We start from the raw sequence: 226,753 nt of genomic DNA, 5'->3' as shown, positions 1-226,753 counted from the left end.
GGTGTGGCTGGAGAAGTCCACGCACAGGTCTTCGTCGCACAGCTGCGCCTGCGCGAAAGGGTGGCGGCGTTCGATGTAGTACAGGTGCGTGGAGGCGTGCGCCCACAGCGCCTGGCCGTTGGAGAGCAGGAAGTTGAACGTGCCGTGCGGCGCGATGCGCGCGGCCAGCTCGCGCAGCGTGAGCGTCAGCTCGTCGATGCTCGGCATGCCCGCGTGGGACTTCGAGAGCTCTTGCATGATCCAGCAGAACACGTGCTCGCTGTCGGTCGTGCCCACGGGGTGGAAGTGGGCGTGCAGGCGCGGGCGGAAGTCCTTCAGGTCGCCGTTGTGCGCGAACACCCAGTAGCGGCCCCACAGCTCGCGCACAAAGGGGTGGCAGTTCTCCAGCGTGACCACACCCTGCGTGGCCTTGCGGATGTGGGCGATGACGTTGCGGCTCTTGATGGGGTAGCGGCGGATCAGCTCGGCCACGGGCGAGTCCACGGCGCGTTCGTGGTCCACGAAGTGGCGCAGGCCGCGCCCCTCGAAGAAGGCGATGCCCCAGCCGTCGGTGTGGTCGGCCGTGTTGCCCGCGCGCTGCGCGAACCCGCGGAAGCTGAAGGTCACGTCCGTCGGGGTGTTGGCATTCATGCCGAGCAGCTGGCACATGGGGCGGCGCCTCGGTTCCTTACTGGCGGTCGAGCCAGAGCTTGCCGCCCGTGGCCCAGTTCTCGCGCTTCACGTCGGTGATGAGGATGTCCACCGATTCGGGCGAGCCGCCCAGGACTTCGACGCTGACGCGGGTGATCTCTTCGGCCAGCTTGCGCTTCTGTTCGACGGTGCGGCCTTCCATCATTTCGATGTGGTAGGTGGGCATGGGGGCTCCTGTGGATGGGGATCGGGAATCATATCGGCGGCACAGCGCGGACAGAGGCACGCGCGGCCGCGTTCTTCGGGCGGCACGCGCGCCAGCGCCGTGCGGGAGACCGGCTGCGCCATGCACCAGCATTCCCCGGCGGGCAGCCCCGCCGTGATGGCGCAGGCGTTGGACTGGCCGCACAGCGGGCAGCGCGTGGTGTCGATGGCGGTCATGTGCCCAGTGTAGGAAACACAACGGCGCCCGCAGGCACCGTTATGAGTCAAATCGGCCTCCGGCGCTTGTGTATCAAGCGCCGGAAGCTATCAAATTTGACCAGCCTTGACCTTCAGGCGCCAGGCGTGCAGCAGCGGCTCGGTGTAGCCGCTGGGCTGTTCCACGCCCTTGAACACCAGCTCGCACGCGGCCTGGTACGCGGCGGATTCGCTGAAGCGCCCGGCCATCTTCTGGTAGAGCGCGTCGCCCGCGTTCTGCTGGTCCACCTTGGCGGCCATGCGCTCGAAGGTCTCGCGCACCTGGGCTTCGGTCACCACGCCGTGCAGCAGCCAGTTGGCCACGTGCTGGGCGGAGATGCGCAGCGTGGCGCGGTCTTCCATCAGGCCCACGTCGTGGATGTCGGGCACCTTGGAGCAGCCCACGCCCTGGTCCACCCAGCGCACCACGTAGCCCAGGATGCCCTGGATGTTGTTGTCCAGCTCCTGCTGCTTCTCGGCGTCGCTCCAGCTCGGGTTGGCACTCACGGGCACGGTGAGCAGGCCGGTCAGCAGGTTGTCGCGCTCGGCGTCGGCGTCGGTCTTTTCCAGCTCGGCCTGGATGTCGCTCACCTTCACCTGGTGGTAGTGCAGCGCGTGCAGCGTGGCGCCCGTGGGGCTGGGCACCCAGGCGGTGTTGGCACCGGCCTTGGGGTGGGCGATCTTCTGCTCCAGCATGGCCTTCATCAGGTCGGGCATGGCCCACATGCCCTTGCCGATCTGGGCCTTGCCGCGCAGGCCCATCGACAGGCCCACGAGCACGTTGTTCTTCTCGTACGCCTGGATCCAGGCGCTGGTCTTCATGTCGCCCTTGCGGATCATCGGGCCGGCGCGCATGGCGGTGTGCATCTCGTCGCCCGTGCGGTCCAGGAAGCCGGTGTTGATGAACGCCACGCGCGCCGGGGCGGCGGCGATGCAGGCCTTGAGGTTCACCGAGGTGCGGCGCTCCTCGTCCATGATGCCCAGCTTGACGGTGTTGGCGGGCAGGCCCAGCACCTGCTCCACGCGGCTGAACAGCTCGTTGGCGAAAGTCACTTCGGCCGGGCCGTGCATCTTGGGCTTGACGATGTAGACGCTGCCGGTGCGGCTGTTCTTGATGCCGCCCGCGCCGTTGCCCTTGAGGTCGTGGATGGCGATGGCGGTGGTGACCACGGCGTCCAGGATGCCCTCGGGGATTTCCTTGCCTTCCGCGCCCCAGAGGATCGCGGGGTTGGTCATCAGGTGGCCCACGTTGCGCACGAACATCAGCGAGCGGCCGTGCAGCTTCACGGGCTTGCCGTCGGCGCCCGTGTATTCGCGGTCGGCGTTCAGGCCGCGCGTGACGGTCTTGCCGCCCTTGTCGAACGACTCGGTCAGCGTGCCCTTGAGGATGCCCAGCCAGTTGCCGTAGCCCAGCACCTTGTCCTCGGCATCGACGGCGGCCACGGAGTCCTCCAGGTCGAGGATGGTGGACAGGGCCGCTTCCACCACTACGTCGGCCACGCCCGCCGCGTCGGTCTTGCCGATGGGCGTGTTCTTGTCGATGCGGATGTCGATGTGCAGGCCGTTGTGCACCAGCAGCACCGAGGAGGGCGCGGAGGCATCGCCCTGGTAGCCCACGAACTGCGCGGCGTCTTTCAGGCTGGTCGTGGCGCCATCCTTGAGCGCGACGGCCAGCTTGCCGCCCTCCACCTTGTAGCCGGCGGCGTCCTTGTGCGAGCCGCTGGCGAGCGGCGCGGCCTGGTCGAGGAAGTCGCGCGCGAACGCGATCACCTTGTCGCCGCGCACCGGGTTGTAGCCCTTGCCCTTCTCCGCGCCGCCTTCCTCGCCGATCACGTCGGTGCCGTAGAGCGCGTCATACAGCGAGCCCCAGCGCGCGTTGGCGGCGTTCAGCGCATAGCGCGCGTTCAGGATCGGCACCACCAGCTGCGGGCCGGCCTGGATCGCCAGCTCGGCGTCCACGTTGGCCGTGGTGGCCTGTGCGCCCTTGGGCGGCTCCACCAGGTAGCCGATGCGCGTGAGGAAGTTGCGGTAGCCCGCCATGTCCTTGATCGGGCCGGGGTTGGCCTGGTGCCAGGTGTCCAGTTCCTTCTGCAGCCGGTCGCGCTCGGCCAGCAGAGCGGCGTTCTTGGGCGCGAGGTCGGCCACGATGGCGTCGAAGCCCTTCCAGAACGCGGCGCTGTCCACGCCGGTGCCGGGCAGCACCTGCTCGTTGATGAAAGTGTGCAGTTCGTTGGCCACCTGCAGGCCGTGGACTTGGGTACGTGCGGTCATGGGAAAACCCCCTAGCGGTGAATTGACAAAGCCGTGGCCCGGGCAGCGGGCCTTGAGAAGCACTGTATTAGAAATATTTCCATTAATAAATTGCGCGAATATCTCTAAACCAATGACTTTTTTGCAAAGATTGGCGACACTGCGGTTGCTGCGCCGGAAATTCGCAAAATTGATAGCTGCCAGCGCTTGATGGGCAAGCGCTGGAGGCCGGTTTGGCTTGAAACTCACCCATGGACAAACTCAAAGCCTTCGAGTCCTTCGTCTCCGTGGCCACCAAGGGCAGCCTGACCGCTGCCGCCAAGGCCGAAGGTGTGGCGCCCGCCATCATGGGCCGGCGGCTGGATGCGCTGGAGGAGCACCTGGGCGTGAAGCTGCTCGTGCGCACCACGCGGCGCATCAGCCTCACGCACGAGGGCAGTGCCTTCCTGGAGGATTGCCAGCGCCTGCTGGCCGACGTGGCGAACGCCGAGGCCAGCGTCTCCGCCGGCGGCGTGAAGGCCACGGGGCACCTGCGCATCACCGCGCCTGCGGGCTTCGGGCGGCGCCACGTCGCGCCGCTGGTGCCGCGCTTCCGCGACCTGCACCCGGACGTGACCATCTCGCTCAACCTGAGCGACCGCGTGGTGGACATGGCTGGCGAGGGCTACGACTGCGCCGTGCGTGTGGGTGACCTGCCCGACTCCTCGCTGGTCAGCGTGCGCATGGCCGACAACCGGCGCCTGTGCGTCGCCACCCCGCAGTACCTGGAACGCCGGGGCACGCCCCTGCACCCGGGCGAGCTGAGCCAGCACGACTGCCTGACGCTTTCCAGCGATGCCTCGCAGACGCGCGGCTGGGCCTTTCGCGTGCCCGTGGCGGGCGGCGGCGGCGCCTCCGAGGTCGTGCATTTCAAGCCCGGCGGGCCGCTGGACTGCTCGGACGGCCAAGTGCTGCACGACTGGTGCATGGGCGGCTGGGGCATCGCCTGGCGCAGCACCTGGGAGGTGGAGACCGAGGTCGCGGCCGGCCGGCTCGTGGCCGTGCTCGAAGACTTCGCCGCGCCGCCCAACGGCATCTACGTGGTCTTCCCGCAGCGCAAGCACCTGCCGCTGCGCGTGCGGCTGTGGATCGAATACCTGCGGCACCATTACGCGCAGCCGGAGTTCTGGTCGCGGCCGGCGGACCATTGAAGAAAGACAGAGAAGGGAACCCATGCACATCCCAACGCTTGCCCGATGGATGGCTTCTGCCGTTTTCGCGCTGGTGGCAGGCTGCGCGCAGCAGCCGGGCCAGCCGCAGCCCCCTGCCGAGACGGACGCGGGCATCGTCAGCGTGACCTATGCCGACCCCTCCCGCTTCACGGACGCGCTCGCACACGCGCGGCCGGAAACCAACGTGCAGCGGCGCGAGTGGATCACCCTGCTGTGCGAGCACCTCGCGGAGCGGGCCGCACCGTTGATGGCCCCGGGCGAGCGGCTCGAAGTCCAGATCCTGGATGTGCGGCGTGCGGGGTATTTCGATGCCAAGCCGCAAGCGGGGTCGACGCCCGTGCGCATCGTCAGCGAAGGCTCTCCGCCACGCATCGAGCTGGAATTCAAGCGCGTCGGGAGCGATGGCGAGATCGTCCAAATAGGCCGGCGGACATTGGACCAGGCCGGCTTCATGCAGCATGCGCAACGCTACCCTGGCGACTCGCTACGTTACGAAAGGGCCCTGCTCGATGGCTGGGTGGCCCAGGAATTCGGCACCCGCTGACATCTGGGCCAGCGTAACTGCCCGACCATCTCCCTTTTGGGAAAAAGAAAGGCTCCTTCATGCACCGCCCCGCAGCGCCATCGTTCATGGCCACCACCCCCTGGCGCACGGGCCGCTGCCTGCTGGCCGCCGCGGCCGTGGCGCTTGCCGCGGGCTGCGCCCAGCAGGCGCGCCAGCAGCCCGGGCCGCCGCCTGCGGGCATCGTCAGCGTCGTCCATGGCGATCCGGCCGGGTTCGGCGAGGCCCGCAACGCGCCGCCCGAAAGCGCCAAGGCCCGCCGTGCCTGGCTGGATGCGCTGTGCCTGCATCTGTCCGAACGGGCCGCCGCCGCGCTGCCCCGGGGGCAGCGCCTGGAGGTCAATATCACCGACGTGCAGCGCGCCGGCGGCTTCGAGCCCTGGCGCGGCCCGCAGGCGGCCAACGTGCGCATCGTGCGCGACATCTATCCGCCGCGCATCGACCTCTCGTTCAAGCTGCTGGACGAGGGCGGCGCCGTGCTGCGCCAGGGCAGCCGCCAGCTGCGCGACAGCGCCTTCCTGATGCGGCCCGACATGTATCCCAACGACCCGCTACGCCACGAGAAGGTGCTGCTGGACGACTGGGTGCGCAAGGAGTTCGGCGGCGCTGGCGCGCGGTAGGCACGCCCGCTACCAGCGGTAGCGCGCCGTCAGGGTGAAGTTGCGCTCGTCCCCGTAGTAGCAGACGCTGGAGCAGGCGGCGACATAGGTCTTGTCCGCCAGGTTCTTGAGGTTCAAGGCGAACTGCCACCGGTCCCACTGGTAGCGCACGGCGGCGTCGTAGACGGTGAAGGACGGCACGGCCATGCGGCTCACCTCCTGCTCGCCCACGCGCCGCACGCCCAGGCCCAGGCTGAGGCCGGGAGCGGCCGGCAACTGGTAGTCCACCCAGAGCGACGCGGTGGTGCGCGGCACCGAGGCGGGGCGGGCGCCCACGTCGCCCGCGTTGCTGGCGGTGATCTTGGCATCGGTCACGGCCAGCGCGGCGACGAGGCTCCAGTGCCGGCCGATTTCGGCGCGGCCTTCGACCTCCACGCCGCGCGAGCGCACCTCGCCCGTCTGCACCAGATACCCCGCGTGGTCGGGATCGCTGGTCAGCACGTTGCGCTGCTTGATCTCATAGGCGGCGACCGTGACCGATGCGTCCATGCCCTGCGGTTCGTACTTCACACCGATTTCATGCTGCGTTCCGGTCGTGGGCTGGAGGCGGTTGAGGTGGAAGTCCGTGCCCGCCGTCGGCTGGAAGGAGCGGCTGTAGCTGTAGTAGGGCGCGATGCCGTTGCCCGCCAGGTACATCAGGCCCAGCCGCGGCGTGAAGGCGTGGGCCTTGTCGGCCGGCGTGCCAGCGCCCTCGTCGTAGCGGGTGGCGTCGTAGCGGCCGCCGATCACGGCGATCCAGCGCCCGTCGAACTTGATCTGGTCCTGCGCGTACAAGCCCAACTGCCGGGAGCGGTCTTCGCCGCTGCGGGCGGTGCCGGAGATGGGTGCGCCATAGGCCGGCGAGAACAGGTCGAGCGGCGACACGGTGCCGAAACGCTGGGTGCGCTCGAAGTGGCTCTGCCTCCAGTCCAGCCCGAACAGGAGGGTGTGTTCGAAGCGGCCGTGCCGCACCTTGCCGTGCAGCTGGTTGTCGAGGCTGGCGCCCTTGTCGCCGTCGGTGCGCAAGACGGCGTAGCGCTGGGCCAGCCGGGGCGTCGCCGCGGCGACGCGGGGGTATACGGCGACGTAGTCCGAGTCGATGTCGTAGTCGTAGGCCAGCAGGTTCTGGCGGAATTTCCAGGCTCCGTTGAAGGCGTGCTCCAGCTGGTAGCCCAGGCGGGTGCCCTGGCTGTCGTGCCGGTTGGTGCCCGGCTCTCCGACGAACAGGTGGCGCGAAATCCTGCCGGCGGGGTTCGGCAGCAGGGTGCCGTCCAGGGGCTTGCCCGGATCGAACGCGGCATGGGCCGTGTCGTACGCGCCCAGCAGGGTCAGCAGCGTGGCGTCGGTCAGTTGCCAGTCCAGCGCAGCGGACAGCGACGTCCTGTCGTTGGGGTTCTGCCGGATCATGCTCTCGCTGTCGCGCTGCAGGCCCGTCAGGCGGTAGCGGATGCGGCCGTCCTCCGTCACGGGACCGCCGAGGTCCACGGCGACCTGCTTGCGGCTCCAGCTGCCGGCCTGTACTTCCACCTCCCGCAGGGGCGCGGCCGTCGGGCGCTTGCTCACCAGATTGATGATGCCGCCGGGCGTGCCCTGGCCGTACATGATCGAGGCCGGGCCCTTGAGCAGCTCGATGCGCTCGAAGTGGTACGGCTCCAGGGAGCCGCTGAGGGAGTTGGCGGGGAATTTGCTCCCGTCGAGGTACAGCGCCTCGGTGCCCGTCGTGTTGAAGCCGCGCACGGAGATCCGCGTGCCCGCGCTCCGCGTTCCGCCGCCCTCGAACTTGGAGACGCCGGCCGTGTATTCCAGCGCCTGGTCCAGGGAGTCCGCCGCCTGGGCCTGGATCTGCTCGCGCGGCACCACGCTGATCGACTGCGCGGTTTCGAACAGCCGCGTGTCGGTCTTGGTGGCCGTGGCGCTGCGCGTGGCGACGAAGCCGCCCACGGGGCCGTACGCCGTCTCATGGATCGCTGCGCCCGTAACCGTCACCGTGGGCAGCGCGGCCGCAGTGGATACCTGCGCGCTGGCGGTGCCTGCCGTGGCGGCCGCAGCACGCCGCAGCGCCCAGTTGCCGTTGTCCGTGCGCACCAGTTCCAGCCCGCTGCCCGCCAGCGCGGCGCGGGCGGCCTGCTCGGCCGTGTAGCGGCCCTGCACGGCCGGGGCGGTGCGGCCGCGCACCAAGGCGGCGTCGATGCTGATCTGCTGGCCGCTGTCGGCGGCGATGCGGGCGAGCGTGCTGCCCAGCGGCTGGGCGGGCAGGTCGTAGCTGCGGGGCGCTTGCGCATGCGCGGCGATGGCGCAGGCGAGCAGGGCGGCCGCGGCCAGGGCGCGCGGCGGGCAAAGGGGTGGCGTGGATGGCATGGCAGTCCTCGGAAGGCGGGTGCGTGACGAAGGGGTTCCGAGGCTTGTCGCGCGAGCGCGCAAAAGTGTTCATCTTTTTGCGCGCCTGCGGTGGCGGCGTTGCATGAAAGCTATGTTATGTATAGCTGCTCGCGCTTGCTGGTAAAGCGCTAGAGGCCATTTGGGCTATGAGTCTGCGGCGTGCTCACTCGATCGTGACCAGCCACCCTTGCCGGAAGACCCGCACCTCGATGGGCAGCGTTTCGGCCAGCGCGGCGAGGGCGCGGTCGGTGTCGTCGAGGTCGTAGCTGCCGTAGACGCGCAGCGCGGCGGCCCGGGGGCGATGCGGACGAAGCCGGTGCGGTAGGCGCGCAGGGCGTCGATCACCTCGCCCAGCGGCAGGTCGTGCGCTTCCAGCAGGCCGCGCCGCCAAGCGGAGGCGGTCTGGGGCGCCAGGGTACCGGGCACCACGCCCTGCGGGCCGAAGCGCGCGCCCTGGCCCTCGGCCAGTTCCAGGCGCTGGCCGCCGACGGCGGTGACTTCGCTGCGGTGTTCCAGCATGCCCACGTAGCTGTCGGCCTCGTGCAGGCGCACGATGAAGCGCGTGCCCAGTGCGCGCACCTGCCCGTGGGTCGTGCGCACGACGAAGGGCGCGCCGCCGTGCCGGCCGGCGGGTGCGGCTTCGGCGAGCAAGGCGCCCTGGCGCAGCGTGACGGTGCGGCGGCCGGGGCCGAAGTCGAGGTCGGCGGCCGAGCGCGCGTCGAGCGTGACGGTGCTGCCGTCGGGCAGCGCGAAGCCGCGCCGCTCGCCGGTGCCGGTGCGCAGGTCGGCGGCCCACTGGGCGAGCGGGGCGTGCCGCTCGGCCAGCAACAGCGCCGCCCCGGCGGCCACGCCGCCCAGGCCCAGCGTGCCGAGCAGCAGGCGGCGGCGCTGGCGCAGGCCGGCCTCGGCGCGGGCCAGCGCGTTGCCCAGGGCGCCGGGAGTGCCTGGCGTGCGTGCGGCGGCGGCGCGGGCGCCGTGCAGCGCATTGTCCAGCGGGCCGGCCAGCCGCTCCCAGGCGCTGCGGTGGCCGGGCTGGGCGGCCAGCCAGGCATCGAACCCGGCGCGGTCGGCGGCGGTCACGGCGCCGGAGTGGAGCACCACCAGCCAGCCGATGGCGGCTTCGGTGGCCTCGTCGAGCGGGGCGCCGCTCACGTGCGACGCGCCGGGGCGGCCACGCCGGCCTCCTGCTGCGCCAGCGCCATGGCGATGCGGCGGAAGCCCTCGGCCATGTGGCGGCGCACGGTGCTGTGCGAGATGCCGAGCTGCCCTGCGATCGCGTGGTAGCCCAGCCCGTGGATCTGGCTGAGCACGAAGGCCTGCCGCGCCTTGAGCGGCAGGCCGTCCAGCGCCTGGGCGATGTAGTCCAGCGTTTCCAGCAGCACGGCCCGGTCCTCGGGCGAGGGCGCGAACTCCTCGGGGTGCAGCGCCAGCGTCTCCAGGTAGGCCTGCTCCAGCGCGCGGCGGCGCCACAGCGTGAACAGCAGGCGCTTGGCGATGGTGGTGAGGAAGGCGCGCGGCTCCTGCACCGCGCCCAGGTGCCGCGAGGCCAGCACGCGCAGGAAGGTCTCGGAGGCCACGTCCTGCGCATCGGCCGTGCAGCGCAGCCGCGCCTGCAGCCGCGCGACCAGCCAGCCGTGGTGGCTGGCAAAGAGCTGCCGGGCGTGCAGCATGGGCGGCGCGGAGGGCGATGGAGCGGTCATGGGAGCGCCATTGTAGAGATTCAAATAGGAATTGTTCTCAACATCGGCATGCGCTGGCGCCGTAGCGGGCGCTGGCATAGGATGCGCGGCATCGCACGCTCCCTTCATGCCGAAGACCGCCCCATGACCACCGAAGCCCTGCTGGCCTACGCCCACATCCTGGCCATCCTCATGACCGCCACCTTCCTGGCCAGCGAGGCCGCGCTGTGCCGCCAGGAATGGATGAGCGCCGCCGTGGTCGAGCGGCTGGCGCGCGTGGACCTGCTCTACGGCATCTCCGCGCTGGCGCTGCTGGCCACGGGCCTGGCGCGCACGTGGTGGGGCATGAAAGGCGCGGGGTGGTACTGGTCGCAGCCGCTGCTGCACGCCAAGGTCACGCTGTTCGTGGTGATCGGGCTCATGTCCATCGGCCCCACGGTGCGCTTCCTGCGCTGGCGCCGCCAGCTGCGCGCCACGGGGGCGCTGCCGCCGGAGCACGAGGTGCGCGCCACGCGCCGGCTGGTGATGATCGAGGCGCACCTGCTCGCCGTGATCCCCCTGCTGGCCGTCTTCCTGGCCCGGGGCGTGGGGACGCGCTGACAAAAAGCCCCGCACTAGCGGGGCTGGTGTGCCGGACGGGCCGCGTGTCAGGCGGCGGGCTGGGCGCTCAGGCATTCCTTCATGAAGGCCTTGCGCTCATCGCCCTTGAGGGTCTTGGCCTTGGGGTCGGCGTTGCAGGCCTTCATCTTGTCCTGCTGCTTGGCTTGCTTGTTGGCCGAGAGGCACTCCTTCATGAAGGCCTTGCGCTCGTCGCCCTTGAGGTTCTTCTCCCCGGCCTCGGCATTGCAGGTCTTCATCTTGTTTTGCTGGGCCGTGGGCGCCTTCTTGGCGGCCGCGTCTCCCTCGGCGGCCTGTACGGCGAACGAGGAGGCGAAGGCGAGGCTGGCGGCGGCCAGCAGGGGAAGCAGTTTCTTCATGGAGTGCTCCTGCAAGAGTGGATGATGAGAGCCCCGAGGGGCTGTCCAGCATAACGCCGGGGCCGCGGTTTTGGATGACGGGCCGCCCCGTAGAATCCCGCCCCATGCTCTCCGTCAAACAGGAATTGCTCGCGGCGCTGGCCGGCGAGCTGGAAAAATTGTCGCCCGGCGCGGGCGCACGTGCCGCTTTCGAGAACCCCAAGGTGGCCGCGCACGGCGACTTCGCGTGCACCGCGGCCATGCAGCTGGCCAAGCCGCTGCAGCAGAACCCCCGTGCCCTCGGCGAGCAGCTCAAGGCCGCGCTGGAAGCCACGCCCGCCTTCGGCCAATGGGTGCAGGCCATCGAGATCGCCGGCCCGGGCTTCCTGAACATTCGGCTCAAGCCCGCCGCCAAGCAGCAGATCGTGCGCGAGGTGCTGGCGCAGGGCGCACGCTTCGGCTTCCAGGGCGACCGAGGCGAGAAGGTGCTGGTCGAATTCGTCTCGGCCAACCCCACAGGCCCGCTGCACGTGGGCCACGGCCGCCAGGCCGCGATCGGCGACGCCATCAGCAACCTCTACGCCACCCAGGGCTGGCGCGTGCACCGCGAGTTCTATTACAACGACGCGGGCGTGCAGATCGACACGCTCACCAAGAGCACGCAGCTGCGCGCCAAGGGCTTCAAGCCCGGCGACGCCTGCTGGCCCACCGATGCGGACAACCCGCTGGCCAAGAACTTCTACAACGGCGACTACATCGCCGACATCGCCCAGGCCTTCCTGAACAAGGAAACGGTGAAGGCCGACGACCGCGAGTTCTCGGCCAACGGCGACGTGGAGGACTACGACAACATCCGCCAGTTCGCCGTGGCCTACCTGCGCAACGAGCAGGACAAGGACCTGCAGGCGTTCAACCTGAAGTTCGACCAGTACTACCTGGAGTCCAGCCTCTACGCCAACGGCCACGTGGACGCCACCGTGCAGCGCCTGGTCGCCAACGGCAAGACCTACCAGCAGGACGGCGCGCTGTGGCTCAAGTCCACCGACTACGGCGACGACAAGGACCGCGTCATGCGCAAGCAGGACGGCACCTATACCTATTTCGTGCCCGACGTGGCCTACCACATCCAGAAGTTCCAGCGCGGCTTCGCCAAGGTGGTCAACATCCAGGAACGGACCACCACGGCACCATCGCGCGCGTGCGCGCCGGGCTGCAGGCGGCCCAAGTTGGCATTCCCCAGGGCTATCCCGACTACGTGCTGCACACCATGGTGCGCGTGGTGCGCAACGGCGAGGAGGTGAAGATCAGCAAGCGCGCGGGCAGCTACGTCACGCTGCGCGACCTGATCGAGTGGACCAGCAAGGACGCGGTGCGCTTCTTCCTGCTCTCGCGCAAGCCCGACACCGAATACACCTTCGACGTCGACCTGGCGGTGGCGCAGAACAACGACAACCCGGTCTACTACGTGCAGTACGCCCACGCGCGCATCTGCTCGGTGCTGCGCGGCTGGCGCGAGTCCTACGACGTGGCCGAACTGCGGGACGTGGACCTGGCCGCGCTCGACGGCCCCCAGGCCCAGGCTCTCATGCTGCTGCTGGCCAAGTACCCCGAGATGCTCACGGCGGCCGCGCAGGGCAACGCGCCGCACGACGTGACCTTCTACCTGCGCGACCTGGCGGCCGCGTACCACAGCTACTACGACGCCGAGCGCATCCTGGTGGATGACGAGCGCGTCAAGCGCGCGCGCCTGGCCCTGGTCGCCGCCACCGCGCAGGTATTGCACAATGGCCTGGCGGTGCTGGGCGTGTCGGCGCCAGCCAGAATGTAAGTGATCACTGATATGAAGAAGCAGCAACGCGGCGGCACCATCGTGGGGTTCATCCTGGGGATGATCGTCGGGCTCGGTGCCGCGCTGGCGGTGGCCGTCTACGTGACCAAGGTGCCCGTGCCGTTCCTCAACAAGAACGCCCCGCGCGCCCCCGAGCAGGACGCGGCCGAGGCCCAGCGCAACAAGAACTGGGACCCGAACGCGCCGCTGTACGGCAAGAACCCGGCGCGGCCCGCCGCCCCGGCCTCCGCGCCCCAGGCGCCCGCCAGTAGCATGGCCGCCGCTCCCGCGCCGGCGCCCGCAGTGACTGCGACGCCCGCGGCACCCACCGCCGCGGCCAGCCGGCCGGCGCAGTCGGCTGATCCGCTGGGTGACCTAGCCCGCGCGAAGGCCGCGGCCGCACCGCCGCCGCCCGCGCCCACCACGGGCGCCGATCCGTTCGACTACTTCATCCAGGCGGGGGCCTTCCGCACCCAGCAGGATGCCGACGCGCAGCGCGCCAAGCTGGCCATGCTCGGCTGGGAGGCGCGCGTGAGCGAGCGCGAACAGAACGGCCGCACGGTCTTTCGCGTGCGCGTGGGGCCTTTCGCCAAACGCGACGACGCCGAATCCCTGAAGGAAAAGCTCGACGGCGCGGGCGTGGATTCCGCCCTCGTGCGGGTGCAGCGCTGAAACTTTTCGTCATGGGCTGGTTCACACAGCCTTCCTTCCATCGGAGTGACCTATCAAATGAAACGCCGCGAGTTCTCCCTGTCCACCGCAACGACGGCCGCCGCCGCTGCCTTGAGCCTGCCGATGGCTGCGCCCGCTTTCGCGCAGGCCCGCCAGTTCAAGGAGGGCAAGGACTACGCCAAGCTCGGCAAGCCCGTGGCATCGGAAGCACCCGTCGGCAAGGTCGAGGTGATCGAGTTCTTCTGGTACAGCTGCGGGCACTGCAACGCCTTCGAGCCCACGCTGGAGGCCTGGATCAAGTCCGCGCCCAAGGAGCTGCACATCCGCCGCGTGCCCGTGGCGTTCAATTCCAGCTTCGTGCCCCAGCAGAAGCTCTACTACACGCTCGAAGGGATGGGCAAGCTGCCCGAACTGCACGCCAAGGTGTTCCGCGCCGTGCACGTGGAGCGGCTGCCTCTGAACAAGGACGACCTGATCTTCGACTGGATCGGCAAGCAAGGCGTGGACGTGGCGAAGTTCAAGGAGGTCTACAACTCCTTCACCGTCTCCAACCAGGTGCGCAAGGCCTCGCAGTTGCAGGACGCCTACCAGGTCGAGGGCGTGCCCTCCATGGGCGTGGCGGGCCGCTACTACACCGACGGCACCATGGCCGGCAACATGCAGAGCGTGCTGCAGGTGGTGGAATACTTGGCGTCGCAGGCGCGCAAGGGTTGACTGCCCGTTTCCGCTACACGAGCGCGCCCCCGGGGCGCGCTTTGTCTTTTTAGAAGCTGGGGCGCATGCGTCAGTACAATGGACCGCAAGATTCGTGCCCTATGAGAAAACGACTGCTCCCGCTCCTCCTGCTCTGCGCGCTGGCCTGTGCCTCGTGGGGCGCCCGTGCCGAGAAGGCCGACCGCAACAAGCCCATGAACATCGAGGCCGACGCGCTGCGCCACGATGAGCTCAAGCAGACCAGCGTGTTCTCCGGCCGCGTGGTCATGACCAAGGGCACCATCGTGCTGCGCGGCGCGCAGCTCGAAGTGCGCCAGGACGCCGACGGCTTCCAGTACGGCGTGGTGACGGCGGAGCAGGGCAAGCGCGCCTTCTTCCGCCAGAAGCGCGACACCGCGCCCGGCGCGCCCGACGAATTCGTCGAGGGCGAGGGCGAGCTCATCGAATACGACGGCCGCGCCGACAAGGTGCGGCTCATCCGCCGCGCCGAGCTGCGCCGCTACCGCGAGGCCACGCTGACCGACGAGCTGGCCGGCGCGCTCATCGTCTACAACAACCTCACGGACGTCTTCACCGTGGACGGCCAGAAGACCGCGCCGGCCGGCACCAGCGCGGGCACGCCCGGCGGGCGCATCCGCGCCGTGCTCTCGCCCAAGGAACCCGCCTCCGGCGCGCAGCCCGCGCCGGCACCCGCCGACGCGCCCGCGCTGCGTTCCAGCCCCGAACTGGGCGGCGGCGCGAAGTGATGGCCGCGCACGAGGCACAGGCGCCCGCGGCGCACGCCACGGATGCCGGAAACGGCAGCCGCCTGGAAGCCTGGCACCTGCAGAAGTCCTACGGCAGCCGCAAGGTGGTCAAGGACGTGTCGGTGGCGGTGCAAAAGGGCGAGGTGGTGGGCCTGCTCGGCCCCAACGGCGCGGGCAAGACCACGTCGTTCTACATGATCGTGGGCCTGGTGCGCAGCGACGGCGGCAGCATCCGCATCGACGGCCAGGACGTCACCCACATGCCCATCCACCGGCGCTCGCGCCTGGGGCTGTCCTACCTGCCGCAGGAGGCCTCGATCTTCCGCAAGCTCAACGTCGAAGAGAACGTGCGGGCCGTGCTGGAGCTGCAGAAGGACGAGGCCGGCCGCTCCCTGGCGCGCGCCGAGATCGAGCGCCGCCTCACCGCGCTGCTCGAAGAACTGCGCGTGCAGCACCTGCGCGAATCGCCCGCGCTGGCGCTGTCGGGCGGCGAGCGCAGGCGCGTGGAAATCGCCCGGGCGCTGGCCACGCAGCCGCGCTTCATCCTGCTGGACGAGCCCTTCGCGGGCATCGACCCCATCGCCGTGATCGAGATCCAGCGCATCATCGGCTTCCTCAAGGAGCGCGGCATCGGCGTGCTCATCACCGACCACAACGTGCGCGAGACCCTGGGCATCTGCGACCACGCCTTCATCATCAGCGACGGCCAGGTGCTCGCGCAGGGCACGCCGTCCGAAATTGTCGATAACGCTGAAGTGCGCCGCGTCTATCTCGGCGAACACTTCAGGATGTGATGAAACCCAGCCTGTCGCTGCGTGTCTCGCAGCATCTGGCGCTCACGCCGCAGTTGCAGCAGTCGATCCGGCTGCTGCAGCTCTCCACGCTGGAGCTGGCGCAGGAAGTCGAGCAGATGCTCGGCGACAACCCCTTCCTGGAGGTGGCGCAGGATGAGGCGCCGCGCGAGGAGTTCGGCATCGCCCAGGCCGATGCGCCCGCCAGTGCCGACGAAGATGCTTCTTATTCAGGAGCTGCCAGCGCTGAGCCAGCAAGCGCTGAAGCCCCAAATGAACCTGAACCCTCCCCGGACTGGGAGGGCGACGGCACCGTCGAGATGGCCCCCGACGACGGCGAGTGGGGCGGCGATGCCCCCGCGCGCACCGGATCTTCCAGCGGCGATGGCGACGAGGTGGACGCCACGGAGCTCGCCCGCAGCCACGAATCGCTCACCGACCATCTGCACCGCCAGGCGCTCTCGCTGCGTCTGTCGGAGGTGGACTGCGCCGCGCTGCGCTTCCTCATCGAATCGCTGAACGACGACGGTTACCTCGACGAGCCGCTCGAATCCCTCGCGCAGAGCCTGGCCGGCACCGAAGACCCCGAGCAGGTGGACGAGCTGGTGCACCGCTTCACCGTCGCCCTGGGCCTGCTGCAAAGCCTGGAGCCCGCCGGCGTAGGCGCGCGCAACCTGGCCGAATGCCTGGCGCTGCAGCTGCGTGCGATGGACCAGGACGAGGAGGGCGACCCGGCCGTGATCCAGGCCGCGCTCGCCATCTGCCGCCAGCCGCTGGAGTTGCTGGCCAAGCGCGACGTGCGCCGCCTGGCCCAGGCCGCCGGCAGCAGCGAAGACGTGACGCGCGCCGCCATGGCGCTCATCGCGCGGCTGGAGCCGCGCCCCGGCCGGCGCTTCGCCGACGTGGACCGCAACATCATCGTGCCCGACGTCATCGTGCGCAAAACCGGGCGCGGCGCGCAGCAGCGCTTCAGCGTGCAGCTCAACCCCGACGTGATGCCCCGCCTGCGCGTGCACGACATCTACGCCGGAGCGCTGCGTGGCGGGCGCGGCAGCGAAGGCCACCAGGCGCTGCAGCAGCGCCTGCAGGAGGCGCGCTGGTTCATCAAGAACATCCAGCAGCGCTTCGACACCATCCTGCGCGTCTCCACCGCCATCGTCGAGCGGCAGAAGAACTTCTTCGTCCACGGCGAGCTGGCCATGCGCCCGCTGGTGCTGCGCGACATCGCCGACGAGCTGGGCCTGCACGAGTCCACCATCAGCCGGGTGACCACCGCCAAGTACATGGCCACGCCGCAGGGCACGTTCGAGCTGAAGTATTTCTTCGGCTCCGGCCTGGGCACCGAGACCGGCGGCAACGCCTCCAGCACGGCCGTGCGCGCGCTCATCAAGCAGTTCGTGGCCGCCGAGAACCCGCACAAGCCCCTGTCGGACAGCCAGATCGCCGACATGCTCAAGGAACAGGGTATCGAGTGCGCACGCCGCACCGTGGCCAAGTACCGCGAGGCGCTCAAGATCGCGCCCGCCAACCTGCGCAAGGCGCTCTAGAAAACACCCCTCTCCATGGCCCGCGTCGTCTTCGACCTTCCCGCCCATTTCGGCTTCGCCACCGAGCTGCAGGTCTACATCAGCCACGTCAACCAGGGCGGGCACCTGGACAACGCGCAGCTGCTCAGCCTCGTTTCCGAGGCGCGCGTGCGCTTTTTCCGCTCCCTGGGCTACCCGGAGGCCGATGTGGCGGGCCTTGCCACCGTGGTGGGCGACATGGTCGCCCAATACAAGTCCGAGGCCTTCCACGGCGAGACGCTGCGCGTGGAGATGGCGCCGCAAGACTTCAACCGCTACGGCTTCGACCTCGTCTTCCGCATGACGGAGAAGACCCAGTGCCGCGAGATCGCGCGCGGCAAGACCGGCATCGTGTTCATCGACCGCGCGGCCCGCAAGCCCGCGCCCATCCCTGAATCGGTGCGGCAGTTGCTGCTTCAGCGCGTCGCGTCGGCATCCTGAACATGCGGGCGGCGGCAGACCGCAAATTACCCAATTTCAGGGATGTTGCGAAAAGTCACATTCCGTTAACATTGTTTGGCCGCGTGGGCTTGGTTTGAGTGTTTTTGGGCTTTAGCCCTTGCCTGGCAAGCGCAGGCAGCTATCAAACCCATAGTTCAAACGCCATGCACTCACCTATCTGGGGCTCCTGGGGCCGCGCACTGCTGTGCGCCGCTGTCCTGACACTGCCGCTTGCCCACGCCCGCGAGCTTGCGCCCATCGACGCCCTGGGAGAGGCCCCCCGCAGTGCAGCGCAAGGCCGCCCAGGCCTTGCCCGTCCAGGTGCAGAGCCTCTCGCGCGAGGAACGGCTGGGCGTGCCCACCTTCGTGCAATTGAGGCCTTCCCTGGCCAAGTCGCGCCCCGCGAACGCCGATCCCGCCAGCGCCGCGCGCGGCGAATTGAAAGCCCTGGCCGGCCTGTACGGCATCACCGAGCAAGAGGCCGACGCCGCCGTGCTGCACCACGTGCAAGCCCTGCCCGGTGGCGCGCGCCTGGTGCGCCTGACCAGCCGGCGCGATGGCATCGAGGTTTTCCGCGAGCAGGCCACCGTGCTGCTGGACGCCGAGGGGCAGGTCACGGCCATCGGTGGCTACCTGGGCAGCACCGCCCTGGCGCCCCAGCCCAAGGCGGCGCTCGCGCAGCCCCTCACCGCCCCCGGCGCCCTGGCCCGCGCCTTGCAGGACTGGGGCTTTGCCGCCGTGGAGCACCTGCTCCAGCCCAGCGGCGCACCCCAGGGGGCCTACCAGTGGTGGGTGCTGCCCGGCGGGACCAGTGGCGAGGACGGTGCCACGCTCCTGTCCGCCCGCACCAAACCCGTGTGGTTCCGCCTCCCCCAGGGGCTGGTGGCCGCCACCTACGTGGAAGTGCGCGTGCTGCAGGAGGGGCAGGAACATGCCTACGCCTACGTGGTGGCCAGCAGCGACGCCCGCCTGCTGCTGCGCCACGACCAGACGGCGCACGCCGACTTCAGCTACCGCGTGCCCGCCGACGCGACGCCGCCCTACACGCCCTGGCCCGGCCCCCAGGGCCGCAACGGAACGCCCCACCCCGCCGGCACGCCCAACGGCTACGCCGCCCCCATGGCGTCGCCCAACCTGTTGACGCTGCAAAACGCGCCGTTCTCCCGCAACGATCCCTGGCTACCTAGCGGTGCCACGCAAACCCAGGGCAACAACGTGCATGCCTATGCCGACCTGGCCGCGCCCGATGGCTTCAACGTAGGCGGCGACCGCATCGCCAGCATTTCCGCGCCCGGCGTTTTCGACTACGTCTACGACCCGGACCAGGGGCCGCAGGCGAACCCGGGCCAGATCGACGCCTCGGTGGTCAACCTGTTCTACGCCACCAACTGGCTGCACGACTGGTTCTACGACGCGGGCTTCGACGAAGCCGCGGGCAACGCCCAGGCCGACAACTTCGGCCGGGGCGGGCAGGACGGCGATGCCATGCGCGCCGAGGCGCTGGACTACAGCGGCACCAACAACGCCAACATGTCCACCCCGGCGGACGGCGCGCCGCCGCGCATGCAGATGTACCGCTTCCTCAACCGGGGGGGCGTGCAGGCCAGTGCCGCCGGCGTGACTTTCACCCAGCCTCCCGCCGGTGCGCAATTCGGGCCGCTCGCGTTCGACCTCACGGCCGATGTGGCCGTGGCAGCCCCGGCCGACGGCTGCACGCCCTTGACCAACGCCTCCAGCCTCACCAACAAGATCGCCCTCATAGACCGTGGCAACTGCGAGTTCTCCGTCAAGGTGCTGAACGCGCAGCAGGCGGGTGCGGCGGGCGTCGTCATCGTGAACAACCTGGCGAGCGCGCCGACGGCGATGGGCCCTGGCGCGTCCGGCGCCAGCGTGGCCATTGCGGCCATCATGGTCGCGCAGGCTGACCGCGCCGCGCTGGCCGTCGGCGGCGTCACGTTGCGCATGCAGGGCAGTGGCGCCGAGCGCAGCAGCGCGCTGGACAACACCGTCATCGCCCACGAGTGGGGCCACTTCATCAGCAACCGCCTGATCGGCGACGCCAGCGGCCTGACCACCAACCACGCCAGAGGCCTGGGCGAAGGCTGGGGCGACTTCCACGCGCTGCTGATGATGGCCGCACCGCAGGACATCAACATACCCAGTAACGCCAACTGGTCGGGCACCTACGCCATGGCAGGGCATGCCATGACCAACGGCGCCGGAACGGACGCCGCCGACGTAGCCTATTACGGCATGCGCCGCTACCCCTATTCGGCCGACATGACGAAGAACCCGCTCACGCTGCGCCACATCACCGATGGCCAGGCGCTGCCCGGCGGTGCGCCGCGCAACCCCAGCGCGGGCGGCCTCAACGCCGAGGTGCACAACATGGGCGAGGTCTGGGCCAGCATGCTGTGGGAGTGCTACGTGAGCCTGCTCCGTGCGCATCCCTTCCAGGAAGCGCAAGACCGCATGAAGCAGTACCTGGTGGCAGGCTACAAGCTCACCCCCGTCAACCCCACGCTGACCGAGGCGCGCGACGCACTGCTGGCCGCCGCACTGGCCATGGATCCGGCTGACCATGCCCGCTTCTCCGCCGCCTTTGCCAAGCGTGGCGCGGGGTCGCTGGCGCAGGTGCCTGACCGCTACTCCACCACCAACGCGGGCGTGTTGGAGAACTACGGAACCGTAGGCGTGCTCGAAATCACCGACCTGCAACTGTCGCTGGCCGCGTCGGGTGCGGTGATGTGCGATGCCGATACCGTGCTCGACAGCGGCGAAACCGGTGTGGTGCAAATCACGCTGCGCAACCGGGGCTTTGAATTCACCAACCCTGGCACGGTGACGCTATCGGCCGACGACCCTGCCTTGTCGTTCCCCGATGGCCCCGTGGCCGTACCCGGCGTGACTTCGGGCGCGTCCGTCACCGTGACCGCGCGCGTGCTGCTCTCCGGCATGACGGCACCCGGCGCGGCGCGCATCACCGCCCAACTGGCCTACGGCAGCCAACCCACCACGCCCGACGACCGCACGCTGGACGTGCCCCTGCACCGCGACGAATGGGCCCACCGCGCCGCCACCGATGACGCCGAGGCCGTGGCCAGCGCCATGGAGTTCGGCAGCACGGACCCGGCCTTCGCCAGCGCCTGGGGCGCCAAGGGCAGCATCGGCAGCCGCTTCTATGCGGGCGCCACACCCGCCGCCACTGGCTCGCACTGGATGCGCACGCCGCCGCTGCAGGCGGGGGCGGGCAACCTCGTGGTGTCGTTCAAGCACCGCTACCGCTTCGAGAAGGACGGCACCACGAACTACGACGGCGGCCAACTGATGATCTCGACCGATAACGGCGCCACCTGGACCAACGCGCCCAGCGCGGCCGCTGGCTATACCGGCGCCATCAACGGCGCCAGTGGCAACCCGGCCGAGGGCCAGCAGGCCTACGTGGGCCAAAGCCCAGGCTGGCCCGCCTTGGCCACCGCCACCGTCAACCTGGGCACCGCCTACGCCGGGCAAACCGTGCGCCTGGCCTGGGTGGTGCACACCGACCCGGCCGCCACCACCGAAGGCTGGGAGGTGGACGACATCGCCATCACCGGCATCACCAACTACCCCTTTGCGCGCGTGGTGCCCGATGCGCAAGCCTGTGCGCCGGGCCTGGCCGCGACCGACGGCACGCCGCAGTCGGCCACCGTGGGCACGGTCTTCCCCTGGCCGCTCAAGATGACCTTGCGCGGCGCCAATGGCGTGGTGCAGGCGGGGCAGACGGTGACCTTCGCCGTGCCGCCATCGGGCGCATCGGCGGCGCTGTCCGCCACGTCCGTGGTGACCGACGCCAGCGGCGAAGCCTTCGTCACCGCCACCGCCAATGGCACCGCAGGCTCCTACACCGTCACGGCCACGTCGGGCGCCTACACCGCCAGCTTCGCGCTGGCCAACACCGCCGCGCCGGGGGTGGGGAGCTTCATCGCCGTCAGCGGCACGCCGCAATCGGCCACCGTGGGCACGGTCTTCGCACAGGCGCTGCGCGTGCGCCTGCGGGACGAGCACAACGCACCCCTGGTGGGCGCCGCCATCGGCTTCGCGGCACCGCTCTCGGGCGCATCGGCCACGCTGTCCGCCGCCTCCGCGGTGACGGACGGCAACGGCGAAGCCGCCATCACCGCTACCGCCAACGCCACGGCGGGCAGCTACCAGGTCGTCGCCAGCCACGCGGGGGCACGGTGCCCTTTGTGCTGACCAATGACGCCCTGCCGCCGCTGCTCATCAGTGGCCCCGTGCCGGGCGGCACGGCGACGGTCAGCGTGCAGTCCGCCGCCGTGCCGCTCACGGCCTCGGCGCAGTTTGCGCAAACGATGTTCGCCAACGACCCGGCGAGCGCGAGCCTGCCGTCCATGCCGGGCTACACCTTCCCCTTCGGCATCGTGGGCTTCAGGCTGGAGAACGTGGGCCTGGGGAACGCCGTCACCCTGCGCATCCAGTACCCCGGCAACGTGCCCGCCAGCGCCGAGTACTGGAAGCACGGCCCGCAGGGCTGGCACCAGATCCCGATGGCGCGGATCAACGCCACCACCATCGAGATCACGCTGACCGACGGCGGCGTGGGCGACACCGACGCTGCGCAGGACGGCACCATCACCGACCCCGGCGGCTTGGCCGTGCTGGCCGCGCCGGGCGGAGCGGCGGCCATCCCGGCGCTGTCGCCCTTCGCGCTGGCGCTGCTGGCGGCGGGGCTAGGGCTGCTGGGCTGGCGCCGCCGCAGTTAGAGGAAAAATAGGCTCCAGCGCTTGCCCATCAAGCGCTGGGAGCTATCAATGAAGGAGTCTTTGCGCCGCGGCGCCCTGCGGCAGCTTGAAGCCCGCGACCACCTCGGCCAGGTCGTGGGCCTGCTGCTGCAGCGATTGCGCGGCGGCGGTGGCTTGCTCCACCAGCGCGGCGTTCTGCTGGGTGCCCTGGTCCATCTGGGCGACGGCGCCGCCGATCTCGGTGATGCCGTTGCTCTGCTCGCGGCTGGCGTTGCTGATCTCGGCCACGATGGCCGTGACGCGGCGGATGCTCTCCACCACCTCCTGCATGGTGGTGCCCGCGTCCTGCACCAGGCGGCTGCCCGCGCCGACCTGCTGCACCGAGTCGTCGATCAGCGCCTTGATCTCCTTGGCCGCCGTGGCGCTGCGCTGCGCCAGGGTGCGCACCTCGCCGGCCACCACGGCGAAGCCCCGGCCCTGTTCGCCCGCGCGCGCGGCTTCCACGGCCGCGTTCAGGGCCAGGATGTTGGTCTGGAACGCAATGCCGTCGATCACCTGGATGATGTCCACGATCTTGCGCGAGGCCGCGTCGATGCCGCCCATGGTCTGCACCACCTGCTGCACGACGCCCCCGCCGTGGCCGGCCACCTGCGAGGCGCTGGCGGCGAGCTGGTTGGCCTGCGCGGCGTTCTCGGCGTTCTGCTGCACGGTGGCGGTGAGCTGCTCCATGGCGGCGGCGGTCTGCTCCAGCGAGCTGGCCTGCTGCTCGGTGCGGGCCGACAGGTCCTGGTTGCCGCTGGCGATCTCGCTGGAGGCCAGGCGCACGGATTCGGACGATTCGCGGATGCGCAGCAGCACGGCGGCGATCTTGTCGGCGAAGCGGTTGAAGGCGCTGGCGATCTGCGTGAGCTCGTCGCGGCCCGTGGCGTCCATGCGGCGCGTCAGGTCGCCCTCGCCGGAGGCGATGTCCTCCAGCGCATCGCGCACCACCACCAGGCGGCGCAGCTGGCGGCTGACGAACACCGTCACCAGCGCCCCTGCGGCCAGCACGCACAGCGCGGCGATGGCGGCGGCCGTGCGCATCAGCACGCTCAGGGCGGCGGTGGCCTCGGCCTTGTCGGCCGCGACGGTCAGGACCCACGGCGTACCTTCGACCTTGGCGGCATAGACCATCTGCACGGCGCCGTCGATCTCCACCTCGGCATGGCCGCCTTGCGCGGCCAGGCGGGCGACCAGCGCGGCGTCGAAGCCGGGTGCCAGGTCGGTCACGGGCTTGAGCGCCAGCTCAGGCCGCGCGTGCGCGAGGATGGTGGCGTTCGTGCCGTCGAGCAGCACGGCGAAGCTCTTGTCCGTGGGGTGGATGCTGTTGACCTTCTGGATCACCGACTCCAGCAGCATGTCGGCCCCGACCACGGCGGCGACCTGCCCGCCCTGGAGCACCGGCTCGACGAAGCTCACCGTGAGCTTGCCCGTGGCCGAGTCGGGATAGACCGGCGTGATGGCCGGCCCGCCCGCCGCCACGGCCTGCTTGTACCAGGCGCGCGTCGTGCCGTCGTAGCCCGGCGGGCGCGGCGTGGTGAAGACGTTGCGTTTGTCGGCCAGCACGAAGAAGGCCTCGTCCAGACCGGCCTGCTGGGCTGCCTGCAGGAAGGGCAGGGGCTCGGCCTGCGGCACCGCCAGCTTGAGGGAGCTGGTCAGGCGCTGCTTGTCGCGGGCCCATTGCGCCAGCTCCTGCGCATACAGGCGCGTGAAGCGGCCCATGCGGTCGTCCAGCGTCGAGAGGGTGTCGCTGCGCACGGCCAGGAAAGTCACGGCCGACAGGGCGACGAGGGAGAGCGTGGCAATGGCGATGCAGGCGCCGATCAGCCGTGCGCGCAGGGTGTGGAACATGGGAGGAGCTTTGGGAAATGGAGCATGGATTGTGATCCAGAGGCCCGGCCCGCTTATCCTTGGCGCATCTTATGAATTCCCTGCAACTGTTTTTGCCCTGCGCCGCCGGCGTCGAGGGCTTCCTGGCCGACGAGGTGCACGCCCTCACGGGCCTGACCGGGCACGACCTGCTGGTCGGGCGCGGCGGCGTGCTGCTCCAGGCCTCGTGGCGCGATGCGCTGCGGCTCAACCTGCACAGCCGCCTCGCGCAGCGCGTGCTGGTGCAGCTCGCCCAGCGGCCCTACCGGGGCGAGAACGACCTCTACGCCCTCGCGGGCGACGTGGCCTGGGAGATCTGGTTCACCGCACGCCAGAGCTTCAAGGTGGAGGTGACGGCCCAGCACAGCCCGCTCAAGAGCCTGAACTTCGCCGCGCTGCGCGTGAAGGACGCCGTGGCCGACCGCTTCCGCGCCAAGGGCGGCAGCCGCCCCGACGTGGACACGCAGCGGCCCGACGTGCGCATCCACCTGCACCTGACCAGCGACCAGGCCACGCTCTACATCGACACCAGCGGCGAGCCCCTGTTCAAGCGCGGCTGGCGCGAGGACAAGGGCGACGCCCCGCTCAAGGAAACCCTGGCCGCCGCCATGATCGCCGCCACCGGCTGGCAGGCCGACGCGCCGCTCTACGACCCCTGCTGCGGCAGCGGCACCATCGCCATCGAGGCCGCGCAGATCGCCTGCCGTATCCCGCCGGGCGGCAAGCGCCGTTTCGCCTTCGAGCGGCTGTTGCCCTACCAGGCGCACATCTGGTCTGCTATCAAAGAAGAAGCTGCTGGCGCAATCCAGGCAAGCGCTACGCCCATTTTCGGCAGTGACGTGTCGCACCGCATGGTGGACTTCGCCCAGCGCAACGCCGAGCGCGCGGGGGTGGCCCACGCCGTGCAGCTGCGCGGCGGCGACGCGCTGCAGCGCATGCCGCCTTGCGAGCAGCCGGGCGTGATGCTGCTCAACCCGCCCTATGGCGAGCGCATCGCCGCCGCCGGCACGGCCGGGCGCAGCGCACGCGAGCGCATGGGCGTGGTGGAGCGTGCGGGCCGCGAAACCGCGCAGACCGAGGACGGCGTGGACTTCTTCGCCCAGCTCGCCACGCACTGGAAGAAGCACTATGCGGGCTGGCAGGCCTGGATGCTCACGCCCGACCTCAAGCTGCCCGGCAAGATGCGCCTGAAGGAATCGCGCCGCGTGCCGATGTGGAACGGTCCCATCGAGTGCCGCCTGTTCCGCTTCGACATGGTCAAGGGCGCGGTGCGCCAGCGCCCGGAAGGCGAAGCGTGACGCGCCCCGTGCTGCGCTGGAATGCGCAGGAGGCGGGCGACGCCCCGCGCACCGTGGTGCTCGACACCAACATCGTGCTCGACCTGTTCATCTTCGCCGACCCGCGGGTGGCCTCCATCCGCACGCTGCTCGCCGGGGGGCGGCTGCGCTGGATCGCCACGCAGGTCATGCGCGACGAGCTGGAGCGCGTGCTCGACTACACCCACCTGCAGCCGCGCATGCAGTTCTATGGCGTGACCGCGCAGGACGTGCTGGCCGCGTTCGACGCGGGCGCGCAGCGCGCGGACGTGGCCCCGCGCGCGCCCTGGGCCTGCAAGGACACCGATGACCAGAAGTTCATCGACCTGGCCGTGGCGCACCGCGCCATCCTCGTGTCCAAGGACAAGGCGGTGCTTTGCATGCGAAAACGGCTGCTCACGCAGGATACGCAAGCGGTGACAGCTATCGTTTTGGAAGCGGTTGCACTCACTCCGCAGGCGGTGTGACCACCGTGGTGGCGCCCGCCGCCGCGTACACCGCGCGCTGCGGCGCGGTGTTGACGGCGAGCTGGAACACGTCCGGCCGCGCGTAGTGGCCCACGGGGTCGAAGTCGAACTGGCCCTGCGCGATCTCGTCCAGGTCCAGCTCGGCGGTGAGCAGCGTGTCCTCGTCGTAGACCGGCCCGGCCAGCACCTTGCCCAGCGGACTCACGATGCAGCTGCCGCCGCGCATCAGCACCGTGTCGGGCGCCTCGGGCAGGCGGTTGTGCATCGCGTCCATGGGGAACTGCGCGCGGCGCAGGTGCTGGCAGGCCGACAGCACGAAGCAGCGCCCCCTCCATGGCGATGTGCTGCATGCTGCTGATCCAGGTGGCGCGGTCGTCGGCCGTGGGCGCGCAGTAGAGCGCCACGCGCTGCTGGTACATGGCCATGCGCATCGCGGGCATGTAGTTCTCCCAGCAGATCACCGCGCCCAGCTTGCCCCAGGGCGTGTCCACCGCCTGCAGCGTAGAGCCGTCGCCGTAGCCCCACATGATGCGCTCCAGCGCCGTGGGCATGAGCTTGCGGTGGTGGCCCAGCACCTGGCCTTGAGGCCCCAGGTAGACGGCGGTGCAGTACAGCGTGCCGCCGTCGCGCTCGATGATGCCCACGCACACATACAGCTGGTGCGCGGCCGCGGCCTGGGCGAGCTGCACGATCTCGGGGCCGTCCAGCGTGACGGCCGCGCTCCAGTATTTCTGGAACTCGCGCCGGCCCTCGGGCGTGCGCGCGCCCACGAAGATGTGGAAGTCCGCGCCCTTGGGGTAGCCGCCGATGAAGGCCTCGGGGAACACGATCACCTGCGCGCCGCGCCGGGCGGCCTCGGCCATCAGGCCCTCGGCGCGCGCCAGCGTGGCGGGGGTGTCGAACAGGACGGTGGCGGTCTGTGCCACGGCGGCGGTGAGCTTCATGCGCTTGTCTCCTTGTGTATCGGGAACGGCCATTGTGCCGGGGAGGGCAGCCGGTTGGCGCTACAGTGCCGGCCTGCCTTTTTCCGAATCCAGGCCATGTCCAACCTCATCGTCCACGGCGGCACGCCGCTGCGCGGCCGCATCACGCCGTCGGCCAACAAGAACGCGGTGCTGCCCATCCTCTGCGCCACGCTGCTCACGCGCGCGCCGCTGCGCCTCGTCGGCGTGCCCGACATCACCGATGTGCGCAAGATCCTCGACATCTTCCGCACCCTGGGCAGCCAGGTCCGCATGGACCACGCCAGCGGCGTGCTGGAGCTGCACCACCGGGACACGCACTTCGACGCCGCCACGCACCGCCTGCCCGAGGAGATGCGCTCGTCCATCATGCTGGTGCCGCCGCTGCTGGCGCGCTTCGGCGTGGCGCGGCTGGAGGACAACGTGAAGGGCTGCACGCTGGGCGTGCGCGAGATCGACCCGCACGTGGAGGTGCTGCGCCACTTCGGCGCGCAGGTGGAGCGCACGCAGGGCTCGCTGCTCGTGCGGCGCGGTGCGTCGCTCACGCCCGTGCACCACTGGCTGGACTACGCCTCGGTCACCACCACCGAGAACTTCGTGCTCTGCGCCGTGGCCGCGCCGGGCGCGTCCACGCTCACCAACGCGGCGTCGGAGCCGCACGTGCAGGAGTTCTGCCGCTTCATGCAGATGCTGGGCGCGCGCATCGAGGGCGTGGGCACCTCGCGGCTCACGGTGCACGGCGGGGCGGCGCTGGGCGGCGGCGAATTCCGCTTCGACGAGGACTTCCACGAGATCACCACCTTCCTCGCGCTGGGCGCCATCACCGGCGGCGACGTGCAGGTCAGGAACAGCGCGCCGGAGAACTTCCCGCTGATCGACCGCACCTTCGCCAAGTTCGGCGTGCGCGTGGAGCACGCGGACGGCTGGTCGCGCGCGCACGTGGACGGCCCGCTGGCCGTGCAGACGCCCTTCACCGCCAACGTGCTCACCAAGGTGGAGGCCGCCCCCTGGCCCTATTTCCCCGTGGACCTGCTGCCCATCTTCATCGCCCTGGGCGTGCGCGCGCAGGGCAACGCCATGTTCTGGAACAAGGTGTACGACGGCGCGCTGGGCTGGACGGGCGAGCTGTCGAAGTTCGGCGCGCACGTCTACCAGTCCGACCCGCACCGCATCGTCACCTTCGGCGGGGGGCAGCTCACGCCGGCCGTGGTGGAGAGCCCCTACATCATCCGCGTGGCCATCGCCCTGTTCATGGTGGCGGCCAGCATCGAGGGGCGCTCGGAGATCCGCAACGCCGTGCCCATCCGCCGCGCCCACCCGCACTTCGTGGAAAACCTGCGCAGCCTGGGCGCGCGCGTGGAGTGGACCAGCGACGAGTGAGGTTATTGCTGCGGTGCAGCAACGGTGCGCATTGTGGTTTATACTTATACCAAGGGTTAACCCTTAGATGTTAACCCTGTGTCATGCGGCGCTTGAGATGCGTGCCGCAGCACCGGATGAGCATCTCTGACAGGAGTCCACCATGCGCGAAGCCATCCTTTCCCTCATCGAGTTCATCCAGGAAGCCCGTGCGGCCCATCTGGAGATCGCAAGCCAGTAAACGGCTTTCTCCCAGTGGCAACGCCCCTTGGCCTTTCGTGCCACGGGGCGTTTTGCTTTTCAGGCCAAAAATGACTCTGAGGCCCACCAATAAAGCGCAAGCAGCTATCGATTCAGAAGTGATCGGCGCTTGCCAGCAGGTCGTAGGCCGCGCGCAGACGCTGCGCGTCGCGTCCCCAGCTGCGGTCCTGCGGCAGGCGGCGCAGCCAGCCCAGGCGGGCCACCGTCTGGCGCAGCGTGGCGTGGAACGCCTCGCCGTAGACCGGCCGGGCCAGCCAGGCGTCCCACACCGTGCGCGCCTCGGGCAGCGCCTGGGCGTGGGCCAGGTAGATCGCCGTGGAGTGCAGGTAGCACAGCACGTCGCGCACCTGGCACACGTCCAGCGGCAGGGCCGCGGCGGGATCGTCCTCGAAATCCACGCAGGCCAGCGCGCCGTCGGCGCAGATCACCATGTTGCGCGCGAAGGCCTGGCTCAGGCACAGGCCCTGGCCATGCACCTCCTGCAGCAGCTCCAGCCCCTGCGTCCACAGCGGCAGCACGGCGGGCGCGCCTTGCGCCACGGCGGCGCGGATCGCGTTGGCCAGCGACGGCGCCTCCTGCCCCGGCACGCCCAGGTGGCTCATCAGGAAGCCCCCGGGCTCGGCCGCCAGCACGGCGGGCACGCGCACGCCCTGGGCGGCCAGCGCGCGCAGGCGGCGCACCTCGGTGGCGATGGCCGCCTGCCCGCCGGGGTTGGGCACCGGGCGCAGCACGGGCAGGCGCAGCAGCGCGGCGGCCACGCTGAGCACGCGGTAGCGCCATGCGCTGTTGCCCGGGCCTGCGCGCTTGAGCCACACCTGGTCGCCGCCCAGCAGGTAGTGGTCGATGGGCTTGGGCTGCAGCGGCAACTGCCGCGCGAGGAACGCGGCCGGGCCGGCAGGGGTTTCGTGGGGCAGGGAGGCGGGCACTACACTCATTGATTGATCTTAGAACACGCATTGCCATGACCGAACCCACCCCCGCCCTGGGCCCCGATGAGCTCGACGAACTCGACACCCTGCTGGACGACCTGCGCTCGCGCGAGGAGGACGTGCCCCAGTGGGAGTTCTGCGACGGCTTCCTGACGGCCCTGGTCTGCACCCGCCGGCCGATTGCCGCGGCCGAATGGCTGCCCATGCTGCTGGGCGACGGCCTGGCACTCGAAGAAGGGGCCGAGGGCCACGCGCTGCCCCTGATCGCGCCGTTCAAGGACGCGGCCCAGCAGCAGCGCTTCCTCGCGCTGTGCGAGCTGCGCCTGGCCGAGGCGGCGGCGCAGCTGGACGAGCAGGCCGAATCGCTGGACGCCGACAACGCCTTCCAGCCCGAGGTGATGGACATGCGTGGCGCCATCGCCAGCCTGCCCGAGGAAGAGCGCCGCGAGATGGAGGGCCAGGACATCCCCTCGTTTGGCCAGGTGTGGGCGCTGGGCTTCATGTTCGCCGTGGAGAACTGGCCCGACGACTGGGCCGCCCCGCGCGACAAGGAGGCCGCCCAGTGGCTGGACGGCGCGCTGGAGTCCATCGTCGCCCTGACCGAGGACGACACCGGCAAGCCCGAGGTCTGCATGTACGACGAGAACGGCCCGCCCAGCACCAGCCAGGACCGGCTGGAGGTGTTCGGCGAGGCGATCTGGGGCGTCTACGACCTGCGCCAGCTCTGGAAGAGCCTGGGCCCGCGCCAGGAAACCATCGTCAAGGGCGCCCAGCCCGGCCGCAACGACCCGTGCCCGTGCGGCAGCGGCAAGAAATACAAGAAGTGCCACGGCGCCTGACGGGGTCGGTTCAGCACCGAATCGGCCTCCAGCGCTTACTGGATAAGCGCAGCCAGCTCTTTTTTCGGTAGCGGAGGCTGCCCTTCCCACTGCGCCAGCACCTCGGTGCCGTGCGTATAGCCCTGCTGCACGATCTGCTCGAAGCGGTTCCATTCGAGCATGCCCACGCGGTCCAGCGGCGGGTTGAAGTACAGGTCCGTGAGCTGGCGCGACTGGCGCTGGCGCGACATGCTGTAGAGGATGGTCACCTGCATCAGGTAGCTGGCCAGCGAGGGCAGCTTGTAGCGCCGCCGCCCGCGCGGGCGCAGGCGGTCGCGCAGCAGCGCCCAGTGCGTGGGCACCTCCTCCAGATCGATGCGCCGGGGCTTGCGGAAGTTCAGGTCCACGCCGATCACCGTGCCCACGCCGCGCATGCCGCGCATCACGTCCACGGGAAAGTTGTTGAACGTGCCGCCGTCGCACAGCAGGTCGCCCTCGTGCAGCACGGGCGGCAGGGCGCCGGGAATGGAGATGCTGGCCAGCAGCGACTTCACCAGGCTGCCGCGCCGCACCACGTGCTCGCTGGCCTTGGAGTAGTTGGTGGCCACGCAGTAGTAGTTCTTCCACAGGTCTTCCACCTGGGCGGGAAAGCCCACCAGCCGGTCCACCGCGCCGTGCAGGATGCGGCGCAGGCGCTCGCCCTTGATGAGCGAGAGCAGCGGCAGCAGGCTCCAGTCGCCCGTGGGGTTGGTGCGGAAGGCGTCGCGCGCGTTCGCCATCACGTCCTCCAGGGGCTGGTCCGAGGCCACGTAGGCCGCCATCACCGAGCCGATGCTGGTGCCGCCCACGCAGTCGATCTCCACCCCGCGCTCGCGCAGCGCCCGGTACACGCCCAGGTGGGCGAAGCCGCGCGCGCCGCCGCCGGCCAGCACCAGGCCCACGGCGGTGCGGCTCTGGATGCGCGCCAGCCGCGCCATGTCGCGCTCCAGCGCGGGGCGGATGTGCACGTGGTCGGCCACCGGCCGGCGCGCCAGCCAGGCGTGCGTGCCCTGCGGGCACTGCAGGCCGGCCGGGTGCAGCAGCACCAGGATCTCGGCCGCCTCGGTCAGCGGGCTGCGGCGCATCAGGCACTGCTCCTCGATGGGGTGTAGCGCCGGCTCGGCCTGGCCGTCGGCCAGCAGCAGCAGTTCGTCGCAGTGGCGGCTCACGCGGTGCGTCCACGGCGTGGGGTCGGGGTCGGCCAGCAGCAGCACGAAGTCATGGCGCGCCTCGATCTCGTCGAGCAGCATGGCGATGCGCCGGTTGGCCGTGGCGTCGCCGCCCTCGCGGTGCGAGATGCCGGGTGCGTGCAGCTCGGCGTCCACGGTGGCCGAATCCACCACGCGCACGCTGCCGATGGCCGCGAGCTGGCGCGCCAGCGCGTCGCCGAAGCCGCGCAGGTCCACGCCCGCGCTGATGGGCAGAAGGCCCAGCGCCACGGGGCGCTCCATCGGCGCGGGGCTGGCCTGCAGCCGCTCGATGATCTGGCGCGTGAGCGCGATGGACACCTGCGCGCTGCGCGCCAGCAGGTGCTTGAACATGTCCTTGGTCAGCCGCACCAGCACCGAGTCGCGCACGGCCACTACCGTGGCGGCGCGCGGCGCGCCGGTGAACAGGCTGATCTCGCCGATGATCTGCCCGCGCCCCATGTCGGCCACGCGGCGCTGCTGGCCGTCGGCATCGCGCACATAGGCGCGCAGCCGCCCGCTGACGGCGATGTACATGGACTCGCCGGGCTCGCCCTGGCTGATCAGCGTGCCGCCGCCGGGCACCTCCACCCACTCCAGGTGGCTGCACAGCAGCTCCAGCGCCTCGGGCTCGATGCCGGGCAGGAAGGTGCGCAGGTGTTCGGTGAGCAGTTCGCTCTGGTGGGCGTGGTGGGATGTGGCGGACATGGCGCGGGGGCTGGGGGCGAAGCCGCGCATTCTGGCGATGGCGGGCGGGGCTGGCAATGGCGGCGGCGCCGGGCTTCGTGAAGAAATGCACCCGCGGGGTGCTTTGGTGTGCCCGTCTTCCGGCTAGCCCAGCAACTCCCGCAGCCGTCCCAGCGCATGGCACACCGTCGCCGCACGCACGGCAGCACGGTCCCCATCGAAGCAGCGCCGCTCGCTGTGCGTGCGCCCTCCCACCTGCCAGCCGAACCACACCGTCCCCACCGGCTTGTCCACGCTGCCCCCTGTGGGCCCGGCAATGCCGGTGACCGCCACGGCCACCTGCGCGGCGCTGTGCGCCACGGCGCCTTCGGCCATGGCGCGGGCCACGGGCTCGCTCACCGCGCCGTGCGTGTCGATCAGCGCGGCGGGCACGCCCAGCAGCTCGGTCTTGGCGGCGTTGGAATAGGTGACGAAGCCGCGCTCGAACCATGCGCTGGAGCCGGCCAGGTCGGTGCAGGCCGCGGCGATCATGCCGCCGGTGCAGCTCTCGGCCGTGGCCAGCATCCAGCCGCGTGCGGGCAGCGTGGTGGAGATATAAGCCAGATCGGCCTCCAGCGCTTGTGCGGAAAGCGCAGGCAGCTCATTTTTATATAGCGAATCAGGGAGTGCCATCGGGAGCTCCGTGGGCAGTTGGGGGGACAAGGGGGCGCGCGTGTTTCATGGTGTTGTCACGTCCGGTTCATATCCTCTATGTTGCCTTTCTATCCGTTCCATCACCATGAAACTTTCTGCACCCTTTGTCTTGGCTCTCACCGTGGGACTGACCGCCTGCGGCGGCTCCGGCGACGACGGCTTCCAGTTCCCCGGCGCCACCGGGGCGGCCCTTCCCTATGCGCTGATGAGCCGGGTGGACAACACGGAGAAGACGGAGATCCGCAACGGCAGCTATGGCTCCGCCATGGCACCGCATCCCACCCGCGAGGGCTATTTCTACGGATTGAGCGACCGCGGCCCGAATGCGGCCACAGAGGCGGGACGCACGCCCTCGGGCATCATTTTCCTCACGCCCGACTACACGCCGCGCATCGGGCTGTTCAGGCTCACCGGCGAGGGCAAGCCCGAACTGGTGGAGACCATCCTTCTCAAGGACCCCAAGGGCCGCCCCATCACCGGCCTACCCAACAAGCGCTTCGGCGGCACGGGCGAAACGCCCTATAACCTGGACGGCAGCGTCGTCTCGCTGGACCCCGACGGCGACGGCATCAAGGGCTTCGACGAGAGCGGGCTCGACTCTGAGGGGCTGGTGGCGCTCAAGGACGGCACGTTCTGGATCAGCGACGAATACGGCCCGCACATCGTGCACTTCGACGCCACGGGCAAGGAGATCGAGCGCATCAACCCGTTCGCCGCCGATCCGCGCAACAAGGCCGGCCGCGTGCTGCCCGCCGAGCTGTCCACGCGCTGGCCCAACCGGGGCATGGAGGGGCTGACGATCACGCCTGACGGCACGACGCTGGTGGGCATCATGCAGTCCAACCTGCACAACCCCACCAGCGCCGTGGGCAGCATCAACCTGACGCGCATCGTCACGGTGAACATCGGCACCGGGGCCGTCGCGCAGTACCTGTACAAGCAGGACGCGGCGGGCCTGGCCAATTCCGAAATCGTGGCCCTGAGCGCCACGAGCTTCCTGGTGATCGAGCGCGACACCAAGTTCTACGGCATCGACACCAGCACCATCCGCAAGAACGTCTACAAGGTGGACCTGAGCCGCGCGACCAACATCGACGCGTCCAACACCGCGCTGCGCGCAGGCCAGGCGGCGTTCACGGCCAGCGCGGCCAACGGGCTGCTGGTGGACGGCAAGACGCTGGAACTGGTGGTCAAGGGGGCGGCACGGAGGGCGGCTTCGCCGCGGGCTGGGCCCGCCTGGCCGCGCTGGGCATCCAGCCCGCCGCGAAGACGCTGGCCTATGACGGCATTGCCTCGCAGAAGTACCCGCACGACAAGATGGAAGGCCTGTGGGTGATCGACGCCAACCGCCTGGGCATTCTCAACGACGCGGACTTCATGATCGCCCCAGACGGGAAGGGCGGCGTCAAGCAGAAATACCTGTACGACGGCAAGGTCGAGAGCAACATGCTCTACGTGGTCAAGCCCATCGCCCCGCTTTTCTGAGGAAAATTGGCATCCAGCGCTTGTCCATCCAGCGCTGGATGCTCTCTTTTTGATAGTTTTGCGGCCACTCATCCCAGGACGTGCCGCCACAGCGCGATGACCAGCAGCGTGCAGAACGCCGCCACCAGGTCGTCCAGCATGATGCCCAGCCCGCCGCGCCAGCCGAAGCCCTTGAACAGCCGGTCGGCCCAGGCCACGGGGCCGGGCTTGGCCGCGTCGAAATAGCGGAACAGGCCGAACGCGACGAGCTGGCCCCAGAAGCCCATGGGCATGGCCAGCCACAGCACGATCCAGATGGCGACGATCTCGTCCCACACGATGTGGCCGGGGTCGGCCACGCCCATGTGCCGCGCCGCCACCGTGCAGGCCCACCAGCCCAGCGGCAGCGAGAGCGCGATCACCAGGCCCATGCCCAGCGGCGTGAGCCACAGCTGCAGCACCAGGAACGCCAGCCAGCCCCACAGCGTGCCCACGGTGCCCGGCGCGATGCGCGACAGGCCGCTGCCGCAGCCCAGGGCGATGAAGTGCGCGGGGTGCGTGAGCAGGAAGCGGCGCAGCACGTGCGGCGCAGGCAGGGTGGCGGGCATCAGCGCCGCTCCCGGATGCGCAGCTCCTTGGCGTAGCGCAGCGTGTGGGCCGCGGTGAAGCGCGCCGTGGCGCCTGCGCCCAGTTCCTGGCTCCAGAGGATGCTGCCCGGCTGGCCGTTCCAGGCCGTGTCCTGCGGAGCGGGCTCGTAGCGCGATTCCACGGTGATCTGTTCGTTCTGCGACACCGGCGCCGCGTCCAGCACCTGCAGCGCCACGGGGCGGGCGTGGCGGTTCTCCACGCGGTAGATGCGGGAGAGCTGGCGCTCGGTGCGCGCACCCGTCAGCCCGCTGCTGCCCGTGTGCTCGCGCACGGGCTCGGCGGTGACGGTGATGCGCTCGTCGCGCCCGAACGACAAGCCCGTGCGCGCCATCGCGGCGCTGGCAGGGTCGAACTGCCCCTGGCCCACCGACGCGCCGTCGCGCTGCAGCGCCACCGGGCCGGCAGGCCACACGCCCTCCAGCGCGGGCAGCTGCGCCACCAGGTAGGCGGCCGGCTCCACGGCCGGCGCGGTGCGCGTGAACAGCTGCGCGTGCACCGTCTGCGCGCCCAGCGACAGCGTTACGCGCTGGCCGCCCGAGGGCACGGTGATGCGCTGGGGCACGGTGAATTCGGTGGCGTAGGCGCCGTCGGCGATGGCCACGTCGAACGTGGGCTCCGCCTCCTGCGCCACCTCCGCGGCGCGGCCCAGCGCCGCAGGCGCGGGGGCGGCGGCCATGCTGATGGCGACGGGCCTGGCGGGCGGCTCGGGCTGCACGTCCACCGTCCAGGGGCGCGGCAGGCTGCCTTGCGTCTGGCCCAGCGGCTGGCCCGTGGAGAGCACGAGCGGCACGCCGCTCCAGTCCTCGCCCGTGCTCTGCGCCACCAGCGCCAGGCGCTCCAGGCGCACGGTGGCGGCGCTGCTGTCCAGCGTGGCGCGGTAGCTGGGCGACCAGCTCGGGCCGCGCACCTGGTAGGCCAGGCGGACGTCGCCCTCGCGCTCGGCCGCCAGCGCGACGGTGACGGTCGCCACGCGCGCGCGCGGGCCGGCGATGCGGTCGCGTTCGGCCGTCAGGACGCGCACGTCCAGCTCCAGCGCCTCCTGGCGGCGCTTGGCCTGGTGCAGGCGCATGAGCGTGTCCTGGGCCGAGCGGCGCAGCGCATCGGTGGTCACGCTGATGTTGCCCGCGCCCGGCGTGCCCGGCCCGCTGGTCTGCGTGGTGGGCGCCGTGCCGGCCACGGTCTTGAGATAGGTGTGCGCCAGCTCCAGCGCATCCGTCTCGGCCTGCGCGGCGGCCAGCTGGTCCTGCGCGGCGCGCACGCGCTCGTCGAGCGGGCTGGCGCAGCCGCCGGCCAGCGCGCGCTCCTGCACCTGCACGCTGATGTCGCCCACGCGCACGGGCGCATCCGCCACCACCTGCAGGCTGCGCGCGTCCAGCCCCTGCGGCAGGCAGCGGAAGGTGACGCTGCGGCTGCCCGCGGGCACGCGCGCCGTGCGCTCCACGGTGGCGCTGCCGGGGTAGAGCTTGACGCTGGTGATGCGCGAAGGGGCGTCGGCCTGGGCATGCGCGAACGCCGGGAGGAACAGCAGGGCGGCAAGGCCGCCGACTTGGAGCGGGGAGGGGAATGCGGGCATGCGGGGGATGCTAGCAGGCACGCCCCGCCGCGAAGCGGCTACGGCAGTTCCCTCCACGACACCCGCCGCGCGCGCTTAATCGTCGTGCCGCCGCCCAGGCCCGTGCCGTCCTTCACCTGGGTCTCGTTGCCGCTGGTGCGCACCAGGATCTTGGGCTGGCCCTCGTCGTTGGTGACCACGCTGAAGCCGACGATCAGCGTGTCCTCGCTGAACTGCTCGGCGTCGGTCTTGCCGCCCGCCAGGCCGAACGAATACAGCCACGACGCGCCGCCCGACTTGCACTGGTCGCCGCTGGGCAGGGTGGTGGCCGCCAGCAGCCGCGCGCCGTCCCATTCCATGGGCATGGCCACGCGCTCGCCGCTGGTGGGGAAGTCCGCCCACCAGCCGCCGTCCGTGGCCCAGTCCACCGTCACCGCTGCGCCGCTGGCAGTGGTGCCGCTCTTGGTGATGGTCACCTTCTTGAACTTGGCGGTGTTGGTGCGCACCACTCCCCAGCCCGTGGCCGTCAGCGGGTCGCGGATGGCGGCAATGGACTGCACTTGCGTGTCGTTGATGTCGTCGCGCCCCAGGTAGCGCCCCGTGGCCACCACGACCACAGGCTGCTTGTCGTACTCGCGCAGCTTGGGTTCGGTGGTGATGGGCTGCGGGGTGCCGCTGGCGTCCTTCATTTGCGCCAGCAGCATCGCGCTGCCGCTGCCCTCCAGGTTGAAGCGCCACACGTTGCCCAGCAGGTCACCCGCGTAGAAGCGCTGCGCCGTGTTGTCGCTCAAGGCCTTCACCCACACGTTGATCTTGGCCATCCCGGCGGGTGTGGTGGTGTCGCCCGCAGTGGTCGGAATGTTGCGCAGGATGGCGCCATTGGCGGCGTTCACCACGAACAGGCGGCCCTTGCCGTCGCCTGACCCGGTGTTGCCCTCTGGCGCGTTGTTGTAGCCTGCCCCGAAGGCCACCGCCCAGGTGCCGCCTGCCAGCTTGGTGATGACCGGGTCGCTGTACGTCAGGCCCAGGTTGTCGTCGGTGAATTCCCACAGCGCCTTCGGTTCGTCGGGATCGGTGATGTCCAGCGCGTAATAGGCCCGGCCGCCCTTGTTCAGTCCGCCCACCAAGATGGTCTTCCACTGGCCGTCGATCTTCACGTCGCCCTGCACCGTCTTGCCGTCCACGTAGTACTGGTGCGCCACCGCCGAGCCGTACTTCACGTCGGCCAGCTTGTGCAGGTAGGGCATCACCGCGGTGGGAATGTAGGCCCACAGTTCCTCGCCCGTGGCCGCGTCCAGTGCGTGCAGCATGCCGTCGTTGGCGCCCACGTAGACCACCTTCTTGCGGCTGGCATGGCTGGCCTTGAACGCGGCGTAGCCCTCATCGGCGTAGTCGAACGGCGGCTTGCCCACATGGATGGGCTTGCTGTTGATGATGTCGCCCAGCTTGTTCAAACGCTTGCGGAACAGCGGCTCAGCGGTGTTGGTAGTGTCTTTGGACGAATCTCCGCGCAGATAAGTGACCAGCGCCTCGCCAGCATTGATGATGCCTTTGTGTGTATCGCCCAAGGAGGTGCATTGCGACAGGGCGCCGGTGGCGCATTTGCTCTTGAAGTAGCCATCCAGCCCTGCCGCCGTCAGATTGCCCAGGGTGAAAGCGCTCAGCGCATTGCCGTTCTTGAAGTAGATCGCGCGGCTGGCGGCCTCCTTGGCATTCAGCTTCTCGCGGGCCGACCATTGGGGGGCTCCTTCCGGTTGCGCCGTGGATGAGTTCAGCGTGCGCGCCAGCACGTCGCCGAACCAGGAGCCCGTGGTGTAACTGGCCTCGAAGGCGATGTTGCCGTCGCCCTGCACCAGGTCGAGCGTGCTGGTGGCGGTGGCCGAGCCGGCGCCCGATACGTCTTGCACCGCGCTGACCATGCCTTCGATGGCACGGGTCAGTTCAGTGGCGTTCTGGGCGGAATAGTATGCGCCCCGCCCATTGATGGCGGCGTGCCAGAGGTCGTCGACAGTGGTGCTTTTGTTGGCTGTGGGCGCAGGCCACGCAAACGAACCGGGCGTGTCGCTGGCCGGGTCTTTCGTCCCGTTCACGCCCATGCCAATGGTGTAGGTGGTCATGTGCTGGTGCGTGGCGGTGTCCTGGCCGGAGGGAGAAACGATGTTGGCGCAGACATCCTGCCCGGCATTGCCGCCGACTGGCGCACCGGTGCACGCCGCCGACCCTGCCGTGCCGGTGCGCAGGTCGGTGCTGTAGTAGTAATACGCCACGTCGGCCAGCGTATTGGAGTGGGCGTCTTCGTAGGGAGAGCCTGCGCCGCCATCGGCATTGCCAAGCGCGGTGTTGCTCAGATTGAATGCGTTCTCTCCGGTAGGCGTCGTCCAGTAGCCATCGGTAGTCAGCAAGGCGAAATTACGCTGGCAGGCGTATTGCATGGGGTCGGGTTTCCCGTTGGAAACCAGTTTCCCAGCAAAGTACCGGCCCGCCTCCGACAGCGCGCTGCGCAAAGGCGTGCCGCCTTCTTCCGTTCCGCCGTAAAGCAGGGCGTAGAAGCCTTGTTTGTTCGTGTCGTTGAAATCATCCACCGGCCAGAATTCGGAATTGGTTTTCTGGTGGATGTTCATGAACCCCAGCCGGTAGCCTTCGTCCAGGTTGTTCAGCGCCCGTCCCATGGCCGTGCGCATCATCAGCTTGCGGTTGCGGTAATAGGCATGCCAGTTGGCATAGTTGGTTTGTTCGTCTGCCGATGAATTGGCGGAGATGGTGTTCAACTCGAACACGCCGGTGTTGGATGCCCTGCTGGCGGCGGTTTCGCTGGCGGTGCATTCCTTGTAGAAATCCGTCGTGGTGATGGCGTTGCCTGCGCTGTCGTAAGTCCACTTTCTGCTGGCGACAGGCACGGAACCTTTGTATGTGTAATACGTCTGGCCGGGGAAAGACACATACCACTCGCTTTTGGAGGTGCTGCCGGTCTTGGCGCTGACGGTGATGGTGATCTGTCCAGTGTTCCAGGCCCACGCGGTGATCGTTCCCTTGAAGGAATTGTTTTCATTGGCCGCATTGCTTTGAAAGGTGATGCTGTCGCCCACGACGAAGGACTTCGGCCCCAGCGCCGCGCTCATCAGGGTGGAAACGGTGAGGACTTTCGACGTGTTGAGGGTCAGATCCGACGGCTTGATGGCTGTGTCCGTCCTGACCTTGAAGTAGGCCACCGAGCCGGTGCCTTCGTCGTTATCGCTCTTGCGCTTCATGCTGTCGGTAGTGCGAATGGTGAGCGTGCTGGGGTTGTTGTCGCCATCCATCACCATGTTGAGAACCGTCGTGCGGAGATCGAGGGACGTTTTCCGCGGATCGCTGGCGGCCAGCGATGCCGTGTTCAGGAATCCATCGAATGGCGCTGCGTTGAAAGCCGCGTTGGGGTAGTCGGTGCCATTCGCATACTTGGGTGGCGTATAGGTGTAGCCGGGGTTGTAGGCCACGCCGTTGCACTGGATGGCCTTGAAGCCCAGTCGGAAGATGCCGCCGGTGAAATTGTTGGAGCGCATGTCAGGCTGGCTGTCCAGAAGGCTCCGCATGTCGTCCGGCATCATCTGGAAATTCATGCTTTGCGAGTCGTCCAGGATCACCATCAGATTCGGCTTGGGCTTGAATTCCGACTGCGTGATCAGCGGCTCGTCGGCAATGCCGGTCAGCGCCGCCTGGGCGGCGGGAGACACTGCCACGGCCAGCGCGGACAGCAGGCGGGTGGATAGGCGGTGTGCGGTCATGGCGGCCCTCGGTCGGTTGATTTTCAAAAAAGATAGCTGCTCGCGCTTGACCAGAAAGCGCTGGAGCCGGTTTTGATGCTGAAACTAGAAGTGCACGATGGTTTCGGTGTAGCTCGCGGTGTTGCGCGGCCCCAGGGTGCGCACCAGCACGCGGTAGTACGGCGTGACACCCGCGCCCGAGGGGCATTTGCCTTCGTTCTCGTAGTTGATGGCGCCCTGGCAGGTGTTGGAAACGGATGCGGCCGTGGTGGCGCAGCGGGTGGTGGACACGTCCACCGAGCCCGCCGCTGCGCACATGCGGAACACGATGAACGCGGCGCTGTTGCCCGCCGTCAGCTCCGCCGCGCTGGCCTTGGGCGTGTGGTCGCAACTGGCATGGCCGCCGCTGGGGTAGGTGGCGCAGTAGCCGCCGTCCCACGCGATCAGGGCGCGGGTGTTGTCGCCCGCGCGAGCGTTGCCCGTGGGGTCGAGCTGAGCGGGCTGGCTGGCGTAGTAGCCGTCGCCGGCCTGGTCGTTGTTGAGACTGTCGGGGTCCACCGTCAGCTTGCCGTAGAGCATGGCGATGGCTTCCTGCGCCACGCGGTCGGCGTTGGCGGTGGCGTCCTGGCGGAAGCTCAGGTTGCCCGCGATCTGCGCGCCGGTGTTCACCGAGCGCACCAGCGCCACGGCGCCGAGCGACATGGCGACGAGCACCAGCAAGGCGATGATCATGGCCATGCCGCGCTGGCGGCCGGGGGCGTCAGCCGGCGTTCCATAGCAGGTTCCTCAGCGGGATCAGGGAGTCGTACATGCGGTAGCGGTAGTGCTTCCACTCGTCGGGCTTCGACTCGTCGCCGGTGGTGGTGGCGGTGTGGGTGAGGCCGAGGGTGATGCACTTGCTGCTGGCGTCGCCGGCGCAGGCGGCGCTGCCCGCCACGGTGGCGGCGCTGCCCAGGTTCCAGACTGGGGCGCTGGGGGTGACTTCTTCCTGGTTCCATTGCGGGCTGCGCACGACCAGGGCCAGGCGCACGCCGATGACCTGGTTCCAGGCGGCGCGGTCGGCGGGGGTAGTGGTGTCGTAGGTGTCCACGGCGCCGTCGGCGTCGGTGTCCTTGGCGTAGAAGGCGCGCAGCAGCACGACCTCGGGGTAGGCGTCATCGGCGGGCGTGGGCGTGCCGCTGGCGGCCAGGTTGGTGATGCGCAGGTGGAAGGTGTCCGACACGCTCCAGCGCCGCCGGATGGGCGCGGCGCCCAGGTTGGTCAGCAGGCTGCCTGCGGCGTAGGCGGGCACGCTGCCGGTGGGGGTGATGCTCCAGGGTGCGGCGGAGGTCAGCGAGAGCGCCTGGAACGCATGGCAGGTGGTGCCTGCGGGAGACGTGGCGATGATGAGCCAGTCGTTGGCTTCGATCCCTACGGTGGAGGGCACGATGAATGCGCCGTTGCCGTTGGCGCGGTCTTCCTCCAGCTTGATTTGCAGGGCGGCGTCCACCTTGCCGCTGGAGAGAATGTCGATGCTGTCCGAAGGTGCGGTGCCGCTGCCTGCTGCGATGGTGACGGGCGCGAGAGGCAGGCCGGACAGGCCGACGGCCTGCGCCTCGCTCGAAACGCCCGTGGTGCAGTTGCCCACCCAGGGGCCGCCGCCCAGTCCGTAGCCCGCCTGGCGCACGTCGCGCTGGATGGCGTCGAGCGCCAGGATGCCGTTGACCTGCGCGTCGGCCCCCGTGGCGGGGATGCGCCGCTGCCGCTCGGATTCGAGGAACACCTGCGTGATGGCCAGCACGGTGAACATGCTGACGACGATGCCCACCAGCAGCTCCAGCAGGGAGATGCCGCGCTGGGCGCGGGCTGTGGGGCAAGGGGGTGTCATGGCGTGTGGCTCAGGGCGATGGTGGAGCGGGTCATGTACCTGCGCGCCTCGCCGCCGGGCATGGTCCAGGTGACGGTGATGTCCACGTCGCTGCCGGTGGAACCGTCGGCGAGTGCCGCGATGGCGACGGTGGCGCTGCCACTGGGCAGGGCGGTCTTGGCCTTTTCCAGCCAGCGCTGGCAGGAGGTGGCGGTGCAACTGCCGCTGGCGATGGCGAATCCCGTGAGGTTGGGAATGTCGGCCCACATCAGGCCGATCAGTTCCTGGGCGAGGTAGGCCGCTTCGGAGCGCAGGCTGCTTTCGGTCTGCGAGCGGGTCATGCTGGCCTGCAGGCCCAGGATGCCCATGACGCCCAGGACGAACAGCAGGATGGCGACCAGGGCTTCGAGCAGCACGAAGCCGCCTGCGCGGCGAGGCGCGCGTCGGAGGGTGCGGCGGGGGCGGTCGGGCATGGGAAGGGCTCCGGAGGGGAACTTACGTGCAGCGGCGCGTGTCGTTTGCGTCGCTGATGCGCGGGTCGCACAGGCGGATGACGCCCGTGCCCAGGATCTGCACGCGCAGGCTGCGGTAGGCATGGGTGGCGGCGCTGTCCTTGTCGGCGTCGGCCGGGTCGCGGACTTCGATGCGGGCGATGGGGGTGGTCCCCGCCAGGCGGCCGTAGCCGTCGAAACGCGCTTCGCTGGCGGCGCTGCCGTCCTTGTCGAGCGCCTTCACGTCCAGGCTGCCCTGGACGGCATAGGAGGTGACCAGCAGCGGGGCGGCCGTGGCCGATGGTGCGCTGTCGCACTGGCCTGCGGGCGAGTTGAGGCTGACCACCCAGGATCCGCTGGTGTTGGAGAGCGCGCAGCCGCTGGTGAGATCGCTCACCAGCCAGAAGCTGGCGGGCCGGTTGCGGCGGATGGCTTCCTCGCGCGCCGTCTGCAGACCGTTCAACAGAGCCTCGGCCGTGCCGCGGATGCGCTGGTTCTTCATCCACTCGGCCATGCTGGGTGTGGCCAGCAGCGCCAGGATGCCGACGAGGGTGAGCACCACCATCAGCTCCAGCAGCGAGAAACCGTGTGCATGGCCGCGTTGCACCATGGCGCGCCCCGGTCTCAGCACGCGGCCGAGCGCTCGGCCCAGCAGGTGAGGGCAGGGCTTTGGACAGTGCCCTTGAACTTGGTGGTCTTGCGCGCGTTCGCCTGGTCGATGGTGTAGTCGTAGCCGGCGGTGTTGCCCTGGCCGGTGGCCGTGAGGGTGTAGCTCTGCCAGTCGGCTCCCTTGGCGCAGGAGAAGGTGAAGTATTTGCTGGTGAGGCTGGCCAGCAGCGCGGCGGGGCAGGTGTCAGCGCCGGTGTCTTGGTAGCTGCGGTTGTCCTGGTAATGCTGCTCGATCTTGAGCTGGAAGCTGGACATCTGCGAGAAGCCCTCCTGCAACTGCCCGCGCCGGATGTAGTCCTGGTAGGAGGGCAGCGCCACGGAGGCCAGGATCGCCACGATGGCCACGACGATCATCACCTCGATGAGCGTGAAGCCGCAACTGGCCATTCGGCCGGAGTAGCCCGGAGAGCGCCTTGCCCGGGCCGGGTGTGCGTAGGTCATGGGAAGCGGTTGGCGATGCGAAGTAAATGACTTTTACGCAATGTAAACGAAATTTAAGAAGCGCTGCAAGGCCTCCCCTACCGTCGCCGCCATGGCAAAAGGTGTTCATGCGGAGGAGGCAAAGGCCTTTTCTGTGCGGTTAAAGCAGGCGCTGGAAGATGCAGGTGTACGACCGTCGCCTACGGTGGTGGCGAACGAGTTCAACACGCGTTATTGGGGTAAGAGCATCACGCCGCATACTGCGCGGGCTTGGCTGGCAGGCGTGGCTATCCCTATGCAGGACAAGGTCCGCACCTTGAGCGAGTGGCTGCAGGTAGCACCCGACGAATTGCGCTTCGGTCCCAGTCCTGGGGCTGCGGTGATAGCACGGGAGCCGAGTCCGCTGGAGCGGCGGCTCAATCTGCAGGACCGGGAAATGCTGGCGCAGTACCTGACCCTGACGCCCGCGCGCCGCAAGACGGTGCAGGAAGTCGTGGCCGCGATAGCGGTCGCGGCACAGCGCGATCAGCCGCCGAAGTGATCGAAAGAGGCGTAGCGCCCGGCCAGCGGGCGGCCCTGCGCATCGGCGAGGCGCAGCCCCGGCTCGGCGCTGATGCGCCCGATGCGCGCCACCGGCGTACCCGCCGTGGCGGCGGCACCGGCCACGGCTTCACGCAGCGCGGGCGGGGCGGTGAAGGCGAGTTCGTAGTCGTCGCCGCCCGCCAGCGTGCACTGGCGTAGCAGTTCCATATCTAAACGGGCTGTAGCGCCCGTAAATAAAGCGCGAGCAGCTATCAATTTCGATGTTTCGTCCGCATCGATCTCGGCACCCACGCCCGAAGCGCGCAGGATGTGGCCCAGGTCGCCCAGCAGGCCGTCGCTCAGGTCCAGCGCACTGGTGGCGATGCCGCGCAGGGCCTGGCCCAGGGCCACGCGCGGCGTGGGCGTTTCGAGCCGCGTGCGCGCGCGGGCCAGCGTGCCGGCGGGCAGGCCGATGCGCCCTTGCAGCGCTTCCAGCGCCAGTCGCGCATCGCCCAGCGTGCCGCTGACCCAGATGTCGTCGCCTGCGCGCGCGCCGCTGCGCAGCAGGGCCTGGCCGGCGGGCACTTCGCCGAAGACGGTGATGCAGATGTTGAGCGGGCCTTGCGTGGTGTCGCCGCCGATCAGCTCGCAGCAGTGCGCGTCGGCCAGGCGCAGCAGGCCTTCGGAGAAGCGCTGGAGCCAGGGTTCGTGGACGCGCGGCAGGGCCAGCGCCAGCGTGAATGCCAGGGGCCGCGCGCCGCTGGCGGCGAGGTCGCTCAGGTTGACGGCCAGCGCCTTGTGGCCGAGGGTGAGCGGGTCCACGTCGGCGAAGAAATGCCGGCCTTCGACCAGCATGTCGCTGGAGATGGCCAGCTGCATGCCGGGGCGCGGGGCGAGCAGGGCGCAGTCGTCGCCCACGCCTAGCGCCACGGCGCCATCGGCGCGCGCGGGGCGCGTGAAGTAGCGCGCGATGAGGTCGAACTCACCCATCGGCACACACCGCTTCAGGCGGGCTGCCCGCGAAAGCGCAGCGCGGCCTGGCGGCTGATTTCGGCGAGCAGCTGCTCTTCGCGCTGGCGCTCGCGCAGCCAGCGCGCGTCGTTCTGGCCGGCGGCCGTTTCGCCGCGCAGCATGTGCAGCGCGCCCGATGCGCCGTGCGCGCCCGCGTGGCGCGCGACGTGGTCGATGGTCTGCAGGATGTGGTCGCGCAGTGGCATGTGGCCGCCGGTGGCCGGGTCCACGTAGACCGCGTCCATGCCGAAGCGGCAGGCCTGGAAGCGATTGTAGGTGTAGACGAGGTAGTCGTCTTCGCAGGGCATGAAGGGCTGCTCGGCCAGGAACCACGCGGCCAGCGACTGCACGTAGCCGGCCAGCGCGGCGGCACGCTCGACGGTGAGCGGCGTGTCGAACACGCGGATCTCGATGGTGCCGAACTCGGGCTTGGGGCGGATGTCCCAGTAGAAGTCCTTCATGCTCTTGACGACACCGGTGTGGGTCATCTTGTCGAAGTACTGCTCGAACTCGTCCCAGGTGAGCACGCAGGGCGCGCGGCCCGACAGGGGGAAGGCGAACACCGAGTTGAGCCGCGCGGAGTCGAACTGCGTGTCCTGCCCCTGCACGTATGGGCTGGAGGCCGAGAGCGCGATGAAGTGCGGGATGTAGCGGCTCATGCGGTGCAGCATGAGCAGGGCGGCGTCAGCGTCGGGGCAGCCGATGTGCACGTGCTGGCCGAAGATGGTGAACTGCTTGGAGAGGTAGCCGTAGAGCTGCGACAGTTCCTGGAAGCGCGGCTTGTCGTAGATGCGCCGCTCGTGCCACTGCTGGAACGGGTGCGTGCCGCCGCCGACCACGGCGATGTTGAGCTTGTCGGCGCTCTTGACCAGCGCGTCGCGGATCTGCGTGAGCTGGCCCAGCACCTCGCTGCTGCTGTGGCACACGCCGGTGGAGACCTCGATCATGCTGTTGGTCATCTCGGGCACCACGCTGCCGGGCAGCGGCGTCTTGTGCATGAGGCGCAGCATGTCCTCGGCGTAGGGCGCGAGGTCGTAGTCGTGCGTGCTGACGAGCTGCAGCTCCAGCTCCACGCCGAGGGTCAGCGGTTCGGAATGTTGGAAGGCTTCGAGGCTCACGGCTGCTCTTTCTCCGGATGGGTGGTGCGGCCGGCCAGGCCGGTGAGGGGCGCCCAGGGCTTGGAACTCTCTCCCGCGCGGTAGATGGCCACGGTGGCGATCACGGCGCCCAGCACTTCCATGAGCAGGATGGCCGGCAGAGCGATGCGTGCAATCAGGTGGCCGGTGGAGGCCGACGCCATGACGAACTGCGAGGCGACGAGCAGCGCGATGGCGGACATGGGCGTCATCGCGCAGCTCACCCACAGGGCCTGGCGCCAGCTCGCGCCGCTGCCCACGTTGCCCACGCCCACACCCACGGCCTTGGCCAGCAGGCGCACGACGATGAGCGCCAGCACGGCACCGGCCACGGGGGCGGTCCAGTCGGCCTGCGCGGCCACGGTGGAGACGAGCACGAACATCAGCATGGTCAGCAGCGACGAGGCCGTGCCGAACTGCCGCGGCCAGGCCCACGGGCGCGGGTGCAGTTGCTTGAGCAGCATGCCGCCCAGCAGCGCGGCCAGCGGCGCGGAGCCGCCCATGTGCGCGGTGATGGCGGTGCCCGCGGCGATGAGCACGAGCAGCAGAATGGAGGTGTTCTCGCTCGTGGGGCTCATCACGCGCAGCGCCAGGCGCATCGCCAGCGAAAGCAGTGCGCCCACGGCGATGGACACGCCCAGCACCACCAGTACGGGATAGACCTTGCCGGCCCAGTCGGCGGCGGGGCGGTTGATCAGCTCGGCGTGCGCGCTGCCCAGCGTGAGCGCGTACAGCGACGACAGCGTGGCCAGCACGATGGCGCGGTCCGTCACCGGGCCGGCGGCGCGGGTGTCGGCCACCACGCGGGTGAGCACGGCGGGCGAGGCGGCCATGGCCACCAGCGCCAGCGGGCCGGCGGCGCGCGGCGGCACGTCCAGCCAGAGCATGACCCAGTACACGGCGAAATAGGTGAACGCGGATTCGGCGATGCTCTGCACCAGCACCATGGGGTTGTGGCGGAACCAGCGCAGCGGGATGCGCCCGCCCGCCTCGAACAGCACCACGGCTACGCCCAGCTCCACCAGGTACAGGCCGATGCCCTGCAGGGGCCACACGGCGCCGGAAAAGCCCAGCAGGCCGACGATGGTGCCCACCAGGGTGTAGCCCACCACCTTGGGCAGGCCGCTGTAGCGCTGCACCAGGTAGCCGGCCACGGTGGCGGCGGCCAGCAGCAGGGCCCATTGCACGGTGGGCAGTCCGGCCGATGGGCGCAGCCACTGCGCCCAAAAGCTCATCAGTTCGTTCATGTACCGGGTGTCCTGTATCTCGCGCGGGCCAGGCCCGCTGGGTGCGCAGGCCGCGGCGGGCGCCAGGGCGCCGGAGCCGCGCCTGCGGGCGTGCGGTTTTTTACCGAATGTATCTGCAGGTGCCGCGCGCCCCGTGTAGGACGGCAGGCAGCGCACGGGCGCACCTTATCAGACGGCGCGGCGCGGGGGCACGAAAAAGCCCAGGGGCGCGTGGCGCAGGCGCGCGCGCAGAGCGCGGTAGATGCGCGCGCGGTCTACGCTGCCCACGTTGTGGGCGCGCAGGGCGAGGCGGAAGGCGAGGTAGAAGCTCACGATGACGTTGAGCGCGCCGTTGAAAGGGATCATGGCCGCGGCCCACCAGAACGCGCTCTGGTGCACCGCATCCCAGCCCAGCGTGGCGGAGGCCACGCCCATCTGGCCCGTGGACAGGGTGACGTGGCGCACGTCCAGCCCCAGGCCGAAGAAGCTAGCGATGGCCGGTGTGAGCCCGAGCATGAAGCCCAGCGAGATGTTGGCCGCCAGGCCCGAGATGTTCTTGCGCAGGAAGTGCGCCCAGCGCGCGGCGCGGCGCGTGCCCAGCAGGCGGGTGATGCGCGGGTTGTATTCGATGGCGGAGTCCAGCCGGCGCAGCACGAACCAGTTTTCCGTCCAGCCCGCGAAGATGCTCGACGCGAACAGCAGCACGCCCGTGAAGGCGGCGAACAGCAGCGAGGGGCCGAGCAGGTGCAGCGACTCGAACACGTGCTCGGCCTGCCCCGCGCTGATGGCCGGGCGGCCGAAGGCCTGGGCGAACAGCAGCGCCAGGCCCAGCGCGGCGGGAAACACCAGCAGCACGTTGCCCAGCACCGCCGCGACCTGCGAGCGCACGAGATGCGTGACCTCGTCCACGAAGGCCTCCACGCTGTGGTCGTCCCCCAGGTCCTTGAGCTTGGCGGCCATGGCGGGCGCGGTCATGGCCGGCTGCTTGGTGGCCACGGTGAAGTGCAGCAGCTGGATGAGCACGAAGCTCAGCGCATAGTTCACGCCCGCTGCCAGCCCGCCCCAGAAGGCCGACAGCGCCAGTGCGTAGAGGCCGAACTTGGCCAGGGTGGTGAAGGCCATCACCACGCCGCCGCCCGCGGCCTTGCGCACCATGGCGAGGTATTCGCCGCCCGTGCGGGTGATGTAGTGTTCGCCCGTCTCGGCGCTGCGCTCGGCCACCTTGGCCGCGAGCATGGAGGAGTTGGCGGCGACCAGCGCGCGCAGGCTGCGCCGGTCGCGCCCCACGTTCACCAGGCGCGCCATGAGCCGGGCGGCCGCCACGGCGGGGCGCGGCGACAGCAGGCATTCGAGCAGCTCGCGCACACGCAGGATGCGCTCGCGCAACTGGCGCAGGCGGAACACCAGGCCCACGGAGATGCCGTTGTCCTCGAAGTGCGTATAGACGGTGTTGACGGCCCCGCGGCAGGCGTCCAGTCGCTCGCGCAGGCGCTGCACGCTTTCCTGCAGCCGATCCTGCGTGCGCAGCGGGTGCAACACCTCCACGCGCAGGCTCTCCACGTCGCGGATCAGCGCGTGGAAGGGCTGCTCCTCGCGCGCGGCGTCGCTCATGCGCAGGCGCAGTTCGGGCGCGAAGCCGGTGGACAGGATCTGGCCCGCGCAATAGGTGATGGCGTCCACCAGCGCGTGCTGCCACAGCGTGGCGCCGCCGGGCTCCTGCGGCGGCGCCAGCACGGCGAGCAGCCGATCCAACAGGGGCTCGTCCAGCGCGGCCAGCCAGTGGGCGTCGAATTCATCGGGAAGGGCCAGCATGAACAGCTCGGAGGCATCGAGCGTGTCGGGGCTGGCGGGCAGCAGCTTGTAGCGCAGCCGCTCCATCAGCTCGCTGGTCATCGCGGTGCGCTGGGCGAAGCCGAAGTCGGCCAGCAGCGTGGTGATGTCCACCGTGCTGGCGAGCACGGCCCACCAGGCCTGCAGGCGGGCCCGTGTCTCGGCGGAGCGCTCCGCCGCCTCCACCAGCAGCGCCACGCGGCCGGCTGCGCCCTCGACGCTCCGGCCGTCGCCGCGCACCCAGTCCAGCAGGGCGATGAGCTGCAGATGCCGCTGCGCCAAGGGCGCCGCGGGATCGACGGCGGCGAGCAGCTGCGCCAGATCCGGGCCGCCGCGCTTCAATGCAGCACCCTGCCGCCGTGCGGCTGCTGGGGCGTGTGCGGCCCCATGGCCTCCAGCACGAACATGCCGATCGGGCTGGTGAACTGCTCGCCGTCCTCGGCCACGCAGAAATAGCTGCCGTGCATGCTGCCGCTGGCGGTGCGCAGGCGGCAGCCGCTGGTGTACTGGAAGGCTTCGCCCGGCCGCAGCAGCGGCTGCTGGCCCACGACGCCCAGGCCCTTGACCTCCTCCACATGCCCATGGGCGTCGCAGATGATCCAGTGGCGCGCGATGAGCTGGGCCGTGGCTTCGCCCACGTTCGTGATGGTGATGGTATAGGCGAAGCTGTACACCCCCGCTTCCGGGTCCGACTGGTCGGGCAGGAACTGGGGCCGCACCTCGGCCTGGAACTGGTATTTGGGCATCGCGCAATGGTAACGATGAAGCCGAGGGCGGGCAGGGCGCTGCTGCGACAATCGGGCGCATGAGCAGCCCCACCTACCGCATCGCCCCTTCCATCCTGTCAGCCGACTTCGCCCGCCTGGGCGAGGAGGTGCGCAACGTCATCGCCAGCGGCGCAGACTGGATCCATTTCGACGTGATGGACAACCACTACGTGCCCAACCTCACGTTCGGGCCCATGATCTGCCAGGCCCTCAAGCCCCACGCCGTCACGCCCGCCGGCCAGGCCGTGCCCATCGACGTGCACCTGATGGTGCAGCCCGTGGACGACCTGGCCACGGCATTCGCCAAGGCGGGCGCGGACTACATCAGCTTCCACCCCGACGCGTCGTCGCACGTGCACCGCAGCATCCAGAACATCAAGGCGCACGGCTGCAAGGCAGGCCTCACCTTCAACCCGGCGGCGCCGCTGGAAGTGCTGGACTGGGTGATCGAGGACATCGACCTCATCCTCATCATGAGCGTGAACCCCGGCTTCGGCGGCCAGGGCTTCATCGATTCGGCGCTGCGCAAGATCGAGGCGGCGCGCAAGCGCATTGACGCCTGCGGCAAGGACATCCGCCTGGAGGTGGACGGCGGCATCAAGACGGAGAACATCCGCCGCGTGGCGGATGCTGGCGCCGACACCTTCGTGGCGGGCAGCGCCATCTTCGGCAAGCCGGACTACCGTGCCGTCATCGACGGCATGCGGGCGCAGCTGGGCTGATCAGCGCGGGGTCACGAGGGTTTCGGCCTCGCGCAGCACGCCGCCGCCTTCCACCGAGCCGGACACGGTGGAGCCGCTGCGGATGCGGGCCTCGCAGTCCGAACGGTCGCCCGGCGTCTTGAACACTTCGCAGCGCGCCATGGCGTTGCGTTCGTAGGCGCCGCTGTCGCTCGTGAGCTGGCCGGCGCGTGCGGCCTGCTGGGCGGCTCCGGCTTCGCGCACGCAGGCGGCGCGGCTTTCGGCAGGCACGCTCGCGCAGGCGGCGCGCTCTTCGGAGTAGCGGCTGCGCGCATTGCTGTCGGGGGCGGCCTGGGCTGCGGCGCACAGCAGCAGCGCGGCGGGAACGAGGGCAGTGAAACGGGGCAGGGCCATGGTGTTACCTCCTGGGTCTGGTTGCGTTCCAGCTTAGGGCGCAGGGGTGGGGGCGTCTGTCCGCGCGCTGCTCCGCGCCCTGTCGGACGTGGCGCACACCCCGGCAGCGCCGCCGGTACACTGCGCGCCGCGTGCCCCGGGGCGGCACGAAAGGCGACTATTCGATGGGAACGGAACAACACACTGCGCCGGCCGCGCTGCTGGCGCGCGTGGACGCGGCGATCGTGGACCTGGACGGCACGATGGTGGATACGCTGGGGGACTTCGCGCAGGCGCTGGGCCGCATGCTGCAGGATCTGGAACTGCCGGGCATCGCCCCCGCGCTGATCGAGCGCATGGTGGGCAAGGGCTCGGAGCACCTGCTGCGTTCGGTGCTGAAACACGTGCTGGCGCAGGACAGCCAAGCGCTGCCAGCTATCGAAATTGAAGCAAAGGCGGAGGCGCTCTATCCCCGCGCCTGGGAGCGCTACCAGCACCACTACCTGGCCATCAACGGCCAATACGCCCAGGCCTACCCGGGCGTGGCCGAGGGCCTGCAGGCGCTGCGTGCGGCTGGCCTGCGCCTGGCCTGCCTGACCAACAAGCCGACCGACTTCGCGCGGCCCCTGCTGCGCGCCAAGGGGCTGGACGGCTTCTTCGACCATGTGTTCGGCGGCGACGCGTTCGAGCGCAAGAAGCCCGACCCGCTGCCCCTGCGCAAGACCTGCGAGGCGCTGGGGACGGCGCCCGCCCGCACGCTGATGGTGGGCGACTCCAGCAACGATGCCCAGGCCGCGCGCGCCGCCGGCTGTCCCGTGGTGCTGGTGACCTATGGCTACAACCATGGCCAGCCAGTGCGGGGAGTCGATGCCGATGGCTACGTGGACGCGCTGACCGAACTCGCGCCCGCGTCCTGACGGTTAGAAGGTTTCCCAGTCGTCATCGGTCCCCGGACCGGCCGCCGCGGGCTTGGCGGCCGCAGGCGGGGCGGACAGGGCAGCGGGCGCGGCAGGGGCGGCGGGAGCCTTGCTGCGGGCCACCACGGGCTTGGCGGCCGGGGCCGCAGCGCGCGGCGCCGGTGCGGCACGCGCCACGGCGGGCGCAGGTGCCGCTGCTGCTGCAGTGCTGGCTGCGCCCTGGGCCAGGCGGAACACGGCCACCGCGTCCACCAGGCGGGTGGCCTGGCTCCTGAGGCTGCCGGCGGCCGCGGCCATTTCCTCCACCAGCGCCGCGTTCTGCTGCGTGGCCTGGTCCATCTGCGTGATGGCCTCGCCCACCTGGGCCACGCCGCTGCTCTGCTCGCTGCTGGCCGCACTGATCTCGCCCATGATGTCCGTCACGCGGCGAATGGAGTTGACCACCTCGGTCATGGTCGTGCCCGCCTTGTCCACCAGCTGCGAGCCCTGTTCCACGCGCTCTACGCTGGCCGTGATGAGCTGCTTGATCTCCTTGGCGGCTTCCGCACTGCGCTGCGCCAGGCTGCGCACCTCGCCGGCCACCACCGCGAAGCCCCGGCCCTGCTCGCCCGCGCGCGCCGCTTCCACGGCGGCGTTGAGCGCCAGGATGTTGGTCTGGAACGCGATGCCGTCGATCACGCCGATGATGTCGGCGATCTTGCGGCTGGAATCGTTGATGCCGCGCATGGTGTCCACCACCTGGCTGACCACCTCGCCGCCCTGCACGGCGACGGTGCTGGCGCTCATGGCGAGCTGGTTGGCCTGGCGGGCGTTGTCGGCGTTCTGGCGCACGGTGGCGCCCAACTGCTCCATGGAGGCGGCGGTCTCTTCCAGGGCGCTGGCCTGGCTTTCGGTGCGGGCCGACAGGTCGTGGTTACCCTGGGCGATCTCGGCGCTGGCGGAGGCCACGCTCTCTGCATTGCCGCGCACGCCGCCCACCACGCGCACCAGGTTGGTTTGCATGTTGCGCAGGGCGTTGAGCAACTCCGCGGCTTCGTCGCGGCCCTGGCTCTCGATGGGCTGGGTCAGGTCGCCCTCGGCGATCTGGCCCGCGCGGTGCACCGCCAACTGCAGCGGCCCGGTGACCGAGCGGCTCAGCAGGATGGCCGCGCCGATGCCGATGAGCAGGGCCACCACCGTGCCCGCGATCAGGATGATGCGGCTTTGCGCGGCCGTGGCGGCCGCTTCGGTGCGGGCGTCTTCATACAGCTTGCGCTGGCGCTGTTCCAGCGCCAGGATGGTCTGGCTGTAGGCGTCGGCCAGCGGCTTGAGCTGGCTGTCCAGCAGGGCCGACACGTCTTCGCCCGCGGCCTTGCGCTTGAGAATGTTGGCGCGGGGCGTGCGGTAGGCCTCGCGCGCCTTGTCGATGTCGGCCAGCATCTTGCGGCCTTCGTCGGACTGCACCAGGCGCTCGACCACCTTGCGCGCGGCGACGGTGGTCTCGGAGGTCTTGTCCATCTCGGCCTGCCAGGCGGCGAGGCGGTTGGTGTCCGAGTCCAGCAGGGCGGCGCGCGTGCGGATCCAGTTCAGGTCGATGGTCTGGCGCCATTCCACGGCGGCTTGCAGGCGCTCGTTGTCGGTGCTGGTCAACTGCTCGGTGACACGCGAGAGGTCGTGCAGCCGCCATACGCCGATGGCGGCGATGACCACCGTGATGCAGAGCACCAGTCCGAAAGCCAGGCCAAGCCGGGTGCCGACCTTGAGATTGCTGAGATGCATGGGAGCCCCTTCGTTGTTTGCAAGAAAGTGTATGCGGAGAATTCCAGCCGCAACGAAGAGGGGGCGTGCGCCTCCGGTGAATCCCGGGGCCTCAGGAGGGCTTGCCGAGCAGGGCTTCCTTGAGCTTCCAGTCGGCCGGCTGCGGGCCGAGCCAGATGCCCAGCAGGGCGTTGAAGAATTCCGGCTCCTTGAAGGGCTCGCCCTGCGGGACGCCCTTCACGGTGACCACCGTGCCCGTGCCCGGCAGCCAGTCCACCGTGAAGACCTCGCCGGTCAGCAGCTTCTTGTGGTCCGAGAAGATCTGGCTCATGCGCAGCACGCCGGGGATCAGCTTGGAGAAGGCAGCCTTGTCCATGTTGTCCTCCATGCCGCGGGAGAACAGCCTGCCCAGCTCGGTGGAGTCGATGTCGCGCAGCATGGTCACGCTGATGCGCTTGGGGCCGCGCAGGGCCTGCACCTCGGCGGCCGTCGCGGCCTTGCTCTCCAGATAGAGGCCGGCAGCGTACACCTTGAAGACAGCCTTGTAGCGCACGCCCGCGCCGTTGAGCTGCAGGGTGCGGCCCTGCACCTGCGCCGTGGGGTCGAACGGCACGCCGCCCGCGGTGACGGGCTCGGCCCCGGCGGCCGGCAGCGCCAGGAAGAGGGGAAGGGCCAGGGCGGCCCCATGCAGCAGGGCATGGCGGCGGTGCAGGGACATGCGCGACTCCTTTTTAAAAAAGAACGATCGTTCGTTTCTAAATGTTGCAGGAGGAGGCGCCCGAGGGCAATAGGGTTTTCGCGCGGTCAGCGACGGCATGGCGTCGCCGGGGCGTCACCCAGGCTGGCTTTGCTACACTGCACAGCCATGTTCATTCACCGCACGTTCATCACAGGTCGCAGCGACCGGGGAGCCTGGCCCTGGCGCAAGCCAGCGCTGTCGAACTCCTGATGGCACCTGGGGCTCCGAGGCATCTCCCCAGCGTGCGCCCGTGGCCTCCCCGCGTGGGCAGGCCAACCCCCGAATGAACCCGCGGCACGCGCCCGTCCAGCGGCGCGCCGCACGAGCTGGGAACTCTCCTCGTGATCACTGAACTCGAATTCAAAAGCCTGGCCCTGGAAGGCTACAACCGCATCCCGCTGATCGCGGAAGCCTTCGCGGACCTGGAAACCCCCCTGTCCCTCTACCTCAAGCTGGCCCACGGCAGGGGCGACGGCAAGCACAGCTTCCTGCTGGAGTCGGTCGTCGGCGGCGAGCGCTTCGGACGCTACAGCTTCATCGGCTTGCCTGCGCGCACGCTGCTGCGCGCCAGCGGGTTCGGCGATGCGGCCAAGACCGAGGTGGTGACCGACGGCCAAGTGGTCGAGACGGCCGCCGGCAACCCGCTGGACTTCATCGCCGACTACCAGAAGCGCTTCAAGGTGGCGCTGCGCCCCGGCCTGCCGCGCTTTTGCGGGGGCTGGCGGGCTACTTCGGCTACGACGCGGTGCGCTACATCGAGAAGAAGCTGGAGAACACCTGCCCGCCCGACGCGCTGGGCTGCCCCGACATCCTGCTGCTGCAGTGCGAGGAACTGGCCGTCATCGACAACCTCTCGGGCAAGCTCTACCTGATCGTCTATGCCAACCCGGCCGAGCCCGAGGCCTACGCGCGCGGCAAGAAGCGCCTGCGCGAGCTGAAGGACCAACTCAAGTATTCGGTGAGCGCCCCGCAGGTGAAGGCGAGCGAAAGCCACCCCGCGCAGCGCAGCTTCGCCAAGGCCGACTATCTCGACGCCGTGGAACGCGCCAAGGGGCTGATCGCCGCCGGCGACTTCATGCAGGTGCAGGTGGGCCAGCGCATCCACAAGCGCTACACCGAGTCGCCGCTGTCGCTGTACCGCGCGCTGCGTTCGCTGAACCCGTCGCCGTACATGTACTACTACCACTTCGGCGACTTCCACGTGGTGGGCGCGAGCCCAGAGATCCTGGTGCGCCAGGAAGCCACGCCCGAGGGCCAGAAGATCACCATCCGCCCGCTGGCCGGTACCCGCCCGCGCGGCGCCACGCCCGAGGCCGACAAGGCCACCGAGCACGAACTGGTGGGCGACCCCAAGGAGCGCGCCGAGCACGTGATGCTCATCGACCTCGCGCGCAACGACATCGGCCGCATCGCCAAGACCGGCACGGTGAAGGTGACGGAGGCCTTCGCCATCGAGCGCTACAGCCACGTGATGCACATCGTGAGCAACGTGGAGGGCATCCTCAACGACGGCATGACCAGCATGGACGTGCTGCGCGCCACCTTCCCCGCCGGCACGCTCACCGGTGCGCCCAAGGTGCACGCGATGGAGCTGATCGACCAGCTCGAGCCCACCAAGCGCGGCCTCTACGGCGGCGCCTGCGGCTACCTGAGCTACGCGGGCGACATGGACGTGGCCATCGCCATCCGCACGGGCATCGTCAAGGACGGCACGCTCTACGTGCAGGCGGCGGCCGGCGTGGTGGCCGACTCGGTGCCCGAGCTGGAGTGGAGGGAGACCGAGCACAAGGCGCGCGCCCTGCTGCGCGCGGCCGAGCTGGTCGAGGAGGGGCTGGAATGACCCGCGCCATCGATACCGTGAAGCACTGCGCCACCATGCGCGACGTGCGCGACGGCGTGAACGCGCTGGACGACGTGCTGGTGCCCCTGCTGGTGGCGCGCGGCGGCTACATGACCCAGGCCGCGCGCGTGAAGAACGACGAGTCGCTGGTGCGCGACGAGGCGCGCATCCAGGCCATCATCGACCGCGTGCGCCCCATGGCCGAGGCCGAAGGGGGCAACGCCGACCTGATCGAGCGCCTCTACCGCGCGATGATGGAGTGCTACATCGCCTACGAACACGACGAGCTGGCCCGGCTGCGCGCCGAGGGACTCCAACCGAAGGGAGAGCACGCATGAAACTCCTCATGATCGACAACTACGACAGCTTCACCTACAACATCGTGCAGTACCTGGGCGAACTGGGCGCAGACGTGGAGGTGTTCCGCAACGACGAGATCACGCTGGAGGGCATCGCCGCGCGCGCGCCAGAGCGGCTGGTGATTTCGCCCGGCCCGTGCTCGCCGGCTGAAGCAGGCGTCTCCGTCGCGGCCATCCAGCACTTCGCGGGCAAGCTGCCGATCCTGGGCGTGTGCCTGGGGCACCAGAGCATCGGGGCGGCCTTCGGCGGCAAGATCATCCGCGCGCAGGAGCTGATGCACGGCAAGACCAGCGTCATCACCACGACGCAAAAGGGCGTGTTCGCGGGCCTGCCGGAGCAGTTCACGGTGAACCGCTACCACTCGCTGGCCATCGAGCGCGAGAGCTGCCCCGAGGTGCTGGAGGTCACGGCCTGGACGGATGACGGCGAGATCATGGGCGTGCGCCACCGCGAGCTGCCCATCGAGGGTGTGCAGTTCCACCCCGAAAGCATCCTGACCGAGCACGGCCACGCCATGCTGAAGAACTTCCTGGAGCAAGCGCGATGATCACCCCGCAAGAAGCGCTGCAGCGCACCATCGAGCACCGGGAAATCTTCCACGACGAGATGCTGCACCTGATGCGCCTCATCATGAGCGGCGAGCTGTCGCCCGTGATGACGGCGGCCATCGTCACCGGCCTGCGCGTGAAGAAGGAAACCATCGGCGAGATCACCGCCGCCGCGCAGGTGATGCGCGAGTTCTCCAACAAGGTGCACGTGGCCGACACCCGGCACCTCGTGGACATCGTGGGCACGGGCGGCGACGGGGCGAACACCTTCAACATCTCCACCTGCTCCACCTTCGTGATCGCCGCCGCGGGCGGCAAGGTCAGCAAGCACGGCGGGCGCGGCGTGTCGAGCAAGTCGGGCAGCGCGGACGCGATGGAGGCGCTGGGCATCCACATCAACCTGGCGCCTGAGCAGATCGCCCAGTGCATCCAGGAAGTCGGCATCGGCTTCATGTTCGCGCCCAACCACCATCCGGCCATGAAGAACGTGGCACCCGTGCGCAAGGAACTGGGCGTGCGCACGATCTTCAACATCCTGGGCCCGCTCACCAACCCGGCCGGCGCGCCCAACATCCTCATGGGCGTGTTCCACGAAGACCTCGTGGGCATCCAGGTGCGCGCGCTGCAGCGCCTGGGCGCCGAGCATGCGCTGGTCGTCTACGGCCGCGACGGGCTCGACGAGATCAGCCTGGGCGCAGGCACGCTGGTGGGCGAGCTGAAGGACGGCGTGGTGCGCGAATACGAAGTCCACCCCGAGGACTTCGGCCTGCGCATGGCCGGCACGCGCGCGCTGCGCGTGGACAGCCCCGAGGAATCCAAGGCCATGCTGCTCGAAGTGCTGAGCGGCGCCCAGGGCCCGGCGCGCGACATCGTCTGCCTGAACGCGGGTGCGGCGCTCTATGCGGCCAACGTGGTGCCCAGCATCGCCGAGGGCCTCGCGCGCGCGCAGGCCGCCATCGACAGCGGTGCGGCGCGTGCCAGGCTCGACGCGCTGGCGGCCTATACCCATCAGCTCGCTGGCGCATGAGCCTGCTGGATGCGCCCATCTGGCACGACGCGGGCACGTGGATCGTGCTGGGCGTGTCGCTGCTCTTCATCGTCGTGGGCATTGCCATGCACCACGTCATCCGCAAGGTGCTGCGCGCGCCGCCGCCCACCGACAAGCCTTCCGAAGACTGAAAACGCCATGTCCGACATCCTGCAAAAAATCTGCGACGTGAAGGCCGAGGAAGTGGCCGCCGCGAAGAAGCGCATGCCCTTCGCCGAGATGCGCCGCGACGCCGAAAGCCGCGTGCTCACGCGCGACTTCGTGGGCGCGCTGCGCGCAGAAATAGCCAAGGGCCAGGCCGGCGTGATCGCCGAGATCAAGAAGGCCAGCCCCAGCAAGGGCGTGATCCGCGAGGACTTCATCCCCGCCGACATCGCCCAGAGCTACGCCGAAGGCGATGGCAAAGTCAGCGCCGCCTGCCTCTCGGTGCTGACCGACCGCCAGTTCTTCCAGGGCCAGCCCGACTACCTGAAGCAGGCGCGCGCGAGCTGCCAACTGCCCGTGCTGCGCAAGGACTTCATGGTCGATCCGTACCAGATCTACGAGTCGCGCGCGATGGGGGCCGACTGCGTGCTGCTGATCGCCGCCTGCCTTCAGGATGGCCTGATGGCCGAGATGGAGCAGATCGCCCGCAGCCTGGACATGGCCGTGCTGGTCGAGGTGCACGACGGCGCGGAGCTGGATCGCGCGTTGAAGCTGAAGACCCCGCTCGTCGGCATCAACAACCGCAACCTGCGCACGTTCGAGGTGTCGATCCAGACCACGCTGGATCTGCAAAAGCACGTGCCGCAGGATCGCCTGCTGGTGGCCGAATCGGGCATCCTTGCGCCCGACGACGTGAAGACCCTGCGCGATGCGGGCATCGACGCCTTCCTCGTCGGCGAGGCGTTCATGCGCGCGCCGGAGCCGGGGCTCGCACTCGCAAAGCTATTTTCTTGATAGCTGCTCGCGCTTGATGGATAAGCGCTGGAGGCACTTTTGACCATGAATTCGGAAGACACCCAGCTCGTCACCGCCGACCCGGCGGATTGGCCTGTCGCCCCCGGCTGGCAGCCGCTGGTCGATGGCTTCTTCGCCAGCGAACGCGGCCAGGCGCTGCTCGCCTTCCTGCAATCGCGGCTGGAGGCCGGCGCCACCATCTTTCCCCCGAAGCCCCTGCGCGCGCTGGAACTGACGCCGCCCGAGCAGGTGCGCGTGGTCATCCTGGGGCAGGACCCGTACCACGGGCGCGGCCAGGCCGAAGGGCTGGCCTTCTCCGTCGCGCCCGGCGTGCGCCTGCCGCCCTCGCTGCAGAACATCTTCAAGGAAATGCAGCGCGACCTGGACGTGCCGTTCCCGCCATTCCCCAACCCGGGCGGCAGCCTCGTCAAGTGGGCCAAGAACGGCGTGCTGCTGCTCAACACCTGCCTCACGGTGGAGGAGGGCCAGGCCGCCAGCCATTCCGGCAAGGGCTGGGAGCTGCTGACCGACGCCGTGATCCGCCACGTGGCCGAAGCGGAGCGGCCGGTGGTCTTCATGCTCTGGGGCAGCCACGCGCAATCCAAGCGCGCTTTCATCCCGCAGGGCCGGGGGCATCTGGTGCTCACGGCCAACCACCCCTCGCCGCTGTCGGCGCTGCGCCCGCCCGTGCCGTTCATCGGCTGCGGGCACTTCGGCAAGGCGCGCGCCTTCCGCGAGCAGCACGGCTACTGAGCAGTCTTTATCCCGGCAGGCTCTCGCGCAGCAGCGCGAGGAAGGCCTGCGCCGCCACCGGCAGGCTGCGGCCCGCCAGCGTCTGCACCTCAATGTCGCGCAGGTCCATGCCCTGGTCGCCGATGGGCCGCGCCACCAGCTCGCCGGCCGCTACCAGGTGGCGCGCCGCCACTTCGCTGCCCACCGACAGGCCGCCGCCGCTGGCCACGAAGTGCAGCAGCGTGCGGGCATGGCCGCTCACCAGCACGGGGTCCAGCCGCAGGCCCTGGCGGCTGCAGGCCACGTCGACCATCTGGCGCACCGTGGTCTCGGGCGGCGGCAGGGCCAGCGGGTAGCGCGCCATGCGCGCGAGGGTGAGGCTGCGCGCCCGCGCCAGCGCGTGGCCGGGGGAAGCAGGGCCTGCACGGGAGCGCTCTGGCGGTAGGCCACCTCGATGTCCTTCTCGGGCGCGCGGCTGAAGCACAGGCCGATGTCGGCCGCCCCGCCGCGCACCGCGCCGGGCACCTCGGCCGTGGGCAGCACCTGCACGCTGAAGCGGATGCCCTGGTGCGCCTGCTGGAAGCGGGCGCACAGGCGCGGCACGAGTTCGTTGGCGAATGCGTCCGACGTGGCCAGCCGCACCTGGCCCGCGCGCAGGCCGCGCAGCGCGCCGATCTCGCCCAGCGCGCGCTCGGCGTCCAGGTGCGCGCGCCGCGCATGGCGCGCCAGGATCTCGCCGGCCTCGGTGAGCACCATGCCGCGCGGGTGCCGCTCGAACAGCGGCGCGCCGAGCTGCGCCTCCAGTCCGGCGATCTGCCGGCTCAGCGCCGACGCGGCCACATGCAGGCGCGCCGACGCCTCGGTGATCGAGCCGCACTGCGCCACCTCGAGGAAGTAGCGCAGCGCGGTGTCCTGCAACTGGTGGGCACGCATGCGCGCGAGTATGCACTTTGCCGATCCGGCAACGCAGGATTGCAGAATCGGTGTTGGTCAGAACGCGGGCGCTTTTCTAAGATGCCGGCTTCCAACGGAGACAAAAGGAGCGGGCGATGCGCAAATGGGCATGGGGCGTGGCATTGTGGATGGCCGGGGTGGCACTGGCGCAGGCCCAGGACTGGCCCGCGCGGCCGGTGCGGGTGATCGTGCCCTTCCCGTCCAGCGGCGCGACCGACCTGGTGGCGCGCGTGGTCACGCAGCGCGTGTCGCAGGACCTGGGCCAGCAGTTCGTGGTGGACAACAAGCCCGGCGCGGGCGGCACCATCGGCGCGGGCGAGGCCGCCAAGGCGCAGCCCGACGGCTACACGCTGCTGCTCACCACGAGCAGCACGCACGCCATTTCGCCGCACCTCATGCCCCGCCTGGCCTACGACGCACGCAAGGACTTCACGCCCGTGGCGCACCTGGCCGACGCGGCCAGCGTGCTGCTGGTCACGCCGTCGCTCCCCGCCAAGACGGTGCAGGAACTCGTGGCCTACGCCAAGGCCCACCCGCGCGCGCTCAACTATGCGTCCAGCGGCAACGGCACCATCGTGCATCTGAACGCTGCGGCGTTCAGCGCGCAGGCCGGCATCGAGATGACGCACGTGCCCTACAAGGGCACGGCCCAGTCCATCACCGACCTGGCCACGGGCCAGGTGCACGTGCTGTTCGACTCCATCCCCACCGGCATGCCGCACGTGAAAAGCGGCCGCCTGCGCGCGCTGGCCGTCACCAGCGAGAAGCGCAGCGCGCTCGCGCCCGAGCTGCCCACGCTGGCCGAATCGGGCCTGCCGGGCTATTCGTCCGTGACGTGGTTCGGCGTGTACCTGCCCGCCGGCGCGCCGCCCGCGCTGGTCGAGCGCATCCACAAGGCCTTCACCCAGGCCATGCAAACGCCCGAGGTGGCCGCCAGCCTCGCTAAGCTGGGCGTGGAGCCCGCCGCGCCCGGCTCGCCCGCACAGTTCGCCGCCATGGTGCAGGCCGACAGCGCACGCTGGGCGGGCGTGATCCGCCAGCACAAGATCACTCTGGAATGACCGCCATGCACGACGCACAGAACCTCGACTGGACCCTTCCCTACGCCTCGCACCGCAGCGCGGTGATGGGGCGCAACATCGTCTCCACCTCGCAGCCGCTGGCCGCCCAGGCCGGCCTGCGCATGCTGCTGGCCGGCGGCAACGCGGTGGACGCGGCGCTGGCCGCCGCCATGGCGCTCACCGTGGTCGAGCCCTCGGGCTGCGGCATCGGCAGCGACGGCTTCGCCATCGTCTGGGATGGCAAGGAACTGCACGGCCTCAACGCCTCGGGCCGCTCGCCCGCCGCGTGGACGCCTGACTACTTTGCCCGGCTTGGCGGCATCCCCGAGAAAGGCTGGAACGCGGTCACCGTGCCAGGCGCCGTCTCGGCATGGGTGGCGCTGTCGCAGCGCTTCGGCAAGCTGCCGTTCGCGCAGCTCGCGCAGCCTGCCATCGACTACGCGCGCCATGGCTTTCCCGTGTCGCCCACCATCGCGCGGCTGTGGGAGCTTGGGGACGCCAAGCTCGGCAGCCAGCCCGGCTTCGCCGAATGCTTCCTCCCCGGCGGCCGTGCCCCGCGCGCGGGCGAGGTGTTTCGCAGCGAGGCGCACGCGCGCACGCTGGAGCTGATCGCTGCAACGCAGGGCGAAGCGTTCTACCGCGGCGAGCTGGCCGAGAAGATGGCAGCGCATTCGCAGGCCAACGGCGGTGCGATGACCGTCGAAGACCTGGCCGCACACCAGGCCGACTGGGTGGGCACGGTGAGCCAGCGCTTCGGCGACTCGGTGATCCACGAAATCCCGCCCAACGGCCAGGGCATCGCGGCGCTGATGGCGCTGGGCATGCTCGACGCCCTGGGCGTCGGCAGCCAGCCGCTCGACGGCATCGACAGCGTGCACCTGCAGATCGAGGCCATGAAGCTCGCCTTCGCCGACCTGCACCAGTACAACGCCGACATCGACCACATGCGCGTCGCGCCAGCCGACCTGCTGCGCCCCGAATACCTGCGCGAGCGCGCGGCACTGATCAACCCCGCGCGCGCGGGCGATCTCGCGTACGGCGCGCCGCGTCCCGGCGGCACGGTGTACCTCGCGGCGGCTGATGCTGGCGGCATGATGGTCTCGTTCATCCAGTCCAACTACATGGGCTTCGGCTCTGGCGTGGTCGTGCCGGGCACCGGCATCAGCCTGCAGAACCGGGGCCACGGCTTCACGCTGGAGCCTGGCCATGCCAACGAGGTCGGCCCGCGCAAGCGCCCTCGCACACCATCATTCCCGCCTTCGCCATGCACGCCGATGGCACGCCGCAGATGGCCTTCGGCGTGATGGGCGGCCCCATGCAGAGCCAGGGCCACGCGCAGATGGCCTTGCGCGTGCTGCGCTACGGCCAGAACCCGCAGGCCGCTGCCGACGCGCCGCGCTGGCGCGTGACGGGTGGCAAGGGCGTGGCGGTGGAACCCGCGTTCGATCCCGCCGTGGTAGAGCAGCTGCGCGCGCGCGGCCATGAGGTCACGGTGGAGGCGGGCAACGGCGTTTTCGCCTTCGGCGGCGCGCAGCTGGTGCTGCGGCAGGGCGACGTGTACGTCGCGGGCTCTGATCCGCGCAAGGACGGGTGCGCGGTGGCGTTCTAAGCCCAATCGGCCGCTAGCGCTTTTTCAGCAAGCGCTGGCAGCTATTTTTTGTATAGCGTCACCGCGTCTCGCGCACTGTCAGCCACGCGCTCGCCACGCCGCTGGCCGCGATCAGCGCCATGCCCACGAGCGACCAGCCGTCGGGCATGTGCCCGTACACCGCCCAGCCCGCGAGCATGGCGAAGCCGATCTGCGTGTAGAGGAACGGCGCAATGGTCGCGGGCGTAGTGTGTGCGTACGCGCGCAGCAGCATCAGGTGGCCCAGCGCGCTCGACAGGCCCATGACGAAGGTGCCCAGCCAGATCCACGGGTTGTCGATCTGTGTCCAGACAAAGGGCGCGCCCAGCGACGTGAGCGCCGTGGCGATCCAGCCTGTGTAGAACTGTGTGGTGGCCGGGTCTTCCTGGCCCGCCATCAGGCTGCTGAGGATCTGGTAGCCCGTGGCCAGTGCCAGCATGGCCAGCGGCAGCAGCAGGGCCCAGCCGAGGGTGTCGCCGCCGGGGCGCAGGATGAGCATCACGCTGGCCAGGCCCGTGACGACCAGCAGCCAGCGCGGCAGGCTCACGTGCTGGCGCAGCCACAGCGCGGCCACGAGCGTCACGCACAGCGGCGTGGCCGCGACGATGGCGGTGAATTCGGGCAGCGGCATCACGCGGATGCTGAAGAAGCCGAACAGGCTGGTGCCCGCGAACAGCATTGCCCGCAGCATCTGGAAACGCGGGTGCGCGGTGCGCGGCAGCCGCCAGCCGGAGCGCGGCAGCACCCAGGCCGAGGTGAGCAGCGACTGGAACAGGTAGCGCAGCCACAGCGCCATGAAGAGCGGCACCGTGGCGCTGACGAGCTTGGTGGCGGTGTCGAGCAGCGCGAAGCAAGCGCACGCGCCCACGGTGAGCGCGATGCCCGCCAGGGCGGAATGGCGTGTGCTGGTGTGTGCCATCAACGGGTGCGTTCGAGGAGCATCGAATCGCCGTAGCTGAAGAAGCGGTAGCGCTGCGCGATGGCGTGCCGGTAGAGCTGCATGACGTGCTCGTACCCCGCGAAGGCGCTCACCAGCATCATCAGCGTGCTCTTGGGGAGGTGGAAGTTGGTGACGAGCAGATCGACCACCTGGAACGCGAAGCCAGGCGTGATGAAGATGTCCGTCTCACCCGTGGTCTGGCCGCTGCGCGCCCAGGATTCGAGCGTGCGTACCGTGGTCGTGCCCACGGCCACCACGCGCCCGCCGCGCGCGCGGCAGCGCTCCAGCGCGGCGAGGGTGGCCAGCGGCACCTCGTACCACTCGCTGTGCATGCGGTGCTCGGCCAGGCTTTCGGTCTTGACGGGCTGGAAGGTGCCCGCGCCCACGTGCAGGGTGACGCTGGCGCGCTCGACGCCGCGCGCGGCGAGCGCGGCGAGCACGGCGTCGTCGAAGTGCAGCGCCGCCGTGGGCGCGGCCACGGCGCCGGGGGTGCGGGCGAAGACGGTCTGGTAGCGCTCGCTGTCCTCGGATTCATGAGGGTCGTGATCAGCGTTCTGCTGGCGCTCGATGTAGGGCGGCAGCGGCAGGTGGCCGTGGCGCTCCATCAGTTCCCAGGGTGTCTCGCCGGCCGGGCCGTGCAGCGCGAAGCGGAACAGCGGCCCGTCGGCGTCGGGCCAGCGCGCGAGCAGGGTGGCGTCGAAGCCGCCCGCCGCCTTGCCGCCGGCCATGTGGACGGTGGCACCGGGCAGGGGCTTCTTGCTGACCTTCATGTGGGCCACGACCTCGTTGCCGGTGAGCACGCGCTCGATCAGCAGCTCCAGCTTGCCGCCGCTGGCCTTTTCGCCGAACACGCGCGCCTTGACCACGCGCGTGTCGTTGAAGACGAGCAGGTCGCCCGGTGCCAGCTGCTGCGGCAGCTCGCGGAAGATGCGGTCGGTGGGCGGCAGGGCGCGGCCGTCGAGCAGGCGCGAGCCGCTGCGCTCGGGCGCGGGGTGCTGGGCGATGAGCAGCTCGGGCAGCTCGAAGTCGAAGTCGCTGAGGGTGTGCGTGCGGGGGCTGGGGGACATGCGGGATCCGTTGGGGCGGCCTGCCCGTGCGGGCAGGCGGAAGGCGCGATTGTCGCAACTCCGGCGCGGGGCGGCGTGCACGTGTAATCTTGAGAGAAGTCAACCCTTTGCGTGCGCACAGGCCTAGACTGCGGTCCATGTCATGACACGCTGCGGGCTCACATGGATACCTCTTTCGTTTGGGATGATGGCTTCGTCACGGGCCTGGACGTGGTGGACGTGCAGCACCGCGCGCTGGTGGACCTGTTCAACGAGCTGAGCCACGCGCTGTTCTCGCCGTCCAGCGGCGGCGAGGCGCTGCTGGCCGACGTCTACGGGCGCCTGCTGGCCTACACCGCCTACCACTTCCGCGAAGAGGAGGAGCTGATGGGGCGCTGCGGCCTGGACGCGCGCCACATCGAGGGCCACCGCCTGCTGCACCAGCAGTTCGAGGAGCAGGTGCGCATGCTGTGGATGCAGCGCGCCTCCATGGCGGATGCGGGCACCACGCTGGTGGACTTTCTCACCTCGTGGCTGGGCCTGCACATTCTGGGCATCGACCAGTCGATGGCGCGGCAGATCGCCTCGGTGCAGGCGGGGCTGAGCGCGGCCGAGGCGTTCGATCGCGAACGCGAGGCGCACGACAACGGCATCCAGGCGCTGCTCAAGATGATCAGCAAGCTCTACTCCGCGCTGTCGGTGCAGAACGCGCAGCTCGCCGCCGCCAACCAGCACCTGGAGGAGCGCGTGGCCCAGCGCACGCACGAGCTGGAGGAGGCCAACGAGCGCCTGCGCACGCTCTCGCGCACCGACGCGCTGCTGGGCATCGCCAACCGCGCGCATTTCAACGAATGGCTGGAGCAGACCTGCGCCCTGGCGCGCCGCGCGCGGCGGCCCGTGGGGCTGGTGATGATCGACGTGGACTGCTTCAAACGCTACAACGACCACTACGGCCACCAGCAGGGCGACGCCTGCCTGCAGGCCGTGGCCCGCGCCGTGGCCGGCTGCGTGCGCCGCGGCACCGACCTGGTGGCGCGCTACGGCGGCGAGGAGCTGGCCGTGGTGCTGCCCGAGACCGACGCGGCCGGCGCGCAGGCCATGGCCGGGCGCATGGTGCAGGCGGTGCGCGCCCTGGATATGCCGCACGCCGATTCGCTGGCCGGGCCCAGCGTCAGCATCAGCGCGGGCGTGTGCAGCCAGGTGCCGCTGCCGGCCGCCGGCGGCGCCAGCGGCTCGGCGGCGCTGATCGCGCGGGCCGATGCGGCGCTCTACGAGGCCAAGCACCAGGGGCGCAACCGCTGCGTGGCGGCGGAGGCCGCCGGCGCGGCGCTCTGAAAAAGGAGCTGCTTGCGCTGGCTGCTCCTGGTTTTTCATATGGAATGCACTGCAATTCCAGTCAGGAAAAGCGCGACTAGCTCCTGATTACATAGCGGACGAATCGCACGCCGCCAGCCCCTGCGCGAAGCGCGCGGGGTTCAGCAGTGCCACCAGGCCGCAGCCCAGCGCGCCCTGCCAGTGGAGGTAGTCGTGGCCCGTGGGGTGCTCGCGCTGGGTCACGGCGTAGCCCTTGGCGCGCAGCACGTCGCCCAGGTGGCGGTTGGTCTCCAGGATGCCGTCCTGCCCGGCGCGGGCGCTCTCGTAGCGCCCGGCGTCCAGGTAGAAGCGCACGGCGCGCGGCGGCGCCTCGGCGTAGGCGCGCATCATGGCGCCGGGCATCTCGCCCCGCGGCGCCCACCAGTACGAGCCCGACAGGCTCAGCACGCGGCCGAACCAGTGCGGCAGCACCAGCCCGGCATAGGCCGAGGCCAGGCCGCCGTAGCTGGAGCCGGCGACCACGGTGGCCTCGGGCGGCTGCGCCAGGCCTCGCGCGCGCACCCAGGGCATCAGCTCCTCGTCGAGGAAGCGCGCGAACGCCGGGTTGGGTGGCAGTTCGGCGCCGCGCGCCTCGGGGCTGGGGTTGGCGACGAGCACCACGGCGGTGGGCGGGATCAGGCCGTCGGCCAGCAGGTTGTCCACGATGCGCGGCGTGGGCACGTCGTCGCGGTAGGCATGGGCGTCGAACAGCACCAGCAGTGCCTGCGGCGGCGCGCCGGCCGGGCGGTAGAGCCAGACGGCGCGCTGGTTGCCCAGGATGCGGCTGTCCACCACGTGGCGCGTGAGCGTGCCCCGGGCCACGCCCGGGCGCGGCGTCACCCAGGGCTGCGCGGGCGCGCCGGGCAGCTCCAGCACGGAGAAGCCCTGGAAGGCGTCCAGCGCGGTGTCGGTGCGCGCGGGGAAGGCGCGCGGGTTCAGCGGATCGCGCTGCGCGGTGGCCAGGATCATGCGGCGGTTGTCCGTCGCCGTGCCCCGGACCTGCGGCACGTCGGGCGCGAGGCGGTAGGACAGGCGCGCGCCCAGCGGCATGCGAAAGCTCGTCCACCACACGTCGCTGCCGCCCAGGCGCTGCAGCGGGTCGTGGTCGCCCGAGGGGCTGCCGAACAGGCGCACGCCGCGCGTGTCCGGCGTGCCGCGCCACAGGAAGGTGACCAGCGCCTCGCGGGCGGAGAGCGGCTCCACCAGCGGCGTGCCCTCGCGCGCGCGCTCGGCCCAGAAGGCGGCGGTGCCGCCGCCCTCGGCCAGGGTCTGCGCCAGCGCGCGCAGGCGCGGGCTCTGCGGCGCGGGTGCGGCGGCGGCCGTGTCCGCCGGGGCGAACGCGCGGCGCAGCACCAGGGAGTAGGGACCGGCCTGCGCGCCCCCGCGCACCTGCAACTGTTGCCCCGGCTGCACCTGCCAGGTGAAGCCCTGGGGGCTGTCGTCCTCGGCGACCAGGCGGCGCAGGTGGCGGCCCTCGGCGTCCAGCAGGTCGAGCACGGCGCCGGGACCGTCGAAGCTGCCCTGCACCACATGGCCCGGCGGCACGGCGGGCTGCCAGCGCAGGACCTGGCCCGCGCCCAGCGCGCCCGCCTGGGCGGCGCCCACGGCAAGCTGCTGACCGGCCACCGCGGTGGCCGGCAGGTGGCCCCCCAGCAGCGCGGCCGCCAGCAGCGCGACCAGGCACCAGCCCAGCGGGCGGGTGATGCGGCGAGCGGCGCGCTCCGAGGCGAAGACCAGGGCGAGGCTGGCGAGCACCAGCGCCAGCGGGACGAGGAGAAGGGCGAGCATGGAATGCAAGAGCGGGGGGACAGGCGAACGAATATTATCAAGAATCATTCGCATTATTGGCATTCCACCCGCTGCGTGCGGGATGCCGGCGCTACCGGCTCACCAGGGCTGCGGCGGCAGGTCCGACCACAGCTGGGCGAGGTCGGGGAACTGCCACGCGTCGGGGTCTTCGCGCGCGGTGATGCGTTCGGCGCAGCCCGGGGCGGACAGGTCCACCAGTTCGGGCACGATGCGCATGCCGGACTTGGTGGAGAAGAACACCTTCACGCGCGGCGCCACCAGGGTGCCGGGCGACTGCTCCACCACCACGCCCAGGCGCCCCGAGGCCAGGCGCACCAGCGAGCCCACGGGGTAGATGCCGATGGTCTTCACGAAGGCCTGGAACAGCCGGCCGTCGAGGTGGCCGCGCGTCCACTCGGCCATGCGGCGCAGGGCCTCGGACGGGTCCCAGCCGCGCTTGTACGGGCGGTCGGAGGTGATGGCGTCGTACACGTCGCAGATGGCCGCCATGCGCGCGAGCTGGCCGATGCGCTCGCCCGGCAGGCGGTGGGGGTAGCCCGTGCCGTCCATCTTCTCGTGGTGGTGCAGGCAGGCGTCGAGCACCCCCGCGGGCAGGCCGCTGCCCTGCAGCATGGCGTGGCCGGCCACGGGGTGGCTTTGCACCGTGGTGAATTCCTCGGCGGTGAGCTTGCCCGGCTTGTTGAGCACGGCCAGCGGCACGGCGGCCTTGCCCAGGTCGTGCAGCAGGCCCGCCTGGCCGGCCTGGTGCGTGGCCGCGTCGTCCATGCCCAGCTGGCGCGCCAGCGCCACCATGAGCGCGCACACGGCCACGGAGTGCATGTAGGTGTATTCGTCTGCCGTCTTGAGCCGGGCCAGGCTGATGAGTGCGCCGGGGTTGCGCGTGACCGAGTGCGAGATCGCGTGCACCAGCCCCTCGGTGCCGGCCACGTCCACCGCGCGGCCCATGCGCGCCTCGCTGAACATCGAGGCCATGGCCTGCTTGGCGTTGCCGCAGATGGTGGCGGCGCGGCGCAGCTCCTGGTCCATGGGGGCGGACTCGGGCGCGGGCGTGCGGGGCGGCTCCTGCGGGGCCGGGGGCGCGCCGGGCACGGGGTGCCGTGGCACCGCGGCCGCTGCGCCCGCGGGCACGTCCAGGCCCCGGGCGATGTCGATCCAGACCTCCTGGATGCGCGTGGCGCGGATGCGCGCCAGGTCCTCGGGGTCTTCGAGCAGGAAGCGCTTGCGCCAGAAGGGGTGCTCGATCCACGCCCCGCAGAAATCGTGCAGGTACATGCCCAGGGTGAGGTGCCGTACGGGGATGCGCTTGAGCATGGCGGGAAACGGAGTCTCCAGAGAGTTGGCGGTAACCGGACATGGTAGCCTTTTCGCGTGCCCCGTCCGAACCCTTCTTCCTCCGGCCCTGCCGCTTCGCCCGCCCGGCAAGCCCTCGTCAAGCTGGGCCTCACGCGCGACATCGACCTGGCCCTGCACCTGCCGCTGCGCTACGAGGACGAGACGCGCATCACCCCCATCAAGAGCGCCCGCGACGGCAGCACGGTGCAGATCGAGGGCGAGGTGACCGCCAGCGAAATCCAGATGCGCCCGCGCCGCCAGCTCGTGGTGACGCTGGACGACGGCTCGGGCACCTGCGAGCTGCGCTTCTTCAGCTTCTACCCCTCGCACCAGAAGACCCTGGCCGTGGGCACGCGCGTGCGCGCGCGCGGCGAGATCAAGGGCGGCTTCTGGGGCCGGCAGATGCTGCACCCGGCGTTCCGCAAGGCCGAGGGAGAGCTGCCCGCCGCGCTCACGCCCGTCTACCCCACGGTGGCGCAGCTGCCGCAGGCCTACCTGCGCCGCGCCGTCGCCAGCGCGCTCACGCGCGTGGACCTGCCCGAGACGCTGCCGCCGGGCCTGGAGCCGCCCCTGGCGCGCTTCGATCGCCAAAATGGCCTCCAGCGCCCATGGAGCCTGCGCGAGGCGCTCTTCTTTTGCATCACCCAGCGCCCGACGTGGCCCTGGCAACGCTGGAGGACCACAGCCACCCCGCCTGGCAGCGCCTGAAGGCCGAGGAGCTGCTGGCGCAGCAGCTCTCGCAGCTGACCGCCAAGCGCGCGCGCGACCGGCTGCGCGCGCCGCAACTGCGTGCTGCGGGCGAAACCGCACTGCATGAACAGCTGCTCGCCGCACTGCCCTTCCAGCTCACCGCCGCGCAGCGCCGCGTGGGCGAGGAGATCGCGCGCGACATCGCCGCCAGCCGCCCCATGCACCGTCTGCTGCAGGGCGACGTGGGCTCGGGCAAGACGGTGGTCGCCGCGCTGGCCGCCGCCGTCTGCATGGATGCGGGCTGGCAGTGCGCGCTGATGGCGCCCACGGAAATATTGGCCGAGCAGCACTTCGCCAAGCTCATCGGCTGGCTGGAGCCGCTGCTGGCCGCGCGCGGCAAGCGCGTCGCGTGGCTCGCGGGCGGGCAGAAGAAGAAGGAGCGCGCCGCGATGCTGGAGGCCGTGGCCAGCGGCGAGGCCGCGCTGGTCGTCGGCACGCACGCCGTCATCCAGGAGCAGGTGCGCTTCCACAACCTCGCGCTCGCGGTGGTAGACGAGCAGCACCGCTTCGGCGTCGCGCAGCGGCTGGAACTGCGCAAGAAGCTGGCCCACCTGGGCCTGGAGCCGCACATGCTGATGATGAGCGCCACGCCCATCCCGCGCACGCTGGCGATGACCTACTACGCCGACCTCGATGTTTCCACCATCGACGAGCTGCCGCCGGGCCGCACGCCCATCGTCACCAAGCTCATCGCCGACAGCCGCAAGGACGAGGTGGTCGAGCGCATCGGCGCCCAGGTGGCGGCGGGGCGGCAGGTCTACTGGGTGTGCCCGCTGATCGAGGAGAGCGAGGCGCTGGACCTGTCCAACGCCACGGCCACGCACGTGGAGTTGAGCGAGGCGTTGCCGGGCGTGTCCGTCGGCCTGCTGCATTCGCGCATGTCTGCGGCCGAGAAGAAGGCGGTGATGGAGGAATTCAAGAGCGGGCGCATGGGCGTGCTGGTCAGCACCACGGTGATCGAGGTGGGCGTGGACGTGCCCAACGCCTCGCTCATGGTCATCGAGCACGCCGAGCGCTTCGGCCTCTCGCAGCTGCACCAGCTGCGCGGGCGCGTGGGGCGCGGCGCGGCCGCGTCGGCCTGCGTGCTGCTCTATTCCACGGGCGACAGCGGCCGCCTGGGCGAGACCGCGCGCGACCGGCTCAAGGCCATGGCCGAGACGACGGACGGCTTCGAGATCGCCCGGCGCGACCTGGAGATCCGCGGGCCGGGCGAATTCCTGGGCGCGCGCCAGTCGGGCGACGCGCTGCTGCGCTTCGCCGACCTGGCCACCGACACGGCGCTGCTCGCCTGGGCGCGCGAGACGGCGCCGCGCATGCTCGACGGCCACCCGCAGCTCGCCGCGCGCCACGTGGAGCGCTGGCTGGGCGGCAAGGCCGACTATCTCAAGGCATGACCGGGCGCGGCACACGGAGCGCGCGGCGGTGGGACAATGGGCCGGCTGCACAAAAACGCACGAACTGCACGCCCTGCTTGAGCGCGGCGGCTTTTCAGAATGCCTGCAGTGCACTATGGTGTCGCCTTGCGCCATAGCCGGCCCCTCTTCCACACATGACACTTACCGAACTCAAATACATCGTCGCCGTCGCGCGTGAGAAGCACTTCGGCCGTGCCGCGGACGCGTGCTACGTCTCGCAGCCCACGCTGTCCGTGGCCGTGAAGAAGCTGGAGGACGAGCTGGAGGTCAAGCTCTTCGAGCGCAGCGCGAGCGACGTCTCCGTCACCCCGCTGGGCGAGGAGATCGTGCGCCAGGCGCAGAGCGTGCTGGAGCAGGCCGCCGCCATCAAGGAGATCGCCAAGCGCGGCAAGGACCCGCTGGCCGGTGCGCTCACGCTGGGCGTGATCTACACCGTGGGCCCCTACCTGCTGCCCGAGCTGGTGCGCCACGCCATCGCGCGCACGCCGCAGATGCCGCTGATGCTGCAGGAGAACTTCACCGCGCGCCTGCTGGAGATGCTGCGCACCGGCGAGATCGACTGCGCCATCATGGCCGAGCCCTTCCCCGACACCGGCCTGGCCGTGGCGCCGCTGTACGACGAGCCCTTCATGGCCGCCGTGCCCAGCAGCCACCCGCTGGCCGCGCGCGCCTCCGTCTCCGCCACCGAACTCAAGAACGAGACCATGCTGCTGCTCGGCGCGGGCCACTGCTTCCGCGACCACGTGCTCGAGGTCTGCCCCGAGTTCGCGCGCTACGCGAGCAACGCCGAGGGCATCCGCCGCACCTTCGAGGGCTCGTCGCTGGAGACCATCAAGCACATGGTTTCGGCCGGCATGGGCGTCACGCTGGTGCCGCGCCTGTCGGTGCCGCGCGACGCGCTGCACGCCGGCGCGCGCCGGCGCAAGAGCGACGACGCCCACATCCGCTACCTGCCCATCGTCGAGGACGACGGCAGCGCCCCCCGAAGCGCCGCGTGGTGCTGGCCTGGCGGCGCAGCTTCACGCGCTACGAAGCCATCGCAGCGCTGCGCAATGCGGTCTATGCTTGCGAGCTGCCGGGCGTCACGCGCCTGTCGTAAGCTTTCGCCGTTGTTCAACAGGAGGAAACACCATGGCCAAATCCCCGAGCAAATCCGCCACCGCCAAGACCGGCGTGCCGCGCATCAACATTGGCATCAGCGAAAAGGACCGCGCCGCCATCGCGCAGGGCCTGTCGCGCCTGCTGGCCGACACCTACACGCTGTACCTGACCACGCACAACTTCCACTGGAACGTGACGGGCCCGATGTTCAACTCGCTGCACGCCATGTTCATGGAGCAGTACACCGAGCTGTGGAACGCCGTGGACCCGGTGGCCGAGCGCATCCGCTCGCTGGGCCACCACGCGCCCGGCTCCTACGCCGAATTCGGCAAGCTCACCTCGCTGGCCGACGTGCCCACCACGCCGCCCGCGGCGCTGGAGATGGTGCGCATCCTCGTCGAAGGCCATGAGGCCGTGGCCCGCACCGCGCGCGAGCTCTTCCCCCTGGCCGACAAGGCCAGCGACGAGCCCACGGCCGACCTGCTCACCCAGCGCCTCACGGTGCACGAGCAGACGGCATGGATGCTGCGCTCGCTGCTCGAAGCGTGATGGGAGCGCCCGCTCCGCATGTCCTGGATTGACGCGCATGCGGCCCCGCGGGGCTGCTGCTCGTGATGGCCGCCCTGGGCGGCCTTTTTTCTACCTGCGCCGCGCGCCCGCGCAGGCCGCACCCTCCGATGCCGCCCTGCCGCCCGCCGCGTGGCACGCGCTGGCGCTGGCCGGACTGCTGGCCGCGCTGGGCCTGGCGGTGCTCGCGCGCGACATGCTCTGCCTCACCGCGCCCGGCTGCGCCGAGGGCGCGCACTGGCACGCGATGGACCTGGCCGTGCAGCAGTGGTTCGCGCACCACCGGCCGCCCGCGTGGCTCGGGCCCGTCGCGGCCTTCACGCACCGGGGCCACGTGGGCTGGACGGCGGCGCTCTCGGTGGCCGTGCTGCTGTGGCTCCTGTGGCGCCGCGAGGGCCTGCGCGCGGGCGCGTGGCTGCTGGGCACGGCGGGCGTGGGGCTGTGGATCCGCGCGATCAAGGGCTTCGTCGCCCGCCCGCGGCCCGAGGCCGGCTGGGTGTCCGAAGGTGGCTACAGCTTCCCGAGCGGCCACAGCGCGGGCACGCTGGTGCTCTACGGCATGCTGGCCTGGCTGCTCGCGGGCGGCCTGCCCCGGCACTGGCGCGCGGCGGTCTGGGGCGTGGCGCTGGCGCTGGGCCTGTCCATCGGCGCCAGCCGCGTGATGCTGCGCGTGCATTTCGCGAGCGACGTGCTCGCGGGCTGGCTGCTCGGGCTGGCGTGGCTGGCGCTCGTCGTCTGCACGGCGGAATGGGCCAGGGCGCGGCGGTAGGATCCAGCCATGTCTTCTTCGCGCAGCCGCCTGTCCCTGTACCTCGACCTGATCCGCTTCGACCGCCCCGCCGGCTGGCTGGTGCTGGTGTGGCCCACGCTGGTGGCGCTGTGGGTGGCGGCGGACGGCTTCCCGGGCTGGCACCTGCTGGCGGTGTTCGTGGCGGGCACGGTGCTCATGAGGAGCGCGGGCTGCTGCATCAACGACATCGCCGACCGCGACTTCGACCGCCACGTCAAGCGCACCGCGCACCGCCCCATCACGAGCGGCCAGATCGGCGTGAAGGAGGCGGCGCTGCTCGGCGCGGCGCTGGCGCTGTTCTCCTTCGGCCTGGTGCTCACCACGCGTTGGGAGGCCGTGGCCTGGTCGGTGCCCGCGGTGCTGTTCACCATCCTCTACCCGTTCACCAAGCGTTTCTTCGCCATGCCGCAGGCCTTCCTGGGGCTGGCGTTCAACTTCGGCATCGTCATCGCCTTCGCGGCCGTGCGCGGCGAGGTGACCGCCACCGCCTGGGTGCTGTGGCTGGCCAACCTGTTCCTGGTGCTGGCCTACGACACCGAATACGCCATGGTGGACCGCGACGACGACCTGAAGATCGGCATGAAGACCTCGGCCATCACGCTGGGGCGCTTCGACGTGGCGGGCGTCATGCTGTGCTTCGTGCTCTGCCTGGTGCTCACGGCCTGGGTGCTGTGGCCGCGCGTGGGCGGCTGGCCCTTCGCGCTGGGGCTGGCCGCTGCCGCCGCGCAGGTGGCGTGGCACTACACGCTGATCCGGGGGCGCACGCGCGAAGGCTGCTTCACCGCCTTCAGCAAGAGTCACTGGATAGGCGCGGCGCTGTTCGCGGGCGTGGCGCTCGGGTACTTGCTGCGCTATTGATAGCTGCCAGCGCTTGCCTGGCAAGCGCTGGAGCCTGATTTAATCAAGATCGCGGGTTCTTCAGGGCGCGGCCTTTGCGACTGACGCGCCCTGCGAGGGCAGCCGCGCAAGGGCCGCCCCGCCGCGCCGGCTGCGTCCCTCTTCCCGTAGCGCGAAGCGCGTAGAGAGAAGGGGAAGGCGCGAAGCGCCACAGGGGGATGTTCCCCTTCAAGCGCCGAACTCGGCCGCCAGTTCCTGCGCGCGCTTCTCGGCGGCGCGGATGGCGGCGATGAAGTGCTCGGGCACCTGCGCGGCCTGCAGGTGGGTGATGGCTGCGTGCGTGGTGCCGCCCTTGCTGGTCACGCGCTGGCGCAGCACTTCGGGCGCCTCATCGGAGCGAGCTGCCAGCTCCGAGGCGCCCTGGAAGGTGGCCACGGCCAACTGGTGCGCCTGTGCGGCAGACAGGCCCATGTCCACGCCGGCCTGGGTCATGGCCTCGAGGAACAGGAACACGTAGGCCGGGCCGGAGCCGGAGAGCGCCGTAACCGCGTCCAGCAGGTCTTCGCGCTCCACCCACACATGTTGACCCGTGGTGCTTACCACCTGTTCCACCAGCGCCTTGCCGGCGGCGTCCACGCCGGAGCGGGCGAACAGCCCGGTGATGCCCATGCCGACCAGCGCCGGCGTGTTGGGCATGGCGCGCACGACCTGCTGCGTACCCAGCCATTGGGCGATGCTCTGCGAGGGAATGCCCGCCGCCACGCTCAGGTGCAACGCCTGCGTGGTGTGCGCGGCTGTGGCCTGGGCGGCCTCCTTGAAGGTCTGCGGCTTGACGGCCCACACCACCAGGCCGGCGCGGGCCAGCGCCGCCGTGGGTGCCGGCTGCGCGGCGATGCCGAAGTTCTGGCGCAGCGCCTCGCGCGCGGGCTCGAACGGCTCGACCACGTCGATCTGGCCGGCCGGCAGGCCTTGGCGGATCAGCCCGCCGATGATGGCGCTGGCCATGTTGCCGCCGCCGATGAAGGCGATGGGAGGAGTGGATGTATTGTCGGTCATGGGCGCTGATGCTTTCAAAATGATAGCTGTTTGCGCTTGATTCATAAGCGCTGGAGGCCGATTTTATCTAAAGCGTGGCCTGTGCCACCGCATGCTCCCAGCGCGCCATGAGCGCCTCGGCCTGCCCGCGCGGCAGGGTGGGAACGAAGCGGCGTTCGGCGCGCCACAGCCGCGACAGCTCGGCCGTGCCGCCGTACACGCCGCACGACAGGCCTGCGAGGTAGGCCGCGCCGAGGGCGGTGGTCTCCACCACGGCGGGGCGCACCACGGGAATGCCCAGCAGGTCGGCCTGGAACTGCATCAGCAGATCGTTCACGCAGGCGCCGCCGTCCACGCGCAGTTCGCTCACCGGTGCGCCGCCGGCGGCCACGGCGTCGCGGCTCATGGCGGTGAGCAGGGCGGCGCTCTGGTAGGCGATGGATTCGAGCGCTGCGCGCGCGATGTGCGCCAGCGTGGTGCCGCGCGTCAGGCCGGTGATGGTGCCGCGCGCGTCGGGCTTCCAGTAGGGCGCGCCCAGACCGGTGAAGGCGGGCACCATCATCACGCCGCCCGAGTCGGGCACGCTCTCGGCGAGCGACTGCACCTCGCTGCTGGCGGAGATGGCGCGCAGCCCGTCGCGCAGCCACTGCACCACGGCGCCGCCGACGAAGACGCTGCCTTCCATGGCGTATTCGGGTGCGGCGCCCGTCTGCGCCGCGCTGGTGGCGAGCAGGCCGTTCTCGCTCTTCTGGAAGTTGCCGCCCGTGTGCATGAGCATGAAGCAGCCCGTGCCGTAGGTGTTCTTGGCCATGCCGGCGGAAAAGCACGCCTGGCCGAACAGCGCGCTCTGCTGGTCGCCCGCCACGCCGCCGATGGCGATGGATGTGCCCAGCACCTCGGCGTCCGTGCGGCCGAAGTCGCCGCTGGAGGGCAGCACCTCGGGCATCAGCGCGCGCGGGATGCGCAGCAGCGCGAGCAGTTCGTCGTCCCACTGGTTGGTGTGCACGTTGAACAGCATGGTGCGGCTGGCGTTGCTCACGTCGGTGACGTGGCGCTTGCCGTTCGTGAGCTGCCAGATGAGCCAGCTGTCGACGGTGCCGAAGGCCAGCTCGCCGCGTTCGGCCGCCGCGCGCGCGCCGGGCACGTGGTCGAGCAGCCATTGCAGCTTGGTGCCCGAGAAATAGGCGTCGATCAACAGGCCGGTCTTCTGCTGGATGAGCGCGGCATGGCCCTGGTCGCGCAGTTGCGCGCAGGCGGGCTCGGCGCGCCGGTCCTGCCAGACGATGGCGTGGTGCACGGGCTGGCCCGTGGCGCGGTTCCACAGCACCGTGGTCTCGCGCTGGTTGGTGATGCCCAGCGCGCGGATGTCTCCGGCGGCGAGGCCCGCCTTGCCCAGCGCCTCGCGCGCGGTGGCGAGCTGGGTGCGCCAGATGTCGCGTGGGTCGTGCTCCACCCAGCCGGGCTGGGGGTAGATCTGCGGCAGCTCCTGCTGGGCCTGGGCCACGATGTGGCCGTGGGCATCGAACACGATGCTGCGGGAGCTGGAGGTGCCTTGGTCGAGTGCGAGCAGGTAGGTGGTCATGGTGATTCAGCGGTTCACTGGTTTATTGTGTCGCACGCGACTTGTGCAACTGGCGCGCCCCAGGCCAGCAGACGCCGCGCAAGGGCCTCAGCCGGCCGCGCCGCCCCGCCGCGCTGGCGTCGTCCCCCTGCCCGCAGAGCGCAGCACTGCGAGAGCGGGGAAGCCGCGCAGCGGCTCAGGGGGCGTCGTTCATTCAAGCGACGGTGCAGAGCACTTCTGCTTCCTGCAGCAGCGCAGGGAAGGGCTCGGGCGGCGGCTCGTCGGTGAACAGCCGGTCGATCTGCGCGAGCGTGGCCAGCTGCACCATCGCCGGGCGGTGGAACTTGGTGTGGTCGGCGGCGAGCCAGACCTCGCGCGCGTGCTCGATGATGGTCTGCGCCACTTTCACCTCACGGTAATCGAAGTCGCGCAGCGTGCCGTCGATCTCGATGCCGGAGATGCCGATGAGCGCGATGTCCACGCGGAACTGGCGGATGAAGTCCACCGCCGCCTCGCCCACGATGCCCCGGTCGCGCGCGCGCACCACGCCGCCGGCCACGATCACCTCGCAGTCGGGGTTGCCGCTCAGGAGGGCGGCCACGTTCAGGTTGTTGGTCAGCACGCGCAGGCCGCGGTGGTGCTGCAGCGCGCGGGCGATGGCCTCGGTGGTGGTGCCGATGTTCAGGATCAGCGAGCAGTCGTTGGGCACCTGGGCCGCCACGGCGCGCGCGATGCGCGCCTTGCCCTCGGCGTTGAGCGTCTCGCGCTGGGTGTGGGCCAGGTTCTCGACGGTGGAGGTGGGCACGCGCACGCCGCCGTGGAAGCGCTTGACCAGCCCTTGCTCGGCCAGGCGCTGCACGTCGCGGCGCACGGTCTGCAGCGTCACGCCCAGGGTGTCGGCCAGTTGCTCCACGGTGGTGGACTTGCGCTGCCGCACTTCGTCGAGCAGCAGAAGTTGGCGGGGATTGGTGTTCACGTGGGTTCGTTCGCTCCTTGGGCAGGACTTTAAAACGAAGCAAAAGGAAAGCACCAAGGGTAAACCTGCATGCTTGTTCGATCAAAAAAGAACAAAAATGAACCAATTCGAAAATAAACGCGGCCCACAAGGGCGAGGGAAAGGCGGCAATGGAGTTGGTTCTGGATGGAATCAGCAAGCGGGTGGGGGCGCAGGCGTGGCTGCATGGCATGGACATGGCGCTGCACGGCGGGGCCGTCACCGTGCTGCTGGGCGCCACGCAGGCGGGCAAGACCAGCCTGATGCGCATCATGGCCGGGCTGGACGCGCCCACCGAAGGGCGCGTGCGCGTCGACGGCGTGGACGTGACCGGCATGCCCGTGCGCGAGCGCAACGTGGCCATGGTCTACCAGCAGTTCATCAACTACCCCTCGCTCACCGTGGCCGACAACATCGCCTCGCCCCTGAAGCTGCGCGGCGAGAAGCACGTGGCCCAGCGCGTGCGCGAGCTGGCCGAGCGCCTGCACATCGAGATGTTCCTGAACCGCTATCCGTCCGAGCTGTCGGGCGGGCAGCAGCAGCGCGTGGCGCTGGCGCGCGCCCTCGCCAAGGGCGCGCCGCTGATGCTGCTGGACGAGCCGCTGGTCAACCTCGACTACAAGCTGCGCGAGGAACTGCGCGATGAGCTCACGCAACTCTTCGCCACGGGCGACTCCACCGTGGTCTACGCCACCACCGAGCCGGGCGAGGCGCTGCTGCTGGGCGGCTACACCGCCGTGCTGCACGAAGGCGAGCTGCTGCAATACGGCCCCACGGCCGAGGTGTTCCACGCGCCCAGTTCGCTGCGCGTGGCGCGGGCCTTCAGCGACCCGCCGATGAACCTGGTGCCGGCGCAGGCCATGGCGCAGGGCCTGCGCCTGCCGGGCGGAGCGGCGCTGGACGTGGCGCTGCCACCGGGGTTGCAGGACGTCACGCTGGGCGTGCGCGCCAGCGCGCTGCGCCTGCAGGCGCGGCCGGGCGACATGGCGGTGCAGGGCGTGGTGGAGCTGGCGGAAATCTCGGGCTCCGACACCTTCGTGCACGCGGCCACGCCGTGGGGCGAGCTGGTGGCACAGGTTACCGGCGTGCACTACCTGGAACTGGGTTGCACGGTCACGCTGCACCTGGACCCGGCGCAGGTCTACGTGTTCGGCGCGGACGGCGCGCTGGTGCTCGCGCCTGGCCGTCCGCAGCGGGGAGGGCGCTGACATGGCACGCATCGAACTCGACCTGGCGCACTCGTACAAGCCGCATCCCCAACAGGACAGCGACTACGCGCTGCTGCCCCTGTCCATGACCTTCGACGACGGCGGCGCCTACGCGCTGCTGGGCCCGTCGGGCTGCGGCAAGACGACCATGCTCAACATCATGTCGGGCCTGCTCGTGCCGTCGCAGGGCCGCGTGCTGTTCGACGGCCGCGACGTGACGCGCGCCAGCCCGCAGGAGCGCAACATCGCCCAGGTGTTCCAGTTCCCGGTGATCTACGACACGATGACGGTGGCCGAGAACCTGGCGTTCCCCTTGAAGAACCGCAAGGTGCCTGAGGCGCGCATCCGCCAGCGCGTGGGCCAGATCGCCGAGATGCTGGAGATGAGCGGCCAGCTCGACCAGCGCGCGGCGGGTTTGAGTGCCGACGCCAAGCAGAAGATCTCGCTGGGCCGTGGCCTGGTGCGCGAGGATGTGGCGGCCGTGCTGTTCGACGAGCCGCTCACGGTGATCGACCCGCACCTGAAATGGCAGCTGCGGCGCAAGCTCAAGCAGATCCACCACGAACTCAAGCTGACGCTGATCTACGTGACGCACGACCAGGTGGAGGCGCTGACCTTCGCCGACCAGGTGGTGGTGATGACGCGCGGGCGCGTGGTGCAGGTGGGCACGCCGGGCGAGCTGTTCGAGCGGCCGCAGCATGCCTTCGTGGGGCACTTCATCGGCTCGCCGGGCATGAACTTCCTGCCCGTGCGGGTAGAAGGCGGCGGCGCCCTCGTCGCGGGGGAGCGGCTGGCGCTGCCGCGCGAGCTGCCAGAGGGGGAATTGCAATTGGGTGTGCGCCCCGAATACCTGGCGCTGGCCGACGCGCACGCCCCCGGCGCGCTGCGCTGCACGGTGGCGCGGGTGCAGGACGTGGGCACGCACCAGATGCTGACCGCCAGCGCCCAGGGCCACACGCTCAAGGCGCGCTTCACGCCCGAGCAGGTGCTGCCCGCGCCGGGTGAGGCGGTCTGGCTGCAGGTAATGGGCGAACACACCTGTTTCTACCGCAACGAGGAGCTGCTGGCATGAGCACGACGACCAAGCCGGTGAACCAGAAGGCCTGGTTCCTGATCCTGCCCGTGATCCTGTGCGTGGCCTTCTCGGCCATCCTGCCGCTGATGACGGTGGTGAACTACTCGGTGCAGGACATCATCAGCCCCGAGCGCCGCGTGTTCGTGGGCACCGAATGGTTCGCCGCCGTGATGCGCGACGAGGAGCTGCACAGCGCGCTGCTGCGCCAGATCACCTTCTCGCTGGCCGTCCTGCTGGTGGAGATTCCTCTGGGCATTCTGCTGGCGCTGTCCATGCCCGCGCAGGGCTGGAAGTCTTCCGCCGTGCTGGTGGTGGTGGCCCTGTCGCTCTTGATCCCGTGGAACGTGGTGGGCACCATCTGGCAGATCTTCGGCCGCTCGGACATCGGCCTGCTGGGGGCCGCCTTCAAGGCGGCGGGCATCGAGTACAGCTACACCGGCAACGCCACGCAGGCCTGGCTCACCGTGCTGGCCATGGACGTGTGGCACTGGACGCCGCTGGTGGCGCTGCTGGCCTTCGCCGGGCTGCGCTCCATCCCCGACGCCTATTACCAGGCCGCGCGCATCGACGGCGCGAGCAAGCTTGCGGTGTTCCGCTACATCCAGCTGCCCAAGATGCGCGGCGTGCTGATGATCGCGGTGCTGCTGCGCTTCATGGACAGCTTCATGATCTACACCGAGCCCTTCGTGCTCACGGGCGGCGGGCCGGGCAACGCGACCACGTTCCTGTCGCAATACCTCACGCAGAAGGCCGTGGGCCAGTTCGACCTGGGGCCGGCGGCCGCCTTCTCGCTGATCTATTTCTTCATCATCCTGCTGCTGTGCTTCATCCTCTACAACTGGATGCAGCGCGTGGGCACCGCCGAAAAGGAGGGCGCAGGCCATGAATGAGCCCCGCTTCCAGAAACGCACGCTGTTCCTGATCGCCTACCTGGTCTTCGCCGTGCTGCCCATCTACTGGATGGTCAACATGAGCTTCAAGACCAACGAGGAGATCCTGTCGAGCTTCTCGCTGTGGCCCCAGCACTTCACCTGGGACAACTACAAGACCATCTTCACCGACGAGAGCTGGTATTCGGGCTACATCAACAGCCTGATCTACGTGGCGATCAACACCGTCATCTCGCTCACCGTGGCGCTGCCCGCGGCCTATGCGTTCAGCCGCTACCAGTTCCTGGGCGACAAGCACGTGTTCTTCTGGCTGCTGACCAACCGCATGACGCCGCCCGCAGTTTTCCTGCTGCCGTTCTTCCAGCTCTACACCACCGTGGGGCTGATGGACACGCACATCGCCGTGGCGCTGGCGCACCTGCTGTTCAACGTGCCGCTGGCGGTATGGATCCTGGAAGGCTTCATGAGTGGCATTCCGCGCGAGATCGACGAGACGGCGTACATCGACGGCTACTCGTTCCCACGCTTCTTCCTCACCATCTTCCTGCCGCTCATCAAGGCGGGCGTGGGCGTGGCGGCGTTCTTCTGCTTCATGTTCAGCTGGGTCGAGCTGCTGCTGGCCCGCACGCTGACCAGCGTGAACGCCAAGCCCATCGTGGCGACGATGACGCGCACGGTGAGCGCCTCCGGCATGGACTGGGCCACGCTCGCCGCCGCCGGGGTGCTGACCATCGTGCCCGGCGCCATCGTGATCTGGTTCGTGCGGCACTACATCGCGAAGGGCTTCGCGATGGGACGCGTCTGAGGGAGAAGCGCCATGTTCGACTGGATGGCCTGGACCACGCCCGTGGCCGTGTTCTTCACCTGCATCGTGCTCATGCTCATCGGCATGACGGTGTGGGAAATCAAATGTCCCACGGTGGAGCGCAAGGGTTTCCTGCCCATCGCCACCACGCGCGGCGACCGCCTGTTCATCGGCCTGCTCACCGCGGCCTACATCAACCTCGCCTGGGTGGGGCTGGGCGAGAAGATGGTGCAGTGGTTCTCGCTGGAGGCGGAGCCCTCGGTGTGGATCAGCTTCGTGCTGTCCATGGTGGTGCTGGCGCTGGTGATGAAAAAGGGTGAAAAGCGGCTCTAGCGCTTATGTGGCAAGCGCAAGCAGCTATCAAATTTGAAAATTCCATGGCGCTGGACCGTTCCTCCCCCGAGGTCGGCGTCCCAATGAAGGTGGGGGAGTCCTATGAGGAGACAGCAATGAAGATGCAGTTCAGGCAAATAGCATTCGCCGCCGCGGCCCTGGCGTTGGGGCAGGCCGCTTGGGCCGGCGAGGCCGAAGCCAAGAAGTGGATCGACAGCGAGTTCCAGCCCTCCACGCTGTCCAAGGACCAGCAGATGGCCGAGATGAAGTGGTTCATCGACGCGGCCAAGAAACTGCAGGCCAAGGGCGTGAAGGAGATTTCCGTGGTGTCCGAAACCATCACCACGCACGAATACGAATCCAAGACGCTGGCCAAGGCGTTCAGCGAGATCACCGGCATCACCGTCAAGCACGACCTGATCCAGGAAGGCGACGTGGTCGAGAAGCTGCAAACATCGATGCAGTCGGGCAAGTCCATCTACGACGGCTGGATCAGCGACTCCGACCTGATCGGCACGCACTACCGCTACGGCAAGATGATGAACCTGACCGACTACATGGCAGGCGCCGGCAAGGAGTGGACCAACCCTGGCCTGGACATCAACGACTTCATCGGCATCAAGTTCACCACCGCGCCCGACGGCAAGCTCTACCAACTGCCCGACCAGCAGTTCGCCAACCTGTACTGGTTCCGCGCCGACCTGTTCGACCGCAAGGACATCAAGGACAAGTTCAAGGCCAAGTACGGCTACGACCTGGGCGTGCCGCTGAACTGGAGCGCGTATGAGGACATCGCCGAGTTCTTCACCAACGACGTGAAGAACATCGACGGCAAGCCCATCTACGGCCACATGGACTATGGCAAGAAGGACCCGTCGCTGGGCTGGCGCTTCACCGATGCGTGGCTCTCGATGGCCGGTTCCGCCGACATCGGCGCGCCCAACGGCCTGCCCATCGACGAATGGGGCATCCGCGTGGCCGACGACAAGTGCACCCCCGTGGGCGCCAGCGTGGCCCGTGGCGGCGCCACCAACTCGCCCGCCGCCGTCTACGCGCTCACCAAGTACGTGGACTGGATGAAGAAGTACGCGCCCAAGGAAGCCATGGGCATGACCTTCGGCGAAGCCGGCCCCGTGCCTGCCCAGGGCCAGATCGCGCAGCAGATCTTCTGGTACACCGCCTTCACCGCCGACATGACCAAGCCCGGCCTGCCCGTGGTGAACGCCGATGGCAGCCCCAAGTGGCGCATGGCCCCCGGCCCCAACGGCCCGTACTGGAAGCAGGGCATGCAGAACGGCTACCAGGACGTGGGCTCCTGGTCCTTCTTCAAGGGCCACGACGCCAACAAGACGGCCGCCGCATGGCTGTACGCCCAGTTCGTGACCGCCAAGACCACCTCGCTCAAGAAGACGCTGGTGGGCCTGACGCCGATCCGCGAGAGCGACATCCAGTCCAAGGCCATGACCGACGCCGCGCCCAAGCTCGGCGGCCTGGTCGAGTTCTACCGCAGCCCTGCGCGCGTCGCCTGGTCGCCCACCGGCACCAACGTGCCCGACTACCCCAAGCTGGCCCAGCTCTGGTGGAAGAACGTGGCCCAGGCCGTCACCGGCGAGAAGACGCCCCAGGCCGCCATGGACACGCTGGCCGACGAGATGGACCAGGTCATGGCCCGCCTGCAGCGCGCCGGCATGGAGCACTGCGCGCCCAAGCTCAACCCCAAGGGCGATCCCGCCAAGTGGCTGAGCGACAAGCACGCGCCCTGGAAGAAGCTGGCCAACGAAAAGCCGAAGGGTGAAACCATCGCCTACGACCGCCTGCTGCAAGCCTGGAAGGAAGGCAAGGTGCGCTGATCCCCGGGCGGCTCCCGGAGGGGAATCTAGGGTAAACCCTGAAATCCCCCTCCGGATTGTGGACAATGGACTCTTATGACTAGCGAAACGCCTTCTCCCCTGGCCACCGAGCGCGCCGAACTCCTGGCGCGGCTGGCGCAGCCCGTGACCTATGACGTGGCCGTCATCGGCGGCGGCGCCACGGGACTGGGCGTGGCGCTGGACGCAGCCGCGCGCGGGTTCTCGGTCGTCCTGCTGGAGTCGCACGACTTCGCCAAGGGCACCTCGTCGCGCGCCACCAAGCTGGTGCACGGCGGCGTGCGCTACTTGGCGCAGGGCAACATCGCCCTGGTGCGCGAGGCGCTGCACGAGCGCACCACGCTGCTGCGCAACGCGCCGCACCTGGCGCAGCCGCTGGCCTTCGTCATGCCGTCCTACAAGCTGTGGGAAACGCCGTTCTACGGCGCAGGCCTGAAGATGTACGACGCGCTGGCGGGCAAGGCCGGCCTGGGGCCGACCGAATTTCTCGGGCGCATGGAAACCCTACGCTGCCTGCCCACCGCCATGGCGGACGGGCTCAAGGGCGGAGTGAAGTATTGGGACGGGCAATTCGACGACGCCCGCCTGGCCCTGGCCCTGGCACGCACGGCGGCACGCCAAGGCGCGCTGGTGCTCAACTATTGCCCGGTGGCCGATCTGCTCTACGAGGGCGGCAAAGTGGCCGGGCTGGTCTGCGAGGACGCGGAAACCTCCCGCCGCTTCGATGTATGGGCCCGCTGTGTCATCAACGCCACGGGCGTCTGGGTGGACGGCCTGCGCCAGCGCGACGGCCAGGCCCAGGGCCTGAACGTCAAGCCCATGGTGGCGCCCAGCCAGGGCGTGCACATCGTGGTGGACCGCGAGTTCCTGCCCTCCGACCATGCCCTGATGGTGCCCAAGACGGCCGACGGCCGGGTGCTCTTCGCGGTGCCGTGGCTGGGCAAGCTCATCTTGGGCACGACCGACAGCCCGCGCCAGGACCTGGCGCGCGAGCCCCAGGCCATGCGGGAGGAAGTGGCCTTCATCCTCGGCGAGTCCGCGCGCTACCTGCGCCGCGCGCCGCGCGTGGAGGACGTGCGCAGCATCTGGGTGGGCCTGCGCCCTCTCGTCAAGCCGCAGGACGAGGACGGCGGCAACACCAAGAGCATCAGCCGGGAGCACACCGTGCTGGCCAGCCGCAGCGGGCTGGTGACGGTCACGGGCGGCAAGTGGACCACCTACCGTGCCATGGCCGAGGACGTGCTGCGCAAATGCATGGACGAGCACCTGCTGCCCTCGCGCCCGGGCGGCGTGACCGTGGCCTTGCCCATGGTAGGCGCCGACGGCCGCAAGGGCGGGCAGGGCCTGAGCGCACCCCAGGGGCTGCACTCCTACGGATCGGAGGCGCATGCCGTCGCCCGCCTGCCGGGGGCGGACGTGGCGCTGGCCCCGGGTCTGACCGAGGCCATGGTGCGGTTCGCCGCTCGGTACGAATACGCGCGCACGGTGGAAGATGTACTGGCCCGGCGTGCCCGCATTCTGTTCTTGGACGCACGCCTTGCCGCATCCCTGGCCCCCCGCGTGGCGGAAATCCTCGTCGAGGAATTACCGGGCCATGACCCGCAGTTGGCCGCGTTCCTGGCGCTGGCGCAACAGTACGCGAGCGTTCCGGCCTAAAAAGCGCTTGACGCGTTTATCGAGTTCGGCAACAATAGACGGCTTCGCGTTATTCAAGCGCGGAGTTTCTGCCCAGCGGGAAGCATCGCAAGTGGTTTGCGGCGCGGACGACGGGCCCAAGACTGACTGGCATGCGGGGGCTCTTCAAGGCTCCGGCCGCTGGTACAAGTTGGGAATATTGAAATGATCCAGACAGAATCTCGGTTAGACGTTGCCGACAATACCGGCGCGAAGTCCGTCCTGTGCATCAAGGTGCTGGGCGGTTCCAAGCGTCGCTATGCCAGCGTTGGCGACATCATCAAGGTGAGCGTGAAGGAAGCTGCTCCGCGTGGCCGCGTCAAGAAGGGCGAGGTCTACAGCGCCGTGGTCGTTCGTACGGCCAAGGGCATCCGCCGCGGCGACGGCTCGCTCGTCAAGTTCGACGGCAATGCCGCCGTGCTGCTCAACTCCAAGCTGGAGCCGATTGGCACCCGCATCTTCGGGCCCGTGACGCGTGAACTGCGTACCGAGCGCTTCATGAAGATCGTGTCCCTGGCTCCTGAAGTTCTCTAAAAGGACACGCCATGAACAAGATCCGCAAGGGCGACGAGGTCATCGTGATCGCCGGGCGTGACAAGGGCAAGCGCGGCACGGTCGCGCTGCGCAGGGATGACTCCCATCTGGTCATCGAAGGTATCAACCTGGTCAAGAAGCACGTCAAGCCGAACCCCATGAAGGGCACCACCGGCGGCATCGTGGAAAAGGCCATGCCCATCCACCAGTCCAACGTGGCCATCTTCAATGCCGCGACCGGCAAGGCCGACCGCGTGGGCATCAAGGTGCAGGCCGACGGTTCGCGCGTTCGCGTGTTCAAGTCCAGCGGCGCCGAAATCAAGGCCGCCTAAGGAGTTCCCATGGCACGACTGCAACAAATCTACCGCGACAAGATCGCTCCCGAACTGGTCAAGCAGTTCGGCTACACCTCGCCAATGCAGGTTCCCCGTCTGACCAAGATCACGCTCAACATGGGCGTGAGCGAGGCCGTGGCGGACAAGAAGGTCATGGACAACGCCGTTGCCGACCTGACCAAGATCGCTGGCCAGAAGCCCGTGGTGACCAAGGCCAAGAAAGCCATCGCCGGCTTCAAGATCCGCGAAGGCCAGGCCATCGGCTGCATGGTGACGCTGCGTGGCGTCCAGATGTACGAGTTCCTGGACCGTTTCGTTACCGTGGCTCTGCCCCGCGTGCGCGACTTCCGTGGTATCTCCGGCCGCGCTTTCGACGGCCGTGGCAACTACAACATCGGCGTCAAAGAACAGATCATCTTCCCTGAAATTGAGTACGACAAGGTCGATGCCCTGCGCGGTCTCAATATCAGCATCACCACGACGGCCAAGTCCGACGAGGAAGCCAAGGCGCTCCTCACGGCTTTCCGTTTCCCGTTCAAGAACTAAAGGCAGCGTATGGCTAAAGTAGCTTTGATCCAGCGCGAACTGAAGCGCGAAAAACTGGCCGCCAAGTACGCCGCCAAGTACGCGGAACTGAAGGCCATCGCTGGCGACGCCAAGCGCAGCGACGAAGAGCGCGAAGCAGCCCGTCTGGGCCTGCAGAAGCTCCCGCGCAACGCCAATCCCACGCGCCAGCGCAACCGCTGCGAGATCACGGGCCGTCCCCGTGGCACCTTCCGCCAATTCGGTCTGGGCCGCGCCAAGATCCGTGAACTGGCTTTTGCCGGTGACATCCCTGGTGTCACCAAGGCCAGCTGGTAAGCAGGCAGGAGAGATAACATGAGCATGAGTGATCCCATCGCTGACTTGCTGACCCGCATCCGCAACGCGCAAATGGTGTCCAAGGCCACCGTGTCGGTGCCTTCTTCCAAGGTGAAGGTTGCCATCGCGCAGGTGCTGAAGGACGAGGGTTACATCGACGGCTTCGAAGTGAAGAACGCCGACGGCAAGTCTGAACTCGAAATCGCCCTGAAGTACTACGCCGGCCGTCCGGTGATCGAGCGCATCGAGCGCGTGAGCCGTCCTGGCCTGCGCGTGTACAAGGGCCGCGATTCCATTCCGCAAGTCATGAACGGCCTGGGCGTGGCGATCGTCACGACCCCCAAGGGCGTGATGACCGACCGCAAGGCGCGCGCTACCGGTGTCGGCGGCGAAGTGCTGTGCTACGTGGCCTAACGCGGCATTGAGGAGAAAACTGAAATGTCCCGAGTAGGTAAATCCCCGGTGACCATCCCCGCAGGCGTGGATGTGTCCATCAAGGACGACCAGATCAGCGTCAAGGGCGCAGGCGGCACGCTGTCGCTGGCCCAGAATGCGCTGGTCAAGGTGTCCAGCAACGACGGCAAGCTGAGCTTCGAGCCCATCAACGACTCGCGTGAAGCCAATGCCATGAGCGGCACGGTGCGTCAGCTGGTGAACAACATGGTGGTCGGCGTCAGCAAGGGCTTCGAGAAGAAGCTCACGCTGATCGGCGTGGGTTTCAAGGCGGCAGCCTCCGGCGCCAAGCTGAACCTGAGCGTCGGTTTCTCGCACCCCGTGAACTTCGAGATGCCCTCCGGCATCACCGTCGCCACTCCGACCCCGACCGAGATCGTGATCAAGGGTGCGAACCGCCAGGTGGTGGGCCAGCTGGCCGCCGAGATCCGCGCCGTTCGTCCTCCCGAGCCCTACAAGGGCAAGGGCATCCGCTACGCGGATGAGAAGGTCGTGATCAAAGAGACCAAGAAGAAGTAAGGAGCTGCAGCATGTTGACCAAGAAAGAGCAGCGTCTTCGTCGTGCCCGTCAGACCCGCATCCGCATTGCCCAGCAAGAGGTAGCGCGCCTGACCGTCAACCGTACGAACCTCCATATCTACGCCAGTGTGATCTCCGGCGACGGCACCAAGGTGCTGGCCAGCGCTTCCACTGCCGAAGCCGATGTGCGCAAGTCGCTCGGTGGCTCCGGCAAGGGGGGCAATGCCGCCGCGGCCCAGGTCATCGGCAAGCGCATCGCTGAGAAGGCGAAGGCGGCCGGTGTCGAGAAGGTTGCATTCGATCGCGCAGGTTTTGCATACCACGGTCGCGTGAAGGCTCTGGCCGATGCGGCCCGTGAAGCCGGCCTGCAGTTCTAAGCGGAGCGGATAAAAATGGCTAAATTTCAACCCAAGGTGCAGAGCGAAGGCCAGGACGACGGTCTGCGCGAAAAAATGATCGCGGTCAACCGCGTGACCAAAGTCGTGAAGGGCGGCCGTATCCTCGGCTTCGCTGCACTGACGGTGGTCGGCGACGGTGACGGCCGCGTGGGCATGGGCAAGGGCAAGTCCAAGGAAGTGCCTGCAGCCGTGCAGAAAGCAATGGAAGAAGCGCGTCGCAACATGGTGAAGGTGTCCCTGAAGAACGGCACCATCCACCACGGTGTGACCGGCCACCACGGCGCAGCTGTGGTGATGGTGGCTCCGGCCCCCAAGGGTACCGGCATCATCGCCGGCGGTCCGATGCGCGCCGTGTTCGAGGTGATGGGCATTACCGACATCGTGGCCAAGAGCCATGGGTCGTCCAACCCCTACAACATGGTTCGTGCGACGTTCGACGCCCTGGCCAATTCCACTACGCCGGCCGAAGTGGCCGCCAAGCGTGGCAAGACGGTCGAAGACCTCTTCGCTGCCTGATAGGGAGGCGATATGACAACGCAACAAACCGTCAAGATTCAATTGGTGCGCAGCCCGATCGGCACCAAGGAGTCGCACCGCGCCACCGTGCGTGGCCTGGGCCTGCGCAAGCTCAACAGCGTGAGCGAGCTCCAGGACACGCCCGAAGTGCGCGGCATGATTAACAAGATCAGCTATCTGGTCAAGATCCTCTGAGAGGTTGATGATGGAACTCAATAGCATCAAGCCCGCAGAAGGTGCCAAGCACGCCAAGCGCCGTGTCGGTCGCGGCATTGGCTCGGGCCTGGGTAAGACCGCTGGCCGGGGCCACAAGGGCCAGAAGTCGCGTTCCGGCGGCTACCACAAGGTGGGCTTCGAAGGCGGCCAGATGCCTCTGCAGCGCCGTCTGCCCAAGCGCGGATTCAAGTCGCACCTGCTGAAGTTCAATGCCGAAGTGACGCTGACAGCCCTGAACCAGTTGGAACTGGCCGAAGTGGACGTGCTCGCCCTGAAGAAGGCCGGCCTCGTGAACGAATTGGCCAAGGTGGTCAAGGTGATCAAGAGCGGCGAGATCTCCAAGGCAGTCAAGCTGTCGGGCATCACCGCCACTGCTGGCGCCAAGGCAGCCATCGAGGCTGCTGGCGGCAGCTTGGCCTGATCCGGCTTTGAAGAAAGGCACCCGTGGCTACTAACGCAGCTCAACTGGCGAAGACGGGTCGTTTCGGCGACCTGCGTCGGCGGCTGGTTTTCCTGCTGCTCGCGCTGGTCGTCTATCGCGTGGGCGCGCACATTCCCGTGCCTGGTATCGATCCGGCGCAGTTGCAGCAGTTGTTCAGTGGCCAGCAAGGCGGCATCCTGAACCTCTTCAACATGTTCTCGGGTGGGGCGCTCTCGCGTTTCACGGTCTTCGCGCTGGGGATCATGCCGTACATCTCGGCATCGATCATCATGCAACTGATGACCTACGTCGTCCCGACGTTCGAGCAACTGAAGAAGGAAGGCGAGGCGGGCCGCCGCAAGATCACCCAGTACACGCGCTATGGCACTCTGGCGCTGGCGATCTTCCAGTCGCTGGGCATTGCAGTGGCCTTGGAAAGTTCCGCTGGCCTGGTGTTGAGCCCTGGCTTCGGGTTCCGCATGACGGCCGTGGTCAGCCTGACGGCGGGCACCATGTTCCTGATGTGGCTGGGTGAGCAAATCACCGAGCGCGGCCTGGGCAACGGCATCTCGATCTTGATCTTCGCGGGCATCGCCGCGGGTCTTCCGAGTTCCATCGGCGGCTTGCTGGAACTGGTACGCACGGGGGCCATGAGCATCCTGGCAGCGATCTTCATCGTGCTGGTCGTGGGGCTGGTGACCTATTTCGTGGTGTTCGTGGAGCGTGGCCAGCGCAAGATCCTGGTGAACTATGCGCGCCGGCAGGTGGGCAACAAGGTGTATGGTGGGCAGTCGTCCCACCTGCCGCTGAAGCTCAATATGGCCGGGGTGATTCCGCCGATCTTCGCGTCGTCCATCATCCTGCTGCCGGCCACGGTGGTGAACTGGTTCAGCGCAGGGGAGTCCATGCGCTGGCTGCGTGACATCTCGGGCGCGTTGACGCCTGGCCAGCCGGTCTATGTGATGTTCTACGCGGCAGCCATCGTCTTCTTCTGCTTCTTCTACACCGCGCTGGTCTTCAACAGCCGGGAGACGGCGGACAACCTGAAGAAGAGCGGGGCGTTCATTCCTGGCATCCGCCCGGGGGAGCACACCGCGCGCTATATCGACAAGATCCTGGTCCGGCTGACGCTGGCGGGGGCCATCTACATCACGTTCGTGTGCCTGCTGCCGGAGTTCCTGATCCTGAAGTACAACGTCCCGTTCTACTTCGGCGGCACTTCGCTGCTGATCATCGTGGTGGTGACGATGGACTTCATGGCCCAGGTGCAGAACTACATGATGTCGCAGCAGTACGAATCGCTGCTCAAGAAGGCGAACTTCAAGGCGGCACCAGGTACCTGATTCCGACGCCTCTTTGGCGAATGCGCTATAGTCGCGGGTTCGCCAGAGAAGTACGGTTTATTGATGCCCTTCGATCCATCGCGGGCACATGTTTTGTGTTCCGTGCAGTGGGCCGGAACGATTGGATAGTTTTAGGAGAATGCAATGAGGGTTTCGGCTTCGGTCAAGAAAATCTGCCGTAACTGCAAGATCATCCGCCGCAAGGGCGTGGTTCGCGTGATCTGCACGGATCAGCGCCACAAGCAGCGCCAAGGTTGATCGGGAAAGATTAGAGGACGCAAATGGCACGTATCGCTGGTATCAACATCCCGCCCCATCAACATGCCGAGATTGGCCTGACGGCCATCTATGGTATCGGGCGCACCCGTGCTCGCAAGATCTGCGAAGCATGCGGCATTGCCTATTCCAAGAAGGTGAAGGAGCTGACCGACGCAGATCTGGAAAAGATCCGCGATCAGATCGCCCAGTTCACTATCGAAGGTGACCTTCGTCGTGAGACGACGATGAACATCAAGCGCTTGATGGACATCGGCTGCTACCGCGGCTTCCGCCACCGTCGTGGCCTGCCCATGCGCGGTCAGCGTACGCGCACCAATGCCCGCACCCGCAAGGGTCCGCGCAAGGGCGCGGCGGCACTGAAGAAGTAAGGATTGAAAGATCAATATGGCCAAGTCTCCTGCCAATAACGCCGCGCAGCGCGTGCGCAAGAAGGTTCGCAAGAACGTGTCGGATGGCATCGCCCACGTGCATGCGTCCTTCAACAACACCATCATCACGATCACGGATCGTCAGGGCAATGCGCTGTCCTGGGCTTCTTCCGGTGGCCAGGGCTTCAAGGGTTCGCGCAAGTCGACGCCTTTCGCTGCCCAGGTAGCATCGGAAGTCGCGGGCCGCGCTGCCATCGAACAAGGCATCAAGAACCTGGATGTCGAGATCAAGGGCCCTGGCCCTGGCCGCGAATCCTCGGTGCGCGCTCTGGGTGCACTGGGCATCCGCATCACGTCCATTTCCGACGTGACGCCTGTCCCGCACAACGGCTGCCGTCCCCAGAAGCGCCGTCGCATCTGATTTTTTTCACTGAAGCCCACCGCCACCGATCGCCTGGCGCGATGGTGGCTCCCGCAGGTTCCTGCGGCAGCTGATTACACAAGGAAATACACGTGGCACGTTATCTCGGCCCCAAGGCCAAGCTCTCCCGCCGTGAAGGCACCGACCTGTTCCTCAAGAGCGCACGTCGCTCCATCGCGGACAAGGCGAAGTTCGATTCCAAGCCTGGCCAGCATGGCCGCACCTCCGGCGCCCGTACGTCCGACTACGGTCTGCAACTGCGCGAAAAGCAGAAGGTGAAGCGCATGTACGGCGTGCTGGAAAAGCAGTTCCGCCGTTACTTCGAAGCTGCCGAGCGCCGCAAGGGCAACACCGGTGCGAACCTGCTGTCGCTGCTGGAATCGCGCCTGGACAACGTCGTCTACCGCATGGGCTTCGGCTCCACGCGCGCCGAAGCGCGCCAGCTCGTGTCCCACAAGGCCATCACCGTGAATGGCCAGTCCGTCAATATCGCCTCCTACTTGGTGAAGGACGGCGATGTGGTGGCCGTGCGCGAAAAGTCCAAGAAGCAGGCGCGCATCGTCGAAGCCCTGCAACTGGCGCAGCAAGTGGGCATCCCGGCATGGGTGGAAGTGAACGCCGACAAGGTCGAGGGCGTCTTCAAGAAGGCGCCGGACCGCGATGAGTTCGGTGCAGACATCAACGAATCCCTGATCGTTGAGTTGTATTCGCGCTAAGCCTAGCTGATACACGTTAACCGAAATCGTCCCTGAACCGCGAGGCATCGCGGTTTAGGCGCTTCACCAGCCTTACCGGTGTAACGAGCTGGGGGTATTGAGAGGAAGTCTGCATGCAAACCAATTTGCTGAAACCCAAGGCAATCAATGTCGAGCAGCTTGGCCCCAACCGCGCCAAGGTCGCATTGGAGCCCTTTGAGCGCGGTTACGGCCACACGCTGGGCAATGCCATCCGCCGTGTACTGCTCTCGTCCATGGTGGGGTACGCAGCAACGGAAGTGACGATTGCGGGAGTCTTGCACGAATATTCGTCGATCGATGGCGTCCAGGAAGATGTCGTCAACATCCTGTTGAATCTCAAAGGGGTTGTGTTCAAGCTGCACAACCGTGACGAGGTTACGCTGAGCCTGCGCAAGGACGGCGAGGGTGTGGTGACGGCGCGCGATATCCAGACACCGCACGACGTTGAAATCGTGAACCCCGACCATGTCATTGCCACCCTGTCCGCAGGCGGCAAGCTCGACATGCAGATCAAGGTGGAGAAGGGCCGCGGCTACGTGCCGGGCAACCTGCGCCGCTATGGGGATGAATCCACCAAGTCGATCGGCCGTATCGTGCTGGATGCATCGTTCTCCCCGGTCAAGCGTGTGAGCTACACGGTCGAGAGCGCCCGTGTCGAGCAGCGGACCGACCTGGACAAGCTCGTGGTAGAGATCGAGACCAATGGCGCCATCACGGCCGAAGACGCAGTGCGTGCCTCCGCCAAGATCCTGGTGGAGCAGCTGGCGGTCTTCGCACAGCTCGAAGGGGGTGAACTGGCGGCGTTTGACGCTCCTGCCAGCTCCCGCGGGGCTGCGACGTTCGACCCGATCCTGCTGCGTCCTGTGGACGAGCTGGAGCTCACGGTTCGTTCGGCGAACTGCCTGAAGGCCGAGAACATCTACTACATCGGCGACTTGATCCAGCGTACCGAGAACGAACTGCTCAAGACCCCGAACCTGGGCCGCAAGTCGCTCAACGAGATCAAGGAAGTGCTGGCTTCGCGCGGTCTTACGCTGGGCATGAAGCTCGAGAACTGGCCGCCTGCCGGCCTGGATAAGCGCTGAGTTATAATTTTTGGCTTCCTCTCCAAGAGGAAGAGTGCTCCGGGCAGTACCTGATACGGCTGCCCGTTTTAATTGACTGATAAGGAAAAGCACCATGCGCCACGGACACGGACTCCGTAAACTGAACCGCACCAGCTCGCACCGCCTCGCGATGCTGCAGAACATGATGAACTCGCTCATCGAGCACGAGGCCATCAAGACCACACTGCCCAAGGCCAAGGAACTGCGTCGGGTGATCGAGCCCATGATCACGCTGGCCAAGGAAGACTCCGTGGCGAACCGCCGCCTGGCTTTCAATCGCCTGCGCGACCGTGACAGCGTGACCAAGCTCTTCAATGAATTGGGCCCCCGCTTCAAGGCGCGCCCGGGCGGCTACACCCGCATCCTGAAGATGGGTTTCCGTGTTGGCGACAATGCGCCCATGGCTTTTGTGGAATTGGTTGAACGTTCCGAAGTTTCTGCTGGCGAAGCGGAAGCTGCAGCCTAAAAATAGGCTATAATACTTTTCTACCGCGCGATGGAGCAGTCTGGTAGCTCGTTGGGCTCATAACCCAAAGGTCGGAGGTTCAAATCCTTCTCGCGCAACCAATAAGGAAAAAAGCCACGACATTGTCGTGGCTTTTTTTGTCTCGTTCGTTTGCATTTTGGCCGAAGGTGCCTGTCTATGGCCCGGCAGCAGGCTTCTTGGCAACTATGGCGAAGTTGTCTGCTTCAGGGCCAGTGCTTGCTGGTACAGCGCATTCCTGGGCTCTTGGGTGATGTCTGCTGCGAGGCGCACGGCAGTCTTCACGGGCAAGGCCTCCAGCAACAGCCGAAGCACTCGCAGTCCTTCGCCATCCATGGCGGGAGTGGCATGCGCGAGTGGATGCACGATCACCACGAATTCTCCGCGGGCGCGCTGCGCACCTGCCGCCAGCCATGCGGCTAGTGCGTCTGCACGGCACGTGGCGATTTCTTCGTATTGCTTGGTGAGTTCCCGTGCCAGGGTGACTTGGCGTGCACCCAGCGCGGCCAGGTCGGATGCCAGGCTGGCAATGCGATGCGGGGCCTCCAGCAGGACGGCACTCCGTGGTTCGCTGGCCAGCTGCTGCAGGGCGGTGGCGCGCTCGCTGCCTTTGGCGGGCAGGAATCCGGCAAATACGAAACCATTGTCGTGGGAGGCGCCGGCGATGGCTCCGGCAACACTCATGGCGCACGTCACACTGCTGGCGCCCGGAAGCGGAATGCAGCGCATGCCGGCGGCGTGTACTGCTGCCACCAGGCGGGCTCCGGGGTCGCTGATGCCCGGGGTGCCGGCATCGCTTGCATAGGCGATCCTCTCTCCGCGTCCCAGACGTTCAATCACCTTTTGTGCTGCCTGCGCTTCGTTGTGCTGGTGCACGGAGATCAACTGTTCCGGGCTCTTGTCTACGCCGTACGCGCGCAACAGGGCCTGTGTATGGCGGGTGTCCTCGCATGCGATGGCATCTACAAGCTGCAGGACATGCAGTGCCCGCAGAGTGATGTCGGCCAAGTTGCCGATTGGCGTGGCCACGACATACAGTGCTCCCTGCGGATAATGCTGGGATGCTGCCGCTTCACGTGCGGCACTCAGGGCGGAGGAAAAGGAGGCGGACAATGGGTTTCCTCGGCAAAAAAACCAATACGGGCGGTGTGAGACGCAAAGCGGACACCACGCTGCAGCGGGGCCAGCACGCAGAGGACGAAGCGCTCGCGTACCTGATCAGCGCCGGCATGCTGCTGGTCGAACGCAATTATCGGACGCCTGGCCGGGGGGAGGGGAAATTGACCTTGTCATGCGCGAACGGGACGGCACATTGGTCTTCGTCGAGGTGCGCAGCCGTGCGACGGCCGCCTTTGGCGGTGCGGCAGGTAGCGTGGGACGGGTCAAGCAGCAGAGGCTCGTGCGGGCGGCGCAGTACTTTCTGATGCGTTGGTCCTCCCCGCCGGCGTGCCGCTTCGACGTGATCTCCATCGAGGATGGTTCCTTGCAATGGCTGCGCGCCGCTTTCGACGCAGGGTAGTGCCTGTACGCCTACCGTTTGCTACAGAAGGCAGGGTGCCCGCAGGTATCATCCACGGCTCATGCTTGAGCAACGTGTCCAACAGCATTTCATCGACAGTGCCGACCTGAAATACCAGGCGGCGCAGGTTCTCAGCCAACCGATCGAGGCCGCGGTGCAGGCCATTCTGGCCTGCGTGACCAATGGAGCGAAGGTCCTGGCATGCGGCTGCGGCCTCTCGGCCCCGCAGGCGCAGCAATTCGCCGCCCTGTGCGTATCCGGCTTCGAGCGGGACCGGCCGGAACTGGCCGCCCTGGCACTCACGCACGAGGCGATATGGATGGCAGGCACCGATACCGCTGCCCTGGCACGGCAGGTCCGCGCCTTGGGCCAGGCGGGTGACCTGCTGCTGGCCATTACCGCCGATGGCAATGAGCCTGCCATCCTGGATGCCGTGCAGGCTGCCCACGAGCGCGACATGACGGTCGTCGCCCTGTGCGGCCGCGATAGCGGGGCTTGGCTTCCTTGCTGCACGAAACCGATGTGCAGATCTGCGTGCCGCATGACCGCGCCGCGCGGGTACGGGAGGTGCATAGCCTGGTATTGCATTGCCTGTGCGATGGGGTGGATGCCCAATTACTTGGAGAACAGGAGATTCCTCTATGACATTCCAGATCGTGCGCACTCCATGCGCGTTGCTGGCCGCGGTGACGTTGGCGGGCGGCTTGGCGGCATGCGCCCCGCTCGTCATCGGGGGCGGCGCCGTCATGGGCACTCTGGTCGCCACCGACCGGCGCACCGCAGGCTCGCAGGTGGAGGACGAGGGGATCGAGTTCCGCACGGCCAGCCGCATCCGCGAGACCCTGGGCGACAACGTGCATGTGAACGTCACGAGCTACAACCGCCAGGTGCTGCTGACGGGCGAAGTGCCGGCCGCCGCCGATGGGCAGAAGGTGGAACAGATCGCGCTGGGCGTGGAGAACGTGCGCTCGGTGGTCAATGACCTGGGCGTGATGCCCAACTCCACGCTGAGCCAGCGCTCCAACGACACCTTCATCACCGGCAAGGTGCGTGCCAGCCTCGTGGATGCCAAGGACCTGTCTGCCAACGCGTTCAAGGTGGTGACCGAGCGGAACGTGGTCTACCTGATGGGGCGTGTGACCGAGCGCGAGGCCAAGCGGGCGACAGAGATCGCACGGGGCGTGAACGGCGTGCGCAAGGTGGTCCGTGTCTTTGAAACGATTTCCGAGGAAGAGCTCAGCCGGGCAGCCGTGCGGCAGCCGGCACCCGTCTCCCAGGATCCCGCTGCCCAGCAGTAGCAGAGCGGGCAATAGGCAGGCTGCGCGTGAGCGCGCCTGCCACACCGTGCCCTTGCAATGGAGGTCAGGCCTTCTTGGTCGCGAGGCGGGTGATGAGGCTCGAGGTATCCCACCGGTTGCCGCCCGCACGCTGCACGTCGGCGTAGAACTGGTCCACCAGCGCCGTCACCGGCAGGCGGGCGCCATTGCGCTTGGCTTCGTCGAGCACCAGGCCCAGATCCTTGCGCATCCAGTCCACGGCAAACCCGAAGTCGAAGCGTCCTTCGACCATGGTCTTGCCCCGGTTCTCCATCTGCCAGCTTTGGGCGGCACCCTTGCTGATCACGTCAAGCACCAGGGGCATGTCCAGGCCGGCGTGCTGGCCGAACGCAATGGCTTCCGACAGGCCCTGCACCAGTCCGGCGATGCAGATCTGGTTCACCATCTTGGCCAACTGGCCGGCCCCACTGTCGCCGATGCGGGTGAAGGCGCGGGAGAAGGCCAGTGCAGTGGGGCGCACCGCGTCGAAGGCCGGCTGGCTGCCTCCGCACATCACCGTCAACTGTCCGTTCTGGGCGCCGGCCTGCCCGCCGGAGACCGGGGCATCGATGAACTGCAGGCCCAGGGCCTTCGCTGCCGTATCGAGTTCGCGTGCCACGGCGGCGGAGGCCGTGGTGTGGTCCACGAAGATGGCGCCGGGCTGCATGCCGGCAAAGGCGCCGTCGGCGCCCAGCACCACGGAGCGCAGATCGTCGTCGTTGCCCACGCAGCAGAAGACGATGTCCGCGCCCTGCGCCGCCTCGCGGGGCGTGTTCGCGTGCTGCACCTTGCCGGTTTCCGCGAACTCGGCGCACCATGCTTCCGACTTGGCGGCCGTGCGGTTGTAGACGGTCACGGCATGGCCGGCGCGCGCCAGATGGCCTGCCATGGGATAGCCCATGACGCCCAGGCCCAGGAAGGCCACGCGGCGCGCGGGAGCCGGCTCGTAGGTGCGGGGATTGATGCTGCTGGTCATGTCTAGTGGGTCTCCAATAAAAAACGACCCGCCGCTGTGGGCGGGCTGGGGGCTGCAACCGTGCGCCGGCGTACGGTCACACGATGGCGAAGTGTTCGGTGCCGGAGGCGAGGTCCGTGGTCTTGGCGCGTTGGCTGCTCAGCTTGATCTGCAGGCGCAGATCGTTCACCGAGTCCGCGTTGCGCAAGGCATCCTCGTAGGTGACCACATTCGCCTCGAACAGATCGAACAGTGCCTGGTCGAAAGTCTGCATGCCGAGGTTGCGGCTCTTCTTCATGATCTCCTTGATCTCGGCCACCTCGCCCTTGAAGATCAGGTCGGCGATCAGCGGCGTGTTGAGCATCACCTCGACCGCTGCGGCCCGGCCCTTGCCATCCTGCTTGGGAAGGAGGCGCTGCGAGACCATGGCGCGCAGGTTCAGCGACAGGTCCATGAGCAGTTGCGCGCGGCGTTCCTCGGGAAAGAAGTTGATGATCCGGTCCAGCGCCTGGTTGGCACTGTTGGCGTGCAGCGTGGCCAGGCACAGGTGGCCGGTTTCGGCGAAGGCCACGGCGTGCTCCATGGTTTCGCGGTCGCGGATCTCGCCCATCAGGATAACGTCGGGCGCCTGGCGCAGTGTGTTCTTCAACGCGGCTTCCCAGCTGTCGGTATCCAGGCCCACCTCGCGCTGCGTGACGACGCAGTTCTTGTGCGGATGCACGAACTCGATGGGGTCCTCCACCGTGATGATGTGGCCGAACGAGTGCTCGTTGCGCCAGTCCACCATGGCGGCCAGGGAGGTCGACTTGCCCGAGCCCGTGGCGCCGACCAGGATGCACAGGCCGCGCTTGGTCATGGTGATTTCCTTGAGCACCTGCGGCAAGCCCAGGCCATCGATGGTCGGCAGGGTGAGCGGAATGGTCCTCAGCACCATGCCCACGCGGCCTTGCTGGATGAAGGCGTTGACGCGGAAGCGCCCGACGCCTGCGGGCGCGATGGCGAAATTGCATTCCTTGGTGCGCTCGAAATCCGCCACCTGCTTGTCGCTCATGATCGAGCGTGCCAGCGTCAGGGTGTGCGTGGGGGTGAGCGGCTGTGGCGACACCTTGGTGACCTTGCCGTCCACCTTGATGGCCGGAGGGAAGTCCGCCGTGATGAACAGGTCGCTCCCTCCCCGGCTGACCATCAGCTTGAGCAGGTCGTTGATGAATTTACTGGCCTGATCGCGTTCCATCCCTGTACCTCCCGTGGACTCGCCTTGTGTATGGGGCCGCTGTTCAGCGTTGATTCTCACTCAGCCGCGCACTCACCACGCGCAGCCGCAGGGAGAGCTTGCGTGCCAGCAATGCGACCAGGCTGGCGGCCAGCTGGGGGTCCTGGGACATCATCTCGTCCATGGCCTCGGCGCTCAGCACGGCGACCTCGCAGTCGGTGAGCGTGGTACATGCGGAGAACCGGACGCCGCTGTCGAGCAGCGACATCTCCCCCAGGATGTCGCCGGGGCGGGTCTCGGCCAGCCGCAGCTGCTCGCCCCAGGGCTGCACACGGTCCACGGCGATGGTGCCGGTGAGCAGCACCACCATGAAGTTGCCGTATTCGTCCTGGCGGATGACGTCGCGGTTGGGCGGAATGGCGGCGAACTCGAAAAAGCGCTCCATGCGCTCCACGGCATCCTGGTCCAGGTGCGCCATGTACTTGTCCTTGCCCCACAGCGACTGCAGCAGCTTGCCGCCGCGGCTCTTGGGCAGGCGCTTGGCGCCGACCTCCACCGCGCGCGCTTCCCAGGGCACGAGCAGGGATTCGTCCACGCCCTGGCCGGCGAAGGCCGTGGTGAAGAACACCGAGTCGTGGCTCTCTTCGCTGGGCTTGCGGGCCTTGGTCTTGAGCAGGCTGAGGATGCCTTTCATGGGAATGCTCCGATCGCTGGGCCACTGCGAGGCCAGTGGCTTCTAGGATGACGTGGTGCCCGGCCGCACCCGCAGGCGGCTAGCCGGGGAAGTTCTCCGGAATCTTAGCCTTGCTGCGCGCTTCGGCGGGACTGATGATGTTGCGGCGCACCAATTCGGTGAGATTCTGGTCCAGCGTCTGCATGCCCGCGCTGTTGCCCGTCTGGATGGTGGAATACATCTGTGCCACCTTGGCCTCGCGGATCAGGTTGCGGATGGCGCTGGTGCCCAGCATGATCTCGTGCGCCGCCACGCGGCCGGAACCGTCCTTGAGCTTGCACAGCGTCTGCGAGATCACGGCCTGGAGCGACTCCGACAGCATCGCCCGCACCATTTCCTTTTCCTCGGCGGGGAACACATCGATGATCCGGTCGATGGTCTTGGCGGCGCTCGACGTGTGCAGCGTGCCGAACACCAGGTGGCCTGTCTCGGCCGCCGTCATGGCCAGGCGGATGGTCTCCAGGTCGCGCATTTCGCCGACGAGGATGGCATCCGGGTCTTCGCGCAGCGCGGACTTGAGCGCCGCGGCGAACGACAGCGTCATCGGCCCCACCTCGCGCTGGTTCACCAGGCACTTCTTGGACTCGTGCACGAACTCGATCGGGTCCTCGATGGTGAGAATGTGGCCGTACTCCGTCTCGTTGAGGTGGTTGATCATCGCTGCCAGCGTAGTGGACTTGCCCGAGCCCGTCGGGCCGGTCACCAGCACCAGGCCGCGCGGCTTGAGGGACAGGTCGGCGAAGATCTTGGGCGCGTTGAGCTGCTCCAGCGTGAGGATCTTGCTCGGGATGGTCCGGAACACGGCGGCCGCACCGCGGTTCTGGTTGAACGCGTTGACGCGAAAGCGCGCCAGGCCGTCGATCTCGAACGAGAAATCGACTTCCAGGAACTCCTCGTAGGCCTTGCGCTGCGCATCGCTCATGATGTCGTACACCATGGCGTGGACGGTCTTGTGGTCCAGCGCATCCACATTGATGCGGCGTACATCCCCGTGGACCCGGATCATCGGCGGCAGGCCTGCGGAAAGGTGCAGGTCCGACGCCTTGTTTTTCACGCTGAAGGCGAGCAGTTGGGTGATGTCCACGGAAGGTCCCTCGAATCGTTTGGTACGCTTGGGCGGACATTATGACGACGATCGGTAACAACCTCCAGCACGTGCAAAGCCGCATCGCGCGGGCCTGCGCGGCGGCCGGGCGCCCTGCGGATGCCGTGGCGCTGCTGGCCGTTTCCAAGACCTTCGGACCCGAGGCCGTGCGCGACGCGGCGCTCGCCGGCCAATGCGCCTTCGGCGAGAACTACATCCAGGAGGCCGTGGAGAAAATGGCCGTGGTGGCGGACATGCAGCTGCCCCGGCCGCTGCAGTGGCATTGCATCGGCCCCATCCAGAGCAACAAGACGCGGCTGGTGGCCGAGCACTTCGACTGGGCGCACACCGTGGACCGCCTCAAGATCGCGCAGCGCCTGTCGGAGCAGCGCCCCGCGCACCTGCCTCCGCTCATGGTGTGCCTGCAGGTCAACGTGGACGGCGGGCCCACCAAGTCCGGCGTGGCGCCCGGCGAGGCGCTGGCGTTGGCCGAGGCGGTGGCCCGGCTGCCGCGCCTGGTGCTGCGCGGCATCATGAGCATTCCCGATGATGCTCCTGATTTCGAAGCGCAGCGCGCTCTCCACCACAGGGCGGCAGCCGTTTTCGACCAGATCAAGGCCAGCGGCGTGGCCGGGCTGGAGCAGTTCGACACGCTGTCCCTCGGCATGACGGGCGACCTGGAGGCCGCAGTGGCTGCGGGCAGTACCCTGGTGCGCGTGGGCAGCGGCATCTTCGGCGCGCGCAGCTACGCGCGCGCGCCGGCTGAGCGGCGCGCCGCTCAGGCCGGCGCGAAGCGCCGGGTGCAGTCCAAGGCCTGCGCCACGTCCTGCGGCCCCACGTCGAGGTGCGTGACCCAGCGCAGGCGCGTGGCGCCGCCGTAGAGGCTGCCGGTCACGCGCACTCCGTGCTGCGCGAGCCAGGCCGTGAAGGCCGGGGCCACGTCGGCCTGCACGTCGCAGAACAGGATGTTGGTGTGGGCCGAGGCTACGGCCAGCTTGCCCGCCAGCGCCGGGTGGCTGCGCCCCGCCTCGGCCAGGCCCTGCGCGAGCGTGCGCAGCAGGGCGTGGTCGTCGGCCATGCGCCGCACGTGGTGCTGCAGCGCATGGTGGCCGGCGGCGGCCAGCAGGCCCGCCTGGCGCATGCCGCCGCCCAGGATCTTGCGCGTGCGCCGCGCCTGGCGGATGAAGGCCTGCGGGCCCAGCAGAAGCGAGCCTACGGGTGCGCCCAGCCCCTTGGAGAGGCAGACCGACGCGGTGTCGAAATGCGCGCAGATGGCGCGCGCCGCCTCGTACACGTCGCTGCCGTCCGCTTCGGCCTGGGCCGTGGCCGCGTTGAACAGGCGCGCGCCATCCAGGTGCAGTGCCAGGCCGCGCGAGCGCGCGAGCTGCGCAACCTCGGCGATGTAGGGCAGCGGCAGGGCTGGCCGCCCGTGGTGTTCTCCAGCACCACGAGGCGCGAGCGCGCGAAGTGCGGATCGTCGGGCTTGATGGCGGCCGCGATGTCGGCCGGGCGCAGCGTGCCGTCGGGCTGGGTCTCCACCGGCTGGGGCTGGATCGAGCCGAGCACGGCCATGCCGCCGCCTTCCCAGCGGTAGGTGTGCCAGCTCTGGCCCACGATGGCCTCGTCGCCGCGCTGGCAGTGGCCCATGAGCGCGATCAGGTTGGTCTGCGTGCCGGTGGGCGCGAACAGCGCGGCCTCGAAGCCGAGCAACTGCGCGGCATGGTCCTGCAGGGCGTTCACGGACGGGTCGTCGCCGAACACGTCGTCGCCCAACGGGGCCTGCAGCATGGCGTGCCGCATGGCGGGCGTGGGCTGGGTGACGGTGTCGCTGCGAAAGTCGGGCATGGTGGCTATCCTCGGGCGGGGTGTCGATGGCCGTGAGTGTGCGTGCAGCCGACGCCGCCGAGGTTGAGAAATGCTGCCGCCATCCATGAGAAACAGGAAACCCACCACTTCACCGCGCCTGCCGCTCGAAGACCTGCGCGTGTTCGACGCCGTGGTACGCCACGGCGGCATCGGGGCCGCGGCCGACGCGCTTGCGCTGACGCAGGGCGCCGTCAGCAAGCGCATCAGCGCGCTGGAGGCCAAGGCCGGCGTGCGGCTGCTGGAGCGCGGCAGCCGCAAGGCCGCGCCCACGCGCGCGGGCCTGGTGCTGGCGGCCTCCACGGCGCAGGCGCTCGAAGCGCTCGCCACGGCCTGGCAGGCGGTGGCCGTGCCGGCCGCCGATGCGGGAGCGCACCGGCTGGCGGTGTCGTGCGAACGCTCGCTGGCGCTGCGCTGGCTCATTCCCCGGCTGGGCGGCTTCCAGGCGCTGCACCCGGAAGTGGTGGTGCACGTCCAGGCGGGCGGCGGCCCGGTGGACTTCGGCGCCGAAGGCGCGGACGTGGCCATCCGCCGCGACGACTTCGCCCCGGGCCGTGCGGTGCAGACGGCGCCGCTGATGCCCGAACCCATGGCCCTGGTGCTGGCGCCCGCGCTGCTGCCGGCCTGGCGGCAGGCGCCGCGCACCGTGCGGCGCCTGCACAGTGCCACGCGGCCCGATGCCTGGGCCCAGTGGGTACTGGCCTGCCCGCAGGCGGACGGCGTGGCGGGCCGGGCGGCTGCGCCCTCGCAGATGTTCGAGCACTGGTTCCTGGCCATCCAGGCCGCCGAATCGGGCCTGGGCGCGCTTGTGGCCCCGGTGCCGCTGGTGGCCGATGCGCTGGCGCAGGGGCGGCTCGTCGCGCCGCACGGCAGCATGGCCGGGCAGGGTGCCTACGTGCTGCTGTGGCCGCGCGGCAGGCGCTCGGTGTGGCGCGACCGTTTCATGGCGTGGCTGCGCGGGCAGGTGCCACCCGCGCAATGATGCTCAGGCGCCGCCCAGGGCCTGGTACAGCGTGGCGTGGTTCACCAGGCGGTTCAGCCGGTTCTCGGCCAGTGCCGTCTCGGCGGAGCGGCGCTTTTCCTGGGCGTCGAGCCAGGGCTTGAGCGCCACGGCGCCCGCGCGGTAGCGCACCTCGTAGAGGCGCTCGGCCCTGCGCGCGTCGGCCAGCGACTGTTCGAGCTGCGCTGCCTGCTCGGCGTACTGCCGGCGGGCCGACAGCGCGTTGTCCACGTCGGTCAGGGCCTGGTAGAGCGTCTGGCGGAAGGTGACCACCGCGCGCTCGTAGTCGGCCTGCGCGATGGCGGTGCTGATGCGCATCTCCGTCTGGTTGAGGAACGGCAGCACCAGCCCCGCGCCCAGCGTGGCCACGGGGTTGGCCAGCACGCTGCCGAGCGCGCTGCTGGCGCCGCCGAGCGCTCCGGTGAGCGAGAGCTGGGGGTAGTACGACAGGCGCGTCGCGTCGCCGCTGGCCAGCGTGCCGCGCAGCCGCAGCTCGGCCGCGCGCAGGTCGGGGCGGCGCGCCAGCAGCTCGGCCGGCAGGCCGGCGGCCACGTCGGGCAGCGGCGCGGCGGGCAGGGTTTGCGGCGCGCTCCATCCCGGGGCGGCGGGTCCGGTGGCCGAGCCGTCGAACAACAGCATGAGCGCGTTCGAGGTTTCCACGTACTGCTGCTGCAAATTGGCCAGGGCGGCGCGCTGGCTCGCCAGGCTCTGGCGCGACTCGGCCAGCTCCAGCGACGAGACCGCGCCCGCGTCGTATTGCGTCTGCACCAGCGCGAGCGTGCGCTCGGCATAGCCGATGCTCTCGGTGGCCGCCGCCAGGCGCTGGTTGTAGTAGGCGAGCTGCCAGTACAGCGTGGCCGTGGTGCCCGCCAGGGCCTGGGCCGTGGCCTCGCGGTCCTCTGCCGTGGCCTGGGCTTCCCAGCGCGCGGCGTCGAGCGATGCGCCCAGGCGGTTCCACAGGTCCAGCTCGTAGCTCACGCCCAGCGAGGCGCTGTTCGAGCGCGTGGTGCCGCCGCCGTCCAGCGGCCGCCCCGCGCTCGTGCTGAGGTTCGCGTTGACGCTGGGGCGGTGCTCCGTGAGCCGGGCCTGCAGCTGCGCGCGCCGCACCTGGATGGTGGCCGCGGCCAGGTTGTTGTTGCGCGTCAGCGCGGCTTCGACCAGGCTGTCGAGCACCGGGTCGTTGAAGGCCTTCCACCAGTGGCCGGTGGCGGCCTGCGCATCGCGTGCGCCGGCCTGTGCCTGCGGGGCGTTCGGCCATTGGGCGGGCACCGCCACGGCGGGCGCCTCGTAGGGCGTGCGCAGCGTGGAGCAGCCGGCGAGCGCCAGGGCCAGCGCCAGCATGGCGGGGCGAAGGAGTGCGGTCTGTGTCATGGGAAGCCCTGGGTTTCCGTGCGAAAGATACAAGCCAAATCGGCCTCTAGCGCTTATCTGGAAAGCGCGAGAAGCTATTGAAAAGAGAGCTACTCACGCGCCAGTGCCTGGACCGGGTCGAGCCGTGCGGCGCTGCGCGCCGGCAGGAAGCCGAAGACCACGCCGATCAGCGAGGCGCACGCGAAGGCCGCGGCCATGGAGCTGGTCGAGTACGCCATCTGGAACTCGCTGCTGGCGCGCGCGAACACCGCGCCGAACGCGAGCGCGGCCAGGATGCCGAGCACGCCGCCGATCAGGCACACCAGCACGGCCTCGATCAGGAACTGCTGCTGGATGTCGCTCTGGCGCGCCCCCACGGCCATGCGCACGCCGATCTCGCGCGTGCGCTCGGTCACGCTGACCAGCATGATGTTCATCACGCCGATGCCGCCCACCACCAGCGAGATCACGGCGATGGAGGAGATCAGCAGCGTCATGGTGCGCGTGGTGGCCTCGATCGTCTGGCGGATGCTGTCGGTGTTGAGCACGTAGAAGTCCTTGCGCCCGTGGCGTCGCTCCAGCAGCTGGTTGATGCCCTGCTCGGCGGCCTCGGTGGGCGCGTCGTCGCGCACGCGCACCGTGATGCTGCGCAGGTAGTTCTGGTTGACGACGCGGCTCATGGCCGTGGTGTAGGGCACGAAGACGTTGAGCGCCTCGCTGTTGCCGAAGGCCGAGTCGCTCTTGGCCGCCACGCCGATCACGCGCACCGGCACGCTGCCCAGCAGCACGACCTCGCCCACGGGGTTGGGCGTGTTGGGGAACAGCGTCTTGCGCGTGTTGTCGTCGATCACGGCCACCTGGTCGCGGCGCGCGACGTTATCGGCGTCGAAGGCGTTGCCCTGGGCGATCTTCACGCCCTTGACGCGGAAGTACTGCTCGCCCGCGCCCATCACCGTGGCCGAGGCCTCGACGTTGCGGTAGCGGGCCGTCACGCTGCTGGACAGCGTGGGCGTGACGCTGTCCACGTAGCCCTGGCGCGCGAGCGCGTCGGCATCGGCGGGCACCAGGGTGCGCACGGCGGCCGCGCGCCGGTCGCCGAAGCCCGAGCCCGAGAAGATCTCGATGGTGTTGGTGCCGATGGCGCTGATGTTCTTGAGCACCTGCTGGCGCGAGCCCTCGCCCAGCGCCACCACGGCCACCACCGAGGCGATGCCGATGATGATGCCCAGCATGGTCAGGAAGGTGCGCAGGCGGTGCGCGTTCATGGCCAGCAGCGCCATCTGGAAGGCTTCGATGAAGCGGTCGCGCAGCGCCCCTAGCCCGTCGCGCGGCGCGGGCGCGGCGGGGCGGGCGCCGGCCGCGGGGCCGGTTGGGGTGCGCGCGGCGGCGCGCGCCGTGGGGTGGTCGCCGATGATGCAGCCGTCGCGGATCTCGATGATCCGCTCGGCATGCTCGGCCACGGCCATGTCGTGCGTCACGATGATGATGGTGTGGCCTTCGGCGTGCAGCTCCTGGAGGATCTTCATCACCTCCTCGCCGCTCGCGGTGTCGAGTGCGCCCGTGGGCTCGTCGGCCAGGATCACGCTGCCGCCGTTTATGAGCGCCCGCGCGATGGACACGCGCTGCTGCTGCCCGCCCGAGAGCTGGCCGGGACGGTGGCCCATGCGGTCCTGCAGGCCCAGCCGCGCCAGCAGGGCTGCGGCGCGCTCGTGGCGCTGCGGGCCGGGCACGCCGGCGTACACGGCCGGCACCTCCACGTTGCCGCGCGCCGTCAGGTCGCCCAGCAGGTGGTAGCGCTGGAAGATGAAGCCGAAGTGGCCCCGGCGCAGCGCGGCCAGCTCGTCGGCATCCAGCGAGTGCGTCTCGCGCCCGCCCACGCGGTAGCTGCCGGCGGTGGGCTGGTCCAGGCAGCCCAGGATGTTCATGAGCGTGGACTTGCCCGAGCCCGACTGCCCGACGATGGCCACCATCTCGCCCGCGCGGATGTCCAGGTCGATGTCCTTGAGCACGGCGATGGTGCCTTCGCCGGCCGGGAATTCGCGGCGCAGACCGCGCAGCTCGAGCAGCGCGGGGCCCGTGCCGCCTGCAGCGCCGCCCACGGTGGAGGAGGGGAATTCCTGCTTCATCGCGGCGGCCTCACAGGCGCATCGGCGGGCGACGCATGTTGCCCTGCTGCGGCGCTCCGCCGGCGGCGGCTTCGCCCAGCACGACCTTGTCGCCCTCGGCCAGGCCCTCGGTCACCTCGGCGCTCACGTTGTTGTTGATGCCCACGCGGATCTGGCGCTGCTGGGGCTGGCCGTCCTCGCCCAGCACGCGCACGGCGTAGCGGCCGTCCTTGCCGCGGCGGCCGAGCGCCGACGAGGGGATGACGATCGCGTCCTTGGCCTGCGCGCGCACGATGGTCACCTGCGCCGTCATCGAGATGCGCAGCTTGTTGTCCGGGTTGGGCACGTCGAACAGGCCGTTGTAGTAGATGGCCGTGGTGGTGCTGGTGCTCGTGCTGGAGGACGATGCGCCCGTGCTCTCGGTGAGGATGGCGTCGGTCGCGGGCTCGATGGTGCGCAGCTTGGCGTGGTAGCGCTCGTCGGGCTGGCCCAGGATCGTGAAGTACACGGGCAGGCCGGGCTGCACCTTCACCACGTCGGCCTCGGAGATCTGGGTCTTCACCGTCACCGTGTCGAGCTGCGCCACCTTGATGATGGTGGGGGTGGTCTGGTTCGCGTTCACCGTCTGGCCCTGCTGCACCACCAGTGCCACGACGATGCCGTCGATGGGCGAGACGATCTTCGTGTAGCCCAGGTTCACCTTGGCCGTGTCGGCCGTGATCTCGGCCTGCTTGATCTGGGCGCGCAGCGCGGCGATGTTGGCGCGCGTGGTGGCCAGCTTGGCCTCGGCGGCCTCGAAGTCGGCGCGCGAGCCCGCCTCGTTGTCGAACAGGTGCTTCTGGCGCTTGTAGGCCAGCTCGGCCTCGATCAGCGAGGCCTGCTGCGCGGCGAGCTGGGCGCGCACGTTCTCCAGCGCGGCCTCGGCGTTGCGCACGGTGTTCTGCTGCGTGGTCGAGTCGATCTCGGCCACGGGCTCGCCCTTCTTCACGCGCTGGCCCAGCTCCACGAACAGGGTCTTGACCTGGCCCGACACCTGCGCGCCCACGCTCACCTGCTTGAAGGCCTGCACGGTGCCCGTGGCCAGCACCGAATCCTCCAGGTCGCCGCGCGTGGCGGTGGCGGTCACGAAGCGCGGGGCGGGCGGGGCGCTGAAGAACAGCAGCTTGGCGCCCACGGCCAGGGCCGCGAGCACGATCAGGGCGAGGACGATGCGCCAGGGGGTGAAGAGCTTGCGGGAGATCGGCATGGCCGCGAGTGTGCCAAGGCCGCCCGGGGCCGCTTGTGGCGCTTGCGTAAAGTTGGGTAAACCGGCGTGCTAAGCTGGCCCGATTTCCGACGGAGAACCTGCCCCATGCCCGGACTCTTGCCCGATGTCGACCCCGATGGCCTGCTCGAATTCTCGGTGGTCTACACCGACCGTGCGCTCAACCACATGTCCAAGCGCTTCACGGGCGTGATGCAGGACATCCTGGCCACGCTCAAGGAGGTCTACCACGCGCACACGGCCGTGCTCGTGCCCGGCAGCGGCACCTTCGGCATGGAGGCCGTGGCGCGCCAGTTCGCCAACCGGCAGAAGGTGCTCATCGTGCGCAACGGCTGGTTCAGCTACCGCTGGAGCCAGATCTTCGACGCCGATGCGGGCCTGGGCGGCGGCGCCGTGGTGTGCAAGGCGCGCAGGCAGGGCGACGGCCCGCAGGCACCCTGGGCGCCGTGCCCGGCGGGCGAAGTGGCCGCAGCCATCCGCGCCGAGGCGCCGAAGGTGGTCTTCGCGCCGCACGTGGAGACGGCCAGCGGCATCCTGCTGACCGACGACTACATCCGCACCGTAAGCGCCGCCGCGCACGAGGTGGGCGCGCTCTTCGTGCTCGACTGCGTGGCCTCGGGCGCCATGTGGGTGGACATGGAGAAGACCGGCGTGGACGTGCTGATCTCCGCGCCGCAGAAGGGCTGGAGCAGCTCGCCCTGCTGCGCCATGGTGATGCTCAGCCAGCGCGCGCGCCAGGCCATCGACGGCACGCAGAGCTCCAGCTTCTCGTGCGACCTCAAGAAGTGGATGCAGATCGCTGAGGGCTACGAGAAGGGCCAGCACGCCTACCACACCACCATGCCCACCGACGCGCTGGTGCGCCTGCGCGACGTGATGCTGGAGACGCGCGCCTACGGCTTCGCCAAGGTGCGCGAGGAGCAGATCGCCCTGGGCGCCCAGGTGCGCGCGCTGCTCGAGTCGCGCGGCTTTCCCAGCGTGGCGGCCGAGGGCTGGAAGGCGCCGGGCGTGGTTGTGAGCTACACCACCGACCCCGGCATCCAGAGCGGCAAGAAGTTCCTGGAGGTGGGCCTGCAGACCGCCTCGGGCGTGCCGCTGCAGTGCGACGAAGGGCCGGACTTCCAGACCTTCCGCATCGGCCTCTTCGGCTTGGAGAAGTGGCACAACGTGGACCGTACCGTGGGCCAGCTCGCCGCCGCGCTCGACAAGGTGGCGCCGCGCGGCTGACGCTCATGGGGCCGCGCCCTCCTGCCGGATCAGGTCCAGCCCCTGCCGGTAGGTGGTCACCTCGAAGCCGGGAAACCGGCGCTTGAACTTCACGGAGTCGAAGAGGTTGTCCTGCCCGTAGCGGGGCAGCAGTTCCCGGATCTCGCGCACCTGCTTCGAGAACAGCCCGGCGGCGGCCAGGGTCCACTTGCCGATGACCGCATAGGACGCCTCCCGGCCGAACACCTCGCAGGCCATGGCGACGAACTCGCGGTACGTTGGCCGGTCGTCGCAGCAGGGCAGGTGCCAGGTCTGCCCGAACGCATCGGGCGCATTGCCCAGGGCCGCCAGCGCGCGGCTCGCGTCGGGCGTCCAGATGAGCGTGCGCCGCGTGTCGTCGCGCACGGGCACGCGGGGCTTCTCGCCGGCCTGGAGCTTCTCGATGACCAGCGCATTGGTGAAGCTCTGCGTCTTGCCGGGGCCGTAGAACTCGGGGGCCCGGCCGATGAGCACGGGAATCTCCCCGCGCGCCATCTCCTCGAGCACCATGGTGGCCATCGCCGCGCGCACCTTGCCCTTGCGTCCCACGGGCGCGAAGGGCGTCGCCTCCGTCTGCAGCCGGCTGTCCTGCGGGTACATGTAGGTGTTGTCGAAGTAGGCGAAGCGGGCGCCCGCCGCGCGGCAGGCGTCCAGGGCGTTCTTCAGCATCGTGGGGAACTGCGCCTCCCACAGCGCGGTGTCCGGCGGCAGGCCGGCCGTGAAGTAGACGATGCTGCTGCCTTGCACCGCCTCCAGGGTCTGCCGCGCATCCAGCAGGTTGGCGGATACCAGGTGGTCGTCGCCGTTCACCGGGCGGGGATTGCGGCTGACGAGCCGCAGGCGGTCCGTGTGACGGCGCCGCAGCGCGCGCGCCAGTTCCGTGGCGATCTGGCCGTTGGCCCCCAATACCGTCTGTAGTCCGTTCGCGTCCATGGTGTGGCGTTGTGTGGCTGACGGCGGGCAGATTAGCCTTGAAGCCCACTGCAATGCCAAACCCGGCGCCCGCCGTTCAGCGGGCTTCGCGTGCGGTGGCTTCGGCCTGCTCGGCCTCGTGCGCTCGGGCAATGGCCAGGATCACGTCGCGCGCCAGGCGGCGCTTGGGCACGGGCAGGCGCAGGTAGATGTCGAACAGCTCCCGGTCCTGGTAGCCCACGCCCGTGTGCCATTGGGGCTGGCGTTCGCGCACGGCATGCTTGTCCGTGCTGCCGTAGACCAGCGCCTGCACGGGCACGCCCAGCCAGTCGGCCAGCGTCGTGAGCTTGCGATGGTCGGGCAGGGTCTCTCCCAGGAGCCAGCGGCGTACGCCGTGCAGGGTCATGGGCTTGCCCCAGTGGCGGGTGTTGAACTCGCGCTCCAGCACGGCAGGCTTGGGCTCGTAGCCTGCTGCCACCATCGCCGCACGTAACCTCTGCGCAAACTGTGTCTTTGCATCCTGCATGCAGTCACACTAAGAAGGCCGCCACGTGCAGGCGTTATTCAATGGGATAGTTACGTAAAATGATTGCGCTTCGGTTACAACAAAGAGAGGCAGCATGGCCGGCCCTCGTTGCTGGCAGTTGCAGGAGTTCTCATGAGCCTTCCTTCCCAGCCCAAGAATCCACCCCTTCCTCCGCCGTGTGCGATCGCGGACACCCAGCGGCCCGCAGCCCTGCCGCAGGTGCCGCCGTTGACGCGCGCCCAACTCGACGCCATGCAGGCCAACGTGCGGCGCCTGCGCGAGCTGCGCGACGCGCCCCGGCCCGCCGGCGACGCGAAGCCGCCGGGCTGAACACGGGCTTTCTTCCGACGCGGCGCCGCCTTGGGGCGTGGTAGCGTGGGGCCTCCGAAGTACCCGCCTTGCCAATGATCCCTTCCCTTGGCTCGACCGAGAGCGCCACCCTCGCCCGCCAGGCGGACCTGGCCCGGGCCCGGCGGCTGGCCCTGGGCCTGCTGCTGCTGTTCGCCGCCCTCTTCATCGCCAGCACCATTGCGCCGCGCAGCCTGTGGTCCGACGCCATCAAGGCCGTGGCCGAGGCCGCGATGATCGGCGCGCTGGCCGACTGGTTCGCCGTGTCGGCGCTGTTCCGGCGCGTGCCGCTGCCGCTGGTGCAGCGGCACACGGACATCATCGCGCGCAACAAGGACCGCATCGGCGGCAACCTCGCGGCCTTCGTGCGCGACGAGTTCCTGGATGCGCCCGCGCTCGTCTCCATGATCCGCCGCCACAACCCGGCCGGCATGCTGGCGCAGTGGCTCAGCGCGCCGGCCAACGCCGGCCTGCTGGGACGTCAGGTGGCGCGCCTGGGACTGATGGCGCTGGAGACGGCGGAGGACGCCAAGATCCAGGCTTTCCTCGCGCAGTCGGCGCGCGCGCTGGTGGCGCGGCTGGACCTGTCGCGCTCCATGTCCGCAGCGCTCTCGGCGCTCACCCACGAAGGGCGCCACCAGGCGCTGCTGGACGACGTGCTGGCGCGCGTGGGCAGCATGGTGCGCACGCCGCAGGCGCGCGCCTTCGTCGCCGACACGCTGGTGCAGTGGATCCGGCGCGAGCATCCGCTCAAGCAGAAGGTGCTGCCCACCGACTGGCTCTCGGGCAAGGGCGCGGCGGCCATCACCCATGCGGTGGATACGCTGCTCAAGGCCGTGGCCGAGGACCCGCAGCACGAGCTGCGCGAGGCGCTGGATGGCGCGCTGCAGCGCCTGGCGGCCCGCCTGCAGGACGACCCCGAATGGACGCGGCGCGGCGAGGAGCTGCGCGACTACCTGCAGAACGACGAAGTGCTGGGCCGCTACGTGAGCGGCCTCTGGGCGGACCTGCGCGGCAAGCTGCGCGCCGACCTGGACAACCCCGACTCCGTGGTCGCGCGCCGCGTGGCGGAACTGGGCCAGTGGCTGGGCATGTCGCTCGCGGGCGATGCGGCGCTGCGCATCCGCCTGAACGTGCAGCTGGAGCTGTGGGTGGCCACGCTGGCGCCCGACGTGGCGCAGTCGGTGGCCACACACATCAGCGACACGGTGCGTCGCTGGGACGCGCGCGAGCTCTCGCGCCTGGTGGAGCTGCACATCGGCCGCGACCTGCAGTACATCCGCATCAACGGCACGCTGGTGGGCGGGCTGATCGGGCTGGTGCTGTTCTCGGTGTCGCACGCGGGCGCGCTGTGGAACGCGCTGCGCACTATGAATTGAATAGCTGCCAGCGCTTGCGGGATAAGCGCTGGAGGCCGATTGGGCTTTAGAAGCGTGGCAGGTCCGGGTGGCTGATCTGCCCGCCGCGCACCAGCATCTTTCCGTATTCGGCGCAGCGGTTGAGCGTGGGAATCACCTTGCCGGGGTTGAGCAGCCCGGCCGGGTCGAACGCGTGCTTCAGGGCGATCATCTGCGCGTTCTCTTCGGTGGTGAACTGGGTGCACATGCTGTTGAGCTTCTCCACGCCCACGCCGTGCTCGCCCGTCACCGTGCCGCCCATCCGCACGCTGGTCTCCAGGATGTCGGCGCCGAAGAGTTCGCAGCGGTGCAGTTCGTCGGGGTCGTTGGCATCGAACAGGATCAGCGGGTGCAGGTTGCCGTCGCCCGCGTGGAAGACGTTGCAGCAGCGCAGGCGGTATTTCTTCTCCATCTCCTGGATGGCCAGCAGGATGTCCGCCAGGCGCTTGCGCGGGATGGTGGAGTCCATGCACATGTAGTCGGGACTGATGCGGCCGCTGGCGGGGAAGGCGTTCTTGCGCCCGCTCCAGAAGCGCATGCGCTCCTCCTCGCTCTCGCTCACGCTGATGGCGGTGGCGCCCGCGCCGCGCAGCACCTCGCTCATGCGGGCGATTTCCTCCTCCACCTCCTCGGGCGTGCCGTCGGATTCGCACAGCAGGATGGCCTCGGCCGTCAGGTCGTAGCCGGCCTTGACGAAGTCCTCGACGGCGGCGGTCATGGGCTTGTCCATCATCTCCAGCCCGGCGGGGATGATGCCGGCGGCGATCACGGCGGCCACCGCGTCGCCGGCTTTGCGCACGTCGTCGAAGCTGGCCATGATGCAGCGCGCGAGCTGCGGCTTGGGCACCAGCTTGACCGTGACCTCCAGCGCCACGGCCAGCATGCCCTCGCTGCCGATCACGGCGGCCAGCAGGTCGTAGCCGGGCGCGTCCAGCGCCTCGCTGCCGAAGGTGACGGGCTCGCCCTCCATGGTGAAGCCGCGCACGCGCAGCACGTTGTGCACCGTCAGGCCGTATTTCAGGCAGTGCACGCCGCCGGAGTTCTCGGCCACGTTGCCGCCGATGGTGCAGGCGATCTGGCTGCTGGGGTCGGGCGCGTAGTAGAGGCCGTGGGGCGCGGCCGCCTCGCTGATGGCGAGGTTGCGCACGCCGCACTGCACGCGCGCGGTGCGGCTCACGGGGTCGACCGAGAGGATGCGATTGAATTTGGCCAGCGACAGCGTCACGCCCATCGCATGCGGCATGGCCCCGCCCGACAGGCCCGTGCCCGCGCCGCGCGCGACCACGGGCACCTGCAGGCGGTGGCAGGCCTTGAGCACGGCCTGTACCTGCTCCTCGGTCTCCGGCAGGCAGACGACCAGCGGGCGCTGGCGGTAGGCGGTGAGGCCGTCGCACTCGTAGGGCGTGGTGTCCTCGCTCTGCCAGAGCAGCGCGTGCTGCGGCACGCAGGCCGAGAGGGCCTGCACGACTTCGGACTGGCGCTGGGCGCGCTCGGTGGGTGTGGGGCTGGACATCACGCCACTTTAGGCGATGGCGGGCGCGGGGGCTTTGAGTTTTCTTGCAGGCGGCCGTGAAGCAGGTTATGCGAATGCTTCACTATTGATAGCTGCTTGCGCTTTCCAGATAAGCGCTGGATGCCGATTTGGCTTGTATCCTCAAGCCATGGAGCGGCGCAGCCACTCGGCGAACGCGGCGCACTCCCAGCGGTCCATGGTGCCGGTGCGCCAGCACAGGTAGTGCGCATGCGGGCTGGGCGCCTCCACGTCGAACAGGCGCACCAGCGTGCCCTGGTCCAGCCAGGGCGCGCCGAGCTTGAGGCGCACCAGCGCCACGCCCATGCCGGCGGCGGCCGCGTCGCACATCAGGCCGATGTCGTTGAACTGCGAGCCCTCGGCGGGCGCGGGCCAGTCCAGGCCGCAGGCGTCGAACCAGCTGCGCCAGGGCTCCAGCGGGCTGCGCAGCAGGGGCACGTCCTGCAGGTCCTCCGGGCGCTCGAAGGGGCCGTGCTCGCGCACGAAGCCGGGCGAAGCCAGGGGCGTGACCACGTCGCGCGCGATCTCCACGTGCTCCATGTCGGCGTAGTGGCCGGGGCCGAAGCGCACCACGAGGTCGGCGTCCTCGGCCACCACGTCCAGCAGCGGGATGGAGACCTGCAGGGCCAGGTCGATCTCGGGGTAGGCTTCGGTGAACTGGCGCAGCCGCGGGATGAGGATGGCGCGCGCGAACGTGGGGGTGACGGCGATCTTCAGCCGCCGCTTGCCCGGCGCGCCGGCCGCGCCGGGGAAGCGCTGCAGCGCGGTGAGGCCCTCGCGCACATGGGCCAGGTAGGCGCTGCCGTCGGTGGTGAGGGAGAAGTCCGCGCGCCCGAACAGGCGCGTGCCCAGGATCTGCTCGAGCTGCTTGACGCGGTGGCTCACGGCGCTGGGCGTGACGCACAGCTCGTCGGCCGTCTGCGTCACGCTGCGCAGGCGCGCCAGCGCCTCGAAGGTCAGCAGGCACTGGATGGGCGGGATGCGCCGCAGTCCAGCCATGTCCAGTGCGGGCGGGGCCATGGAGCGCTCAGCGGAAGACGACGGTCTTGTGGCCGTTGAGCAGCACGCGGTGCTCGCTGTGCCATTTCACGGCGCGGGCCAGCACCAGGCTTTCGGTGTCGCGGCCGCGGGCGGTGAGGTCTTCCACTGTGTCGGTATGGTCCGCCCTTGTAACATCTTGTTCGATAATCGGACCTTCGTCGAGGTCGGCCGTGACGTAGTGCGCGGTGGCGCCGATCAGCTTCACGCCGCGGTCGTGGGCCTGGTAGTAGGGCTTGGCGCCCTTGAAGCTGGGCAGGAAGCTGTGGTGGATGTTGATCGCGCGGCCGGCCAGCTTGGTGCACAGGTCGTTCGACAGCACCTGCATGTAGCGCGCCAGCACCACCAGTTCCGCCCCCTCGCTTTGGATGATCTCGTATTGCCGGGCCTCGGCCTGGGCCTTGGTGGCGGCCGTGACGGGGATGTGGTGGAACGGAATGTTGTAGCTGGCCGCGAGCTGGTAGAAGTCGCGGTGGTTGCTGACGATGGCGCGGATGTCGATGGGCAGCAGGCCGCTTTTCCAGCGGAACAGCAGGTCGTTGAGGCAGTGGCCCTCGCGGCTGACCATCAGCACGGTCTTCATGGCCTCGCTGGCCGCGTGCAGGCTGCAGCGCATGGCGTGCGTCTCGGCGAAGGCGGCCAGGGCGCCCTTGAGGGCCTCGCCGTCGGCACCGGAGGCGCCGGCCAGGGCGAACTGCACGCGCATGAAGAACAGGCCCGTGCCGTGGTCGTTGTACTGGGCGGCTTCCTCGATGTTGCCGCCATGCTCCAGCAGAAAGCCCGTGACGGCGTGCACCAGCCCGAGCCGGTCGGGGCAGGACAGAGTCAGGATGTAAGAATGGGTCATATGCCGCGATTGTCGCAGCCCGGGGTGAGGTATTGATGGAGGAAACAAGCACAGGCAAGGCATCGAGGATCACGCCCGGTTGGGGCATGGTCCTCTACCTGGCCCTGGGCGTGGCCTGGGTGTTCGTGGGCGACGCGCTGCTCGCCGCCTTCGCCGACGATCCGCGCAGCCTCACGCGCTACCAGACCTGGAAGGGCTGGGCCTACGTGCTGTTCACCGGCCTGCTGACCTGGTGGCTGCTGCGCCGCATGCACAGCGCCGACCGCCGGCGCGGGGCGCTGGAGAGCGACGTGGGGCGCATCGGGCGCTATGCCTCCGCGGGCGTCGCCCGCGTGGCGCTGGACGGGCGCGTGCTCTGGGCGGACGAGCGCCTGTGCGGCTGGCTGGGCATGTCGCGGCAGGAGGCGGGCCGGCATGTGTTCTCCGCGCTGGTGCCGCCCTCCGACATGGGCTGGGCCATGGCCCAGCTGGAGCGACTGCGCAGCGGCCAGATCGACCACTACCAGGACAAGCGCCTGTGCCGCCCGGCGGACGGACGGCCCGCCGTGCCCGTGCTGTGCACCGTGAGCCACGTGCCCGCCGCGGACGGCGAACCCGAGCAACTGGTGTGCGTGCTGCAGGACATCGCCGAGGCCGAGGCCGCCCGCGCGGCGCTGGAGCGCAGCGAGACGCGCCTGCGCCTGGCGCTGGACGGCAGCGGCAGCGGCATGTGGGACTGGGACATGGCGCAGTCCCAGGCCACGTATTCGCAAGGGGTGGTGCGCATGCTGCGCTACGACGGCGAGCGGCTGGGCGCCAGCGTCAACCTGCTGGAGCGCCTGCACCCCGAGGACGCGGTGCGCGTGCGCCAGTCGGTCCTGCGGGCGCTCTGCGCGGACCGCCCGTTCCAGGAAACGGCGCGCCTGCAGTGCTTCGACGGCACCTACCGCTGGTTCCATGCGCGGGGCATGCGCCACATGGGCGCCGACGGGCGGCCCGAGCGCTTCTCGGGCATCCTGACCGACCTCACGGCCGAGCGCCAGGCGCAGCAGCGCCAGCGGCTGGCGGCCACCGTGGTGGACAACACCATCGAGGGCGTGGTGGTCACCGATGCGCACAGTCGCATCCTCTCGGTCAACGCGGCGTTCACGCGCCTCATGGGCTACACCGAGGCCGAGCTGCTGGGCAAGACGCCGCGCGTCTTCAAGTCCGGGCGCCACGACCGCGCGTTCTACGAGGCCCTGTGGGAAAGCCTGCGCGGCACCGGCCACTGGCGCGGCGAGATCTGGAACCGGCGCAAGAATGGCGAGATCTTCCCCGAGCGCATGTCGCTGTCGGCCGTGCACGACGCGGTGGGCCAGGTCACGCACTATGTGTGCATGTTCAGCGACATCTCCGAGGAGAAGGCGCAGCGCGAGCGGCTGGAGTTCCTCGCCCACTGCGACCCGCTCACGGGCATCGCCAACCGCGCTCACTTCGGCGAGCTGCTGGCCGAGGCCGTGCGCGAGGCCGGCGACCGCGGCGAGCGCCTGGCCGTGCTGCAGCTCAACCTGGACCGCTTCAAGGACGTGAACGGCAGCTACGGCCATGCCGTGGGCGACGAGGTGCTCAAGCACATCGCGCGGCAGATGCAGGAGGCCCTGCGCCCCGGCGACCTGCTGGGGCGCATGGCGGGCGACGAACTGGCCGTGCTGGCGCGCGCGCTGCAGCGGCCCGAGGACGCGGGCGCCTACGCGCGCGAACTCATCGCCGCCGTGGCGCGGCCCTGGCGCTCGCCCGAGGGGCTGGCCGTGGTGGCCAGCGCCAGCGTGGGCATCTGCCTGTTCCCCGACCACATGCGCACCGCGCAGAACGCTGCAGCAAGGCGCGCACGCGGCCGTCTACGGTGCCAAGGCGCTGGGGCGCGGCGCGTGGTGCTTCTTCGATGAGGGCATGACCCAGGCCGCCCACGAGCGGCTGGCGATGGAGGCGCGGCTGCGCATGGCGCTGCGCGAGCCGGGGCAGCTGCAGGTGTACTACCAGCCGCAGGTGGACATCGCCAGCGGCCGCATCGTCGGTGCCGAGGCGCTGGTGCGCTGGTTCGAGCCCGGCAGCGGCCGGGCCGTCTCGCCGGCGCAGTTCATCCCCGTGGCGGAAAGCTCGGGCCTCATCGGCCCACTGGGCGAATGGGTGCTGGCCCAGGTCTGCCTGCAGGGCCGGCAGTGGCGCGCCGAGGGGCTGCCGCCGCTGACGCTGGCGGTGAACATCTCGCAGCACCAGTTCCACCTGACGGATCTGAGCGGCAGCGTGGCCGCCGCGCTGGAAGTCTCCGGCTACCCGCCGCAGGCGCTGGAGCTGGAGATCACCGAATCGGCGCTGGCCGCCCGCCCGGAGGAGGCGCGGCAGGTGCTGCAGCGCCTGCGCGCGCAGGGCCTGCGCATCGCGGTGGACGACTTCGGCACCGGCTACTCTTCGCTGGCGCACCTCAAGCGCTTTCCCATCGACGTGCTCAAGATCGACCAGGGCTTCATCCGCGACATCCCGCGCAGTGCCGACGACATGGCCATCAGCGCGGCCATCATCGCCATGGGCCGCAGCCTGGGGCTGTCGGTGCTGGCCGAAGGGGTGGAGACGGCCGAGCAGCTCGCCTTCCTGCGCGAGCGGGGGTGCGACGCGTTCCAGGGCTACCTGTGCAGCCGCCCGCTGCCGCCGCAGGAGTTCGCGGCGCTGCTGCGCGCGTCCTAGCGCGCGCCGGGCCAGCGCGCGCGCAGCTCGGCGCAGTGGTCGCGCGGCGGCAGCGCCGGCGTGAGATGGATGTAATCTGCTTCCATTTTGATAGCTTCTTGCGCTTGACCCGCCTGCGCTATCGCCACTTTTTGCTTCAGATCCGGCGGCAGCCAGGTCGGCACGCCCAGGCTGCGCTGCACGTGGCCGAGGCCCGCCACCAGCACCACCGTGCGCCCCGGCTGGCGCGCCTCGCGCAGGGCCTGGGCCATGCTGGCGTCGCGCGCCAGCTGGATGCGGGCCATGGGCGCCAGCCGGTCCTCGGGCAGCAGGCCGCAGTGGCCCTCGGCGATGGCCGTGCGCTGGCGCTGCCATGCGGGCGGGGGCAGGTGCGTGTCATAGCGCGTGTCCTGCATGGCCTCGCGCATGCGCGCGCGCGGCAGGTTGCCGCCGCGCACCGGCACGCCGGCGGCGACGGCAGCCATCACCACCGGGCCGTACTGCGCCCAGGGCCAGGCCGCATCGTTCCAGTGCAATGCGGCGCGCACCTTGGACTCGGCGGCGCCGGGCGGCAGGCCGTCGGTGCGGGTGTCCAGCTCCGCCATCTCCAGCACCAGCGCGGCCAGGCGGCCTTGTCCGGCCAGGCGGCGCACGGTGTCTTCCTGCCAGCGCTGGTGCTCGGACGCATCGTGCTGCTCGCCCAGCAGCAGCACGTCGGGCTGCGGCCAGCGGGCAAGCTGCGCCGGCCAATCCTGCGGCGCGGGCGGGGCGCTGGCGCAGCCCAGCAGGAGCAGCGCCGCGAGGCAGGCGGCAAGCCGCAGCGCCCGGGGAAGGGGAGGCAGAAGCATGTCCGCATGGTAGGGCACGGGCCGTGCACGGCGGCTTGCGCAGGGTCATGGCCAGGGTGCAACCGAATGTAAATGCGGGCTTCGCGGGCCGGGCCGCGCGCGGCCGGAAGGGGCTGCTACAACAAATGTAGGAGCGGGGGCGGACAGTCCACAAGGTCTTGATGGCGATCCAGCCGCAGGCCCTCCGGGCGGTGTACAAACCCAGGTTTGCGCCGCCGCTCGCGGCGCCCCGACACCCCTTTCCCCCGGAGCCTTCCGCCATGCAACGTGAAACCACCGACCTTGCGCCCAGCCTGCCCGCGCAGCCCATCAGCCTGGATGTGCTGCGGGAGAAATACTTCAAGAATGGCGAGAGCGACGTGGACGACCTGTTCGGGCGCGTGGCGCGTGCGCTTGCCTCGGTGGAGCGCGAGGAACTGCGCGAGGCCATGGAGGCGCGCTTCCTCGACAACCTGCGCTCGGGCGCGATCGGCGCCGGCCGCATCATGAGCGCGGCGGGCACTGACATCCAGGCCACGCTCATCAACTGCTTCGTGCAGCCCGTGGGCGACTGCATCCAGGGCGTGGACGATGCCGGCTATCCCGGCATCTACGAGGCCCTGCGCGAGGCCGCCGAAACCATGCGCCGCGGCGGCGGCGTGGGCTACGACTTCTCGCGCATCCGTCCGCGCGGCGCGCTGGTCAAGGGCACGGCGTCGATGGCTTCGGGGCCGTGCAGCTACATCAACGTGTTCGACCAGTCGTGCTCCACGGTGGAGAGCGCCGGCGCGCGCCGCGGCGCGCAGATGGGCGTGCTGCGCATCGACCACCCGGACGTGCTGGACTTCATCACCGCCAAGCGCACGCCCGGCCGCTGGAACAACTTCAACGTCTCCGTGGGGGTGCCCGACGCCTTCATGGAGGCCGTGGAGCAGGACCGCGACTGGGAGCTGGTGCACACGGCGGCCCCCGGCGCCGAGCTGCTCAAGGACGGGGCGCGCCAGCGCGCCGATGGCCAATGGGTGTACCGCACGGTGCGCGCGCGCGACCTGTGGGACACGATCATGAAGTCCGCCTACGACTTCGCCGAGCCCGGCATCCTGTTCCTGGACCAGATCAACACCGACAACAACCTGCACTACACCGAGAACATCCAGGCCACCAACCCCTGCGGCGAGCAGCCGCTGCCGCCCTACGGCTGCTGCGATCTGGGGCCCATCATCCTCACGCGCTTCGTGCGCAACCCGTTCGGCCTGCACGGGGCGGCGGCGTTCGACTTCGAGGCGTTCGAGCAGGCCGTCGCCACCCAGGTGCGCGCGCTGGACAACGTGCTGGACGTGACCTTCTGGCCGCTGACACAGCAGCAGGCCGAGTCCGCCGCCAAGCGCCGCATCGGCGTGGGCTTCACCGGCATGGGCAACACCCTGGCCATGCTGTGCAGGCGCTACGACCGCCAGGAAGGGCGCGACATGGCCGTGCAGATCGCCGAGCGCATGCGCAATGCGGCCTACCGCGCTTCCGTCGAACTGGCCAAGGAAAAGGGGCGCTTCCCCAAATTCGACGCCGACGGCTACCTCGCCAAGGGCACCTTCGCCAGCCGCCTGCCCGAGGACATCCAGAAGGCCATCCGCAAGCACGGCATCCGCAACAGCCACCTGCTGTCCATCGCACCCACGGGCACCGTGAGCCTGGCCTTTGCCGACAACGCCTCCAACGGCATCGAGCCGCCGTTCTCGTGGACCTACACGCGCCGCAAGCGCGAGGCCGACGGCAGCAAGAGCGAGTACGTGGTGGAAGACTACGCCTGGCGCCTGTACAAGACCCTCGGCGGCGACGTGAACCGGCTGCCCGAGTATTTCGTGAACGCCATGGACATGGCGGCCGCCGACCACGTGGCCATGATGGAGGCCGTACAGCCCTACGTGGACACGGCCATCTCCAAGACAGTGAACGTGCCCGAGGACTACCCCTACGGCGACTTCAAGAACCTGTACCTGCAGGCTTGGCACTCGGGCCTCAAGGGCCTGGCCACCTACCGCCCCAACAGCATTCTGGGCGCTGTGCTGGAAGTGCCTGCCGCCGCACCGGCTCCGGCCCCGGAGCCCGCTGCTGCAGCCCCTGCCTTCGATCCCATGCGCACCATGATCGAGAGCCGCCCCAAGGGCGGCCTGTCGGCCGTGGCCGAGAAGCTGGAATACTGGACGCAGGAAGGCCACAAGACCCTCTACCTCATCGTCTCCTTCCTGCCCGTGCCGGACGGCCGGGGCGGCACGGTGGACCGCGCCATCGAGTTCTTCATGCCCGTGGGCCAGAGCGGCGAGTCGCAGCAGTGGATCACCTCCAGCATGCGCCTGCTGTCGCTGGCCGCGCGCGGCGGCTTCCTGGAGCGGGCGCTGTCGGACATGCGCAAGGTGGCCTGGGATCGCGGCCCCGTGCGCTTGGGGCAGCACGAACGCGCCGACGGCGCGCGCGTACCGCTATGGCACGACTCCGAGGTGGCCGCCATCGCCTATGCCGTGCAGAACATCCTGGCCGGCCGCGCCCAGGCGCCCCAGCAGCAGGTGCTGCCGCTGGACGAGCCCGACATGCCTGCCGGCATGCCGCCCGCCATGGCCGGCAAGAAGTGCCACGAATGCGGCGCCCATGCCGTGATCCGCAAGGATGGCTGCGACTACTGCACCCAGTGCGGTGCATTGGGTAGCTGCGGTTGATGCTTCTGAAACGATAGCTGGTCGCGCCTGACCAGCAAGGGCTGCGGGCGAATTTCATTTAAATCGTCCTGGCCCTCGTACCGCTTGATGCAGGTCAAGGTGGACGGGCCGTGCCTGCCTACACTGCCTCCATGCGCAAGAAGCCCACGCTGTCCACCAAGCTGCTGGCCATGGGCACGGTCTTCCTGTTCGTGGCCCTGGCTTCCATCGGCTTCACGCTGTGGGTGACTTGGCAGCTCGAAGGCGGCGCGGCCGCCGTGAACGAGGCGGGCCGCCTGCGCATGAACATGCTGCGCATGGTGCTGGCGCAGCAGAACGAGTCGCCCGAGGAGGTGGCGCGGCTGGCGCAGCGCTTCGATGCCAGCCTGGAACTGCTGCGCATGGGCGACCCGGCGCGGCCGCTGTTCGTGCCCTGGAGCGATGCCACGCACGAGCGCTACGAGCACGTCACCCGGCAATGGCGCGCGCTGCAGGAGGTCTGGAAGACCTCCCACCCGCCGGGCGGCACCGAGGCCGTGGCCCTGGGCGATGCCTTCGTGCACCAGCTCGACGGTTTCGTCGAGGCCATCGAGATCCAGATCGTGCGCTGGACCGCCGCACTGCACCTGTTCCAGCTCTTCATGGTGGCGCTGGCCATCGGAGCCGCCGTGGCCTTCATGGCGCTGAGCTACCTGCTGGTTCTCAACCCCGTGACGCGGCTGCAGCAGGCGCTGGCCAGCGTGCGGCGCGGCGCGCTGGACACGCGCCTGGCCGTGGAGACGGACGACGAGTTCGGCCAGCTCGCGGCGGGCTTCAACCTCATGGCCCATGCGCTGCAGGCCTCGCACGAGGACCTGGAGCGCAAGGTGCGCGAGAAGACCGCCAGCATCGAGGTGCAGAACCAGCGCCTGTCCGCGCTCTATGCGGTGAGCGCCCTGGGCGCCGAGGCCGGCAGCCTGGACGTGCTGACCCAGGGCTTCGTGCAGCAGATCCGCCGCGTGGCCGGCTGCGACGCGGCCGCCGTGCGCTGGTCCGACGAGGCCAACGAGCGCTACGTGCTGCTGGCCTCCGACGGGCTGCCGCGCTCCCTGGCCGAGGAGGAGCATTGCCTGCTCACCGGCACCTGCGAGTGCGGGCAACTGCAGGCCGATGCGCGCATGCGCGTGATCCCCATCGCCCCTGCGTCGGACGTGCAACTGCCGCACTGCCGCGAGGCCGGCTTCGAGACCGTGGTGAGCATCCCCGTGCAACTGCAGCAGCGCCTGCTGGGCGAAGTGACGCTGTTCTACCGCACGCCGCTCGCGCTGTCGGACGGCATGCGCGAGCTGCTGTCCACCATGGCGCGCCACCTGGCCAGCTCCATGGAGAGCCTGCGCGCCACGGCGCTGGAGCGCGAGGCCGCCGTGGCCGAGGAGCGCGGACTGATCGCGCGCGAGCTGCACGACTCCATCGCCCAGTCGCTGGCCTTCCTCAAGATCCAGACGCAGCTGCTGCGCGATGCCGTCGCCAAGGACAACGCCGTAGCGCGCGACCGCAGCATCGACGAGCTGGACGTGGGCGTGCGCGAGTGCTACGCCGACGTGCGCGAGCTGCTGGTGCACTTCCGCACCCGTACCAAGGACGAGGACATCGAGGACGCGCTGCGCGCCACGCTCTCCAAGTTCGAGCACCAGACGGGCGTGGCCACGTCGCTCGCCATGGCGGGCCAGGGCCTGCCGCTGGCGCCGGACGTGCAGGTGCAGGTGCTGCACATCGTGCAGGAAGCGCTGTCCAATGTGCGCAAGCACGCCGGCGCGCGCCGCGTGGAGCTGCGTGTGCTGCGCCACCCGCGCTGGCGCTTCGAGGTGCACGACGACGGCCGGGGCTTCCGCCCGCAGGACGTGCCGCCCGATTCGCTGCACGTGGGCCTGGGCATCATGCGCGAGCGCGCGCAGCGAATCGGCGCCGCGCTGCGGCTGGACTCCGCCCCGGATGGCGCGGGCACCAGGGTGATCGTGGAGCTGCCTCCCATGCGCCGCGAGGAGGACCATGAAGGCACCCACGGCGAAGCGCTTCCCCTTTCCCTTGCTACCACGCCATGACCTCCTGCATCTCCGTCTTCCTGATCGACGACCATACCCTGCTGCGCCGCGGCCTGGTGGCCCTGCTGTCGCAGCAGCCGGACCTGCGCGTGGTGGGCGAGGCCGGCGACGCCGGCGAGGCGCTGCGCCAGCTGCCGGTGCTGCGGCCCGACGTGATCCTGCTGGACAACCACCTGCCCGGCGTGCTCGGCGTGGACGCCATCGCCGGCCTGCGCGAGGCCTCGCAGGGCAGCCGCGTGATCATGCTCACCGTGAGCGAGGACGGGCAGGACCTCGCCGCCGCGCTGCGCAACGGCGCACAGGGCTACCTGCTCAAGACCATCGACGGAGACCTGCTCGCCCAGGGCATCCGCCGCGCCGCGCGCGGCGAGCCGGTGGTCAGCCCCGAGATGATGGGCAAGCTGGTCGCCGCCTTCCAGTCGCAGGGCGTGCCCGAGCCCGAGGCGCAGCCGCTGCCGGACGGGCCCGCCTCGCCCCTGTCGCCGCGCGAGGAGGACGTGCTGCGCGAGATCGCGCGCGGCGCGAGCAACAAGGAGATCGCGCGCACGCTCGACATCGCCGAGACCACCGTGAAGATCCACGTGCAGCACATCTTGCGCAAGCTGGGCCTGAGCTCGCGCGTGCAGGCCGCGGTGTACGCATCGGACCGCCAGCGCGCCCTCTGAAGGTACCCGCGTGGAGCGCGGATTCATTGACACGCATCAAGTGCTTTTGCGGAGCGTCTGGATACATTTGACAACAGATGTAACCGTGGGCTGGAGCCTTTCCTCCATGCCCCTCCATGAAAGCAGAGCATGCACATCGGTCAACGTTTCTGGCGCCGCCAGGGTCTGGGCCCCAAGCTGGCGATCACCAACTTCGTGTGGGTCGCCGCCATCCTCGCCGTGCTGGTCGCGGCCATCTCCTGGGGCGTGACGCGCGCCATGCACCAGAAGCTGCAAAGCGAAATGGAGCAGGGCATCACCATGCTGGGCCGTTTCATCGAGGCCAGCGACAAGGAGCAGCGCCAGCGCATCCAGTTCCTGGCCGACAGCCTGCACGAGACGCTCGGCAGCGAGCCGCTCTCCGATGACAGCGCGCGCCTGGACCGCTTCACCCGCGCCACCGGCGCCGTGGCCACCGTGTTCGCGCGCCAGGACCCCGGCTTCCTGCGCGTGGCCTCGTCGCTCAAGGACGACCAGGGCCGGGCAGTGGTGGGCACGCTGCTGGACCAGGGCCATCCAGCCTTCGCCGCCGTCACCGCGGGGCAGAGCTACATGGGCCTGGCCACGCTGTTCGGCCGCCAGTACATGACGCACTACCGCCCGCTCAAGGATGCCGGCGGCGCCACCGTGGGCATCGCCTTCGTGGGCATGGACTTCTCCGAGGCGCTGGGCCAGCTCAAGGCCTCCATCCGCCAGCTCAAGGTGGGCGGCAGCGGCTACTACTTCGTGCTGCGCTCCGATCCGCAGGCCTACGGCCTGCTGGCCGTGCACCCCAGCGCGGAGGGCAAGAACATGGTCACGCCCGAGGGCGGCGGCCAGGGGCCGGCCTTCGTGCGCGAGATGCTCGAGCGCAAGCAGGGCGTGATCGCCTACCCCTGGCTCGACGCCGGCGCGCAGAGCGAGCGCGACAAGCTGGCCGTGTTCGGCTACTACGCGCCGTGGAACTGGGTCTATGCCTCCAGCGCCTACAAGGACGAGTTCGTCGCCGAGACGCGCCAGCTCATGGCCGTCTTCGCTGCGCTGGGGCTGTGCGCCGTGGCCGTGCTGGCGCTGGTGTGGTGGTGGCTGGTGCGCCGCATGATCGTGCGTCCGCTGGTGCAGGCCAGCCGCATGGCCGATGCCATCGCCGAGGGCGACCTGACCGTGCGCATCGCGAACGAGCGCAAGGACGAGATCGGCCACCTGCTCGACGACATGAACAACACCGCCGACGGCCTGGAGAAAGTGGTGCGCACCGTGCACGCCCGCGCCGACGGCGTGGCCATCGCCAGCGCCGAGATCGCCCAGGGCAACCAGGACCTGGCCAGCCGCACCGAGAGTGCCGCCAGCGCGCTGGAGGAAACGGCCGCCGCCATGGAGCAACTCGGCAGCACCGTGGCCCACAACGCCGACCATGCGCGCTCGGCCGACCAGCTCACGCGCGAGGCCCAGCGCGTGGTCACAGAAGGCGGGCAGGCCGTGCGCGAGGTGGTGCAGACCATGCAGGGCATCGATGCCAGCAGCCAGAAGATCGCCGACATCATCGGCGTGATCGACGGCATCGCGTTCCAGACCAACATCCTGGCGCTCAACGCCGCCGTGGAAGCGGCCCGCGCGGGCGAGCACGGCCGGGGCTTCGCCGTGGTGGCGGGCGAGGTGCGCAGCCTCGCGCAGCGCAGTGCCGAGGCGGCCAAGGAGATCAAGCAGCTCATCACCGCCAGCGTGTCGGAGATCCACCAGGGCAATGCGCGCGCCGCGCGGGCAGGCGAAACCATGGACCAGGCCATCACCGAGATCCAGAAGGTCACGCGCCTGATTTCCGACATCAGCCACGCCAGCGCCGAACAGAGCAACGGCGTGGCCCAGGTGGGCGAGGCCGTGAGCAACATGGACCAGACCACGCAGCAGAACGCCGCCATGGTCGAGGAGATGGCGGGCGCCGCCGAAAGCCTGCGCCAGCAGTCCGACGAGCTGGTGCGCGCCGTCTCCGTCTTCCGCCTGCAGGGCGGTAGCGCGCCAGCCGCCGCCCGGCCCGCGCCGCTGCCGCCCAAGGCGCCGGCCCCCGCGCCCGCGCGCCCGGCTGCCGCCCCACTGCATCCTGCGCCCCGCGCACCCGCGCTGACCAAGGAAGCGGCGCAGGACGACTGGGAAAGCTTCTGAGCGCACCCGGTGCGCTAGTTCTTTGGGAGTAGGACGGCCTTGGCCGCCCTCGTTCTTTTGCGTAGGCCCCAGCCTTCCAGCGAAGGATGGGCGCGCGGGCGGGTTCGCGGGACCATCGGTGCCATCTTGCACAAGAGGGAAAAACCCATGACAACCGCGTCGCACCCTGCGGCAGATGATTCCCGCCGCAACCGCCAGGCCTGGTCCGTGCTCATCGTGAGCACGCTGGCCTTCACCGTCTGCTTCATGGTCTGGATGATGTTCGGCGTGATCGGCATCCCGATCAAGAAGATGCTGAACCTCAACTCGACCCAGTTCGGCCTGCTCACGGCCATGCCCGTGCTCACGGGCTCGCTGGTGCGCGTGCCGCTGGGCATCTGGACCGACCGCTACGGCGGGCGCATCGTCATGGCGCTGCTCATGGCCGCCACCGTGCCGGCGATCTGGCTCATGGGCTCGGCCACCGAGTACTGGCACTTCCTCGTGATCGGCCTGTTCGTGGGGCTGGCCGGGGGCTCGTTCTCGGTGGGCACGCCCTACGTGGCGCGCTGGTTCCCCAAGCACCGCCAGGGCATGGCCATGGGCGTCTATGGCGCGGGCAACTCGGGCGCGGCCGTCAACAAGTTCGTGGCGCCGGTGATCCTGGTGGCATTCGGCTGGGCCGCCGTGCCGCACGTCTATGCGGCCATCATGCTCGGCACGCTGGTGCTGTTCTGGCTCTTCAGCCACAGCGACCCGGCGCACCTGGTGCCCAGCAACGTCTCGTTCACACAGCAGCTCAAGGCGCTCAAGGATCCCAAGGTGCTGAAGTACTGCCAGTACTACAGCATCGTGTTCGGCGGCTACGTGGCGCTCTCCCTGTGGATGGTGCAGTACTACGTGGGCGAATACGGACTGGACATCCGCGTGGCCGCGCTGCTGGCCGCCTGCTTCTCGCTGCCCGGCGGCGTGCTGCGGGCCATCGGCGGCGTGCTGTCGGACAAGTACGGCGCGCACAGCGTGACCTGGTGGGTGATGTGGGTGAGCTGGATCTGCCTGTTCCTGCTGTCGTACCCGCAGACGGACTTCACCATCCTCACCGTCGACGGCGCCAAGACCTTCCACATCGGCCTGAACGTCTACGTGTTCACCGCGCTCATGTTCGTGCTGGGCATCGCCTGGGCCTTCGGCAAGGCCAGCGTGTTCAAGTACATCAGCGACGACTACCCCGGCAACATCGGCGCCATCAGCGGCATCGTGGGGTTGGCAGGCGGCATGGGGGGCTTCATCCTGCCCATCCTGTTCGGCGTGCTCATGGACTGGACGGGCATCCGCTCCAGCGCCTTCATGCTGATGTACGGCGTGGTCTGGGTGTCGCTCATCTGGATGTATTTCACCGAGGTGCGGCGCACCGATGTGATGCAGGCCCAGGCCTAGCGGGCTTCCTTCAAGCTTTCTAAGCCAAATGGGCTGCCAGCGCTTGTGTAGCAAGCGCTGGCAGCTCTCTCTTTTGATTATCTGCGGGGTGCATGCCGCTGTGCCCGGTGCATTGCCGCCAGTCCTCCCCGCATAGTTCTTTGGGCTTACCTCCCCGCGCCATCGCCTCGTTCTTCTGCCTGCCGCCGCACCCCCCAGCGAAGGATAGGCGCGGCGCGCGCTTCGCGGGAGCATCGGTGCCATATCCCTTCCATGGAAAAAAGCGCCATGACATCCGCCACCGCAACGCATGCCCGCAAAGGCCGCCTGCTCACGCTCTGGACGCCCGAGGACAAGCAGTTCTGGGCACGCGAGGGCGAGGCCGTCGCCAAGCTCAACCTCTGGATCTCCGTGCCCGCCCTGTTCCTGGCCTTCGCCATCTGGCAGGTCTGGAGCGTGGTGGCCGTGAACCTGCCGGCGCTGGGCTTCAAGTATTCGACCAACCAGCTCTTCTGGCTAGCGGCGGCGCCCGCGCTCTCGGGCGCCACGCTGCGCATCTTCTACTCGTTCATGGTGCCGATCTTCGGCGGGCGGCGCTGGACGGCCCTGTCCACCGCGTCGCTGTTGATCCCGGCCATCGGCATCGGCTACGCGGTGCAGGACAACACCACCAGCTACCCCACCATGCTGATCCTGGCGCTGCTGTGCGGGCTGGGCGGGGGCAACTTCAGCTCCAGCATGGCCAACATCAGCTTCTTCTTCCCCAAGGAGCGCAAGGGCTCGGCGCTGGGCGTGAACGCGGGCCTGGGCAACCTGGGCGTGTCGGTGGTGCAGTTCCTGAGCCCGCTGGTCATCACGGCCGGCATCTTCGGCATCTTCGGCGGCGAAGCGCAGACCATCGTGAAGAACGGCGAGCACACGCAGGTGTGGGCGCAGAACGCGGCCTTCATCTGGGTGCCGTGGATCGCCATCGCATCGCTCGCCGCGTGGTTCGGCATGAACGACATCGCCGATGCCAAGGCCAGCTTCGCCGCGCAGGCCGCGATCTTCCGCGCCAAGCACAACTGGGTCATGTGCCTGCTGTACCTGGGCACGTTCGGCTCGTTCATCGGCTTCGCGGCGGGCTTTCCGCTGCTCATCAAGAGCCAGTTCCCCAGCGTCAACCCGCTGGCCTATGCCTGGCTCGGCCCGCTGGTGGGCGCGGTGATCCGCCCCTTCGGCGGCTGGCTCGCCGACAAGGTGGGCGGCGGCGCGGTGACGTTCTGGAACTTCATCGTCATGGCGCTGGCCGTGCTGGGCGTGCTGTATTTCCTGCCCAAGGGCACGGGCGGCTACGCCATGCCCTTCGGTCCGGCAGAGGGCAGCTTCGCGGGCTTCTTCGTGATGTTCCTGCTGCTGTTCCTCACCACCGGCATCGGCAACGGATCGACCTTCCGCATGATCCCCGTGATCTTCCTGAACCAGAAGCTGCGCGCATTGCGCGATGGCAACGACGAGAGCGCCCGCGCCCAAGCCATCAAGGAAGGCAACACCGAAGGCGCCGCCGCCGTGGGCTTCGCCGGCGCGCTGGGTGCCTATGGCGGCTTCTTCATCCCCAAGAGCTACGGCAGCTCCATCGCCGCCACGGGCGGGCCGGAGTTCGCGCTGTGGATGTTCGCCGCTTTCTATGCGCTGTGCGTGGTCGTCACCTGGTGGTACTACGCGCGCCGAAAAGCAGAGATGCCCTGCTGACACGACAACGATTCCAAGGAGCCTCACGATGAGCCATTTCCTCGACCGCCTTTCCTACTTCGCGCAGCCGCGCGAGACCTTCTCGCAGGGCCACGGCCAGACCAACGGCGAAGACCGCACCTGGGAAGGCGCCTACCGCGACCGCTGGGCGCACGACAAGATCGTGCGCTCCACCCACGGCGTGAACTGCACGGGCTCCTGCTCGTGGAAGATCTACGTCAAGGGCGGCATCGTCACCTGGGAAACCCAGCAGACCGACTATCCGCGCACGCGGCCCGACCTGCCCAACCACGAGCCGCGCGGCTGCGCGCGGGGCGCCAGCTACAGCTGGTACCTGTACAGCGCCAACCGCGTGAAATACCCGCTGGTGCGCGCGCGCCTGCTCAAGCACTGGCGCGCGGCCCTGGCCGTGGCGCGCAGCCCGGTGGACGCCTGGGCCAGCATCGTCGAGAACGAGAGCGCGCGCCGCGAGTGGCAGAAGCAGCGCGGCCTGGGCGGGTTCGTGCGCAGCACCTGGGACGAGGTCAACCAGATCGTCGCCGCGGCCAACGTCTACACCATCAAGAAGCACGGGCCGGACCGCATCATCGGCTTCTCGCCGATCCCGGCCATGTCGATGATCTCGTACGCCGCAGGCTCGCGCTACCTGAGCCTCATCGGCGGCGTGTGCATGAGCTTCTACGACTGGTACTGCGACCTGCCGCCGTCCAGCCCGCAGGTGTGGGGCGAGCAGACCGACGTGCCCGAGAGCGCCGACTGGTACAACTCCACCTTCATCATCGCCTGGGGCTCCAACGTGCCCCAGACGCGCACGCCCGACGCCCACTTCTTCACCGAGGTGCGCTACAAGGGCGCGAAGACCGTGGCCGTCACGCCCGACTATTCCGAGGTCGCCAAGCTGGCCGACCTGTGGATGCACCCGCAGCAGGGCACCGACGCCGCCGTGGCCATGGCCATGGGGCACGTGATCCTCAAGGAGTTCTACTTCGACAAGCGCTCGGCGTACTTCGACGACTACGCCCGCCGCTACACCGACCTGCCGCTGCTCGTTGCGCTCAAGGAAAAGCGGCTCGCGGACGGCCGCACGGTGATGGTGCCCGACCGCTACCTGCGCGCCAGCGACTTCGCGGGCAAGCTGGGCCAGGGCAACCACCCCGACTGGAAGACCGTGGCCTATGACGAGCAGGGCAACGTGGCCCTGCCCAACGGCTCCATCGGCTTCCGCTGGGGCGCCGAGGGCCGCGAGGACCAGGGCCTGTGGAACCTGGAGGCAAAGGAGGCGCGCACCGGCAACGACGTGCGGCTCAAGCTCTCGGTGCTGGAGGACGGCGCGCAGGCGCATGCCGTCTCCGACGTGGCCTTTCCATACTTCGGCGGTGTCGAGTCGCCGCACTTCAAGGCCAACGCGCAGGACGGCGACGTGCTGGTGCGCCGCGTGCCCGTCACGCACCTGGACCTGGAGGGCGACGGCCTGCAGGGCCGCGTGGCCGTGGCCACCGTGTTCGACCTGCTGGCCGCCAACTACGGCATCCACCGCGGCCTGGAGGGAGAAGGCGTGGACGGCGGCTACGACGCCAACGCGCCCTACACCCCCGCCTGGCAGGAGGCCATCACCGGCGTGCCGCGCGAGCAGGTGACCGCCGTGGCGCGCCAGTTCGCCGACAACGCCGACAAGACGCGCGGAAAGTCCATGGTGATCATCGGCGCGGCCATGAACCACTGGTACCACTGCGACATGAACTACCGCGGCATCATCAACATGCTGATGCTGTGCGGCTGCGTCGGCCAGAGCGGCGGCGGCTGGTCGCACTACGTGGGCCAGGAGAAGCTGCGCCCGCAGACCGGCTGGACGGCGCTGGCCTTCGCGCTCGACTGGATCCGCCCGCCGCGCCAGCAGAACTCCACCAGCTTCTTCTACGCCCACACCGACCAGTGGCGCTACGAGAAGCTCGGCGTGGAGGAGGTGCTCTCGCCGCTGGCCGACCCGCAGCACTATAGCGGCGCGATGATCGACCACAACGTGCGCGCCGAGCGCATGGGCTGGCTGCCCAGCGCGCCGCAGCTGCAGACCAACCCGCTGCAGGTGGTGAAGGACGCGCAGGCCCGCGGCCTGGACGCCAAGGACTACGTGGTGCAGTCGCTCAAGGACGGCTCGCTCACCATGAGCTGCGAGGACCCGGACCATCCCGCCAACTGGCCGCGCAACATGTTCGTGTGGCGCTCCAACATCCTGGGCAGCTCGGGCAAGGGGCACGAGTACTTCCTCAAGCACCTGCTGGGCACCACGCACGGCGTGCAGGGCAAGGACCTGGGCCATGACGAGGCCAAGCCCGAGGAGGTGCGCTGGCACGCCCAGGCGCCCGAGGGCAAGCTGGACCTGCTGGTGACGCTGGACTTCCGCATGAGCACCACGTGCCTGTATTCCGACATCGTGCTGCCCACGGCCACCTGGTACGAGAAGAACGACCTCAACACCAGCGACATGCACCCCTTCATCCACCCGCTGTCGGCGGCCGTCGATCCGGCGTGGCAGGCCAGGAGCGACTGGGAGATCTACAAGGGCTTCGCCAAGGCGTTCAGCGAGGTCTGCGTGGGCCACCTGGGCGTGGAAAAGGAGGTGGTGCTCACGCCCATCATGCACGACACGCCCGCCGAGCTGGCCCAGCCCTACGGCGTGCGCGAGTGGAAGAAGGGCGAGTGCGAGTTGGTGCCCGGCAAGACCGCGCCGCAGATCGCGGTGGTCGAGCGCGACTACCCCAACACCTACAAGCGCTTCACGGCCCTGGGGCCGCTGATGGACAGGATCGGCAACGGCGGCAAGGGCATCGCCTGGAACACCGAAACCGAGGTGGCGCAGCTGGGCGACCTCAACGGCCGCGTGCGCGAGGAAGGCGCCACGCAGGGCCGCCCGAAGATCGTGAGCGACATCGACGCCACCGAGGTGGTGATGATGCTCGCGCCCGAGACCAACGGCCACGTGGCCTGCAAGGCCTGGGAGGCGCTGGGCAAGCAGACCGGGCGCGAGCACGTGCACCTGGCGCTGCACCGCGAGGACGAGAAGATCCGCTTCCGCGACATCCAGGCGCAGCCGCGCAAGATCATCAGCTCGCCCACCTGGAGCGGGCTGGAGAGCGAGAAGGTCAGCTACAACGCGGGCTACACCAACGTGCACGAGCTGATCCCATGGCGCACCCTCACGGGCCGCCAGCAGTTCTACCAGGACCACCCCTGGATGCGCGACTTCGGCGAGGGCTTCGTGAGCTACCGCCCGCCCGTGCACCTCAAGACGCTGCACGAAGTGGAAGGTGTCAAGCCCAACGGCAACCCCGAGATCGCGCTGAACTTCATCACGCCGCACCAGAAGTGGGGCATCCACAGCACGTACAGCGACAACCTGCACATGCTCACACTCAACCGCGGTGGGCCGGTGATCTGGCTCAGCGAGGACGACGCCAGGCGCGGCGGCATCGTGGACAACGACTGGGTCGAGCTGTTCAATGCCAACGGCGCCATCGCGGCGCGCGCAGTGGTGAGCCAGCGCGTGAACCCCGGCATGGTCATGATGTACCACGCGCAGGAAAAGATCATCAACACGCCCGGTTCGGAGATCACGGGCACGCGCGGCGGCATCCACAACTCGGTCACGCGCATCGTGCTCAAGCCCACGCACATGATCGGCGGCTACGCGCAGTACAGCTACGGCTTCAACTACTACGGAACCATCGGCACCAACCGCGACGAGTTCGTGCTGGTGCGCAAGATGCGCCGCGTCGACTGGCTCGACGAGGACGCCCAGGCCGCGGCCCCCGCCCACGCCTGAAGAAGAAGGAGAACCACGATGAGAATACGCGCACAAATCGGCATGGTGCTGAACCTGGACAAGTGCATCGGCTGCCACACCTGCTCGGTCACCTGCAAGAACGTGTGGACCAGCCGCCCCGGCATGGAGTACGCCTGGTTCAACAACGTCGAGACCAAGCCCGGCATCGGCTACCCCAAGGAGTGGGAGAACCAGGACAAGTGGAACGGCGGCTGGACGCGCCTGGCCGACGGCTCCATCGCCCCGCGCCAGGGCGGCAAGTGGAAGCTGCTCATGCGCATCTTCGCCAACCCGAACCTGCCGCAGATCGACGACTACTACGAGCCCTTCACCTTCGACTACGACCACCTGCAGTCGGCGCCGGAGTCCAAGGCCGCGCCCACCGCGCGCCCGCGCAGCCTGATCACGGGCCAGCGCATGGAGAAGATCGAGTGGGGCCCGAACTGGGAGGAAATCCTCGGCGGTGAGTTCGCCAAGCGCAGCATCGACGTGAACTTCGAGGAGGTGCAGAAGGACATCTACGGCCAGTTCGAGAACACCTTCATGATGTACCTGCCGCGTCTGTGCGAGCACTGCCTGAACCCGGCGTGCGTGGCCTCGTGCCCCAGCGGCTCGATCTACAAGCGCGAGGAGGACGGCATCGTCCTCATCGATCAGGACAAGTGCCGCGGCTGGCGCATGTGCGTCTCCGGCTGCCCGTACAAGAAGATCTACTACAACTGGCAGACCGGCAAGGCCGAGAAGTGCATCTTCTGCTACCCGCGCATCGAGGCCGGCCAGCCCACCGTGTGCTCCGAGACCTGCGTGGGCCGCATCCGGTATCTGGGCGTGCTGCTCTACGACGCCGACCGCATCGAGGAAGCCGCCAGCGTGGAGCGCGACCGCGACCTCTACGAGGCGCAGCTCGGCATCTTCCTGGACCCCAACGACCCCGACGTGATCCGCCAGGCGCGCATCGACGGCATCCCCGACGCGTGGATGGAGGCCGCCCGCCACAGCCCCGTCTACAAGATGGCCGTGGAGTGGAAGGTGGCGCTGCCGCTGCACCCCGAGTACCGCACGCTGCCCATGGTCTGGTACGTGCCGCCGCTCTCGCCCATCACCTCCGCTGCCAACGCGGGGCACATCGGCGTGAACGGCGAGATCCCGGACGTGTCGCAGCTGCGCATCCCCGTGCAGTACCTGGCCAACCTGCTCACCGCCGGCGACACCGGCCCCGTGGTGCGCGCGCTGGAGCGCATGCTGGCCATGCGGGCCTACCAGCGCGACAAGCACGTGGAGCAGCGCCAGAACCTCGCCGTGCTGCAGCAGGCGGGCCTGACGCTGCACGAGGTGGAGGACATGTACCACGTGATGGCGATCGCCAACTACGAGGACCGCTTCGTGATCCCCTCCTCGCACCGCGAATACGCCGAGAACGCCTTCGACGTGCGCGGCGGCTGCGGCTTCTCGTTCGGCAACGGCTGCTCCGACGGCTCCACCGACGCGAGCATGTTCGGCGGCAAGAAGCCCCGCACCATCCCCATCAAGGCCGTGGTCTGAGGAGCGCGCACATGTTCAAGAACGCACCCGAATCCCTGCGCCTGACGCTGCGCGCCCTCGCGCGCCTCGTGGGCTACCCCGATGCCGAATTGCGCGCGCAGATGCCCGACCTGATCGACGCGCTGCGCCTGGAGCAGATCCTGCCCGCCGCCCGCGTGCGCGAGCTGGAGGCCCTGTGCCGCCAGGTCTGCGCACTGGAGCCCTACGAGGCCGAGGCGCGCTACGTGGACACCTTCGACCGCGGCCGCCAGACCTCGCTGCACCTGTTCGAGCACGTGCACGGCGACTCGCGCGACCGCGGCCCGGCGCTCATCGACCTGCAGCAGACCTACGAGCGCGCCGGCCTGTTCTTCGACGCGCCGGAGCTGCCCGACCACCTGGCCGTGGTGCTGGAGTTCGCCTCCACGCAGCCGCCGGCCATCGCGCAGGAATTCCTCGGCGAGATGGCCCACATCCTCAACGCGCTGTTCACGGCGCTGCTGGAGCGCGGCAACCCCTACGCCAGCGTGATCGCGGCCGTGCTGGAAGCCGCCGGCCAGCGTGCGCAGGCCGTGCCCCTCGCGCCCGAGCCGGGCCTGGACGACACCTGGGCCGAGCCCGCCGCCTTCGATGGCTGCAGCACGCGCGGCCAGAACCGCCCCGGCGAGGCGCAGCCCCTGCATTTCGTCCGCAATGCGGGCAACCACCACCAAGGAGCATCGGTATGACCGCCTGGATCGACACCCTGCTGTTCGGCATCTACCCCTACATCTGCCTGGCCGTGTTCTTCATCGGCAGCTGGGCGCGCTTCGACCGCGATCAGTACACGTGGAAGAGCGATTCGTCCCAGCTGCTGCGCACCGACAGCCTGCGCTGGGGCAGCAACCTGTTCCACGTCGGCGTGCTGTTCCTGTTCTTCGGCCACACCGTGGGCATGCTCACGCCGCACTTCCTGTACGAGCACTTCATGAGCGCGGGCCACAAGCAGCTCATGGCCATGGTGAGCGGCGGCATCGCGGGCCTGCTGGCCTTCGCCGGCGTCACGCTGCTGCTGCACCGGCGCCTGTCGGACGCGCGCATCCGCGCCACCTCCAAGACCAGCGACATCCTGCTGCTGTGGATCCTGTGGGTGCAGCTCGCGCTGGGCCTGGCCACCATTCCCCTGTCGGCGCAGCACCTGGACGGCTCCATGATGATGCGCCTGGCTGAATGGGCACAGCGCATCGTCACTTTCCGCACCGGCGCGGTGGAGATGCTCGCCGGCGCGGGCTGGGTGTTCAAGGCCCACATGTTCCTGGGCATGACGGTGTTCCTCATCTTCCCGTTCACGCGCCTCGTGCACGTGTGGAGCGGCTTCGGCACGCTGGCCTACATCGCGCGGCCTTACCAGCTCGTGCGTGCGCGGCGCCTCAACCTGCCGCCCGGCCAGAACCAGCCCAGCAACCAGCGCATCTGATTTGATAGCTGCCAGCGCTTGTCCCATAAGGGTTTGAGCGTAATTTGGCTTAGAAGGAATGGAGAACGCCATGGAAACCACCTCTTGCGGATCGGGCGCCTGCGGCTGCGCCGGCAGCGCGCCGGCCGCCAGCGTGAACGGCGTGCCGCTGCATGCGCAGGGCGAGCACCTGCCGCCCGAGGCCCTGCGCCAGCGCGCCTGCACCGAGCTGCTGCGCCAGCAGGCCCAGAGCGAGGGACTGCTGGCCGCAGGCGATGCGCCGGGCCTGGACGGCGCCACCAGCGCCGAGGCGGCGCAGGCCATCGAGTGCCTGCTCGACCGGGCGCTGCAGGTGCCCGAGCCGTCGGAAGAGGCCTGCCGCCGCTACCACGCCGCCCACCCCGCGCTGCACGGCCAGGGGAGCGCGCGCGGCTGCGCCATGTGCTGTTCGCCGTCACGCCCGGCGTGGACGTGCAGCGCCTGCGCCAGCGCGCCGAGGCGCTGCTGATCGAGCTGCGCTGCGCCGACGACGGCGGCGTGCGCTTCGCCGAGGCGGCGCGCCAGTGGTCCAACTGCCCCAGCGCCGCCCAGGGCGGCGAACTCGGCTGGCTCATGCGCGCCGACTGTGCACCCGAATTCGCGCGCGAGGTCTTCGGCGCGCAGGAGGTCGGTGTGCTCGCGCGCCTCGTGCACAGCCGCTTCGGCCTGCACGTGGTCGAGGTCTGCGCGCGCGAGGCCGGCCGCCCTGCCGCCTTCGAGGAAGTGCATGCCAGCGTGGCCCTGGTGCTGCGCCAGCAGGCCTGGGTGAACGCGCTGCGCCAATACCTACAGGTACTTGCGGGCGCGGCCGAACTCCACGGTGTGCAGCTCGATGCGGCCGAGACGCCGCTGGTCCAGTAGGGGGCGTGCATGCCCGACGACGAGCTGCTGCAGCGGCTGCGCCGCTTCCAGCAGGACGCCTTCCCCCAGTACCGTGCGCAGTTCCAGGCGTTGGTGGACGAGGGACAGCACCCCACCACGCTGTTCATCGGCTGCTCCGACTCGCGCCTGGTGCCCTACCTGCTCACGGGCGCGGAGCCGGGCGAGCTGTTCCTTGTGCGCAACGTGGGCGCCTTCGTGCCGCCCTACGACGGCTCCTACGGCCACCACGGCACCGCGGCGGCCATCGAGTTCGCCGTGCTGAGCCTGCACGTGCGCCGCATCGTGGTCTGTGGCCACAGCCACTGTGGGGCCATCAAGGCGCTGTATGGTGAGGTCTCGCCCGAGGCGCAGAACCTCCAGCGCTGGCTGGACCTGGGCCGCGAGGCGGTGCTGCCGGTGCAGCCCGGCCCCGAGGCGCTGCGCCGCACCGAGCAGCGCGCCGTGGTGCTGCAGCTCGAACGACTGATGAACTACCCCATGGTGCGCCGCAAGGTGGAAGAGGGCCTCATCACGCTGCACGGCTGGCATTACGTGATCGAGGACGGGGAGGTGCATGTGTTCGACGTGCAGAGCGGCGGCTTCGTCGCGGCCTCGCAGGCGAGCAGCAGCGGCACCGGCCCCTATCCGCCCTACGTGGAGCATGACGGGCAAGTATTGATCGATTGACATGACCGGACCCCTGCCTTCCCCCGTTGCATTGGCCGCGCTGCTGCAGGCGCGCGAGACCGTGCTGCCCAAGCGCCTCGGCGCGCCGGGGCCCGACGCCGCGCAACTGCAGGCCCTGCTGGCCGCGGCGGGCCACGCGCCGGACCATGGCCGCCTGCTGCCCTGGCGCTTCGTGCTGGTGCCGCAGAAGGCGCGCGCCGCGCTGGGCGAGGCATTCGCACGGGCGCTGCTGGAGCGCGACGCGCAGGCCACGCCCGAGCAGCAGGCCCAGGCGCGCGAGAAGGCCGCGCGCGCGCCCGTGCTGCTGCTGGCAGTGGTGCGCGAAGGGGGCGATCCGGCGGAGATCGACGCCCGCGAGCGCACCGCCTCCGCCGGCTGTGCGCTGCAGAACCTGCTGCTCGCGGCCACCGCGCAGGGCTTCGGCTCGGCACTCACCAGCGGCAAGGCGCTGCAGTCGCACGCGCTGCGCACGTTGTTCGGCCTGGCGGCCGACGAGCGTGCGCTGTGCTTCGTGAGCGTGGGCACGGTGCTGTCGCGCAAACCCGCGCGCGGGCGTCCGCGCCCCGCGCAATACACCGGCATCCTGGTGCCGGGGCAGGGCGTGCAGCCCTGGACTGATTGACAAGGAGACCGCCATGAAGAGGGAAATCAACAACTTCGACGACCTGCTGCGCATCGCCCGCATGCGGCGCGAGCGCCAGCGCCTGCTGTTCGTCTTCGTGGGCACGGAGCTGCCCGCGGGCGCCACGCCCGCGCAGCGCGCGCATTTCATGCAGGGCGAGGGCGGGGCGTTGGTGCCGCTGATGTGCGTGGACAAGCTGCCCAGCGAGGTGGCATCGTTCGACGCGCTGCTGCGCGAATCGCAGCAGTTCGAGCAGCCCGGCCAGCCCTGGAGCCTGGTGTTCACCGCCGCGCTCACCGGCACGCCCGCGCGCGCGCCGTCCGACGAGGACGCCGAGCGGCTGCTGCGCCGCATGGTGGAGGCGGTGAAGACCGGCGCGCTGGGCGCCTACCTGCCCTTCAACCGCGAGGGCATGCCCGTGCGGCTGGGCGACCGGAGGATGGCCGCATGACCTCGCGCGTGTCCCTGCCCGGCCTGCACACGCCGGGCGCAGGGTTCGACCAGCCCTTCGAGATGCTGGACGCCTGCCACGACCGCGTGCGCCGCTCGCTCGATCTGCTGCAGCGCCTGCGCGCCTACCTGCAGGACAAGGGCTGCGATGGCTCCGCACGCCAGGCCGCGCGCGACGTGCTGCGCTACTTCGACATCGCGGCGCCGCTGCACCACGAGGACGAGGAACTGCACGTCTTCCCCGCGCTGCTGGCCGCCCATGCCGAAGGGCACGTGGCCGACCTCGTGCACCAGATGCAGCGCGACCACGTGCGCATGGCCGCCTGCTGGGCCGAGGCGCGCCAGCCCCTGGAGCAGCTCGCGCAGGGTGCATTGCAATCCTTCACGCCCGAACACGAGGCCGCGCTGGAGCGCTTCGCCGGGTGCTACGCCGACCACCTGCGCCACGAGGACGACAGCCTCTACCCCGCCGCGCGCGCCGTGCTCGACGCGCAGGCGCAGCAGTCCATGGGCCGGGAAATGGCCGCGCGGCGCGGCGTGGCGCGCTGATGCTCCCAAGAAGATAGCTGCTTGCGCTTGTCCATCAGGCGCTGGAGCCCGATTTGGCTTGAAGTATTGCTTGCGCCAGGGTTCGGCTAGACTGCCTCGTTTCGCGACCCGCGCACCACCCGCGTACCTTTCGCGCGCATGGCAATCACCGTGACAGACACTAAGAAACCCCATTTCAGCCAGAACTTCGGCGGCGTGGCCTTGCCGCCTGCCCGCCCCGGCGCCATCACCGGCTTGCAATATGCGCTGCGCATGCCTGCCACCCCGGAGCCGGCCCCGCTGCCCGGCGATGCGCAGGGCTGCAACACCCAGGGCAACCAGTGGATGCAGGCCGGCCGCGCGGCCGACGCGGTGCGCGCTTACGACCGGGCCATCGCACTGCAACCGGACTACCTGGACCCGCATTTCAACCGCGGCAACGCGCTGCTGCGCCTGCAGCGCAACGAAGAAGCGCTGGCCTCTTTCGAGCAGGCGATCGCCCTGTCTCCCCGGCTGGCGCTGGCCCACTACAACCGGGGCGCCGTGCTGGAAGCGCTGGGCCGGGTGCGGGAGGCGATGGACAGCTACCGCGCCGTGCTGGAGATCGAGCCCGGCCACGTGCAGGCGCGCTTCAATCTCGGCTGCGGCCACTTGGCCCTCAAGCACTACGACGAGGCGCTGGCCTGCATGGACGCGGTGATCGTCCACGCGCCCCAGGTGGCGCGGGCGCACGGCAACCGAGGGGTCGCGCTGCTGCGGACCCATCGGCTGCGCGAGGCCGTTGCCGCCTGCGACCAGGCGCTGGCGCTGGAGCCGCAGAGCGCCGAGACCCTCGGCAACCGGGGCAATGTCCACTTGCAGTTGAAGAACTACGCGCAGGCCTTCGCCGACCTGGGTGAGGCCATCCGTCTGCAGCCCGACCGGGCAGAGACGCGGCAACTCATGGGTACCCTGCTCAGAGACCAGAAGCAGCGCGAGGCGGCGCTGCAGCAGACGCGGCTGGCCTATCAACTGAAGCCGGATCTGCCCTTGCTGCTGGGCGACGTCATCGCCGCCCATACGGCCGTCTGCGACTGGCAGGGCCTCGACGCGCGCATGGCGCAGATGGAGGAGGCCATTGCGAGTCGGCGCCCGGCGGTGGTGCCGTTCATCGTGCTGGGGGTGACAGACTCGCCTCACCTTCAACTGGAGGCCGCGCGCAATCTCGTGGAGGCAGAGGAGGAGCACAGCCCTTCCCTCGGGCCGTTTCGCGCACGCACGCCGGGCGGGAAGATCCGCGTGGGCTATTACTCGGCGGACTTCCATACCCACGCCACGGCCTACCTCATGGCGGAGCTGTTCGAGCGGCACGACCGCGAGCGCTTCGAGTGGTTCGCCTTCTCGTTCGGGCCGGATGCGCAGGACGCGATGCGCCAACGCCTGCAGGCCGGGTTCGATCACTTCCTGGACGTGCGCGAGCGCACAGGCGAGGAAATCGCGCGCCTGTCGCGCGAGCTGGGCATCGACATCGCCGTCGACCTCAAGGGCTACACCCAGGATATGCGCATGGAGATCTTCTCCAGCCGCTGCGCGCCCGTGCAGGTGAGCTGGCTAGGTTACCCCGGCACGACGGGCGCCCACTACATGGACTATGTCATCGCCGACAAGGTGGTGCTGCCGTCCGAGGGGCAGCCCTGGTTCACAGAGAAGGCCGTCTACCTGCCCCATAGCTACCAAGTCAATGACGGCCAGCGCCGCGTCTCCGATCGCGTCTTCACCCGCGAGGAGGCCAGCCTGCCCGCCAGCGGGTTCGTCTTCTGCTGCTTCAACAATAACTACAAGATTCTGCCGCCCACGTTCGATGGCTGGATGCGCATCCTGCACGCGGTGTCGGGCAGCGTGCTCTGGCTGCTGGAGGACAACTCGGCCGCCGCCGCCAACCTGCGGCGCGAGGCTCAGGCGCGCGGCATTGCGCCCGAGCGGCTGGTGTTCGCCCCACGCATGGAGCTGAGTGAGCACCTTGCGCGCCACCGCCTGGCCGGCCTGTTCCTGGACACGCTGCCCTACAACGCCCACACCACGGCCAGCGATGCGCTTTGGGCCGGTCTGCCGGTGCTGACCTGCATGGGCCAGTCCTTCGCCAGCCGCGTGGCCGCGAGCCTGCTGCACGCAGTGGGCCTGCCCGAGCTCGTGACCCACACGCAGGCCGACTTTGAAGCCCGGGCCATCGCGCTGGCGCGCGATAGCGCGCAGTTGCAGGCGTTGCGGGACAAGCTGCGCGCCAACCTGCCGGGCTCGCCGCTGTTCGACGCCGCGCTGCTCGCACGCCATGTCGAAGCCGCCTACACGGTGATGCACGAGCGGGCGCTCCAAGGCCTGCCGCCGGAAGTGATCGAGGTGAAAGAACTCCCTGGGAGTGCTTCTTAAAAGATAGCTGCCTGCGCTTGCTATATAAGGGCTGAAGGCTATTTTTGCTTGAAGCCTTGCGCACGCAGAGATACCTGTTCTCATGTCCACGCACCTTGCCTACGCGGCGCGCGTCGCGTTCACCCTGGCCGCCGCGCTGGCCGCCGCGCTGCTGTGCCTGCAGTTGCACACGCCCCTACCCTGGATGCTCGGCCCGCTGCTGGGCACGGCCCTGTTGTCGATGCTGGGCGCGCCGACCGACAGCGCTGCGCCGCTGCGCAATGCGGGGCAGTGGACGCTGGGTGCGATCCTGGGCCTGTACTTCACGCCCGAGGTCACGGCGCTGGTCGCGGGCCTGTGGTGGGCCGTGGCGCTGGCCATCGGCTGGGCGCTGCTGCTGGGCTGGGCCTTCGGTGCGTGGCTGCACCGCATGCATGCGCCGCTGATGCCGGATGTGCCAGCGCCCGCGATGCGCGCCACGACCTACTTCGCAGGGGCCATCGGCGCCGCGTCGGAGATGGCGTTGCTGGCCGAGCGCCAGCATGCGCGCACCGACCTCGTGGCCGCCAGCCACAGCCTGCGGCTGGTGATCGTCACCGTCAGCATCCCCTTCGCGCTGCAGTGGAGCGGCCTGCACGGCGTGGACCTGCTGGCGCCGCCGCCACGCATGGTGCAGCCCGCAGGGCTGGCGCTGCTGGCCGCGCTCACCGGCGCGGGCGCGCTGCTCATGCTGCGCCTGGGGCGCGCCAATCCGTGGTTCATCGGCCCGCTGCTGGTGACCATGGCGCTCACCATGGCCAGCGTCACGCTGACGGCCATCCCCCAGCCGCTGGTGAATGCGGCGCAGCTGGTGATCGGCGTGAGCCTGGGGGTGCGCTTCCGGCGTGCCTTCCTGCGCACGGCGCCGCGCTGGCTGGCGTCGGTGGCCGTGGGCACGGTGGGGCTGATGCTGGTGTGTGCGCTGTTCGCCTGGGCGCTGGCGCGCGCCACGGGGCTGCACTGGGTGACGCTGGTGCTGGCCACGTCGCCGGGCGGCATTGCGGAGATGTCCATCACCGCCAAGGTGCTTCAGCTCGGCGTGCCGGTGGTCACTGCGTTCCAGGTCTGCCGGCTGGTGGTGGTGCTGCTGGTGGTGGCGCCGATGTACCGCTGGGTGTATGGGGCGGAAGCGCCGTCCTGACCCGTCAGTGGACGACCACGGGGTTCTGGGCCAGGCCCACGTAACCGTCCAGCGTGTCCTCCACCTCCTCCTGGGTGGGAGCGTCGCGCTGCCAGGCCAGGATCTGCATCTGGAACATCTCGGCCCAGGAGCCGTCCAGGTAGACCTCCTTGCCCGAGCGCTTGTCCACGATCTCGAAGCCGTGGCGCACGAGCTGCGGGGCGGCGGGGAGCGCGTCGTCGGCGACGCCGCTGCGGTCGGCGTCCGGCAGCATGTGGACTACCACGAAGGAGTCGGAGTCGTAGAGCATGTGCATGGCGTTCCCCTGTAGATAAGGGTCAGATGACGGCGGGCGGCGGGAGTTCAAGTGCGTTCCCAGTATTCCACGGAAATCAGGGGGCCTCGTGGCCGCTCAGCGACAGCTCGGCGAAGTCGCCGTTGCCCTGGGTCAGGCGGATGCGCACGGGCAGGTAGCCGAGCTGGCTGCCCAGCCACAGCTCGGCCTTCTGGTCGCGGTCGTGACGGGGCAGGCGCTGCAGCTTCAGCGCGGGCGTGGGACCGGCGGGCAGCTCCAGCGTCTCGGGGCCTTCCACGGTGAAGGTCCAGCGGTCGGCATAGCGTGCGCCCACGGTGGTCAGCGTGATGCGCGTGCCCGTGGGGTAGCGGTCGGGCGCGGCGGCCAGCATGGCGCCGAGCTGGATGAACACGCTCAGGCGGTCCTGCGCGCCCTCGCCGATGGTGGCGCGCGGAGTATTGGCGCTGAAGATGACCTCGTGCGTGTCGAAGTTGAAGTGCGCGGCCTGTTCGCTGCGCGCCTTGTCGCCGAAGCGCTCGGGCTGCAGCCCCTGCGCCGTGATGCGTCCCACGCTGCTTTGCGAGCGCGCCCCGAGCAGGAAGGCGCGGACCTGCTGGCGCGCCTCGTAGCGCGCGCCGTCCTGGCGCCAGACGAGTTCGGCGCTGGCGTTGTAGTGGAATTTCTTGACCTCGCCGCGCACCTCGAAGGACAGCCGCGTGGAGGGTGGCAGGCGCACGGGCGGGGGCTCGCTGCTCGGAGCCGCGCCCGTGGCGCCGGGAGGCTGGATGTCCACGCCGGCGCTCTCGGCAGGCGCTGCGGCCGGGGTGGATGCGGCGGCTTGCGGCGGGGCGGGAGGCGGCTCGGCGGAGGCTGCCGGCGCAGGCGGCTCGGGGGGCGGAGCCTCGGCCGCGGGCGCGTCCTCTGCCGTCTCCGTGGGCGATACGGGTGTGGGGTCTGCGGGCGCTGCGGCCTCCTCCGGTACCGGCACGGGCGCCGGTTCAGGCGCCGGCGGTGGAGGCGGCTTGGGTTTGCGCACCGGCCGGGGGCGCGGTGCGGCGGGCGGCGGCGGAGGTGGCGCGGGGGCGGCCTCCGGGGGCGGGGGCGGCGGCTCGACCATGCGCGTGTGGAAGGCCATGCGCCGGGGCTGCCCCTCCCCCGTGGCTCCCAGCGGCAGGCCCACCAGCACCAGCCAGTGCAGGGCCAGCACCAGGGCGGTGAGCAGGAGCAGGGCGCGGCGCGGCATGGTCAGGGCTTGTGGCCCAGGTCGCGCGAGAGCTGTTCGGCGGCGGCGCGCAGCGGCCGCTCGATGGCGCCGCCCCATTGCGGGTCGAAGGTGGCGGCCGGGCCCAGCGTGGTGATGCCCAGCGCCAGGTGGCCGTCGGCGTCGAACACGGGGGCGCAGAAGGCCACGATGCCCGGCAGCACCGTGTCCACCACGCGGGCGCAGCGGCGTTCGCGCACCTCGCGCAGCAGGGCCTCGATGGCGGCGGCGTCCCGGGGCAGGTGCGGGTGGCGGGGGGCCAATGCCAGCTCTTCCTCCAGCAGCGCGGCGGTGTTCTCGCGCGGCAGCCAGGCGGCGAAGCAGCGGCCCGTGGCCGAGCCGAGCAGCGGCATCACGTCGCCCAGGCGCAGGTTGACGGTGACGGCGCGGGGCGCCTCCTCCCAGTGCACGATGGTCGGCCCCCGGTTGCCCCACACGGCCAGGGCTAGCGTGTGGCCGATCTGCTCCATGAGCGCGGGCATGCGCTCGCGTGCCAGGCGCACGGCATCCAGGCGCGAGAGCGAAGCGAGCCCTAACTTGAGCGCAGCAGGCCCCAGGTCGTAGCGCGCGGTGCGCGCATCCTGCACGACCAGGCCCAGGCGCTGGAAGCTCACCAGGTAGCGGTGCGCCTTGGCGGCGCTCATGCCGGCTTCGGATGCGAGGTCCTTGAGCATGAGCGCGCCGGGCGCGCGCGCCAGGGCGTCGAGCAGTGCGAAGCCTACTTCCACCGACTGGATGCCGACGCGCTCTTTGTTCATCTATCCTAGAATTTGCCGTTCTGTTTAGTTAAATCAATTTACCAAACCGAAATTGGGTGTTGGAAAACCATGAAACTCGCCACCTACAAAGACGGATCGCGCGACGGCCAGCTTGTCGTGGTCTCGCGCGATCTGAGTACGGCCCATTATGCGACCGGCATCGCGAGCCGCCTGCAGCAGGTGCTGGACGACTGGAACTTCCTCTCGCCCCAACTGCAGGACCTGTACGACCAGCTCAACGCGGGCCGCGCGCGCCATCCGTTCCCCTTCGATCCGCAGCAGTGCATGGCGCCGCTGCCGCGCGCCTACCAGTGGGCCGACGGCTCGGCCTACATCAACCACGTCGAACTGGTGCGAAAAGCGCGCAACGCGGAGGTTCCCGCCAGCTTCTACACCGACCCGCTCATGTACCAGGGCGGCAGCGACGACTTCCTGGGCCCGTGTGACGACGTGGTGGTGCCCAGCGAATCCATGGGCATTGATTTCGAGGCCGAGATCGCCGTGGTTACCGGCGACGTGAAGATGGGCACGGGCCCCGAGCAGGCGCTCGACGGCATCCGTCTCGTGATGCTGGCCAACGACGTGTCCCTGCGCAACCTGATCCCGGCCGAGCTGGCCAAGGGCTTCGGCTTCTTCCAGTCCAAGCCCGCCACGGCGTTCAGCCCGGTGGCCGTGACGCTGGACGAACTGGGCGACGCCTGGGACGGCGGGCGCGTGCACCTCACGCTGCAGTCCACCTGGAACGGCCGCCGGGTCGGCATGTGCGATGCGGGACCGGAGATGACCTTCCACTTCGGCCAGCTCATCGCCCACATCTGCAAGACGCGCAACGTGCGCGCGGGCTCCATCGTCGGCAGCGGCACGGTGAGCAACAAGGACTGGGCCAAGGGCTACTCGTGCATCGCCGAGAAGCGCTGCATCGAGACCATCCAGGACGGGCAGCCCGGCACGGAATTCATGAAGTATGGCGACACCATCCGCATCGAGATGAAGAACAAGGCCGGTCAGAGCCTGTTCGGCGCCATCGAGCAAAGCATCGCCGCGCCCCGGTGAGTTCGGAGCCAAATCGGCCCCTGGCGCTTGTACAGCAAGCGCAAACAGCTATGCAAAAAAGAGCAAAGGAGACAACGATGGAACGCAGACACCTCCTGGCCGCCCTGGCGGCCGCCGCCGCGGCACCGTGGGTGCGCGCTGAAGGCGCTTACCCGGCGCAGCCGATTCGCTGGGTCGTGCCCTATCCGGCGGGCGGCGGCACCGACGTGCTCGCGCGCACCGTGGCCGAGGCCATGCGCACCGGCCTGGGCCAGCAGATCGTGGTGGACAACCGGCCCGGCGCCTCCACCAACATCGGCGCGCAGATCGTCGCCACCGCCAGGCCGGACGGCTACACCGTCATGTCCGCCGACAACGCGCTGCTGGCCTACAACGAGCACCTGTTCCGCAAGCTGCCCTTCAGCCCCGAGCGCGACTTCACCTACGTGGGCGGCCTCTCGCGCTTCCCGCTGGCGCTGGTGGTGCACCCGGCGTTCGAGGCGCAGACGTTCAAGGATTTCCTGGCCTACGTGCGCGCCCATCCCGGCAAGGTCAACTACGCATCGCCCGGCAACGGCTCGCCGCACCACCTGGCGATGGAGCTGTTCAAGCACCGCACCAGGACCTTCCTCACCCACATCCCCTACCGCGGCGCCGCGCCCGCGCTGCAGGACGTGATGGGCGGGCAGGTGCCCTGCATGTTCCTGGACCTGGCCGCAGGCCTGCCCGTGATCCAGTCGGGCAAGGTGCGGGCGCTGGCCATCGGCGCGGCCCGGCGCGTGGCCGGCCTGCCCGACGTGCCTACGCTGGCCGAGGTGGGCGTGGCCGATGCGGAGGTCTACGCCTTCCAGGGCGTACTGGCGCCAGCGGGCCTGCCGCCGGCCGTCACCGCGCGGCTGAACGCGGAGATCAACCAGGCCCTGGCCGCCCCGGCCGTGGCCCAGCGCATGCGTGACTTCGGCATGGAAGCCCTGCCGGGCACGCCCGAGCAGTTCCACGCGATGGCCCGTGCCGAGGCCCGGCGCTGGGGCCCGGTTATCGAGGCCACGGGCGTGAAGCTGGACTGATACGGATTTGCCTTCAACCGTCTAACGTCGTTGGTTCGCCTTGCCGTGCCACAGCACTGTCTGCGGCTTCCCGCCTAGTTATACGGTTGAATGCAACCCCGTATGAGAGCGCGTCACTCCGGGTGGATGTTCTGCTCGCGCACCACCTGGGTGAACTGCCGGATCTCGCGCGCCACCAGCGCGTCCAGCGCCTCGGGCGGCGCGCCGGCGATGCGTCCGGCCTGCGACTCCATGCGCGTCTTCGTGGCCGGGTCCTGCAGCGCGGCCACCGTGGCCGCGTGCAGCTTGCGCACGACGGCGTCGGGCGTGGCGCGCGGCACGAAGGTGCCGATCCAGGTGTCGGACTCGTAGCCCGGAACCGACTCCGCGATGGTGCCCACGTCCGGCAGCAGCGGCGAGCGTTCGGCGGACGTGACGGCGATGGCCTTGAGCTTGCCGCTGCGGATGTGGGGCAGGGCGGCGCTCAGCGTGCCGATCATGGCTGGCACCTGGTTGCCCACCACGTCGCTGATGGCCGGGCCCGCGCCGCGGTAGGGCACGTGCTCCAGCGGCAGCTTGGCCATGGACTGCAGCAGGCCGCCCGCCAGGTGCCCCGGCGAACCGATGCCGCCCGAGGCGTATTGCCGGTACTGCGCATCGCGCCGCACCAGCTCGAGCCACTGCGCCAGGTTGCCCGCGGGCACGGACGGGTGCACCGCGACGACCTGCGGCAGCGCGCCTATGAGCGTGACGCCGCGCAGGTCGCGCTCGGTGTTGAAGGGCAGCGAGGGGTAGAGCGCCTGGTTGATGCTGTGCGAGGACACCGCGAACAGCACGGTGTAGCCATCGGCCGGCGACTTGGCCACGTAGTCGGTGGCGATGGTGCCGCCCGCGCCCGCCTTGTTCTCCACGATGACGGTCTGGCCCAGCGCCTGGCCGAGCCGGGCGTTGAGCGAGCGCGCGATGGTGTCGGAGCCGCCGCCGGGGGCGAAGGTCACGATCAGGCGCACGGGCTGGCGCGCAGGGTAGTCCTGCTGCGCGGTCGCGGCGGAGCAGAAGGCCGCGAGGGCGGCGGTGCAAAGGGCTGTGGTCCAGGCATGTCTCATGTGCTTGTCTCCTTGTCGTTGGGGCTGCCGGGCGCGGTGCGCGGGGCTGGCCGGCAAGGGCAATGTAGGCAGGGGCGGGCGCGCTGACCAGTACGGAATCCTGCTACCGGTATAGCGGCGCGCAATGGCTGGCGCGGCTTTCAGGACCGCTGCGGGGCGGGCGGCGGCAGGCGCGCGCCGTCCCACTGGCGCGTCTGCACGAGCTGGGCCGCCACGTCGCGCACGACCGCGCGCACGCAGGCGCTGGCGGGCGACAGCGGGTTGAGCCGCGAGTGCGCGAGCGATGCGCAGCGCACCAGGCGCGGCTCTATCACCGTCTGCCGCAGCCACTGCGAGGCCGCATGCCAGGCCAGCGCGGAGTGCGGCACGATGGTGCCCGCGCCGCCTTGCGCCACCATCGACAGCACGGTCTGGATGGAGCTGGCCTCGCCCTTGATGAGCGGGGCCACGCCCGCTTCGGCGAACGCGCCGTCCACGATGCGGCGCAGCGTGGTGGCGTGCGTGGTGAGCATGAGCGGCACCTGCGCCAGCGCGGACAGCGCGACGCTGCGGCCACAGCGCAGCAGCGCGGCCTTGCGTGGCTGCACGAAGTACAGGTATTCGTCCACCAGCGGCACGCACTCGATGCCGGGCATGGCCGCGTCGTCCACCAGCACGCTCAGGTCCACGCGCTCGTTGAGCAATTGCGCGGCCAGGTAGGCGCTGGGGCTTTCGTGGATCTCCAGCGACACCTGCGGAAAGCGCTCCTCCAGCGCCGCGATGAGCGGGCCCACGAGCACCATGGCGATGCTCGAAGGCAGTCCGAGCTTGACCCGGCCGTTGATCTCGCTGGCGGTGGCGCGCACCACGTTGCGTGTCTCGGCCGCGAGCTTGAGGATGTGCTGCGCGTGGCGGTACAACGCCAGGCCCGCGTCGGTGGGCGTGACGCCCTTCACGCTGCGCTGCAGGAGCTGTACGCCCAGTTCGTCTTCGAGCTGCGTCATCTGCTGGCTGAGCGCCGGCTGCACGATGTGCACCAGCGCCGCCGCGCGCGACAGCGAGCCGCTATCGACGATGGCGACGAAGTAGCGAAGCTGGCGCAGTTCCATGGGCGGTGTGCAAGGCAGGCATGTCGCTGCCGATGGTAGGGCCTGCCGCGGCCGCGGTCATTCTCCGGGGCCGTGACGGTGCTGGGCCACCACGCCGCTGGCGAGCCAGCCGTCGATCGCCGAGCGCGCGTAGCCCATGTCCTGCAGCACCTGCACCGTGTGCTGGCCGTACAGCGGCGGCGGCAGGCGCATGCTGCCCTCGCGCAGCCCGTCCATGCGCACCGGATTGCCCACCTGGCGCAGGGCGCCGAGTTCGGGGTGTTCGATGGTTTCCACCATCCGGCAGTGCTGCACCTGCGGGTCGGCGAACACGTCGTCCAGCCGGTTGATGGGGCCGGCGGGGATACCCTGTGCCACCATGGCCTGCGTCCATTCGGCGCGCGGGCGCAGGCGCAGGCGCTCTTCCAGCAGCGCCTTGAGCTCCATGCGGTGCTGGATGCGCGCGGCGTTGTTGAGAAAGCGCGCATCCCCCGCCAGGTGCTCCAGACCCAGCAGCCGCGCCAGCTTGAGCCACTGCTCCTGCGTGGCGCTGCCGATGTTGAGCGGGCCGTCCTGCGCCTCGAACACGCCGTAGGGCGCGATCACCGGGTGCACGTTGCCCACCGGCGCGGGCACGTCGCCCAGCGACAGGTAGCGCTGCCCCTGCACGCTGAGCAGCGCGACCAGGCTGGCCAGCAGCGAGGTCTCCACCTTCTGGCCCTGGCCCGTGGCCTGGCGCCGGATCACCGCGCCGAGGATGCCGATGGCCGTCCACATGCCCGAGGTCAGGTCGCCGATGGCCACGCCCACGCGCTGAGGCCCTGACTGCGGCGTGCCGGTGAAGCTCATGAAGCCCGAGAAGCCCTGCGCGATCTGGTCGAACCCGGGCCACTGCCCGCGCGGCCCGTCGCTGCCGAAGCCGGTGATGCTGCCCCAGATGAGGCCGGGATTGCGCGCCTGCAGGTCCTCCTGCGCCATGCCCATCTCGGCCATCACGCCGGCGCGGAAGTTCTCCACGAGGATGTCCGCGCGCAGCGCCATGTCGCGCACGATGCCCAGACCCTCGGGGTGGCGGAAGTTCACCGCCACGCTCTTCTTGTTGCGGTTGCCCGAGAGGTAGTACACGCTGGTGTCCCCCGCGAAGGGGCCCCACTGGCGCACCATGTCGCCGTGCGGTGCGGGCTCCACCTTGATGACCTCGGCGCCGAGGTCGCCGAGGATCATGGAGCAGAAGGGGCCTGAGAGCGCGCGCGACAGGTCGAGCACGCGCAGGCCGGCGAGAGGCAGGGACGAGGGTGTCATGGCGGAATGGCGTGGGAAGTGATGCGGGTCAGCGTCCGGTGAACACCGGCGTGGTCTTGTCGAGGAAGGCGCGGATGCCGGTGCGGTAGTCCTGCGTGTCGGCGAAGGCGTAGCTGGCCAGGCGCTCCGCGTGCGTCACGGGCGAGGGGTCGCGCGCCAGGCGGCGCAGCTGCCGCTTGTGCTCGCGTGCGGCCAGCGGCGCGCCGGCGGCGATGCGCTGCGCGGCGGCCATCGCCTCGGCCTCGGCCTGGGCGTCGTCCACCACGCGCGTGAGCAGGCCCTTGGCCAGCGCCTCGGGTGCATCCAGCATGCGGCCTTCGTAGAGCAATTCGGCCGCCACGGAGGCACCGGCCAGGCGCACGAGCGCCTGCGTCTCGCCCAGCGCCAGCGAGAAGCCCAGGGTGTTGATGGGAATGCCCATGCGCGCGCTCCGGCCCGCGATGCGCAGGTCGCAGACCGCGGCAATCTCCAGCCCGCCCCCGGCGCAGGCGCCCTGGATCAGCGCCACCACCGGCACAGGGCAACCGTGGAGGGCGGTGAGTGCGCCCAGCACCGTGTCCTCATGGAAGGCCGTGACCTGTGCGCGCGTGCTGCGCACCTGCGCGAACTCTCCGATGTCGGCACCTGCCGCGAAGCCCTCGGCGCCATGCCCGCGCACGACGACGCAGCGCAGCGCAGGGTTGTCCGGCAGGCGCTCGAATGCGGTGCGCAGCGCGTTCCACATGGCCACCGTCAATGCGTTGCGCTTGCCGGGGTTGGCGATGGTCACCGTGGCCACGGGCCCCTGCGTGCAGACCTCGATCCGCCCTCTGTCCGTCGTTTCGTTCATGGCGCGCATCGTAGGAATGCGCGGCGGCCGCGAAAACTACCGTTTCGCAATGCCGCTATAGGTATTTCCGATGGCCGTGGGTATGAGCCAAATCAGAAATTGCAAAAAGGGAACCGCTTAGCTGTGATGGGCCTTAGAGCTTGGCACGCATCGGTTGACCAGACGATGAAGACTATGGCGGCGCCGGTCTGACTCTGGGTTTTCAAGGAAAATGGTCTTCAGCGCTTGCTGGAAAAGCGCAAGCAGCTATGTTTTCAGGAGTTAAACCAGCCAATAGCCGCACGGTGACACAATCGGGAGGTGGGCCCTTCAGGGCTCCGGCATCCTCCATGAATACAGCGAAAACCCCTAGATTCACACCCCCTTCCTGCCCGGCGGCTTGCCTCGGCGCTCCGCCGAGGCGCAGGCCTACATTGCGCGGGGAGAGTCCCTGGAGGGCCAGGGCCGCACCGACGAGGCGCTGCAAAGCTACCGCCAGGCAGTGCAATGCGATCCGGCGAATGCGCACGGCCACTTCAACCTGGGCGCGCTATTAGTGCTGTGCAAGCAGTTCAACGAAGCCATTGCCTGCATGAATCGGGTGCTGGCGCTGGAGCCGGGCAACGCTGAGGCGCTACTCCACCAGGGCGCTGCCTATCTCGGACTGCAGCAGGACGAGCAGGCATTCGCCAGCTTCAACCAGGCCCTGCGCATCAAGCCGCAACTGGCCGAGGCCCGCTTCCAGGTGGGCGTGCTGCTCAAGAAGCACCGGCGCCTTCCAGAGGCATTGCAGCAGCTGAAAGCCGCGTGGCAGGCCCACCCGGGGCTGCCGGGCCTGCTGAACCACATGATGGAAACCATGGTGGCCATGTGCGACTGGAGCAGCCTGGATGCCGGCGTCGCGCTCATCGAACAGGCCATGGCGCGGGGCGAGTACAGCGTGGACCCTCTCGACGTGATCGCCTTGCGCGACGCGCCCGCGTTCCAGTTGCAGTTCGTGCGCGCCGCGCTGGGCGCATCCGCGCGGGAGCAGTCTCCCCTGGGCCCCATCCCCGCGCGCACGGGCGGCGGCAAGATCCGCGTGGGCTACTACTCGGCGGACTTCAAGCAGCACGCCACCACCATCCTGATGGCCGAGCTGTTCGAGCGGCACGACCGCGAGCGCTTCGAGTGGTTCGCCTTCGATTTCGGCCCCCTCGTCGAGGACGCGATGCGCGAGCGGGTGCGCGGCGCGTTCGACCATTTCGTGGACGTGCGCCAGCACAGCGACAAGGAGGTGGCCGAGCTCTCGCGCACGCTGGGCATCGACATCGCCGTGGACCTCAAGGGCTTCACCGAACACCACCGCCTGGGCATCTTCGCCCACCGCTGCGCGCCGGTGCAGGTGAGCTGGCTGGGCTATCCCGGCACCACGGGGGTGGACTACATGGACTACGTCATCGCCGACAAGGTGGTGCTGCCTCCCGCCGTGCAGCCTCACTTCAGCGAAAAGCCGGCGTACCTGCCGCACAGCTACCAGGTCAATGACCGCCAGCGCCGCATTGCCCCGCGCGATTTCACGCGCGCCGAAGTGGGCTTGCCGGATGAGGGCTTTGTGTTCTGCTGCTTCAACAACAACTACAAGATCCAGCCGCCCACGTTCGACGGCTGGATGCGCATCCTGCACGCGGTGCCGGGCAGCGTGCTGTGGCTGCTGGAGGACAACCCCTTCGCCGCCGCCAACCTGCGGCGCGAGGCTCAGGCGCGCGGCATCGCGCCCGAGCGGCTGGTGTTCGCCCCGCGCATGGAACCCAGCGAGCACCTAGCGCGCCACCGCCTGGCGGATCTGTTCCTGGACACGCTGCCCTACAACGCCCACACCACGGCCAGCGATGCCCTGTGGGCCGGCTTGCCGCTGCTTACCTGCGCGGGCGCGGCCTTCGCGGGCCGGGTGGCGGCCACCCTGCTGCATGCGGTGGGGCTGCCGGAGCTGGTGACCGAAAGCCAGGCCGGCTACGAAGCCCTTGCCATCGCGCTGGCCCACGATCCGGCCCGGTTGAAATCCCTCCGCGACACCCTGCAGGCGCAGCTCCCGACGGCCCCCTTGTTCGACACGCAGCGCTTTGCGCGCGACATAGAGGCCGCGTACACCGCCATGCATGCGCGCAGCCTGCAAGGGCTGCCGCCGGATGTGATCGAGGCAGGTGACTGCTGATGGCTTCCGTTCCCCTCGTCGTCGATCTGGACGGCACCCTGGTGCGCACCGACACCTTGCATGAGCAAGCGCTGGCGCTGGCCAAGGAGCACCTCCCGCAAGCGTTCCTGCTGCCCGCATGGCTGCTGCGCGGCAAGGCCCACCTCAAGCAGCAACTGGCCCGGCGTGTGTCTCTGGACGCCGGCACGCTGCCCTGGCCCTGGCGGTGGGGCCGCGCTTCCTGGCCTGGCTGGCGGTGTACTTCGTGCTGACGTGCTGGTACTCGGTCACCCTCAAGCGCCTGGCGCTGCTCGACTGCATGACGCTGGCCTGCCTGTACACCCTGCGCATCGTCGCGGGCGGGGCCGCCGCAGGGCTGGCGCTGTCGCACTGGCTGCTGGCCGTGTCGGGCTTCGTGTTCCTGTCGCTGTCCTTCCTGAAGCGCCACACGGAGCTGCGCCCGCTGGTGCAGCGCGGCGAAGCCGCCGCCGCGCACGGGCGCGGCTACACGGCGCACGACGCCAGCCTGGTGCAGATGCTGGGCATCGCCGCCGGGTATGCCTCCGCCGTCGTGCTGGCCTTGTACCTGCATGGCGACACGGCGAAGGTGCTCTACGCCCAGCCCTATGCCATTTTGGTCACCCTGGGGGTGCTGGTGTACTGGATCAGTTGGATGTGGCTCCAGTCCCACCGGGGCGAGATGCATGACGACCCGGTGGTGTTTGCCGTCAAGGACAAGGTGAGCCTGGCCTGCGGCGCCGCGTTCGCCGCCTCGCTCGTGGCGGCCACCGTGGAGTGGCCGTGGTGATGCGCGTCAGTTCCTGGGGCCGTTTGAGCGCCGAGCCGCATCAGCCGCTGCTTCTGGACGGCATGGCCGGCCGCGCGCTGCCCCTGCCCGAAGCCGGGCGCACGGCCTTGCCCTACGGCATGGGCCGCAGCTATGGCGACGTGTGCCTGAACCCGGGCGGCGCGCTGTGGATGACGGCCGGCATGGACCATTGGCTGGATTTCGATGCCGCCAGCGGCCGCCTCACCTGCCAGGCCGGCGCCCTGCTCGCCGACATCCAGTGCCTGCTGGCGCCGCGCGGCTGGATGCTGCCCGTCACACCCGGCACCCAGTTCGTCACCGTGGGCGGCGCCATCGCCAACGACGTGCATGGCAAGAACCACCATGCGGCGGGCTCGTTCGGCAACCACGTGCACGCGCTGACCTTGCGGCGCACCGACGGCAGCACTATCGTCTGCGGGCCGGGGCAGAACGCTGAGTGGTTCCACGCCACCGTGGGCGGCCTGGGGCTAACAGGGCTCATCACGCAGGCCACGCTGCAGTTGCGCCCCGTCGCCGGCCCCTGGCTGGAGACGGAAACCATTGCGTTCGACTCGCTGGAGCGCTTCTACACGTTGGTGTCCGAGTCGGAGGCCGCGTGGGAATACACCGTTTCCTGGATCGACTGCCGGGATCGGCATGGGCGCGGCCTGTTCATGCGGGCCAACCACTGCGATGCCGCCGCCCAGGTGCCTGCCGAAGCGCCCCGGCCGCGCGGCCTGTCCATGCCGTTGACGCCGCCGCTGTCCCTGGTCAATGCCGTGAGCCTGCGCGGCTTCAATGCGCTGTACTATCGCATGCACCGCGCGCGCGCAGGCCGAGCCGTCAGCCATTACCTCCCGTTTTTCTACCCCCTCGACGGCATCGGGCACTGGAACCGCATGTACGGGCCCCGCGGCTTCTACCAATACCAGTGCGTGGTGCCGTTCCAGGGCGGCGAGCGGGCCATCGAGGCCATGCTGGCGCAGATCGTCCGCAGCGGGCAAGGCTCTTTCCTGGTCGTCCTGAAAACCTTTGGGCACCGTCCTTCGCTGGGCCTGCTGAGCTTTCCGCAGCCCGGCATCACCCTGGCGCTGGACTTCCCCAACCAGGGCGACAAAACGCTGCGCCTTTTCGGCCAGTTGGACGCCATCGTCAGCGAGGCCGGCGGCCGCATCTACCCCGCCAAGGACGCGCGCATGCCCACCTCGCTCTTCCAATCCGGCTACCCCCAGTGGGAGCAATTTCTTACCTACCGTGATCCCGGCATCAGCTCCGCCATGTCGCGCCGGCTGATGGGGGCCTGACCTCCATGAACTCTCCCCAGAAAAGAATCGTCGTCATCGGCGCCACCTCTGCCATTGCCCACCAGTGCAGCCGCCTGTGGGCGCAGCAAGGCCCGTGCGACTTCCTGCTCGTGGGCCGCGACGCCCGGCGGGCAGAGCCCCTTGCTGCTGACCTGTGCGCGCGGGGTGCCGGCGTGACGGCGCGCACCGCCGCGCTGCGCTTCGACGACGTGGACGCCATTGCCGCGCTGGCGCGGGAGGCCACCGCCGCAGGGCCTGTCGACATCGTGCTGATCGCCCACGGCTCGCTGCCCGACCAGACCGCCTGCCAGGACGACTTGCATGCAGCCCAGGAGGCCCTGCGGGTCAACGGCCTGTCCCCCGCCCTTATCGCCGAGGCCTTCATCGGGCCCATGCAGCGCGCCGGCCACGGGCGGCTGTGCATCATCGGCTCCGTGGCCGGAGACAGGGGCCGCAAGAGCAACTACATCTACGGCGCCGCCAAGGGGCTGGTCGACCGCTACGCGCAGGGCCTGCAGCACCGGCTGGCGCTGGCGGGCAGCCCCGTGCGCGTCACGCTGGCCAAGCCCGGCCCCACGGATACGCCCATGACCGCGCACCTTAAGCAGGGCGGCGCCCGGCTCGCCAGCGCCGAAGCAGTGGCCCAAGGCATCGTCAGCGCCATTGCGGCGGGCCGGCCCGTGGTGTATGCGCCGGTCAAGTGGGCGCTCATCATGCTGGTGATCCGCCACCTGCCGCGCTTCCTGTTCAACAAGGCGGACATCTGAAGCCATGCGCATCGCACTGCTGTACGCCCTGTTCTGCGCCGTGGCCATCGTGGTCAACATCGGCTCCCAAGATCTGGTGTTGCGGTTTTGGCCTTCGAGAATTTGGTTCTCCATCATCGTCGGCACGGGCACGGGCTTGGTCGTCAAGTACGTGCTCGACAAGCGCTTCATCTTCCGCTTCACGGCGCAGAGCGCCAGCCATGACGGCAAGACGTTCGTGCTCTACACCCTCATGGGCGTGGTGACCACGGCCATCTTCTGGGGGTTGAATACGGATTCTGGTGGGCGTTCGGAACGGCGCAGATGCGCTACCTGGGAGGCATGATCGGCCTCGTCATTGGCTATCTCGCCAAATACCACTTGGACAAAAAGTTCGTTTTCAGCACTCCGATCCTAGCCACGCATCCATGAGCCGATACAAGACGGGGGCCAACCTGCTGGCCTGCCTCATCCTGATCGCTGCGACCCTGCGCGCCTTCACCTTCTGGGCTGCTGACCCGATGCTGGCCTATGCCAACAACTACGACCAGATACGCACGTTGAAGGTCTTCGGCCTGCATCCCAAGGATTCGCCCAAGGCGCTTTATGAGCGCACGCCAGAGCACCCCTGGCGTTACTTCATTGAGGCAGACATCCGGCACAAGGCCACCCATCCCTCGTCCGACCGGATCTTCAAGTCCATTCAGGTCAGCGCGATGGCAGCTTTTCGCACCAGCGATAGCGTCATGGACATCAAGGTTGCAGCCCTCCCTCTGCTCCTGGGCTGGCTGGTGGGCATCTGGCTGATCTTCAGGAAACTGACGGCGAGACCGCTGGCGGCTCTGGGATTTGCGGTCTGGATATTGGTGGTTGCCGATCCCATCAACTTGCTGTTTCTGAACACTTGGTACGCGGAGTTCTCTGCCTTCGCCGTCACTACGCTGTTCGTGGGCATTGCATGGCTGTGGTTGTTCCAGCGCGTTTCGCTGCGCAAGGCGCTTATATGGGGTGCCGTGTGCCTGGCGCTCATTTCATTCAACCGCAACCAGTACATGTTCCTGCTGCTGGCTGTGGCGTTGCTCGTTGGTGCTGCACTGCTTCTGTCGCGCCAGCGCGGCAAGCTGTCGGCGGCCTCCGTGGCCAAATGGGTGCTGGTCGCGGTCGCATGCCTGTTGCCGGTGCTGGCCTACAACGCGGCAGCCAAAAAGCGCATGTACCTGGAAACCGCCACCAACCGGATCGATACCGTTTTCGTGGCACTGCTGCCTGCATCCAAGGATCCGAGCCGGATGCTAGAACGGCTGGGCTTGCCGCCGGAGTGCATGCGGTTCATGGGGGAGAGCTTGTATACGCGGCCTATCCCAGAATTCGAAACGCATTGCCCCGAGAGCATGAGGCTACCACTCCTGCGCATCGCGAAGGCTGTGGCGCTGGAGCCCGGCCCGCTGGTCACAATCATCCGGAACATCGCCCAGCACCACAGAGGTTTTCTGCAGCGTCACATAGGCCACATCGAAGGGGGAGAACGCCTACATAGATACCGCCAGCGGCATCCAGCCGTATTACCAGTCGATCGATCCGCTGATCCAGGGCCTTTCCGCACAGGCGGCAGCGCTGCTCATCTATGTCGCCGCTCTCGGTCCTGCCTTTGCCGCGTTAGCGGCCTGGAGGCTGAGGCAGCGCCGCTGGGCTTTGATGTTCCTGCTGAACGGGTTGCTGTTCAACTACGCCCTGTTTTCCTCGATTCTGGGTGATGGATACATGGAAGTGGAACGCCACGCAATTCTGTGTTTCAGCTTCGGGGCGCTGTTCTTCATATTGCTGGCCAGTTTTGCCTTACCGGGTTCCAACTGCCGAGTGCATGCAACTGAATGATTGGCTGAGAGCGTGTTTATTTTTTATACCCAGCTCAGCAGCAACGAGATGCAGCTGCGAAGCTCATTGCTGAGCAAGCCTCGGACATTGGCCATGGCGCGCAGGGCGGAGAGCGTTACCCAAGGGCCCGCTATATCGAACGCCTGTGCTTGCTCTGGCGGAAGCTCGACGATCTGGTAGCGCGCCACCGAGTCCTTGAAGCGCCCGCCCTCGTCCGACTGGCGCACTGACAGGTGGGTACTGGAACCCGCATTTCTGATGGTTTCGAGCAGTGCCGCCGGGTTGGCATGGCCCAGGCCCGTGAGCAGCGAAGGGGCGAATTGGGCGCGTTCGGCGAAGCCGGGCTCGACGCTGGGATTGAGCAGGAAACGCACAATGCCGTCACGCTGCGCACAGACCAGCACGGCCAAGCCTTCGGTGCGATTGGTGAGCAGGGGTTGGCACCAGTCCTGCACCTCTCGGTCCGCGCTGTGTATCCGGAAGGTTCGGACGACAGGGTCGATCCCTGGCTGGCTGCATTCGATGGCCCATGTATCGACGCACCATCCTTCGAGCCGCTGTAGCGGCACCTGCTCGATTTGCAGCGCCGAAGCTTCACGGCACCGGGCGAGTGTGTCCAGCGCCTGTGTGTGGCCCGAGGCGGGCAGCGGAACTTGGCTGGAAACCAGCAGTTGCTCGCCAAAGCCGCCCCGAGACCGCCATCGGCCGAACGGGGGCATGTCTTCGGACTCGCACAGCAAAGACCAGTCGGCGCAGCACAGTACCGAGCGAGCGTCGGTGTTGAAGATGTAATCCTCTGCCAGGGCTTCGCGCACCGCATCAGCATCGAACCATTGCCATGCGCGATGGGCGGGGGGCTGGAACCAGCGTTCGACCTCGACAACCGCGTTGCGGTTGTACTTGCCGAGGAAGCGGTCGCCTTGCTCGGACTGCTCCACGTTCGCGATCTGGCGCACAACGTGCTTGCCTTCAGTGAACAGGTCGATCATTTCGGTCGGTTGTCCACCATGCACTTGCCGGTAGTTGCTCAAGGTGGCTTGGACGGAAGGGCCGACCTGGGTGCCTCCGACATTGCCCGGCTCCGTCTTGGCCTGCAGCAGCCATTCCCAGCCGGATTCCGTGCGGCGCACCACGAATCCCAGGATGCCTATCTCGGGCTGGTCGATGATAGGCAGCGCCAGTCCCTTCAAGTGCCTTGGGCCATGAATGCACTGGATACCGATCACGGAAAAAAACCTTCCCGTTGTGTGCCGCAGCCGGCCATCAACGAATGACCAGTGCTTGCAATCGCTGAAGGGAATCTGTTCGACGGTAAGCCCGCTGGCCGCCCGCCGTCCGGCAAGCCAATGGGCGATGGACGTGGACTCATACATCGTTGGTCCAGGGGTGTTCGGTGATGGCGCGGGCGACATAGGCGGTCACTTCAGGTTGGGAAGGAGGGGTAATTCGTGTTTCCCCCGTGCGGTGCTGCAGGGCAGCACGCCACCGCCAGCCTCGCGGCAGCCCGAGTTCGGCACATAGCCACGTGTAGGCGTCCAACTGGGTCTGCAGATAGAAATTGGCGGTATTGGCGGTGAGCAGTTGCTGTGTGAGCTGTTGCGCTTTCGGGCCTATCGTGGGGGTGGCAGAGAGATCCATGCGGCGACCGACCGCTTCGGGGTGTTTGGCAAGACGTTGCAACCGTAGCGTGAGGTCATGCAGAGTGGCTGGCACCTGCATCATGCGCAACGCGGCTTCCTGCGGCAGCGCAGGCGTGTCGTACCGCCGCTCAGCGGCCTGTGCAGACCACTGGTTCTCGAATTTGAAGCAAGTCACCTCAGCACCTGGAGTCACTTGGGCTCCCGCTCGGCAGGCGCGTAGAACCCAATCCTGAATGGGTGCGCGGAACAGACCGCTGGAGCTGTGCCACGGGCCGACCTTGTCGGCCAGTTTGCGCGAGACGACCCAGGCACTGGCGGGCTCAATGCGATGAATTCCCGAGCAGAAGATTTGTTCGAAGCTCTGCGGCAAGGGCGAAACCGTCTCGATGGCCAGTGGCGCATCCATGCTTTCCGGGGCATCCCATATCCATGCCGATCGACCAAAGAAGAAGTCGGCACCAGTGTGATCCATCTGCCGGCAGGCCCTGTCGAGGTGCGAGGGCAGCCAGAGGTCATCGTGATTCAGAAGGGCGATTCGGCTGGTGCTGGCGCAGGCCATACCCGCGGAATTGGGCTGCGCCTGCTCGCCACAGCGCCAGGGCAGGTTGACATAGCGGATGCGCGGGTCTGCAAGCAAAGGCGCCATCACGGCGGCAGTTTCTTCCCCGCAGCCATCGCCGATCACCAGCAACCTCCAGTCAGGCATCGTCTGGAGAAGTACCGAGCGTACGGCGCATGCCAATGTGCCGGGCCGGCCGTAGGTGGACAACACGATCGTGACGGCCGATGTCATGGATGCTCCTTATGCAATCGGGCCTCTACTTCCACAACGCAGTCATAGAACGTGGGTGCCGCGCCCAGGTCGGTCAGGGCCTGGCTGGTCAGCTCGTTGACGTTGGTGCCGTTGGGTCCGAGCTTGCGCCACCAGATGCCCAGGCCGTTGACCACGCCGGGGCGGGCGCGCTCGCTTACTGCCGCATGGCATTCATAGCTGCCGCGGCCGTTGAACACGCGCACCAGGCCGCCGTCCTGGACGCCGCGCGGGGCCGCGTCGTCGGGGTGGATCTCCAGCACGGGCCGGCCCTCGATGCCGCGCAGGCTCTGCACGTTCACGAACGTGGAGTTGAGGAAGTTGCGCGCGGGCGGCGAGATCATCGCCAGCGGGTAGCGCGCCGAGCTGCCGGGCGCCTCGTGGTTGGGCACGTAGCCGGGCAGCGGATCGAGCCCCTGGGCGGCCAGGCGCGCGCTGTGGATCTCGCACTTGCCCGAGGGCGTGGGGAAGTTGCCTTCGGCAAACGGCGCGTCGGGCACGGGCAGGGGGGCGAAGCCGTCCTTGAGCAGCCGCTCGAAATCGACGGCTTTGCCGTAGGCCTGGCGGCAGAGTTCCTCGTCGCTGTCGGAAAAGCACGGCTCGGTGAAGCCCATGCGGGCTGCCAGGTCGCGGAAGATCTGCCCGTTGCTGCGCGCCTCGCCCAGGGGCGGGATCGCCGGGCGGTTGAGCAGCACGTCGGTATGACCGTAGGACAGGTGCACATCCCAGTGCTCGAGCTGCGTGGTGGCGGGCAGGATGTAGTCGGCGTAGTCGGCCGTGTCGGTATGGAAGTGCTCCAGCACCACGGTGAACAGGTCCTCGCGCGCGAAGCCCTGCACCACCTTGGTGGAGTCTGGCGCCACGGCCACGGGGTTGCTGTTGTAGACCACCAGGGCCTGGATGGCGTCGCCGCGCAGCAGGTCGTCGCCGATGGTCACCATGTTGACGGTGCGCGGCTGGCGCCCGGCCAGCAGGTCGGGGCGCTGGAGCTGCGCGCGCTGCACCGGGTAGTGCCCTGAGCTGGAGAACAGCAGGCCGCCAGCGCGGTGGCGCCACGCGCCGGTGAGCGCGGGCAGGCAGGCGATGGCGCGCGTGGCGTTGCCGCCGCCGTGGGCGCGCTGCATCCCGTAGTTGAGTCGGATAGCGGCGGGCTGCGTCGTGCCGTAGTCCTGCGCCAAGCGGCGGATCTGCTCCACGGGCAGGCCGCAGACTTCGGCCGCGCGCTCGGGCGGCCACTCCAGCGCGCGCTCGCGCAGGCCTTCCCAGCCGATGGTGTGGCGGGTGATGTAGTCGTGGTCGAGCCAGTCGTTCCTCACCAGCTCGTGCATCAGCGCCAGGGCCAGTGCGGCGTCGGTGCCGGGGAGGAGCTGCAGGTGTTCGTGGCACTTCTCGGCCGTCTCGGTGCGGCGCGGGTCGATGCACACCAGGCGCGCGCCGTCGCGCTTGGCCTGCTGGGCGATGCGCCAGAAGTGCAGGTTGCTGCCGATGGAGTTGCTGCCCCAGATGAGGATGAGTTTGGCCTCCGCGAAGAACTCCACCTTCATGCCCACCTTGCCGCCCAGTGTGTGCATGAGCCCTTCGCCGCCGGCTGTGGAGCAGATGCTGCGATGGAGCAGCGAGGCGCCCAGGCGGTGGAAGAAGCGCCGGTCCATGCTCTCGCCCTGCACCAGGCCCATGGTGCCGGCGTAGCTGTAGGGCAGGATGGCCTGCGGGTCGCGCGCGGCGATGGCCGTGAGGCGCGCGGCGATGTCCGCCAGCGCCTCGTCCCACGAGACGGGCGCGAACTGGCCGCTGCCCTTGGGGCCGGTGCGCCTGAGCGGCGTGAGGATGCGCTCGGGGTGGTGCGTGCGCTCGGCGTACTTGGACACCTTGGCGCACAGCACGCCGCCCGTCTGTGCATGGGCGGGGTTGCCCTGCACGCGCACGGCGCGGCCGTTCTCCACGGTGGTCAGCAGGGCGCAGGTGTCGGGGCAGTCGTGCGGGCAGGCGCCGCGTACCTGGACGGGGTCGGCGATGGGGGCGGTCGTGGTCATGGCGGTTTCTCGGGGGTGGCCGCTACACTCGTTCACGCGGGTGTTTCACGGCAGGATGCGCCGGCGGGCGCGATCGACAAGAAGGGATTTCACCATGATGCAGCAGGTTCTGGGGCGCAGGCAGTTTTCCGTGGGTCTGGGTGCGGCGGCGCTGGCGGGGTTTCCGGCGGTGCACGCGCAGGGCGAAGGGCGCATCGTGCTGGGCCAGTCGGCGGCGCTCACGGGCGCGGCGGGGCAGCTCGGCGTGCAATTCCAGGCCGGCGCGAAGCTGGCCTTTGATCAGGCCAACGCGCATGGCGGCATCGGCCGGCGCAGCATCGAGATCCGCGCGCTGGACGACGGCTACGAGCCCGACCGCTGCGCCGAGAACACGCGCAAGCTCATCGCCGACGACGTGTTCGCGCTGTTCGGCTACATTGGCACGCCCACCAGCCTCGCGGCCCTGCCGCTGTTCACGCAGGCCCGGGTGCCGTTCTTCGCACCCTTCACGGGCGCGCCAGGGCTGCGCAAACCTTTCAACCGGCTGATCTTCCACGTGCGCGCCTCCTACGACGACGAGACCGAACTCATGGTGCGCCAGCTCACCCATCTGGGCCTCACGCGCATCGGCGTGTTCCACCAGAACGACAGCTACGGCCAGGCCGGTCTGGACGGCGTGGCGAAGGCGCTGGCCGCGCGCAAGCTCGCGCCCGTGGCCACGGGCACGGTGGAGCGCAATTCGGACAACGTCGCCGCCGCGGTGCAAAAGCTCGTGGCCGCCCGGCCCGAGGCCATCGTGCAGGTCAGCACCTACGCCTCGTGCGCGGCCTTCGTGCGCGCGGCGCGCAAGGCGGGTTACGGCGGGACGTTCTACAACGTGTCCTTCGTGGGCACCCAGGCGCTGGCCGACGCACTGGGCACAGACGGCGCGGGCGTGGTGGTGTCGCAGGTCGTGCCCTCGCCCTACCAGAGCTCGCGGCAGATCACGCGCGAATTCCACGACGCCATCAAGAAGGGCGGCACCGGCGTGCAGGCCAACTACTCCAGCATGGAGGGCTACCTGGCCGCGCGCGTGTTCATCGAGGGCCTGCGCAATGCGCACGCGCAAAGCGGCGGCAAGCTCACGCGCGAGGCGCTGGTGGCTGGGCTGGAGTCGGTCAACGGGCAGGTGGGCGGCTTCCAGGTGGCTTTCAGCGGAGCCGACCACGAGGGCTCGCGCTTCGTGGAGATGTCCATGCTCACCGGAGACGGCCGCGTGCGCACCTGAGGGTGGCAAGCCCTTGCCTGGCAGGGTTGCAGAGGCGCGGCTAGACTGTGGCTTCCCAAGGAAGACTCCCGCCATGAAAGTCATTGATTCCATCGTTGCCGATGCGGCAGCCATCGCCGCCGTGCGGCGCGACATCCACGCCCATCCCGAACTGTGCTTCCAGGAAGTGCGCACCGCCGACGTGATCGCGGCGCAGCTCACCGAATGGGGCATTCCCATCCACCGCGGCCTGGGCACCACCGGCGTGGTGGGCATCGTGCACGGCCGCGACGGCGGCGCCTGCGGCCGCGCCGTGGGCCTGCGCGCCGACATCGACGCGCTGCCCATGCAGGAATTCAACACCTTCGCCCACGCCAGCAAGCATGTGGGCAAGATGCACGCCTGCGGCCACGACGGCCACACCGCCATGCTGCTCGCGGCGGCCAAGTATTTCTCCAGGCACCGCGACTTCGACGGCACCGTCTACCTGATCTTCCAGCCCGCCGAGGAAGGCGGCGGCGGCGCGCGCGAGATGATCAAGGACGGCCTGTTCGAGCAGTTCCCCATGCAGGCCGTCTTCGGCATGCACAACTGGCCCGGCATGCCCGTGGGTACGTTCGCCGTCAGCGCGGGGCCGGTGATGGCGTCCTCCAACGAGTTCAAGATCACCATCCGCGGCAAGGGCGCGCACGGCGCCATGCCGCACCTGGGTATCGACCCCGTGCCCGTGGCCTGCCAGATGGTGCAGGCCTTCCAGACCATCATCAGCCGCAACAAGAAGCCCATCGAGGCCGGCGTGATCTCCGTCACCATGATCCACACCGGCGAGGCCACCAATGTCGTGCCCGACAGCTGCGAGATGCAGGGTACGGTGCGCACCTTCACCATCGAGCTGCTGGACATGATCGAGCGGCGCATGCGACAGGTGGCCGAGCACACCTGCGCGGCCTTCGAGGCCACGTGCGAATTCGAGTTCGTGCGCAACTACCCGCCCACGATCAACTCCCCGGCCGAAGCCGAGTTCGCGCGCCGCGTGATGGCCGGCATCGTGGGCGAGGACAAGGTGCTGGCGCAGGAGCCCACGGGCGGTGCCGAGGACTTCTCCTTCATGCTGCAGGCCAAGCCCGGCGCCTACGTGTTCATCGCCAACGGCGACGGCACGCACCGCGACATGGGCCACGGCGGCGGCCCCTGCACGCTGCACAACCCGAGCTACGACTTCAACGACGACCTGATCCCGCTGGGCGGCACCTACTGGGTGGAGCTGGCGCGGCAATGGCTGGCGAACCCGATGGCTTAAAAAGAACGGTCGTTCGCACTCTGGCTACACTGTGGGTTTCTGACCAGGAGACCCGCAATGTCCGATCTGAACACCGCCTTCGAAGCCGCCGTCGCCAATTCCAAGAACCTCAGCGAGCGGCCCGACAACCCGACGCTGCTGAAGATCTACGCGCTTTACAAGCAGGCCACGGCCGGCGATAACACCGAGAAGAAGCCCAGCTTCTCCGACATCGTCGGCCGCGCCAAATGGGACGCGTGGGAGAAGCTCAAGGGCACGGCCGCCGATGCTGCCAAGCAGCAGTACATCGACCTCATCGAATCCCTGCGTGGATGAACCTCAGGGCCGTGCCGCCAGGGCCATGAGCGCGGCATCACGCTCGGCCTGCGGCGCGCGGGCCAGCACCTTCACCGCTGCGTGGAAGCGCGGCCAGTCGCGGCCCTCGCGCTCGAACAGCGCGGTGAAGGCCGGCACCCAGTCGTCATAGGCCGCCTGCGCCGCGAAGCTGGCGTTGTTGGCCTCGTGCACCCACAGGTCCATGCCTGCCACCAGCGCCGCAGGCGTACCCGCCGCCAGCCAGCGGGTGCGCAGCGCCTCGTAACGGGCGCGGAATTCCTGCATTGCTTCTGTTTTCATAGCTGCTGGCGCTTGCTGGGTGAGCGCTAGAGGCTGTTTTGACTCGTATATTTCCCGCAGCCGCTCGCGCGTGGAGCGCGTGAGCGCGCGGAACTGCGCGCGCCGCTCCTCGCCAGCGTCGAACTGCGCGCGCGCCTCGGGCGTGGAGCGCTCGTCCAGCCAGCGCCGCACGCCCAGCCGCTCCACCGCCGTGGCGTAGGACTCGTTGAACTGCGTGTCCCCCGGCGCGTAGGCCACCTGGTGCGCCAGTTCATGGAACAGCAGGCGCACGAACTCGCCCTCGGGCCAGGCGATGAAGGTGGACAGCAGCGGGTCTCCGCCCAGCCAGTTGCTGTAGCCCAGCGTGGAATAGGCCGGCACGCCGTAGACGCTCACCTCCAGCCCCGTGGCCGCCAGCCGCGCGGCCTCGGCGCGCGCGTCGGCCTCGTCGAAATAGCCCCGGTAGCCGATGCAGCCCGTGACGGGGAAGCACCACGTATGGAGCTGGAGCGAATACGGCCCCGCCGCCACCACGTTCCACACCGCGGCGCGGCGCCCGAGCTGTGCGTAGCGGTGGTAGCTGGCGTTGTCCGGCAGCGCCAGCGCGCTCACCGCGAAGGCGCGCGCCTGCGCGGCCAGCTGCAGGCGCGCGCGCAGCGCGCTGGAGGTGTCGGGGCTGGCGATCCACTCCGGCACGGGGCGGGCCGCCTGCAGCAGGGCCAGGTGTCCGCGCGCCGATTGCCAGTAATACCCCAGCGTGCCGCAGCCGGAGAGCAGCAGCGCCGACGCTGATGCGAGCAGCACGGCAGCAGGGCGGAAAGACACGTGGAAGGAGCGCATGGGCAGTGCCCGCGAGGATAGCAAGCGCAGGGCGCAGCCCCCACAATGCCGCCATGACCGACACCACCGATACCCACCTGTTCACCGACGAGCAGGGCCATTCGCGCTGCTTCTGGTGCCGCGCTTCGCCGCTGTACCGCCACTACCACGACCACGAGTGGGGCTTCCCGGTGACCGATGACCGCCGGCTGTTCGAGAAGCTGTGCCTGGAGGGCTTCCAGGCGGGCCTGTCGTGGATCACCATCCTCAACAAGCGCGAGGCCTTCCGCGCGGCCATGGCGAACTTCGAGGCCGAGGAACTGGCGCGCTTCGGGCCGGCAGACGTGGAGCGCTTGCTGGGCGACGCGGGTATCGTGCGCCACCGGGGCAAGATCGAGTCGGCCATCAATAACGCGCAGCGCGTGCTGGAGCTGCGGCGCGAATACGGCTCGCTCGCGCACTACGTGTGGCGCTACGCGCCGCAGGCGGCGCAGGGCCGGCCCCAGCGCATGACGGGCGACGCCGTGCGCGCGCTCACCGCGTCGGCCGCGTCGGCGCAGCTCTCCAAGGACTTGAAGAAGCGCGGCTTCAGCTTCGTCGGCCCCACGACCATGTACGCCTTCATGCAGGCCATGGGCCTGGTCAACGACCACATCGAGGGCTGCAGCGCGCGCCCGGCGGCCGAGGCGGCGCGCGCCGCTTTCACGCCGCCCACGGCCTGAGAGCCTGTTCACGATCTTTTCATGGTGCCCGTTGCCCCGCAAAGGCAGTGGATGCAAGGCGCAAACCGCAGCCGGGCTGGTGGCCCGGCGAGGATTTGCAACGCCGCAGACGCCGCCTTTGCGGGGCAACCCTTCGGGCAAGGCAGCAAACAGCCGCACTCCGCGTTGCGCGCCTTGTCCAGGCCACCAGCATGGCCTGCGGCGCGCGCCTTGATCGCGGCTGTTTGCTGCCTTGCGGGCACCATGAAAAGATCGTGAACAGGCTCTGAGGCGCCGCGTTCAGCGACCGCGTTCCGCGCGCCAGGCGGCGAAGTCGGAGCGGCTGCGTTCGTCGGTGGGCGGATACAGGCCCAGGATGGAGCGGCCTTCCATGACCTTCTCCTGCACGAAGTCCTCGAACACGGTCATCTCCGTGGCCTCGGCGGCGATCTCGTCTGCCAGGTGCGCAGGGATCACGACCACGCCTTCGGCATCGCCCACGACCACGTCGCCGGGGAACACGGCCACGTCGCCGCAGCCGATGGGACCGTTGATCTCGATGGCCTCGTGCAGCGTCAGGTTGGTCGGGGCGCTAGGGCGGCTGTGGTACGCGGGCATGGCGTACCTGGCGATGTCCGGGCTGTCGCGAAAGCCGCCGTCGGTTACCACGCCGGCCACGCCGCGCTGCATCAGCCGCGCGACCAGGATGCCGCCGGCCGAGGCGGCGCGCGCGTCCTTGCGGCTGTCGATCACCAGCACCGCGCCGCCCGGACAATCTTCCACCGCCTTGCGTTGCGGGTGGTCTCGGTTCTGGAAGACGGCGATGCCGTTGCGGTCCTCGCGCGCGGGAATGTAGCGCAGCGTGAACGCCTCGCCCACCATGTTGGGCAGGCCCGGGTTGAGCGGGCGCACGTCCTGGATGCACTGGTTGCGCAGGCCGCGCTTGAACAGCGCGGTGCACAGGGTGGCGGTGCTGATCTGCATCAGCCGTTCGCGGGTGGTTGGGTCCATGCGATGCTCCATCAGAAGATGTCGGGTTCCGGCACGGGCGTGCCGAACGTGGTTTCGAGGAAGTCGAAGTCGCAGCCCTCGTCGGCCTGCTTGATGTGGCGGCCGAACATCCAGCCGTAGCCGCGCTCGTAGCGCGGCGGCGCGGGCTTCCAGGCCTTGCTTCGTGCAGCCAGTTCCTCGTCGCTGACTTCGAGGTGGATGCTGCGCGCGGGCACGTCCACGGTGATGCGGTCGCCGGTCTTCACCAGCGCCAGCGGCCCGCCGATGGCCGCCTCGGGCGCGCAGTGCAGCAGGCAGCCGCCGTAGCTGGTGCCGCTCATGCGCGCGTCCGACAGGCGCAGCATGTCCTTGACGCCCTGCTTGAGCAGCTTGGTGGGGATGGGCAGCATGCCCCATTCGGGCATGCCGGCGCCCAGCGGGCCGGCGTTGCGCAGCACCAGGACGTCGTCGCCGGTCACGTCGAGGTCAGGGTCCTCCACCGCTTTCTTCAGCGACGGATAGTCGTCGAACACCAGTGCGCGGCCGGTGTGCTGCAGCAGGTGCGGCGCGCAGGCGCTGGGCTTGATGACCACGCCATCGGGCGCGAGGTTGCCCTTGAGCACGGCCAGCGCGCCCTCGGCGTAGATGGGGTTGGAGAGCGGCCGGATCACGTCGTCGTGGTAGACCTCGCTGCCCGCGATGTTTTCGCCGATCGTCCTGCCGTTGACGGTGAGCGCCTCGGTCTTCAGGTGGCAGCGGATGCGCTCCAGCATCGCGCGCAGGCCGCCGGCGTAGAAGAAGTCCTCCATCAGATAGGCGTCGCCGCTGGGCCGGATGTTGGCGATCACCGGCACTTGGCGGCTGAAGGCGTCGAAGTCCTGCAGGCTCACCGGATGGCCTGCGCGGCGCGACATGGCGATCAGGTGGATGATGGCGTTGGTCGAGCAGCCCATGGCCATCGCGCAGGCGATGCCGTTCTCGAAATTGGCGCGCGTGAGCATCTTCGCGGGCGTGAAGTCGTCCCACACCATCTCGACGATGCGGCGCCCGCACTCGGCGCTCATGCGGATGTGGTTGGCATCGGCGGCGGGGATGCTGCTCGCGCCCGGCAGCGCCAGGCCCACGGCCTCGGCGATGCCCATCATCGTGGCGGCCGTGCCCATGGTCATGCAGGTGCCGTGGCTGCGTGCGATGCCGGCTTCCATTTCGTTCCAGGCCTGGTCGGAGAGGCGTCCGGCGCGGCGCTCGTCCCAGTACTTGAAGGCGTCCGAGCCCGAGCCCAGCACCTGGCCCTTCCAGTTGCCGCGCAGCATGGGGCCGGCAGGCAGGTAGATGAAGGGGATGCCCATGGAGAGCGCTCCCATGGTCAGGCCCGGCGTGGTCTTGTCGCAGCCGCCCATCAGCACGGCGCCGTCCACCGGGTGGCTGCGCAGCAGCTCCTCGGTCTCCATGGCGAGAAAGTTGCGGTACAGCATGGTCGTGGGCTTGACCATGCTTTCCGACAGGCTGATCGCCGGCAGCTCCAGCGGAAAGCCGCCCGCCTGCAGCACGCCGCGCTTGACGTCCTCCACGCGCTGCTTGAAGTGGGCGTGGCACTGGTTGGCGTCGCTCCAGGTGTTGACGATGGCGATGACGGGCTTGCCCACCCAGTCCTCGTAGCCATAGCCCATCTGCAGCACACGCGAGCGGTGGCCGAAGGAGCGGAAGTCGTCGGGTGCGAACCAGCGCGCGCTGCGCAGGGTCTCGTAGGTGCGTTTCATGGGCTCTGTCTCCTGGGCGGAGCGGCATGGGCTCCGCATGGTGGTTGGCTGCTTCAGCGGCTGCTGGGGAAGCTGAACACGGCCCCCTCGCGCACACCCGCGCTCGGCCAGCGCTGGGTGATGGTCTTGCGCTTGGTATAGAAGCGCACGGCATCCGGCCCGTAGGCATGCAGATCGCCGAACAGCGAGCGCTTCCAGCCGCCGAACGAATGGTAGGCCACTGGCACGGGCAGCGGCACGTTGATCCCCACCATGCCCACCTGGATGTGGTCGGTGAAATAGCGCGCGGCCTCGCCGTCGCGCGTGAAGATGCACGTGCCGTTGCCGTACTCATGGTCGTCGATCAGCTGCATCGCCTCCTGCAGGGTCTTCACGCGCACCACGCCGAGCACGGGGCCGAAGATCTCCTCCTGGTAGACCTTCATGCCGGGCTTGACGTGGTCGAACAGGCAGGCGCCCAGGAAGTAGCCCTCCTCGTGGCCCGCCACCTGCACGCCGCGGCCATCGACCACCAGCGTGGCGCCCTCGGCCACGCCGCTGTCCACATAGGCCTTCACCTTCTCGAAGTGCTGCTTGGTCACCAGCGGCCCCATGTCGTTGCCGTTGTCGGTGCCGGGGCCCACCTTCATCCTGGCGATCTCCGCCTTCAGGCCCTCGATCACCTTGTCGGCCGTCTCGTCGCCCACCGCCACCACCAGCGGAATGGCCATGCAGCGCTCGCCGCACGAACCGTAGGCCGCGCCCATCAGCGCGCTCACCGCATTGCCGATGTCCGCATCGGGCATCAGCACCGCATGGTTCTTCGCGCCGCCCAGGGCCTGCACGCGCTTGCCGTGCTTGCAGCCTTCCGAATAGATGTACTCGGCGATCGGCGTGGAGCCCACGAAACTCACGGCCTTCACGCGCGGATCGCGCAAAAGCGTATCGACGGCGGTCTTGTCGCCATTGACCACGTTGAGCACCCCCGGCGGCAGGCCCGCCTCCAGCGCCAGCTGCGCGATGAGCAGGGCGGACGAGGGATCGCGCTCGCTGGGCTTGAGCACGAAGGTATTGCCGCAGGCTACGGCCATGGGCCACATCCACAGCGGCACCATCGCGGGGAAGTTGAACGGCGTGATACCGGCCGTCACGCCCAGCGCCTGGAACTCGCTCCACGAATCGATGCTGGGGCCCACGTTGCGCGAATGCTCGCCCTTGAGCAGCTCGGGCGCGTAGCTGGCGTACTCCACGTTCTCGATGCCGCGCTGCAGCTCGCCGTGCGCATCGGCGAGCACCTTGCCGTGCTCGGCGGTGATCAGGGCGGTGATCCTGTCGGCGTTCTCCTCGAGCAGCACCTTGAGCTTGGCCAGAACGCGCGCGCGCTTGAGTGGGGGCGTGTTGCGCCAGGCGGGGAACGCTGCCTGGGCCGAAGCGATGGCCGCCTCCACGGTGGCCTGGCTGGCCAGGGCCACGTTCAGCGAGGACTGGCCGGTGGCGGGGTTGAACACCGGCTGGGTGCGCTCGGTGTCGGCCACGAGCTGGCCGTCTATCAGGTGGCCGACGGTGGTGGGTTCTTCGTGTGTCATGGTTATGAATAAAAATTGGCTCCAGCGCTTATGCAGTAAGCGCAGAAAGCTATGAAAAGAGGAGCTTGTGGGGTGCTACAGCACCTTGCCCGGGTTCATCACGCCTTGCGGGTCGAGCGCCTGCTTGATGCGGCGCATCACGTCCAGCTCGGCAGGCGTCTTGTAGAGCGCCAGCTCGTGGCGCTTGAGCTGGCCGATGCCGTGCTCCGCGCTGATGCTGCCGCGCATCGCGACCACCACGTCGTGCAGCAGCGTGTTGACCGCATCGGTCTCGCGCTGCCACGCCGCAGGGGCGACGCCCCGAGGGGCGCTGACGTTGAAGTGCAGGTTGCCGTCGCCCAGGTGCCCGTAGACGATGGGCCGGACTCCGGGAAACGCCTGTTGCAGCCGCGGCAGCATCTGTTCCACGAAGGCGGGGATGCGCGAGATCGGCAGCGAGATGTCGTGCTTGATGTTGCCGCCGTCCATCTGCTGGGCGTGCGTGATGTTCTCGCGCAGCATCCACAGGGCCTGCCCCTGGGCCAGGTTGCCGGCCAGGACCACGTCCTGCAGACAGCCGTCTTCCAGGCAGGCCATCAGGGCAGTCTGCATGGCCTCGTGCAGCGCCTCGTCGCTGCCGCCGTCGGAGGCTTCCATAAGCACGTACCAGGGGCAGGCGCCTTCCAGCAGGGGAGGGGTGTCGGGGAAGTAGTGGCGCACCAGGTCTACCGCCGCGCCGGAGATCACCTCGAATGCGGTGAAGCGCTCGCCCAGCCGGCCGCGCATGGCGCCCAGCAACTGCACGGCCTGGGCGATGGAGGACACGCCCGCGAAGGCGACGGCTTCGGCGCCGGGTGCGGGGAACAGCTTGACCGTGGCCGCCGTGATGATGCCCAGCGTGCCTTCGGCGCCGATGAACAGCTGCTTGAGGTCGTAGCCGGTGTTGTCCTTGCGCAGTCCGCGCAGCAGGTCCAGGCGCTCGCCGTCCGGCAGCACCACCTCGAGGCCCAGCACCAGGTCGCGCATGTTGCCGTAGCGCAGCACCTGTACGCCACCGGCGTTGGTGGCGATGTTGCCGCCGATCTGGCAGGAGCCCTCGGCACCCAGCGACAGGGGGAAGAGCCGCCCCGCCGCGGCGGCCTGCTCCTGCAGGGCCTGCAGGATGCAGCCGGCCTCCACGGTGGCGGTGTTGTTCTCGGGGTCGAGCTCCAGGATGCGGTTGAGCCGCCCGAGCTGCAGCACGGCCTGCCGCCCGCCGGCCGTGGGCACCGACCCGCCGCACATGCCGGTGTTGCCGCCCTGCGGCACCAGTGCCACGCCGGTGCGCGCGGCCAGCCGCACGATGGCCTGCACTTCGCCGGTGTCGGCAGGGCGCAGCACGGCCAGTGCCGGGCCCTCGAACTTGTTGCGCCAGTCGCGGGTGTAGGCGGACAGGTCGTCGCCGCGGTCGGCCGACAGGACGTGGGCCTCCCCGATCAGCGCGCGCGCCTCGGCCAGCCAGGCTTGGGAGTCGAAGGACATGGGGCGCTCCTCAATAGCTTCCGGCGGTCGCCAGCCGGGCGGCGGCCGGAGCCTGGCCGCGAAAGCGTGCGGCGGCTGCGTCCAGGCCGTCGCGCAGCAGGATCGTGTCCAGCGCCACCGCGACGAACTGCGCGCCCAGCGCCAGGCATTCGCGCGCGCGCGGTTCGTCCACCATCAGGATGCCCGGCGCCTTGCCGCAGGCGCGGATGCGGCGGATGGCGTCGTCGATGATGCCGTTGACGGCGGGGTGGCGCGCCTGGCCCGGGTAGCCCAGGCTGGCCGACAGGTCCGCCGGGCCGATGAAGATGCCGTCGATCCCGTCGACGGCCGCGATGGCCTCGATCTGCTCCAGCGCCTCGGCAGTCTCCACCTGCACCAGCAGGCACAGCTCGTCGGCGGCGCGGGCCACGTAATCGGCCGTGCGGCCGAAGTTGGCGGCGCGGGTAGAGCCGCCCATGCCGCGGATGCCCTGCGGCGCGTAGCGGATGGCGCGCACGGCGGCCTGCGCCTCCTCGGCGTTCTGCACGAAGGGCAGCAGCAGCGTCTGCGCGCCGATGTCCAGGTAGCGCTTGATGAGCACCGGGTCGTTCCATGCCGGCCGTACGACCGCGTGCGTGGGCGAGCCGCCGGGCCGGGGCTGCGCGGCGGCCACGGCCTGCAGCTGGTGCAGCATCAGCGGCACGTCGGTCGGCGTGTGCTCGGTGTCCAGCAGCACCCAGTCGTAGCCCGCGCCGCCGATGAGCTCGCAGACGAAGGGCGAGGGGATGGTGGACCAGATCCCGATCTGGGCGTGGCCCGCGCGCAGGGCATGCTTGAAGTGGTTCGTGGGCAGCATGCTCATTGGACCTGGATGTTTCCCTTTTTCACCACGTCGGACCAGCGTGCCACTTCGGCGGCGATGAAGCTGGCGGCCTGCGCCGGTGTGCCGGGCGTGGTCTCGTTGCTCATCGCGGCCAGCCGGGCGACCACCTCGGGTTCGGCCAGGATGGCCTGGCATGCCTGGTTGAGCTTTTGCACGATGTCCGCCGGCATGCCCGCCGGGCCGGCCAGGCTGGTCCACGAATAGTTGATGACGCTGGCCTGCCCGGCCTCCGGCATGGTGGGCACGTTGGGCAGCGCGGCCAGCCGCTTGTCGCCGGTGACGGCCAGCGCGCGCAGCTTGCCGGCCTGCGCGAAGGTGATGGCCGACGTCGCAGGCACGAACAGCAGGTCCGCCTGCCCGCCGATCACGTCCGTCATCGCGGGCACGTCGCCCTTGTAGGGCACGTTGTTGAAGGTGATGCCGGCTGCCTGCTTGAACAGCTCGGTGGTCATGTGGCTCGACGAGCCGATGCCCGTCAGCGCCATGTTGACGGAGTCGGGTTTGGCCTTGGCCAGGGCCACCACGTCCGCCACCGTGTTCGCCTTCAGCGTGGGCGAGGCCAGCAGCAGCATGGGTACGCGGCCCAGCATGGCGATGTGGGTGAAGTCCTTGCGGGTGTCGTACTTGACGTTCGGATTGACGAGCTGGTTGATGGCATGCGTGCCGGGGCCGCCGACTACCAGCGTGTACCCGTCGGGCTTGGCGCGGGCCACGGCGTCGGACGCCAGCGAGCCGTTGACGCCCGGCTTGTTCTCCACCACCACCGGCTGCCCCAGCCGCTGGGACAGGCGCTCGCCGATCAGGCGGCCCACCACGTCCGTCTGCCCGCCGGGCGGGAAGGGGATGACCAGCGTGATGGGCTTGCTGGGATAGGCCGTCTGTGCGGGGGCGGCCAGCGGGGCCAGCGCCACGGCCAGCAGGCCGGCCAGGGCAGTACGTCGGGCGGGCAGGAATCGGTGCATGGATGGTCTCCTGTGGATGATTGCGCAATCATTTCGTGGCTGGAGCACGCCATCCATCGGGAAGTACACCAAGGGAAAATCTGATGCAGATGATACAGATTGCCGCTATCATGACAACGCAATCATCTACCATCAATCCGGCCGGCCGCCATGACGCAACGCGCTCCCCGCAGCTTCTCCGCTCCCACGCTGAAAGACCTGGCCCGCCTGGCGGGCGTGTCGCCCATCACGGCCTCGCGCGCGCTGCACCGGCCCGAGCTGGTGGCCGAGGCCACGCGCGCGCGGGTGGCGCAGGCGGTGGAACAGTCGGGGTACGTGCCCAACTCGCTGGCTGGCGGCCTCACGTCGCGCCAGACCCGGCTGGTGGCGGCCATCGTTCCGTCCGTGGGGCATTCGCTGTTCTCGGACATGCTGGACGCGCTCATCACCACGCTGGCGCAAGAGCGCTATGAAACGACGCTCGGCATCTCCAGCTACGACCCGGAGCATGAGGAAACCTGGCTGGCGGCCATGCTCGGCCGCAGGCCCGAGGGCGTGGTGCTGACGGGCACCGAGCACACGGCGCGCACGCGGCGCCTGCTGCTCAACGCCGACATTCCCGTGGTCGAGCTATGGGACTACACGCCCCACCCGCTGGACGTGGCCATCGGCTTTTCGCACGAGGACGCGGGCCGGGCCGCGTTCCGCCATCTCGCGGCTTGCGGCTATCGGAGCCCCGCCGTCTTGCGGGCCGACGACAGCCGCGCCCATCGGCGCGCGCAGGGCTTCATGCGCGCCGCCGCCGAGGCCGGGGCCTCCGAGCCGGTGCAGATCGTCTTTTCCGAGCGCAGTCCCCAGGCCGGCCGCGGGCGCGAGGCGCTCAACGCGCTGCGTGCCCAGGCCCCGGAGGCGGATGCGGTGTTCTGCAGCTCGGATGCCCTGGCCCAGGGCGTGCTGGCCCATGCGCACGTGCTGGGACTGCAGGTGCCGCGGTTCGGCGTGCTGGGTTTCGGCGACCAGGCCCTGGCTGCCGACACCATTCCCGCGCTCTCGACCGTGCGGGTGGACGGCGCCTGCATCGGCCGCCTGGGCGCGCAGGCTCTGGTGACGCGCATGCGCGGCGCAGGCGTCACGCCCGCTGCGCAGGAGGTCGGCTTCGAGGTCGTGGCCCGGGCCAGCACGCGCACGCCCGCACAGGCCGAGGCCGGGCGCTGAAACGAAAAAGCCCTCCGCAGAGGGCTTGTCGGCATGGCTGGGGGATGCTCAGCCGTGGCGCTTGCCGGGGTTCTTCTTGCTGCGCGTGGCCGTGCCGCGCTCCAGGCTCACGCGCTGGCCGCGGCCATGCGTGGCCAGGGGCATGCCAGGCAGGGGCGTGGGACGGGGGCTGCGCTTGCGGTCGGCTTCGGTGACGATTTTGTTGCCCATGGTGGCTCCTGAGAATGAACGGATTGGTTGAAAAACCCCGTATTAGGCCATAGCCGCGCACGGGCCTGCCCACGGCAGGCCTTGGCTGTCAGCCAAGGCCGCGTCCGCCTGTCAGCCGGGGGCCATTGACGGAGCGGCGCCATGGCACCAAGAATCAGGGCTGTCGCGAAAGGAGGGTTGGCGCCGTGAAACATCTGCTCAACGCCCTGGAAGCCAGCCTGGCCGCCTCTCCCGTGGGCGTGGCCGTGGAGCTTCCCGATGGCGTGCGCCTGGGCGACGCCAACGCCGACCTGCGCCTGCGCCTGCGGGACCGCATGGCGGTCGTCGCCCTGGCCATGGGCGAGATCGGCAGCGTGGGGGCGGCCATCGTCGAAGGCCGCGTGGCGCTGGAGGGCAGCATGCGCCAGCTCATGGCGGCTGCGGCGGCGCTGCTCAAGAGCGATCCGGCGCAGGGCGAGCATGCGGGCTGGTGGCAGCGCGTGCTGCTGCGGGCGCGCTCCATGGCGGCGCACACGCTGGCCCACGACGCGCGCAACATTGAATTCCACTACGACCTCTCGGACGACTTCTACGCTCTCTGGCTCGATCCGCGGCGGGTCTACTCGTGCGCCTACTACCGCAGCCCCGGCATGACGCTGGCGCAGGCGCAGGAAGCCAAGCTCGACCACATCTGCCGCAAGCTCATGCTGCGGCCCGGCGAGCGCTTCCTGGACATCGGTGCCGGTTGGGGCGGCCTGCTGCTGTGGGCTGCCGAGCACTACGGCGTGGATGCCACGGGCATCACGCTGTCGCGCAACCAGCATGCGCACGTGCAGCGGCTCATCGAGGAGCGCGGCCTGCAGGGCCGCGTGCGCATGCTGCTGCTGGACTACCGTGCGCTGCAGGTGGAGCAGCCGTTCGACAAGGTCGCCTCCGTGGGCATGTTCGAGCACGTGGGCCGCGCGCAGATGGAGCGCTATTTCGCCACCGTGCACAGGCTGCTGCGTCCCGGCGGACTGGTGCTGAACCATGGCATCACCGCCGGCGGCCTGGACAACGCGGGCCTGGGCGCGGGCCTGGGCGAATTCATCGAGCGCTACATCTTCCCCGGCGGCGAACTGCTGCACGTGAGCGTGGCGCTGCACGACATGGCCCGCGCGGAGCTGGAGATGGTGGACACCGAGAACCTGCGGCCGCACTATGCGCGCACGCTCTGGGCCTGGTCCGACGGGCTGGAGACCCGCCTGGAGGAAGCGCGCCGCGTCCTCGTCGCGCAGCACGGCGCCGACCGCGGCGAAAAGGCCCTGAGGGCCTACCGGCTGTACCTTGCGGGCTGCGCCCTGGCATTCGAGCGCGGATGGGTGGCGCTGCACCAGATACTGGCGACGTGCCCGGACGACCGCATGGACGCTGCCGGGCCCATGAAGGGCGCGCGTTCGGACTATCCTTTCAACCGCGCGTACATGTACGGCGATGCCGCCGCGACCGCGGCCCCCTGACCTCTCTTGCTGGAACCCGGATGCTTTTCAAATTCAAATCCCGCTCCACTGCCGATCTCATCATGCTGGAGCCCAACGGCCGGCAACTGCTGGAAATCATCGGCAAATCGCCCGACCCGCATGGCATCGTGACGGCGGCGCAGATCCCAGCCGCCATCCAGGCGCTGCAGGACGCCATCGCCGCCGAAGAAGCGGCCCAGCAGGCGCCCGCCGACGAGGGCGACGAAGCGGACGAGGGCGGGCAGGAGCCCCGCTCGGACGCCGTGCGCCTGCGCCAGCGTGCAACGCCCTTCATCGACATGCTGCGCCGCAGCGCGGCCGAAGGCCACGACGTGGTCTGGTAGCGGTCAGTCGACCTTCGCGCCGGAGGCCTTGACCACCTGCGCCCACTTGCGGTGCTCGCTGTCGATCAAGGCCGTGAACTCGGCAGGCGTGTTGCCGCCAGGAATGGCGCCCTGGGCGACCAGGCGTTCCTTGACGGCGGGCGTGGCCAGCGCCTTGGCCACCTCCTGCTGGATGCGCTGGACGATCTCGGGCGGAGTGCCCGCGGGGGCGAGCAGGCCGAACCAGGAGCTGGCCTCGAATCCCTTGAGCTCGGGGCCGCCGGCTTCCTCGACGGTGGGCACGTCGGGCAGCGCGTCCGAGCGGCGCGCGCTGGTCACCGCCAGCGCCTTGAGCTTGCCGGCCTTGATGTGTGCCATGGACGAGGGCAGGTTGTCGAACATCACGTCCATGTTGCCGCCCACCATGTCGAGCAGCGCCGGCGCAGAGCCGCGGTAGGGCATGTGCAGCATGTAGGTGCCGGTCATGGCCTTGAACAGCTCGCCTGCCAGGTGGATCGAGGTGCCGTTGCCGCTGGAGGCCATGTTCAGCTTGCCGGGATTGGCCTTGGCGTAGCGGATGAAGTCCTGCACGTTGTGGATGCCCAGTGCCTTCGCCTTCTCTGCGTTCATCTCCATCACATTGGGCACGGCGGCCACCAGTGTGATGGGCACGAAGTCCTTGATCGGGTCGTAGGGCAGCTTGGCGTACAGCGCGCGGTTGATGCCGTGCGTGCCCACCGTGCCCATGAGCAGCGTGTAGCCGTCGCCCGGCGACTTGGCGACCAGCTCCGCGCCGATGTTGCCGCCCGCGCCGCCCCGGTTGTCCACCACGAACTGCTGGCCGAAGGCCTTGCCCAGGTCCGGCGCGATGGCGCGTGCCACGATGTCGGTGGTGCCGCCGGCGGCGAAGGGCACGACGATGCGCACGGGCTTGGTGGGCCAGGCAGTGGTCTGCGCCTGGGCGGCACCCAGGCCCAGCGCCAGCGCGGCCCCCAGGAGCAGCGCGTGGCGGCGTGGAGCGAACGAGTTCATGAGGTTCCCCGGTGATGTTGAAAGAACCCCGGTTGTAGGCCGGTGATGGCTGCTGCCGGCAGCAGGATTACCCGTAGCCGCTGTGATGCGCGTGACAATGAAAAACGCCCGGCGCGGGCCGGGCGTCATGCGCAGGCGCGGGCCAGCGGGAATCAGTCCGCGTAGGCCTCGGCAGCCTTGATGACCTTGCCCCAGGAGGCGATCTCGGCCTGCACGAACTTCTTGTGCTCGGCGGGCTCGACGCGCTTGTCGGCCACGACCACGGCGCCCAGGCCCTGCTGCTTCTTGACGAATTCGGGGTCCTTCACCGCGACCTTGAGGGCCTCGTTGAGCTTGGCCAGCACGGCTTGCGGCGTGCCCTTGGGCGCATACAGGCCGTGCCACACGGTCACGTTGAAGCCCTTGAGGCCCGATTCGTCCAGCGTGGGCAGGTGCTTGAGCGCGGGCGTGTCCAGGCGCTTGAGCGTGGTCACGGCGAAGCCCTTGACCTTCTTGGACTCGATCTGCGTGGACGTGTTGGTCGTCTGGTCGCACATCAGGTCGATCTGGTTGCCCATCAGGTCGGCGATGGCGGGGGCCGCGCCCTTGTAGGGCACGGGCGTCATTTCGGACTTGAGGGCGCTCTGGAACATCAGGCCGCACAGGTGGCCGGCGGAGCCCTGGCCCGAATGGCCCAGGTTCACGCTGCGGCCCTGCTTGGCGATCCAGGCGCTGAGTTCGGCCCAGTTGTTGGCCTCCAGCGTGGGGCGCGAGATGATGGTCATGGGCACGTCGTTGACGATGCCCAGGTATTCGAAGTCGTTCAGCACGTCGAACGACAGCTTGCGGTAGAGCGACGGGATGGTGGCCATGCCGATGTGCGTGACCAGCAGCGTGTAGCCGTCGGCGGGGGCGCGCGCCACCTTGGCGGTGCCGATGGTGCTGCCCGCGCCGCCCACGTTGTCGATCACGATGGTGGCGCCGTCCAGCGGCTTGCGCATGGCTTCGGCCAGGTCGCGCGCCACGCGGTCGGTGGGGCCGCCTGCGGCGAAGGGCACGACGATGGTGATGCTCTTCTTGCCGGGGAAGTCCTGGGCGGCTGCGCCGAAGGCCAGGGCGGCGGCCGTGGCGGCCAGCGTGAGCTTGAACAGGGTTTTCATGTAGATCCTCTGGGTTGGAAACAAAAAGGAGGCGATGGTATCGGCCCCTCGGCGGCAGGGCAATGTGGTAATCACCCGCTCCGCAGCAGAAGGATGCGCTGGCGCAAGGAGAACGGGCTGCGCTCAGCGGTAGCTGCGCGCGTCCTCGATCACCTTGCCGTCGTTGGGCAGGGTGCCGGGAGGCACCATCTGCACGTCGCCGCGCAGCTTGGTGGCCTCGCGCAGGCTGTCGGCGATCTGCTGGGCGAGGCCCGCGGCGGTCTCCAGCGTCTCCACCTGCAGCACCATCTGGTCGTTGGCCATCTCGCCGCTGACGACCAAGCGCGCGCGCAGCACCTGCGGGAAGCGCTTGGCGACGGCGGCCACCTGGCCCGGGTGCACGAACATGCCGCGCACCTTGGTGGTCTGGTCGGCCCGGCCCATCCAGCCCTTGATGCGCGTGTTGGTGCGGCCGGTGGGGCAGGGGCCGGGCAGCACGGCCGACAGGTCGCCGGTGCCGAAGCGGATCAGCGGGTAGTCGGGGTTGAGCGTGGTCACCACCAACTCGCCGACCTCGCCCTCGGGCACGGGGTCGCCGGTGCCGGGGCGCACGATCTCCACGATCACGTCCTCGCCCAGCACCAGGCCCTGGCGGGCGCTGGTCTCGTAGGCGATCAGCCCCAGGTCGGCCGTGGCATAGCACTGGTAGCCGGCCACGCCGCGCTCGGCGAACCAGTCGCGCAGCGACGGGGAAAGGCCTCGCCCGACACCAGTGCCTTGGTCACGCTGGGCAGCGGCACGCCCATCTCGGCCGCCTTGTCCAGGATGATCTTCAGGAAGCTCGGCGTGCCGATGTAGCCCGCGGGCCGCAACTCGGCCATGGCCTGCACCTGCTGCTCGGTCTGGCCGGTGCCGCCGGCGAACACGGTGCAGCCCAGCGCATGGGCGCCTGTTTCCATCATGGAGCCGGCGGGCACGAAGTGGTAGGAAAAGCAGTTGTGGATCAGCTCGCCCGGGCGGAAGCCCGCGGCGTGCATGGCGCGGGCCATGCGCCAGTAGTCGCGGCGCGTGCCCTCGGGCTCGTAGATGGTGCCGGGGCTGGCGAAGACGCGTGGCATGTCCGGGCCGAAGGCCAGCGCGCTGAAGCCGCCGAAGGCGTCTTGCGCGCGCTGGGCCTGCTGGCGCTCCAGCAGCTCGTACTTGCGCGTCACCGGCAGACGGGCCAGCGCGGCGCGGCTGGTGACGGACGCGGCATCCACGCCCGCCAGCAGCGTGGCGAAGGCGGGCGAGGCCTGCTGCGCATGGGCCACCTGGCGCGGCAGCGCGGCCATCAGTGCCGCTTCGCGCTCCGCGGGAGAGCGGGTTTCCAGGGCGTCGTAGAACGTGCTCATGGGGGTATTCCGGTTTGAGGCGAAATAAGCTTCCAGCGCAGACTGGTTAAGCGCTGGCAGCTATGAAAACGGGAGTGTCAGGCGAGCCAGCGCTTGCGGCGCTTGTAACTCTTGACGTCCTTGAAGCTCTTGCGCTCGCCGCCGCCCACGCCCAGGTAGAACTCCTTGACGTCCTCGTTGTTGGCCAGCTCCTGCGCGGGGCCGTCCATCACGATGCGGCCGCTTTCCATGATGTAGCCGTAGTCGGCGTACTTCAGCGCCATGTTGGTGTTCTGCTCGGCCAGCAGGAAGGTGGTGCCTTCCTTGGCGTTGAGGTCCTTCACGATGTTGAACACCTCCTCCACGATCTGCGGCGCCAGGCCCATGGAGGGCTCGTCCAGCAGCACGATGGAGGGGTTGCACATGATGGCGCGGCCGATGGCGCACATCTGCTGCTCGCCGCCCGACGTGTAGGCGGCCTGCGAGGTGCGGCGCGTCTTCAGGCGCGGGAAGTAGGTGTAGACCTTCTCGAGGTTGGCGGCGATCTCGCCGCGGTCGCTGCGGGTGTAGGCGCCCGTCAGCAGGTTCTCCTCGATGCTCAGGTGGGCGAAGCAGTGGCGGCCTTCCATGACCTGCACCACGCCGCGCTTGACGAGATCGGCGGGCGAGAGGTTCTCGATGCGCTCGCCGCGCAGCTCGATGCTGCCCTTGGTGACCTCGCCGCGCTCGCCCTTGAGCAGGTTGGAGATGGCGCGCAGCGTGGTGGTCTTGCCCGCGCCGTTGCCGCCCAGCAGCGCGACGATGCCTTTTTCGGGCAGCTGCAGCGACACGCCCTTGAGCACGAGGATCACGTGGTTGTAGATGACCTCGATGCCGTTGACCTGCAGAACGATGTTTGTGGAGTCCATAGCGTTGCTCTCGTCGTACCAATCGGCAGGGCTGCGAAGCGCAGCCCTCTCGGCTGGCGGCTGCTTGCGCAGCCGTTGAAACCAGCACCCCCCGCGCCAGCGGACGCCGTGGAGCGGGTTTTGCCAGGCCACCGGCGTCGTCCCCCTTCCCGGCGCAGCCGAGAGAAGGGGAAGGCGCCCAGCGCCTCACGGGGTTGTCCTCAAGACTGGCAGTCAGCCGCGTCGCGGCGGCTCATCTTCTTGTCGGCGAGGTACTTGTCCGCGCCGCTCTTGACCATCGGCTTGAGGATCTGCTCGTCGGCCTGGTACCAGTCGGACGAGAAGTTCCACTTCTTGCCATCCCAGGTGTGCACGCGCGCCCAGGTCGAGCCCATGTGGTCGTTGCAGCTCGTGGACAGCGGGCGCATCAGGTCCTTGAAGCCCAGCGCGTCGAGCTTCTTCTGGTCCAGGGCCAGGTTCTCCATGCCCCAGCGCACCTGCTCGCCGGTCATGACCTTGCCCTTGCCGAAGCGCTCCTGCGCGCGGCGCACGGCCTCGACGGCCAGCATCTGGATGATCACGCCGCGCGTGTAGAGCACGGAGCCGACTTCGTCCTTGGGCCCGGTGCCCTGGCCCTTCTCGTGCACGTGCTTGAGGATGTCCTGGATGACCTTGGACTGCGTGCCATAGCCGTTGAGCGCCAGCGCGTGGTAGCCCTTGGCTCCGTCGCCCACGTCGCGCACGTCGGGTTCGGCACCGGCCCACCACACGCCGTACATCTTGTCGCGCGGGAAGCCCGTGGCCTGGGCTTCCTTGAGGGCGGTGGAGTTCATCACGCCCCAGCCCCACAGCAGCACGTAGTCGGGACGGCTCTGGCGCACCTGCAGCCAGGTGGCCTTCTGCTCCACGCCGGGCGCCGTCACGGGCAGCATCTGCAGGTCGAAGCCATGCATCTTGGCGCGTTCCTGCAGCAGCGGGATGGGTTCCTTGCCGAACGGGCTGTCGTGGTAGACCAGCGCGATCTTCTTGCCCTTGAGCTTGTCCAGGCCGCCGGCGTTCTTGCCGATGTGCTGGATCAGGATGTCGGCACCGGTCCAGTAGCTGCCCATGTAGGGGAAGTTCCACTTGAACGCCATGCCGTCCTGCGCGACCGACAGGCCGTAGCCCAGCGTCATCAGCGGGATCTTGTCCACGGGCGCCTTCTCGGTCAGCGCGAAGGTGATGCCGGTGGCCTGCGGGTCGAACAGGGACACGCCCGGACGGCTCTTGAGGCGCTCGTAGCACTCCACGCCGCGGTCGGTGGCGTAGCCCGTCTCGCATTCCTCGAACGTGAGCTTCACGCCGTTGACGCCGCCGTCGCGCGCGTTGATGAGCTTGATGTAGTCCTGCTTGCCGTTGGCCCATGGCACGCCGTTGGGTGCATAGGGGCCGGTGCGGTACGACAGCAGCGGGAAGAACTGCTCCTTGGCCTGCGCGAAGGCGCTGGTGGTCACCGCCGAGGCGCCTGCGGCCACCATGGCGGCTGCGATCATGACTTTCGATAGCTTCATGGTTGTCTCCTTGTGAATGAGTGGTGGTTGAAGCACGGGGAAAACGGACACGGGATCAGTGCGGGAAGGGCCACACGCGCAGCTTCTGCTTGGCGGTGGACCAGAGCTTGGCCAGGCCGTGCGGCTCGACGATCAGGAACCAGACGATGAGCGCGCCGAAGATCATCAGCTCGGCGTGCGACACGCCGGCCGTGGAGATCTCTAGCCCGAACATACCCAGCAGGGCCGGCAGGAACTGGTTGAGGAAGATGGGCAGCACCACGATGAAGGCCGCGCCGAAGAACGCGCCCATGATGGAGCCCAGCCCGCCGATGATGACCATGAACAGCAGGCGGAACGACACCTCCACCGAGAAGGCAGCCGGCTCCCACGAGCCCAGGTGCACGAAGGCCCACAGTGCGCCGGCCATGCCCACGATGAAGGAACTCACGGCGAAGGCCGAGAGCTTGGCGTACATCGGGCGGATGCCGATCACGCTGGCGGCCACGTCCATGTCGCGGATGGCCATCCACTCGCGGCCGATCGCGCCGCGCACCAGGTTCTTGGCCAGCAGCGCCACGACCACGAGCAGGCCCAGGCAGAACAGGTACTTGCTCATCGCGCTCTCGATGGGCATGCCCAGCACCTGCAGGTGGCTGACCGACACCGAGCCCGAGTCGGAATCGTTCGTGAACCACTTGATGCGCAGGAACATCCAGTCGCTGAAGAACTGCGCGGCCAGCGTGGCCACGGCCAGGTACAGGCCCTTGACGCGCAGGCTCGGCAGGCCGAACAGGATGCCGAAGAAGGTGGCGCACAGGCCGCCCAGGATCAGCGCCGGGATCAGCGGCATGCCCGGGAAGCGCACGAAGAAGTTGAACGCGCCGTAGGCGCCCACGGCCATGAACGCGCCCGAGCCCAGCGATATCTGCCCGCAGTAGCCCACGAGAATGTTCACGCCCAGCGCGGCCATCGACATGATGACCAGCGGGATCAGGATGGCGCGGTAGAAATAGTCGCTGGCCAGCATGGGCACGAGCACGAAGGCCGCAGCCAGGAACGCGAGGATGACGATGCGGTCCTGCGCGATGGGGAAGATCTGCTGGTCGGCGCGGTAGCTCGTCTTGAACTGGCCGTTTTCTCTGTAGAACATGGTCAGTCCCTCCCTTACACGCGGTCAATGATTTTTTCGCCGAACAGCCCCTGCGGGCGGAACAGCAGGAACACGAGGGCCAGCACGTAGGCGAACCAGATCTCGATGCCGCCGCCCACGAACGGGCCCAGGTACACCTCGGAGAGTTTCTCGCCCACGCCGATGATCAGGCCGCCGATGATGGCGCCGGGCACGGAGGTGAGCCCGCCCAGGATCACCACCGGCAGCGCGCGCAGCGCCACGGTGGTCAGCGAGAACTGCACGCCGAGCTTGGAGCCCCAGATCATCCCGGCCACCAGGGCCACCACGCCGGCCACGCACCAGACGATGACCCAGATGCGGTTGAGCGGGATGCCGATGGACTGGGCGGCCTGGTGGTCGTCGGCCACGGCGCGCAGCGCGCGGCCCGTGGTGGTCTTCTGGAAGAACAGCGTCAGCAGCAGCACCAGCGCGGCGGCGATCACGGCGGCGATCACGTCTTCCTTGTTCACCAGCACGCCGCCCTCGAACACCGATTCGAGCAGGAACATCGGGTCCTTGGGCATGCCCACGTCGATCTTGTAGATGTCGCTGCCGAACAGCGTCTGGCCCAGGCCTTCCAGGAAGTAGGTGATGCCCAGCGTGGCCATCAGCAGCGTCGCGCCTTCCTGGTTCACGAGGTGGCGCAGCGCCAGCCGCTCGATGAACCAGGCCACCGCGAACATGATGGCGCCGGCGATCAGGAAGGCCGCCAGGTTGGCCACGATCATGTTGTCGAGGCCGGTCCACTTCGGAATCCATTCCGAGAAGCGCGCCATCGCCAGGGCGGCGAACAGCACCATGGCCCCCTGCGCGAAGTTGAACACGCCCGAGGCCTTGTAGATCAGCACGAAGCCGAGCGCGACCAGTGCGTACAGCATGCCGGCCATCAGGCCGCCAATCAGGGTTTCGAGAAAGAATGCCATTGCCTGTCTCCGCTGTCAGTGGCTCGTGCCCAGGTAGGCGCGGATCACGTCTTCGTTGTTGCGCACTTCATCGGGCGCGCCGTCGCCGATCTTCTTGCCGTAGTCCAGCACCACCACGCGGTCGCTGATGTCCATCACCACGCCCATGTCGTGCTCGATGAGCACGATGGTGGTGCCGAACTCGTCGTTCACGTCGAGGATGAAGCGGCACATGTCCTGCTTTTCCTCGACGTTCATGCCGGCCATGGGTTCGTCCAGCAGCAGCACCTGCGGCTCCATGGCCAGGGCCCGGCCCAGGTCCACGCGCTTTTGCAGGCCGTAGGGCAACTGGCCCACGGGAGTCTTGCGGTGCGCCTGGATCTCGAGGAAATCGATGATGTGCTCGACGAATTCGCGGTGGCGGATCTCTTCCTTCTCCGCCGGGCCGATGCGCAGCGCCTGCATCAGGATGTTGCTTTTGATCTTGAGGTTGCGCCCGGTCATGATGTTGTCGATCACGCTCATGCCCTTGAACAGCGCCAGGTTCTGGAACGTGCGGGCCACGCCCATCTCGGCCACCTGGCGGCTGTTCATGTGGTCGAAAGTCTTGCCGCGGAAGGTGATCGATCCTTCCGAAGGCGTGTAGACGCCGTTGATGCAGTTGAGCATGGAGCTCTTGCCCGCGCCGTTGGGGCCGATGATGGAGCGGATCTCGTGCTCGCGCACGTTGAACGAGATGTCCGTGAGCGCCTTCACGCCACCGAAGCGCAGGCTGATGTTCTTGACGTCGAGGATGACGTCGCCGATCTTCTTGCTGGTCATGGATGTGCTTGCCTCGGTTTGCGTGTCAGGCGGCGGCGGGGTGGGTCTTGGCATCGGTGATCTTCAGCGTGGCGCTCACGCTGCCTTTGCGCCCGTCCTCGAACTTCACCTGGGTCTCGATGAACTGCTCCGCCTTGCCCTCGTACAGCGCATCCACCAGCACGCCGTACTTGTCGGCGATGAAGTTGCGGCGCACCTTGCGCGTGCGGGTCAGCTCGTCGTCGTCCGGGTCCAGCTCCTTGTGCAGCACCAGAAAGCGCGCCACCTGGGTGTCGGCCATGCCGGGCTCGGTGGCCAGGTCGGCGTTGACCTGGCCGATGCACTCGGCCACCAGCGCGATCACCTGGGGCTTGGAGGCCAGGTCCACGTAGCCGCCGTAGGGGATGCCCTGGCGCTCGGCCCAGTTGCCCACGGCCTCGTAGTCGATGTTGATGAACGCGCAGACCGTCTCGCGCTGGTTGCCGAAGCACACGGCTTCCTTGATGTGCGGGAAGAACTTGAGCTTGTTCTCGATGTAGTTGGGCGCGAACATGGCGCCCGTGCGCATCTTGCCCACGTCCTTGGCGCGGTCGATGATGCGCAGCTGGCCGTTGGCATCGATCACGCCGGCGTCGCCGGTGTGGAAGTAGCCCTGCTCGTCGATCACCTCGGCCGTGGCGTCGGGGCGCTTGTAGTACTCCTTGAGCACCGACACGCCCTTGACCAGCACCTCGCCGCTGTCGGCGATCTTCAGCTCGATGCCCGGCGCCGCCTGGCCCACGCTCGACAGCTCCACCTGCCTGTCGCGCTGGATGCACACGTAGGCGCAGGTCTCGGTCTGGCCGTAGAGCTGCTTCAGGTTGATGCCGATGGAGCGGAAGAAGCGGAACAGGTCGGGCCCGATGGCCGCGCCAGCGGTGTAGGCCACGCGGATGCGCGACAGGCCCATCACGTTGCGCAGCGGGCCGTAGATGGCCATGTCCGCCAGCTTGTACTTGAAGCGGTCCAGCGCGCCGACCGGCTTGCCGTCCAGGATGTCCGAGCCCACGCGGCGCGCCAGCTGCATGCACTTCTCGTAGAGCCAGCGCTTAGGCGCCGCGGCGTCTTCCATGCGGATGGAGACGGAGGTCAGCATGCCCTCGAAGATGCGCGGCGGCGCGAAGTAGTAGGTGGGGCCGATCTCGCGCAGGTCGATGGACACCGTGCTGGCCGACTCGGGGCAGTTGATGGTGAAGCCCGCCACGATCCACTGCGCCAGCGAGAACAGGTGGTCGCCCACCCAGGCCGGCGGCAGGTAGGAGATCACGTTGTCCTGCGGGCCCAGGCGGTCCACTTCCACCCCGCCCTGCGCGGACGCCACGAAGGCCGCGTGCGTCTGGCACACGCCCTTGGGCTGGCCGGTGGTGCCGGAGGTGTAGAGGATCACGGAGACGTCGCCGGGCTCGATCTGCTCTACCAGCGCATCCCAGGCGCCCGGGTGGGCCTTGTCCCATTCGGCGCCCTTGGCCACGAGCTCGGCCGTGCTGATGAGGCCCGGCTGGTCGTAGTTGCGCAGGCCGCGCGGGTCGTCGTAGATGATGGTGCGGATGCTGGGCACGGTCTCGCGCACCTCCAGCAGCTTGTCCACCTGTTCCTGGTTCTCGGCGAAGGCGAAGGCGATCTCTGCGTCCTTCATCACGAAGGTCATCTCCGCGGCCACGGCGTCCTGGTACAGCGGAATGGGCACGCCGCCCACGCTCTGCACGGCCAGGAAGCCCATGTACAGGTGCGGCCGGTTGTCGCTGATCAGCGCCAGGTTCTGGCCCTTGGCGAAACCCAGCGACAGCAGGCCGCAGGCCATGTGGCGCACTTCCGTGGCGGCGGCCTTCCAGCTCCAGGTCTGCCAGATGCCGAATTCTTTCTCGCGCAGGGCCGTCGCCTCGGGGCGCTGGGCGGCGTGCTGCAGCAGCAGGTGGGGGAACGTGGTCTTCATTCCGGTTCCTAACGGGTTCTGTGGATGGCGGCGACAGGAGGCGTGGACGCCCTTCGCTGCCAGACTGCAGCCAATGGTAGGAATGACTTTGACGCCAACTTGTCTTCGCGACGACAATTTGCGGGTTATTCCCGACGGGTGTAAACCCTGAACCCCTCGGGCGCTATCCTCCCCGCCCATGTACGCCCCGTTCTTCGGACTCGAACATCCGCCGTTCTCCATCGCTCCCGATCCGCGCTACCTCTTCATGAGCGAGCGCCACCGCGAGGCGCTGGCGCACCTGCTCTACGGCCTGGATGCGGGCGGCGGCTTCGTGCTGCTCACGGGCGAGATCGGCACGGGCAAGACCACCGTGTGCCGCTGCTTCCTGGAGCAGATCCCGCCGCACTGCAACGTGGCCTACATCTTCAACCCCAAGCTCACCGTGCCCGAGCTGCTGCGCTCCATCTGCGAGGAGTTCGGCGTGGCGCACGCGCCTTCCGTGGATGGCGCGGAGACGGTGAAGGACTGCATCGACCCGCTCAACGCCTTCCTGCTCGCGCAGCACGCCGCGGGGCGCAACAACGTGCTCATCATCGACGAGGCGCAGAACCTCGCGCCCGACGTGCTGGAGCAACTGCGCCTGCTCACCAACCTGGAAACCAGCGAGCGCAAGCTGCTGCAGATCATCCTGATCGGCCAGCCCGAGCTGCGCGCCATGGTGGCCAGCCCCGCGCTGGAGCAGCTCGCGCAGCGCGTGATCGCGCGCTACCACCTGGGCACGCTCACGGCCGAGGAAACCAGGCACTACATCGCCCATCGCCTGGCGGTGGCGGGCTGGCAGGGCCCGCCGCCCTTCGCGCGCCGCGCGCTGGAGCGCGTCCACGCATTGAGCGGTGGCGTGCCCCGGCGCATCAACCTGCTGTGCGACCGCGCGCTGCTGGGTGCCTACGCCGCGAACGTGCGCGAGGTCAGCGACGCCATGGTGCGCCAGGCCGCGCGCGAGGTGTTCGACGCCGCGCCGGCGGTACCGGCCACGCGCGGGCGCACCGCCGCGGCATGGGCCGCCGCCGGGGCGCTGGCGGGCGCAGCCATCGTCGCCGGACTGGGCTGGGCGCTGTACCAGCGGCCGCCGGCCGCCGCCGCCGCTGCTGCGTCGTCGCCAGCCTCCGCGCCCATATCGCCCGCATCGCCCGGCGCAGAGGCCGCTGCGCCGCTGCCTGCCTTCCTGGCGCGCCAGCCTGCGGACGACGCGGCGGCCTGGCAGGCCCTGGCGCAGGCCTGGCAGGCGCAGGTGCCCGCGGGTGCGCAGCCCTGCGCCGCGCTGCCGGCCGACGGGCTGCGCTGCTACCGCAACCGCCGCGCCAGCCTGAGCCTGCTGCGCCAGATCGACCGCCCTGTGCTGCTCACGCTGCAGGCCTCCGAGGGCGACCGCCCCGTGGCCGTGCTGCTGCAACGCCTGGAAGGCGAGAGCGCCACGCTGCAGGGCGCCCAGGGCGAGGCGCTGCAGGTGCCGCTGGCCCAGCTCGCGCCGCTGTGGCGCGGGGAGATCGCCACGCTGTGGAAGATGCCGCCGGAGCTGCCCGAAGGCGGCGACACCGCTGCCGGGGGCGCATGGATCGACCAGCAGCTGGCCCGCGCCGGCGTGGCGCCCGCTGGCACGGCGCCCGCTCGCACGGCGCCCGCCGCGACACGGCGCGCGCGCATCCTGCAGTTCCAGCTGGCCCAGGGCCTCACGCCCGACGGCAAGGCCGGCCCCTTGACCCTGATGTTGCTCAACCGCGCCGCCGGCGTGCAGGAACCGCGCCTGCACGCGGGGGCTGAACCCGCTCCACACCATGTCCTACATCCTCGATGCGCTGCGGCGCGCCCAGGCCGAGCGCGGCCGGGGCAGCGTGCCGGGCCTGCACACCCAGGCCTCTCCCGTGGGCGCACTGCCCACTGCGGCGGCCGCAGCCCGCGGCCCCCGGGACGGTGCCCTGCTGTGGGTCGCGCTCGCGCTGGGCGCGGGCCTGGCCGCTGCCGTCTGGTGGCTGTGGCGCGCACCGCCCCCCGCCGCCGTGGTGGTGGCCGCACCCGTGGCGCCTGCCGTGCCGGCACCGCCTGCGCCGCAGGCCGCGCCGGTCCCGGCGGCGGTCCCCGCGCCTGCGCCGGCTCCTGCGGCGGCGCGGGAGGCGCGTCCCGCGCGGCGCGCCGCACCGGAGCGCGCGGCGGCGCCTCCGGCCGCTCCCAAGGAAGCGCCGAAGGAAGCGCCCAAGCCGGCGGACTCCGCTGCGGCGGCCACCCCGGTGTTCGCGCAGGGCGACCTGCCGCCCTCGGTGCGCGAGCAGCTGCCCACGCTGCAGTTGGCGGGCGTCACCTATTCCGCCAATCCGCTGCACCGCATGGTCATCGTCAACGGCCAGGTGCTGCACGAAGGCGATGCCGCCGCGCCGGGCCTGGTGCTGGAGCGCATCGAGCCAGGCCGCACGGTATGGGCGTTCCGGGGCTACCGCTACGCCCTGCCGTCGCAGTGAAGGAGGTTTCATGCCGAATTGGCCTCAAACTGGCTGCAGACAAGCGCGAGCAGCTATGAAATCGGGAGCTGCTGGCGCATGAGCCAGGACGCGCCCCTCTACCTGCGGCGCAGGCCGCCCACGGCGGCCGAGCTGCAGGGCATTCCATGGCTGGGCCTCCTGCACAGCGCCGAGCGCGAGCGCGCGGTGGCGGCGCTGGTGGTGGGCGATGCGCAGGCGGGCGACTACGTGTGCCGCGTGGGGCGCTCCGTCACCTACTGGTTCGGCCTCGTCGAAGGGCTGCTCAAGATGAGCGCCGACAACGCCGACGGCCTGACCATGACCTTCACCGGCGTGCCGCCGGGCGGCTGGTTCGGCGAGGGCACGGCCATGAAGCGCGAGCCTTACCGCTACAACATCCAGGCGCTGCGCAAGAGCGTGGTGGCGGGCCTGCCGATCGACACCTTCCACTGGCTGCTGGACCACTCCATCGGCTTCAACCGCTTCGTGATGAACCAGCTCAACGAGCGGCTGGGGCAGTTCATCTCCGCGCGCGAGATCGACCGCATGGGCAGCCCCGACGCGCGCGTGGCGCGCAGCCTGGCGGCGCTGTTCAACCCCGTGCTCTACCCCGGCGTGGGCGAGGTGCTGCGCATCACGCAGCAGGAGCTGGCCTACCTGGTGGGCCTGTCGCGCCAGCGCGTGAACGAGGCGCTGGCCTGCCTGCAGGAGCAGGGCGTGATCCGCGTGGAATACGGCGGCCTGCGGGTGCTCGACCTGAACGCGCTGCGCTCGGGCGACTTTCCGCGCGCGGTGGCGAGACAATAGCGGCCATGCCAGTTCCTCCACCGCGCCCGCGTCTGTCGCTGGCCCCGAAAAAAACCGCTCCGCCCAAGCCCGCCGCGCCTCAGCCGGCCGCGCCGAAGCCCGCCGCGCCGAAGCCCGCCGCGCCGAAGCCCGCCGCTGCTCCCTCCCTGCGCCCTGATGCCGCCCCGCCCGGCGGCGGCGACCGCTCGCGCCTGAACAAGCGCATGGCCGAGCTGGGCCTGTGCTCGCGCCGCGAGGCCGACGAGTGGATCGCCCGGGGCTGGGTGCGCGTCAACGGGCAGGTGGCGGCCATGGGCCTGCAGGTGCTGCCGCAGGACCGCATCGACGTGGACCGCGCCGCCCAGGGCCAGCAACAGCAGCAGGTGACTATCCTGATGCACAAGCCCATGGGCTACGTGAGCGGGCAGGCCGAGGACGGGCACACGCCCGCCGTGGCGCTCGTCAGCCAGCGCACGCACTGGAAGGGCGACGCCAGCCGCACGCGTTTCGCGCCCGCGCAGCTCAAGGGCCTGGCGCCGTGCGGGCGGCTGGACATCGACTCCGTGGGCCTGCTCGTGCTCACGCAGGACGGCCGCGTGGCGCGCCAGCTCATCGGCGAGGACTCCACGGTGGACAAGGAATACCTCGTGCGCGTGGAGTACCCGACAGCAGGCGGCGTCGTGGCCGCCGACGTGCAGGCCGCCTTTCCGCGCGAGGGGCTGGCGCGGCTGCGCCACGGCCTGAGCCTGGACGGGCAGGCGCTCAAGCCCGCGCAGGTGGAGTGGCAGAACCCCGAGCAGCTGCGCTTCGTGCTGCAGGAGGGCAAGAAGCGCCAGATCCGCCGCATGTGCGAACTGGTGGGGCTGAAGGTGGTGGGCCTCAAGCGCATCCGCATCGGCCGCGTCACGCTGGGCAGCCTGCCCGTGGGGCAGTGGCGCTATCTGGGCCCTGGCGAACGTTTCTGAGAGGCTACCCGCGCACCACCACGCACTGGCCGTCGAGTTCCAGCCCCGACTGCCGCGCCGCCGCCAGCAGGCGCGCGTGCAGGTCGGCGTTCTCGACCACGGCGCAGCGGCCGGTGCTGGCGCATTCGAATCGGATTTCCTTGCTGGCCGCCGAGTTGCTGCGCAGGAAGAACACCGCCGTGCCGCTGCGGTTGAGCGTCATCGAGAGCAGGTCTTGCTCGCACATCTCGCGCATGATGCGCGAGATGCTGCTGAACGAGATGCGGGTGCCGCGCTGGATCACGATCTGAAAGGCGTCGTGGGCGGTGACGCCCTGGCTGCCCATGGTGGCGATGGCCTGGTACACGCTGATGCGGGCCATGGTGGGGCGCAGGTTCGCAGCGTTCAGGCGCTCCAGCACGCGGGACTGCTCCATGAGCGGGTCTTGGGGCTGCAGGGGCGAGGGTGGGGTGGGCGCGGCGGACGGATGACGCTGACTCATGCCCGGATTATGAGTGGGTGAATAGTATTGTCAAATGCTACTCATCGGGTCGCGCGAATGCGCCCGCGCCGCCTGCGCGGGTCAGTCGGCCGGGGTCTTGTCCACGCGCGCGGTGCGCACGCCGCTGATCTGGCCGCGCACCACCTTCCAGAAGTTCTTGGTGCCATCCACCAGCCGCCAGGCGTTGGAGCGGTGGGCCAGCACGCCTACTTCGGGCAGCACGTCGCGCAGGCTCTTGAGGCCCAGCGTCTTGAGGTACTTGCGCACGGTGGTGGGGCTGTGGATGAGCAGCATCACGCGCCAGCCGTAGTGCCGGCCCAGGATCAGCATGCCGATGGCGCTTTCCAGCTCGTCGAGGTCGCCGTTGAACTCATCGACGGCGCGATCGATGATGGACAGAAGATCCTTGTCGTTCATGAAGGTCGGGGTGGTGCCGGTGTGTGAAGCAAAGGCGCGGTAAAGGCGCCAGTGTCGCACGGATGCCGCGGGCGCAGCAGTAGGTCTTTGAATGACAATCAGGCGCTTTGCAGCCCTGCCTCTTCTTCCTGCCGTGTTCGATGCGTTTTCCGTGGTGCTTCGCGAGTCGGCGGAGCTGCTCCTGATCCTGGGCGCGCTCGTCGCCAGCCTGCGCTCGGCGCAGGGCGCGCGCTGGCTGCCCTGGGTGGCCGCAGGCGCTGTGGCGGGCTGCGCGGCGGGAGCGGGATTCACGCTCTGGCTGGTTTCCGCGCACATCGACCCGCGCTGGGCTGCGGGCCTGACGTTCGTGCTGGCCCTGGGCGTGCTGGTGCTGGTGAGCACCTTGCTGGCGGCCCAGGGGGCGATCCGCGCGCACGTGCAGGCGCTGGTGGAGAAATGGCTCGAACGTCCCTCCGCACCGCTGTGGCTGCTGGCGTTCAGCTGCGTGGCCAGCCTGCGCGAGACGCTGGAGGCGGGCCTGTTCCTGCGCGGGCTGTGGCTGCGCACGGACGGCGCGGGCGTGCTGGAAGGTGCCGTGCTGGGCCTGGCGGGCGCGGCCTGCCTGGCCGTCGCGTGGCGCGGGCTGGGCACGCGTGTGGGCATGCTGGCGGCGTTCCGGCTGTCGGCGGCGCTGCTGTCGCTGCTGGCCATCCAGATGATGCTGGGCGCGCTGGCCGAATACCTGGCACTGGCCGCGCCCACGTCCGCCTGGGCGCGCCACCTGGAGGCGCTGGCCGCGCCCGTGCTGCCGCAGGGGCGGTGGTTCGGCGCGTTCTGCGCGGTGCTGATGGTGCCGCCCGTGGCGTACATCCTGCGGTGCTGGTGGCGGGAGTCGGGGCCGAGGGTGTAGCTTCTTTTTCGATAGCTTGTTGCGCTTGATTGAGGAGTGCTTCAGGGGTCAATGATGCTGAAACCCTTATCTGACAAGCGCGACCAGCTCACTTTTTGAAGGACCGTCCCACATCGCCTCGGGCGTGAGCTGCTCCAGCCGCGCACAGCCCAGTTGCGCCAGGGCCAGCTCCAGCTCGGAGCGCAGCGTCAGCAGCAGATGGGCCACGCCCTGTACGCCGGCCACGGCCAGGGCGTGCAGCTGCGGGCGGCCGATAAGCACGGCGCTCGCGCCCAGGGCCAGGGCCTTGGCCGCGTCGGTGCCCCAGCGGATGCCGCTGTCGAGCAGCAGCGGCGCGGCGGGCACGGCGGCGCGGATGGCGGGCAGCACCTCGATGGGCGCGGGCACGCCGTCCATCACGCGCCCGCCGTGGTTGGAGACGACGAGCGCATCCGCGCCGCGCGCCACGGCCTCGGCAGCCACGCGGGGGAGAGCACGCCTTTCACGATGAGCGGCAGGCGCGTCTGCGCGCGCAGCCATTCCAGGTCTTCGAGCGCGGGCGCCGCGTCGGCCAGCGGTGTGCCCAGCAGCACGGCGCCGCCGATGGCCTGCGGCGTGTGCTGCACGGCCGGGTAGCCGCGCAGGTTGGCGGCCTCCACGCCCGGCGGCAGCGCGAAGCCGGAGCGCTTGATGGATGCATCCACCGTCCACACGATGGCCTGGTAGCCCACGGCCTCGGCGCGGCGCAGCAGGGTCAGCGTGTGCTCGCGCGCGGGCTGGGAATAGAGCTGGAACCAGAGCGGCGCGCCGTGCCCCAGCTCGTGCGCGGCGGCCTGGGCGGCGGCGGCGATGTCTTCCAGCGTGTGGCTGGAGAGCGTGCTGGCGATGTAGCCCGCGCGCAGCGCCATCGCAGCGCGCACGCTGGCAATTTCGCCCTCGGGGTGCGCGAGGCCCTGGTAGGCCACGGGCGCGAGCAGCAGCGGGTGCTCGAACGCCTGCCCCAGCAGCGTGAGCCGCGTGTGCCCGCCGCGCAGGCTGGCCAGCGGGCGCGGCAGCAGGCGCAGCGCGTCGAGCGCGGCGCGGTTGTGGGCCAGCGTCAGGTTCTGGTCGGCGCCGCCTTGGATGTGGCGCCAGGCCATGGCCTCGATGTGGTGCGCGGCGTGGCGTTCGTAGTCCAGCGCACAGCCGATGTCGGCGGGAATGCGCGTGTGCGCCGGGCGCACGGGCGCTCCATGAATATTGAGACTGGGTGAATCGGTTGTCATCTCAGTTATCCATAGCGCTGCGTGCTGCCTGCATCGCATGAAACTGGCGCGCCCCATGCGCGGGCCGCCGCGCAAGGGCCGTCCCGCCGCGCTGGTGGCGTCCCCCTCCCGTAGCGCGCAGCGCGAAGAGAGGGGAAGGCGCGAAGCGACTCAGGGGGTGTTTCATTTTTCATGCCTGCGACCACATGCGCAGCAGGTTGTGGTATGTGCCCGAGAGCGCGGCCAGCGCCAAGTCGCCCGGGTGGCGCGCGGTGAGTTGCTGGATCTGCTGGTCCAGGTCGAACAGCAGCCGGCGCTGCTCGGCCGAGGCCACCAGGCTGTGTGTCCAGAAGAATGACGCGAAGCGCGTGCCGCGCGTGCCGCGCGTGACCGGGTTGACGCGGTGCAGGCTGGTGCCGGGGTAGACGATGGCGTCGCCCGCGGGCAGCTTCACGCTCTGCTGGCCATAGGTGTCCTCCACGATCAGCTCGCCGCCCTCGTATTCATCGGGGTCGCTGAAGAACACGGTGGTCGATACGTCCGTGCGCACCTTGATGGCCGTGCCGGGAATGGTGAAGAAGGCGTTGTCGATGTGGTTGCCGTAGGTGCCGCCGCCCTCGTAGCGGTTGAAGCGCGGCGGCAGCACCTTGAGCGGCAGCGCTGCGGCCATGAAGAGCGGGCTGGCGCCGAGCTTGTCGAGGATCAGGTCGCCCAGCTGCGCGGCCAGCGGGCTGTCGATGGGCAATTGCAGGTTGGCCTTGACGCCGGCGGCCAGGTGGCCGGCGGTGGCGCGGCCGTCCTGCCATTCGGCCTGCTCCATCGCCTGGCGGCAGGCGCGCACTTCGTCGCGGGTGAGCAGGGCGGGGATGCGCAGCAGCATGGGTTTCCTGGCACGAAAAATGGGGAAGGTATCAGAACGAAGCCCCGCCGCAGGGCCTGCGGCGGGGCTTGGTCACCCTTGGAGTTTGATCGCGGTCAGATCAATACGTGAACTTGAGCGACGCGACCGCCGAGCGGCCCGCACCCATGCCCGCGTAGTGGGCCGCGTAGGCGGTGTTGTAGTAGACCTTGTCGGTCAGGTTGTACAGGTTGACCTGCAGCGACAGGTTCCTGTTGAAGGCGTAGCTGGCCATGGCGTCGTAGCGCACATAGCCGGGCGTGCCCTTGCGGATGAGCGAGCGGTTGCTGCTGAACGAATAGCCGCCCACCACCTCGCTCTGGCCGAAGGCGCCCACGCCGAGGGTGAGCTGGGGCGTGACCTTGTAGCTCGTCCACAGGCTGAAGCTGTGCTTGGGCGTGTTGGGGAAGGCCTGGCCGTTGGCCGCGCTGGGCGTGCAGGCGCCGCCGCCGCGGGGGCAGGAGGTGCCGGCGTTCTTCTGTTCGCTGTCCATGTAGGTGTAGCCGCCGAACACGTCCCACAGCTTGGTTACGCGGCCGGCGAAGCCCAGCTCCAGGCCGTTGACGACCTTCTCGCCGGCCATCAGCACCTGGCCGAGGGCGTCGGTGATGCGGGCGTTGGTGGTCTCGTTGCGGAAGAGGGCGGCCGTCAGCGACAGCTGCCGGTCCATCACGTCCCACTTCGTGCCCAGCTCGAAGGAGCGGGTCTTCTCGGGCTTGAGCGCATCGGCGTTGATGACGCTGATGGCCTGGTCCTCGCTACCCTGGCCCACGGCGCCGCCGCCGGGCTTGGACGAGGTGCCCATGCTGGCGTACAGGCTCGCGTTGGGCTGCAGCTTGTAGACCACGCCGAGCTGGTAGTTGAGCAGGTTGTCGTCGTACTCGTAGGCGCTGGTCGCGTTCCACTGCTTGGTGCGGTAGTGGTCGTAGCGCAGGCCGGCGTTGACGAGCCACTGCGGCGTCAGCGTGATCGTGTCGAAGGCGTACAGCGCGGCGGTGTTCGCCTTGTATTGCGTGACGGCGTTGTTGCGCACCATGTGGCCCGTCCACGGGTCGTTGCCGTTGGGGCTGTACAGGCTCGTGCACATGTAGGGCGACAGGCCCGTCACGCACTGGTTGGTGTTGGCGATGTCCTTGCCGTCGGCGCCGACCATCTTGTAGCTGTCGAGGTCGGACTCCTCGCGCGAGAGTTCCAGGCCCACGGCGAACTGGTGCTTCACGTCGCCGCTGAAGGCCTGGCCGGTGAACTCGGTCAGGTTCTGCAGCGTCTTGTTCTCGGCGTAGCGCGAATTCATGCGGCGCCACACCTTGCCGCCCGCCACGTTGCTCTGGCTGTCGTCGGGCTGCGTCCAGACATAGTCCTGCGTGCCCTTGCTCCAGCGCGTGGCGTTGCGGATCTTGTTGGTGTCGCTGAACTTGTGCTCGATGGCGGCGGTGAACATGTCGCTCTTTTCCTTGCGGAAGTCGCGCGCCTTCAGGCCGTACCAGTTGTCGCGGTTGCCGCCGTAGGTGGGCTTGACGAAGGTGGGCGAGGTCAGCCCGCTCACGTTGCCCATCGCGTACGGCACGCCGGTGTCGGGCATGTCGTCGCTGGTCATGTGCTCGTAGGCCAGCGTGATCTCGGTGGCCGTCCCCATGCCGAAGGTCACCGTGGGCGCGATGCCCCAGCGCTGGTTGTCCGGGCCGTTGCGGCCGGGCACGTCGGCGTCGTGCGCCATCGCGTTCAGGCGAAAGCCCACGGTGTCGCCCAGCTTGCGGTTCAGGTCGACCGTGGCGCGCTTGTAGCTGTCGGTGCCCAGGCCCACGTCGCCGCTGATGAAGTTCTCGTTCTTCGCGCGCTTGGTCTGCATGTTGATGCTGCCGCCCGCGCCGCCGCGGCCCGCGTAGGCCGAGTCGGAGCCCTTGACGACCTCGATGGCCTCGATGTTGAACACCTCGCGAGAACGCGCGCCGATGTCGCGCATGCCGTCCACGAACAGGCTGCTCTGCGAGTCGCTGCCGCGCAGGAAGGGCCGGTCGCCCACGGGGTTGCCGCCCTCGCCCGCGCCGAAGGTGATGCCGGGCGTGGTGCGCAGCGCCTCGGTCAGGCTGGTGGAGCCGGTCTGGCGGATCACCTCCTCGTTGATGACCTGCACCGTCTTGGGCGTATCGAGCAGCGGCGCGGTGAATTTGGAGGAGGGCGCCTGGTCCACCTTGACGGGCAGGTCGGCCGTGTCGGTCACCGTCACCGTGCCCAGCGTGGCGTTTTGCTGCGCGAAGGCAGTAGTGGCGGCAAAGCACAACCCGGCGGCCCAAGCCACGCGGGTCAGCTTCGCCGGAGGGAGGCTGTGTTGGATCTCTTGCATATTCGCTCCGTTGAAGACGGTGCGAATTGTTGTTGCAAATCAGAATCGATTGTGTTCTGGTGGTCGAAAAACTGCAGTAGTGTTTTGGTGGTACTACGAAATATCAAAAAAGAGAGCTGCCTGCGCCTGCCAGCCAAGGATTTCAGATCCATTTCGATCTGAACCCCCATAGCGACAAGCGCGAGCAGCTCCTCTTTTTGATGGATGGCGGTCAGGCGGTCAGGCGGCCAATGCTGGCAGTCCCTGCAGCGCCGCGCCGATGGCCAGCAGGTCGCGGTCGCGCCCGCGCCGGCCCACGACCATCAGCCCTGCGGGCAGGGCGCCGGCAGGCTGCGCGATCGGCAGCGACAGCGCGGGCAGGTCGTAGAAGTTGAACACCGAGGGGTTGCGCAGCGCCAGCAGGTTGGTCCGGATGAACGCGGCGTCGTCGCGCAGCGCCTCGATGGCGGGTGCGACGAAGGGCACGGTGGGCAGGACGAGGGCGTCCACGTCCTCCAACTGCGCGTCCAGCGCCGGAAGCAGCGCGGCGCGGGCCTGCAGCATGCCCACGTAGTGCGCGGCGGCAATGGCTTCGCCGCCGCGGATGCGGCCCAGCACCAGCGGGTCGATGGCCTCGGGCGCCTGCGCCAGCACCGCACGGTGGATGTGCGCGGCCTCGGCGGCGGTGATCGTGCCGCGCTCCTGCACCTGCGCGGGCGCGCCCAGCCACTCGTCCAGCGCCATGTCGCGCACACGGGCGCCGGCGGCCGAGATGGCGGACAGCGCGGAGTCGAAGGCCTGCTGCACGGTGTCTTCGGTCTGCGCGAACAGCAGGCCGCGTGGCACGCCCAGGCGCAGCCCGCCCACGCTGCGCGCGGGCAGCGGCGTCCATTCGCAGCCCGAGAGCACGGCATCGGCCTGCGCGCAGTCCTGCACGCTCGCGGCCAGCGGGCCCACGGTGTCCAGCGTGAACGACAGAGGGTAGGCGCCCGTGCGCGGCACGCGCGCCTGCGTGGGCTTGAAGCCCGTGACGCCGTTGAGCGCGGCGGGGATGCGGATGGAGCCGCCCGTGTCCGAGCCGATGGCGATCTCGGCCATGCCGCGCGCCACGCTCACGCCCGCGCCGCAGGACGACCCGCCGGGAATGCGCGCGCCGTCGCGTGCGTTGCCCGGCGTGCCGTAGTGCGGATTGATGCCGATGCCGGAGAACGCGAACTCGGTCATGTTGGTCTTGCCGATGACCACCGCGCCCGCGGCGCGCAGGCGCCGCACGGCCAGGGCATCCTGCTCCGCCGGCGGGGCGCTGCGCAGCAGGGCGGAACCCGCCGTGGTGGGCTCGCCGGCCACGTCGAACAGGTCCTTGACGGAGACGATGCGCCCGTCCAGCGGGCCCAGGGCGATGCCCCGGGCGGCGCGGGCGTCGGCCGCCTCGGCGGCCTGCAGCGCGGCGTCGACATAGACGCGGGTGAAGATGCGGCGGCCTTCGTCGCCGGCCGCTTCGATGGCGGCCAGGGCCTGCCGGGTGCGTTGGGTGCTGGAAGAGGTCATGGGCGGAACTGTAAGGCGGTGCCGGTAAGATAGCTGCAGCGCAAGTATTCCCGGCGCCTGCACGCTGGATATGGCTCTTGTGTTATTTGAATGAGATAATAAAATATCTTATTAAAATAATTGATGTCTGCCATGAGCGCTGTACCCCGGAAATCCCCCGTACCGTGTCCAGAAAAGCGGCGCCAGCCGCAGAGGGCGGCGCCGTCCTGGCCGATGCCAGGGAGTCGACGCTCTACGTGAATTCGGTGGAGAAGGCGCTGCAGGTCATGGCGGCGTTCGGGCCGCAGCGCAAGCAGCTCACGCTCACGCAGATCGCCGCGCATTCGGGCATGGACATGAGCACCGTCCAGCGCTTCACCTATACGCTGGTGGCCCTGAACCTGCTGCGCAAGGATGCGAACACCAAGCTGTACGAGCTGTCGCCGCGCATGCTGGACTTCGGGCACCAGTACATCTCCGCCAACGACCTGGTGAGCCAGGCCATGCCGTTCCTGCAGCACCTGGCGATGGAGACGGAGGCGGCGGTGAACCTCAGCATCCTCGACGGCACGCAGATCGTCTACCTGCAGCGCATCGTGAGCCGCTACGTGCTCTCGCCCGAGCTCATCGTGGGCACGCGCCTGCCGGCGTACTGCACCTCGTCGGGGCTGGCGATGCTGGCGGCGCTGCCGCCCGAGGAGGCCGAGGACATCCTGGACCGCTCGGAGCTGGTCAAGTACACGCGCCACACGGTCACCGAGCGCGGCCAGATCCTGGCGCGCCTGGACACCATCCGCGAGCTGGGCTATGCCCACGTCGAGGACGAGATGTACCTGGGCGACATCGCCATCGGCGTGGCGATCACGAACTCGGACAAGCGCGCCGTCGGGGCCATCAACATCGGCGTGGCCCGGCCGCAATGGAAGGGCGAGGCGGACAAGGAGCGGATCTCCTCGCTGCTGATCGCCGCGGGGCGGGCCATCTCCAGCCGCCAGTAGCCGGCGGCGCCGCGCGGCGCCCGCTCTCTTTCCAGCCAGGGTGGCGCAACGCCACCCTGGCTTTTTTGTTGCCCGCGCGACGCTGTTCGAGCCAAATCGGCCTCCAGCGCTTATCCAGAAAGCGCGAGCAGCTAGCAATCCAATAGCAAATGCCTTCCATGGCCCCGTTGCCCTTCGTGGCGCGCGGGGACCTCCAGCTTGCACTCCATCGGGTTTACACCTATATTTCATTGCAAAGAATATTTTTATATTTCATCGCAATAGTTTTTTATCAAAGGAGTGCGCAAGATGTCCCAGCAGTTCAAGTTCATCGAAGTGGAACAGCACGACGTGGTCGGGCTGATCCGCCTCAACCGGCCGGAAAAGCTCAACGCCTGGACAGGGGCGATGCGCGAGGAAATCATGCAGGCGCTCAAGGCCTTCGACGCGGCCGAGGGCACGCGCGCCATCGTCATGACGGGCGCGGGCAACCGCGCCTTCTGCGCGGGGCAGGATCTGTCGGAGGCGCACGGCTTCGACGTCGAGGGCTCCAAGGTGTGGATTCGCACCTGGGAGACCTTCTATGACGTGATCCGCAGCCTGGGCAAGCCGCTGGTCTTCGCGCTCAACGGCACGGCCGCGGGCTCGGCTTTCCAGACCGTGCTGCTGGGCGACGTGCGCGTGGGCCACCCGGGTGTGCGCATGGGCCAGCCCGAGATCAATTCGGGCATCGCCAGCGTGACGGGGCCGTGGATCATGAACCTGATCCTGGGCATGTCGCGCACCATCGAGCTGACGCTGACGGGCCGCCTGATGGAGGCGCAGGAATGCCAGCACATCGGCGTGCTGCACCACGTGGTGCCCGAGGACCAGGTGCTGCCGCGCTCGCTGGAGATCGCTCGCGAGCTGGGCGCCAAGCCGCCTGTCGCCATGCGCCTGGACAAGCAGCGCTTCCGCGAGATGACGGAGGCCAGCTTCCGCGAAACCATCGACGCCGCCATCCGCTTGCACGCCGAGTCCTACGCCACCGGCGAGCCGCAACGCATGATGGAAGAGTTCTTCGAGGCGCGCAAAAAGCACTGACACCGTCCCGCACGTCCCTTTTTTCCTGGCATCGATTGGAGCGAATCATGAGCAAACCCCTGAACCCCATGCGCCGCCGTGAACTGCTGCAGGCCGCCGGCGGCCTGGCGCTGGCCGGCGCGGCCCCGCTGGCCCTGGCGCAGGACAAGAAGATCGTGGTGTCCGACCCGGGCGGCCCCTACACCGCCGCGTACCGCCGCGCGTTCTACGACCCGTTCGAGAAGGCCACGGGCATCAAGGTGATCAACGTGGCGCGCGAGGCGCAGCCGGTCGCCCAGATCAGCGCCATCGTCAAGTCCAAGAACTACATCTGGGACGTGACCACGCTCACGCTCTCGGCCGACATTCCGTACCTGGAGTCGCAGAACCTGTTGGAGCCCATCGGGCTCAAGGCCGCCGATTTCCCGGACGTGATGCCCGAAGCCATCACCGCCAACTGGCTCGGCGTGGACATCTACTCCACCGTGCTGGCCTACCGCACCGACAAGTTCAAGGACGCGGGCCCGAAGAACTGGGCGGACTTCTGGAACGTGGAGAAATTCCCCGGCCGCCGCAGCCTGCGCCGCAGCCCCATCGACACGCTGGAGCAGGCGCTCATGGCCGACGGCGTGCCCGTGGACAAGCTCTACCCGCTGGACATCGAGCGCGCGTTCAAGAGCCTGGAGAAGATCAAGAAGCACATCAGCATCTGGTGGACTTCGGGCGCGCAGGCCATGCAGGCGATCCAGAACGGCGACGTGGACATGATCTCCACCTGGAACGGCCGCGCGCAGACCGCGATCGAGAACGGCGCGCCGGTCAAGATCGTCTGGGACCAGGGGCTGTATTCCATCGAAGGCTGGGGCATTCCACGCGGCACGCCGCGCGCCGAGCTGGCCAAGCAGTTCGTGCGCTTTTGCGCCGACGCCAAGCGCCAGGCCGCCATCACCGCCGACCTGGCCTACGGCCCGACCAACCGCCGCTCGTTCGACTCCATCGATCCCAAGCGCGCCGAGATCCTGCCCAGCGCCCCGGCCAACATCCGCAACATGGCGCTGCCCAGCCCCGAGTGGTGGGCCAAGAACCGCCAGGCGGTGACCGAGCGCTTCAACAACTTCATCATCTCCTGACGCACGCGAGGCACCATGTTCAAGCTGGAGACCGCCGGCCTGGCCAAGCGCTACGGCGAAACCGATGCCCTGCTGCCCACCGACCTGCAGGTGCGCCCGGGTGAGTTCCTGACCCTGCTGGGCCCCTCGGGCTCGGGCAAGACCACGCTCTTGATGATGATCGCGGGCCTGGTCGCGCCCACCGGCGGCCAGCTCTTGATCGACGGCAAGGATGCCACCTACGCGCCCCCGGGCCAGCGCGGCATCGGCATGGTGTTCCAGAGCTACGCGTTGTTCCCGCACATGACGGTGCGCGACAACGTGGCCTATGGCCTGCGCATGCGCAGAACCGGCTCGCAGGACATGGCCCGCCTCGTGGACAACGCGCTCGACATGGTGAAGATGCGCGAATACGCCCACCGCTACCCCAAGGAGCTGTCGGGCGGCCAGCAGCAGCGCGTGGCGCTGGCGCGCTGCTTCGCCTACAGCCCCTCGGTCATCCTGCTGGACGAGCCGCTGGGCGCGCTGGACAAGAAGCTGCGCGAGCACATGCAACTCGAGATCCGCCGGCTGCACCAGGAGCTGGGCGCCACTTTCATCTACGTAACCCACGACCAGGAAGAGGCGCTCACCATGAGCGACCGCATCTGCCTGATGAACCACGCGCGCATCGAGCAGATCGGCACGCCCGTGGAGCTGTACGACGAGCCGGCCACGCGCTTCGCCGCGGGTTTCATCGGGCAGTCCAACCTGCTGGCGGGCGCGCTGGAGCAGGCCGGCAGGTTCCGCGCGGGCCAGCACCTGATCCCGGTGCCGGCGGAGCAGGGCGCGGCCGCGCCCGAAGGGGCCGTCTCGCTGCTGGTGCGCCCCGAGGCCGTGGAGCTGACCGCGCCCGAGCAGGGGCTGCTGCAGGGCGAGATCTCGGAGGTGGTGTTCCTGGGCAACGAGGTGCGCGTGCTCGTCGCGTTGCCCGAGGGCGCGGGCCACACCGAGACCTTCATCGCCCGCTGCGGCCGCGAGCGCCAGCCCCGCGTGGGCGACCGCGTCGGCCTGCGCTGGGAGCTGGCACGCTCGCGCGTGCTGCACCGCTGAACCGGCCAGGAGACATTCCCATGCAGCTCGCCAGTTCCGCTCCGGCCCGGCCCGCCTCCGCCGCAAGGCGCCTCGCCGTTCTCTGGGCGCCCGCCTTGCCCGCCATCGCCTTCCTGGCGGTGTTCTTCGTGGTGCCGGTCCTGCAGATCCTGCAGGGCGGGTTCTTCACCGAGACGGGCACCTGGGACGCTTCGCAATTCCAGCGGCTGATCACGGCCCCCGTGTACGTCAAGGTGCTGTGGACGACCTTCGGCATCTCGCTGGCCACCGCCGTGCTGTCGGTGGCGCTGGGCTACCCGCTGGCGTACTGGCTCGGCATGATGACCGAGCGCTCGCGCGGGCGCTGGGTGCTGTGGATCATGCTGCCGTTCTGGACCAGCTACCTCGTCAAGACCTATGCCTGGATGCTGCTGCTGTCGCGCACCGGCCTGCTCACCACGGTGGCATCTGCGCTGGGCCTGACGGGCGAGAGCGGCGCGCTCGCGCCCTCGCTGCTCGGCGTGCTGGTGGGCATGGTGCATGCCATGCTGCCGCTGGCCGTGCTCACCATCATGCCCACCATGCAGGGCATCAACCGGCAGCTCTCCAGCGCCGCCGAAATCCTCGGCGCGGGCCGCGCGACCAACTTCCTCACCGTGTTCTTCCCGCTGTCGCTGCCGGGCGTGGCGGCGGCCGGGCTGCTGGTGTTCATCACCTGCCTGGGCTTCTTCATCGTGCCCGCGCTGCTGGGAACGCCGCGCGAATCCATGATCGCGCAGCTCGTCATCTCGTCGGTGCTGGAGCTGGTGGACATGCGCTTCGCCGGCGCGCTGTCGATCGTGATCCTGCTGTGCTCCATCGTGGTGTTCTACGTGTACGACCGGCTGGTGGGCCTGACCTCGCTGGCGGGCGAGGCCAGCCAGCGCAACACCGGCGGCCCCGGCTGGGCCATGCGGCTGCTCTACGTGCTGGGCGGCGTGCTCGACAAGGTGTTCGCCGCGGGCAGCCTGCGCGCGCGCCGCGCCGGCGTGCTGGCCGGCTACTGCATGGCGGCCGTGGGCTTCCTGGTGCTGCCCATCCTGATCGTCATCCCCATCGCCTTCACCCGCACGGCCGTGGTGGCGTTCCCGCCGCAGCTCTTCAGCCTGCGCTGGTTCGTCGAGTTCATCGAGTCGCCCGTGTGGCAGGCCGCGATGGTGCGCTCGCTTGCGGTGGGCGCGGCCACGGCGGTGCTGGCTGTGGTGCTGGGCTTCGGCGCCACCTACACGCTCACCAAGGTCTCGGGGCGCTGGGTCAAGCCGCTGTTCGCGCTGTTCGTCGCGCCGCTGATCGTGCCGCGCATCGTGGTGGCCATCGGCCTGCTGTATCTGTTCGCCAGTTTCGGCATGACGGGCAGCGACCTGGGCCTGGTCATCGGCCACACCATCCTCGCCATTCCCTACGTAGTGGTCACGCTGTCGGCGGGCTTCCGCCAGTTCGACTGGCGGCTGGACGATGCGGCGCGCATCCTGGGCGCGTCGATGTTCGGCCGCCTGCGCACGGTGCTGCTGCCGCTGCTGGCCGGCAGCATCACCTCGGCGCTGCTGTTCGCGTTCATCGTGTCGTTCGACGACCTGACCATCGCCATCTTCGTGAGCGGCGGCGTGAACACCACCCTGCCCAAGCAGATGTGGGACAGCATCCAGCTCGCGGTCACGCCCACGCTGGCGGCGGTCTCCACCTTCCTGGTGCTGCTCATCACCGTGATCATCTTCGCCTCTTCGTACCTCAAGACCAAAGGTAGCCGCTAATGTCCCGCTCTCCATACCTTCCCCAGCGCGTCGAGAACGACCAGCTCGACGTGGCGCCGCTGCTGTACGCCGGCCTGGCGGGGAACGACCCGCATGCGCCCATCGAATACGAGGGCCAGCCGCTTTCGCGCGCGCAGCTGCGTGCCGACGTGGCGGCCTTCCAGCAGTGGCTGCGCGCCCAGGGGCTGGTGCAGGGCGACCGCGTGGCGGTCATGCTGAACAACTCCGTCCAGCACATCGCGCTGATCTATGCCCTGGTGCTCTCGGGCCTGACCTGGGTGCCGATCAATACGCGGCTGCGCAGCGCGGGCCTGCGCTACCTCTTCGAGCACGCCAGGCCCCGGCTGGCGGTGGTGGACGGCGAATTCGAGCCGCTGGTGCGCGAGCAGCCGCTGCCCGGCGTCGCCATCGCCAACCTGGCGCAGGTCGATCTTTCGGCGGCCGGACCGCTGGAGCACGTGCCCAGCCAGGGCGGCGACATGCTGTGCCTGATCTACACCTCGGGCACCACGGGCGCGCCCAAGGGCGTGGTCTTCACGCACCGCATGATGCGCATCGCCACCGAGGCGGCGTTGCTCGTGGCGAACATTCGCGACGGCGACCGCGCATTCCTGTGGGAGCCGCTGTGCCATATCGGCGGCGCGCAGATGCTGCTGGTGCCCTTCCTCGCCAAGGCCACGTTGCTGGTGGTGGACCGCTTCTCGGCCAGCCAGTTCTGGCAGCAGTGGCAGGACAGCCGCGCCACGCATCTGCACTACCTGGGCGGTGTGCTCGACATCCTCATGCAGATGCCCGCCAGCAGCATTCCGCCCGGCGCGCGCATCCCCACGGCCTGGGGCGCGGGCGTGGCCGCGAGCAATTGGCAGCCCATCCGCGAGCGCCTGGGCTGCGAGCTGCGCGAGTGCTACGGCATGACCGAATGCTCCAGCTTCGCCACGCTCAACGGCAGCGGCAAGCCCGGCTCCATCGGCAAGCCGCTGCCCTGGATCCGCCTGCAGCTGCTGGACGAGAACGACCAGCCCGTGCCCGTGGGCGCCGCGGGTCAGATCGTGCTGGAGAGCGACCTCGAAGGCGCCTTCCTGCCCGGCTACCTGGACAATCCCGAGGCCACGGCCAAGGCGCTGCGCAATGGCCGCCTGTACACGGGCGACATGGCGCGCCAGGACGCCGACGGTGACCTGTACTTCATCGGCCGCTCCTCGGACAGCATGCGCGTGCGCGGCGAGAACGTCTCGGCCTGGGAGGTGGAGCGCGTGTTCGCCGAACACCCGTGCATCGAGGCCTCGGCCGCCATGGGCGTCAAAGGCGCGGTGGGCGAGCAGGAGATCTTCCTGTACGTCAAGTTCAACGCGGGCCAGGCGGTGGACTGGAGCGAGCTCGTGCAGTGGGCCAGGCCCCGGCTGGCCGCGTTCCAGCTGCCGCGCTACTACGCGGCCATCGAGCGCTTCGACCTCACGCCCAGCCAACGCATCCAGAAGCACAAGCTGAGCCCGGATGTCGGGCAGGCGTGGGCCAGGGCCTGACCGCCGTCCCCTGCGGGCGCCCCGTGCAGGCAATAATCGCAGGCTCTTGAATCGCGCCGCTGCGCCCCCAAGTGCAGCGGCGAACCGGCCGCAGGCGGCCGGCCATCCGTTTCAACCCTCCGTTTTTGCCCGCACACGCATGAGCAACAAGCAACACCATTCCTTCCAGGCCGAGGTCGCGCAGCTGCTGCACCTCGTCACGCACTCGCTGTATTCCAACAAGGAGATCTTCCTGCGCGAGCTGGTCTCCAACGCCTCCGACGCCTGTGACAAGCTGCGCTTCGAGGCGCTGAACGACAGCGCTCTCTACGAAGACCAGCCCAACCTCGAAGTGCGCATCGCCTTCGACAAGGCCGCGCGCACCCTGACCATCACCGACAACGGCATCGGCATGAGCCAGCAGGAGGCCATCGACCACCTGGGCACCATCGCCAAGAGCGGCACCAAGGACTTCATGAGCCGCCTGACGGGCGACCAGAAGGCCACGGCCAGCGAGCAGGGCCAGCTCATCGGCCAGTTCGGCGTGGGCTTCTACTCGGGCTTCATCGTGGCCGACAAGATCACCGTGGAGAGCCGCCGCGCGGGCCTGCCGGCCAGCGAGGGCGTGCGCTGGACGAGCGGCGGCGCGGGCGACTTCGACGTGGAGCAGATCGAGCGCGCGGCGCGCGGCACCAGCGTGATCCTGCACCTGCGCGAGGACGCCGAGGAATACCTCAACGCCTGGAAGCTCAAGCAGATCATCGGCAAGTATTCCGACCACATCAGCCTGCCCATCCTCATGGAAAAAGAGGAATGGAAGGAGGGCGAGAAGGAAGGCGACCCCGGCGAGATGGTCAAGACCGGCGAGTGGGAAACCGTCAACAAGGCCAGCGCCCTGTGGACGCGCCCCAAGAAGGACATCACGCCCGAGCAGTACCAGGACTTCTACAAGTCGATCAGCCACGACTTCGAGAACCCTTTGAGCTGGAGCCACAACCGCGTCGAGGGCAACACCGAGTACACGCAGCTCCTGTATATCCCCGCCAAGGCGCCGTTCGACCTGTGGAACCGCGACAAGAAGGCGGGTGTGAAGCTCTACGTGAAGCGCGTGTTCATCATGGACGACGCCGAGGCGCTGATGCCCAGCTACCTGCGCTTCGTCAAGGGCGTGATCGACTCCAACGACCTACCGCTCAACGTGAGCCGCGAGCTGCTGCAGGAAAGCCGCGACGTGCGGCTGATCCGCGATGGCTCGGTCAAACGCGTGCTCGGCATGCTGGAAGACTTGGCCAAGCACGACAAGCATGAATCGGCCACCGATGCCGACGGCGTGACCGACGTGGTGAGCGAGGAAGACAAGGCCAAGGAAGGCAAGTACACGCAGTTCTACAACGAGTTCGGCGCCGTGCTGAAAGAGGGCCTGGGCGAGGACTTCGCCAACCGCGAGCGCATCGCCAAGCTGCTGCGCTTCGCCTCCACGCAGAGCGATACGCCGAGTGTCGGCCTGGCCGACTACAAGGCCCGCATGAAGGAAGGCCAGGACGCCATCTACTACATCACCGCCGACACGCTGGCGGCGGCCAAGAACAGCCCGCAGCTCGAAGTCTTCAAGAAGAAGGGCATCGAGGTGCTGCTCATGGCCGACCGCGTGGACGAGTGGGCGCTGGGCTATCTGCAGGACTTCGACGGCACGCCGCTGCAGTCCGTCGCCAAGGGGGCGGTGGACTTGGGCAAGCTGCAGGACGAAGCCGAGAAGAAGGCGGCCGAAGAAGCCGCAGAAACCTTCAAGCCCGTGCTCGCCAAGCTGAAAGAAGCCCTCAAAGACAAGGCCGAGGACGTGCGCGTTACCACGCGCCTGGTCGACTCGCCCGCCTGCCTGGTGGTGCAGGACGGCGGCATGAGCACGCAGCTCGCCCGCCTCCTGAAGCAGGCAGGCCAGAGCGCGCCGGATTCCAAGCCCGTGCTCGAAGTGAACCCCGAGCATCCGCTGGTCAAGCAGCTCGATGGCAGCGTACATTTCCACGATCTGGCGCACATCCTGTTCGACCAGGCGCTGCTGGCCGAAGGCGGCCTGCCCGACGACCCGGCGGCCTACGTGAAGCGCGTGAACGCGCTGCTGGTGTAACTAGAGAAGGCGCAGCAGGCGTGTTTGTAGATAATTCTGGCCATGCTGCGCTTCTTCCTGCTTTTCCTCACCCTCCAGTTCACCCTGTTCGGCCTCAATATGCTGAACTGGGTGCAGCAGCACTTCGTGGTGCCGTGGACGACTCTGCTCGCAAAGGTGTGTGCCACCCTGGTGATGTGGTTCGACAGCACCGCCGCCGCGCAGGGCAAGGTGCTTTGGAACACGGTGACGGGCTTCGGTGTCTCCATCGAGGCGGGCTGCAACGGCATCGAGGCATGTATCGTGCTTTTTGCCGCTGTGATGGCATTCCCCGCGGGATGGCGCCATAAGCTGGTGGGGCTGGTCGCTGGATTCGCCGCCGTGCAGGCGCTCAACGTGGTGCGTGTGATCAGCCTGTTTTATATCGGGCAGTGGAGCAAGCCGCTCTTCGACTTCGCGCACGAATACCTCTGGCAGGGCTTGATCATGCTGGATGTGCTCATCGTCTGGCTGCTCTGGGTGCGCGCGGTTGCCAAAGGTTCGCCGCAAGACAATGGCACCCCGCCTGACGAGCCACCGCCGCCCTCGCTGCAAGGGGCGGTTGCATGAGCACGGGGCCGGTTCAGGCGCAGCCCGCTTCCAAGGAAGCATCGAGCCACGGCCGGGCCGTGCTGACGCGCTTCATGGTGTTTTCCGTGGCCACCACCATCGCGCTGATGGCGCTATGGACACAGGTGTCTCCATGGCTGAGCTACCCCGTGGCGGTTCTCTCTGACATCGTTCTCAACCAGACGGCGCCCATGTGGGTGCGGTCGGTGGACGTGCAGCCGGGCCAGATGCTGGTGAAGACGGCCGTAGAAGTGGTTATTCCCAATAGCGGCGGTCGCAAGGCCGCAGCCATCCTTCCGGCGGACCCCGGTCGCCTAGCCTACGGCTTTCCCATTCTCCTGGCGCTGCTGCTGTCGTCGTGGGCCATCATGCGCAGGCCGGGCCTTGTCCAGCGGGCACTGGCTGGATACGCATTGCTGTTGCCGACCCAAACATTCAGCTTGGTGATGTTCGTCCTCATGAATCTGGCTGCGGGCGCTCAGTACGACACCCGCGCGCTACGGGTGGACCCCTGGCAGATCGAAGCCATCGTTTTCGGCTCCCAGGTCGCCACGCTGGTTCTGCCCGCTCTCATGCCCGTGCTGATCTGGCTGTGGCTCGACCGCAAGTTCTTCAACGACGTGATTGTGCATGGTTGGAAGCAGTCGCTCGAAGCCAAGAAGCAGTCTGGCGCCAGCGAAGGTGCGAATGGCTGACAGGCAAATGTGCCACGTCGCGTGGCGCATCGCCTTTGCCGCCGGTCTGGCTTTGGCGTGCATGGCAGCGCCGCATGCGCAGGTGCCCGCCACCGATGCCGGTACTGCGCTGCTGCATGCAGCCCGGGAGGGCGACGCGGGTGCCGTGCGCCGCTTCCTGGCGCAAGGCGCACCCGTGGATGCGCTCGATGCGCATGGCAGCACCCCGCTGCTGTTGGCCACGGCGGGCAACCATGTGGAAGTGGCGCGTTCGCTGGTACTGGCGGGTGCCGACGTGAACCGGCAGAACGACCAGCGCGACAGTCCCTACCTGCTCGCCGGCGCGCGGGGCCGCCTGGAAATCCTGCGCATGACGCTGTCCTACGGCGCCGACCTGAAGAGCACCAACCGCTACGGCGGCACCGCCCTCATCCCCGCCTGCGAGCGCGGCCATGTGGAAACGGTGCGCACGCTGATCGCGGCCGGCGTGGCCGTGGACCATGTCAACCGCCTGGGCTGGACTTGCCTGCTGGAAGCCATCGTGCTGAGCGACGGCGGCCCTCCGCACCAGGACATCGTGCGCCAGGTGCTGGCCGCAGGCGCCGACGTGAACCTTGCCGACCGGGATGGCGTCACCCCGCTGGCGCACGCGCGCCGGCGCGGACAGGTGGAGATGGTGCGCATCCTGTCTGCCGCTGGCGGACGCTGATCAGCCGCATTCACGCATGCAGGGGCTCCTCCTGCATCGCCTCGATCTGCTCGTGCAGCATGTCCACCTGACCGCGCCAGTAGTCGCTGCTGCCAAACCACGGGAAGTTGATCGGGAAGATCGGGTCCTGCCAGCGCCGCGCCAGCCACGCGCTGTAGTGGATCAGGCGCAGCGTGCGCAGCGGCTCGATCAGTGCCAGCTCGCGCCGGTCGAACGGGCGCAACTGCTCGTAGCCGTCCAGCAGCGCCGACAGCTGCGCCGTGCGCTGGCGGCGCTCGCCGGACAGCAGCATCCACAGATCCTGCACGGCCGGGCCGGTGCGCGCGTCGTCCAGGTCCACGAAGTGCGGGCCGCCGCCGTGGCCGTCCACGGGCGTCCACAGCACGTTGCCGGGGTGGCAGTCGCCGTGCAGGCGCAGGGGTACTGCATCTTTCAAGCCAAAATGGCCTCCAGCGCCTGTTTTTAAAGCGCTGGAAGCTATCAATTCAAGAGCGTCGTCGCAGGCCGCGCGCCAGGCCGACTGCTGGTCCATCGGGATCACCTGCTGGGCCAGCAGCCAGTCACGCGGCTCGCGGCCGAAGGCCTGCACGTCCAGCGCCGGGCGGTGCGCAAACAGCCGCGCCGCGCCCACGTTGTGGATGCGCGCCAGAAAGCGGCCCAGCCATTCCAGCGTGTCGAAGTCGTCCAACTCCGGCGTGCGCCCGCCGCGCCAGGGGCTGGCCGCGAACGCGAAGCCGCCGTGGCGGTGCAGCGTGCGCTGCTGCACCACCAGCGGCGCCACCACGGGCACCTCGGCGGCGGCCAGTTCCAGCGCGAAGGTGTGTTCTTCGAGGATCTGCGCGTCGCTCCAGCGCCCCGGGCGGTAGAACTTGGCCACCACGCGGCTGCCGTCCTCCAGCACCGCCTGGTAGACGCGGTTCTCGTACGAGCCCAGCGCCATCAGGCGGCCGTCGCCGTACAGGCCGATGCTGGCCAGGGCGTCCAGCACCAGGTCGGGGGTGAGGGTGGCGTAGGGGTGGGTGGAGGCAGGCGTGGTCATGCCCGGGATTGTCACCGCCGGGCGCGCGGCCCCGCCGTTAAGCGCCGCGCCGGGTGGTCCTCAGGCCCGCCACCGCCGCCAGCAGTAGCGGCAGCAGGGCCAGGCCCCACTGCGACAGGGTCGGGATGGGTGCGGGCGCCGCCGCCAGCCATTTGGCGTACAGCGTGCCTGCCGCATCGGCGGCGTAGGCGCCGCCCGCCGCGTAGTCGGTGCCCGAGCCGTCGGCGGCCGTGTTCCAGCCCGCGAAGGCATAGCCCGCGCGCGCCAGGTTGCCCGCGTTGGTGGCCAGGGTCAGCGGTGTGCCGTGGGTCTTGTCCTGCGCCAAGGGCGCGGTGCCCGAGGTGGCGCCGTTGCCGTCGTAGGTGACGGAGTAGGTGTTGATCGTCCATCGCGCGTAAAGCGCCAGCGCCGCGTTGTCGGTGTACGTGGCACCGGCGGCATAGTTGGTGCCTGAGCCATCGGCGGCGGTGTTCCAGCCCGCGAAGGCGTAGCCGGTGCGCGCCAGGCCGCCGGTGTTCGTGGCCAGGGTCAGCGGGGTGCCGTCGTTCTTGGTCTGCGCCGCTGGCGCCGTGCCCGTGGTGGCGCTATTGGCGTCGTAGGTGACGTGGTACGTGGTGTTCAGCCACCGCGCATACAGCGTCGTGCTGGCGGTGATGGCGAAGGTCGCGGCAGCGGCATAGGTGGTGCCGCTGCCGTCGGCGGCGGTGTTCCAGCCGCCGAAGCTGTAGCCGCTGCGCTGCAGGAAGTTCTGCCCCAGCACCGTGACGCTGTTGCCGTTGTCGTAGGCCCCGGAATCCACGGGCGCGGCGCCGTAGGTCTGGCCGTTGCCGTCGTAGGTGACGGACAGCGGCCTGACCACGGTCACGGTCACGGTGTTGCTGGTGGCCGAGGCGTGGGTGCCGTCGCCCGCCTTGGTGGCCGTGACGCGGCAGGTGCCCGCGCTGGTGCCCGTCAAGGTGTTGCCGGAGACGGTGCACGGGCCGCTGACCACGGTGTAGGAAACCGCGCCCGCGCCCGACCCGCCGCTCGTGCTGAGCACAGACGTACCGCTGGCCACGGGAATGTGCGATGCGCTGGCAGTCAATGTCAGCGCGGACTGGGCGGTGAACGATGCGGAGGTGACGCCGATGTTGAAGCCGCTGTAGACCTCGGGCACCGTCACCTCCCAGGAGATGGACGTGAAGGTGCCCGTGAACTGCAGGGTTCCCATGCCTTCACGGCCAGTCAGGGTGCGACCATGCACTGTCATGCAGCGGAACAATGGTGCGGCATCGGTGAGATGGCCTGTGCACCGCGTATCCTGGCTCAGCAGGGTGAAGTCCTGGTCGAATTTGTAAGCCGAGTTACCGGGAGTCCCGCCCAGGGAGAAGATGGTCATCACGATGTTGGTAACGGGCCGGTCGAAAGTCAGCGTATGCCGGGCCACTGCGGGCACATACCCGGCCATCGCAAGCATGTTGGCATTGGTGGGCAAGGCCGGAACGTTGGTGCTGGTGAAGGTGTTGGCAGGGGCAGAGCCGCTCCATCCACCCTCATTCCGCCAATAGCCCGGTGGGCAGTCACTGATGGTGTTGCCAAAGCAGCTGAAATTGATGACTTCACCTGTCAGGGTGGTGTTCACGACGGTTGCGTTGTCCGCCAGAAGCAGCGATCCGCTGACGCCGTCCCGGTAGGTGTAGCCCTGCGGCGCATAGCTGTTGGGGTACTGGGGGGCGCTCGGCGCCGTCCAGCTGACCCAATTGACAGTTTGTGCCAGCGCGGCGGCATGGGCCAGCCCCAGCAGAAGCGGCACAGCGCAGATCTGGAGCAGTGTGCGAAACAGTCGGTGCGGCGTGGACATACAAGCGGGTCGGAGTTGGGGGGGCCAACTGAATCTACGGGACGATTCCGCCGCGAATCTGAGCAAACCTGAGCGCGCGCAGTGCCGCAATTTTTGGTGAAAATGGCCTCTAGCGCTTGTCTGGAAAGCGCTGACAGCTATCAATTCTGATAATTCATCCTGCGGGCAGATCGAGCCGGAACACCACCGGCGCCGCGCCGCCCGCCGTCACCAGCGAGGCGTTGCCCCCCAGCTTTTCGGTGATGCGCTGCACCAAGTACAGGCCCAGCCCCGAGCCGGGCTGGCCCTGTGCCGACCGGCCGCGGAAATAGCGCTCGAAAAGGCGCAACTGTTCCTCGCTCGGGATGGCGGCGCCGGGGTTGGACACGTCAATGTGCAGGCGGCTGCCTTCGCGGCGGGTGGTGATGCGCACGATGGCGTGCGCAGGCGCGTGGCGGTCGGCGTTGGCCAGCAGGTTGCGCAGGGCGATGCGCAACAGGGCCGCGTCGGTGGCGAGGTGGCGCGTGCCATCACTGTGCGTGCCGTGCACGCGGCCGGGGGCGAAATCCGCTTGCAGCTCGCTGATCAGCGCGTGCAGGTCGCACGGGGCCTGGTGAGTGGCGATGTCCGGCTCTGCCATGCGGTCATCGGCCAGGCAGTCGTCCACCAGGTTGAGCAGGCGCTGCACCGCGGCACGGATGTTGTGGCTGCGCGCCAGGGTTTTCTCGGGCGGCGCCCCCAGGTTGCGCGCGAGCTGCTGCGCGCTGGTGTTGATGATGGCCAGTGGCGTGCGCAATTCGTGAGAGACCATGGCGACGAAGTCGCGTTGCTCCTGGCGCACGCGCCGCTCCAGGTCCAGCGCCTGCAGTAGCTCGCCTTCACGTTGCTGGCGCTGGGCGAGTTCGGCCTCGAGTTGGATTTGCGCGCGCTCGCGCGCGCGGCGCTGGCGGTCGTGGCTGCCCACGATCCACAGGCTCAGCAGCACCATATGCACCATGGTGCACAGCGCCGAGGCGTTTTCGGTGAAGGCGTTGAACGGCAGCAGGCCCATGTTGCGCGCGAAGGCCATGAGCGCGCCCGCATAGTAGGGGCTGAACACGATGAGAAAGAGGCCGGCATGCGGCTGGCCGCGGCGCAGCAGCCATAGCGCCAGCCCGCACGGCAGCAGCAGCAGCGTGGGCGTGGCCAGGGCCTGCAGCAGTTGCACCCCTGCGGCGTAGTGCCCGGACAGCACCAGTACCGTGCAGGCCAGCGCGGTGGCCCCTGCAGCGGCCTGCAGCGCGCGAACCAGCTGCGGCCAGGCGGCGCGCAGCCGCAGTTGGCGCGCGGCCATCTGCATGGCCACGGGGTAGGACAGCGCCAGGCTCATGCCCAGCAGCCGGTCGCTCCACGTGCCGGGCAGGCCGGTGAGCTGCTGCACCAGGCCCAGTGTCAGCAGTTCGACGGAAACGCACAGGCCGACATAGGCCAGGAACAGGCCGCTGGCCGGCGCGCGGGTGGCGCGCCAGAACAGCGCGTGCAGGCTGATGAGCAGCAGGTAGAACCCGAAGTACAGGCCGAAGACGAAGCCTTCGCGGCGCGTGTGGTTGTCGAAACCCAGGCGCTGCCATACGTCCAAGGCGGTGTTGACGGCGTTGCGCGCGGTCACGCGCACCAGCACGGTGTACGTGCCCGCCTGGGCCGGCTGGAAGGGGAAGGCGGCGCTGCGGAAGTCCACGGGCCACAGGCGGCGCGGCACGTCTTCGCCGCTGGCACCGAGGACGTGCCAGGCGTCATCCTCCGCGCGGGTGTACACGCGCACGTCGTCCAGCAGCGGGTTGCGCAGCAGCAGCATCCACTGTCCCGGCTGCGGGACGGCCAGGCGCAGGCGAAGCCAGATGGCGGAACGGGTGTAGCTGGCGCTGAGGTTGCCGGGCAGCGCCGCCCAGCCGCTGGCGCGGCCGGCCCGGTCCACGTCCAGCGTGCCGCCGGGGTCGTCGAGCCATTCGAGGTGCCCGGCAGTGCGGAGTACCTGCGCATCGGCAGCCAGCTCCAGCGGCGCCTGCGCCAGGGCCAGCAGCGGCGCGATCAGCAGCGCCAGGGCAACGAGATAATGGCGCACCATGATCGACGTGATTCTCCTTGAAGACGAACCCGTGCTGCGCGCCGAGCTGGGTGAATTCCTGGAGCAGACCGGCTACGCGCCCCAGTGCGTGGCCAGCCTGGCGGAGTGGGAGCGCCACTTCGACGTGCGCCGCCACCGGCTGGCGGTCATCGACATCGGCCTGCCCGATGGCAGCGGCCTGGCGCTGATCCAGCGGTTGCGCCAGGACGGACAGCAACTGGGCATCGTGGTGTTCAGCGCGCACAACACCAGCGCCGACCGCATCGACGGCTTGGCTACGGGTGCCGACCACTACCTGGGCAAGGGCTGTGACCTCGACGAGTTGGAGGCCGTGCTGGCCGCGCTGGGGCGCCGACTGGGCCTGCAGCAAAGCCAGCAGCGCTGGCGGCTGGAACTGGGCGCAGGCCGCCTGCTGCCGCCGGGCGCGCCGCCCGTGGCACTGTCGCGGCAGGACCTGCTGGTGCTGCACTGCCTGGTGCGCGCGGCGGGGGAGGAGGTGAGCCGCCGCCAGATCGTGCAGGCGCTGGGCGCCGATTACCTGGACTACGACCAGCGCCGCCTGGACACGCAGATGCGCCGCCTGCGCCGCAAGGTGCAAAGCGAAAGCGGCCAGCTGCTGCCGGTGAAGACGCTGCGTGGCAGCGGCTACTGCTTCTATGCGGCGGCCGACGTGGCCGAGTGAAGCTGCTCGAATGGCAACTGCTGCTTGACCAGGATCACGGTGCACGGCGCATCCCGCGCCACGCGGATGGGCACGGTGTCGATGAAGCGCTGCAGCTGCAGCCCGTGCGTGGCCGCGCCCAGGATCATCATGCCCACGCGGTTGCCCTCGGCATAACGCACCAGGGCCTGGGCCACGTCGCTGGCTTCGAGCACGTGGTAGCTCGCGGCGTGGCCCGTGAGATCGAGGCCCGAGGCCCACTGCTTGAGGCGCGCGAGGTGCTGTCGGTGCAGCGTGGTCTCGCTGCGCGCGCTGTCCGAGGTGCTGCTGGCGCCGGGCGAGATCACCGTGACGCAGGCCAGCCGCGCGCCGGGGCGGATGCCCAGCGAGCGCGCGACGGCTTCGCGCAGCGAGTAGAGCGTCGCGTCGGTCACGTCGTTGTGCGGCACGGCCACCATGAGGATGGGCACCTCCGCGATCTGGCGCTCGGGCAGCGGGCTGGGCTGGTAGTGCATGCCCGCGGCCTTGATCCAGCGCTTGAGGTGCGCGCGCACGCCCGGCCCGCGCAGGCGCCGGCCGCGCTCGGTGATGGGCACTTGGCCGGGATTCGTCAGGTCGAATGCGAGGTGCGCGGCCGTGGGGTAGCGCTGCGCGGCCTCGGGCTCCAGGCAGCGCAGGATGATTTCCTGCAGCCACTCGGGCAGGTCGGGGCGGTGCTGGCGCGGTGGGGCGGGCGTCATCCACAGGCGCTGGCGCAGGCCGCCCTGGGTGGCGGGCGCGCCGAAGGGCAGCTCGCCCGTGGCCATCTCGTAGAGCATCACGCCGATGGCGAAGATGTCGCTGCGCAGGTCGCCGCGCACGCCCACGACCTGCTCGGGCGCGATCCACGCGGGCGAGCCCACGGCCTTGCGCATCTCCTCGGCCAGCAGGTCGGGGTAGTGGGCGTGGCACGACAGGCCGAAGTCCAGCAGCACGGCGCTGCCGTCGGCGCGCAGCAGCACGTTGGCGGGTTTCAGGTCCAGGTGGCAGACGTTCTGCTGGTGGATGCTGTGCGCGGCGATGGCGACCGCGCCGCCCAGGCGCGCGATGGCGGCTGCGTCGGCCAGCGCGTCGCCGCGCTCGTGCGTGTCGATCCAGTGCTGCAGCGTGTGGCCCTCCACGTATTCCATGACGAGGTAGGGCAGGCGCACCAGGTCGCCCGCCGCCACGAAGCGCGGCACGTGCGGGCCCGAGAGCGTGGGCAGGATGGTCAGCTCGACCTCGAAACTCACGATGTTCTCGGCCCCGTCGCCCGCCGTCATGCGCGGGATCTTCATCGCCATGGCGAAGCCCGGGTCGCGCGCGGCGCTGGCGTAGCCCACGCGGTAGATGTGGGCCATGCCGCCCGCGTGGATGCACTCGTGCACCACGAAGCCGTCGATCTCGGTGCCGGGGTCGAGCAGTTTCATCAGCGGCCCTTTTCCAGGCGATCGGCGAAGAACGAAGGCAGCCCGCTCGCGCGCACGGCCGCGGCCGCGGCCAGGTGGTCGTAGGGCACGCGGTGGAAGGTGAGGGTGGCGGCGTCCTCGTCGAACAGCGCATACATGGCGCGCACGTCGCCGTCGCGCGGCTGGCCGCACGAGCCCACGATGGCCAGCCACTGGCGGTGCGGCGGCACGGGCACGGGTACGCCGGGCTGCGGCGAGAAGCGCATGAGCTTGGCCGTGGGCGTGAGGAAATAGAGCGCCTGCTCGTGCACGTGGCCGCTGAAGACGTAGCGGATGGCCGGGTCCACCTGCGTGGCGGCGGCCATGCTGCGCTCGGCGGCGTTGCCGTCGGTCACGTAGTGCCAGCGCTCGGGGCCGTCGGCGCTGGCGTGCACCAGCAGCGCGTCGGGCCCCATGCGGGCGGTGAGCGGCAGGCCGGCCAGGAAGGCGCGGTGGTGCTCCTGCAGATGCGGCCCGGTCCACTGCGCGCTCTGGTCGCCCAGGTTCTGGGCGGTGGCGGGCGGGGCCAGGGCGGCATCGTCGTGGTTGCCGCGCACGGCGAGCGCGCCAGCGCCGGTGAGCTGCATCGCCCGGTCCAGCACGGCGCCGGGGGCCGCGCCATAGCCCACCAGGTCGCCCAGCAGGACGAACTGCTGCGCGCCGTGCGCTCGGGCGTGCTCCAGGCAGGCGTCGAATGCGGGCAGATTGGCGTGGATGTCGGACAGCAGGGCGATCTTCATGGCGGGGCAGCGTGCGGTGGCAGCCCTCCATGATGGCCCCGGAAGCTGATCGCTGGCTTGCAGCGCGGAGCGGCGGGGCCTAGGGAAAACGCGAGGGCGTCGCGTGTGGCGGGTGCCGTCTCAGGCCAGCGCCAGGGTCACGTCGATGTTGCCGCGCGTGGCGTTGGAGTAGGGGCACACCTGGTGGGCGGCGTCCACGAGCTGCTGCGCCTGGCCCTGCTCCAGGCCCGGAAGGCTGATCGTCAGGCGCACGGCGATGCCGTAGGCGTTGGGAATGGTGCCCAGGTCCACTTCGGCGTCTACCGCCACGTCCTGCGGCACGGCGATGCCCAGCTTGCCGCCCACGGCCTTCATCGCGCCGATGAAGCAGGCCGAGTAGCCCGCGGCGAAGAGCTGTTCGGGGTTGGTGCCCGTGCCGCTGCCGCCGGGCGAGGAGAGCTTGACGTCGAGGCGCCCGTCGTCGGTGCGCGAGGCGCCGTCGCGGCCGCCGGTGGTGTGGGCGCGGGCGGTGTAAAGGACTTTGTCGAGGGAGGCCATGGTGTTTCCTTTCGGGAAGGTCAGCGCGCGGCCAGACGGTCGCGCAGGGTGGTGAGCTGGCGCGTGAGCGCCTGCAGCTCGGAGACGTCGCACTGGCTGCGCTCCATCACGCAGCGCGGGATGTCCTCGGCGCGTTCGCGCAGCGCCCGGCCCTGCGGCGTGAGCGTGATGCGCACGCGGCGCTCGTCCTGCACGTCGCGCAGCCGGGCCACGAGGCCGGCTGCCTCCAGCCGCTTGAGCAGCGGGGTGAGCGTGCCGGAGTCGAGGAACAGGCGCTCGCCGAGTTCGGAGACGGTGAGCCCGTCGCGCTCCCACAGCGCGAGCAGCGCCACGTACTGCGGGTAGGTGAGGCCGAGCGCGTCCAGCAGCGGCTTGTAGAGCTTGGTCATGGCCAGCGACGCGGAATACAGCGCGAAGCAGACCTGGTGGTCGAGCCGTAGCAGCTCGGACGCGGGTGGCAGGGAATGGGAGCGCGAAGGCATGGCTGGATTGTGGAGTGCAATTCAATTGTGTGCAATTGAAATGCGGGCGCCCATCCAATGGGCAAGGTCTTCGGGTTGCTATTGAAAAAGAGCTTCTTGCGCTTTCTGGATAAGCGCTGGAGGCCAATTTTGCTTAGAAAAACGCCCCTGGCGGCGCAAGGCCGAGTCAGGGGCGTGCCATGCGCGTCGGCTAGTACGCGGTCTGCACCGCGCCGCGCGCGCCGGGCCGGAAGGCGGCGGCCAAGCCGTCGGCCGCGTTGCGCAGCAGGATCATGTCCATGCCCACGGCGACGAACTGCGCGCCCAGTGCCAGGCATTCGCGCGCGCGGGCCTCGTCCACCATGAGGATGCCCGGCGCCTTGCCGGCTGCGCGGATGCGGTGGATCGCGTCGTCGATGGCCGCGCGCACCTCGGGGTGGTTGGCGTTGCCCGGGTGGCCCATGCTGGCCGACAGGTCGGCCGGGCCGATGAAGATGCCGTCCACGCCATCGACGGCGGCGATGGCCTCGAGCTGCGCCAGCGCCTCGGCCGTCTCCACCTGCACCAGCAGGCAGAGTTCCTTCTCGGCATCGCGCACGTAGTCCATGTCGCGCCCGTAGTGCGACGCGCGCATGGTGCCGCCCATGCCCCGGATGCCGCGCGGCGCATAGCGCATGGCGGCCACGGCGGCGCGGGCTTCATCCGCGTTCTGCACGAAGGGCAGCAGCAGCGTCTGCGCGCCGATGTCGAGGATGCGCTTGATCAGCACCGGGTCGTTCCATGCTGCGCGCACCACGGGGTGCGTGCGGTGCAGCGGCTCGGCGGCCACGGCCTGCAGCTGCTGTAGCACCAGGGGCACGTCGGCGGGCGTGTGCTCGGTGTCGAGCAGCAGCCAGTCGAAGCCCGATCCGGCCACCAGCTCCGCCGCGTAGGGCGAGGCCAGCGTGCACCACAGGCCGATCTGCGCCTGGCCGGCGGCCAGGGCGTGCTTGAACGGGTTGCGCTGCGGCATGGCCGGTCAGTACTGGTACACGCCGTGCCCGGTCTTGCGGCCCAGGCGGCCGGCGGCCACGTATTCCTTGAGCAGCGGGCAGGCGCGGTACTTGCTGTCGCCGAACTCGGTGAGGTACACGTCCATCACGGCCAGGCACACGTCCAGGCCGACCATGTCGGCCAGCGCCAGCGGGCCAATGGGCTGGTTGCAGCCGAGCTTCATGCCCGCGTCGATGTCCTCGGGCGTGGCCAGGCCTTCGGCCAGCACGAAGAAGGCCTCGTTGATCATGGGCACCAGGATGCGGTTGACCACGAAGCCCGGTGCGTTCTTCACGGTGATGGGGCTCTTGCCCAGGCGCTCGGAAAGCTGCTTCACCGCGTCGTGCGTGGCGTCGCTGGTGGCCAGGCCGCGGATGATCTCCACCAGCGCCATCATCGGCACGGGGTTGAAGAAGTGCATGCCGATGAACTTGTCGGCGCGGCTGGTCGCGGCGGCCAGCTTGGTGATGGAGATCGACGAGGTGTTGGAGGCGATGATGACCTCGGGCGCCACCAGGGCGTCCACCTGCTTGAGGATCTTGAGCTTGAGCTCGTAGTTCTCGGTGGCGGCCTCGATCACGATCTGCGCGGCCTTCAGGTCGTCGTAGCTCGTCGAGCCCTTGATGCGCGCCAGCGCCGCGTCCTTGTCGGTGGCGGTGATCTTTTCCTTCTTGATCAGCCGGTCCAGGCTGCCGGCCACGGTGGCGATGCCCTTTTGCACGGCGGCGTCGGAGATGTCCACCATCACCACGTCGATGCCCGAGACAGCGCACGCCTGTGCGATG

Annotated in this window: 196 protein-coding genes, 1 tRNA gene and 17 pseudogenes (2 of these 214 running past the window's edge); 120 read left to right on the top strand and 94 right to left on the bottom strand. The window is 69.0% G+C overall.

Going from position 1 to position 226,753, the window contains the following annotated elements:
* The 4 genes from AAG689_RS20065 to AAG689_RS20050 all read right to left on the bottom strand — a co-directional run.
* Positions 1-648: the 5' portion of a class II glutamine amidotransferase gene (locus AAG689_RS20065; RefSeq protein WP_406623469.1), read on the bottom strand. The gene continues 120 nt to the left of window position 1, outside the view; only the first 648 of its 768 coding nucleotides appear in the window; the start codon lies at positions 646-648; the stop codon falls past the left edge of the window.
* 19 nt (positions 649-667) lie between these two features.
* Complete coding sequence (locus tag AAG689_RS20060; protein WP_106845018.1) at positions 668-856, bottom strand: 4-oxalocrotonate tautomerase; 189 nt, start codon at positions 854-856, stop codon at positions 668-670.
* Positions 832-1,002 carry a cysteine-rich CWC family protein gene (locus AAG689_RS20055; protein ID WP_406626378.1) on the bottom strand — a complete coding sequence of 57 codons (171 nt, stop codon included), beginning with the start codon at positions 1,000-1,002 and terminating at the stop codon, positions 832-834. Before AAG689_RS20055 ends, AAG689_RS20060 begins: the two co-directional genes overlap by 25 nt.
* A gap of 159 nt (positions 1,003-1,161) precedes the next feature.
* The gene (locus tag AAG689_RS20050; RefSeq protein WP_406623468.1) at positions 1,162-3,360 is read right to left on the bottom strand and encodes a malate synthase G; all 2,199 of its coding nucleotides are present in this window, start codon (positions 3,358-3,360) and stop codon (positions 1,162-1,164) included.
* 230 nt (positions 3,361-3,590) lie between these two features.
* Between AAG689_RS20050 and AAG689_RS20045 the strand changes: the two genes are divergently transcribed.
* The 3 genes from AAG689_RS20045 to AAG689_RS20035 all read left to right on the top strand — a co-directional run bounded on the left by AAG689_RS20045 (position 3,591) and on the right by AAG689_RS20035 (position 5,732).
* Positions 3,591-4,529, top strand: coding sequence for a LysR family transcriptional regulator (locus tag AAG689_RS20045; RefSeq protein WP_406623467.1), 939 nt, complete (start codon positions 3,591-3,593; stop codon positions 4,527-4,529).
* Between the two features lie 49 nt (positions 4,530-4,578).
* A complete protein-coding gene (locus tag AAG689_RS20040) occupies positions 4,579-5,094 on the top strand; it encodes a DUF3016 domain-containing protein (protein ID WP_406623466.1) in 516 nt (171 codons plus the stop codon).
* Between the two features lie 86 nt (positions 5,095-5,180).
* Entirely contained in the window at positions 5,181-5,732 is a 552-nt protein-coding gene (locus AAG689_RS20035) for a DUF3016 domain-containing protein (RefSeq protein ID WP_406626377.1), read from the top strand.
* Between the two features lie 9 nt (positions 5,733-5,741).
* Here AAG689_RS20035 and AAG689_RS20030 read toward each other — a convergent pair whose 3' ends face one another.
* From AAG689_RS20030 to AAG689_RS20020, 3 genes are all read right to left on the bottom strand, one after another.
* A complete protein-coding gene (locus AAG689_RS20030; protein WP_406623465.1) occupies positions 5,742-8,108 on the bottom strand; it encodes a TonB-dependent siderophore receptor in 2,367 nt (788 codons plus the stop codon).
* A gap of 165 nt (positions 8,109-8,273) precedes the next feature.
* Positions 8,274-9,281, bottom strand: coding sequence for a FecR family protein (locus tag AAG689_RS20025; protein WP_406623464.1), 1,008 nt, complete (start codon positions 9,279-9,281; stop codon positions 8,274-8,276).
* Positions 9,278-9,829, bottom strand: a complete 552-nt coding sequence (locus AAG689_RS20020; protein ID WP_406623463.1) for a sigma-70 family RNA polymerase sigma factor — start codon at positions 9,827-9,829, stop codon at positions 9,278-9,280. The genes AAG689_RS20025 and AAG689_RS20020 overlap by 4 nt, the downstream gene beginning before the upstream one ends.
* 123 nt (positions 9,830-9,952) lie before the next feature.
* On the opposite strand from AAG689_RS20020, the gene AAG689_RS20015 reads away from it, so the two are divergent.
* A complete protein-coding gene (locus AAG689_RS20015) occupies positions 9,953-10,408 on the top strand; it encodes a DUF2214 family protein (RefSeq protein WP_406623462.1) in 456 nt (151 codons plus the stop codon).
* A 47-nt stretch (positions 10,409-10,455) separates the two neighbouring features.
* On the opposite strand, the gene AAG689_RS20010 is transcribed toward AAG689_RS20015, so the two are convergent.
* A complete protein-coding gene (locus AAG689_RS20010; RefSeq protein ID WP_406623461.1) occupies positions 10,456-10,785 on the bottom strand; it encodes a PsiF family protein in 330 nt (109 codons plus the stop codon).
* 104 nt (positions 10,786-10,889) lie between these two features.
* Between AAG689_RS20010 and argS the strand changes: the two are divergent.
* The 9 genes and pseudogenes from argS (at position 10,890) to AAG689_RS19965 (ending at position 22,284) form a co-directional block, all read left to right on the top strand.
* Positions 10,890-12,592 (top strand): annotated as a pseudogene (gene argS / locus AAG689_RS20005) (arginine--tRNA ligase).
* A 12-nt stretch (positions 12,593-12,604) separates the two neighbouring features.
* On the top strand, positions 12,605-13,264 hold the full coding sequence (locus AAG689_RS20000) for an SPOR domain-containing protein (protein WP_406623460.1): 660 nt from the start codon (positions 12,605-12,607) through the stop codon (positions 13,262-13,264).
* A gap of 57 nt (positions 13,265-13,321) precedes the next feature.
* A complete protein-coding gene (locus tag AAG689_RS19995; protein WP_406623459.1) occupies positions 13,322-13,978 on the top strand; it encodes a thiol:disulfide interchange protein DsbA/DsbL in 657 nt (218 codons plus the stop codon).
* A gap of 101 nt (positions 13,979-14,079) precedes the next feature.
* A complete protein-coding gene (lptA, locus tag AAG689_RS19990) occupies positions 14,080-14,724 on the top strand; it encodes a lipopolysaccharide transport periplasmic protein LptA (RefSeq protein WP_020227885.1) in 645 nt (214 codons plus the stop codon).
* Positions 14,724-15,518: an LPS export ABC transporter ATP-binding protein gene (gene lptB, locus AAG689_RS19985; RefSeq protein WP_406623458.1), complete on the top strand. Its 795-nt coding sequence runs from the start codon at positions 14,724-14,726 to the stop codon at positions 15,516-15,518. Before lptA ends, lptB begins: the two co-directional genes overlap by 1 nt.
* The gene (locus tag AAG689_RS19980) at positions 15,518-17,062 is read left to right on the top strand and encodes an RNA polymerase factor sigma-54 (RefSeq protein ID WP_406623457.1); all 1,545 of its coding nucleotides are present in this window, start codon (positions 15,518-15,520) and stop codon (positions 17,060-17,062) included. Before lptB ends, AAG689_RS19980 begins: the two co-directional genes overlap by 1 nt.
* A gap of 15 nt (positions 17,063-17,077) precedes the next feature.
* On the top strand, positions 17,078-17,521 hold the full coding sequence (locus AAG689_RS19975) for an acyl-CoA thioesterase (RefSeq protein ID WP_406623456.1): 444 nt from the start codon (positions 17,078-17,080) through the stop codon (positions 17,519-17,521).
* Positions 17,522-17,806: 285 nt separating this feature from the next.
* Positions 17,807-21,757, top strand: a complete 3,951-nt coding sequence (locus AAG689_RS19970) for a M36 family metallopeptidase (protein ID WP_406623455.1) — start codon at positions 17,807-17,809, stop codon at positions 21,755-21,757.
* Positions 21,751-22,284 carry an IPTL-CTERM sorting domain-containing protein gene (locus AAG689_RS19965; RefSeq protein WP_406623454.1) on the top strand — a complete coding sequence of 178 codons (534 nt, stop codon included), beginning with the start codon at positions 21,751-21,753 and terminating at the stop codon, positions 22,282-22,284. Before AAG689_RS19970 ends, AAG689_RS19965 begins: the two co-directional genes overlap by 7 nt.
* A gap of 45 nt (positions 22,285-22,329) precedes the next feature.
* Here the strand turns inward: AAG689_RS19965 and AAG689_RS19960 are convergent, their stop codons facing one another.
* Complete coding sequence (locus AAG689_RS19960; RefSeq protein ID WP_406623453.1) at positions 22,330-24,153, bottom strand: methyl-accepting chemotaxis protein; 1,824 nt, start codon at positions 24,151-24,153, stop codon at positions 22,330-22,332.
* Positions 24,154-24,224: 71 nt separating this feature from the next.
* On the opposite strand from AAG689_RS19960, the gene AAG689_RS19955 reads away from it, so the two are divergent.
* Both AAG689_RS19955 and AAG689_RS19950 read left to right on the top strand, forming a co-directional pair.
* The gene (locus AAG689_RS19955) at positions 24,225-25,469 is read left to right on the top strand and encodes a class I SAM-dependent RNA methyltransferase (protein ID WP_406623452.1); all 1,245 of its coding nucleotides are present in this window, start codon (positions 24,225-24,227) and stop codon (positions 25,467-25,469) included.
* Positions 25,466-25,954, top strand: coding sequence for a putative toxin-antitoxin system toxin component, PIN family (locus tag AAG689_RS19950; RefSeq protein WP_406623451.1), 489 nt, complete (start codon positions 25,466-25,468; stop codon positions 25,952-25,954). The genes AAG689_RS19955 and AAG689_RS19950 overlap by 4 nt, the downstream gene beginning before the upstream one ends.
* Here AAG689_RS19950 and AAG689_RS19945 read toward each other — a convergent pair.
* Positions 25,935-26,898: pseudogene (locus AAG689_RS19945) on the bottom strand (carbon-nitrogen hydrolase family protein). The gene AAG689_RS19950 and the pseudogene AAG689_RS19945 overlap by 20 nt on opposite strands.
* Positions 26,899-26,994: 96 nt before the next feature.
* Here AAG689_RS19945 and AAG689_RS19940 point away from each other — a divergent pair.
* Positions 26,995-28,296, top strand: coding sequence for a UDP-N-acetylglucosamine 1-carboxyvinyltransferase (locus tag AAG689_RS19940; RefSeq protein WP_406623450.1), 1,302 nt, complete (start codon positions 26,995-26,997; stop codon positions 28,294-28,296).
* A 332-nt stretch (positions 28,297-28,628) separates the two neighbouring features.
* Here the strand turns inward: AAG689_RS19940 and AAG689_RS19935 are convergent, their stop codons facing one another.
* A complete protein-coding gene (locus tag AAG689_RS19935) occupies positions 28,629-29,471 on the bottom strand; it encodes a hypothetical protein (protein WP_406623449.1) in 843 nt (280 codons plus the stop codon).
* Between the two features lie 26 nt (positions 29,472-29,497).
* Between AAG689_RS19935 and AAG689_RS19930 the strand changes: the two genes are divergently transcribed.
* The gene (locus tag AAG689_RS19930; RefSeq protein ID WP_020227898.1) at positions 29,498-30,304 is read left to right on the top strand and encodes a UPF0149 family protein; all 807 of its coding nucleotides are present in this window, start codon (positions 29,498-29,500) and stop codon (positions 30,302-30,304) included.
* 35 nt (positions 30,305-30,339) lie between these two features.
* Here the strand turns inward: AAG689_RS19930 and AAG689_RS19925 are convergent, their stop codons facing one another.
* Together AAG689_RS19925 and AAG689_RS19920 are read right to left on the bottom strand one after the other, a co-directional pair.
* A complete protein-coding gene (locus AAG689_RS19925) occupies positions 30,340-32,217 on the bottom strand; it encodes a patatin-like phospholipase family protein (protein ID WP_406623448.1) in 1,878 nt (625 codons plus the stop codon).
* Positions 32,218-32,340: 123 nt separating this feature from the next.
* Positions 32,341-32,868 carry a CinA family protein gene (locus AAG689_RS19920; protein ID WP_406623447.1) on the bottom strand — a complete coding sequence of 176 codons (528 nt, stop codon included), beginning with the start codon at positions 32,866-32,868 and terminating at the stop codon, positions 32,341-32,343.
* Between the two features lie 106 nt (positions 32,869-32,974).
* Here AAG689_RS19920 and AAG689_RS19915 point away from each other — a divergent pair, with 106 nt between their 5' ends.
* Together AAG689_RS19915 and AAG689_RS19910 are read left to right on the top strand one after the other, a co-directional pair.
* Positions 32,975-34,225, top strand: a complete 1,251-nt coding sequence (locus tag AAG689_RS19915) for an esterase-like activity of phytase family protein (protein WP_406623446.1) — start codon at positions 32,975-32,977, stop codon at positions 34,223-34,225.
* Positions 34,207-34,374: a hypothetical protein gene (locus AAG689_RS19910; RefSeq protein ID WP_406623445.1), complete on the top strand. Its 168-nt coding sequence runs from the start codon at positions 34,207-34,209 to the stop codon at positions 34,372-34,374. The genes AAG689_RS19915 and AAG689_RS19910 overlap by 19 nt, the downstream gene beginning before the upstream one ends.
* 68 nt (positions 34,375-34,442) lie before the next feature.
* Here the strand turns inward: AAG689_RS19910 and AAG689_RS19905 are convergent, their stop codons facing one another.
* The 8 genes from AAG689_RS19905 to AAG689_RS19870 form a co-directional block, all read right to left on the bottom strand.
* Complete coding sequence (locus tag AAG689_RS19905) at positions 34,443-34,961, bottom strand: phosphatidylglycerophosphatase A (RefSeq protein WP_406623444.1); 519 nt, start codon at positions 34,959-34,961, stop codon at positions 34,443-34,445.
* Positions 34,961-36,574 (bottom strand): DUF4139 domain-containing protein, encoded by a 1,614-nt coding sequence (locus tag AAG689_RS19900; RefSeq protein WP_406623443.1) that lies wholly within the window; start codon positions 36,572-36,574, stop codon positions 34,961-34,963. Before AAG689_RS19900 ends, AAG689_RS19905 begins: the two co-directional genes overlap by 1 nt.
* Positions 36,575-36,612: 38 nt before the next feature.
* Complete coding sequence (locus tag AAG689_RS19895) at positions 36,613-40,317, bottom strand: pilus assembly protein (protein ID WP_406623442.1); 3,705 nt, start codon at positions 40,315-40,317, stop codon at positions 36,613-36,615.
* A gap of 84 nt (positions 40,318-40,401) precedes the next feature.
* Entirely contained in the window at positions 40,402-41,034 is a 633-nt protein-coding gene (locus AAG689_RS19890; protein WP_406623441.1) for a pilus assembly protein PilX, read from the bottom strand.
* A gap of 22 nt (positions 41,035-41,056) precedes the next feature.
* Positions 41,057-42,163 (bottom strand): PilW family protein, encoded by a 1,107-nt coding sequence (locus tag AAG689_RS19885; protein ID WP_406623440.1) that lies wholly within the window; start codon positions 42,161-42,163, stop codon positions 41,057-41,059.
* Positions 42,160-42,615 carry a hypothetical protein gene (locus tag AAG689_RS19880; RefSeq protein WP_020227907.1) on the bottom strand — a complete coding sequence of 152 codons (456 nt, stop codon included), beginning with the start codon at positions 42,613-42,615 and terminating at the stop codon, positions 42,160-42,162. Before AAG689_RS19880 ends, AAG689_RS19885 begins: the two co-directional genes overlap by 4 nt.
* A gap of 22 nt (positions 42,616-42,637) precedes the next feature.
* Positions 42,638-43,243, bottom strand: coding sequence for a GspH/FimT family pseudopilin (locus tag AAG689_RS19875; RefSeq protein WP_406623439.1), 606 nt, complete (start codon positions 43,241-43,243; stop codon positions 42,638-42,640).
* A 14-nt stretch (positions 43,244-43,257) separates the two neighbouring features.
* Positions 43,258-43,743, bottom strand: a complete 486-nt coding sequence (locus AAG689_RS19870; protein WP_406623438.1) for a type IV pilin protein — start codon at positions 43,741-43,743, stop codon at positions 43,258-43,260.
* Between the two features lie 91 nt (positions 43,744-43,834).
* On the opposite strand from AAG689_RS19870, the gene AAG689_RS19865 reads away from it, so the two are divergent.
* Positions 43,835-44,263 (top strand): hypothetical protein, encoded by a 429-nt coding sequence (locus AAG689_RS19865; RefSeq protein WP_406623437.1) that lies wholly within the window; start codon positions 43,835-43,837, stop codon positions 44,261-44,263.
* On the opposite strand, the gene thiL is transcribed toward AAG689_RS19865, so the two are convergent.
* The 5 genes from thiL to apaG all read right to left on the bottom strand — a co-directional run bounded on the left by thiL (position 44,248) and on the right by apaG (position 50,193).
* Positions 44,248-45,234 carry a thiamine-phosphate kinase gene (gene thiL / locus AAG689_RS19860; RefSeq protein WP_406623436.1) on the bottom strand — a complete coding sequence of 329 codons (987 nt, stop codon included), beginning with the start codon at positions 45,232-45,234 and terminating at the stop codon, positions 44,248-44,250. The two genes, AAG689_RS19865 and thiL, sit on opposite strands and share 16 nt — an antisense overlap.
* Before the next feature lie 14 nt (positions 45,235-45,248).
* Positions 45,249-46,373 carry a YbdK family carboxylate-amine ligase gene (locus AAG689_RS19855; RefSeq protein WP_024001155.1) on the bottom strand — a complete coding sequence of 375 codons (1,125 nt, stop codon included), beginning with the start codon at positions 46,371-46,373 and terminating at the stop codon, positions 45,249-45,251.
* Positions 46,370-47,638, bottom strand: a complete 1,269-nt coding sequence (locus AAG689_RS19850) for a cation:proton antiporter (protein WP_406623435.1) — start codon at positions 47,636-47,638, stop codon at positions 46,370-46,372. The genes AAG689_RS19855 and AAG689_RS19850 overlap by 4 nt, the downstream gene beginning before the upstream one ends.
* Before the next feature lie 168 nt (positions 47,639-47,806).
* Entirely contained in the window at positions 47,807-49,789 is a 1,983-nt protein-coding gene (locus AAG689_RS19845; RefSeq protein ID WP_406623434.1) for a site-specific recombinase, read from the bottom strand.
* Positions 49,786-50,193 carry a Co2+/Mg2+ efflux protein ApaG gene (gene apaG, locus AAG689_RS19840; RefSeq protein ID WP_406623433.1) on the bottom strand — a complete coding sequence of 136 codons (408 nt, stop codon included), beginning with the start codon at positions 50,191-50,193 and terminating at the stop codon, positions 49,786-49,788. Before apaG ends, AAG689_RS19845 begins: the two co-directional genes overlap by 4 nt.
* Positions 50,194-50,252: 59 nt before the next feature.
* Between apaG and rpe the strand changes: the two genes are divergently transcribed.
* Positions 50,253-50,936, top strand: coding sequence for a ribulose-phosphate 3-epimerase (rpe, locus tag AAG689_RS19835; RefSeq protein ID WP_406623432.1), 684 nt, complete (start codon positions 50,253-50,255; stop codon positions 50,934-50,936).
* Here the strand turns inward: rpe and AAG689_RS19830 are convergent, their stop codons facing one another.
* Positions 50,937-51,308 carry a hypothetical protein gene (locus AAG689_RS19830; protein WP_406623431.1) on the bottom strand — a complete coding sequence of 124 codons (372 nt, stop codon included), beginning with the start codon at positions 51,306-51,308 and terminating at the stop codon, positions 50,937-50,939. It abuts the gene before it with no gap.
* Between the two features lie 164 nt (positions 51,309-51,472).
* On the opposite strand from AAG689_RS19830, the gene gph reads away from it, so the two are divergent.
* The gene (gene gph / locus AAG689_RS19825) at positions 51,473-52,204 is read left to right on the top strand and encodes a phosphoglycolate phosphatase (protein WP_406623430.1); all 732 of its coding nucleotides are present in this window, start codon (positions 51,473-51,475) and stop codon (positions 52,202-52,204) included.
* Positions 52,205-52,207: 3 nt separating this feature from the next.
* Here the strand turns inward: gph and AAG689_RS19820 are convergent, their stop codons facing one another.
* Both AAG689_RS19820 and AAG689_RS19815 read right to left on the bottom strand, forming a co-directional pair.
* Positions 52,208-53,962, bottom strand: a complete 1,755-nt coding sequence (locus tag AAG689_RS19820; RefSeq protein WP_406623429.1) for a methyl-accepting chemotaxis protein — start codon at positions 53,960-53,962, stop codon at positions 52,208-52,210.
* 91 nt (positions 53,963-54,053) lie between these two features.
* Complete coding sequence (locus tag AAG689_RS19815) at positions 54,054-54,659, bottom strand: chalcone isomerase family protein (protein WP_020227920.1); 606 nt, start codon at positions 54,657-54,659, stop codon at positions 54,054-54,056.
* Between the two features lie 362 nt (positions 54,660-55,021).
* Between AAG689_RS19815 and trpE the strand changes: the two are divergent.
* The 7 genes and pseudogenes from trpE (at position 55,022) to AAG689_RS19780 (ending at position 60,168) form a co-directional block, all read left to right on the top strand.
* Positions 55,022-56,520: pseudogene (gene trpE, locus AAG689_RS19810) on the top strand (anthranilate synthase component I).
* On the top strand, positions 56,517-56,858 hold the full coding sequence (locus AAG689_RS19805; protein ID WP_020227922.1) for a chorismate mutase: 342 nt from the start codon (positions 56,517-56,519) through the stop codon (positions 56,856-56,858). The pseudogene trpE and the gene AAG689_RS19805 overlap by 4 nt, the downstream one beginning before the upstream one ends.
* Positions 56,855-57,427 (top strand): aminodeoxychorismate/anthranilate synthase component II, encoded by a 573-nt coding sequence (locus tag AAG689_RS19800; RefSeq protein WP_024001156.1) that lies wholly within the window; start codon positions 56,855-56,857, stop codon positions 57,425-57,427. Before AAG689_RS19805 ends, AAG689_RS19800 begins: the two co-directional genes overlap by 4 nt.
* Positions 57,424-58,455 (top strand): anthranilate phosphoribosyltransferase, encoded by a 1,032-nt coding sequence (trpD, locus tag AAG689_RS19795; RefSeq protein WP_406623428.1) that lies wholly within the window; start codon positions 57,424-57,426, stop codon positions 58,453-58,455. Before AAG689_RS19800 ends, trpD begins: the two co-directional genes overlap by 4 nt.
* Entirely contained in the window at positions 58,452-58,607 is a 156-nt protein-coding gene (locus AAG689_RS19790) for a hypothetical protein (RefSeq protein WP_020227925.1), read from the top strand. Before trpD ends, AAG689_RS19790 begins: the two co-directional genes overlap by 4 nt.
* A 7-nt stretch (positions 58,608-58,614) precedes the next feature.
* Positions 58,615-59,415, top strand: a complete 801-nt coding sequence (gene trpC, locus AAG689_RS19785) for an indole-3-glycerol phosphate synthase TrpC (RefSeq protein ID WP_406623427.1) — start codon at positions 58,615-58,617, stop codon at positions 59,413-59,415.
* Positions 59,416-59,460: 45 nt separating this feature from the next.
* Positions 59,461-60,168, top strand: a complete 708-nt coding sequence (locus tag AAG689_RS19780; RefSeq protein WP_024001157.1) for a uracil-DNA glycosylase — start codon at positions 59,461-59,463, stop codon at positions 60,166-60,168.
* 7 nt (positions 60,169-60,175) lie between these two features.
* On the opposite strand, the pseudogene AAG689_RS19775 reads toward AAG689_RS19780, so the two are convergent.
* Positions 60,176-61,080: pseudogene (locus AAG689_RS19775) on the bottom strand (LysR family transcriptional regulator).
* A 116-nt stretch (positions 61,081-61,196) separates the two neighbouring features.
* Here AAG689_RS19775 and AAG689_RS19770 point away from each other — a divergent pair.
* Positions 61,197-62,162 carry a Bug family tripartite tricarboxylate transporter substrate binding protein gene (locus AAG689_RS19770; protein WP_406623426.1) on the top strand — a complete coding sequence of 322 codons (966 nt, stop codon included), beginning with the start codon at positions 61,197-61,199 and terminating at the stop codon, positions 62,160-62,162.
* A pseudogene (locus AAG689_RS19765) lies at positions 62,159-63,771 on the top strand (gamma-glutamyltransferase family protein). Before AAG689_RS19770 ends, AAG689_RS19765 begins: the two are co-directional and overlap by 4 nt.
* 58 nt (positions 63,772-63,829) lie before the next feature.
* On the opposite strand, the gene AAG689_RS19760 reads toward AAG689_RS19765, so the two are convergent.
* Positions 63,830-64,708: a DMT family transporter gene (locus AAG689_RS19760; RefSeq protein ID WP_406623425.1), complete on the bottom strand. Its 879-nt coding sequence runs from the start codon at positions 64,706-64,708 to the stop codon at positions 63,830-63,832.
* The gene (gene queA / locus AAG689_RS19755) at positions 64,708-65,796 is read right to left on the bottom strand and encodes a tRNA preQ1(34) S-adenosylmethionine ribosyltransferase-isomerase QueA (protein WP_406623424.1); all 1,089 of its coding nucleotides are present in this window, start codon (positions 65,794-65,796) and stop codon (positions 64,708-64,710) included. The genes AAG689_RS19760 and queA overlap by 1 nt, the downstream gene beginning before the upstream one ends.
* Positions 65,797-65,958: 162 nt before the next feature.
* Here queA and AAG689_RS19750 point away from each other — a divergent pair, with 162 nt between their 5' ends.
* Entirely contained in the window at positions 65,959-67,110 is a 1,152-nt protein-coding gene (locus AAG689_RS19750; protein ID WP_406623423.1) for a diguanylate cyclase domain-containing protein, read from the top strand.
* A gap of 87 nt (positions 67,111-67,197) precedes the next feature.
* Here AAG689_RS19750 and AAG689_RS19745 read toward each other — a convergent pair whose 3' ends face one another.
* On the bottom strand, positions 67,198-68,916 hold the full coding sequence (locus AAG689_RS19745) for an enterochelin esterase domain-containing protein (protein WP_406623422.1): 1,719 nt from the start codon (positions 68,914-68,916) through the stop codon (positions 67,198-67,200).
* Positions 68,917-69,015: 99 nt separating this feature from the next.
* On the bottom strand, positions 69,016-70,248 hold the full coding sequence (locus tag AAG689_RS19740) for an HD-GYP domain-containing protein (protein WP_406623421.1): 1,233 nt from the start codon (positions 70,246-70,248) through the stop codon (positions 69,016-69,018).
* Between the two features lie 57 nt (positions 70,249-70,305).
* Between AAG689_RS19740 and recG the strand changes: the two are divergent.
* The 5 genes and pseudogenes from recG to ubiA all read left to right on the top strand — a co-directional run bounded on the left by recG (position 70,306) and on the right by ubiA (position 75,750).
* Positions 70,306-72,413, top strand: a pseudogene (gene recG / locus AAG689_RS19735) (ATP-dependent DNA helicase RecG).
* Positions 72,414-72,568: 155 nt separating this feature from the next.
* Positions 72,569-73,533 (top strand): annotated as a pseudogene (locus AAG689_RS19730) (LysR substrate-binding domain-containing protein).
* Between the two features lie 32 nt (positions 73,534-73,565).
* The gene (locus tag AAG689_RS19725) at positions 73,566-74,084 is read left to right on the top strand and encodes a Dps family protein (protein WP_020227938.1); all 519 of its coding nucleotides are present in this window, start codon (positions 73,566-73,568) and stop codon (positions 74,082-74,084) included.
* A gap of 37 nt (positions 74,085-74,121) precedes the next feature.
* Positions 74,122-74,871, top strand: coding sequence for a phosphatase PAP2 family protein (locus tag AAG689_RS19720; protein ID WP_406623420.1), 750 nt, complete (start codon positions 74,122-74,124; stop codon positions 74,869-74,871).
* Positions 74,872-74,880: 9 nt separating this feature from the next.
* Positions 74,881-75,750, top strand: coding sequence for a 4-hydroxybenzoate octaprenyltransferase (ubiA, locus tag AAG689_RS19715; protein ID WP_406623419.1), 870 nt, complete (start codon positions 74,881-74,883; stop codon positions 75,748-75,750).
* Between the two features lie 207 nt (positions 75,751-75,957).
* Here the strand turns inward: ubiA and proC are convergent, their stop codons facing one another.
* The 3 genes from proC to AAG689_RS19700 all read right to left on the bottom strand — a co-directional run bounded on the left by proC (position 75,958) and on the right by AAG689_RS19700 (position 79,301).
* The gene (gene proC, locus AAG689_RS19710; protein WP_406623418.1) at positions 75,958-76,785 is read right to left on the bottom strand and encodes a pyrroline-5-carboxylate reductase; all 828 of its coding nucleotides are present in this window, start codon (positions 76,783-76,785) and stop codon (positions 75,958-75,960) included.
* Between the two features lie 67 nt (positions 76,786-76,852).
* Positions 76,853-78,346 (bottom strand): glycerol kinase GlpK, encoded by a 1,494-nt coding sequence (gene glpK / locus AAG689_RS19705; RefSeq protein ID WP_406623417.1) that lies wholly within the window; start codon positions 78,344-78,346, stop codon positions 76,853-76,855.
* A gap of 193 nt (positions 78,347-78,539) precedes the next feature.
* Positions 78,540-79,301 carry a DeoR/GlpR family DNA-binding transcription regulator gene (locus AAG689_RS19700; RefSeq protein WP_406623416.1) on the bottom strand — a complete coding sequence of 254 codons (762 nt, stop codon included), beginning with the start codon at positions 79,299-79,301 and terminating at the stop codon, positions 78,540-78,542.
* Between the two features lie 149 nt (positions 79,302-79,450).
* On the opposite strand from AAG689_RS19700, the gene AAG689_RS19695 reads away from it, so the two are divergent.
* The 25 genes from AAG689_RS19695 to AAG689_RS19575 all read left to right on the top strand — a co-directional run bounded on the left by AAG689_RS19695 (position 79,451) and on the right by AAG689_RS19575 (position 96,246).
* Positions 79,451-80,527, top strand: coding sequence for an ABC transporter ATP-binding protein (locus AAG689_RS19695; RefSeq protein ID WP_406623415.1), 1,077 nt, complete (start codon positions 79,451-79,453; stop codon positions 80,525-80,527).
* 1 nt (position 80,528) lies between these two features.
* A complete protein-coding gene (locus tag AAG689_RS19690; protein ID WP_406623414.1) occupies positions 80,529-81,599 on the top strand; it encodes an ABC transporter ATP-binding protein in 1,071 nt (356 codons plus the stop codon).
* Entirely contained in the window at positions 81,596-82,492 is an 897-nt protein-coding gene (locus tag AAG689_RS19685; protein ID WP_406623413.1) for a carbohydrate ABC transporter permease, read from the top strand. The genes AAG689_RS19690 and AAG689_RS19685 overlap by 4 nt, the downstream gene beginning before the upstream one ends.
* Positions 82,485-83,297, top strand: coding sequence for a carbohydrate ABC transporter permease (locus tag AAG689_RS19680; RefSeq protein WP_020227947.1), 813 nt, complete (start codon positions 82,485-82,487; stop codon positions 83,295-83,297). The genes AAG689_RS19685 and AAG689_RS19680 overlap by 8 nt, the downstream gene beginning before the upstream one ends.
* A 12-nt stretch (positions 83,298-83,309) precedes the next feature.
* Entirely contained in the window at positions 83,310-83,630 is a 321-nt protein-coding gene (locus AAG689_RS19675) for a DUF2160 domain-containing protein (protein WP_406623412.1), read from the top strand.
* A gap of 116 nt (positions 83,631-83,746) precedes the next feature.
* Positions 83,747-85,480, top strand: a complete 1,734-nt coding sequence (locus AAG689_RS19670) for an ABC transporter substrate-binding protein (RefSeq protein ID WP_020227949.1) — start codon at positions 83,747-83,749, stop codon at positions 85,478-85,480.
* 75 nt (positions 85,481-85,555) lie between these two features.
* A complete protein-coding gene (locus tag AAG689_RS19665) occupies positions 85,556-87,154 on the top strand; it encodes an FAD-dependent oxidoreductase (protein ID WP_406623411.1) in 1,599 nt (532 codons plus the stop codon).
* A gap of 183 nt (positions 87,155-87,337) precedes the next feature.
* On the top strand, positions 87,338-87,706 hold the full coding sequence (gene rplN / locus AAG689_RS19660; RefSeq protein ID WP_011803853.1) for a 50S ribosomal protein L14: 369 nt from the start codon (positions 87,338-87,340) through the stop codon (positions 87,704-87,706).
* A gap of 11 nt (positions 87,707-87,717) precedes the next feature.
* Complete coding sequence (gene rplX, locus AAG689_RS19655; RefSeq protein ID WP_406623410.1) at positions 87,718-88,038, top strand: 50S ribosomal protein L24; 321 nt, start codon at positions 87,718-87,720, stop codon at positions 88,036-88,038.
* Positions 88,039-88,047: 9 nt separating this feature from the next.
* Entirely contained in the window at positions 88,048-88,587 is a 540-nt protein-coding gene (gene rplE / locus AAG689_RS19650) for a 50S ribosomal protein L5 (protein ID WP_020227952.1), read from the top strand.
* Between the two features lie 9 nt (positions 88,588-88,596).
* Positions 88,597-88,902, top strand: a complete 306-nt coding sequence (gene rpsN, locus AAG689_RS19645; protein ID WP_011803856.1) for a 30S ribosomal protein S14 — start codon at positions 88,597-88,599, stop codon at positions 88,900-88,902.
* A gap of 18 nt (positions 88,903-88,920) precedes the next feature.
* The gene (rpsH, locus tag AAG689_RS19640) at positions 88,921-89,316 is read left to right on the top strand and encodes a 30S ribosomal protein S8 (RefSeq protein ID WP_020227954.1); all 396 of its coding nucleotides are present in this window, start codon (positions 88,921-88,923) and stop codon (positions 89,314-89,316) included.
* Positions 89,317-89,340: 24 nt separating this feature from the next.
* Positions 89,341-89,874, top strand: a complete 534-nt coding sequence (gene rplF / locus AAG689_RS19635) for a 50S ribosomal protein L6 (RefSeq protein WP_406623409.1) — start codon at positions 89,341-89,343, stop codon at positions 89,872-89,874.
* Between the two features lie 11 nt (positions 89,875-89,885).
* Positions 89,886-90,251, top strand: coding sequence for a 50S ribosomal protein L18 (gene rplR, locus AAG689_RS19630; protein ID WP_020227956.1), 366 nt, complete (start codon positions 89,886-89,888; stop codon positions 90,249-90,251).
* A 15-nt stretch (positions 90,252-90,266) separates the two neighbouring features.
* A complete protein-coding gene (rpsE, locus tag AAG689_RS19625) occupies positions 90,267-90,788 on the top strand; it encodes a 30S ribosomal protein S5 (RefSeq protein WP_406623408.1) in 522 nt (173 codons plus the stop codon).
* 12 nt (positions 90,789-90,800) lie between these two features.
* A complete protein-coding gene (gene rpmD / locus AAG689_RS19620; protein WP_024001163.1) occupies positions 90,801-90,983 on the top strand; it encodes a 50S ribosomal protein L30 in 183 nt (60 codons plus the stop codon).
* A 10-nt stretch (positions 90,984-90,993) separates the two neighbouring features.
* Positions 90,994-91,425, top strand: a complete 432-nt coding sequence (gene rplO, locus AAG689_RS19615; RefSeq protein WP_024001164.1) for a 50S ribosomal protein L15 — start codon at positions 90,994-90,996, stop codon at positions 91,423-91,425.
* A gap of 23 nt (positions 91,426-91,448) precedes the next feature.
* Positions 91,449-92,768 carry a preprotein translocase subunit SecY gene (gene secY, locus AAG689_RS19610; protein ID WP_406623407.1) on the top strand — a complete coding sequence of 440 codons (1,320 nt, stop codon included), beginning with the start codon at positions 91,449-91,451 and terminating at the stop codon, positions 92,766-92,768.
* 144 nt (positions 92,769-92,912) lie between these two features.
* A complete protein-coding gene (gene rpmJ / locus AAG689_RS19605; protein ID WP_003050535.1) occupies positions 92,913-93,026 on the top strand; it encodes a 50S ribosomal protein L36 in 114 nt (37 codons plus the stop codon).
* A 23-nt stretch (positions 93,027-93,049) separates the two neighbouring features.
* Entirely contained in the window at positions 93,050-93,415 is a 366-nt protein-coding gene (gene rpsM / locus AAG689_RS19600; protein WP_020227961.1) for a 30S ribosomal protein S13, read from the top strand.
* 16 nt (positions 93,416-93,431) lie between these two features.
* Positions 93,432-93,836 carry a 30S ribosomal protein S11 gene (rpsK, locus tag AAG689_RS19595; protein WP_011793799.1) on the top strand — a complete coding sequence of 135 codons (405 nt, stop codon included), beginning with the start codon at positions 93,432-93,434 and terminating at the stop codon, positions 93,834-93,836.
* A gap of 92 nt (positions 93,837-93,928) precedes the next feature.
* Positions 93,929-94,552, top strand: a complete 624-nt coding sequence (rpsD, locus tag AAG689_RS19590) for a 30S ribosomal protein S4 (protein ID WP_020227963.1) — start codon at positions 93,929-93,931, stop codon at positions 94,550-94,552.
* Positions 94,553-94,665: 113 nt separating this feature from the next.
* Positions 94,666-95,658, top strand: a complete 993-nt coding sequence (locus tag AAG689_RS19585) for a DNA-directed RNA polymerase subunit alpha (RefSeq protein WP_020227964.1) — start codon at positions 94,666-94,668, stop codon at positions 95,656-95,658.
* Between the two features lie 94 nt (positions 95,659-95,752).
* Positions 95,753-96,145: a 50S ribosomal protein L17 gene (gene rplQ, locus AAG689_RS19580; RefSeq protein WP_406623406.1), complete on the top strand. Its 393-nt coding sequence runs from the start codon at positions 95,753-95,755 to the stop codon at positions 96,143-96,145.
* A gap of 24 nt (positions 96,146-96,169) precedes the next feature.
* A tRNA-Met gene (locus AAG689_RS19575) sits at positions 96,170-96,246 on the top strand.
* Between the two features lie 103 nt (positions 96,247-96,349).
* On the opposite strand, the gene rsmI is transcribed toward AAG689_RS19575, so the two are convergent.
* A complete protein-coding gene (rsmI, locus tag AAG689_RS19570) occupies positions 96,350-97,276 on the bottom strand; it encodes a 16S rRNA (cytidine(1402)-2'-O)-methyltransferase (RefSeq protein ID WP_406623405.1) in 927 nt (308 codons plus the stop codon).
* Here rsmI and AAG689_RS19565 point away from each other — a divergent pair.
* The 3 genes and pseudogenes from AAG689_RS19565 (at position 97,276) to AAG689_RS19555 (ending at position 98,980) form a co-directional block, all read left to right on the top strand.
* Positions 97,276-97,682: pseudogene (locus AAG689_RS19565) on the top strand (YraN family protein). The gene rsmI and the pseudogene AAG689_RS19565 sit on opposite strands and share 1 nt — an antisense overlap.
* A 61-nt stretch (positions 97,683-97,743) precedes the next feature.
* Positions 97,744-98,327: pseudogene (locus tag AAG689_RS19560) on the top strand (SIS domain-containing protein).
* A complete protein-coding gene (locus AAG689_RS19555; RefSeq protein ID WP_406623404.1) occupies positions 98,324-98,980 on the top strand; it encodes a BON domain-containing protein in 657 nt (218 codons plus the stop codon). The pseudogene AAG689_RS19560 and the gene AAG689_RS19555 overlap by 4 nt, the downstream one beginning before the upstream one ends.
* 64 nt (positions 98,981-99,044) lie before the next feature.
* Here the strand turns inward: AAG689_RS19555 and AAG689_RS19550 are convergent, their stop codons facing one another.
* From AAG689_RS19550 to AAG689_RS19535, 4 genes are all read right to left on the bottom strand, one after another.
* Complete coding sequence (locus AAG689_RS19550) at positions 99,045-99,974, bottom strand: NAD(P)-dependent oxidoreductase (protein WP_406623403.1); 930 nt, start codon at positions 99,972-99,974, stop codon at positions 99,045-99,047.
* Between the two features lie 76 nt (positions 99,975-100,050).
* Positions 100,051-101,187 carry a PilT/PilU family type 4a pilus ATPase gene (locus AAG689_RS19545; RefSeq protein ID WP_020228892.1) on the bottom strand — a complete coding sequence of 379 codons (1,137 nt, stop codon included), beginning with the start codon at positions 101,185-101,187 and terminating at the stop codon, positions 100,051-100,053.
* 43 nt (positions 101,188-101,230) lie between these two features.
* A complete protein-coding gene (locus AAG689_RS19540) occupies positions 101,231-101,860 on the bottom strand; it encodes a cyclic nucleotide-binding domain-containing protein (protein ID WP_406623402.1) in 630 nt (209 codons plus the stop codon).
* Positions 101,861-101,939: 79 nt separating this feature from the next.
* The gene (locus tag AAG689_RS19535; RefSeq protein ID WP_020228894.1) at positions 101,940-102,983 is read right to left on the bottom strand and encodes a type IV pilus twitching motility protein PilT; all 1,044 of its coding nucleotides are present in this window, start codon (positions 102,981-102,983) and stop codon (positions 101,940-101,942) included.
* A 41-nt stretch (positions 102,984-103,024) separates the two neighbouring features.
* Between AAG689_RS19535 and AAG689_RS19530 the strand changes: the two are divergent.
* Positions 103,025-103,735 (top strand): annotated as a pseudogene (locus AAG689_RS19530) (YggS family pyridoxal phosphate-dependent enzyme); the annotation flags it as partial.
* A 26-nt stretch (positions 103,736-103,761) separates the two neighbouring features.
* Here AAG689_RS19530 and ltaE read toward each other — a convergent pair.
* A pseudogene (ltaE, locus tag AAG689_RS19525) lies at positions 103,762-104,828 on the bottom strand (low-specificity L-threonine aldolase).
* Between the two features lie 85 nt (positions 104,829-104,913).
* On the opposite strand from ltaE, the gene AAG689_RS19520 reads away from it, so the two are divergent.
* Positions 104,914-105,828, top strand: a complete 915-nt coding sequence (locus AAG689_RS19520) for a LysR family transcriptional regulator (protein WP_406623401.1) — start codon at positions 104,914-104,916, stop codon at positions 105,826-105,828.
* Between the two features lie 3 nt (positions 105,829-105,831).
* Here AAG689_RS19520 and AAG689_RS19515 read toward each other — a convergent pair whose 3' ends face one another.
* The 3 genes from AAG689_RS19515 to AAG689_RS19505 all read right to left on the bottom strand — a co-directional run bounded on the left by AAG689_RS19515 (position 105,832) and on the right by AAG689_RS19505 (position 110,547).
* Positions 105,832-107,217 (bottom strand): efflux transporter outer membrane subunit, encoded by a 1,386-nt coding sequence (locus AAG689_RS19515; RefSeq protein WP_406623400.1) that lies wholly within the window; start codon positions 107,215-107,217, stop codon positions 105,832-105,834.
* Between the two features lie 89 nt (positions 107,218-107,306).
* The gene (locus tag AAG689_RS19510) at positions 107,307-109,322 is read right to left on the bottom strand and encodes a MacB family efflux pump subunit (RefSeq protein ID WP_020228899.1); all 2,016 of its coding nucleotides are present in this window, start codon (positions 109,320-109,322) and stop codon (positions 107,307-107,309) included.
* A gap of 10 nt (positions 109,323-109,332) precedes the next feature.
* Entirely contained in the window at positions 109,333-110,547 is a 1,215-nt protein-coding gene (locus tag AAG689_RS19505; RefSeq protein WP_406623399.1) for an efflux RND transporter periplasmic adaptor subunit, read from the bottom strand.
* A 105-nt stretch (positions 110,548-110,652) separates the two neighbouring features.
* On the opposite strand from AAG689_RS19505, the gene AAG689_RS19500 reads away from it, so the two are divergent.
* Positions 110,653-111,792: an aminotransferase class V-fold PLP-dependent enzyme gene (locus AAG689_RS19500; protein WP_406623398.1), complete on the top strand. Its 1,140-nt coding sequence runs from the start codon at positions 110,653-110,655 to the stop codon at positions 111,790-111,792.
* Positions 111,793-111,795: 3 nt separating this feature from the next.
* On the opposite strand, the gene AAG689_RS19495 is transcribed toward AAG689_RS19500, so the two are convergent.
* Both AAG689_RS19495 and AAG689_RS19490 read right to left on the bottom strand, forming a co-directional pair.
* Positions 111,796-112,743 (bottom strand): NAD-dependent epimerase/dehydratase family protein, encoded by a 948-nt coding sequence (locus AAG689_RS19495; RefSeq protein ID WP_406623397.1) that lies wholly within the window; start codon positions 112,741-112,743, stop codon positions 111,796-111,798.
* 76 nt (positions 112,744-112,819) lie between these two features.
* Positions 112,820-113,248 (bottom strand): XRE family transcriptional regulator, encoded by a 429-nt coding sequence (locus AAG689_RS19490; protein ID WP_406623396.1) that lies wholly within the window; start codon positions 113,246-113,248, stop codon positions 112,820-112,822.
* Positions 113,249-113,380: 132 nt separating this feature from the next.
* Between AAG689_RS19490 and AAG689_RS19485 the strand changes: the two genes are divergently transcribed.
* The gene (locus tag AAG689_RS19485; protein WP_406623395.1) at positions 113,381-113,578 is read left to right on the top strand and encodes a hypothetical protein; all 198 of its coding nucleotides are present in this window, start codon (positions 113,381-113,383) and stop codon (positions 113,576-113,578) included.
* Positions 113,579-113,652: 74 nt separating this feature from the next.
* A complete protein-coding gene (locus tag AAG689_RS19480) occupies positions 113,653-114,975 on the top strand; it encodes a DUF445 domain-containing protein (RefSeq protein WP_406623394.1) in 1,323 nt (440 codons plus the stop codon).
* A 46-nt stretch (positions 114,976-115,021) separates the two neighbouring features.
* Here the strand turns inward: AAG689_RS19480 and AAG689_RS19475 are convergent, their stop codons facing one another.
* The 3 genes from AAG689_RS19475 to purU all read right to left on the bottom strand — a co-directional run bounded on the left by AAG689_RS19475 (position 115,022) and on the right by purU (position 118,409).
* Positions 115,022-116,506, bottom strand: coding sequence for an FAD-linked oxidase C-terminal domain-containing protein (locus tag AAG689_RS19475; protein ID WP_406623393.1), 1,485 nt, complete (start codon positions 116,504-116,506; stop codon positions 115,022-115,024).
* 141 nt (positions 116,507-116,647) lie between these two features.
* Positions 116,648-117,544, bottom strand: a complete 897-nt coding sequence (locus AAG689_RS19470; protein ID WP_406623392.1) for a LysR substrate-binding domain-containing protein — start codon at positions 117,542-117,544, stop codon at positions 116,648-116,650.
* A gap of 7 nt (positions 117,545-117,551) precedes the next feature.
* Positions 117,552-118,409, bottom strand: coding sequence for a formyltetrahydrofolate deformylase (gene purU / locus AAG689_RS19465; RefSeq protein ID WP_020228908.1), 858 nt, complete (start codon positions 118,407-118,409; stop codon positions 117,552-117,554).
* A gap of 35 nt (positions 118,410-118,444) precedes the next feature.
* Between purU and AAG689_RS19460 the strand changes: the two are divergent.
* Positions 118,445-121,112 (top strand): annotated as a pseudogene (locus tag AAG689_RS19460) (EAL domain-containing protein).
* Here the strand turns inward: AAG689_RS19460 and AAG689_RS19455 are convergent.
* Positions 121,109-121,939 (bottom strand): ChaN family lipoprotein, encoded by an 831-nt coding sequence (locus AAG689_RS19455; protein ID WP_406623391.1) that lies wholly within the window; start codon positions 121,937-121,939, stop codon positions 121,109-121,111. The pseudogene AAG689_RS19460 and the gene AAG689_RS19455 overlap by 4 nt on opposite strands.
* Before the next feature lie 260 nt (positions 121,940-122,199).
* Between AAG689_RS19455 and AAG689_RS19450 the strand changes: the two genes are divergently transcribed.
* The 17 genes and pseudogenes from AAG689_RS19450 (at position 122,200) to AAG689_RS19370 (ending at position 146,186) form a co-directional block, all read left to right on the top strand.
* Positions 122,200-124,629, top strand: coding sequence for an adenosylcobalamin-dependent ribonucleoside-diphosphate reductase (locus tag AAG689_RS19450; RefSeq protein ID WP_406623390.1), 2,430 nt, complete (start codon positions 122,200-122,202; stop codon positions 124,627-124,629).
* A 131-nt stretch (positions 124,630-124,760) separates the two neighbouring features.
* The gene (locus AAG689_RS19445; RefSeq protein WP_406623389.1) at positions 124,761-126,689 is read left to right on the top strand and encodes a type IV pili methyl-accepting chemotaxis transducer N-terminal domain-containing protein; all 1,929 of its coding nucleotides are present in this window, start codon (positions 124,761-124,763) and stop codon (positions 126,687-126,689) included.
* Positions 126,686-127,354 (top strand): response regulator, encoded by a 669-nt coding sequence (locus AAG689_RS19440; protein ID WP_406623388.1) that lies wholly within the window; start codon positions 126,686-126,688, stop codon positions 127,352-127,354. The genes AAG689_RS19445 and AAG689_RS19440 overlap by 4 nt, the downstream gene beginning before the upstream one ends.
* A gap of 129 nt (positions 127,355-127,483) precedes the next feature.
* A complete protein-coding gene (locus tag AAG689_RS19435; protein WP_406623387.1) occupies positions 127,484-129,532 on the top strand; it encodes a methyl-accepting chemotaxis protein in 2,049 nt (682 codons plus the stop codon).
* 147 nt (positions 129,533-129,679) lie between these two features.
* Entirely contained in the window at positions 129,680-130,948 is a 1,269-nt protein-coding gene (locus tag AAG689_RS19430; protein WP_406623386.1) for a nitrate/nitrite transporter, read from the top strand.
* 267 nt (positions 130,949-131,215) lie between these two features.
* Positions 131,216-132,658, top strand: coding sequence for a NarK family nitrate/nitrite MFS transporter (locus AAG689_RS19425; RefSeq protein WP_406623385.1), 1,443 nt, complete (start codon positions 131,216-131,218; stop codon positions 132,656-132,658).
* A 28-nt stretch (positions 132,659-132,686) separates the two neighbouring features.
* A complete protein-coding gene (locus AAG689_RS19420) occupies positions 132,687-136,478 on the top strand; it encodes a nitrate reductase subunit alpha (RefSeq protein WP_406623384.1) in 3,792 nt (1,263 codons plus the stop codon).
* 18 nt (positions 136,479-136,496) lie between these two features.
* Entirely contained in the window at positions 136,497-138,020 is a 1,524-nt protein-coding gene (gene narH / locus AAG689_RS19415) for a nitrate reductase subunit beta (RefSeq protein WP_024001553.1), read from the top strand.
* 11 nt (positions 138,021-138,031) lie between these two features.
* Positions 138,032-138,727, top strand: a complete 696-nt coding sequence (narJ, locus tag AAG689_RS19410; RefSeq protein WP_406623383.1) for a nitrate reductase molybdenum cofactor assembly chaperone — start codon at positions 138,032-138,034, stop codon at positions 138,725-138,727.
* On the top strand, positions 138,724-139,455 hold the full coding sequence (narI, locus tag AAG689_RS19405) for a respiratory nitrate reductase subunit gamma (protein ID WP_406623381.1): 732 nt from the start codon (positions 138,724-138,726) through the stop codon (positions 139,453-139,455). Before narJ ends, narI begins: the two co-directional genes overlap by 4 nt.
* A 70-nt stretch (positions 139,456-139,525) precedes the next feature.
* Positions 139,526-140,334, top strand: a pseudogene (locus AAG689_RS19400) (peptidylprolyl isomerase).
* A gap of 9 nt (positions 140,335-140,343) precedes the next feature.
* Positions 140,344-141,021: a carbonic anhydrase gene (locus AAG689_RS19395; protein ID WP_406623380.1), complete on the top strand. Its 678-nt coding sequence runs from the start codon at positions 140,344-140,346 to the stop codon at positions 141,019-141,021.
* A 1-nt stretch (position 141,022) separates the two neighbouring features.
* Positions 141,023-141,643: a nitroreductase family protein gene (locus AAG689_RS19390; protein ID WP_406623379.1), complete on the top strand. Its 621-nt coding sequence runs from the start codon at positions 141,023-141,025 to the stop codon at positions 141,641-141,643.
* Positions 141,644-141,656: 13 nt separating this feature from the next.
* Positions 141,657-142,094, top strand: a complete 438-nt coding sequence (locus tag AAG689_RS19385; RefSeq protein WP_406623378.1) for a ribonucleotide reductase subunit alpha — start codon at positions 141,657-141,659, stop codon at positions 142,092-142,094.
* Entirely contained in the window at positions 142,091-142,642 is a 552-nt protein-coding gene (locus AAG689_RS19380; protein WP_406623377.1) for a hemerythrin domain-containing protein, read from the top strand. Before AAG689_RS19385 ends, AAG689_RS19380 begins: the two co-directional genes overlap by 4 nt.
* A 150-nt stretch (positions 142,643-142,792) precedes the next feature.
* Complete coding sequence (locus AAG689_RS19375) at positions 142,793-145,027, top strand: tetratricopeptide repeat protein (protein ID WP_406623376.1); 2,235 nt, start codon at positions 142,793-142,795, stop codon at positions 145,025-145,027.
* An 82-nt stretch (positions 145,028-145,109) separates the two neighbouring features.
* Entirely contained in the window at positions 145,110-146,186 is a 1,077-nt protein-coding gene (locus AAG689_RS19370; RefSeq protein WP_406623375.1) for an AbrB family transcriptional regulator, read from the top strand.
* A 4-nt stretch (positions 146,187-146,190) separates the two neighbouring features.
* Here the strand turns inward: AAG689_RS19370 and AAG689_RS19365 are convergent, their stop codons facing one another.
* From AAG689_RS19365 to AAG689_RS19355, 3 genes are all read right to left on the bottom strand, one after another.
* Positions 146,191-146,481 (bottom strand): DUF3567 domain-containing protein, encoded by a 291-nt coding sequence (locus AAG689_RS19365; RefSeq protein ID WP_406623374.1) that lies wholly within the window; start codon positions 146,479-146,481, stop codon positions 146,191-146,193.
* A gap of 76 nt (positions 146,482-146,557) precedes the next feature.
* Positions 146,558-147,703 carry a DUF3108 domain-containing protein gene (locus AAG689_RS19360; protein WP_406623373.1) on the bottom strand — a complete coding sequence of 382 codons (1,146 nt, stop codon included), beginning with the start codon at positions 147,701-147,703 and terminating at the stop codon, positions 146,558-146,560.
* A gap of 2 nt (positions 147,704-147,705) precedes the next feature.
* Entirely contained in the window at positions 147,706-148,479 is a 774-nt protein-coding gene (locus AAG689_RS19355) for an IclR family transcriptional regulator (protein ID WP_406623372.1), read from the bottom strand.
* Between the two features lie 69 nt (positions 148,480-148,548).
* Here AAG689_RS19355 and AAG689_RS19350 point away from each other — a divergent pair, with 69 nt between their 5' ends.
* The gene (locus AAG689_RS19350) at positions 148,549-149,532 is read left to right on the top strand and encodes a fumarylacetoacetate hydrolase family protein (RefSeq protein WP_406623371.1); all 984 of its coding nucleotides are present in this window, start codon (positions 148,549-148,551) and stop codon (positions 149,530-149,532) included.
* Positions 149,533-149,609: 77 nt separating this feature from the next.
* Positions 149,610-150,578 carry a Bug family tripartite tricarboxylate transporter substrate binding protein gene (locus tag AAG689_RS19345; RefSeq protein WP_406623370.1) on the top strand — a complete coding sequence of 323 codons (969 nt, stop codon included), beginning with the start codon at positions 149,610-149,612 and terminating at the stop codon, positions 150,576-150,578.
* 113 nt (positions 150,579-150,691) lie between these two features.
* Here the strand turns inward: AAG689_RS19345 and AAG689_RS19340 are convergent, their stop codons facing one another.
* From AAG689_RS19340 to AAG689_RS19325, 4 genes are all read right to left on the bottom strand, one after another.
* Complete coding sequence (locus AAG689_RS19340; RefSeq protein WP_406623369.1) at positions 150,692-151,663, bottom strand: tripartite tricarboxylate transporter substrate binding protein; 972 nt, start codon at positions 151,661-151,663, stop codon at positions 150,692-150,694.
* Positions 151,664-151,803: 140 nt separating this feature from the next.
* Positions 151,804-152,751 carry a LysR substrate-binding domain-containing protein gene (locus AAG689_RS19335; RefSeq protein ID WP_406623368.1) on the bottom strand — a complete coding sequence of 316 codons (948 nt, stop codon included), beginning with the start codon at positions 152,749-152,751 and terminating at the stop codon, positions 151,804-151,806.
* A gap of 57 nt (positions 152,752-152,808) precedes the next feature.
* Positions 152,809-154,032: a CaiB/BaiF CoA transferase family protein gene (locus AAG689_RS19330; RefSeq protein ID WP_406623367.1), complete on the bottom strand. Its 1,224-nt coding sequence runs from the start codon at positions 154,030-154,032 to the stop codon at positions 152,809-152,811.
* Between the two features lie 28 nt (positions 154,033-154,060).
* The gene (locus tag AAG689_RS19325; RefSeq protein ID WP_406623366.1) at positions 154,061-154,861 is read right to left on the bottom strand and encodes an enoyl-CoA hydratase/isomerase family protein; all 801 of its coding nucleotides are present in this window, start codon (positions 154,859-154,861) and stop codon (positions 154,061-154,063) included.
* Between the two features lie 379 nt (positions 154,862-155,240).
* Here AAG689_RS19325 and AAG689_RS19320 point away from each other — a divergent pair, with 379 nt between their 5' ends.
* The 7 genes and pseudogenes from AAG689_RS19320 to AAG689_RS19290 all read left to right on the top strand — a co-directional run bounded on the left by AAG689_RS19320 (position 155,241) and on the right by AAG689_RS19290 (position 161,625).
* Positions 155,241-157,034 (top strand): tetratricopeptide repeat protein, encoded by a 1,794-nt coding sequence (locus AAG689_RS19320; protein WP_406623365.1) that lies wholly within the window; start codon positions 155,241-155,243, stop codon positions 157,032-157,034.
* Positions 157,034-157,285, top strand: coding sequence for a hypothetical protein (locus AAG689_RS19315; protein WP_406623364.1), 252 nt, complete (start codon positions 157,034-157,036; stop codon positions 157,283-157,285). Before AAG689_RS19320 ends, AAG689_RS19315 begins: the two co-directional genes overlap by 1 nt.
* A complete protein-coding gene (locus tag AAG689_RS19310; RefSeq protein ID WP_406623363.1) occupies positions 157,240-157,821 on the top strand; it encodes a hypothetical protein in 582 nt (193 codons plus the stop codon). The genes AAG689_RS19315 and AAG689_RS19310 overlap by 46 nt, the downstream gene beginning before the upstream one ends.
* On the top strand, positions 157,821-159,125 hold the full coding sequence (locus AAG689_RS19305) for an FAD-binding oxidoreductase (protein ID WP_406623362.1): 1,305 nt from the start codon (positions 157,821-157,823) through the stop codon (positions 159,123-159,125). Before AAG689_RS19310 ends, AAG689_RS19305 begins: the two co-directional genes overlap by 1 nt.
* Before the next feature lie 5 nt (positions 159,126-159,130).
* Positions 159,131-159,892, top strand: a complete 762-nt coding sequence (locus tag AAG689_RS19300) for an SDR family NAD(P)-dependent oxidoreductase (RefSeq protein ID WP_406623361.1) — start codon at positions 159,131-159,133, stop codon at positions 159,890-159,892.
* A gap of 4 nt (positions 159,893-159,896) precedes the next feature.
* Positions 159,897-160,303: pseudogene (locus tag AAG689_RS19295) on the top strand (GtrA family protein).
* A complete protein-coding gene (locus AAG689_RS19290; protein WP_406623360.1) occupies positions 160,300-161,625 on the top strand; it encodes a hypothetical protein in 1,326 nt (441 codons plus the stop codon). Before AAG689_RS19295 ends, AAG689_RS19290 begins: the two are co-directional and overlap by 4 nt.
* 144 nt (positions 161,626-161,769) lie before the next feature.
* On the opposite strand, the gene AAG689_RS19285 is transcribed toward AAG689_RS19290, so the two are convergent.
* The 3 genes from AAG689_RS19285 to AAG689_RS19275 are packed head-to-tail and all read right to left on the bottom strand — an operon-like array spanning position 161,770 to position 166,230.
* On the bottom strand, positions 161,770-163,119 hold the full coding sequence (locus AAG689_RS19285; RefSeq protein ID WP_406623359.1) for an NDP-hexose 2,3-dehydratase family protein: 1,350 nt from the start codon (positions 163,117-163,119) through the stop codon (positions 161,770-161,772).
* Entirely contained in the window at positions 163,112-164,179 is a 1,068-nt protein-coding gene (locus AAG689_RS19280; RefSeq protein WP_406623358.1) for a glycosyltransferase family 2 protein, read from the bottom strand. Before AAG689_RS19280 ends, AAG689_RS19285 begins: the two co-directional genes overlap by 8 nt.
* Positions 164,176-166,230, bottom strand: a complete 2,055-nt coding sequence (locus tag AAG689_RS19275) for a molybdopterin-dependent oxidoreductase (RefSeq protein WP_406623357.1) — start codon at positions 166,228-166,230, stop codon at positions 164,176-164,178. The genes AAG689_RS19280 and AAG689_RS19275 overlap by 4 nt, the downstream gene beginning before the upstream one ends.
* Positions 166,231-166,324: 94 nt before the next feature.
* Here AAG689_RS19275 and AAG689_RS19270 point away from each other — a divergent pair, with 94 nt between their 5' ends.
* The 3 genes from AAG689_RS19270 (at position 166,325) to AAG689_RS19260 (ending at position 169,070) form a co-directional block, all read left to right on the top strand.
* Positions 166,325-167,476 (top strand): ABC transporter substrate-binding protein, encoded by a 1,152-nt coding sequence (locus tag AAG689_RS19270; protein ID WP_406623356.1) that lies wholly within the window; start codon positions 166,325-166,327, stop codon positions 167,474-167,476.
* 73 nt (positions 167,477-167,549) lie between these two features.
* Positions 167,550-168,755: a M20 aminoacylase family protein gene (locus AAG689_RS19265; protein ID WP_406623355.1), complete on the top strand. Its 1,206-nt coding sequence runs from the start codon at positions 167,550-167,552 to the stop codon at positions 168,753-168,755.
* 57 nt (positions 168,756-168,812) lie between these two features.
* Entirely contained in the window at positions 168,813-169,070 is a 258-nt protein-coding gene (locus AAG689_RS19260) for an acyl-CoA-binding protein (protein ID WP_406623354.1), read from the top strand.
* Positions 169,071-169,073: 3 nt separating this feature from the next.
* Here the strand turns inward: AAG689_RS19260 and AAG689_RS19255 are convergent, their stop codons facing one another.
* Positions 169,074-170,189, bottom strand: a complete 1,116-nt coding sequence (locus AAG689_RS19255; protein ID WP_406623353.1) for an aminopeptidase — start codon at positions 170,187-170,189, stop codon at positions 169,074-169,076.
* Between the two features lie 53 nt (positions 170,190-170,242).
* Between AAG689_RS19255 and AAG689_RS19250 the strand changes: the two genes are divergently transcribed.
* Entirely contained in the window at positions 170,243-170,890 is a 648-nt protein-coding gene (locus AAG689_RS19250) for a DNA-3-methyladenine glycosylase I (protein ID WP_406623352.1), read from the top strand.
* A 279-nt stretch (positions 170,891-171,169) separates the two neighbouring features.
* Here AAG689_RS19250 and AAG689_RS19245 read toward each other — a convergent pair whose 3' ends face one another.
* The 6 genes from AAG689_RS19245 to AAG689_RS19220 form a co-directional block, all read right to left on the bottom strand.
* The gene (locus tag AAG689_RS19245; RefSeq protein ID WP_406623351.1) at positions 171,170-171,880 is read right to left on the bottom strand and encodes a ribonuclease activity regulator RraA; all 711 of its coding nucleotides are present in this window, start codon (positions 171,878-171,880) and stop codon (positions 171,170-171,172) included.
* A gap of 11 nt (positions 171,881-171,891) precedes the next feature.
* Positions 171,892-173,619, bottom strand: a complete 1,728-nt coding sequence (araD, locus tag AAG689_RS19240; RefSeq protein WP_406623350.1) for an L-arabinonate dehydratase — start codon at positions 173,617-173,619, stop codon at positions 171,892-171,894.
* Positions 173,620-173,672: 53 nt separating this feature from the next.
* Positions 173,673-175,184 (bottom strand): CoA-acylating methylmalonate-semialdehyde dehydrogenase, encoded by a 1,512-nt coding sequence (locus AAG689_RS19235; protein ID WP_406623349.1) that lies wholly within the window; start codon positions 175,182-175,184, stop codon positions 173,673-173,675.
* Positions 175,185-175,259: 75 nt separating this feature from the next.
* The gene (locus tag AAG689_RS19230) at positions 175,260-176,684 is read right to left on the bottom strand and encodes an FAD-binding oxidoreductase (protein ID WP_406623348.1); all 1,425 of its coding nucleotides are present in this window, start codon (positions 176,682-176,684) and stop codon (positions 175,260-175,262) included.
* Between the two features lie 10 nt (positions 176,685-176,694).
* Positions 176,695-177,525: an HpcH/HpaI aldolase family protein gene (locus tag AAG689_RS19225; RefSeq protein WP_406623347.1), complete on the bottom strand. Its 831-nt coding sequence runs from the start codon at positions 177,523-177,525 to the stop codon at positions 176,695-176,697.
* Complete coding sequence (locus AAG689_RS19220) at positions 177,522-178,508, bottom strand: Bug family tripartite tricarboxylate transporter substrate binding protein (protein WP_406623346.1); 987 nt, start codon at positions 178,506-178,508, stop codon at positions 177,522-177,524. Before AAG689_RS19220 ends, AAG689_RS19225 begins: the two co-directional genes overlap by 4 nt.
* Positions 178,509-178,658: 150 nt before the next feature.
* On the opposite strand from AAG689_RS19220, the gene AAG689_RS19215 reads away from it, so the two are divergent.
* Entirely contained in the window at positions 178,659-179,702 is a 1,044-nt protein-coding gene (locus AAG689_RS19215; RefSeq protein WP_406623345.1) for a LacI family DNA-binding transcriptional regulator, read from the top strand.
* Between the two features lie 48 nt (positions 179,703-179,750).
* Here the strand turns inward: AAG689_RS19215 and AAG689_RS19210 are convergent, their stop codons facing one another.
* On the bottom strand, positions 179,751-179,912 hold the full coding sequence (locus tag AAG689_RS19210; protein WP_020228847.1) for a hypothetical protein: 162 nt from the start codon (positions 179,910-179,912) through the stop codon (positions 179,751-179,753).
* A gap of 185 nt (positions 179,913-180,097) precedes the next feature.
* Here AAG689_RS19210 and AAG689_RS19205 point away from each other — a divergent pair, with 185 nt between their 5' ends.
* Both AAG689_RS19205 and AAG689_RS19200 read left to right on the top strand, forming a co-directional pair.
* A complete protein-coding gene (locus AAG689_RS19205; RefSeq protein ID WP_406623344.1) occupies positions 180,098-181,390 on the top strand; it encodes a class I SAM-dependent methyltransferase in 1,293 nt (430 codons plus the stop codon).
* Between the two features lie 20 nt (positions 181,391-181,410).
* Positions 181,411-181,734 (top strand): DUF1840 domain-containing protein, encoded by a 324-nt coding sequence (locus tag AAG689_RS19200; protein WP_406623343.1) that lies wholly within the window; start codon positions 181,411-181,413, stop codon positions 181,732-181,734.
* A gap of 3 nt (positions 181,735-181,737) precedes the next feature.
* Here AAG689_RS19200 and AAG689_RS19195 read toward each other — a convergent pair whose 3' ends face one another.
* From AAG689_RS19195 to AAG689_RS19155, 9 genes and pseudogenes are all read right to left on the bottom strand, one after another.
* Positions 181,738-182,745, bottom strand: coding sequence for a Bug family tripartite tricarboxylate transporter substrate binding protein (locus AAG689_RS19195; RefSeq protein WP_406623342.1), 1,008 nt, complete (start codon positions 182,743-182,745; stop codon positions 181,738-181,740).
* Between the two features lie 152 nt (positions 182,746-182,897).
* On the bottom strand, positions 182,898-183,884 hold the full coding sequence (locus AAG689_RS19190; RefSeq protein WP_406623341.1) for a tripartite tricarboxylate transporter substrate-binding protein: 987 nt from the start codon (positions 183,882-183,884) through the stop codon (positions 182,898-182,900).
* 123 nt (positions 183,885-184,007) lie between these two features.
* Positions 184,008-185,254: pseudogene (locus AAG689_RS19185) on the bottom strand (phenylacetate--CoA ligase family protein).
* Between the two features lie 77 nt (positions 185,255-185,331).
* The gene (locus AAG689_RS19180) at positions 185,332-186,141 is read right to left on the bottom strand and encodes an ABC transporter ATP-binding protein (protein ID WP_020228853.1); all 810 of its coding nucleotides are present in this window, start codon (positions 186,139-186,141) and stop codon (positions 185,332-185,334) included.
* 200 nt (positions 186,142-186,341) lie between these two features.
* A complete protein-coding gene (locus AAG689_RS19175) occupies positions 186,342-187,670 on the bottom strand; it encodes an ABC transporter substrate-binding protein (protein WP_406623340.1) in 1,329 nt (442 codons plus the stop codon).
* A 55-nt stretch (positions 187,671-187,725) separates the two neighbouring features.
* Complete coding sequence (locus AAG689_RS19170) at positions 187,726-188,802, bottom strand: branched-chain amino acid ABC transporter permease (protein WP_406623339.1); 1,077 nt, start codon at positions 188,800-188,802, stop codon at positions 187,726-187,728.
* Positions 188,803-188,816: 14 nt separating this feature from the next.
* A complete protein-coding gene (locus tag AAG689_RS19165; RefSeq protein WP_406623338.1) occupies positions 188,817-189,746 on the bottom strand; it encodes a branched-chain amino acid ABC transporter permease in 930 nt (309 codons plus the stop codon).
* Between the two features lie 15 nt (positions 189,747-189,761).
* The gene (locus AAG689_RS19160; protein ID WP_020228857.1) at positions 189,762-190,547 is read right to left on the bottom strand and encodes an ABC transporter ATP-binding protein; all 786 of its coding nucleotides are present in this window, start codon (positions 190,545-190,547) and stop codon (positions 189,762-189,764) included.
* A gap of 25 nt (positions 190,548-190,572) precedes the next feature.
* A complete protein-coding gene (locus tag AAG689_RS19155) occupies positions 190,573-192,498 on the bottom strand; it encodes an AMP-dependent synthetase/ligase (RefSeq protein ID WP_406623337.1) in 1,926 nt (641 codons plus the stop codon).
* Positions 192,499-192,676: 178 nt separating this feature from the next.
* Here AAG689_RS19155 and AAG689_RS19150 point away from each other — a divergent pair.
* From AAG689_RS19150 to AAG689_RS19135, 4 genes and pseudogenes are all read left to right on the top strand, one after another.
* Positions 192,677-194,299 (top strand): annotated as a pseudogene (locus tag AAG689_RS19150) (ExeA family protein); the annotation flags it as partial.
* Positions 194,300-194,315: 16 nt separating this feature from the next.
* The gene (locus AAG689_RS19145) at positions 194,316-194,993 is read left to right on the top strand and encodes a general secretion pathway protein GspB (protein WP_406626376.1); all 678 of its coding nucleotides are present in this window, start codon (positions 194,316-194,318) and stop codon (positions 194,991-194,993) included.
* Positions 194,994-195,071: 78 nt separating this feature from the next.
* The gene (locus tag AAG689_RS19140) at positions 195,072-195,800 is read left to right on the top strand and encodes a Crp/Fnr family transcriptional regulator (protein WP_406623336.1); all 729 of its coding nucleotides are present in this window, start codon (positions 195,072-195,074) and stop codon (positions 195,798-195,800) included.
* 5 nt (positions 195,801-195,805) lie between these two features.
* Positions 195,806-196,744 carry a pseudouridine synthase gene (locus tag AAG689_RS19135; protein ID WP_406623335.1) on the top strand — a complete coding sequence of 313 codons (939 nt, stop codon included), beginning with the start codon at positions 195,806-195,808 and terminating at the stop codon, positions 196,742-196,744.
* A 4-nt stretch (positions 196,745-196,748) separates the two neighbouring features.
* Here the strand turns inward: AAG689_RS19135 and AAG689_RS19130 are convergent, their stop codons facing one another.
* On the bottom strand, positions 196,749-197,225 hold the full coding sequence (locus tag AAG689_RS19130; protein ID WP_406623334.1) for a transcriptional repressor: 477 nt from the start codon (positions 197,223-197,225) through the stop codon (positions 196,749-196,751).
* 81 nt (positions 197,226-197,306) lie between these two features.
* The gene (locus tag AAG689_RS19125) at positions 197,307-197,642 is read right to left on the bottom strand and encodes a hypothetical protein (RefSeq protein ID WP_020228866.1); all 336 of its coding nucleotides are present in this window, start codon (positions 197,640-197,642) and stop codon (positions 197,307-197,309) included.
* 91 nt (positions 197,643-197,733) lie between these two features.
* Between AAG689_RS19125 and AAG689_RS19120 the strand changes: the two genes are divergently transcribed.
* The gene (locus AAG689_RS19120) at positions 197,734-198,531 is read left to right on the top strand and encodes a hypothetical protein (protein WP_406623333.1); all 798 of its coding nucleotides are present in this window, start codon (positions 197,734-197,736) and stop codon (positions 198,529-198,531) included.
* A 66-nt stretch (positions 198,532-198,597) separates the two neighbouring features.
* Here the strand turns inward: AAG689_RS19120 and AAG689_RS19115 are convergent.
* The 4 genes and pseudogenes from AAG689_RS19115 to AAG689_RS19100 all read right to left on the bottom strand — a co-directional run bounded on the left by AAG689_RS19115 (position 198,598) and on the right by AAG689_RS19100 (position 204,523).
* Positions 198,598-199,775: pseudogene (locus AAG689_RS19115) on the bottom strand (alpha-hydroxy acid oxidase).
* Between the two features lie 169 nt (positions 199,776-199,944).
* Entirely contained in the window at positions 199,945-200,634 is a 690-nt protein-coding gene (locus tag AAG689_RS19110) for a Fe2+-dependent dioxygenase (protein WP_406623332.1), read from the bottom strand.
* Positions 200,635-200,734: 100 nt separating this feature from the next.
* A complete protein-coding gene (locus AAG689_RS19105; protein WP_406623331.1) occupies positions 200,735-202,996 on the bottom strand; it encodes a TonB-dependent receptor in 2,262 nt (753 codons plus the stop codon).
* Between the two features lie 219 nt (positions 202,997-203,215).
* Positions 203,216-204,523 carry an amidase gene (locus AAG689_RS19100; RefSeq protein ID WP_406623330.1) on the bottom strand — a complete coding sequence of 436 codons (1,308 nt, stop codon included), beginning with the start codon at positions 204,521-204,523 and terminating at the stop codon, positions 203,216-203,218.
* Between the two features lie 164 nt (positions 204,524-204,687).
* On the opposite strand from AAG689_RS19100, the gene AAG689_RS19095 reads away from it, so the two are divergent.
* The 10 genes from AAG689_RS19095 (at position 204,688) to AAG689_RS19050 (ending at position 216,109) form a co-directional block, all read left to right on the top strand.
* Entirely contained in the window at positions 204,688-205,500 is an 813-nt protein-coding gene (locus AAG689_RS19095; protein ID WP_020228872.1) for an IclR family transcriptional regulator, read from the top strand.
* A gap of 288 nt (positions 205,501-205,788) precedes the next feature.
* Positions 205,789-206,562 carry an enoyl-CoA hydratase/isomerase family protein gene (locus AAG689_RS19090; protein WP_406623329.1) on the top strand — a complete coding sequence of 258 codons (774 nt, stop codon included), beginning with the start codon at positions 205,789-205,791 and terminating at the stop codon, positions 206,560-206,562.
* 47 nt (positions 206,563-206,609) lie between these two features.
* Positions 206,610-207,671: an ABC transporter substrate-binding protein gene (locus AAG689_RS19085; RefSeq protein ID WP_024001532.1), complete on the top strand. Its 1,062-nt coding sequence runs from the start codon at positions 206,610-206,612 to the stop codon at positions 207,669-207,671.
* 15 nt (positions 207,672-207,686) lie between these two features.
* Complete coding sequence (locus AAG689_RS19080; RefSeq protein WP_406623328.1) at positions 207,687-208,742, top strand: ABC transporter ATP-binding protein; 1,056 nt, start codon at positions 207,687-207,689, stop codon at positions 208,740-208,742.
* Positions 208,743-208,762: 20 nt separating this feature from the next.
* Entirely contained in the window at positions 208,763-210,511 is a 1,749-nt protein-coding gene (locus tag AAG689_RS19075) for an ABC transporter permease subunit (protein WP_406623327.1), read from the top strand.
* Positions 210,511-212,034 (top strand): AMP-binding protein, encoded by a 1,524-nt coding sequence (locus tag AAG689_RS19070; RefSeq protein ID WP_406623326.1) that lies wholly within the window; start codon positions 210,511-210,513, stop codon positions 212,032-212,034. The genes AAG689_RS19075 and AAG689_RS19070 overlap by 1 nt, the downstream gene beginning before the upstream one ends.
* Before the next feature lie 139 nt (positions 212,035-212,173).
* Entirely contained in the window at positions 212,174-214,138 is a 1,965-nt protein-coding gene (gene htpG / locus AAG689_RS19065) for a molecular chaperone HtpG (protein ID WP_406623325.1), read from the top strand.
* Positions 214,139-214,180: 42 nt separating this feature from the next.
* Positions 214,181-214,726, top strand: coding sequence for an exosortase H (gene xrtH / locus AAG689_RS19060; RefSeq protein ID WP_406623324.1), 546 nt, complete (start codon positions 214,181-214,183; stop codon positions 214,724-214,726).
* The gene (locus AAG689_RS19055; RefSeq protein WP_406623323.1) at positions 214,723-215,421 is read left to right on the top strand and encodes an exosortase H-associated membrane protein; all 699 of its coding nucleotides are present in this window, start codon (positions 214,723-214,725) and stop codon (positions 215,419-215,421) included. Before xrtH ends, AAG689_RS19055 begins: the two co-directional genes overlap by 4 nt.
* Positions 215,414-216,109 carry an ankyrin repeat domain-containing protein gene (locus AAG689_RS19050; protein ID WP_406623322.1) on the top strand — a complete coding sequence of 232 codons (696 nt, stop codon included), beginning with the start codon at positions 215,414-215,416 and terminating at the stop codon, positions 216,107-216,109. Before AAG689_RS19055 ends, AAG689_RS19050 begins: the two co-directional genes overlap by 8 nt.
* A gap of 10 nt (positions 216,110-216,119) precedes the next feature.
* Here AAG689_RS19050 and AAG689_RS19045 read toward each other — a convergent pair whose 3' ends face one another.
* From AAG689_RS19045 to AAG689_RS19035, 3 genes are all read right to left on the bottom strand, one after another.
* Positions 216,120-217,148, bottom strand: a complete 1,029-nt coding sequence (locus AAG689_RS19045) for a serine/threonine protein kinase (RefSeq protein WP_406623321.1) — start codon at positions 217,146-217,148, stop codon at positions 216,120-216,122.
* Between the two features lie 37 nt (positions 217,149-217,185).
* Positions 217,186-218,940: an InlB B-repeat-containing protein gene (locus tag AAG689_RS19040; RefSeq protein WP_406623320.1), complete on the bottom strand. Its 1,755-nt coding sequence runs from the start codon at positions 218,938-218,940 to the stop codon at positions 217,186-217,188.
* 202 nt (positions 218,941-219,142) lie between these two features.
* Positions 219,143-221,071 carry a 7TM diverse intracellular signaling domain-containing protein gene (locus AAG689_RS19035; protein WP_406623319.1) on the bottom strand — a complete coding sequence of 643 codons (1,929 nt, stop codon included), beginning with the start codon at positions 221,069-221,071 and terminating at the stop codon, positions 219,143-219,145.
* Here AAG689_RS19035 and AAG689_RS19030 point away from each other — a divergent pair.
* Positions 221,070-221,753, top strand: a complete 684-nt coding sequence (locus AAG689_RS19030) for a response regulator transcription factor (RefSeq protein WP_406623318.1) — start codon at positions 221,070-221,072, stop codon at positions 221,751-221,753. The two genes, AAG689_RS19035 and AAG689_RS19030, sit on opposite strands and share 2 nt — an antisense overlap.
* Here the strand turns inward: AAG689_RS19030 and AAG689_RS19025 are convergent.
* The 6 genes from AAG689_RS19025 to AAG689_RS19000 all read right to left on the bottom strand — a co-directional run.
* Positions 221,726-223,180, bottom strand: coding sequence for a protein kinase domain-containing protein (locus AAG689_RS19025; protein ID WP_406623317.1), 1,455 nt, complete (start codon positions 223,178-223,180; stop codon positions 221,726-221,728). The genes AAG689_RS19030 and AAG689_RS19025 overlap by 28 nt on opposite strands.
* Entirely contained in the window at positions 223,180-223,938 is a 759-nt protein-coding gene (locus AAG689_RS19020; RefSeq protein WP_406623316.1) for a metallophosphoesterase family protein, read from the bottom strand. Before AAG689_RS19020 ends, AAG689_RS19025 begins: the two co-directional genes overlap by 1 nt.
* A 120-nt stretch (positions 223,939-224,058) precedes the next feature.
* The gene (locus tag AAG689_RS19015; protein ID WP_406623315.1) at positions 224,059-224,475 is read right to left on the bottom strand and encodes an organic hydroperoxide resistance protein; all 417 of its coding nucleotides are present in this window, start codon (positions 224,473-224,475) and stop codon (positions 224,059-224,061) included.
* Positions 224,476-224,495: 20 nt separating this feature from the next.
* Positions 224,496-224,957, bottom strand: coding sequence for a MarR family winged helix-turn-helix transcriptional regulator (locus AAG689_RS19010; RefSeq protein WP_406623314.1), 462 nt, complete (start codon positions 224,955-224,957; stop codon positions 224,496-224,498).
* 190 nt (positions 224,958-225,147) lie between these two features.
* The gene (locus AAG689_RS19005; protein WP_406623313.1) at positions 225,148-225,948 is read right to left on the bottom strand and encodes an aldolase/citrate lyase family protein; all 801 of its coding nucleotides are present in this window, start codon (positions 225,946-225,948) and stop codon (positions 225,148-225,150) included.
* Positions 225,949-225,954: 6 nt separating this feature from the next.
* On the bottom strand, positions 225,955-226,753 hold the 3' portion of the coding sequence (locus AAG689_RS19000) for a 3-hydroxybutyryl-CoA dehydrogenase (protein ID WP_406623312.1). It continues 50 nt past the right edge of the window; 799 of the gene's 849 nt are visible here — the last part of the coding sequence; its start codon lies off the right edge, out of view; its stop codon occupies positions 225,955-225,957.

This window comes from Acidovorax sp. SDU_ACID1, from assembly GCF_045291395.1.
In the GTDB taxonomy this organism is placed as follows: Bacteria; Pseudomonadota; Gammaproteobacteria; order Burkholderiales; family Burkholderiaceae_C; genus MR-S7.
This window is presented reverse-complemented; position numbering and strand designations above follow the sequence as displayed.

Coding starts and splice junctions, on each gene's coding strand:
- AAG689_RS20060 (WP_106845018.1), bottom strand. CDS start 856: ATGCCCACCTACCACATCGAAATGATGGAAGGCCGCACCGTCGAACAG.
- AAG689_RS20050 (WP_406623468.1), bottom strand. CDS start 3,360: ATGACCGCACGTACCCAAGTCCACGGCCTGCAGGTGGCCAACGAACTG.
- AAG689_RS20045 (WP_406623467.1), top strand. CDS start 3,591: ATGGACAAACTCAAAGCCTTCGAGTCCTTCGTCTCCGTGGCCACCAAG.
- AAG689_RS20040 (WP_406623466.1), top strand. CDS start 4,579: ATGGCTTCTGCCGTTTTCGCGCTGGTGGCAGGCTGCGCGCAGCAGCCG.
- AAG689_RS20035 (WP_406626377.1), top strand. CDS start 5,181: ATGGCCACCACCCCCTGGCGCACGGGCCGCTGCCTGCTGGCCGCCGCG.
- AAG689_RS20030 (WP_406623465.1), bottom strand. CDS start 8,108: ATGCCATCCACGCCACCCCTTTGCCCGCCGCGCGCCCTGGCCGCGGCC.
- AAG689_RS20020 (WP_406623463.1), bottom strand. CDS start 9,829: ATGACCGCTCCATCGCCCTCCGCGCCGCCCATGCTGCACGCCCGGCAG.
- AAG689_RS20015 (WP_406623462.1), top strand. CDS start 9,953: ATGACCACCGAAGCCCTGCTGGCCTACGCCCACATCCTGGCCATCCTC.
- AAG689_RS20010 (WP_406623461.1), bottom strand. CDS start 10,785: ATGAAGAAACTGCTTCCCCTGCTGGCCGCCGCCAGCCTCGCCTTCGCC.
- AAG689_RS20000 (WP_406623460.1), top strand. CDS start 12,605: ATGAAGAAGCAGCAACGCGGCGGCACCATCGTGGGGTTCATCCTGGGG.
- AAG689_RS19995 (WP_406623459.1), top strand. CDS start 13,322: ATGAAACGCCGCGAGTTCTCCCTGTCCACCGCAACGACGGCCGCCGCC.
- lptA (WP_020227885.1), top strand. CDS start 14,080: ATGAGAAAACGACTGCTCCCGCTCCTCCTGCTCTGCGCGCTGGCCTGT.
- lptB (WP_406623458.1), top strand. CDS start 14,724: ATGGCCGCGCACGAGGCACAGGCGCCCGCGGCGCACGCCACGGATGCC.
- AAG689_RS19980 (WP_406623457.1), top strand. CDS start 15,518: ATGAAACCCAGCCTGTCGCTGCGTGTCTCGCAGCATCTGGCGCTCACG.
- AAG689_RS19975 (WP_406623456.1), top strand. CDS start 17,078: ATGGCCCGCGTCGTCTTCGACCTTCCCGCCCATTTCGGCTTCGCCACC.
- AAG689_RS19960 (WP_406623453.1), bottom strand. CDS start 24,153: ATGTTCCACACCCTGCGCGCACGGCTGATCGGCGCCTGCATCGCCATT.
- AAG689_RS19955 (WP_406623452.1), top strand. CDS start 24,225: ATGAATTCCCTGCAACTGTTTTTGCCCTGCGCCGCCGGCGTCGAGGGC.
- AAG689_RS19940 (WP_406623450.1), top strand. CDS start 26,995: ATGTCCAACCTCATCGTCCACGGCGGCACGCCGCTGCGCGGCCGCATC.
- AAG689_RS19935 (WP_406623449.1), bottom strand. CDS start 29,471: ATGAGTGTAGTGCCCGCCTCCCTGCCCCACGAAACCCCTGCCGGCCCG.
- AAG689_RS19930 (WP_020227898.1), top strand. CDS start 29,498: ATGACCGAACCCACCCCCGCCCTGGGCCCCGATGAGCTCGACGAACTC.
- AAG689_RS19925 (WP_406623448.1), bottom strand. CDS start 32,217: ATGTCCGCCACATCCCACCACGCCCACCAGAGCGAACTGCTCACCGAA.
- AAG689_RS19920 (WP_406623447.1), bottom strand. CDS start 32,868: ATGGCACTCCCTGATTCGCTATATAAAAATGAGCTGCCTGCGCTTTCC.
- AAG689_RS19915 (WP_406623446.1), top strand. CDS start 32,975: ATGAAACTTTCTGCACCCTTTGTCTTGGCTCTCACCGTGGGACTGACC.
- AAG689_RS19910 (WP_406623445.1), top strand. CDS start 34,207: ATGGAAGGCCTGTGGGTGATCGACGCCAACCGCCTGGGCATTCTCAAC.
- AAG689_RS19905 (WP_406623444.1), bottom strand. CDS start 34,961: ATGCCCGCCACCCTGCCTGCGCCGCACGTGCTGCGCCGCTTCCTGCTC.
- AAG689_RS19900 (WP_406623443.1), bottom strand. CDS start 36,574: ATGCCCGCATTCCCCTCCCCGCTCCAAGTCGGCGGCCTTGCCGCCCTG.
- AAG689_RS19895 (WP_406623442.1), bottom strand. CDS start 40,317: ATGACCGCACACCGCCTATCCACCCGCCTGCTGTCCGCGCTGGCCGTG.
- AAG689_RS19890 (WP_406623441.1), bottom strand. CDS start 41,034: ATGGCCATGATCATCGCCTTGCTGGTGCTCGTCGCCATGTCGCTCGGC.
- AAG689_RS19885 (WP_406623440.1), bottom strand. CDS start 42,163: ATGACACCCCCTTGCCCCACAGCCCGCGCCCAGCGCGGCATCTCCCTG.
- AAG689_RS19880 (WP_020227907.1), bottom strand. CDS start 42,615: ATGCCCGACCGCCCCCGCCGCACCCTCCGACGCGCGCCTCGCCGCGCA.
- AAG689_RS19875 (WP_406623439.1), bottom strand. CDS start 43,243: ATGGTGCAACGCGGCCATGCACACGGTTTCTCGCTGCTGGAGCTGATG.
- AAG689_RS19870 (WP_406623438.1), bottom strand. CDS start 43,743: ATGACCTACGCACACCCGGCCCGGGCAAGGCGCTCTCCGGGCTACTCC.
- AAG689_RS19865 (WP_406623437.1), top strand. CDS start 43,835: ATGGCAAAAGGTGTTCATGCGGAGGAGGCAAAGGCCTTTTCTGTGCGG.
- thiL (WP_406623436.1), bottom strand. CDS start 45,234: ATGGGTGAGTTCGACCTCATCGCGCGCTACTTCACGCGCCCCGCGCGC.
- AAG689_RS19850 (WP_406623435.1), bottom strand. CDS start 47,638: ATGAACGAACTGATGAGCTTTTGGGCGCAGTGGCTGCGCCCATCGGCC.
- apaG (WP_406623433.1), bottom strand. CDS start 50,193: ATGCCCAAATACCAGTTCCAGGCCGAGGTGCGGCCCCAGTTCCTGCCC.
- rpe (WP_406623432.1), top strand. CDS start 50,253: ATGAGCAGCCCCACCTACCGCATCGCCCCTTCCATCCTGTCAGCCGAC.
- AAG689_RS19830 (WP_406623431.1), bottom strand. CDS start 51,308: ATGGCCCTGCCCCGTTTCACTGCCCTCGTTCCCGCCGCGCTGCTGCTG.
- gph (WP_406623430.1), top strand. CDS start 51,473: ATGGGAACGGAACAACACACTGCGCCGGCCGCGCTGCTGGCGCGCGTG.
- AAG689_RS19820 (WP_406623429.1), bottom strand. CDS start 53,962: ATGCATCTCAGCAATCTCAAGGTCGGCACCCGGCTTGGCCTGGCTTTC.
- AAG689_RS19815 (WP_020227920.1), bottom strand. CDS start 54,659: ATGTCCCTGCACCGCCGCCATGCCCTGCTGCATGGGGCCGCCCTGGCC.
- AAG689_RS19805 (WP_020227922.1), top strand. CDS start 56,517: ATGACCCGCGCCATCGATACCGTGAAGCACTGCGCCACCATGCGCGAC.
- AAG689_RS19800 (WP_024001156.1), top strand. CDS start 56,855: ATGAAACTCCTCATGATCGACAACTACGACAGCTTCACCTACAACATC.
- trpD (WP_406623428.1), top strand. CDS start 57,424: ATGATCACCCCGCAAGAAGCGCTGCAGCGCACCATCGAGCACCGGGAA.
- AAG689_RS19790 (WP_020227925.1), top strand. CDS start 58,452: ATGAGCCTGCTGGATGCGCCCATCTGGCACGACGCGGGCACGTGGATC.
- trpC (WP_406623427.1), top strand. CDS start 58,615: ATGTCCGACATCCTGCAAAAAATCTGCGACGTGAAGGCCGAGGAAGTG.
- AAG689_RS19780 (WP_024001157.1), top strand. CDS start 59,461: ATGAATTCGGAAGACACCCAGCTCGTCACCGCCGACCCGGCGGATTGG.
- AAG689_RS19770 (WP_406623426.1), top strand. CDS start 61,197: ATGCGCAAATGGGCATGGGGCGTGGCATTGTGGATGGCCGGGGTGGCA.
- AAG689_RS19760 (WP_406623425.1), bottom strand. CDS start 64,708: ATGGCACACACCAGCACACGCCATTCCGCCCTGGCGGGCATCGCGCTC.
- queA (WP_406623424.1), bottom strand. CDS start 65,796: ATGTCCCCCAGCCCCCGCACGCACACCCTCAGCGACTTCGACTTCGAG.
- AAG689_RS19750 (WP_406623423.1), top strand. CDS start 65,959: ATGGATACCTCTTTCGTTTGGGATGATGGCTTCGTCACGGGCCTGGAC.
- AAG689_RS19745 (WP_406623422.1), bottom strand. CDS start 68,916: ATGCTCGCCCTTCTCCTCGTCCCGCTGGCGCTGGTGCTCGCCAGCCTC.
- AAG689_RS19740 (WP_406623421.1), bottom strand. CDS start 70,248: ATGCTCAAGCGCATCCCCGTACGGCACCTCACCCTGGGCATGTACCTG.
- AAG689_RS19725 (WP_020227938.1), top strand. CDS start 73,566: ATGGCCAAATCCCCGAGCAAATCCGCCACCGCCAAGACCGGCGTGCCG.
- AAG689_RS19720 (WP_406623420.1), top strand. CDS start 74,122: ATGCGGCCCCGCGGGGCTGCTGCTCGTGATGGCCGCCCTGGGCGGCCT.
- ubiA (WP_406623419.1), top strand. CDS start 74,881: ATGTCTTCTTCGCGCAGCCGCCTGTCCCTGTACCTCGACCTGATCCGC.
- proC (WP_406623418.1), bottom strand. CDS start 76,785: ATGACCGACAATACATCCACTCCTCCCATCGCCTTCATCGGCGGCGGC.
- glpK (WP_406623417.1), bottom strand. CDS start 78,346: ATGACCACCTACCTGCTCGCACTCGACCAAGGCACCTCCAGCTCCCGC.
- AAG689_RS19695 (WP_406623415.1), top strand. CDS start 79,451: ATGGAGTTGGTTCTGGATGGAATCAGCAAGCGGGTGGGGGCGCAGGCG.
- AAG689_RS19690 (WP_406623414.1), top strand. CDS start 80,529: ATGGCACGCATCGAACTCGACCTGGCGCACTCGTACAAGCCGCATCCC.
- AAG689_RS19685 (WP_406623413.1), top strand. CDS start 81,596: ATGAGCACGACGACCAAGCCGGTGAACCAGAAGGCCTGGTTCCTGATC.
- AAG689_RS19680 (WP_020227947.1), top strand. CDS start 82,485: ATGAATGAGCCCCGCTTCCAGAAACGCACGCTGTTCCTGATCGCCTAC.
- AAG689_RS19675 (WP_406623412.1), top strand. CDS start 83,310: ATGTTCGACTGGATGGCCTGGACCACGCCCGTGGCCGTGTTCTTCACC.
- AAG689_RS19670 (WP_020227949.1), top strand. CDS start 83,747: ATGAAGATGCAGTTCAGGCAAATAGCATTCGCCGCCGCGGCCCTGGCG.
- AAG689_RS19665 (WP_406623411.1), top strand. CDS start 85,556: ATGACTAGCGAAACGCCTTCTCCCCTGGCCACCGAGCGCGCCGAACTC.
- rplN (WP_011803853.1), top strand. CDS start 87,338: ATGATCCAGACAGAATCTCGGTTAGACGTTGCCGACAATACCGGCGCG.
- rplX (WP_406623410.1), top strand. CDS start 87,718: ATGAACAAGATCCGCAAGGGCGACGAGGTCATCGTGATCGCCGGGCGT.
- rplE (WP_020227952.1), top strand. CDS start 88,048: ATGGCACGACTGCAACAAATCTACCGCGACAAGATCGCTCCCGAACTG.
- rpsN (WP_011803856.1), top strand. CDS start 88,597: ATGGCTAAAGTAGCTTTGATCCAGCGCGAACTGAAGCGCGAAAAACTG.
- rpsH (WP_020227954.1), top strand. CDS start 88,921: ATGAGCATGAGTGATCCCATCGCTGACTTGCTGACCCGCATCCGCAAC.
- rplF (WP_406623409.1), top strand. CDS start 89,341: ATGTCCCGAGTAGGTAAATCCCCGGTGACCATCCCCGCAGGCGTGGAT.
- rplR (WP_020227956.1), top strand. CDS start 89,886: ATGTTGACCAAGAAAGAGCAGCGTCTTCGTCGTGCCCGTCAGACCCGC.
- rpsE (WP_406623408.1), top strand. CDS start 90,267: ATGGCTAAATTTCAACCCAAGGTGCAGAGCGAAGGCCAGGACGACGGT.
- rpmD (WP_024001163.1), top strand. CDS start 90,801: ATGACAACGCAACAAACCGTCAAGATTCAATTGGTGCGCAGCCCGATC.
- rplO (WP_024001164.1), top strand. CDS start 90,994: ATGGAACTCAATAGCATCAAGCCCGCAGAAGGTGCCAAGCACGCCAAG.
- rpmJ (WP_003050535.1), top strand. CDS start 92,913: ATGAGGGTTTCGGCTTCGGTCAAGAAAATCTGCCGTAACTGCAAGATC.
- rpsM (WP_020227961.1), top strand. CDS start 93,050: ATGGCACGTATCGCTGGTATCAACATCCCGCCCCATCAACATGCCGAG.
- rpsK (WP_011793799.1), top strand. CDS start 93,432: ATGGCCAAGTCTCCTGCCAATAACGCCGCGCAGCGCGTGCGCAAGAAG.
- AAG689_RS19585 (WP_020227964.1), top strand. CDS start 94,666: ATGCAAACCAATTTGCTGAAACCCAAGGCAATCAATGTCGAGCAGCTT.
- rplQ (WP_406623406.1), top strand. CDS start 95,753: ATGCGCCACGGACACGGACTCCGTAAACTGAACCGCACCAGCTCGCAC.
- AAG689_RS19555 (WP_406623404.1), top strand. CDS start 98,324: ATGACATTCCAGATCGTGCGCACTCCATGCGCGTTGCTGGCCGCGGTG.
- AAG689_RS19550 (WP_406623403.1), bottom strand. CDS start 99,974: ATGACCAGCAGCATCAATCCCCGCACCTACGAGCCGGCTCCCGCGCGC.
- AAG689_RS19545 (WP_020228892.1), bottom strand. CDS start 101,187: ATGGAACGCGATCAGGCCAGTAAATTCATCAACGACCTGCTCAAGCTG.
- AAG689_RS19540 (WP_406623402.1), bottom strand. CDS start 101,860: ATGAAAGGCATCCTCAGCCTGCTCAAGACCAAGGCCCGCAAGCCCAGC.
- AAG689_RS19520 (WP_406623401.1), top strand. CDS start 104,914: ATGAGAAACAGGAAACCCACCACTTCACCGCGCCTGCCGCTCGAAGAC.
- AAG689_RS19515 (WP_406623400.1), bottom strand. CDS start 107,217: ATGACACAGACCGCACTCCTTCGCCCCGCCATGCTGGCGCTGGCCCTG.
- AAG689_RS19510 (WP_020228899.1), bottom strand. CDS start 109,322: ATGAAGCAGGAATTCCCCTCCTCCACCGTGGGCGGCGCTGCAGGCGGC.
- AAG689_RS19505 (WP_406623399.1), bottom strand. CDS start 110,547: ATGCCGATCTCCCGCAAGCTCTTCACCCCCTGGCGCATCGTCCTCGCC.
- AAG689_RS19500 (WP_406623398.1), top strand. CDS start 110,653: ATGCCCGGACTCTTGCCCGATGTCGACCCCGATGGCCTGCTCGAATTC.
- AAG689_RS19495 (WP_406623397.1), bottom strand. CDS start 112,743: ATGGACGCGAACGGACTACAGACGGTATTGGGGGCCAACGGCCAGATC.
- AAG689_RS19490 (WP_406623396.1), bottom strand. CDS start 113,248: ATGCAGGATGCAAAGACACAGTTTGCGCAGAGGTTACGTGCGGCGATG.
- AAG689_RS19485 (WP_406623395.1), top strand. CDS start 113,381: ATGAGCCTTCCTTCCCAGCCCAAGAATCCACCCCTTCCTCCGCCGTGT.
- AAG689_RS19480 (WP_406623394.1), top strand. CDS start 113,653: ATGATCCCTTCCCTTGGCTCGACCGAGAGCGCCACCCTCGCCCGCCAG.
- AAG689_RS19475 (WP_406623393.1), bottom strand. CDS start 116,506: ATGTCCAGCCCCACACCCACCGAGCGCGCCCAGCGCCAGTCCGAAGTC.
- AAG689_RS19470 (WP_406623392.1), bottom strand. CDS start 117,544: ATGGCCCCGCCCGCACTGGACATGGCTGGACTGCGGCGCATCCCGCCC.
- purU (WP_020228908.1), bottom strand. CDS start 118,409: ATGACCCATTCTTACATCCTGACTCTGTCCTGCCCCGACCGGCTCGGG.
- AAG689_RS19455 (WP_406623391.1), bottom strand. CDS start 121,939: ATGCTTCTGCCTCCCCTTCCCCGGGCGCTGCGGCTTGCCGCCTGCCTC.
- AAG689_RS19450 (WP_406623390.1), top strand. CDS start 122,200: ATGCAACGTGAAACCACCGACCTTGCGCCCAGCCTGCCCGCGCAGCCC.
- AAG689_RS19445 (WP_406623389.1), top strand. CDS start 124,761: ATGCGCAAGAAGCCCACGCTGTCCACCAAGCTGCTGGCCATGGGCACG.
- AAG689_RS19440 (WP_406623388.1), top strand. CDS start 126,686: ATGACCTCCTGCATCTCCGTCTTCCTGATCGACGACCATACCCTGCTG.
- AAG689_RS19435 (WP_406623387.1), top strand. CDS start 127,484: ATGCACATCGGTCAACGTTTCTGGCGCCGCCAGGGTCTGGGCCCCAAG.
- AAG689_RS19430 (WP_406623386.1), top strand. CDS start 129,680: ATGACAACCGCGTCGCACCCTGCGGCAGATGATTCCCGCCGCAACCGC.
- AAG689_RS19425 (WP_406623385.1), top strand. CDS start 131,216: ATGACATCCGCCACCGCAACGCATGCCCGCAAAGGCCGCCTGCTCACG.
- AAG689_RS19420 (WP_406623384.1), top strand. CDS start 132,687: ATGAGCCATTTCCTCGACCGCCTTTCCTACTTCGCGCAGCCGCGCGAG.
- narH (WP_024001553.1), top strand. CDS start 136,497: ATGAGAATACGCGCACAAATCGGCATGGTGCTGAACCTGGACAAGTGC.
- narJ (WP_406623383.1), top strand. CDS start 138,032: ATGTTCAAGAACGCACCCGAATCCCTGCGCCTGACGCTGCGCGCCCTC.
- narI (WP_406623381.1), top strand. CDS start 138,724: ATGACCGCCTGGATCGACACCCTGCTGTTCGGCATCTACCCCTACATC.
- AAG689_RS19395 (WP_406623380.1), top strand. CDS start 140,344: ATGCCCGACGACGAGCTGCTGCAGCGGCTGCGCCGCTTCCAGCAGGAC.
- AAG689_RS19390 (WP_406623379.1), top strand. CDS start 141,023: ATGACCGGACCCCTGCCTTCCCCCGTTGCATTGGCCGCGCTGCTGCAG.
- AAG689_RS19385 (WP_406623378.1), top strand. CDS start 141,657: ATGAAGAGGGAAATCAACAACTTCGACGACCTGCTGCGCATCGCCCGC.
- AAG689_RS19380 (WP_406623377.1), top strand. CDS start 142,091: ATGACCTCGCGCGTGTCCCTGCCCGGCCTGCACACGCCGGGCGCAGGG.
- AAG689_RS19370 (WP_406623375.1), top strand. CDS start 145,110: ATGTCCACGCACCTTGCCTACGCGGCGCGCGTCGCGTTCACCCTGGCC.
- AAG689_RS19365 (WP_406623374.1), bottom strand. CDS start 146,481: ATGCACATGCTCTACGACTCCGACTCCTTCGTGGTAGTCCACATGCTG.
- AAG689_RS19360 (WP_406623373.1), bottom strand. CDS start 147,703: ATGCCGCGCCGCGCCCTGCTCCTGCTCACCGCCCTGGTGCTGGCCCTG.
- AAG689_RS19355 (WP_406623372.1), bottom strand. CDS start 148,479: ATGAACAAAGAGCGCGTCGGCATCCAGTCGGTGGAAGTAGGCTTCGCA.
- AAG689_RS19350 (WP_406623371.1), top strand. CDS start 148,549: ATGAAACTCGCCACCTACAAAGACGGATCGCGCGACGGCCAGCTTGTC.
- AAG689_RS19345 (WP_406623370.1), top strand. CDS start 149,610: ATGGAACGCAGACACCTCCTGGCCGCCCTGGCGGCCGCCGCCGCGGCA.
- AAG689_RS19340 (WP_406623369.1), bottom strand. CDS start 151,663: ATGAGACATGCCTGGACCACAGCCCTTTGCACCGCCGCCCTCGCGGCC.
- AAG689_RS19335 (WP_406623368.1), bottom strand. CDS start 152,751: ATGGAACTGCGCCAGCTTCGCTACTTCGTCGCCATCGTCGATAGCGGC.
- AAG689_RS19330 (WP_406623367.1), bottom strand. CDS start 154,032: ATGACACCCTCGTCCCTGCCTCTCGCCGGCCTGCGCGTGCTCGACCTG.
- AAG689_RS19325 (WP_406623366.1), bottom strand. CDS start 154,861: ATGAACGAAACGACGGACAGAGGGCGGATCGAGGTCTGCACGCAGGGG.
- AAG689_RS19315 (WP_406623364.1), top strand. CDS start 157,034: ATGGCTTCCGTTCCCCTCGTCGTCGATCTGGACGGCACCCTGGTGCGC.
- AAG689_RS19305 (WP_406623362.1), top strand. CDS start 157,821: ATGCGCGTCAGTTCCTGGGGCCGTTTGAGCGCCGAGCCGCATCAGCCG.
- AAG689_RS19300 (WP_406623361.1), top strand. CDS start 159,131: ATGAACTCTCCCCAGAAAAGAATCGTCGTCATCGGCGCCACCTCTGCC.
- AAG689_RS19290 (WP_406623360.1), top strand. CDS start 160,300: ATGAGCCGATACAAGACGGGGGCCAACCTGCTGGCCTGCCTCATCCTG.
- AAG689_RS19285 (WP_406623359.1), bottom strand. CDS start 163,119: ATGTATGAGTCCACGTCCATCGCCCATTGGCTTGCCGGACGGCGGGCG.
- AAG689_RS19280 (WP_406623358.1), bottom strand. CDS start 164,179: ATGACATCGGCCGTCACGATCGTGTTGTCCACCTACGGCCGGCCCGGC.
- AAG689_RS19275 (WP_406623357.1), bottom strand. CDS start 166,230: ATGACCACGACCGCCCCCATCGCCGACCCCGTCCAGGTACGCGGCGCC.
- AAG689_RS19270 (WP_406623356.1), top strand. CDS start 166,325: ATGATGCAGCAGGTTCTGGGGCGCAGGCAGTTTTCCGTGGGTCTGGGT.
- AAG689_RS19265 (WP_406623355.1), top strand. CDS start 167,550: ATGAAAGTCATTGATTCCATCGTTGCCGATGCGGCAGCCATCGCCGCC.
- AAG689_RS19260 (WP_406623354.1), top strand. CDS start 168,813: ATGTCCGATCTGAACACCGCCTTCGAAGCCGCCGTCGCCAATTCCAAG.
- AAG689_RS19255 (WP_406623353.1), bottom strand. CDS start 170,189: ATGCGCTCCTTCCACGTGTCTTTCCGCCCTGCTGCCGTGCTGCTCGCA.
- AAG689_RS19250 (WP_406623352.1), top strand. CDS start 170,243: ATGACCGACACCACCGATACCCACCTGTTCACCGACGAGCAGGGCCAT.
- AAG689_RS19245 (WP_406623351.1), bottom strand. CDS start 171,880: ATGGACCCAACCACCCGCGAACGGCTGATGCAGATCAGCACCGCCACC.
- araD (WP_406623350.1), bottom strand. CDS start 173,619: ATGAAACGCACCTACGAGACCCTGCGCAGCGCGCGCTGGTTCGCACCC.
- AAG689_RS19235 (WP_406623349.1), bottom strand. CDS start 175,184: ATGACACACGAAGAACCCACCACCGTCGGCCACCTGATAGACGGCCAG.
- AAG689_RS19230 (WP_406623348.1), bottom strand. CDS start 176,684: ATGTCCTTCGACTCCCAAGCCTGGCTGGCCGAGGCGCGCGCGCTGATC.
- AAG689_RS19225 (WP_406623347.1), bottom strand. CDS start 177,525: ATGAGCATGCTGCCCACGAACCACTTCAAGCATGCCCTGCGCGCGGGC.
- AAG689_RS19220 (WP_406623346.1), bottom strand. CDS start 178,508: ATGCACCGATTCCTGCCCGCCCGACGTACTGCCCTGGCCGGCCTGCTG.
- AAG689_RS19215 (WP_406623345.1), top strand. CDS start 178,659: ATGACGCAACGCGCTCCCCGCAGCTTCTCCGCTCCCACGCTGAAAGAC.
- AAG689_RS19210 (WP_020228847.1), bottom strand. CDS start 179,912: ATGGGCAACAAAATCGTCACCGAAGCCGACCGCAAGCGCAGCCCCCGT.
- AAG689_RS19200 (WP_406623343.1), top strand. CDS start 181,411: ATGCTTTTCAAATTCAAATCCCGCTCCACTGCCGATCTCATCATGCTG.
- AAG689_RS19195 (WP_406623342.1), bottom strand. CDS start 182,745: ATGAACTCGTTCGCTCCACGCCGCCACGCGCTGCTCCTGGGGGCCGCG.
- AAG689_RS19190 (WP_406623341.1), bottom strand. CDS start 183,884: ATGAAAACCCTGTTCAAGCTCACGCTGGCCGCCACGGCCGCCGCCCTG.
- AAG689_RS19180 (WP_020228853.1), bottom strand. CDS start 186,141: ATGGACTCCACAAACATCGTTCTGCAGGTCAACGGCATCGAGGTCATC.
- AAG689_RS19175 (WP_406623340.1), bottom strand. CDS start 187,670: ATGAAGCTATCGAAAGTCATGATCGCAGCCGCCATGGTGGCCGCAGGC.
- AAG689_RS19170 (WP_406623339.1), bottom strand. CDS start 188,802: ATGTTCTACAGAGAAAACGGCCAGTTCAAGACGAGCTACCGCGCCGAC.
- AAG689_RS19165 (WP_406623338.1), bottom strand. CDS start 189,746: ATGGCATTCTTTCTCGAAACCCTGATTGGCGGCCTGATGGCCGGCATG.
- AAG689_RS19160 (WP_020228857.1), bottom strand. CDS start 190,547: ATGACCAGCAAGAAGATCGGCGACGTCATCCTCGACGTCAAGAACATC.
- AAG689_RS19155 (WP_406623337.1), bottom strand. CDS start 192,498: ATGAAGACCACGTTCCCCCACCTGCTGCTGCAGCACGCCGCCCAGCGC.
- AAG689_RS19145 (WP_406626376.1), top strand. CDS start 194,316: ATGTCCTACATCCTCGATGCGCTGCGGCGCGCCCAGGCCGAGCGCGGC.
- AAG689_RS19140 (WP_406623336.1), top strand. CDS start 195,072: ATGAGCCAGGACGCGCCCCTCTACCTGCGGCGCAGGCCGCCCACGGCG.
- AAG689_RS19135 (WP_406623335.1), top strand. CDS start 195,806: ATGCCAGTTCCTCCACCGCGCCCGCGTCTGTCGCTGGCCCCGAAAAAA.
- AAG689_RS19130 (WP_406623334.1), bottom strand. CDS start 197,225: ATGAGTCAGCGTCATCCGTCCGCCGCGCCCACCCCACCCTCGCCCCTG.
- AAG689_RS19125 (WP_020228866.1), bottom strand. CDS start 197,642: ATGAACGACAAGGATCTTCTGTCCATCATCGATCGCGCCGTCGATGAG.
- AAG689_RS19120 (WP_406623333.1), top strand. CDS start 197,734: ATGACAATCAGGCGCTTTGCAGCCCTGCCTCTTCTTCCTGCCGTGTTC.
- AAG689_RS19110 (WP_406623332.1), bottom strand. CDS start 200,634: ATGCTGCTGCGCATCCCCGCCCTGCTCACCCGCGACGAAGTGCGCGCC.
- AAG689_RS19105 (WP_406623331.1), bottom strand. CDS start 202,996: ATGCAAGAGATCCAACACAGCCTCCCTCCGGCGAAGCTGACCCGCGTG.
- AAG689_RS19100 (WP_406623330.1), bottom strand. CDS start 204,523: ATGACCTCTTCCAGCACCCAACGCACCCGGCAGGCCCTGGCCGCCATC.
- AAG689_RS19090 (WP_406623329.1), top strand. CDS start 205,789: ATGTCCCAGCAGTTCAAGTTCATCGAAGTGGAACAGCACGACGTGGTC.
- AAG689_RS19085 (WP_024001532.1), top strand. CDS start 206,610: ATGAGCAAACCCCTGAACCCCATGCGCCGCCGTGAACTGCTGCAGGCC.
- AAG689_RS19080 (WP_406623328.1), top strand. CDS start 207,687: ATGTTCAAGCTGGAGACCGCCGGCCTGGCCAAGCGCTACGGCGAAACC.
- AAG689_RS19075 (WP_406623327.1), top strand. CDS start 208,763: ATGCAGCTCGCCAGTTCCGCTCCGGCCCGGCCCGCCTCCGCCGCAAGG.
- AAG689_RS19070 (WP_406623326.1), top strand. CDS start 210,511: ATGTCCCGCTCTCCATACCTTCCCCAGCGCGTCGAGAACGACCAGCTC.
- htpG (WP_406623325.1), top strand. CDS start 212,174: ATGAGCAACAAGCAACACCATTCCTTCCAGGCCGAGGTCGCGCAGCTG.
- xrtH (WP_406623324.1), top strand. CDS start 214,181: ATGCTGCGCTTCTTCCTGCTTTTCCTCACCCTCCAGTTCACCCTGTTC.
- AAG689_RS19055 (WP_406623323.1), top strand. CDS start 214,723: ATGAGCACGGGGCCGGTTCAGGCGCAGCCCGCTTCCAAGGAAGCATCG.
- AAG689_RS19050 (WP_406623322.1), top strand. CDS start 215,414: ATGGCTGACAGGCAAATGTGCCACGTCGCGTGGCGCATCGCCTTTGCC.
- AAG689_RS19045 (WP_406623321.1), bottom strand. CDS start 217,148: ATGACCACGCCTGCCTCCACCCACCCCTACGCCACCCTCACCCCCGAC.
- AAG689_RS19030 (WP_406623318.1), top strand. CDS start 221,070: ATGATCGACGTGATTCTCCTTGAAGACGAACCCGTGCTGCGCGCCGAG.
- AAG689_RS19035 (WP_406623319.1), bottom strand. CDS start 221,071: ATGGTGCGCCATTATCTCGTTGCCCTGGCGCTGCTGATCGCGCCGCTG.
- AAG689_RS19025 (WP_406623317.1), bottom strand. CDS start 223,180: ATGAAACTGCTCGACCCCGGCACCGAGATCGACGGCTTCGTGGTGCAC.
- AAG689_RS19020 (WP_406623316.1), bottom strand. CDS start 223,938: ATGAAGATCGCCCTGCTGTCCGACATCCACGCCAATCTGCCCGCATTC.
- AAG689_RS19015 (WP_406623315.1), bottom strand. CDS start 224,475: ATGGCCTCCCTCGACAAAGTCCTTTACACCGCCCGCGCCCACACCACC.
- AAG689_RS19010 (WP_406623314.1), bottom strand. CDS start 224,957: ATGCCTTCGCGCTCCCATTCCCTGCCACCCGCGTCCGAGCTGCTACGG.
- AAG689_RS19005 (WP_406623313.1), bottom strand. CDS start 225,948: ATGCCGCAGCGCAACCCGTTCAAGCACGCCCTGGCCGCCGGCCAGGCG.